Origin of the sequence: Treponema sp. SP13, assembly GCF_050938355.1 — a bacterium.
GTDB lineage: Bacteria > Spirochaetota > Spirochaetia > Treponematales > Treponemataceae > Treponema_D > Treponema_D socranskii.
Map to the genome: position 1 here is coordinate 287,784 of NZ_JADOVM010000001.1, position 230,686 is coordinate 518,469.

Annotated in this window: 193 protein-coding genes, 4 tRNA genes and 1 pseudogene (2 of these 198 only partly in view); 55 read left to right on the forward strand and 143 right to left on the reverse strand. The window is 49.0% G+C overall.

Annotation, left to right across the window (positions count from 1 at the left end; translation table 11 throughout):
- Window positions 1-748, reverse strand: the 5' portion of a protein-coding gene (locus IZU26_RS01320) for an SPFH domain-containing protein (protein ID WP_433276159.1). The gene continues 173 nt to the left of window position 1, outside the view; only the first 748 of its 921 coding nucleotides appear in the window; it begins with the start codon at window positions 746-748; the stop codon falls past the left edge of the window.
- A 14-nt stretch (window positions 749-762) separates the two neighbouring features.
- Window positions 763-1,203, reverse strand: a complete 441-nt coding sequence (locus IZU26_RS01325) for an NfeD family protein (protein WP_433276161.1) — start codon at window positions 1,201-1,203, stop codon at window positions 763-765.
- 169 nt (window positions 1,204-1,372) lie between these two features.
- Here IZU26_RS01325 and IZU26_RS01330 point away from each other — a divergent pair, with 169 nt between their 5' ends.
- The 4 genes from IZU26_RS01330 (at window position 1,373) to rpmB (ending at window position 5,220) form a co-directional block, all read left to right on the forward strand.
- Window positions 1,373-2,719: an FAD-dependent oxidoreductase gene (locus IZU26_RS01330; RefSeq protein WP_433276163.1), complete on the forward strand. Its 1,347-nt coding sequence runs from the start codon at window positions 1,373-1,375 to the stop codon at window positions 2,717-2,719.
- Window positions 2,720-2,863: 144 nt separating this feature from the next.
- Window positions 2,864-3,919, forward strand: a complete 1,056-nt coding sequence (locus tag IZU26_RS01335) for an NAD(P)-dependent alcohol dehydrogenase (protein ID WP_432998257.1) — start codon at window positions 2,864-2,866, stop codon at window positions 3,917-3,919.
- 79 nt (window positions 3,920-3,998) lie between these two features.
- A complete protein-coding gene (locus IZU26_RS01340) occupies window positions 3,999-4,901 on the forward strand; it encodes a CobW family GTP-binding protein (protein WP_433276165.1) in 903 nt (300 codons plus the stop codon).
- Between the two features lie 64 nt (window positions 4,902-4,965).
- Window positions 4,966-5,220, forward strand: coding sequence for a 50S ribosomal protein L28 (gene rpmB, locus IZU26_RS01345; RefSeq protein WP_433276167.1), 255 nt, complete (start codon window positions 4,966-4,968; stop codon window positions 5,218-5,220).
- A gap of 198 nt (window positions 5,221-5,418) precedes the next feature.
- On the opposite strand, the gene IZU26_RS01350 is transcribed toward rpmB, so the two are convergent.
- Complete coding sequence (locus IZU26_RS01350) at window positions 5,419-6,342, reverse strand: MBL fold metallo-hydrolase (RefSeq protein WP_433276169.1); 924 nt, start codon at window positions 6,340-6,342, stop codon at window positions 5,419-5,421.
- Window positions 6,343-6,454: 112 nt separating this feature from the next.
- Between IZU26_RS01350 and prs the strand changes: the two genes are divergently transcribed.
- The 8 genes from prs (at window position 6,455) to IZU26_RS01390 (ending at window position 14,316) form a co-directional block, all read left to right on the forward strand.
- Window positions 6,455-7,714, forward strand: coding sequence for a ribose-phosphate diphosphokinase (gene prs, locus IZU26_RS01355; RefSeq protein WP_310822736.1), 1,260 nt, complete (start codon window positions 6,455-6,457; stop codon window positions 7,712-7,714).
- Window positions 7,714-8,934, forward strand: coding sequence for a hypothetical protein (locus IZU26_RS01360; RefSeq protein WP_433276171.1), 1,221 nt, complete (start codon window positions 7,714-7,716; stop codon window positions 8,932-8,934). Before prs ends, IZU26_RS01360 begins: the two co-directional genes overlap by 1 nt.
- On the forward strand, window positions 8,931-9,587 hold the full coding sequence (locus IZU26_RS01365) for an HAD family hydrolase (RefSeq protein ID WP_433276172.1): 657 nt from the start codon (window positions 8,931-8,933) through the stop codon (window positions 9,585-9,587). Before IZU26_RS01360 ends, IZU26_RS01365 begins: the two co-directional genes overlap by 4 nt.
- A 52-nt stretch (window positions 9,588-9,639) precedes the next feature.
- Entirely contained in the window at window positions 9,640-10,494 is an 855-nt protein-coding gene (locus IZU26_RS01370; RefSeq protein WP_433276174.1) for an MBL fold metallo-hydrolase, read from the forward strand.
- Window positions 10,495-10,536: 42 nt separating this feature from the next.
- Window positions 10,537-10,610 (forward strand) — tRNA-Arg (locus tag IZU26_RS01375).
- Between the two features lie 346 nt (window positions 10,611-10,956).
- Entirely contained in the window at window positions 10,957-11,988 is a 1,032-nt protein-coding gene (locus IZU26_RS01380) for a thiamine ABC transporter substrate-binding protein (RefSeq protein ID WP_433276176.1), read from the forward strand.
- Entirely contained in the window at window positions 11,985-13,625 is a 1,641-nt protein-coding gene (locus IZU26_RS01385; RefSeq protein ID WP_433276178.1) for an ABC transporter permease, read from the forward strand. The genes IZU26_RS01380 and IZU26_RS01385 overlap by 4 nt, the downstream gene beginning before the upstream one ends.
- On the forward strand, window positions 13,618-14,316 hold the full coding sequence (locus IZU26_RS01390; RefSeq protein WP_021330435.1) for an ABC transporter ATP-binding protein: 699 nt from the start codon (window positions 13,618-13,620) through the stop codon (window positions 14,314-14,316). Before IZU26_RS01385 ends, IZU26_RS01390 begins: the two co-directional genes overlap by 8 nt.
- Before the next feature lie 118 nt (window positions 14,317-14,434).
- Here IZU26_RS01390 and lysS read toward each other — a convergent pair whose 3' ends face one another.
- Both lysS and IZU26_RS01400 read right to left on the reverse strand, forming a co-directional pair.
- Complete coding sequence (gene lysS / locus IZU26_RS01395; protein WP_433276180.1) at window positions 14,435-16,030, reverse strand: lysine--tRNA ligase; 1,596 nt, start codon at window positions 16,028-16,030, stop codon at window positions 14,435-14,437.
- 294 nt (window positions 16,031-16,324) lie between these two features.
- On the reverse strand, window positions 16,325-17,980 hold the full coding sequence (locus tag IZU26_RS01400) for a putative manganese-dependent inorganic diphosphatase (RefSeq protein WP_433276182.1): 1,656 nt from the start codon (window positions 17,978-17,980) through the stop codon (window positions 16,325-16,327).
- 377 nt (window positions 17,981-18,357) lie between these two features.
- On the opposite strand from IZU26_RS01400, the gene IZU26_RS01405 reads away from it, so the two are divergent.
- Both IZU26_RS01405 and IZU26_RS01410 read left to right on the forward strand, forming a co-directional pair.
- Window positions 18,358-19,212: an Rpn family recombination-promoting nuclease/putative transposase gene (locus tag IZU26_RS01405; protein WP_433276184.1), complete on the forward strand. Its 855-nt coding sequence runs from the start codon at window positions 18,358-18,360 to the stop codon at window positions 19,210-19,212.
- 112 nt (window positions 19,213-19,324) lie between these two features.
- Entirely contained in the window at window positions 19,325-20,566 is a 1,242-nt protein-coding gene (locus IZU26_RS01410; protein ID WP_433276186.1) for a galactokinase, read from the forward strand.
- 173 nt (window positions 20,567-20,739) lie between these two features.
- Here IZU26_RS01410 and IZU26_RS01415 read toward each other — a convergent pair whose 3' ends face one another.
- From IZU26_RS01415 to IZU26_RS01455, 9 genes are all read right to left on the reverse strand, one after another.
- A complete protein-coding gene (locus IZU26_RS01415; RefSeq protein WP_433276188.1) occupies window positions 20,740-23,196 on the reverse strand; it encodes an IdeS/Mac family cysteine endopeptidase in 2,457 nt (818 codons plus the stop codon).
- Between the two features lie 193 nt (window positions 23,197-23,389).
- A tRNA-Leu gene (locus tag IZU26_RS01420) sits at window positions 23,390-23,471 on the reverse strand.
- Window positions 23,472-23,574: 103 nt separating this feature from the next.
- The gene (truB, locus tag IZU26_RS01425; protein ID WP_433276190.1) at window positions 23,575-24,639 is read right to left on the reverse strand and encodes a tRNA pseudouridine(55) synthase TruB; all 1,065 of its coding nucleotides are present in this window, start codon (window positions 24,637-24,639) and stop codon (window positions 23,575-23,577) included.
- A gap of 6 nt (window positions 24,640-24,645) precedes the next feature.
- Window positions 24,646-25,056, reverse strand: coding sequence for a 30S ribosome-binding factor RbfA (gene rbfA, locus IZU26_RS01430; protein WP_433276192.1), 411 nt, complete (start codon window positions 25,054-25,056; stop codon window positions 24,646-24,648).
- Window positions 25,053-27,671 carry a translation initiation factor IF-2 gene (infB, locus tag IZU26_RS01435; protein WP_433276194.1) on the reverse strand — a complete coding sequence of 873 codons (2,619 nt, stop codon included), beginning with the start codon at window positions 27,669-27,671 and terminating at the stop codon, window positions 25,053-25,055. Before infB ends, rbfA begins: the two co-directional genes overlap by 4 nt.
- Before the next feature lie 8 nt (window positions 27,672-27,679).
- Window positions 27,680-29,146, reverse strand: coding sequence for a transcription termination factor NusA (gene nusA / locus IZU26_RS01440; RefSeq protein ID WP_433276196.1), 1,467 nt, complete (start codon window positions 29,144-29,146; stop codon window positions 27,680-27,682).
- 62 nt (window positions 29,147-29,208) lie between these two features.
- Window positions 29,209-29,667: a ribosome maturation factor gene (locus tag IZU26_RS01445; RefSeq protein ID WP_433276198.1), complete on the reverse strand. Its 459-nt coding sequence runs from the start codon at window positions 29,665-29,667 to the stop codon at window positions 29,209-29,211.
- Between the two features lie 89 nt (window positions 29,668-29,756).
- Entirely contained in the window at window positions 29,757-29,987 is a 231-nt protein-coding gene (locus IZU26_RS01450; protein ID WP_433276200.1) for a hypothetical protein, read from the reverse strand.
- Window positions 29,988-30,274: 287 nt separating this feature from the next.
- The gene (locus tag IZU26_RS01455; RefSeq protein WP_310822717.1) at window positions 30,275-31,201 is read right to left on the reverse strand and encodes a hypothetical protein; all 927 of its coding nucleotides are present in this window, start codon (window positions 31,199-31,201) and stop codon (window positions 30,275-30,277) included.
- 292 nt (window positions 31,202-31,493) lie between these two features.
- On the opposite strand from IZU26_RS01455, the gene IZU26_RS01460 reads away from it, so the two are divergent.
- From IZU26_RS01460 to IZU26_RS01470, 3 genes are all read left to right on the forward strand, one after another.
- On the forward strand, window positions 31,494-33,260 hold the full coding sequence (locus IZU26_RS01460; RefSeq protein ID WP_433276202.1) for a phosphoglucomutase: 1,767 nt from the start codon (window positions 31,494-31,496) through the stop codon (window positions 33,258-33,260).
- A 149-nt stretch (window positions 33,261-33,409) separates the two neighbouring features.
- Window positions 33,410-35,194 (forward strand): phospho-sugar mutase, encoded by a 1,785-nt coding sequence (locus tag IZU26_RS01465; protein WP_433276204.1) that lies wholly within the window; start codon window positions 33,410-33,412, stop codon window positions 35,192-35,194.
- Complete coding sequence (locus tag IZU26_RS01470; protein ID WP_433276206.1) at window positions 35,178-35,759, forward strand: 3'-5' exonuclease; 582 nt, start codon at window positions 35,178-35,180, stop codon at window positions 35,757-35,759. The genes IZU26_RS01465 and IZU26_RS01470 overlap by 17 nt, the downstream gene beginning before the upstream one ends.
- 94 nt (window positions 35,760-35,853) lie before the next feature.
- On the opposite strand, the gene IZU26_RS01475 is transcribed toward IZU26_RS01470, so the two are convergent.
- From IZU26_RS01475 to folD, 6 genes are all read right to left on the reverse strand, one after another.
- On the reverse strand, window positions 35,854-36,747 hold the full coding sequence (locus IZU26_RS01475; RefSeq protein WP_433276207.1) for a LysM peptidoglycan-binding domain-containing protein: 894 nt from the start codon (window positions 36,745-36,747) through the stop codon (window positions 35,854-35,856).
- A gap of 140 nt (window positions 36,748-36,887) precedes the next feature.
- A complete protein-coding gene (locus IZU26_RS01480; protein WP_433276209.1) occupies window positions 36,888-38,024 on the reverse strand; it encodes an SPOR domain-containing protein in 1,137 nt (378 codons plus the stop codon).
- Entirely contained in the window at window positions 38,021-38,308 is a 288-nt protein-coding gene (locus tag IZU26_RS01485) for a hypothetical protein (RefSeq protein WP_433276211.1), read from the reverse strand. Before IZU26_RS01485 ends, IZU26_RS01480 begins: the two co-directional genes overlap by 4 nt.
- A 163-nt stretch (window positions 38,309-38,471) precedes the next feature.
- The gene (miaB, locus tag IZU26_RS01490) at window positions 38,472-39,842 is read right to left on the reverse strand and encodes a tRNA (N6-isopentenyl adenosine(37)-C2)-methylthiotransferase MiaB (RefSeq protein ID WP_433276213.1); all 1,371 of its coding nucleotides are present in this window, start codon (window positions 39,840-39,842) and stop codon (window positions 38,472-38,474) included.
- A gap of 346 nt (window positions 39,843-40,188) precedes the next feature.
- Window positions 40,189-41,010, reverse strand: coding sequence for a GTP cyclohydrolase FolE2 (gene folE2 / locus IZU26_RS01495; protein ID WP_433276215.1), 822 nt, complete (start codon window positions 41,008-41,010; stop codon window positions 40,189-40,191).
- The gene (folD, locus tag IZU26_RS01500; RefSeq protein ID WP_433276985.1) at window positions 41,000-41,878 is read right to left on the reverse strand and encodes a bifunctional methylenetetrahydrofolate dehydrogenase/methenyltetrahydrofolate cyclohydrolase FolD; all 879 of its coding nucleotides are present in this window, start codon (window positions 41,876-41,878) and stop codon (window positions 41,000-41,002) included. The genes folE2 and folD overlap by 11 nt, the downstream gene beginning before the upstream one ends.
- Window positions 41,879-42,036: 158 nt before the next feature.
- Here folD and IZU26_RS01505 point away from each other — a divergent pair, with 158 nt between their 5' ends.
- The 3 genes from IZU26_RS01505 (at window position 42,037) to IZU26_RS01515 (ending at window position 46,334) form a co-directional block, all read left to right on the forward strand.
- Entirely contained in the window at window positions 42,037-42,624 is a 588-nt protein-coding gene (locus IZU26_RS01505; protein WP_021495717.1) for a TP0733 family outer membrane beta-barrel protein, read from the forward strand.
- Window positions 42,625-42,633: 9 nt separating this feature from the next.
- The gene (locus tag IZU26_RS01510) at window positions 42,634-43,767 is read left to right on the forward strand and encodes a hypothetical protein (RefSeq protein ID WP_433276217.1); all 1,134 of its coding nucleotides are present in this window, start codon (window positions 42,634-42,636) and stop codon (window positions 43,765-43,767) included.
- A 98-nt stretch (window positions 43,768-43,865) separates the two neighbouring features.
- Window positions 43,866-46,334 (forward strand): AAA family ATPase, encoded by a 2,469-nt coding sequence (locus IZU26_RS01515; protein WP_433276219.1) that lies wholly within the window; start codon window positions 43,866-43,868, stop codon window positions 46,332-46,334.
- Window positions 46,335-46,374: 40 nt separating this feature from the next.
- On the opposite strand, the gene IZU26_RS01520 is transcribed toward IZU26_RS01515, so the two are convergent.
- From IZU26_RS01520 to IZU26_RS01530, 3 genes are all read right to left on the reverse strand, one after another.
- A complete protein-coding gene (locus IZU26_RS01520; RefSeq protein WP_433276221.1) occupies window positions 46,375-47,226 on the reverse strand; it encodes an RsmB/NOP family class I SAM-dependent RNA methyltransferase in 852 nt (283 codons plus the stop codon).
- A gap of 13 nt (window positions 47,227-47,239) precedes the next feature.
- On the reverse strand, window positions 47,240-48,673 hold the full coding sequence (locus IZU26_RS01525; RefSeq protein WP_433276223.1) for a glycoside hydrolase family 3 N-terminal domain-containing protein: 1,434 nt from the start codon (window positions 48,671-48,673) through the stop codon (window positions 47,240-47,242).
- A 510-nt stretch (window positions 48,674-49,183) separates the two neighbouring features.
- A complete protein-coding gene (locus IZU26_RS01530; protein WP_433276225.1) occupies window positions 49,184-49,378 on the reverse strand; it encodes a hypothetical protein in 195 nt (64 codons plus the stop codon).
- A gap of 109 nt (window positions 49,379-49,487) precedes the next feature.
- Between IZU26_RS01530 and IZU26_RS01535 the strand changes: the two genes are divergently transcribed.
- Together IZU26_RS01535 and feoB are read left to right on the forward strand one after the other, a co-directional pair.
- Window positions 49,488-49,718, forward strand: coding sequence for a FeoA family protein (locus IZU26_RS01535; protein ID WP_433276227.1), 231 nt, complete (start codon window positions 49,488-49,490; stop codon window positions 49,716-49,718).
- On the forward strand, window positions 49,715-51,565 hold the full coding sequence (gene feoB / locus IZU26_RS01540; protein ID WP_433276229.1) for a ferrous iron transporter B: 1,851 nt from the start codon (window positions 49,715-49,717) through the stop codon (window positions 51,563-51,565). Before IZU26_RS01535 ends, feoB begins: the two co-directional genes overlap by 4 nt.
- Window positions 51,566-51,625: 60 nt before the next feature.
- Here the strand turns inward: feoB and IZU26_RS01545 are convergent, their stop codons facing one another.
- Window positions 51,626-52,906, reverse strand: coding sequence for a site-specific DNA-methyltransferase (locus IZU26_RS01545; protein ID WP_433276231.1), 1,281 nt, complete (start codon window positions 52,904-52,906; stop codon window positions 51,626-51,628).
- A 15-nt stretch (window positions 52,907-52,921) separates the two neighbouring features.
- Window positions 52,922-52,994, reverse strand: a tRNA-Thr gene (locus tag IZU26_RS01550).
- A gap of 148 nt (window positions 52,995-53,142) precedes the next feature.
- On the opposite strand from IZU26_RS01550, the gene IZU26_RS01555 reads away from it, so the two are divergent.
- Entirely contained in the window at window positions 53,143-54,411 is a 1,269-nt protein-coding gene (locus IZU26_RS01555; RefSeq protein ID WP_433276233.1) for a diaminopimelate decarboxylase family protein, read from the forward strand.
- 128 nt (window positions 54,412-54,539) lie between these two features.
- Here the strand turns inward: IZU26_RS01555 and IZU26_RS01560 are convergent, their stop codons facing one another.
- From IZU26_RS01560 to argH, 6 genes are all read right to left on the reverse strand, one after another.
- Window positions 54,540-56,114 (reverse strand): SLBB domain-containing protein, encoded by a 1,575-nt coding sequence (locus IZU26_RS01560; RefSeq protein WP_433276235.1) that lies wholly within the window; start codon window positions 56,112-56,114, stop codon window positions 54,540-54,542.
- Entirely contained in the window at window positions 56,111-57,160 is a 1,050-nt protein-coding gene (locus IZU26_RS01565) for a GNVR domain-containing protein (RefSeq protein ID WP_051169938.1), read from the reverse strand. The genes IZU26_RS01560 and IZU26_RS01565 overlap by 4 nt, the downstream gene beginning before the upstream one ends.
- 36 nt (window positions 57,161-57,196) lie before the next feature.
- Window positions 57,197-58,084, reverse strand: a complete 888-nt coding sequence (locus IZU26_RS01570) for a hypothetical protein (protein ID WP_433276237.1) — start codon at window positions 58,082-58,084, stop codon at window positions 57,197-57,199.
- 205 nt (window positions 58,085-58,289) lie between these two features.
- Window positions 58,290-58,958, reverse strand: a complete 669-nt coding sequence (locus tag IZU26_RS01575) for an amino acid ABC transporter permease (RefSeq protein WP_433276239.1) — start codon at window positions 58,956-58,958, stop codon at window positions 58,290-58,292.
- Window positions 58,959-59,783 carry an amino acid ABC transporter substrate-binding protein gene (locus tag IZU26_RS01580; protein WP_021330134.1) on the reverse strand — a complete coding sequence of 275 codons (825 nt, stop codon included), beginning with the start codon at window positions 59,781-59,783 and terminating at the stop codon, window positions 58,959-58,961.
- Window positions 59,784-59,811: 28 nt separating this feature from the next.
- Window positions 59,812-61,227 (reverse strand): argininosuccinate lyase, encoded by a 1,416-nt coding sequence (gene argH, locus IZU26_RS01585; RefSeq protein WP_433276241.1) that lies wholly within the window; start codon window positions 61,225-61,227, stop codon window positions 59,812-59,814.
- 119 nt (window positions 61,228-61,346) lie between these two features.
- Between argH and IZU26_RS01590 the strand changes: the two genes are divergently transcribed.
- Window positions 61,347-62,267, forward strand: coding sequence for a P83/100 family protein (locus IZU26_RS01590; RefSeq protein ID WP_433276243.1), 921 nt, complete (start codon window positions 61,347-61,349; stop codon window positions 62,265-62,267).
- Window positions 62,268-62,273: 6 nt separating this feature from the next.
- Here IZU26_RS01590 and IZU26_RS01595 read toward each other — a convergent pair whose 3' ends face one another.
- The 4 genes from IZU26_RS01595 to IZU26_RS01610 all read right to left on the reverse strand — a co-directional run bounded on the left by IZU26_RS01595 (window position 62,274) and on the right by IZU26_RS01610 (window position 68,313).
- On the reverse strand, window positions 62,274-64,196 hold the full coding sequence (locus IZU26_RS01595) for a leucine-rich repeat protein (protein WP_433276245.1): 1,923 nt from the start codon (window positions 64,194-64,196) through the stop codon (window positions 62,274-62,276).
- Window positions 64,197-64,306: 110 nt separating this feature from the next.
- Entirely contained in the window at window positions 64,307-65,569 is a 1,263-nt protein-coding gene (locus IZU26_RS01600) for an alcohol dehydrogenase catalytic domain-containing protein (protein ID WP_433276247.1), read from the reverse strand.
- Between the two features lie 12 nt (window positions 65,570-65,581).
- Window positions 65,582-66,919, reverse strand: coding sequence for a sn-glycerol-1-phosphate dehydrogenase (locus IZU26_RS01605; protein ID WP_433276249.1), 1,338 nt, complete (start codon window positions 66,917-66,919; stop codon window positions 65,582-65,584).
- A gap of 83 nt (window positions 66,920-67,002) precedes the next feature.
- Complete coding sequence (locus IZU26_RS01610; protein ID WP_433276251.1) at window positions 67,003-68,313, reverse strand: sn-glycerol-1-phosphate dehydrogenase; 1,311 nt, start codon at window positions 68,311-68,313, stop codon at window positions 67,003-67,005.
- Window positions 68,314-68,532: 219 nt separating this feature from the next.
- On the opposite strand from IZU26_RS01610, the gene IZU26_RS01615 reads away from it, so the two are divergent.
- The 6 genes from IZU26_RS01615 (at window position 68,533) to IZU26_RS01640 (ending at window position 74,795) form a co-directional block, all read left to right on the forward strand.
- Window positions 68,533-69,321, forward strand: coding sequence for a DeoR/GlpR family DNA-binding transcription regulator (locus IZU26_RS01615; protein WP_433276253.1), 789 nt, complete (start codon window positions 68,533-68,535; stop codon window positions 69,319-69,321).
- Window positions 69,322-69,590: 269 nt separating this feature from the next.
- On the forward strand, window positions 69,591-70,847 hold the full coding sequence (locus IZU26_RS01620) for an extracellular solute-binding protein (RefSeq protein WP_433276255.1): 1,257 nt from the start codon (window positions 69,591-69,593) through the stop codon (window positions 70,845-70,847).
- Between the two features lie 29 nt (window positions 70,848-70,876).
- Window positions 70,877-72,124 carry an extracellular solute-binding protein gene (locus IZU26_RS01625; RefSeq protein ID WP_021330129.1) on the forward strand — a complete coding sequence of 416 codons (1,248 nt, stop codon included), beginning with the start codon at window positions 70,877-70,879 and terminating at the stop codon, window positions 72,122-72,124.
- Window positions 72,125-72,213: 89 nt separating this feature from the next.
- On the forward strand, window positions 72,214-73,041 hold the full coding sequence (locus IZU26_RS01630) for a sugar phosphate isomerase/epimerase family protein (protein ID WP_021330118.1): 828 nt from the start codon (window positions 72,214-72,216) through the stop codon (window positions 73,039-73,041).
- 55 nt (window positions 73,042-73,096) lie between these two features.
- The gene (locus IZU26_RS01635) at window positions 73,097-73,966 is read left to right on the forward strand and encodes a carbohydrate ABC transporter permease (protein ID WP_433276257.1); all 870 of its coding nucleotides are present in this window, start codon (window positions 73,097-73,099) and stop codon (window positions 73,964-73,966) included.
- Window positions 73,956-74,795 carry a carbohydrate ABC transporter permease gene (locus IZU26_RS01640; RefSeq protein ID WP_021330112.1) on the forward strand — a complete coding sequence of 280 codons (840 nt, stop codon included), beginning with the start codon at window positions 73,956-73,958 and terminating at the stop codon, window positions 74,793-74,795. The genes IZU26_RS01635 and IZU26_RS01640 overlap by 11 nt, the downstream gene beginning before the upstream one ends.
- A gap of 172 nt (window positions 74,796-74,967) precedes the next feature.
- Here IZU26_RS01640 and leuB read toward each other — a convergent pair whose 3' ends face one another.
- From leuB to IZU26_RS01665, 5 genes are all read right to left on the reverse strand, one after another.
- The gene (gene leuB / locus IZU26_RS01645) at window positions 74,968-76,053 is read right to left on the reverse strand and encodes a 3-isopropylmalate dehydrogenase (protein ID WP_021495715.1); all 1,086 of its coding nucleotides are present in this window, start codon (window positions 76,051-76,053) and stop codon (window positions 74,968-74,970) included.
- A 7-nt stretch (window positions 76,054-76,060) separates the two neighbouring features.
- The gene (gene cimA / locus IZU26_RS01650; protein ID WP_433276260.1) at window positions 76,061-77,665 is read right to left on the reverse strand and encodes a citramalate synthase; all 1,605 of its coding nucleotides are present in this window, start codon (window positions 77,663-77,665) and stop codon (window positions 76,061-76,063) included.
- A 198-nt stretch (window positions 77,666-77,863) separates the two neighbouring features.
- A complete protein-coding gene (locus IZU26_RS01655) occupies window positions 77,864-79,207 on the reverse strand; it encodes a tetratricopeptide repeat protein (RefSeq protein ID WP_433276262.1) in 1,344 nt (447 codons plus the stop codon).
- 3 nt (window positions 79,208-79,210) lie between these two features.
- Complete coding sequence (locus IZU26_RS01660; protein ID WP_021330124.1) at window positions 79,211-80,398, reverse strand: pyridoxal phosphate-dependent aminotransferase; 1,188 nt, start codon at window positions 80,396-80,398, stop codon at window positions 79,211-79,213.
- Complete coding sequence (locus tag IZU26_RS01665; protein WP_021330123.1) at window positions 80,398-80,892, reverse strand: Lrp/AsnC family transcriptional regulator; 495 nt, start codon at window positions 80,890-80,892, stop codon at window positions 80,398-80,400. Before IZU26_RS01665 ends, IZU26_RS01660 begins: the two co-directional genes overlap by 1 nt.
- A 223-nt stretch (window positions 80,893-81,115) precedes the next feature.
- On the opposite strand from IZU26_RS01665, the gene IZU26_RS01670 reads away from it, so the two are divergent.
- Window positions 81,116-83,224 carry a methyl-accepting chemotaxis protein gene (locus IZU26_RS01670; protein ID WP_021330117.1) on the forward strand — a complete coding sequence of 703 codons (2,109 nt, stop codon included), beginning with the start codon at window positions 81,116-81,118 and terminating at the stop codon, window positions 83,222-83,224.
- Window positions 83,225-83,315: 91 nt separating this feature from the next.
- On the opposite strand, the gene IZU26_RS01675 is transcribed toward IZU26_RS01670, so the two are convergent.
- Window positions 83,316-84,464: a pyridoxal phosphate-dependent aminotransferase gene (locus IZU26_RS01675; RefSeq protein ID WP_433276264.1), complete on the reverse strand. Its 1,149-nt coding sequence runs from the start codon at window positions 84,462-84,464 to the stop codon at window positions 83,316-83,318.
- A gap of 322 nt (window positions 84,465-84,786) precedes the next feature.
- Here IZU26_RS01675 and IZU26_RS01680 point away from each other — a divergent pair, with 322 nt between their 5' ends.
- The gene (locus tag IZU26_RS01680) at window positions 84,787-87,003 is read left to right on the forward strand and encodes an InlB B-repeat-containing protein (protein ID WP_433276266.1); all 2,217 of its coding nucleotides are present in this window, start codon (window positions 84,787-84,789) and stop codon (window positions 87,001-87,003) included.
- A 217-nt stretch (window positions 87,004-87,220) separates the two neighbouring features.
- Here IZU26_RS01680 and IZU26_RS01685 read toward each other — a convergent pair whose 3' ends face one another.
- Window positions 87,221-88,099 (reverse strand): Rpn family recombination-promoting nuclease/putative transposase, encoded by an 879-nt coding sequence (locus IZU26_RS01685; protein ID WP_433276268.1) that lies wholly within the window; start codon window positions 88,097-88,099, stop codon window positions 87,221-87,223.
- A gap of 268 nt (window positions 88,100-88,367) precedes the next feature.
- On the opposite strand from IZU26_RS01685, the gene IZU26_RS01690 reads away from it, so the two are divergent.
- From IZU26_RS01690 to IZU26_RS01700, 3 genes are all read left to right on the forward strand, one after another.
- Entirely contained in the window at window positions 88,368-90,260 is a 1,893-nt protein-coding gene (locus IZU26_RS01690) for a hypothetical protein (protein ID WP_021330580.1), read from the forward strand.
- Between the two features lie 201 nt (window positions 90,261-90,461).
- Window positions 90,462-90,767, forward strand: a complete 306-nt coding sequence (locus IZU26_RS01695; RefSeq protein WP_021330529.1) for an addiction module antidote protein — start codon at window positions 90,462-90,464, stop codon at window positions 90,765-90,767.
- A 518-nt stretch (window positions 90,768-91,285) separates the two neighbouring features.
- The gene (locus tag IZU26_RS01700; protein WP_433276271.1) at window positions 91,286-91,717 is read left to right on the forward strand and encodes a single-stranded DNA-binding protein; all 432 of its coding nucleotides are present in this window, start codon (window positions 91,286-91,288) and stop codon (window positions 91,715-91,717) included.
- A gap of 44 nt (window positions 91,718-91,761) precedes the next feature.
- On the opposite strand, the gene IZU26_RS01705 is transcribed toward IZU26_RS01700, so the two are convergent.
- From IZU26_RS01705 to IZU26_RS01740, 8 genes are all read right to left on the reverse strand, one after another.
- Complete coding sequence (locus IZU26_RS01705) at window positions 91,762-93,981, reverse strand: peptidase U32 family protein (RefSeq protein ID WP_433276273.1); 2,220 nt, start codon at window positions 93,979-93,981, stop codon at window positions 91,762-91,764.
- 84 nt (window positions 93,982-94,065) lie between these two features.
- Entirely contained in the window at window positions 94,066-95,205 is a 1,140-nt protein-coding gene (locus tag IZU26_RS01710; protein WP_433276274.1) for a hypothetical protein, read from the reverse strand.
- A gap of 195 nt (window positions 95,206-95,400) precedes the next feature.
- On the reverse strand, window positions 95,401-95,727 hold the full coding sequence (locus tag IZU26_RS01715; RefSeq protein WP_433276275.1) for an STAS domain-containing protein: 327 nt from the start codon (window positions 95,725-95,727) through the stop codon (window positions 95,401-95,403).
- Window positions 95,728-95,735: 8 nt separating this feature from the next.
- The gene (locus IZU26_RS01720) at window positions 95,736-97,889 is read right to left on the reverse strand and encodes a PP2C family protein-serine/threonine phosphatase (RefSeq protein WP_433276277.1); all 2,154 of its coding nucleotides are present in this window, start codon (window positions 97,887-97,889) and stop codon (window positions 95,736-95,738) included.
- A 1-nt stretch (window position 97,890) separates the two neighbouring features.
- A complete protein-coding gene (locus tag IZU26_RS01725; RefSeq protein WP_433276279.1) occupies window positions 97,891-99,282 on the reverse strand; it encodes a PP2C family protein-serine/threonine phosphatase in 1,392 nt (463 codons plus the stop codon).
- 120 nt (window positions 99,283-99,402) lie between these two features.
- Entirely contained in the window at window positions 99,403-100,545 is a 1,143-nt protein-coding gene (gene dnaJ, locus IZU26_RS01730; RefSeq protein WP_433276281.1) for a molecular chaperone DnaJ, read from the reverse strand.
- Between the two features lie 170 nt (window positions 100,546-100,715).
- A complete protein-coding gene (gene dnaK, locus IZU26_RS01735) occupies window positions 100,716-102,665 on the reverse strand; it encodes a molecular chaperone DnaK (protein WP_021330559.1) in 1,950 nt (649 codons plus the stop codon).
- Window positions 102,666-102,681: 16 nt separating this feature from the next.
- A complete protein-coding gene (locus tag IZU26_RS01740) occupies window positions 102,682-103,398 on the reverse strand; it encodes a nucleotide exchange factor GrpE (protein ID WP_433276284.1) in 717 nt (238 codons plus the stop codon).
- Window positions 103,399-103,622: 224 nt separating this feature from the next.
- Here IZU26_RS01740 and IZU26_RS01745 point away from each other — a divergent pair, with 224 nt between their 5' ends.
- The 4 genes from IZU26_RS01745 to IZU26_RS01760 all read left to right on the forward strand — a co-directional run bounded on the left by IZU26_RS01745 (window position 103,623) and on the right by IZU26_RS01760 (window position 111,712).
- Window positions 103,623-104,654: an ABC transporter substrate-binding protein gene (locus IZU26_RS01745; protein ID WP_433276286.1), complete on the forward strand. Its 1,032-nt coding sequence runs from the start codon at window positions 103,623-103,625 to the stop codon at window positions 104,652-104,654.
- A 200-nt stretch (window positions 104,655-104,854) separates the two neighbouring features.
- Entirely contained in the window at window positions 104,855-106,552 is a 1,698-nt protein-coding gene (locus tag IZU26_RS01750) for an ABC transporter permease (RefSeq protein WP_433276987.1), read from the forward strand.
- A 79-nt stretch (window positions 106,553-106,631) separates the two neighbouring features.
- Window positions 106,632-107,702: an ABC transporter ATP-binding protein gene (locus IZU26_RS01755; RefSeq protein WP_021330531.1), complete on the forward strand. Its 1,071-nt coding sequence runs from the start codon at window positions 106,632-106,634 to the stop codon at window positions 107,700-107,702.
- A 152-nt stretch (window positions 107,703-107,854) separates the two neighbouring features.
- Window positions 107,855-111,712 (forward strand): alpha-amylase family glycosyl hydrolase, encoded by a 3,858-nt coding sequence (locus IZU26_RS01760; RefSeq protein WP_433276288.1) that lies wholly within the window; start codon window positions 107,855-107,857, stop codon window positions 111,710-111,712.
- A gap of 114 nt (window positions 111,713-111,826) precedes the next feature.
- On the opposite strand, the gene IZU26_RS01765 is transcribed toward IZU26_RS01760, so the two are convergent.
- A complete protein-coding gene (locus IZU26_RS01765) occupies window positions 111,827-113,137 on the reverse strand; it encodes a hypothetical protein (RefSeq protein WP_021330556.1) in 1,311 nt (436 codons plus the stop codon).
- Between the two features lie 92 nt (window positions 113,138-113,229).
- On the opposite strand from IZU26_RS01765, the gene pepT reads away from it, so the two are divergent.
- Both pepT and murA read left to right on the forward strand, forming a co-directional pair.
- Entirely contained in the window at window positions 113,230-114,501 is a 1,272-nt protein-coding gene (gene pepT / locus IZU26_RS01770; RefSeq protein WP_433276289.1) for a peptidase T, read from the forward strand.
- Window positions 114,502-114,550: 49 nt separating this feature from the next.
- Window positions 114,551-115,834, forward strand: a complete 1,284-nt coding sequence (murA, locus tag IZU26_RS01775) for a UDP-N-acetylglucosamine 1-carboxyvinyltransferase (RefSeq protein WP_021330582.1) — start codon at window positions 114,551-114,553, stop codon at window positions 115,832-115,834.
- Between the two features lie 140 nt (window positions 115,835-115,974).
- On the opposite strand, the gene IZU26_RS01780 is transcribed toward murA, so the two are convergent.
- The 7 genes from IZU26_RS01780 to IZU26_RS01810 all read right to left on the reverse strand — a co-directional run bounded on the left by IZU26_RS01780 (window position 115,975) and on the right by IZU26_RS01810 (window position 123,916).
- Complete coding sequence (locus tag IZU26_RS01780) at window positions 115,975-116,349, reverse strand: type II toxin-antitoxin system RelE/ParE family toxin (RefSeq protein WP_433276291.1); 375 nt, start codon at window positions 116,347-116,349, stop codon at window positions 115,975-115,977.
- Between the two features lie 98 nt (window positions 116,350-116,447).
- Entirely contained in the window at window positions 116,448-117,785 is a 1,338-nt protein-coding gene (locus IZU26_RS01785; RefSeq protein WP_433276293.1) for an RluA family pseudouridine synthase, read from the reverse strand.
- 3 nt (window positions 117,786-117,788) lie between these two features.
- Complete coding sequence (locus IZU26_RS01790; protein WP_310822655.1) at window positions 117,789-119,306, reverse strand: type I 3-dehydroquinate dehydratase; 1,518 nt, start codon at window positions 119,304-119,306, stop codon at window positions 117,789-117,791.
- Window positions 119,307-119,334: 28 nt separating this feature from the next.
- Window positions 119,335-120,387, reverse strand: coding sequence for a PASTA domain-containing protein (locus IZU26_RS01795; protein WP_433276295.1), 1,053 nt, complete (start codon window positions 120,385-120,387; stop codon window positions 119,335-119,337).
- Between the two features lie 51 nt (window positions 120,388-120,438).
- Window positions 120,439-120,954 (reverse strand): hypothetical protein, encoded by a 516-nt coding sequence (locus IZU26_RS01800; protein ID WP_433276297.1) that lies wholly within the window; start codon window positions 120,952-120,954, stop codon window positions 120,439-120,441.
- A gap of 2 nt (window positions 120,955-120,956) precedes the next feature.
- Window positions 120,957-121,517 carry an NUDIX hydrolase gene (locus tag IZU26_RS01805; RefSeq protein ID WP_433276299.1) on the reverse strand — a complete coding sequence of 187 codons (561 nt, stop codon included), beginning with the start codon at window positions 121,515-121,517 and terminating at the stop codon, window positions 120,957-120,959.
- Window positions 121,514-123,916: an ATP-binding cassette domain-containing protein gene (locus IZU26_RS01810; RefSeq protein WP_433276301.1), complete on the reverse strand. Its 2,403-nt coding sequence runs from the start codon at window positions 123,914-123,916 to the stop codon at window positions 121,514-121,516. Before IZU26_RS01810 ends, IZU26_RS01805 begins: the two co-directional genes overlap by 4 nt.
- Window positions 123,917-123,935: 19 nt before the next feature.
- Here IZU26_RS01810 and IZU26_RS01815 point away from each other — a divergent pair, with 19 nt between their 5' ends.
- On the forward strand, window positions 123,936-124,421 hold the full coding sequence (locus IZU26_RS01815) for a flavodoxin family protein (protein ID WP_433276303.1): 486 nt from the start codon (window positions 123,936-123,938) through the stop codon (window positions 124,419-124,421).
- Between the two features lie 122 nt (window positions 124,422-124,543).
- On the opposite strand, the gene IZU26_RS01820 is transcribed toward IZU26_RS01815, so the two are convergent.
- From IZU26_RS01820 to IZU26_RS01835, 4 genes are all read right to left on the reverse strand, one after another.
- Window positions 124,544-126,043: a glycine hydroxymethyltransferase gene (locus tag IZU26_RS01820; protein ID WP_310822649.1), complete on the reverse strand. Its 1,500-nt coding sequence runs from the start codon at window positions 126,041-126,043 to the stop codon at window positions 124,544-124,546.
- Between the two features lie 265 nt (window positions 126,044-126,308).
- Window positions 126,309-127,811, reverse strand: a complete 1,503-nt coding sequence (locus IZU26_RS01825) for a D-alanyl-D-alanine carboxypeptidase family protein (RefSeq protein ID WP_433276305.1) — start codon at window positions 127,809-127,811, stop codon at window positions 126,309-126,311.
- Between the two features lie 16 nt (window positions 127,812-127,827).
- Window positions 127,828-128,919: a chorismate synthase gene (aroC, locus tag IZU26_RS01830; protein WP_433276307.1), complete on the reverse strand. Its 1,092-nt coding sequence runs from the start codon at window positions 128,917-128,919 to the stop codon at window positions 127,828-127,830.
- A 118-nt stretch (window positions 128,920-129,037) separates the two neighbouring features.
- The gene (locus IZU26_RS01835) at window positions 129,038-129,883 is read right to left on the reverse strand and encodes a PHP domain-containing protein (RefSeq protein WP_433276309.1); all 846 of its coding nucleotides are present in this window, start codon (window positions 129,881-129,883) and stop codon (window positions 129,038-129,040) included.
- Window positions 129,884-129,948: 65 nt separating this feature from the next.
- Between IZU26_RS01835 and IZU26_RS01840 the strand changes: the two genes are divergently transcribed.
- A complete protein-coding gene (locus IZU26_RS01840; RefSeq protein WP_021330579.1) occupies window positions 129,949-131,196 on the forward strand; it encodes a Crp/Fnr family transcriptional regulator in 1,248 nt (415 codons plus the stop codon).
- Window positions 131,197-131,306: 110 nt separating this feature from the next.
- Here the strand turns inward: IZU26_RS01840 and IZU26_RS01845 are convergent, their stop codons facing one another.
- The 4 genes from IZU26_RS01845 to IZU26_RS01860 form a co-directional block, all read right to left on the reverse strand.
- A complete protein-coding gene (locus IZU26_RS01845; RefSeq protein WP_433276311.1) occupies window positions 131,307-133,277 on the reverse strand; it encodes an FAD-dependent oxidoreductase in 1,971 nt (656 codons plus the stop codon).
- A gap of 281 nt (window positions 133,278-133,558) precedes the next feature.
- Window positions 133,559-134,836, reverse strand: coding sequence for an O-acetylhomoserine aminocarboxypropyltransferase/cysteine synthase family protein (locus IZU26_RS01850; RefSeq protein ID WP_433276313.1), 1,278 nt, complete (start codon window positions 134,834-134,836; stop codon window positions 133,559-133,561).
- Between the two features lie 89 nt (window positions 134,837-134,925).
- On the reverse strand, window positions 134,926-136,845 hold the full coding sequence (locus IZU26_RS01855) for a hypothetical protein (protein ID WP_433276315.1): 1,920 nt from the start codon (window positions 136,843-136,845) through the stop codon (window positions 134,926-134,928).
- Window positions 136,846-136,875: 30 nt separating this feature from the next.
- Entirely contained in the window at window positions 136,876-137,802 is a 927-nt protein-coding gene (locus tag IZU26_RS01860; RefSeq protein WP_433276317.1) for an alpha-hydroxy-acid oxidizing protein, read from the reverse strand.
- Window positions 137,803-137,948: 146 nt separating this feature from the next.
- On the opposite strand from IZU26_RS01860, the gene IZU26_RS01865 reads away from it, so the two are divergent.
- Complete coding sequence (locus IZU26_RS01865) at window positions 137,949-140,672, forward strand: DNA translocase FtsK (protein WP_433276319.1); 2,724 nt, start codon at window positions 137,949-137,951, stop codon at window positions 140,670-140,672.
- A gap of 23 nt (window positions 140,673-140,695) precedes the next feature.
- Here the strand turns inward: IZU26_RS01865 and IZU26_RS01870 are convergent, their stop codons facing one another.
- Window positions 140,696-141,010 carry an isoamylase early set domain-containing protein gene (locus IZU26_RS01870; RefSeq protein WP_021330553.1) on the reverse strand — a complete coding sequence of 105 codons (315 nt, stop codon included), beginning with the start codon at window positions 141,008-141,010 and terminating at the stop codon, window positions 140,696-140,698.
- 114 nt (window positions 141,011-141,124) lie between these two features.
- On the opposite strand from IZU26_RS01870, the gene metK reads away from it, so the two are divergent.
- From metK to IZU26_RS01885, 3 genes are read left to right on the forward strand one after another with little or no spacing between them, the layout of a single operon-like run.
- Entirely contained in the window at window positions 141,125-142,294 is a 1,170-nt protein-coding gene (gene metK, locus IZU26_RS01875) for a methionine adenosyltransferase (protein ID WP_433276322.1), read from the forward strand.
- Between the two features lie 4 nt (window positions 142,295-142,298).
- Window positions 142,299-142,943, forward strand: coding sequence for an endonuclease III (gene nth, locus IZU26_RS01880; protein WP_433276324.1), 645 nt, complete (start codon window positions 142,299-142,301; stop codon window positions 142,941-142,943).
- Window positions 142,944-142,973: 30 nt separating this feature from the next.
- The gene (locus IZU26_RS01885; RefSeq protein ID WP_433276326.1) at window positions 142,974-143,894 is read left to right on the forward strand and encodes a mechanosensitive ion channel family protein; all 921 of its coding nucleotides are present in this window, start codon (window positions 142,974-142,976) and stop codon (window positions 143,892-143,894) included.
- 7 nt (window positions 143,895-143,901) lie between these two features.
- Here IZU26_RS01885 and IZU26_RS01890 read toward each other — a convergent pair whose 3' ends face one another.
- From IZU26_RS01890 to IZU26_RS02250, 73 genes and pseudogenes are all read right to left on the reverse strand, one after another.
- On the reverse strand, window positions 143,902-145,410 hold the full coding sequence (locus tag IZU26_RS01890) for a phosphomannomutase/phosphoglucomutase (protein ID WP_433276328.1): 1,509 nt from the start codon (window positions 145,408-145,410) through the stop codon (window positions 143,902-143,904).
- Between the two features lie 124 nt (window positions 145,411-145,534).
- Entirely contained in the window at window positions 145,535-146,791 is a 1,257-nt protein-coding gene (locus IZU26_RS01895) for a M48 family metallopeptidase (RefSeq protein ID WP_433276330.1), read from the reverse strand.
- Window positions 146,792-147,014: 223 nt separating this feature from the next.
- The gene (locus IZU26_RS01900; RefSeq protein WP_433276332.1) at window positions 147,015-148,511 is read right to left on the reverse strand and encodes a dihydroorotase; all 1,497 of its coding nucleotides are present in this window, start codon (window positions 148,509-148,511) and stop codon (window positions 147,015-147,017) included.
- On the reverse strand, window positions 148,511-148,966 hold the full coding sequence (locus IZU26_RS01905) for an aspartate carbamoyltransferase regulatory subunit (protein WP_253724996.1): 456 nt from the start codon (window positions 148,964-148,966) through the stop codon (window positions 148,511-148,513). The genes IZU26_RS01900 and IZU26_RS01905 overlap by 1 nt, the downstream gene beginning before the upstream one ends.
- A 78-nt stretch (window positions 148,967-149,044) precedes the next feature.
- Window positions 149,045-149,968: an aspartate carbamoyltransferase gene (gene pyrB / locus IZU26_RS01910; RefSeq protein ID WP_433276334.1), complete on the reverse strand. Its 924-nt coding sequence runs from the start codon at window positions 149,966-149,968 to the stop codon at window positions 149,045-149,047.
- A gap of 100 nt (window positions 149,969-150,068) precedes the next feature.
- Window positions 150,069-151,286, reverse strand: coding sequence for an enoyl-ACP reductase FabV (gene fabV, locus IZU26_RS01915; RefSeq protein WP_433276336.1), 1,218 nt, complete (start codon window positions 151,284-151,286; stop codon window positions 150,069-150,071).
- 64 nt (window positions 151,287-151,350) lie between these two features.
- Window positions 151,351-152,619 carry a beta-ketoacyl-ACP synthase II gene (fabF, locus tag IZU26_RS01920; protein WP_433276338.1) on the reverse strand — a complete coding sequence of 423 codons (1,269 nt, stop codon included), beginning with the start codon at window positions 152,617-152,619 and terminating at the stop codon, window positions 151,351-151,353.
- A gap of 152 nt (window positions 152,620-152,771) precedes the next feature.
- Window positions 152,772-154,463, reverse strand: coding sequence for an AMP-binding protein (locus IZU26_RS01925; RefSeq protein WP_433276340.1), 1,692 nt, complete (start codon window positions 154,461-154,463; stop codon window positions 152,772-152,774).
- A gap of 56 nt (window positions 154,464-154,519) precedes the next feature.
- A complete protein-coding gene (locus IZU26_RS01930; protein WP_433276342.1) occupies window positions 154,520-155,311 on the reverse strand; it encodes a TatD family hydrolase in 792 nt (263 codons plus the stop codon).
- A 102-nt stretch (window positions 155,312-155,413) separates the two neighbouring features.
- Entirely contained in the window at window positions 155,414-156,013 is a 600-nt protein-coding gene (locus IZU26_RS01935) for a hypothetical protein (RefSeq protein ID WP_310822623.1), read from the reverse strand.
- A complete protein-coding gene (locus IZU26_RS01940) occupies window positions 156,003-156,725 on the reverse strand; it encodes a hypothetical protein (protein ID WP_433276344.1) in 723 nt (240 codons plus the stop codon). The genes IZU26_RS01935 and IZU26_RS01940 overlap by 11 nt, the downstream gene beginning before the upstream one ends.
- A gap of 103 nt (window positions 156,726-156,828) precedes the next feature.
- Window positions 156,829-158,583, reverse strand: coding sequence for a S1 family peptidase (locus IZU26_RS01945; RefSeq protein WP_433276346.1), 1,755 nt, complete (start codon window positions 158,581-158,583; stop codon window positions 156,829-156,831).
- A gap of 85 nt (window positions 158,584-158,668) precedes the next feature.
- Window positions 158,669-159,910 carry a (p)ppGpp synthetase gene (locus IZU26_RS01950; protein ID WP_433276348.1) on the reverse strand — a complete coding sequence of 414 codons (1,242 nt, stop codon included), beginning with the start codon at window positions 159,908-159,910 and terminating at the stop codon, window positions 158,669-158,671.
- Between the two features lie 92 nt (window positions 159,911-160,002).
- Window positions 160,003-161,094, reverse strand: a complete 1,092-nt coding sequence (locus IZU26_RS01955; protein WP_433276350.1) for a flagellar filament outer layer protein FlaA — start codon at window positions 161,092-161,094, stop codon at window positions 160,003-160,005.
- 71 nt (window positions 161,095-161,165) lie between these two features.
- The gene (locus IZU26_RS01960; protein ID WP_433276352.1) at window positions 161,166-161,642 is read right to left on the reverse strand and encodes a GerMN domain-containing protein; all 477 of its coding nucleotides are present in this window, start codon (window positions 161,640-161,642) and stop codon (window positions 161,166-161,168) included.
- Window positions 161,643-161,659: 17 nt separating this feature from the next.
- Window positions 161,660-162,721 carry an N-acetylmuramoyl-L-alanine amidase gene (locus IZU26_RS01965; protein WP_433276354.1) on the reverse strand — a complete coding sequence of 354 codons (1,062 nt, stop codon included), beginning with the start codon at window positions 162,719-162,721 and terminating at the stop codon, window positions 161,660-161,662.
- Window positions 162,722-162,734: 13 nt separating this feature from the next.
- Window positions 162,735-164,531, reverse strand: a complete 1,797-nt coding sequence (locus IZU26_RS01970; RefSeq protein ID WP_433276355.1) for an ATP-grasp domain-containing protein — start codon at window positions 164,529-164,531, stop codon at window positions 162,735-162,737.
- The gene (locus IZU26_RS01975) at window positions 164,524-167,088 is read right to left on the reverse strand and encodes a cytidylyltransferase domain-containing protein (protein WP_433276357.1); all 2,565 of its coding nucleotides are present in this window, start codon (window positions 167,086-167,088) and stop codon (window positions 164,524-164,526) included. Before IZU26_RS01975 ends, IZU26_RS01970 begins: the two co-directional genes overlap by 8 nt.
- Window positions 167,019-167,972 (reverse strand): hypothetical protein, encoded by a 954-nt coding sequence (locus IZU26_RS01980; protein WP_433276359.1) that lies wholly within the window; start codon window positions 167,970-167,972, stop codon window positions 167,019-167,021. The genes IZU26_RS01975 and IZU26_RS01980 overlap by 70 nt, the downstream gene beginning before the upstream one ends.
- Window positions 167,947-169,494, reverse strand: coding sequence for a spiro-SPASM protein (locus tag IZU26_RS01985; RefSeq protein WP_433276361.1), 1,548 nt, complete (start codon window positions 169,492-169,494; stop codon window positions 167,947-167,949). The genes IZU26_RS01980 and IZU26_RS01985 overlap by 26 nt, the downstream gene beginning before the upstream one ends.
- 99 nt (window positions 169,495-169,593) lie before the next feature.
- The gene (locus tag IZU26_RS01990; RefSeq protein WP_433276363.1) at window positions 169,594-170,502 is read right to left on the reverse strand and encodes a nucleotidyltransferase family protein; all 909 of its coding nucleotides are present in this window, start codon (window positions 170,500-170,502) and stop codon (window positions 169,594-169,596) included.
- A gap of 21 nt (window positions 170,503-170,523) precedes the next feature.
- A complete protein-coding gene (deoD, locus tag IZU26_RS01995) occupies window positions 170,524-171,222 on the reverse strand; it encodes a purine-nucleoside phosphorylase (protein ID WP_433276365.1) in 699 nt (232 codons plus the stop codon).
- Window positions 171,223-171,399: 177 nt separating this feature from the next.
- Window positions 171,400-172,461 carry a Gfo/Idh/MocA family protein gene (locus tag IZU26_RS02000; protein WP_433276367.1) on the reverse strand — a complete coding sequence of 354 codons (1,062 nt, stop codon included), beginning with the start codon at window positions 172,459-172,461 and terminating at the stop codon, window positions 171,400-171,402.
- Entirely contained in the window at window positions 172,454-173,311 is an 858-nt protein-coding gene (gene ispH, locus IZU26_RS02005; RefSeq protein ID WP_433276369.1) for a 4-hydroxy-3-methylbut-2-enyl diphosphate reductase, read from the reverse strand. Before ispH ends, IZU26_RS02000 begins: the two co-directional genes overlap by 8 nt.
- A gap of 206 nt (window positions 173,312-173,517) precedes the next feature.
- On the reverse strand, window positions 173,518-174,762 hold the full coding sequence (secF, locus tag IZU26_RS02010; RefSeq protein ID WP_433276371.1) for a protein translocase subunit SecF: 1,245 nt from the start codon (window positions 174,760-174,762) through the stop codon (window positions 173,518-173,520).
- Entirely contained in the window at window positions 174,762-176,504 is a 1,743-nt protein-coding gene (secD, locus tag IZU26_RS02015; protein ID WP_433276373.1) for a protein translocase subunit SecD, read from the reverse strand. The genes secF and secD overlap by 1 nt, the downstream gene beginning before the upstream one ends.
- 15 nt (window positions 176,505-176,519) lie before the next feature.
- Window positions 176,520-176,915, reverse strand: a complete 396-nt coding sequence (gene yajC, locus IZU26_RS02020) for a preprotein translocase subunit YajC (protein ID WP_021330519.1) — start codon at window positions 176,913-176,915, stop codon at window positions 176,520-176,522.
- Window positions 176,916-176,991: 76 nt separating this feature from the next.
- Complete coding sequence (locus IZU26_RS02025; RefSeq protein ID WP_433276989.1) at window positions 176,992-178,233, reverse strand: ATP-binding protein; 1,242 nt, start codon at window positions 178,231-178,233, stop codon at window positions 176,992-176,994.
- A 144-nt stretch (window positions 178,234-178,377) separates the two neighbouring features.
- Entirely contained in the window at window positions 178,378-179,241 is an 864-nt protein-coding gene (locus IZU26_RS02030) for a TatD family hydrolase (protein WP_433276375.1), read from the reverse strand.
- Between the two features lie 9 nt (window positions 179,242-179,250).
- A tRNA-Leu gene (locus tag IZU26_RS02035) sits at window positions 179,251-179,336 on the reverse strand.
- A gap of 101 nt (window positions 179,337-179,437) precedes the next feature.
- Window positions 179,438-179,929 (reverse strand): hypothetical protein, encoded by a 492-nt coding sequence (locus IZU26_RS02040; RefSeq protein WP_021330557.1) that lies wholly within the window; start codon window positions 179,927-179,929, stop codon window positions 179,438-179,440.
- Between the two features lie 10 nt (window positions 179,930-179,939).
- Window positions 179,940-180,131, reverse strand: a complete 192-nt coding sequence (locus tag IZU26_RS02045) for a hypothetical protein (RefSeq protein WP_021330522.1) — start codon at window positions 180,129-180,131, stop codon at window positions 179,940-179,942.
- Window positions 180,128-180,496, reverse strand: a complete 369-nt coding sequence (locus IZU26_RS02050; protein ID WP_310822600.1) for a YraN family protein — start codon at window positions 180,494-180,496, stop codon at window positions 180,128-180,130. Before IZU26_RS02050 ends, IZU26_RS02045 begins: the two co-directional genes overlap by 4 nt.
- A 47-nt stretch (window positions 180,497-180,543) precedes the next feature.
- On the reverse strand, window positions 180,544-180,813 hold the full coding sequence (locus IZU26_RS02055; RefSeq protein ID WP_021330504.1) for a hypothetical protein: 270 nt from the start codon (window positions 180,811-180,813) through the stop codon (window positions 180,544-180,546).
- 114 nt (window positions 180,814-180,927) lie between these two features.
- The gene (locus tag IZU26_RS02060; protein ID WP_310822598.1) at window positions 180,928-181,179 is read right to left on the reverse strand and encodes an EscU/YscU/HrcU family type III secretion system export apparatus switch protein; all 252 of its coding nucleotides are present in this window, start codon (window positions 181,177-181,179) and stop codon (window positions 180,928-180,930) included.
- Window positions 181,176-182,420, reverse strand: coding sequence for a hypothetical protein (locus IZU26_RS02065; RefSeq protein WP_433276378.1), 1,245 nt, complete (start codon window positions 182,418-182,420; stop codon window positions 181,176-181,178). Before IZU26_RS02065 ends, IZU26_RS02060 begins: the two co-directional genes overlap by 4 nt.
- A 237-nt stretch (window positions 182,421-182,657) precedes the next feature.
- Window positions 182,658-182,996 (reverse strand): annotated as a pseudogene (rplS, locus tag IZU26_RS02070) (50S ribosomal protein L19); the annotation flags it as partial.
- Between the two features lies 1 nt (window position 182,997).
- Window positions 182,998-183,789: a tRNA (guanosine(37)-N1)-methyltransferase TrmD gene (trmD, locus tag IZU26_RS02075; RefSeq protein ID WP_315600991.1), complete on the reverse strand. Its 792-nt coding sequence runs from the start codon at window positions 183,787-183,789 to the stop codon at window positions 182,998-183,000.
- A gap of 4 nt (window positions 183,790-183,793) precedes the next feature.
- Window positions 183,794-184,378 carry a ribosome maturation factor RimM gene (gene rimM, locus IZU26_RS02080; RefSeq protein WP_433276380.1) on the reverse strand — a complete coding sequence of 195 codons (585 nt, stop codon included), beginning with the start codon at window positions 184,376-184,378 and terminating at the stop codon, window positions 183,794-183,796.
- Window positions 184,379-184,385: 7 nt separating this feature from the next.
- Complete coding sequence (locus IZU26_RS02085; protein ID WP_016521604.1) at window positions 184,386-184,619, reverse strand: KH domain-containing protein; 234 nt, start codon at window positions 184,617-184,619, stop codon at window positions 184,386-184,388.
- 18 nt (window positions 184,620-184,637) lie between these two features.
- Window positions 184,638-184,886 carry a 30S ribosomal protein S16 gene (rpsP, locus tag IZU26_RS02090; RefSeq protein WP_021330539.1) on the reverse strand — a complete coding sequence of 83 codons (249 nt, stop codon included), beginning with the start codon at window positions 184,884-184,886 and terminating at the stop codon, window positions 184,638-184,640.
- Between the two features lie 193 nt (window positions 184,887-185,079).
- A complete protein-coding gene (locus IZU26_RS02095; protein ID WP_433276382.1) occupies window positions 185,080-185,322 on the reverse strand; it encodes an IS3 family transposase in 243 nt (80 codons plus the stop codon).
- A 90-nt stretch (window positions 185,323-185,412) separates the two neighbouring features.
- A complete protein-coding gene (locus IZU26_RS02100; RefSeq protein ID WP_433276384.1) occupies window positions 185,413-185,853 on the reverse strand; it encodes a transposase in 441 nt (146 codons plus the stop codon).
- 128 nt (window positions 185,854-185,981) lie between these two features.
- Window positions 185,982-186,260, reverse strand: a complete 279-nt coding sequence (locus IZU26_RS02105; protein ID WP_433276386.1) for a transposase — start codon at window positions 186,258-186,260, stop codon at window positions 185,982-185,984.
- 621 nt (window positions 186,261-186,881) lie between these two features.
- Window positions 186,882-187,640: a WecB/TagA/CpsF family glycosyltransferase gene (locus IZU26_RS02110; protein ID WP_433276388.1), complete on the reverse strand. Its 759-nt coding sequence runs from the start codon at window positions 187,638-187,640 to the stop codon at window positions 186,882-186,884.
- Between the two features lie 14 nt (window positions 187,641-187,654).
- The gene (locus tag IZU26_RS02115) at window positions 187,655-187,981 is read right to left on the reverse strand and encodes an acyltransferase (protein WP_433276991.1); all 327 of its coding nucleotides are present in this window, start codon (window positions 187,979-187,981) and stop codon (window positions 187,655-187,657) included.
- 139 nt (window positions 187,982-188,120) lie between these two features.
- Window positions 188,121-189,233 (reverse strand): glycosyltransferase family 4 protein, encoded by a 1,113-nt coding sequence (locus IZU26_RS02120; protein WP_433276390.1) that lies wholly within the window; start codon window positions 189,231-189,233, stop codon window positions 188,121-188,123.
- A 23-nt stretch (window positions 189,234-189,256) separates the two neighbouring features.
- Window positions 189,257-190,420: a polysaccharide pyruvyl transferase family protein gene (locus IZU26_RS02125; RefSeq protein ID WP_433276392.1), complete on the reverse strand. Its 1,164-nt coding sequence runs from the start codon at window positions 190,418-190,420 to the stop codon at window positions 189,257-189,259.
- Window positions 190,420-191,685: a Coenzyme F420 hydrogenase/dehydrogenase, beta subunit C-terminal domain gene (locus tag IZU26_RS02130; RefSeq protein WP_433276394.1), complete on the reverse strand. Its 1,266-nt coding sequence runs from the start codon at window positions 191,683-191,685 to the stop codon at window positions 190,420-190,422. The genes IZU26_RS02125 and IZU26_RS02130 overlap by 1 nt, the downstream gene beginning before the upstream one ends.
- Window positions 191,672-192,781 carry a glycosyltransferase family 4 protein gene (locus tag IZU26_RS02135; protein WP_433276396.1) on the reverse strand — a complete coding sequence of 370 codons (1,110 nt, stop codon included), beginning with the start codon at window positions 192,779-192,781 and terminating at the stop codon, window positions 191,672-191,674. Before IZU26_RS02135 ends, IZU26_RS02130 begins: the two co-directional genes overlap by 14 nt.
- A 10-nt stretch (window positions 192,782-192,791) precedes the next feature.
- Window positions 192,792-194,003 carry a hypothetical protein gene (locus IZU26_RS02140; RefSeq protein ID WP_433276398.1) on the reverse strand — a complete coding sequence of 404 codons (1,212 nt, stop codon included), beginning with the start codon at window positions 194,001-194,003 and terminating at the stop codon, window positions 192,792-192,794.
- Window positions 194,004-194,288: 285 nt separating this feature from the next.
- Window positions 194,289-195,410 carry a polysaccharide pyruvyl transferase family protein gene (locus tag IZU26_RS02145; RefSeq protein ID WP_433276400.1) on the reverse strand — a complete coding sequence of 374 codons (1,122 nt, stop codon included), beginning with the start codon at window positions 195,408-195,410 and terminating at the stop codon, window positions 194,289-194,291.
- 213 nt (window positions 195,411-195,623) lie between these two features.
- The gene (locus IZU26_RS02150) at window positions 195,624-196,679 is read right to left on the reverse strand and encodes a hypothetical protein (RefSeq protein ID WP_433276402.1); all 1,056 of its coding nucleotides are present in this window, start codon (window positions 196,677-196,679) and stop codon (window positions 195,624-195,626) included.
- Between the two features lies 1 nt (window position 196,680).
- Window positions 196,681-197,565, reverse strand: coding sequence for an aldo/keto reductase family protein (locus IZU26_RS02155; RefSeq protein ID WP_433276404.1), 885 nt, complete (start codon window positions 197,563-197,565; stop codon window positions 196,681-196,683).
- Window positions 197,543-199,027 (reverse strand): lipopolysaccharide biosynthesis protein, encoded by a 1,485-nt coding sequence (locus IZU26_RS02160; protein ID WP_433276406.1) that lies wholly within the window; start codon window positions 199,025-199,027, stop codon window positions 197,543-197,545. The genes IZU26_RS02155 and IZU26_RS02160 overlap by 23 nt, the downstream gene beginning before the upstream one ends.
- 60 nt (window positions 199,028-199,087) lie before the next feature.
- Window positions 199,088-200,905: a Coenzyme F420 hydrogenase/dehydrogenase, beta subunit C-terminal domain gene (locus IZU26_RS02165; RefSeq protein WP_433276408.1), complete on the reverse strand. Its 1,818-nt coding sequence runs from the start codon at window positions 200,903-200,905 to the stop codon at window positions 199,088-199,090.
- Window positions 200,902-201,144, reverse strand: coding sequence for an acyl carrier protein (locus tag IZU26_RS02170; protein WP_433276410.1), 243 nt, complete (start codon window positions 201,142-201,144; stop codon window positions 200,902-200,904). Before IZU26_RS02170 ends, IZU26_RS02165 begins: the two co-directional genes overlap by 4 nt.
- Window positions 201,145-201,166: 22 nt before the next feature.
- A complete protein-coding gene (locus tag IZU26_RS02175) occupies window positions 201,167-201,889 on the reverse strand; it encodes an SDR family NAD(P)-dependent oxidoreductase (RefSeq protein ID WP_433276412.1) in 723 nt (240 codons plus the stop codon).
- Window positions 201,886-202,293 (reverse strand): MaoC/PaaZ C-terminal domain-containing protein, encoded by a 408-nt coding sequence (locus IZU26_RS02180; RefSeq protein ID WP_433276414.1) that lies wholly within the window; start codon window positions 202,291-202,293, stop codon window positions 201,886-201,888. The genes IZU26_RS02175 and IZU26_RS02180 overlap by 4 nt, the downstream gene beginning before the upstream one ends.
- A 2-nt stretch (window positions 202,294-202,295) precedes the next feature.
- A complete protein-coding gene (locus IZU26_RS02185) occupies window positions 202,296-204,023 on the reverse strand; it encodes an HAD-IIIC family phosphatase (RefSeq protein WP_433276416.1) in 1,728 nt (575 codons plus the stop codon).
- 555 nt (window positions 204,024-204,578) lie between these two features.
- Window positions 204,579-205,685, reverse strand: coding sequence for an acyltransferase family protein (locus IZU26_RS02190; protein ID WP_433276993.1), 1,107 nt, complete (start codon window positions 205,683-205,685; stop codon window positions 204,579-204,581).
- 585 nt (window positions 205,686-206,270) lie between these two features.
- Entirely contained in the window at window positions 206,271-208,856 is a 2,586-nt protein-coding gene (gene clpB, locus IZU26_RS02195; RefSeq protein ID WP_433276418.1) for an ATP-dependent chaperone ClpB, read from the reverse strand.
- Window positions 208,857-208,976: 120 nt separating this feature from the next.
- Complete coding sequence (locus tag IZU26_RS02200; RefSeq protein WP_433276420.1) at window positions 208,977-210,146, reverse strand: hypothetical protein; 1,170 nt, start codon at window positions 210,144-210,146, stop codon at window positions 208,977-208,979.
- Window positions 210,147-210,166: 20 nt separating this feature from the next.
- Complete coding sequence (locus IZU26_RS02205) at window positions 210,167-210,388, reverse strand: hypothetical protein (protein ID WP_021330761.1); 222 nt, start codon at window positions 210,386-210,388, stop codon at window positions 210,167-210,169.
- Between the two features lie 21 nt (window positions 210,389-210,409).
- Window positions 210,410-213,412, reverse strand: coding sequence for an insulinase family protein (locus IZU26_RS02210; RefSeq protein WP_433276422.1), 3,003 nt, complete (start codon window positions 213,410-213,412; stop codon window positions 210,410-210,412).
- A 3-nt stretch (window positions 213,413-213,415) separates the two neighbouring features.
- Entirely contained in the window at window positions 213,416-214,750 is a 1,335-nt protein-coding gene (locus IZU26_RS02215; protein ID WP_433276424.1) for a flagellar motor switch protein FliG, read from the reverse strand.
- A gap of 124 nt (window positions 214,751-214,874) precedes the next feature.
- Window positions 214,875-215,588 (reverse strand): DUF4405 domain-containing protein, encoded by a 714-nt coding sequence (locus tag IZU26_RS02220; RefSeq protein ID WP_433276426.1) that lies wholly within the window; start codon window positions 215,586-215,588, stop codon window positions 214,875-214,877.
- 48 nt (window positions 215,589-215,636) lie between these two features.
- A complete protein-coding gene (locus tag IZU26_RS02225) occupies window positions 215,637-216,494 on the reverse strand; it encodes an aldo/keto reductase (protein ID WP_433276428.1) in 858 nt (285 codons plus the stop codon).
- Window positions 216,495-216,535: 41 nt separating this feature from the next.
- Window positions 216,536-217,273 carry a cyclophilin-like fold protein gene (locus IZU26_RS02230; RefSeq protein ID WP_433276430.1) on the reverse strand — a complete coding sequence of 246 codons (738 nt, stop codon included), beginning with the start codon at window positions 217,271-217,273 and terminating at the stop codon, window positions 216,536-216,538.
- A 109-nt stretch (window positions 217,274-217,382) separates the two neighbouring features.
- Complete coding sequence (locus IZU26_RS02235) at window positions 217,383-218,321, reverse strand: aldo/keto reductase (RefSeq protein ID WP_433276431.1); 939 nt, start codon at window positions 218,319-218,321, stop codon at window positions 217,383-217,385.
- Window positions 218,322-218,330: 9 nt separating this feature from the next.
- Window positions 218,331-218,882, reverse strand: coding sequence for an acyltransferase (locus IZU26_RS02240; RefSeq protein ID WP_433276433.1), 552 nt, complete (start codon window positions 218,880-218,882; stop codon window positions 218,331-218,333).
- A gap of 22 nt (window positions 218,883-218,904) precedes the next feature.
- Window positions 218,905-219,423, reverse strand: coding sequence for a flavodoxin (locus IZU26_RS02245; protein WP_433276435.1), 519 nt, complete (start codon window positions 219,421-219,423; stop codon window positions 218,905-218,907).
- A gap of 17 nt (window positions 219,424-219,440) precedes the next feature.
- Window positions 219,441-220,076: a flavodoxin gene (locus IZU26_RS02250; RefSeq protein ID WP_433276437.1), complete on the reverse strand. Its 636-nt coding sequence runs from the start codon at window positions 220,074-220,076 to the stop codon at window positions 219,441-219,443.
- Window positions 220,077-220,192: 116 nt separating this feature from the next.
- Between IZU26_RS02250 and IZU26_RS02255 the strand changes: the two genes are divergently transcribed.
- Window positions 220,193-221,059, forward strand: a complete 867-nt coding sequence (locus IZU26_RS02255; RefSeq protein ID WP_433276438.1) for a LysR family transcriptional regulator — start codon at window positions 220,193-220,195, stop codon at window positions 221,057-221,059.
- Between the two features lie 179 nt (window positions 221,060-221,238).
- Window positions 221,239-222,225 (forward strand): carbohydrate kinase family protein, encoded by a 987-nt coding sequence (locus IZU26_RS02260; RefSeq protein WP_433276440.1) that lies wholly within the window; start codon window positions 221,239-221,241, stop codon window positions 222,223-222,225.
- Between the two features lie 123 nt (window positions 222,226-222,348).
- Here IZU26_RS02260 and IZU26_RS02265 read toward each other — a convergent pair whose 3' ends face one another.
- Both IZU26_RS02265 and IZU26_RS02270 read right to left on the reverse strand, forming a co-directional pair.
- Window positions 222,349-222,612 carry a BrnA antitoxin family protein gene (locus tag IZU26_RS02265; RefSeq protein ID WP_021330727.1) on the reverse strand — a complete coding sequence of 88 codons (264 nt, stop codon included), beginning with the start codon at window positions 222,610-222,612 and terminating at the stop codon, window positions 222,349-222,351.
- Window positions 222,578-222,892 (reverse strand): BrnT family toxin, encoded by a 315-nt coding sequence (locus IZU26_RS02270; RefSeq protein ID WP_433276442.1) that lies wholly within the window; start codon window positions 222,890-222,892, stop codon window positions 222,578-222,580. The genes IZU26_RS02265 and IZU26_RS02270 overlap by 35 nt, the downstream gene beginning before the upstream one ends.
- Window positions 222,893-223,035: 143 nt before the next feature.
- Between IZU26_RS02270 and IZU26_RS02275 the strand changes: the two genes are divergently transcribed.
- The 6 genes from IZU26_RS02275 (at window position 223,036) to IZU26_RS02300 (ending at window position 230,466) form a co-directional block, all read left to right on the forward strand.
- Window positions 223,036-223,593 carry a 2'-5' RNA ligase family protein gene (locus IZU26_RS02275; RefSeq protein WP_433276995.1) on the forward strand — a complete coding sequence of 186 codons (558 nt, stop codon included), beginning with the start codon at window positions 223,036-223,038 and terminating at the stop codon, window positions 223,591-223,593.
- Window positions 223,594-223,655: 62 nt separating this feature from the next.
- Window positions 223,656-226,463 carry a DNA polymerase I gene (polA, locus tag IZU26_RS02280; protein WP_433276444.1) on the forward strand — a complete coding sequence of 936 codons (2,808 nt, stop codon included), beginning with the start codon at window positions 223,656-223,658 and terminating at the stop codon, window positions 226,461-226,463.
- Complete coding sequence (coaE, locus tag IZU26_RS02285) at window positions 226,460-227,071, forward strand: dephospho-CoA kinase (protein ID WP_433276445.1); 612 nt, start codon at window positions 226,460-226,462, stop codon at window positions 227,069-227,071. The genes polA and coaE overlap by 4 nt, the downstream gene beginning before the upstream one ends.
- A gap of 642 nt (window positions 227,072-227,713) precedes the next feature.
- Entirely contained in the window at window positions 227,714-227,845 is a 132-nt protein-coding gene (locus tag IZU26_RS02290; protein ID WP_433276447.1) for a hypothetical protein, read from the forward strand.
- A gap of 335 nt (window positions 227,846-228,180) precedes the next feature.
- Complete coding sequence (locus tag IZU26_RS02295) at window positions 228,181-229,128, forward strand: formylglycine-generating enzyme family protein (protein ID WP_187383660.1); 948 nt, start codon at window positions 228,181-228,183, stop codon at window positions 229,126-229,128.
- A 375-nt stretch (window positions 229,129-229,503) separates the two neighbouring features.
- Window positions 229,504-230,466, forward strand: a complete 963-nt coding sequence (locus IZU26_RS02300; protein ID WP_433276449.1) for an SPOR domain-containing protein — start codon at window positions 229,504-229,506, stop codon at window positions 230,464-230,466.
- Window positions 230,467-230,549: 83 nt separating this feature from the next.
- Here IZU26_RS02300 and IZU26_RS02305 read toward each other — a convergent pair whose 3' ends face one another.
- Window positions 230,550-230,686 carry the final stretch of a tRNA dihydrouridine synthase gene (locus IZU26_RS02305; protein WP_433276451.1) on the reverse strand. 889 nt of this gene lie beyond the right edge of the window, so 137 of the gene's 1,026 nt are visible here — the last part of the coding sequence; the start codon falls outside the window, past its right edge — the gene reads right to left on this strand; the stop codon is at window positions 230,550-230,552.

The window sequence follows — 230,686 nt, forward strand, 5'->3', positions numbered from 1 at the left end:
CTGCCGTCGCCTGCTGCACTTCGCGGATCGCCTGAGCTTCGCCTTCGGCTTTTCGTATCTGCGCTTCTTTTTCAGCTTCCGCATGTAAGATCGTCGCCTGCTTTTGCGCTTCGGCTTCGAGGATGCGCGCCTGCTTTTGTCCTTCGGCGACGAGGATTTCCGACTGCTTTTGCCCTTCTGCGATCAATATCTTTTCGCGCCGTTCGCGTTCGGCACGCATCTGCTTTTCCATCGCTTCACGGATCGCTTCCGGCGGCATGATGTTTTTCACTTCGACGCGGTTTACTTTGATGCCCCACGGATCGGTCGCTTCGTCGAGTATCGAGCGCATCTTCGTGTTGATGACGTCGCGGCTCGTAAGCGTCGCATCCAAATCCAGCTCTCCGATAATGTTGCGCAGCGTCGTCGCACTTAAATTCTCGATTGCGAGCATCGGGTTTTCGACGCCGTAGGTGTACAGCTTCGCATCGGTGATCTGCATATAGACGACGGTATCGATTTTCATCGTAACGTTATCTTTTGTGATAACCGGCTGCGGCGGAAAATCGAGTACGCGTTCTTTGAGCGACACTTTATTTGCGATGCGGTCGATAAACGGCGTCTTTACATGCAAACCCGTCTGCCACGTCGCAATATACGTACCGAGCCGCTCGATAACGAAAGCGCGCGCTTGCGGAACGATTTGAATATTCGTGATGACAAGCACCATGACGATGACAACCAATGCGATGACAACATATAAGTTCATAATTCCTCCCAAAATTATATCGGCACGACGACGGCGGTATTGCCTTCAAGCCGAACGATTTTGCACTCCGCCCCTTTTTCGATCGTCTCGCCGCTTTCCGATCGCGCAGTCCACACGATGCCGCCCGCTTTTACCGCACCCTTATCGAACTCCGTCATGCGCTCCGTAGCGAGCACCTTTTTGCCGATAAGGCTGTCCGCGTTCGTCGGCATTTTTTTTGCGAGTTTTTTTACCGCAAGCGGCCGCGTAAAGATGAGCAGCGCAAGTGAAATCACAACGAAAATAAAAAGCTGCCATCGAAACGGAATCGGTGCGAGCGATAAAAAAACCATCGCCAAAGCGCCGAATGCAAACCAAATCGTCGTGAGTGCCAGCGTAAGCGATTCGATGACAATGCAGAGAACGACGACGATGAGCCAAAACCACGGCAAATTATTCAAAATAACCATCGGCATGGTTGCAGTATAGCATAAAAACCGTTTTTTGTGTACGCATCGTGCGTTCCGCGCTGACGCATTTCGTTTAATATATGCTTCTTTTTCGCGCATACCTTTCCGGCACCCCCTGTCCATCGGCTTTTACACGGTGCTGTTTATTTGTTATTAAAAGCGATATAATAACTGTATGAAAACATACGATACCCTTATCATCGGATTCGGCAAAGCGGGAAAAACTCTTGCGGCAAAGTCGGCAAAAAACGGCGAAAAAGTCGCTCTTATTGAAAAAGATCCGGCAATGTACGGCGGTACATGTATCAACGTCGGCTGTATTCCGTCAAAACGACTCATAACGGAAGCGGCCCTTGCGCCCGAAAACGACTTCGATCTGCAAAAGATCCGTTATAAATCGGCAATCGAAAATAAAAACGCGCTGACGGCAACGCTCCGAGCCGCCAATTACAATAAATTGATTGAAGCGGGTGTCGACGTGATAGACGGTACGGCTTCTTTTTTGAGTTCTTCATCCGTCGAAGTAAAGGACGCAGACGGAAAAACGCAAACGCTTGAAGCGAAAAAATTCGTCATCAACACGGGTTCGCTTCCTTTTATTCCGGAAAATTTAATAACGGAAAACAATACCCGCGTTTTCGTTTCCGAAACGATTATGAACTTAACCGAGCTTCCGGAACGACTGACCGTCGTCGGCGGCGGGTACATCGGACTGGAATTTTCTTCAATGTACGCAAACTTCGGATCGAAAGTTACGATCGTTCAGCGTGAAGAAGAATTTCTTCCCAAAGAAGACCGCGACATTGCCGAAGCGATTAAAGGCGTACTGGAAAGCAAAGGTGTCTCTCTTATAACGGGTGCGCATATAAAAAATATTGACGGTGCGAATCTTTCATATATGAAAAATGCGCAAGATCTTACCCTTGCAGGAGACGCCGTGCTTTTGGCGCTCGGACGCCGGCCGAACCTTGCCGCGCTGCACGTCGAAAAGGCCGGTATTGCGCTTACCGAAAGAGGTGCGATCGCAACGGACGAGCATTTGCGGACTTCCGTGCCGAATATATGGGCGGCGGGAGACGTATGCGGCAATTTGCAGTTTACGTATATTTCGCTCGACGATTCGCGGATTATTTTATCCGATATGAATGGAACGAAGGATCGTACGACTGAAAACAGGGGCGCTTTTTCTTATTCGGTTTTTATCGACCCGCCGTATTCAAAAGTCGGACTCGGAGAAAAAGAAGCGAAAGCGCAAAAGCTCGATTATCGTGTCGTAAAGATGAATGCGGCGGCAATCCCGAAATCGAAAGTTTTGAAAAAGAGCGAAGGCGTACTCAAAGCGATCATCGACAATAAAACCGGCTCGATTTTAGGTGCCGCGCTCTTTTGCGCCGAATCGTACGAAATAATCAATACGATAAAGCTTGCCATGGACCATAATATTCCGTATACCGCGCTGCGGGATTTTATCTATACCCATCCGACGATGTCGGAAGGTTTAAACGATCTGTTCGCACTGTAGTATACGGATTATACAAGTGCAGGCTTGACGCTACCGCAGGCATGACGCTCGTATTTTTTTGTTGCAAAATCCGCAATTCTCATATATACTGTTATTGTATTTCATATACTTCAAGTATACTGAAAAAAAACAGGAGGATTTAATATGAAAGGATTTGCAATGCTCAAAATCGGCGAAACGGGCTGGATCGAAAAAGATCGCCCGAAATGCGGCCCGATGGATGCCATCTGTAAACCGCTCGCGCTCAGCCCGTGTACGTCCGACGTTCACACTGTCTGGGAAGGTGCAATCGGCGACCGACACAATATGATTTTGGGTCACGAAGGCTGCGGCGAAGTCGTCGAAGTCGGCGCATTGGTCAAAGATTTCAAACCGGGCGACAAGGTTTTGGTTCCCGCGATCACACCGGACTGGAACTCCCTCGAAGCGCAGGCAGGTTATTCGATGCATTCGGGCGGCATGCTCGCCGGTTGGAAATTTTCCAACTTTAAAGACGGCGTATTCGGCGAATTCTTTCACGTAAACGATGCGGACGGAAACCTCGCTCACTTGCCGGACGGTGTCGAAGTGCAGTACGCTCCGATGCTTTCGGATATGGTTCCGACGGGCTTCCACGGAGCCGAACTCGCGGACGTTCAGTACGGAGATTCGGTTCTCGTTATCGGAATAGGACCGGTCGGTCTCATGTCGGTAGCAGGTGCGAACCTGCGCGGCGCTTCCAAACTCTACGCTGTCGGAAGCCGCCCCGCCTGTATCGAAGCTGCAAAATTCTACGGCGCAACCGATATCATCAACTACAAAAACGGCCCGATCGACAAGCAGGTTTTGGACTTAACGCACGGCAAAGGTGTCGATAAAGTCATCATCGCAGGCGGTACGGTCGACACATTCGACGAAGCCGTCAAATCCTTAAAAGCCGGCGGAAAAATCGGAAATGTAAACTACCTCGGCGAAGGTACCTATATCAAGATTCCGCGCGCCGAATGGGGCGTCGGTATGGGACACAAACAGATCAACGGCGGTCTCATGCCCGGCGGCAGACTCAGAATGGAAAAACTCGGAAGTCTCGTCGCGTGCGGCAAACTCGATCTTTCCAAGCTGATCACGCATAAATTCAACGGTTTTGAAAACGTTGAAAAAGCGCTGATGTTGATGAAAGACAAACCGGCCGATTTGATTAAACCGGTCGTCATCATCTGATCTGAAAATATACGCGGAGGGGGCGGCAAGCGATTTCAAATCCGATTTCAAGCCGCCCTCTTCTCTTTTTCAAAACCCTATGCACATATTGATCGTTTCGGGATTTTTGGGCGCAGGCAAAACGACTTTTATCCGAAAGCTTGCCGAAAAAACCGACAAACGCTTTGCCGTCATGGAAAACGAATACGGAGATGCCGGCATAGACGGAAATCTGCTCGAACAAAACCGCTTAAAAGTATGGGAACTCACCGAAGGCTGCATCTGCTGTTCGAAAAAATCGGACTTCGCCATGTCCGTACTGACGATTGCAAACGGCGCAGACTTCGAATACCTTGTCGTCGAACCGACCGGTGTCGGCTTGTTAAGTTCCGTCATCGCAAATCTGCACAAAATCGAATATGAGCACATACGGCTTTTAAAACCCGTTACCGTAGTCGATATCGACTGTATCGATTCGTATCTTACGACCTTTGAAAAATTTTACGCCGATCAAATCGAAAACGCTTCTCATATCGTCGTCTCCAAGACCGAAAACAAAACCGAAGCGGAAATCGAAAAAGCCGTCCGTACGCTCAAAGGCCTCAACCCCGATGCGGATATAACGGCACAACCCTACGATTCCATCAATGCGGCATGGTGGGGAGCACTTTTCGATATAACGAAAAATGCGTTTACCGGCAAAACTGCGTTGTTTCCGCTTCCGCTTTCGGCCGCCCCCGATTTGGAAACGGCGAGCTTTACCGGCATCGCGATTCAGTCCATAGAAGAATTGATAAGCTATCTTTCGGCGCTCATCGCCGAGCGCTTCGGCCGCGTCTACCGCGTCAAAGGCTTTGTCCCGATAAACGGACAGTGGGCGAAATTCGACGTCGTCGACAAACGCTACAACATCGAAACCTGCGATGCGATGAGCGAATCGAAGCTTACCGTCATCGGCAAAGACCTCGACAAAAACGCGCTCAAGCTGATGTTTAGCTGTTGACAGAATTGCCTTTTTCCGATAGAGTGATAAAATATCGTACAATTCGGTAAAGGTAGGTACAAATATGTCCAGAACTTGTGATGTTTGCGGAAAATCGCTCATGTACGGTCACAAAGTAAGCAATTCATATAATCATACGAAACGCACGTGGCGGCCGAATCTCCACAAAGTAAAAGCGATCGTCGACGGAACGACGCGCACGATCAACGTGTGCGCAAACTGTATCCGCTCGGACTATATCGACAAAAAAGTACGCATCCCTAAAGACGTGCGCATGGCTTTCGCCGAACAGGAAAAAAAAGCCGCCGAAGCGCAATAGGGTAAAGTTACCTCTAAAAACTGCAGTTTTAGAGGTTTCCAAAAGCCGTTTTGCCGTATCGTTTTATCACAATCTTACAAACCGCCTTTCGGGCGGTTTTTTATTTTAAGGAACGGCAGCGACCGAGGGAAACGTATTTCAAAAAAGGGACACACGGAAGTTTTCGGATGCCCGCCTCACGGACGTTTTTTCCGAACGCTACACATCGAGGACGAGACCGTCGTATGCGGGAAGCACCGAACCGCCGGCTTTCGCGATTTCCGACAAAACCGGAAGATCTTCCGTCCGCCGTATGCAGTACCGCGTTATATCGGCATGGCTCATATTGTGGCTCATGTGCGTAAGCCAGGTACGGTGCGGCCTTATAAGAGCTGCGCTTTCCATCGCTTGAAAATACGAAAAATGCGTCGCGTGAGGTTTTTCGCGAAGTCCGTCTATGACCGCGTGTTCTATGTGTCCGCCGTATGCGACGATCGTTTCGATCGAGCTTTCGGGTATGCGGCTGCAGTCGGTGAGATAGGCGATCGAACGGAATGAAGCTCCGTCTCGGACGCTCAAAAGCCAGCCCGTCGTCTCGAGCTCGCCGTGAAACATCGGAATCGGAATCGCGCGCACTTCTCCGATATAAAGCGGCTTCTTTCCCGAAAAGCGCGATGCGTTTATCAAATGCAGCTTGGGCTTTCCCCCTCCGATCTGCGTCGGCTTAAAGATATAGTCGAATCTCTTTTGTATGCCCGAAATCGTATTTTCATCCGCATATACGGGAAGCCCCGCTCCCGGCGATTCATCCGTCTCCGCTCGATGCGTGCCGCGGAGCGCTCCTTCGGATTTCGTGTGACTGTAGATGCGCAGGTCGTCGAGTCCCGCAATGTGATCGGCATGAGCGTGCGTCAAAAGCACGGCGTCGAGAGAATCGATATGATGCGCGAGCGCCTGTATGCGGAACTCAGGCCCCGTATCGATGACGATGTGCGTTTCGCGCCCGTCGGCGTTTCGATGCGATATGTACGCACTGCACCGAAAGCGCTTGTCTTTCGGATCGAGCGAAGTACACACGCTGCAATGACAGGAAATCGCAGGTACGCCGTGACTCGTACCGGTGCCGGTTAAAATCATCCGCATACGGTCAGTATAGCGCCGATGCGTACGGGAAGCAATCGTCCGATTGTCACATCGCAAAAAAAATGATACTATGAAAACTACGCGCGAAATCGCGAAAGAGGGGTCTTGAATCATGCCGTATTCCGAACCGATGAACCTGGCCGTCGTTGCATGTCCGGGCGGAGAACGTTTCGCCGACGAAGTGATCACGCATCTGAAGCACATGTACAAGCATCGTTTTACGCTTAAAAACGATGTCATTTCAAAACGCTACGAACTGAATAAAGACGATCTTGTCAAAAAAATCAATTTCGAAAACGATATCGACGCGCCCGAACTCTACATCAAAGGCGATGTGACGAAATACCGCGCGCCGTCTTTTAAAATTCCCGCGCGCTTTACGTTTTTTGCAAACGGCGAATTCAAAACCGAACTGCTCGAATCGATACGCGGAAAAGACGTCTATATCTTCCAAGACATAGAAAATCACGAAGAGCTTTCGCTGAACGACGGCACGAACAAAGCCGTTCTTTCCGTCAACGACCACGTCATGTCCATGCTCGTGACGATCGATGCGGTGCGGCAAGCCGGAGCTGCAGCCATTACGCTCGTCGTGCCCGCCTACCCCTACAGCCGGCAGCACAAAAAAAAGGGACGCGAAGGACTGACTGCGAGTATGCTCGGCCACATTTACGAATGGCTCGGCGTAACGCGGATCATTACGCTCGACATCCACTCGCGCGAAATCGTCAATGCGTTCAGTTCCGTCAATCTCGAAAACCTGCACGCAAGCTATCAAATCATCCGCGAACTGAGCAAGATCGTCGACTTGACCGGTGAAACGGAGGATTTGGTCGTCGTATCTCCCGACACCGGCGCGATCGACAGAAATAAATTCTACGCGGTCGGATTAAAGCTGCCGCTTGCGATGATCTACAAAGAACGCGATTATTCGATCGTCACGCAAAACGCAAAGAATACGAACATCAAATCGATTAAACTGCTCGGCGACGTGCACGGTAAAGTCGCCTTCCTTGCCGACGATATGCTCGGCACCGGCGGCACCCTTTTAAAAGCGATGGGCTTTTTGAAAGAACAGGGTGCGACGAAAGTGATCGCCGCGATCAGCCTGCCGTTCTTTACCGGCAACGCGATCGACCTCTTCGACGAAGCGTACCGACAGGGGCTTTTTTACCGCATCATCGGAACGAACGCCGTCTATCACGAAGCGCTGTGCAAACGGGAATGGTATATCAACACGAGCGTAAGCGGTCTCTTTGCAAACGTCATCATGCGTGTTCACTATAACCAATCGCTGAGCCGCCTGCTCGAAAACCGCACGCTCATCGAAAAGATGGAAAAGCAGACCCAGCCGCTGCAACCGAAAACATGATGAAAAAGACCGTACTCTCGGCCGACATCGGAACGACATCGCTGAAAGCCGCACTGATCGATGCCGAGGGCAATGTCAAAGCGTTTGCGAAAGAATCGTTTGAAAAGCCGGATGAACGGCATATCGCGCAAAGATGGTTTCCCGCTCTGTGCAGTGCGTCGAAAAAACTCATCGATGCGGCCGGAAAAGACGATATAGCGGCGATCGGCATTTCGGGAAACGGGCCGACGATCGTTTCCGAAGACGGAACGACGCTCTTGTGGAACGCCGACATAAAGCCCGTACCGATCGCGGGAACTCTTGCCGCGCATTCTCTTTTTATCCCGCGCATCGCAGCGTTTCGCGAGCTCTTTCCCGCCGAATGGAACGCTTCCCCGTATATCTATTCCGGGCCGGAATACCTCATTCATAAACTCACCGGATCGAATTTGACGATTTTACCGGAAGCGCGCTACGAGAGCGCATATTGGACGCGCGAACAGCTCGAAGCGGCATCCCTGCCTGAAAGCAAACTCCCGCCCTACGTTCCGATCGCAAGCGATGCGGGAACGACACACGAAAAAGCGACGGCTGCTCTCGGCTTAAAAAAATCGGTACGTGTTTTTTGCGGAGGCCCGGATTTTATCGCCGCGATGATCGGAACGAATTCCCTTGCCGTCGGAAAGATATACGACCGCGCAGGTTCCAGCGAAGGCGTCAATATCTGCACACCCTTTCCGCTGCACGCAGAACGCGTGCGCTCCCTGCCTTCCGTCATGAGCGGACTTTGGAACGCGTCCATACTGCAGACCGAAAGCGGGCGCATGTTCGTCAACTACAAGACAATCGTCGAAGCGATCATGGAAAGAGAGTTTTCATACGAAGAACTCATCGCGTACTGCCTCGAACACCCCGAAAGCGACGGCTTCGAAATCCTGTCGCTCATCGCCGAAAATTTGCACCGGTCGTTTTCCGTCCTGCTCGCAGCTGCCGAAAAAAACAATATCCGCGTCATCCTTCCGGTCGTCGTAACCGGCGGCCAGACGAAAAACGAACAATGGATGCAGATGAAATGCGATTATGCGTGCATTCCGCTTGCGCTCACCGCCTGTCCCGACGCGGAGCTTATAGGAGATGCGGCTGCGGCCTTTACGGGATTGGGCGTGTACGGATCGCTCGAAAAAGCCGCTTCTTCCCTCGTAAAAATTATTAAAACATACAAGCCGCGGAGCGCGCTATGAAAATCTGCCGCCTGCCCGAAAAGATCAAAACAATTATCTTCGACATCGATTCGACTCTGTACACGAACGGCGCATACGTGTCTCATCAAAGCGAAGTTCAGCTCCGCCGTTTCGCAAAAGTACGCGGCATATCCGAAAGAGAAGCCCGAACGATGTTCGACGATTACCGAAGCGAATGGTCGAAAACGCACGGCGGACAAAAAATAAGCGAAAGCAATACCTTTGCCGCGCTCGGCATCCCGATCGAAACGTGCGTCGCGTGGAGGAACGAGCTCATCGAACCGGCCGATTTTTTATCGCGCGACGAAAGACTCCTCGAAGCTTTGCAGACGCTTAAAAGATCGTACGCGCTCGTCTGCGTTACGAACAATCCCGTAAGTGTCGGACGTAAAACGCTTTGTGCGCTCGGCGTCGAAGACTGCATCGCGAGTGTCATCGGGCTCGATACGTTCGGAAAATCGAAACCCGCGCGGGAACCCTTCGAAAAAGCAGCCGAAGAGACGGGAGCCGAGATCGCAGAATGCCTCAGCGTCGGAGATCGCTACGATATCGATATCGTTCTGCCGCTTGCAATGGGCATGGGAGGAATCCTCGTTGACGGGGTTTCGGACGTGTATAAACTGACGGATACGCTGAATTTTTCGTGTAAATAATTTTTGCACGACAAATTGTTTTTATTTCATTTACCGTGTATAATATAGAAATATGAGGTCTATCGTGAAAATCAAAAAGCTTGAGCAGACAATCGAATTTACGAGCGACGGCAGTCTCCGTTTCTTTTTTATCGGAACGGGAAGCGCCTTTGCGAAAAAGTATTTTCAAAACAATGTGTTGATTATAAAAGGCAAAGATCACGTGCTCGTCGACTGCGGAGCCGTCTGCCCTTATGCGATGTACACGTATCATTCGTCCATCGCGTCCGTAAGAAATTTGCTCATCACACATTCTCACGCGGATCACATCGGCGGGCTCGAAGAAGTCGCGCTCGTCGGCCGCTATACGACGAAGATCCGGCCGAAGATGGTTATCACCGATCAGTATAAAAAAATTTTATGGAACCAATCGCTCAAAGGCGGCTGCGCATACGGCGAATATACCGACGGCGCTTTTATGACCTTCGAAGATTATTTCGATCAGATAACGCCGCGCCAAATCGCGCGACTGCCCCGTCCGCTCTACGAAGCGAACGTCGGATCGATCAACATCAAACTCTACCGCACGCATCACATTCCCGATAAAACGGGTTCGTGGCGCACATCGTTTTATTCGGTCGGCGTGCTTATCGACGATCGCATCCTCTTTCCGGGCGATACGCAGTTTGACAGGGAGCTCCTCGATTGGATGTGCGGTTCGTACGACATCGAATACATCTTTCACGACTGCCAATTTTTCCCCGGAGGAGTACACGCGTATTACGAAGACTTGAAAACGCTTCCGGCGGATATGAAACGGAAAATGTCGTTGTGCCACTACGGCGACAACGTCGATCAATACGACGCAAAAAAAGACGGTTTTGCGGGATTTACAAAGCGCGGCGTCTATTACGATTTCGGAACATAATGCGTCCGGCTGCCGCGCCCGCATATTAAAAAAGTGTTGTTTGGTCCATTAGCTCACCTGGATAGAGCGATTGCCTCCTAAGCAATAGGTAACGCGTTCGAATCGCGTATGGGCCGTAATTAATAATTATTAAAATTTTGGAACGGGGCGTTGCGGGCTTCGCCCGCCGGTGCCTGCGCAATTCCGCTTTCGCTCCAGCCGTCCCGCTCGCATATCTCGCTCCGACGGCCGCTCCGCGTTGCTCCGGCGCCTAACGCGTGTGCCCAAGCTTGCGCAGATCTTGTCTGAGTGCCGCACAAAATTCTTGACACAAAACCGCACGTGCCTTGACGCAAAAAAAAACTTTTACTATACTGCTCTCATAACCGGGGTGGAAACGGCACTGCCGCGACCTGAGATTATACCCGCAGAATACCGTATGGTATTCCAACCTGATCCGGATAATGCCGGCGGAGGAAGACTATGAACGCTCATCGTTTTATTCTTTCAATTTTATTAATCATCAATCTTTTCGTATCGGCTGCATGCAGCAAAAAGGCCGTGCAAAGCGCACAAAAAAAGGAAGTCGTCATCTACACATACGATTCCTTTATGAGCGAATGGGGACCGGGAAGCGCGATCGCAAGCGGCTTTGAAAAAGCGACGGGCTTTTCAGCCGTATACGTAAACTGCGGAGACGCCGCGCAGGTGCTTTCGAAAGCAGTCCTCGAAAAAAACAACGTACAGGCGGACGTGCTCCTCGGCGTGGACAACAATTTAATAAACAAAGCGCGGAAGGAAAACGTCCTCGTTTCTTTTAAGCCCAAAGGCGCCGATGAGGTCATCCCTTCAGAGCTTTCGGACGGCTTGGGCGGCGATTGGCTCCTTACGCCCTACGACTGGAGTAAATTCGCGCTCATCTACGATACGCAGTCGAATACACCCGCGCCGAAAAGCCTTGAAGATTTAACAAAGAGCGAATACGCAAAAAAACTCATCCTTATGGATCCGAGAACGAGCACGCCGGGGCTCGGATTCGCCGCGTGGACGATCGCAGTATTCGGAAGCGATTACGAAAGCTATTGGCAAAAGCTCAAGCCCGCAGTATTGACGATGGCATCCGGCTGGAGCAGCGGTTACGGTCTTTTCACAAAGGGGGAAGCGCCGCTCGTTGTCAGTTACGTGACGAGCCCCGCCTATCACATCTATGCCGATAAAACGAACCGCTACCGAGCGCTCGTCTTTCCGGAAGGGCACGTCGAACAGATCGAAGGCGCGGGTATCGTAAAAGGCGCGCCGAACGAAAAAGGCGCAAAAGCGTTTATCGCCTACCTTATCGGAAGTGAAGCGCAAAACGCAATCCCGCTCACGCAGTGGATGTACCCGGCAAATAAAACCGTCGTCCTTCCCGAATGCTATGCGCTCGCATCGCCTGCAGAGTCGAAAACGCTCACGTACAACGCGGGCGAAGTCGAAGCTGCCGTTCCGCGCATCATCGAATCGCTCGGCAAATGACGAGAAGCCGCACCGGAAGCGTCGAATACGGAGTATGCGTGTTCGCTTCGGTACTTTTCATTTTAATAATCGGCGCTTTCGCTGTTCCCTTCGCCGCTGCTTTTTCACCGCTTTTTGTAAAAACCGAAAGCACTCGCATCGCAGGCGGATATATAGCACGTACGGCGCTCCGTACCCTCGCCATCGCATTTTTTTCTACGCTGACGGCTGCGGCAATCGGCATTCCCGCAGCTTTTTTTACCGCAAACAGAAGCTTTCCGGGAAAACGCTTTATCCTTTCGCTTTCCGCCGTTCCGTTGTGCGTTCCGTCGCTCATCGTCGCCCTCGGTTTCGTTTCCGTATTCGGCATCAACGGTGCGGTTAATTCTATTTTAATCAAAATCTTTCATCTGAAAAATGCACCGTTCACGTTCCTCTATTCGACGGCGGGCATCGTCATCGTACAGGGCTTTTACAATTTTCCGCTCGTCACCGCAGTCGTTTCCGCCTTTTGGGAAACGCTTTCGCCCGTAAAGCGCGACGCCGCACGCATGCTCGGAGCAAACGAGCGGCGCATCTTTTTTACCGTAACGCTGTACGAGCTTTCACCTGCCGTAGCCGCGGCATGCGTCCCCGTTTTTCTTTACTGCTTTTTCAGCTTTATGATCGTACTCCTGTTCGGAAGCGCGGGTTCTTCGACGCTCGAAACGGAAATATATCGGGCCGCGCGCGCTTCCCTCGATTTTAAAACGGCGGCAACCCTCGCACTCATCGAAACGATGTGTGCCATGATCGTGCTCTTTGTCTACGGCGCTTGTCGAAGTACGCAAGAAAGGGGAACAGCCGAGTATATGGAGAAAAAAGACTCACCTCCGATAGGGCACGCGCCCTATGAAGAAAAACGCACGAAAATACTCGAATGCGCTTTTGCTTCAGTCCTCGCCGTCCTCATCGCCTTTTTTTTTCTTGCACCGCTTGCGGGTATCGCTGCCGGAGGATTTTCCGGAAAAGGCGGCATTTCGTCCTTTATTAAAATTATCAACTCAGCGGGATTCAAAAGCGCGCTTTTCGGTACGTGCATAACGGCCCCCTGCACCGCCCTTTTGTGCATCACCGCAGGATTTACCTATGCCGCATATATCCGCATCCGCGATCCGTTCGGAACATCCGAAATGCTCAGGACGCTTCCCATGCTCCCGATGGCGCTTTCCTCGGTCGTCATGGGAGTCGGCATGACGATCGCCGTGCGCCGCGCATCCGTAGTGACGCTCGTTTTGGCCGAAGCCGCCCTCGCGTGGCCGCTCGCATTCCGGCAAATCTACGCATCGCTGTGCGCCGTGCCGCAGTCAACGCTCGACGCAGCCCGCATGCTTTCGCCGGTCGCACCCGATACGGTGTTCCGCATCATGATTCCGTCGGCAAAGCGCGGTATCGTTTCGGCTTTCGGTTTTTGCTTTGCGGTGAGTATGGGAGATACGGCGCTGCCGCTCGTTCTTTCCGTACCGCGCTTCGACACGCTTTCGCTATACACCTATCGCCTCGCATCGGCATACCGATTTTCCGATGCGTGTATCTCCGGCACGATCCTGTGTGCCTTGTGCGCCCTTGTCTTTGCACTCGGAAAAAAAATTAATAATTTCGGAACCGTTTATGGATAACTATTTTTGTGCGAAAAATCTCTTCCGCGTGTGGGATTCGGTTACCGTTGACTTTTCCTTTACGGCAGTAAAGGGTACGATGACGGTCATCGTCGGAAAAAGCGGCAGCGGAAAATCGACCGTACTTCGCCTCATCGCAGGACTCGAAGAGCCGAGCAGTCGAAACGATAGAAAAGCATGCGTCATAACGCTCGCCGGGAAAGAACTTTCAAAGCTCGCTCCGGGAAAACGAGGGATCGGCATGGTCTTTCAAAGTCCCGCGCTCTTTTCACATTTGACGGTTGCCGGAAACGTCGCGTACGCGCTCCGTTGCAAGGGTGTCGGCAAAAAAGAGGCGGAAGCCGAAGCTGAAGCTTATATCGCTGAGTTCGCTCTTACAGGCTTCGGAAAACGGATGCCCGATACGCTTTCGGGCGGCGAAGCACAGCGCGTATCGCTCGCGCGCACGCTCATCGCAAAGCCCCCCCTCGTCCTCTTCGACGAACCGCTTTCGTCGCTCGACGCGCCGCTTCGAAAAAAACTCGCATACGATATCCGCAAAAGCCAAAGGCGCGAAGGCTTTACCGGCATCTTCGTTACGCACGATATAGCCGAAGCGAAAGCCGTCGCAGACAAAATCATCGTACTGGAAAGCGGACGAAAAAAATGGGAAGGGCTGCCTGAAAATTTCAGCGAAGCGATGCTCGAATAACGGGACATTTACATAAAAAATCGGCGGCCCCCCCCCGTCGTCTGCACGGGGAACTTCGCGCAGGATTTACGAGCGTCTCCTATCTCAAAGTGCACCGTAAACGCCGCACTTTGTATCCTCAATATTCGGCGAATATCCTTTCGAGCTTTTCTTTTCCGATGATCTTCATAAAGCTTGCAAGGCGCGGCCCCTGCTCTTTACCGATGAGCACGCGGTACATGATACCGAAAAGCTCTTTCGGCTTAATGCCGCATCCGACGGCCGCGTCGTAGATCTTTTGCGAAAGCTCCTGCTCTCCGCTCGATTCGACAAAGGGCAGCACATCGCTTTTCATCTTTTCGACGACCGCTTTTTCCGCGTCGCTTAACGCGACCGCCCCGCTTTCGATCCGGAGCGCAAATTTAAAATCTTCCGGCGCGCATTCGGTGATCCAATACCACGCACACTCGCATCGCCGCTTCAGGCATTCTTTTTGTTCGTCCCGGACATCGCCCAAAGATGCGATGACCGCGTCGATGTCGCCCGAGTACGTCTGTAAAAGCGTCGTCAGCATTCTGAAGCCGATTTGATAGGGCATGACGCTCGGCATCGCCGGCTCCACTTGAGCAAGCAAATAGACGCGCTTTTCGTGATTTGCAACGTCATCGTTTTTTGCCTGTTCGAGCCCCCATGCGATGCGCTCGGTGCGGTCATATGCTTCATACATCGTAATGACGTCGAGATCGAAGCTAATCGCAAATTCGTGATCGACTTTGTTGACGGCAAAAATATAGCGCAGCACTTCCGGCTGGTACACGCAAAGCGCATCGGAAAGCGCGATGACTTTGCCCTTCGACGACGACATCTTTCCGGGGATTCCCTTTAAGCCGACAAAATCGTACTTCATTGTAACGGGTGCATCCCAGCCGTACACTTTTTTCGAAACGAGTTTTGCCGTATCGTAAGAACCGCCGGGACTCACGTGATCTTTTCCGCCCGGCTCGAACACCACTTTTTCTTCGTTCCATCTCATCGGCCAATCGACTCTCCAGCCGAGCTTAAAGCCCTTCGACGTGCGGAGATCTTCGGTCGCTTCATGTCCGCATTCGCACTTATACGATACGCCGTATTCGCCGTCGTAGCCGGTGATCTCCGTCGTATCGCGATCGCACTTCGAACAAAACACCGAAACGGGCCAATACGCTTCGTCGGCTTTCATCTTGTGCGCGTCGTCGCGGTATTCGTTCAGACACGATTTAATAAGCTCGCGATTTTGCATCGCCTTTTTCATGCCTTCGGCGTAGCGATTTGCACGGTAGCGTTGAGCTTGATATAAAAATTCGGGATGTATACCGACTCTCGGAAGCTCCCGCTCGATATCGACTTCGTGATGGCGCGCATAGTTTTCATCGCGCCCTGTCGTATCGGGCACCATCGTAATCGGAAAGCGCAGATATTTTTTCAGCTCGTCCTGATTCGGCATATTCGCGGGCACTTTGCGGAACACATCGTAATCGTCCCACGAATAGATAAATCGCACGTTTTTGCCGCGGTCGCGCAGCGCGCGCACGACCAAATCGACCGTGATGATTTCGCGGAAGTTCCCGATATGCACGGTACCCGACGGCGTTATACCCGAAGCGCAGGTATATAAATCTCGCTCGCCCCGTTCCGAAACGATATTGTCCGCGACGCGGTCAGCCCAATGGCACAAAAGTTTTTTATCGACACTCATAGTATTCCCTTATTAAAAATTATTCGTGCGGAGGGTTTAATACCCCGACGCTCTGCGTCGTAACAAAAGGTATTAAAGCCGACTGCAACCGCCTTATGAGAACAACATACCCCGACGCTCACGTCGGGGTTGTTGATTAATTATTATTCCGACCGATCGACGGCACGGATATTTTGCTATAATAGCACGCGGTCGGAAGAAAAACAACCGCCCGCGCGAAACCTCTCGCAAAGCCCACGTGCAACTACCTGCGCGCAAAGCCCGTACAAAGCCTCTGCCGCGCAAAGCCCCCCGTCACGCTTCGTATGCGTGCAGCTGCTCGGTCATAAGCGGGATGAGCTGCTTTTTGCGGGACACGACATCTTTCAAATAGTAGATATGCTCTTCAAGGCGGGGAAAGGTAACGAGAGATAAAAATTTTTCGTCTCCGACCAAAAACAGCATACTCGACAGCTGCGTGATGTCCGTAACGAGGAGCGCCGAAAAAAGCGCTTTTCGCGATCGCTGCTCGATTTCGAGCTCTTCGATGAATTCTTTTTTGCGATCGAAAATCTCTTTCGTATCGTCAACTTCGATTTGGCTCACCGTATAATCCACTTTGCCCTGCACATACTCTTTCATATCCTGGACGACAAGGGCGTGCGCGCTCCGCCCCTTAATGCGGCTTCCCGCTGCGATTACGTCTTTGCCGAGCTGTCTGATGTCGAGACCGGTGATGTCGGAAAGGTATGCTGCCGTCTCCCGATCTTCGTCGGTCGTCGTCGTCGACTGCAGGATGAGCGTGTCCGAAAGGATACCGCACAGCAAAATGCTCGCAATTTCGCGCGGGATCGATACTTTATTTTCGCGGTAGAGATTCGTTATCAATGTTGACGTCGAACCGATGGGCTTCGAAATAAACATAATCGGATAATCGGTGGAAAGAGTTCCGAGCCGGTGATGATCGATCACTTCGCGTATGCGGTAATGCTCGATGCCGTCGACTGCTTGAGAAGCTTCATTATGATCCACCAATATCAATTCGATGCCGGGCTCCTGCAAGAGATCGTGTTCGGAAATCAAACCGACGAGTTTTTTATCGTCGTCGATGACGGGAAGGCAGCGGCACGGAGACTCCTGAATGAGCGGTCGTATCTTAGCTACCGTGTCTTCAGGATGCACGGGAGGAACGTCGGCGTCCGCCATAACCGAAACGGGTGCAGCATACGGAATAAGCATGGCCGTTGGGGACGTCGCATAGGGACTGATGATAACCGACACTCCCCTCTCTTCGGCTTTTTCGCGCAGCTCTTTTTTCAGCGCCTTTCCGAGCGTGACGATAAGGAGTTTGACACCCGCATCGATCGCCGCACTCTGTATGTCTTCACGGTCTCCGGTGATGACGACGGCGTTTTCGCTGTTGTGCTCCGAAAGCGTTTTTGTAAAGGTTTCAAGCGACGCCGCCCCGACAAGTACCGACGCTTTAAACACGGCATTTTCATTTTTGACGATTACCGGCTGCGCGTGTATCGTGCGCGCGATGAGCGCGATACTCGCCGGAAATGCCGTCTTGTGTTCGGGATTTAAAACGGCGAGCACGTTTTGCGCAAATATATTGTAATGCAGCATCGCCATATACGCGCCCTTTTCGTCGACGACCGGCAGCACGCGGCTTTCGAGCCTGTCCATCGCGCTGATGGCATCCCACACCGATTCGTCTTCCCCGACCGCATCGCACGAACCGCTCATAAAGTAGGCGACTTTCGGAACGACGTTGGGGATATATTTCGGATAAGGCACTTTAAAGCGGTTAAACACGTATTCCGTCTGCGGAGAAAAATGCCCCGCTCTGCACGCGACATAATTTTTTTGACCGAGCAGCTCTTTTAAGCGCGCATACGCGGTCGCCGCAACGCCGCAGTCGGTGTCGGGATTTTTATGTCCGATTATGTAAACGGTCTTCTCTTTCATAGACGATATTTTCGTGCAAATTTCCCCCTTTGTCAAACAATTATAACCGGGCGGGAATCCATCAACCGGCGGATACAAGCGTCACGGAAATCCATTTTTAATGGGTAATGAGGCGGTCTAGAGTTTTCCATTTCAATGAGGACGCGAAGCAACACCGTGCCGTACATCGAGCGAAGTTCCCCGCGCAACCTTGCAACGAGCGCGAAGCGCGAAGTTCCCCGCGCAACCTTGCAACGAGCGCGAAGCGCGAAGTTCCCCGCGCAGGAAACGATGTTCCCGTTTATTTTTATAAAAAACCGCGTAATTTATCACTTTGTAAACGATATATAGGTCAGCGGCTCCCTTGCCGCATTATCTCAACAATCGAAGGTACAGCTATGGAATATACCCATAAACCCGTCGACGAACTCTCCTTTACCGATGACTTTATGTTCGGCACGGTCATGAAAAACAAAATAATTTGCAAAGGCATCATCGAGCGTCTTTTGCATATCAAAGTCGGCAAAATCGAATATCCCTCGCTGCAAAAAACGATAGCACCGTTTTACGAAAGCAAGGGCATACGCCTCGACGTCTATGTCTTCGATTCCGACCGCGTATTCGATATCGAAATACAAACGTCGATTCCGCCCTCTCTTCCCAAGCGCACACGTTATTACCAAAGCCTTATGGATGTCGATAACCTCTTGAGAGGACAAAGCTATGCGGAATTAAAAGAGAGCTACGTCATTTTTATCTGTACGCAGGATCCCTTCGGCAAAAGCTTGCCTGCCTACGAGTTTCGTAATATCTGTACCGCCGACGGCACTCTTTTTCTTGATGACAAAAGTGTTAATGTGTTTTATAATGTGGATGCCTACGGTAAAGAAGACGAACCTGAATTGAGCGCGTTGTTGGAGTATCTTTGCGAGAGGCGGGCGACGAGCGGTTTTACACAGCGGATCGATGCGCTTGTCGAAAAAGCGAAACGGAACGAAAAGTTCAGGAGCTGGTATATGTCGTTGAATATTTGGAAAGATGATTTACTAAGAGAGGGTTCACAGCTGGGTGAAAAGATCGGCTTTGAGCGGGGCGTTGCTGCGGGAATACGCAGAGGTCGACGCGACGGTATTGCCGCGGGATCGTATCAAAAAGCACGAGAAACGGCAAAGCTGATGCAGAGAGAAAGCTGTTCTGTCGATTTTATACAGCGGATGACCGGTCTCTCGGAAGCGGAAATCGAAAAACTGTAATGGTATTTGCTGTAAAGCTCGACATCCGGCCTTTTTAGGTAAAAATTGATTTCCGTCTACAAACCGTCGGATTCGATTGCCGTCCATCCTTTTTCGTGTTAAAATCGCCGCTATGGGTACTCGTTCAAATAAAATCGTCCCGAAAAACCTTGTCGACGAATTTAATAAACTCTACGGCAACGGCAAAGACGCCGTGCGCATCTTCACTTCTCCCGCACGCATCAATATTATCGGAGAGCACATCGATTATAACGGCGGAAAAGTGTTTCCCGCGGCGATCGACCGCTACCTCTACGTAATTATCAGAAAGCGGGACGATACACGCATTACCTACCGCGACGTAAAATTTCCCGGTGTCTACAACTTCGATATATGTGAACCGCTTACATACAAAAAAGAAAACGGCTACGCAAATTACTTAAACGGCATCGTGACGATTTTAAAACGAAGAGGCTGCGTCTTTTCAAGCGGCTTCGACCTACTCATTGGAAGCGACATTCCCCCTGCCGGAGGCATTTCATCCTCGTCCGCACTCGAATGCGGTTTCGCGTACGCGCTTTCCGAAATTTTCGGCTTCGGCATTTCGCGTAAAGATATTGCGCTCGTCGGTCAACAAAGCGAACACGAATTCATGAACGTCAAGTGCGGCATCATGGATCAATTCATCATCGCGACGGCAAAAAAAGATACGGCGGAACTGCTTGACTGTGCGACGCTCGGCTTCGAATACGTGCCGCTTGCGCTCAACGGCTGCCGTTTCGTCGTTATGAACACGCAGAAAAAACGGCAGCTTGCCGATTCGAAATACAACGAACGGAGAGCCGAGTGCGAACAGGCGCGCGCAATTTTACAAGCGGCAAAAATCCCGCTCACATCCGCCGGTAGATATACGAATACAAAAGATATTCCCGACCTGTGCGCTTTGACGCCGAAACAGTTCGACGAATGTAAAAATATTTTTGCCGACGAAACGATTTTCAGACGCGCCCGCCACTGCGTCACCGAAAACGAACGCGTTGCACAAGCGGCCGATGTGCTTAAAGCGGGAAATCTCACGGCACTCGGAACATTATTAAAAGAATCGCATGCATCGCTCAAAGACGATTACGAAGTGACCGGAACGGAACTCGATACGCTCGCAGACGCCGCAAATGCCGAGCGCTCGTGCATCGGAGCTCGAATGACGGGAGCGGGCTTTGGAGGCTGTGCGATCGCACTCGTAAAAAACGACGGCACGGAAGAATTTGTCGACAACGTACAGCGCGCATACGTAAAAGCGATCGGTTACGAAGCGGCCTTTTTTACTTGCTCGACCGCGGACGGAGTACGAGAGATCGAAACGGTGCGGCGGTAAAAAACGAGCACACCCGTAATGAGTGCGCCCGCTTTTTAAATGCCCATGCGCGGTTTCCGAAAAAATCGCTAAAGGCGAGTTTTTCAAGATGCCCGATAGTATTTTGAAAAGCAGCCGTAAAAGCCTCGCAGGAACTTTTTACGGCTGCCGTGTTGTCGGTAAAAAGCTGTCGGCTAGTGTGAGTTCAGCCACTTCTGCCACTGAGCTTCGCCTTTGTCGAGAGTGACCAATGTACCGACATATCTATTTATTTTCTTATTTATCTTATAATCAATAAGATAAGGATAGACGTTAGTTTCACCTTTAGGATCGTCTGCATAAATATCGCCTTTATAATATATCCCATAAGTAAATATTCTATTAGGCTGAAAATTATTATCACACACGTAAATGGCAATAACATTTTCTTCTTCGTCAAACGCCGCTCCCCACAGTGTTATACCATGTCCATACTTACCTTCATCATGTACGTGTACTCCGACTGCCTTTTTGGAATTGGGATTAAGAAGTGCATCTTTTAATATATCTTCAAATATTTTTTTTGTATAAGTACCTTCTGCCGCAACAGGATCCTTTCCTTCCTCTTTTCCAAAAACATCTTTGAATAGGGCAGGAGAATATGTTGTGTTTATTGCCAAACCTTTAAGTCCATAAAGATACCATCTAAGCCCGGAATATATCCAATTCCCATTAGTGGAATTTGGGCATTTCTTGCGAAATTCATTTGCTATGGAGCTTTTTATGTTTTCATCCGTATCAGGAAGCCCGCGTTTATAATAAGGATTATACATCTCGTACATAGTAGGATTATTTTCTTTTGTTATACCTTTCTTTTCCATGTACTTTTCTACATTTTCTTTGTTTTGTTCAAACCACCAATGCAGCATATTGGAAGAACTTTTTGCCCAACACTGACTACCATCAGAAAATCCCTGATTGTTAGAACCTGTTGGTCCCATCTTTCGTGTGTTAAAGAATTTTGTATGTTCCGTTTCATACCAATAAAAAACATAAGGCATTCTATGATATTCCGGTGGATTCGAACCTTGAATTTCGACAGGCTTTTTTTCTTCTGCAGTAGGGCCTTCTATTCCATACACCCACTTTATCGTTACGTTCGGATTCTCATTCTTTTTTTGCGTAAGTTCTACTTGCAATTCCTTACCTGCGGAAATGACATAGTTATTTGTGTTATTATCTTTAAATTTGATATACGCCTTTCTTTCCCATACGGTTTTGTTTTGCTTAAGGTGTAACGTTACCGTATCTTCATTGTCACCGGCAGACTCTTTACCGTCTACCCTCAGCCACTTTGCGCCTCCTCCTACCACTTCGGGCGTATAGTTCAATTTTCCGTTGAGCGTTTTTACTGTAACGGTGATATTAGCTTCATCACTTCCATACGAGACGGACAGGTTGTCTATGCTAATTGAGGGATCTGTGGTTTTTTGCTTCGTCTTAAAATGAACAACAGTGCTTACACCGGAACCATCTTTAGCGGTTATGGTTACTGTTGCTTCTCCGACATCATGATAGGCTTTTATCCAGCGGTTCCCATCGCCATTCGGCCATACTATATCATCATCAGACGACTTAATGTCCAGCTCTTTATTAGTGGCGTCCTCCGGTATTACTTTCAACTTGAGTTTATACTCCTCGCCGATAATCAACTCGACAGGGTCTGCAGGCTGCCCATCCTCAAATTCAATAGAAGTAACACGGACTGTAGCTGGCGTAACGGTTAGCGTCACTTTTTTTGATAGAGCCGGATTATCCGCTGCTGTTATGGTAATAGTTGTGCTTCCAACCTCTCTTGCCGTAATCAGCCCATCGGCAGTTACTGAAGCAATCGAGTCATCATCTATACTGTAGGTAAGCGTTTTGTTCGTTGCGTTTTCGGGCACAGCATACGCGCCGATTTGACGGGTGCCTCCATTCCCTACAAAAATAGTAGTTTCACCGGAGGGGATGACAATACCCGTAACAGGAATATGCGCTGCCGTAACGGTTACGGTAATTTCTTTAGAAACATTGTTTGAAGCTTTAATCGTAATTTTTGCACTTCCAACCGCTTTTGCCGTAATCAGTCCTCCGGCAGTTACGGATGCAACCCCTTCATTATCCGAAGTATAGGTAAGCTTTTTATCCGTTGCATTTTCCGGCACAGCATGAGCGTTGATTTGCCGTGTAGTACCTTTTACCAGCGAAATGCCGCTTTCATCGGGAGAAAGAACAATACCTGTAACCGATATATGCGCTGCGGTAACGGTAACATTGATTGTCTTCGAAATACCGTTTGAAGCTTTAATCGTAATTTTTGCACTTCCAACCGCTTTTGCCGTAATCAGTCCTCCGGCAGTTACGGATGCAACCCCTTCATTATCCGAAGTATAGGTAAGCTTTTTATCCGTTGCATTTTCCGGCACGGCATGAGCGTTGATTTGCCGTGTAGTACCTTTTACCAGTGAAATGCCGCTTTCATCGGGAGAAAGAACAATACCTGTAACGGTAACCGTCGTATCGGTCTTCGATAAATCGTTCGCACAAGATAAAAACAGCAAAGCAATGAGTGCCGCAAACAAAATCGTTTTATTCTTGTTTTTAAATAAATGTTTTATATTGTGTATCATATTGTATATTATACAATTTTTTTTATTTCTTTTCAAGCCGATAAATCAAATAAATTCAATAACTCCAATAAATCAAACAACCGTCAATATCGTGATATCGGCGTAAAAAATATTGCGGGAAAAATATTTCTTACTCGCATACAGGCATTCGGGCATAAAAAAAGGATTACCGGAAACCCGATAATCCTTACGATGCGGAGAACCTGACTTGAACAGGCACGGCTCGCGCCACTAGCACCTCAAGCTAGCGTGTCTACCAATTCCACCATCCCCGCGCATTGAAGGAAGAGTATCACAAGAGCTTAAGCGTGTCAAGAGCGCGCATTGCATCACGTTAAATCTAACCGAAAAAAACGGCGTATTATATCACATGCAGCATCAATCGGAACTAACAAACGTATACGAATATGCACCCTTGTCGCCCTCAGCGATCATTCCCAAAAAATTATTATGGCTTCCGAAAACCGCAATAGGTGCGTTACTGTTCGCTGCGCATACACCGCACACCGAACTCGTATCGCTTGTTTCACATACGCCGCCCGCCCCTTTTTCAAACATCGAAGAATAAAGCGGACGCCCGTGTTTGAAATCGTCTTCGTATTCGGGAAAGATGTGCGCCGTACCGAAGCCGCATTCGGCTGCGAGGCTTTCGGTCATCGTCTGCATCTTTTCGCGCACTTCGCTTTGGACGTCTTCTCCCGAATGCGGGGTATGTTCCGACGCGTCCGCCTTACATGAAGCGGATTGTGCTTTTTGCATATCGGAAATCGTTTGATACACCGACTGTATCGTAAACGGCGCAAGCGATGAAAAGCCCGCAGCGTCTTCGAGGCGAAAGCTTCCGACCGAAAGCCGCCTCAAACCTGCGAGATGGGCTGCGCTTTTACAACACGAGCCGATATCGCGGGCAAGGCTTCTGATATAGGTCCCTTTTGAAACGCTAAAGCGGACGCGGACGGCTTTTACACGACCGTCTTCGAATAAAAACTCTTCCGCTTCGGAAGCATATACGGTAACGGGACGAGAGGGCATTTCGGCGCTGCGTCCGCTCCGCGCAATATCGCTTGCCCGCTCGCCGTTTATGTGCAGCGCGGAAAAAAGCGGAGGCGTCTGCAGTATACCTCCCGTATAATGCTTGATTGCGGAAAGGACATCGTCTTTTTTCGGAAGAGGCGCGGTTTTAACAATTTTTCCGGTGTATTCGAGCGTATCGGTTTCGCTTCCAAATTCGATGACGGCGTCGTAGGTTTTATTAAAAGAAGTGATATATGATACAAGACGAGTGAGAGAGCCGGTACACACGACGAGGAGACCGGAGGCGAAGCTGTCGAGCGTTCCCGTATGTCCGACTTTTTTCGTACCGAGCGCGCGCTTAATCGAAAAGAGAGATGAAAAACTCGTTACGCCCGGACGCTTTGCAAAAAGAACGATGCCGCCCCGCATCCGAGCCTACTCCGTTTCACGAAGATCCGAAGCCGCATCGGCATTTTTTGCGTCTCCGGCAGTACGCCCTTCCCTTTCAAGTTCGTTCAGTTTTTGCACCATTTCAAAACCTTCTTTCATCGCCGTATCGACGTAAAAGGTCAAATGCGGAAACTGGCGGATACGGAGCTTTTTTGCAATCGCCGACTGGATAAAGCCCGCGGCGCTGTTTAAACCTTCGACGCCCGTCTTTACCTGCGCGTCGGGAAGAAAACTCGAAACGTAAACTTTTCCGTAGCACAGATCGTTCGACACGTCGACGCGGTTTACCGTCAAAAACGTCGACACGCGCGGATCTTTTACCTGCTCGGTGATGATGAGCTTTGAGATTTCATCGCGCAGCTGATCGCCGAGTCGCTGCATGCGGTACTGCTTCACTCTTTTTCGCCCTCGCCCGCATCGGCGGCAGCGGCTTCTTCGGCAAGCGAATCGCCGAGCTTTCTCGCCACTTTGATGAGTTCGAACGCTTCGAGCGTATCGCCGACTTGGATATCCTGCCAATCTTCGATGCCGACGCCGCACTCGTAACCCGCAGCGACTTCTTTCGCATCGTCTTTAAAGCGCTTGAGCGATGAAATTTTTCCCGTGAATTTGACGATCCCGTCGCGTATGAGGTGAACGCTGCCGCTCCGCTTGATGATACCGTCGGTAACATAGCAGCCTGCGATGACACCGATGCGCGGTACTTTGAACGTATTGCGCACTTCAAGCGTACCGGTAACTTCTTCTTTCGTATCGGGCGTGAGCATGCCTTCCATCGCCGCCTGCACTTCTTCGACGGCTTTGTAGATGATCGAATATTTTCTGATTTCGACACGCTCCTGATCGGCCAGCAGTTTTGCTTTCGCCGTCGGACGCACATTGAATCCGATAATGATCGCATTGCGGTCAGCGCTCGCAAGCGTAACGTCGCTTTCGTTGATGGCTCCCGCCGACGAATGGATGACGACGAGACGGATATCCTTTGTCGAAAGTTTTTCGAGCGCGGTTTTGAGCGCTTCGGCCGAACCCTGCAAGTCCGCTTTGATGATGACGCGGAATTCTTTGACGTTGCTCGCGTCGATCGTCTGATAAAGATTTTCGAGCGTAACTTTTTTGACCGCGCGCGCTTCTTCGAAGCGCTTCAATTCCTGCCGCTTTACCGAAACTTCGCGCGCGTCTTTTTCGCTTTCCGTCACTTGGAACGGATCGCCCGCATTCGGCATACTTTCAATGCCGAGCACTTCGACGGGCATGGACGGAGAGGCTTCCTGAATGCGTTTTCCGCGATCGTTGAACATAGCCCGCACGTGACCGGAGTAAATACCTGCAACAAAAGGATCGCCTTGATGAAGCGTACCGCGTTGCACGACGACCGTCGCGACGATACCGCGTCCCTGATCGACCCTCGATTCGAGAATCTTTCCTTCGGCACGGCAGTTGTAGTCGGCTTTCAATTCGAGCATTTCCGCCTGCAGCAAAACCGCATCGAGAAGATCGTCTATACCTTCGCCTTTGAGCGCGCTGATATTGACATACTGCGTATCGCCGCCCCAATCCTCAGGCGTAAGCCCGTGCTCGGAAAGCTGCGTGCGTACGCGGTCGGGATTCGCTTCCGGCTTATCGATCTTATTGACCGCGACGATGATCGGAACCTTTGCATCTTTTGCATGATTGATCGCTTCAAGCGTCTGCGGCATAACGCCGTCGTCTGCCGCAACGACGAGAACGACGATATCGGTTACCTGCGCGCCGCGCGCACGCATCATCGTAAACGCTTCGTGACCGGGCGTATCGAGGAAAGTGATCGTACCCTTTTCCGTCGAAACGGAATACGCGCCGATCGACTGGGTAATGCCGCCGAACTCTCCATCGGCGACATGCGAATGGCGGATCGCATCGAGCGTTTTCGTTTTGCCGTGATCGACATGTCCCATAACGGTGACGATGGGCGGACGCGGCTTTACCGTTTCCGCATTGTCTTTTTCGCTTTCGATGACGGTTTCGTCGTACAAACTGACGAGATGCACTTCGCAGCCGTATTCGGACGCGACAAGCGTTGCCGTATCGGAATCTATCGATTGGTTGATCGTAACCATCATGCCTTGCGACATGAGCTTTTGAATGATGTCGGACGCTTTTAAATTCATTTTGCGCGCGAGATCGGAAACGGAAATCGATTCCATGATATCGATCGATTTCGGTACTGCATTCGCAGGCGTTTCGGCTTTTTTCTTTTGCGCAAAAAATTTATCGTCTTCGAGCTGTTCGTCGGTTTTACGGTAAACCTGTTTTTTGCCTTTAAACGATTTTTTTGCAGGTCCCTTCGGAGGCGGAACTGCAGCGGGAGAACCGTAGCCGCCCGGACGCGCTCCTCCGGTGAATCCCGGACGACCGTTTTGAAAACCGGGACGAGCAGGACGTCCCTGAAAGCCCGTACGAGTACCCGAAAATCCGGGACGACCGCCTCTTCCCTGCGTATATCCGCCCTGTTGGTTTTCGCGTTCTCTGTTTTGATACCCGGCGCGCGCCTGTGCTCCGGTAAAGCCGGTACTGTCGCGATAGGGACGAGTGCCGTATCCCGTCCCTTGGGAACGAGGTGAAGATGCCCGGTAAGCCGAACGGTTTCTGTCGGAAAGATTACCGGCTTTGACATTGGGACGAACGGCGTTGAAGTCGTATGCTTTTTTGACCGGCGCGGCTTTTACCGGTTTTGTGCCAATATCGCCCGTCGGCTGCTGGACATTCGTCTCGGAAACGGGCGGCGCCTTTTTTTCGACGGTATCCGATGCGGCCGGTTCGGACATCTTTTGTGGGGATGGAGCCTGTACATCCGTCTTTACGACGATGCGCGGCCTTTCCGCCTTTGCACCATCGACCGCTTTCGAAGCGCGCTTAACGATGACGACACGCTTTTGCTTTTTTTCCGCAGGAGATGCAGGGGCTTTATCGGCCGCCGGCTGCTTTTTGTGATGAATTACGAATTCGGGCTTTTTTTCTACTTCATCCGCCATAAATTTTTCTATTCCTCGTCCTCTTTAAATTCGAACTCGACACCGCACTTTGGACAATGTGTCATATCGAGTGTAATCACCGCGCCGCATTCCGGACAGTGGTATACTTCTTCATCGTCGGCATTTTTTTCCGCGTCGCTGTGCGCCGTATTTTCCGCTTCTACAAATTCGACGGTATTTTTAATAATCGCATCGACGCCGTCGATATCGCTTTCGGTCAGCCCTTCGATGTGTTTTAAGCCGTCGTTGTCATAGGCTTCGACGAACTGTTCGATATCCTCTATGCCGGCCGTTTTAAGGATTTCCGCAACACGCATATCGATACCGGGCAGTTCGGCAACGGTTTTGATTTCGTCGTAAGCCTCGTTGCCCGTATCGTCGCTGAAAAGATTTTGCGCCGTCTGCATCGTAACCGATTCGGACAAATCCATTTCGGCCGCCTGCTCTTGAGTTTTAACGTCGATGCTCCAGTCGCACAGTTTGTTTGCGAGGCGCACGTTTTGTCCCTGCTTTCCGATCGCAAGCGAAAACTGGCTTTCTTCGACGATCGCAAGCGCTTGACGTTTTTCCTGATCGAGGATAAACACGCGCTCGACTTGAGCGGGAGAAAGCGCGTTTTTAATAAACACTGCAGGATCGGGATCGAATTTCAAAACATCGATTTTTTCGCCGAGCAGCTCCCGTATGACGTTTTGGATACGCACACCTTTTAAGCCGACGCAGGCGCCCACGGGATCGACGTCTTCGCGGTTTGACGAAACCGCGATCTTTGTGCGGTGCCCCGCATCGCGTACGATTTTGACGATTTCGATCGTACCGTCGGCGATTTCGGGCACTTCCATTTCGATGATCGAACGCACGAGTTCGGGATCACTCCTCGAAAGGATAACCTGCAGCCCCGTCGATATGCGCCTGAGGTTGACGATGAGCGCTTTGATGCGGTCGTCTTTTTCGTAGTGTTCCCTCGGCGATTGGAATTTAAGCGGGAGCACGCCTTCGAGCTTTCCCGCATTTCCGAGATCGACGTAGATGTCGCCGTTTCGTTGGTATTGATAATAGCACACGACGATTTCGCCGATTTTATTTTTATATTCGTTATACAATGTGTCGCGGTAGCTTTCGTTCAGCTCCTGATGAGCGGTTTGTTTTCCCGTCGTAACGGCGGAACGGTCGAAGGTTTTCGGATCTTCGAGAATATCGATTTCGTCGCCGAGTTCCACTTCGTCGCTGAGTTTTTTTGCATCTTCGAGTTCGATTTCCGTCACCGGATCGTATACGCCGTCGACGACCGTTTTTCGAGAATAGATGGCCACATCCGACATATCGTCGTTGAATTTGACGATCGCGTTGTCGGCTGTTCCGTAAGTACGTTTATATGCGGCTTTGAGCGCGTTTTCGATGATCGTTTTTACCGAATCTTCGGAATATCCTTTTTCCTGTATCAACTGACGGATCGCCTCTGCCATTTCCGACATGGAAAACCTCCTAATGCTGTCCCCACAAAATTAATAATTAATAAAAATTTAATGTAAACCGACTACTGCACAAATTTCGCTTTCGCTATCTCTCCGTAAGGCACCGTAATCGTTTCTCCTTTTTCCATTTCCATTGCAAGAGCCTTTTCGTCGGCACTTACGATTTTTCCGCTGATCCAATCGTTCTCTTTTTTGCTCCACACGCGCACGAGTCTCCCCGCAAACAGAGAAAATTCCGCAGCATTTTTTATATTGCGGTCGATGCCGGGCGAAGTCAGTTCCATCGATGTATTGTCGGTGCCGAGCAGGGCTTCAAGTCGGGGAAGCAGCGCATGGTGAACGCGCGAACAATCGTTTACGCTTATGTTTATATCCGGCTCTTTCGGTGCGATGACCGCAAGGATTTTCGTAATCGTTTTTGCCGGAACGATTTTCAATTCGATAAGATGATAGCCCAGCCCTTCCACGAGCGGGGCGCATTCCGAATAATGCGAAATGTCGTCAAATGCAATATACTCCATCGTCACCTTGCATCAAAAAAAAAGACCCGTGTGTCACGAGTCCATCTTAAAGGATAATTAAAATGTACGGGAATATAGTATGATTTTTTTTACGTTATGTCAAGCGATTCATCGCGCGGCAAGTGTTTTAAAAATCGAACGACCACCGGCATCGATAAAAAACAGGCAAACACGTTCGCCGCACTCTGAGACACTTCGATGCCCGACAATTCCATCGTCACGGAACACAGGATGACTATCGGAACGAAAAGGATACCGCTTCGAAGCGAAGAGATAAGGAGCGCTTTTCCCGCCCCCCCCGTGTCCGAGAACGGCAACATTTCTGATTTTATCGGTTGTGTAAACCTTCATGATGCACCTGCCTCCAATTTTTATAAACATATACGAATATTGTACTACGGTATTTATGAAAACGCAAATAATTTTTTACGGCATTTACGGCAGCGGCCACAGCACACTTTGCAACTTGTTTTCGAACGGTATCCTCAAAGCAAATACAATTCTGCATATTTCGATGAGAATTGACGACAGGAGCTAAAAAAATCCGCTGCAAACATATAAGGGAATCTTTTATGTTCTTTAAAATTTATAATACCGCTGCCCCGTATTATTTTCTTTCATAACCGATACACAGTTCTTTAAAGGCTTTATCCAGCTCAGAGATACTCATAAGAGTATTTGATAAACCCATATAATCGTCTTTTAAACTATCCAAATGCGCTCTTCCGAATAATACGGCAATCCGCCCTTTCAATTCTGCTCGTTTACGGTCGTGTTCTTGAAGAAACCTGCTCATATAAATATTTCTTGCAGCGGCTAGTCGAAAAGAAAAATATTGATGTATTTGTTTTTGCTGTCGATTTAAACCGTTATCTCTAATTGATATGGCATAGCTTTCAATAACACTCGCATCGCCATTCTCATAACGTTTCTTCATAACGACGGATACATCATGATAAATTTGCGTTGACACCGGTACTTTCGTTCGCTCCAAATTTCCCCACATTGAAAATGAGCCTCTTTTATAGTAAATATTTTCAGCTTTCCACGCTTGCAAAAATTCATTTAAATCCATCCTCATACAAGGATATCCGGCCGGATCATGTAAATAGATATCGTTTTCAACTAAATCATATATTGCAACAAAATGATCAATTCCTTTCAAATTCACATGATTAGGGTTGTATGTTAAATACCCCATATCTAACGGACCTGCAATGATAGAACCGTTTTTTAAATAAAATTTCAACTTTTCTTTAATCATATTTACATTGACTTCATCCGGAGCAGTCAAGAAAAACTCTTCATACTCAAAACCGAGAATTCGTAAACAATTACTAATAGAAATATCAGGTTCGCCATTATCAAAGAAAACTATCGGATGCGCTCGGTCATTATTAACAAAATTCGCCCCATTCCCCATAGCCATTATCGCTTCCAAATATTCCGGATGAAAATCATATCCGTATGAACTTAATGTCATAGCAACCGAATTTGTGTAACACAAGGGAACTTCACCAAAAAATACATTCATACTTATACCTCCGTGTTACAAAGGTACTGTACAAATTTCAAAAAAATCAAGACTCTCTTGTAAGGATATTACAGGGTAAACAGAACGGTTCTTTTTTGACCTTTTCGGATCGTAATTTCGGTTTAAAGAATCGCTAAAGGCGAGTTTTTCGAAATGCCACAATATAATCCTCATCCTGTGTGGAAAACTTCGTACAAGGTACGATATGGATATTGTGTAACTGCATTGCAGAGCGGCAGCGCGTATTTACAAAGCATTTCATTTTGAAACGCTTTGTGATAGAATGATATTTATGGAACACAACATGATTCTTTCCGCGTCGGGCTGGCGCAAAGTTTTTGCAAAATCGGGCGACGAACAGGACACGACGAACGAAATCGGCTCTGAAAATACCGCGCTCGCCGTTATCGCCGCCGACGTTTTTTTCGATTATATCAGCGCCGCGACGGGACAAAAAAATCCCGTCATCGTATGCGGTACGGATACCCGTCCGACGGGAGGAGCCGTCGCATCGGCGATCGTGCGAACGCTTCTCGCACGAAAAGCCATCGTGCGCTATCCCGGCGTCGTCGCCGCACCGGAAATCATGGCGTACGCTCGAAAATTCGACGGCTTTATCTATATCTCCGCGAGCCACAATCCGATCGGTCACAACGGACTCAAAGTCGGCTTGAGCGACGGAGGTGTCGTAAACGCCGAAGAAAATGCGAAAATGGTCAAAGCTTTCGTCGAAAAATGCGCCGATCCCGAAGCGATGCAAAAAGCGGCGGCTCTCCTCAATTCGTGCAGTATGCGCGATGCGGAATGGGTATACGCGGAATCGCCGGGCTGTAAAAAAGATTCGCTTGCCGCATATAAAGCGTTTATCAAAGAAGTCGTCAGCGCTCTTCCCCAAAGTGCCGAACAGGACGCTCTTTTTTCAAACATCAAAAGCGCTGCCGAAAAAGCGCATATCGGTATCGTGTGCGATATGAACGGTTCGGCGCGTACGCTTTCGATCGACAAAGATTTTTTCGCCGAAAACGGTATCGGCTTTTATGCGATAAACGACAAAGCAGGCGCCATCGCGCACGAAATCATCCCCGAACCGGAAAACCTCGTGTGGTGCGCACAAGAGATGGAAAGGCTGCAAGCCGAAGGCAAAAGAGATGCCGTCTTGGGCTATATGCCCGACTGCGACGGAGATCGGGGCAATATCGTCTATTGGAATGAAAAACAAAAAAAAGCGCTGGCTCTGAAAGCACAGGAAGTGTTTGCGCTTTCAGTCCTTGCCGAACTCGCATACGCCGACAAGCTCTACGCTGCAAAGGACGGCTATAAGCCCGCCGTTGCGGTCAACTGCTGTACGTCCATGCGCGTCGACGACATCGCAAAAGCATTCGGGGCAAAAGTTTTTCACGGAGAAGTCGGAGAAGCGAACGTCGTCAATACCGCACGAAGCGCGCGTGAAAAGGGCTTTACGGTGCGCATTTGCGGTGAAGGCGGAAACGGTGGGAACATCACGTACCCGTCCGCCGTCCGCGATCCGCTTTCTACGCTGTTCGCAATTATTAAATTATTGACTGCGGACGGTTTGTATAAAGCGTGGTGCGAAAAATCGCATCACACATACAAAGAACGCTTTACGCTCACCGACGTTCTCGAAACGCTTCCCGTCTACACGACAACCGGCGTTTCCGAACCCGGCGCCGTACTCCGCCTCAAAACCTCAGACAACGCGGCGCTCAAAGGAAGATTTCAGCGTATTTTCGAGCGCGAATGGAAGTCGAAAAAAGCGGAACTCGAAAAAAAATACGGCATCGTCTCATACGAAGCGGTTTTGACGAACGGAACGAAAGAAACTCGGAACGCTTCCGATTTTTCAAAGAGCGGTAAAGGCGGGCTCCGCATCATCTTTTTCGATAAAGATAAAAATCCGAAATCGTTTATGTGGATGCGAGGTTCGGGTACGGAACCGGTTTTCCGCATACTCTGCGACGTAAAAGGAGATGCACACGACGAAGAACGGATGCTCATCGAATGGGAAACGAAAATGCTTAAAGAGGCCGACAAGGCGTAAATGCGGGGAAAACACGGTATCGGTATTTTAAATCGGCGGGCGTATGGTGATTTTGCTCCGCGCGAAAAACTTACGCGAAATTGAAGCGCTGCGTAAAACCTGCTATACTTGAACGCGCCGCACAATAATAAAATGAAAAGGGGTGTGATATGGAAAAATCGGAAATCTTAAAACGCGCGAATGCGTACATCGCCGAAGAAAAAGACGAAAACTTTCGGAGCGAAGTCGAGTCGCTCATCGCAAAAGACGATATCAAAGAGCTCGAAGACAGATTTTATCAATCGCTCGAATTCGGCACGGGCGGACTTCGAGGCGTTATGGGAGGCGGAACGAACCGCATGAACCCGCTCGTCATAAACCGCGCAACACAGGGGCTCGCTTCTTACGTGATCAAAGCTTTTCCCGAAAAGGCAAAGGCGGGCACGCTTTCTGCCGTACTCGCCTACGACAGCCGCAAAAACTCCGACGTATTCGCGGAAGCAGCGGCGTGCATTTTTGCGGCGAACGGCATCAAAGCCTATCTCTTTTCGTCGCTGAGGCCCACGCCCGAACTTTCGTTTGCCGTCCGCACGCTCGGTGCCGATACCGGCGTTATCGTAACGGCTTCCCACAACCCGCGCATCTATAACGGCTACAAAGTGTATTGGAACGACGGCGCGCAAGTGATTCCGCCGCACGACAAGGGTATCATCGGCGAAGTCAACGCCGTCAAAGAAGTCAAAACGATGTCGAAAGACGAAGCGATAAAAGCCGGCAAAATCGTCCTCATCGACAAAGACATCGACGAAAAATTCTGGGACATGTGCAAAGCACAGCTTTTCCGGCCGGATCTCATCAAAGCGCACGCGAAAGACGTCAAAATCGTCTACACTCCGCTTCACGGCACGGGCGGCATGCACGTCGAAAAAGTGCTCGGCGATTTGGGGCTCAAAGTGATCACCGTTCCCGAACAGCGCGACCCCGACGGAAACTTTCCGACGGTCGAAAAACCGAATCCCGAAGAAGCGCCTGCGATGAAACTCGCTATAGCGCTCGGCGAAAAGGAAAAAGCCGACTGCATTATGGCGACGGATCCCGATGCCGATCGCTTCGGCTCGGCTTTCCCCGACAAAGACGGAAAATTCGTTTTGATAACGGGCAATCAAATGGGCGCGCTTTTTCTCGAATATATTTTGCTTTCACGAAAAGAGCTCGGCAAAATGCCTGAAAAACCCGCTGCCGTCAGAACGATCGTCACCTCTCCGTTTATCGACTACATCTGCAAAAAATACGGCGTCAAAGTTTTCGAATGTTTAACCGGTTTCAAATGGATTGCAGCGATCGAAGCTGAGATGGAAAAAGACAAGTCCGCGAGCTACGTGTTCGGCTTCGAAGAGAGCTACGGCTATAAAATCGAAAAAGAAGTGTTCGACAAAGACGGCATTTCCGCTTCGGCGATGTGCGCGGAGATGACGCTCTATTGGAGGAGCAAGGGTAAAAGCCTTCTCGAACACCTCGACGACATGTATAAAGAATACGGCTACTTCGAAGACAAAACGATCGAACAGTATTTCCCGGGTCCTACGGGCGGAGATGCGATGCGCGGTATCATGACGAAGCTCAGAAACGAAGGATTGAAGACGCTCGGCGGAAAACGCGTTAAAGAAATTCGCGACATCGAACGGAGCGTTTCGTTCGATCCGGCAAATCCGGCGACGACAAAACCGCTCGATCTTCCGAAAAGCAATGTGCTGCAGTTTTTCCTCGACGACGGAACGATCGTAAGCGCGCGGCCGTCGGGTACGGAGCCGAAAATCAAATTCTACATAAACTGCACGGTTCCCGTCGCCGGCAACAACGATGCGGGTCTTGCACAAGCAAAAAAAGAAGCCGCTCTCCTCCGCGATGCGATCGCTTCGGAAATAAAATCCACGCTCGATGCGGCTGCCCAATAAACTTTTCCGCGATTACAAAAAACTGCTCCGCCTCGTAAACGGCGGGGCGGTTTTTGCGGCGATCGATACCGAAACGACGGGTCTTACTCCCGACACTTGCCGCATCATCGAAATCGGCGCCGTGCTCTTCGATAAAACGGGCGTACTCGACACTTTCGCCTCTCTCGTAAATCCGGGAATCGCTCTGCCCTCTTTTACGAAAGAGCTTACACACATCACCGACGATATGCTTTCCTTCTCTCCGCCTGCATCTTCGGTGCTTCCGGCTTTTATCGAATTTATCGGAAGCGCTATCCTCGTCGCGCACAACGCGCCTTTCGATTTGCTTTTTATCAATAAAGAATTGGAGCGGAGCGGTATGCCTTCCATGTCGAACAAAGCGATCGATACGCTGAATTTGAGCCGATGGGCGTACCCTTCGGCAAAACATCATTCGCTGCAATACCTCGCAGCCGCTATGGGAATCGATGCGGAAAACGCACACCGCGCATCGGACGACGCGAAAACCTGCCGCAAAATATTTTTACGCTGCTTAAAAGACACCGAATCGGTGCAAAAAAAATAAATCGGATTTAAAAATTGTATACAACGATCATTCACCGCGATTTTCGATGCGCATCGGCAAAGCCCGCAGCAATCGATACAGTCGGCGGAAACTTTCAACCGCGCGGCGCTTTTGCGGGATCGATCGGCATACCGTTTTGGAAAACCATAAAGGTCAAACTCGGGCTTCCCGCCGCATTTTTTCCGGCAGTACCGACCGTATCTCCGCACACGACGTAATCGCCTTTTTTTACGTGTACCGAACCGAGCCACGAATACGCGTAGATCAATCCCGTTTTCGATTCGACGAACACGATATTTCCGTAGCCGCGGTACATTCCGGTGTACATGACGGTTCCCGCGCGGATCGATTTTACCGGTTCGTCTTTTTCAGCCGAAAGTTCGACGCCCGATACTTTACCCTTCGTGTAGATGACGGACGGATGCTTTACCGGCCATAAAAGCGAAGAGTCTCCCGTTCTGGCACTGCTATGAGATGAAGATGTACCCTTACCCGATGAAGGATTGTTCGGAATATTTTTTGTGACAGCTGCGGATTTTGCGGGCACTTTTATGTGCTGCCCTACTTTGATCACGGCATCGTTTGCCATATTGTTTATCGAAAGCAGATCGTATAATTTTATATCGTATCTCCGCGCGATCGAATAAAGCGTATCGCCTTTTTGAACGGTATAGGTTTCCGCATTTTTTGCAATTTCGGAAACGGGGACGCCCGGTTTCGTTTCCGGTACGGCACTCAATGCCGCCGCATTCGTTATATCGGCCGACGGAATCGTCAATTTTTGCCCCTCTTGAAGCACATCGCTTTCCGAAAGATTGTTCGCAGTTCGAAGTTCTGCAACCGTAAGCTCGTAGCGGCGGCTTATCGAATAGAGCGTGTCGCCTTTTTTGACGATATACGTGCTGTCCGCAAAAACGGACGCGGAAACTGCGATGATGAGGGCGATACAGACTGCAAATGAGGACGATTTTTTTCCGTTGACTTTCATACCGTTATAGTATCGGCAAAAAAAGCGAATTTAATGAGAAAGAAGGATGTTTGACAAAGAGCATTCGGGAAGCGAGAGGCGCTTACATTACGGCTGCCGCATTTCGTCGAACCGTATTGAAAACATCAGATACGTATCGATCACAGCGGATAAAATTCAAATCCCGCAGTTCTCAGCTTATCGCCGATACTGCCGTCCGTTTCGTCGACCGCTACGATATAATACGTCGTTCCGCTCGCTCGCGTTTCCGTCGTCACGGCGGCGGTAAAGCCTTTATCTTTCAGAGCGGCGACGAGCCTGTCGGCGTTGGCTTTTTCGCGGAACAAGCCGAGCTGCAATCTGCGAAGCGAACTGCCGCCACCCTGTGCGGCTGCCGCGCTTTGCCCTTGTTCGTCGCCCGTTCCCGTTTTCGGCGCTCCGGATGATTCGGATCCGGCGGCAACGTTTTGTACGGACTGCGATTGACCGCTATTTTCTTTTGATTCCGTTTTTTGTACCGCAGCCGCTCCCGCGTCTTTTTCGGTACTTGCAATTTTTTCCGCCCCGCCGGAATCGATTTCGGGGAGCGCCGCTTCTTTCCGCGGCAAAAAATACCAAAACGGCGCCGGAAGGAGCTGTACGCCGCCTTTTACGATTCCCGTTTCAAGCGATGCGGGGAATTCTTTTTTCAACGCCGCAGCATAGGATGCGTCCCCCGTAAGGTACCACAGCGTCAAAAGGACTGCGGGTTTTACACTTGCCATCGATTTGAGCGATATATATGCTTTCAGCATGACGACACTTTCAGCCAAATCGGCGCTCACGTTTGCGCGGCAAAGGTCTGCCCAAAGCGCATAGAGTTTTATCCGCGCCTGAATCGCTTCGTCGGCCGAATTGCGCACCGCCGAATTGAGATAGCGCTCCGCCGTCGTATAATCGCCTGAACTGAGCGCACAGCGTACCGCATCGAGGACGAGCTGCTCCGACGATTTTTTCGGCATGCGGTCGGCATCGCCTGCACGTATAGCGGCGGCGGCGGCATAAGAAGCGCGCGCATCGTCGAAACGCGCAAGCTGTTCCTGAAGAGAACCGAAAAACGCATAGAGCGCGCGCTTTTCTTTCGGGTCGGAAACTTTCGGTAAGTTTTCCGCGATATACGCAATCGACGCGTCGACGTTCGGCTTTGCCGCCGCGGCATCGGCAACGGCGCGGGCCGTAAGCGATTGCGCTTCATCCGCCGCAAGCGGTGTAAAAAAAATTAATAATAAAACGGCAAACGAACGGCGGACACGCTTCATTTTTTTTCCATAATCCGATTTTCGGCAGTATCTTTTTTGTCAACGCTTTCCGCGTTTTTCAGCGCGTCCTTTGCCGCTTTCGCTTTTATCTTATCGATTTTTTTTGCCGCGATGCTTTTGCCCTTGCCGAAGGAAAACGGCAGCGCGACAACGATACCCGCAACAAAGGATACGATGATCGTGATAAACACGGGTACGTTGTGAAACGTGTGAAAGATCACGTTGACGTCACAGACATTTCGGATATTAAATCCCGTAAACACCGCGATCAATACCGCAATCACTATAAAAATTATAAGACCGATCATAATCACCTCGCAATCGAGTTTAAAAACCTTAGTAGAGATTGTACTTAAAAAAAGCCGCTTGTGCAATTCGCCGCATTGCCGCGTACGAATCGCTTCTCTACAACCGGAGTCCTGGATCTCTAAAAATCCGACCGAGTTTTCAGAGGTGCCCTTTAAACGTCTGACCCGAAAGCTCGGTCAAACGGAGCTCGACGAATTTTCCGATAAGCGATTTTTCCGCTTTAAATGCGACCCTCTCGTCCTTCTCCGTCTTTGCAAGGAGTTCCGCTTCGTCGTCGCGGCTCACCGATTCGACGAGCGCTTTTACCGTCGAACCGACTCGCTTTTGCATCTCTTCCGCCGTAATTTTAAGCTGCATATCGATGATCTTTTGCAGCCGCGCTTTTTTTACTTCGAGCGGGATCTGATTTTGCATCTTAGCCGCAGGCGTTCCTTCTCTCGGATTATAATAGTACATAAACGCATTTTCGTAGCGCACCGTCTTCATAAGATCGAGCGTTTCTTCGAAATCTTCGTCCGTCTCTCCCGGAAAGCCGAGCATAACGTCCGTCGTAAGCGATACGTCGGGAAGCGCGGCTCTTATGCGGTCGACGAGCGAAAGATAATGCTCGCGCGTATAGCGCCTGTTCATCGCCTGCAATATCTTCGTCGAACCGTGCTGCACCGGCAGATGGATGTGGCGGCACAGCACATCATTGTGCTTGATCGCATCGATAAGGGCATCGCTCAAATCTTTCGGGTGACTCGAAACGAAGCGCACCCATTCTATCGGCGAATTGTTTTTTTTAAGATGATCGGAAATAATAATTAACAATTTTGCAAAGTCGGCATCCCCGTCGCAATACGAATTGACGTTTTGCCCGAGCAGCGTCACTTCTTTTACGCCGTACGATGAAAGCGCGTCGAGTTCCGAAAGCACTTCTTCGACGGGACGCGACACTTCCCTCCCCCGCACATAGGGCACGATACAATACGTACAAAAATTATTGCAGCCGTGCATGATGGGCACAAAGGTCGAAAAAGCACCCGGCTCGGCGGAAATCGGCGCGAAGGTATACGACGGCGAATCGTCGAGAGGGGCCGCCCTCACCCCCTTTTCCGCAGCTTCGATGATATCGCCGAAATATTTTTTTGCAAAAGTTCCGACAACGTAATCGATACACGGATACTCTTCTTTGAGCGATGTAAGAAGGCGTTCGGCCATACAGCCGGTAACCACAAGCGTAAGCGGCTTTGCACCGTCGCGGACAAAAACCTCAGCCTTTTCGAGCGTCTTCGATTTTGCGCCGGGCGTCTTTTGGCGCAGGGCTTTCAATCCCGCGTACCAGCCGAGTCTGCCGAATATGCGGTTTTCGGCCGTCGCGCGCACCGAACAGGTATTGATAACCGCGACATCGGCGACTTGCGCGTCTTCGGCTTTTTGCCATCCGCGCGCGATAAACAGCCGTTCGATCGACGCGGACTCGGCGAGGTTCATTTGGCAACCGTATGTTTCAAAAAAGTACGTCATATTTCATTCCACTTTAATCTTTTTGCCCTGCCTGCGGCCGCTGACGCGGGAATCGGCGTACGCACCTGCTTCGCCTCATCATTTGACATCCATAAGTTTCAAAAAAATATGTCATTTGCATTCCACTTGCATTTTTCAAAAATAGTACCGCGCACGGATGCGCGGATTTTGCCGAGCGAGAATTCGCACCCTCTCTTTCGCTTCGAAGAGAATTCTCGTGTTGTGAAAAAACACGACGTTTTTTTCACAACGATCTTGCCTTCGGCCGCTGACGCGGGAATCGGCGTACGCACTTGCTTCGCCTCATCATTTGGCATCCATAAGTTTCAAAATAATACGTCATATTTCATTCCGTTTGCGATCCGTATTCGGCGCAGGCATAGGCATTGTGATTGTGGATGCTTTCGTAATTTTCCACCTCGACGGAAAACCATGCAAAGGGTTTTGAGATCGGAAACGAACGCAGTGCAAGATACGTTTCGCGCACGATGTCTTCGGCAAAGCGCGGGTTTTCATACGCGTGTTCGGTCACCCATTTTTCGTCCCGCCGTTTAAGCGCCGCATAGAGACCGCCCGATGAAGCGTTTTCGATGACGGCGATGACGTCTTCGATCCAAAAAAAATCCGAATACAGCAATTTTACGCGCACCGTACCGCGCTGATTGTGCGCGCCGTAATCGCTGATCACTTTCGAACACGGACACAGCGTTGCAACCGGCACCGAAATCGAAACGAAAAAATCGCGCTCGGTTTTTCCGACGCTTCCTTCGTACGCGCACATATAACTCATCATGCTTTTCGTACCGGTGACCGGTGCGCTTTTTTCGATAAAAAACGGAAACGAAACGGTTCCGTACGCGCGGGCGGCACAAAGCGTTGAGCGGATCTCGTCGAGCATGTCGAAAAAGCGATGCATCGAAATATCGAAGCGATATTTGTGAAAAACTTCGATAAAACGGCTCATGTGCGTACCTTTGCAGTCGGCCGGCAAATCGACAAAGAGATCTACCGTCGCCGTCGTGTTTTGCGTTTTATTGATTTTATCGAGCACCGTCACGGGATAGTGTAACCCCTTTACGCCGACTTTTTGCAGCGGCACACCCCGCGTATCCTTTTCGCTTTGTATATCGCGCAGCGCAGCGCGGGATGTTTTTTCGTCAGCGTTCACGGCCTCTCTCCGCAGCTTCAAGCGTATTTTGCATGAGCATCGCAATCGTCATGGGACCGACCCCTCCGGGCACGGGGGTGATATACGATGCGACTTCTTTTACCGCATCGAAATCGACGTCGCCTGTCAAACGGAAGCCGCTCTTTTTCGCCGCATCGGGAATGCGGTTCACGCCGACATCGATGACGGCAGCTCCTTCTTTTACCATATCCGCGCGAATCGTATTCGGCATACCCGCCGCCGAAACGACGATATCGGCAACCTTTGTGATCGTTTTCAAATCTTTCGTTCCCGTATGGCAGAGCGTCACGGTGGCATTGCAGTCTTTGCGCGACAAAAGGAGGGCGAGCGGTTTTCCGACGATATTCGATCGACCGACGACGACCGCGCGCGCACCCGAGGTTTCGATGTGCATCGACTTGAGGAGTACGATGATGCCGTGCGGCGTACACGGAAGCGGCGCATCACAGCCTATGACGAGCTTTCCGATATTGACAGGATGAAAACCGTCGACGTCTTTTTCGGGCGAAATCGCAAAGAGTATTTTACGTTCGTCGATGTGTTTGGGAAGCGGCAGCTGCACGAGAATACCGTGGACGCTCTCGTCGCGGTTGAGTTCTCCGATAAGCGAAAGGAGTTCCGCTTCGCTTGTGTTTTCGGGCAGCTGCACGGAACGGTCGCTCATGCCCGCTTCCGAAAGCGCGTTCCGCTTGGCGCGTACGTATGAAAGGCTTGCGGGGTCGTTTCCGACAAGGATGACGGCGAGACAAGGGACGACACCTTTCGATTTCAGTTCCGCCGTCCGAGAGGCAATCCGTCCTCTGATATCCGCCGCCGTTTTTTTTCCGTCGATAATCACTGCGCTCATCGTGTAACCTGCCCCGCTTTCACATCGTTTTATCATTGATAAAAGTGCTTAAAAAAGATATACTGAACAATATATCTTTTTTTCTTTAATTAGGGAACTGTCAAAACGCTGAAATTTTTGGACAGCCCCGTTTTCATTAGATGTATTTGTGAGGAAAGATGAAACGCATTGTACCGCTTTGCTGTATACTGTTTTTTTGCACCGCCGCTTTTTTTGCATCAGGCAAATCTCAAGGCGACGAATACGATGACGGTACGGAATTCCGATATAAGATGAACGGCTCCGGCGATCAATATATTCAGATTTCCGTTATGCCGAGTTTTCCGCTCAATTTCAAAGGTAAAATGTATGTCGGCGGCGCTGCGGATCTCGGTTACCGGCGCTTTCTCACCGGATTGTTTGCCGTCGGCGGTAATATCATGGTCGGCTATCATCCGACGCTCGGCAGCAATATCTTCAACTTTTGGCCGGTAACGGCGAGCGTTATGTTTCAACCGACCGTCTGGCATTTCGAATTTCCGCTTTCGATCGGAGCCGGCATCGCGTTTGAAACCTATCAGAGCAGGAGATATTTTCCGGGCTTTGTGCTGCGGCCCGAAGTCGGCATGTTTTACCGCATGTCGGAAAGCTGGTCGTTCGGAATCGGAAGCGTCTTTTTGTGGATGCCGCAGTGGTACAGCGATTCGAGCTATAATTTCGACGGTCTTTTTTTGACGGCGTCTCTTTCGGCACGGTACCATTTTTAAGGATTTTATATGAAGCGCATATTCCCTATTTTAATAATTTTTTCCGCACTCGCATGCGCCGTTTTTTTTACCGGCTGTCAGGATGTCATCTTTGCCAAAATCATGGGGGAGGTCGAACTCGAAGACGCAACGATAACCGGCCGCGTCAATGCGATCGTTCGCTGCAAGCTCGGCTCCGACGAGTACCTTTTTATCCAAAACGGCAGAGTATACGGGAAACCTGCGAGTTCCGTATCGCACGGAGATTGGAACACTATGTCGGACGGACTGCCGAAACTTTCCTACGACTATTATAATAAAAAATTCAACGGTATCTACATCTACCAGCTTGCGTCTACTCCGACGACGCTCTATGCGATCGGCGCTTCGATTTATGAAAATACGGAAGACGGTGAAAATACCGCCGGGAGCCGTTACCTCTATTATTTTGACACAGGTTCAAAGACGTGGCGTAAAACGCACGATAACGACGTTACCGGCACATCGGGAAACACGACGATATTCTGCACAAATACGCGTGATGCAACAAAGCGAAAAGCGTATATCCGTATGAACAAAAACGTATACGCGCTGAACGATTCTCCCGTAAGCGATGCGACGTGTATCGCTACGACGGCAGAAACATCCGCGTTGGGAGACGCGCCCGGCGAATCCACCGTCTCTGCAGCCTACACTGCAAGCGGCATCTATTTTTTTAATTCATGCGCCGCAACAAATGAAACGTCGATACCCGCAACGTACGTCTATTGGGCGAGCGGTTCCACGCTGAAATACGTGGCGTCAGGTACAAATGCTTCATCGGGAACGAGCACGGTAAACTGTTCTGTAAACATCACGTCGATAGCCGTCACGAGCGACGCGATCCTTTTGGGAACGAACGGACGCGGCCTTAAAAAGACAACGAATGCAAGCGGCATACCCGGAACATCGCTTCCGAACTTTTCGACAAACGCGGATTCCGCCCTCGGCTCCCCGTATATCATCCCCGCACTGCTGTGCATCGACTCCTCCTCATCGGAGACAGGCGCAACGCTTTACGCGTCCGCAGACTTTAAACGGAAATCGAGTTCGAGCGGCGGCACTTACAAAGACGTCGGCCTTTGGTCGTACTATCCGTCACGCGGCAACTGGAACAGGGAATAATCCTTAAAAAAAACGGTCGATTTTCAAAGATGGCCGCCGAAGGCCAAATATCGATCCTTCCGATAGGCAAAGGGACGGAGACGCAGTATACTGATACTATGTCCGAATCGAACGATGCCGACCTTTTTAAAAACGCACACGCGCTCCGCGAACCGCTGGCCGCACGGATGAGGCCGCGGACGCTCGACGAATACATCGGGCAGGATCACATCGTCGGCAAGGGCAGGCTTTTGAGGCGCGCGATCGCGGCCGATCAGCTTTCGTCGGTTATCTTTTACGGGCCGCCTGGAAGCGGAAAAACGACGCTCGCCCGCGTCATCGCAAATCATACGAAAAGCAATTTTATCACGCTGAACGCCGTGCTCACGGGAGTCGCCGACATCAGAACGGCGATCAAACAGGCCGAAGACTTTTACAGTCTTTACAGCCGCCGCACGATTTTATTCGTCGACGAAGTGCACCGCTGGAACAAAGCGCAGCAGGACGCCCTCCTGCCGTGGGTCGAAAACGGTACGATCATTTTAATCGGAGCGACGACCGAAAATCCCTTTTTCGAAGTCAATAAAGCGCTCGTGAGCAGAAGCCGCGTATTTCAACTGAAACCGCTGACAAACGACGATTTGCGAAAAGCGGCAGAACAGGCGCTCGGCGACAAAGAGCGCGGCTACGGTCATTGGAAAGTCGAATTTGAAAAAGGTGCTCTCGAACACTTGATCGAAACGGCGAACGGAGACGCGCGCAGTTTGCTGAACGCACTCGAACTCGCCGTAGAAACAACACCCGAAAAATGGGATGCCGCAGCCTCACCTCCCGTGCCCGCGTGGGGTTCGACGATCTACATAAGCCGCGAAGCCGCCGAAGAATCGATTCAAAAAAAAGTCGTGCTCTACGACCGCGACGGCGATTATCATTACGATATCATCAGCGCGTTTATTAAAAGCCTCAGGGGGCGCGATCCCGACGCCGCGATGTATTGGCTCGCCCGCATGGTCGCCGCCGGAGAAGACGCTTCCTTTATCTTCCGGAGGATGCTCATATCGGCCTGTGAAGACACGGGGCTTGCAGATCCGAACGCAGTGAGCATCGTCGCAAGCTGTGCCGACGCATTCGACCGTGTAGGCATGCCGGAGGGGCGCTACTTTCTCGCACACGCGGCGCTCTATCTTTCGACGGCGCCGAAATCCAACAGCAGTATGGCGTTTTTCGATGCGCTTGCATCGGTGGAAAAAGAAGACGCGGAAGTGCCCAATCACTTGCGCGACGGAAACCGCGATGCCGAAGGTTTCGGTCACGGAGAAGGTTACCTCTACCCGCACGCATACCGCGATCACTGGGTCGCACAACAGTATTTACCCGACGCTCTCGTCGGCCGCGTTTTTTATACGCCGGGTACGCAGGGCTACGAAAAGACGATACGAGGAGACGTGCTTTCAAGGCGCGAAATCCAAATCGCTTCGCTCCTCGAACGGGAAGCGCTCTCGGCCGATGAAAGCGCGCAGCATAAAACGGCGGCCGCTACGAAGCACGATGCCGTACATTTTATTAACAATAAAAAAGGCGAACACCTCACCTTCAGCCCCGCAGACGCGGCAAAAGAGACGGCGCTCGACAGAGCCGATAAATCGTGGCGGGCGCGTCTCGACTCGAATCGTGCGGAAGTGCTGCTGGCCGTGCGCGATACGATGACCGAACTCGCAGGCCTTCTCCGTCATCACCGCTCGCTCGTGTGGAATGCGGACGACGGTCTTTTACTGTGGGACGTCGCGCGGAAAACGCCCGAAGGGATGACGTGCGGACTCTGCCGTACCGAAAAGGGAAAAGAAATCCTCGAACAGTACGGAAGGACGCTCGGCGATTTGGATAAACCCGTCCTGCAAGTGCTCCCCGAAGGAGCGGGAGGAGAGGGCATTACAAGCGAAATCTTTTCCGATATCGTCTTGCAGTTCGCATATCGGGGCGCCGAATTCGATCGCCTTTTTTTCCGAAATCCTTTTACCTCACCCGCATCGATCGAATCCCTAGCCTCTTCTCTTTCGCGCACAGGACTAAAAAAAGAAGCGCCCTCCCCTGCCGAAAGCGAACAGTCGGGAGAAGCGGTGTTCGCCGAAGGATGGCTTACCGTCATCGCACAGCGCATTCCCAAAAGCGCACAATACCTGAGCCGCATCGTCGAAACGCAGATACTCACGCCCGCAACGCTCGGCGCATACGAAGATACGCTTGCAAAAATGAAAGCGGCGGAAGACGAATTTTTCGGCGATACGGAAAACCCGCTTTTCAACTGGGATGCGTCGTCCGTCGTCCGCACATTCGAAAAAAAAGGCTTTACCGTACGAAGCTTATCGCGCCGCTTCGTCGAAAAACGGCGGATCACGGAAGAAGAACTTGCAAAGTGGTTCGATGCGAAATCGTCCGCATACGGCGTGCGGATCGCAGAGGCGCTTTCGCCGAAAGAGCTTGAAAAAATCGTGCGTCTCCTCGAAAGTGCGCGAGAAAACACGGTCTTCGATTGGGAAAGCGAAACCGCATTTTTTACGATAGAGGGAAATAAAGAACGGAAAATATAAGGATGACGCGGAAACAGATAAAGAGGATATATCAAAGCGCTCAAACGTACGCCGTCTTTTGAATCAGAGAAAAATATATCGGCCCCGCCCCGTTTTGCACGTCGGGCAGAACATGAAAACCGTATTTCGTCTTTTCGGCTTCGGGAAGCAACGTGTCGCAAAACGGCTCGAGCCTTTGTTTCCAGTGCGGAATAATATCGAGCACGATTTTTGCCGTATCGAATTTTTTCAAAAGCCGCTCGACGACACCGTCGTTTTCGGCGGGAGCAAGGGCGCACGTCGAATAGAGGACGTAGCCCTTCGGGTTCAGCATGCGATATGCGGAAGAAAGAAGCGCCCACTGAGCGATCGCCGAAGTTTTTATACGGGAAGGCGTCCACGCGGCAAGATATTTCATATCGGTAAAAACGTGGCGCTCGGACGAACACGGAGCATCGAGCAAGATTCGGTCATAGCGCGCATTTTCAGCAAGGCACATTTTCGCGCCGTCGCCCAAGCTCGTCTCCACGCGCGCACAAACGGTTTCAGGCAGACAATTTTCAAGGACGCGCTTGAGCCTGTAATAGCGCTCCCGAGAACGCTCGTTTGCAACGAGATGCGCGTCCGCTTCCATGAGGGACGCGAGGACGAGCGTTTTGCCGCCGGGAGCCGCGCAGATGTCGAGGATCGTACGCGCACCGGAAAGCGGAAGCGAAGAAGCTGCCAAAACGCTTGCCCCGTCGAGAAAATACGGCTCTGCACCTCGTGCGTTCCACGAAACATAGCGAACATCGCGTACAAGCGCTTTTTTGATCGGCGGCCATCGCTCTCCGTAAAGCGCCGAATAATACGATTCGAATCCCGCTTTGCCGGAAAGCTTTTGCGCATCTCTATCTTTTCGCAGTCCGTTCATGTTTCACTCTCCGCTAAGGCTTTGCGTTCCGTTCGCTTCCGGCAGCCGACACGCGCGTTTGCCGCGCGGAGTACACTTCCGCGACGAGTTCGTCGTTTTCTTTTTTTGCGGTTCGAAAGGCTTCCACCCGCGCCCGCCCTATCTCTCCCCCCGCCTCTCCGTCATAGCGTATGGCGCTTCCGCTTTGTACCGCAGAGTCGATGTACGGCGAAGCGAAAGCCGAAACGACGTGCCAAACGCCGCCCGTTTTTTCAAGCACAAGGATACCCCGCTCGATTTTAAAATCGATAACGCGGCGGGCGGATTCTTCGATCCGCTTTGCAAAGGCGTCGTCTTCTTTCGCGCGCGAAACGAGAAGCGCATGCTCTCGTGCAAACTTTTTTTTTGAAATCATAATCACATCGACACCCGCTTCGATCGCCGAAAGGGCCGCGCGTTCGGGAGGATAGCCGTTTTCCGCAAGAGCCGCCATAAAGATATCGTCCGAAAACACAAGGCCTTTAAATCCGAGATCGCCGCGAAGTTTATCGCCTATCCAAACGTGCGAAAGGCATGCAGGCGTACGCGAATCGGCGAGGGAAATGCGCGCATGCGACATAAGCACGCCCGCGCTTCCGAGAGAGATAAGGCGGAAAAACGGATAGCGTACCGTTTTATTAAATTCATTTTCGGAGATATCGATTTCGGGCAAACTCGTATGCGGATCGGTATTCGTATTGCCGGGAAAATGCTTTATCACCGCAGCGACTCCGTTATTTTGCAGCGCGTTGAGCGCGGCGGTGCCGTATGCGACGACGCTGTCCGCATCCCCGAAGCTTCGTTCTCCGATAAAGACTTCGTTCGATTCGGTACGCACTTCGACGACGGGCGCGATATTGACGGTAAAGCCGAGAAGACGCATCTGTAGCGCCTGCAGCGAATAGAGGCGGTACGCATCCGAAATCGAAAAAAATTCCGAGACAACGCCGTTTGCAGGAAGCTTCCCCGAAACCGCTTTAAGCCGACACACGTCTCCGCCCTCCTGATCGAGGGCGAGATACGGCGGAATGCAGTCATGCAAAGCGCAGTACGAAAAAATCGAATCGGTAAAATTAATAATTTTTTCAGGAGTATCGGCGATATTGTATGAAAAGAAAATATAGCCGCCCGGCATGAGTGCTTTGCTGCGCGAAGAATCCGTCCATTCGACAGGAGTGAAGACGTCGTCTCCGACGAGATTTTCCATAAAAAGCTGAGCAGCCTGCTCTTCGATCGTAAGAGACTCGACATACGAAAAAACCGCTTCGCGCTTTGCCGTAAGGACAGCCGCGACATCTTCATGCACGGTGCGCACACCATCTCTCATCAATCCGTCGCGCCGCATCTGCCGCCGCTCGGACACGGAACAGGACACAAAGACAAAAGCTGTAATCAAAAAAAACGCGACGCCGTTCCGTACACTCCGCATACTACGGAGTATATGCCATTTCGAGGGATACCTCAAGAGCGAGCAAATCCGAGCAGTGCGCAGGATTTGCGAGCGTCTCCTATAAAAGAAAAACGCGCTGAGCGTTTTTCGCCTTCAGACTTAAAAGAGCAAATCCGAGCAGTGCGCAGGATTTGCGAGCGTCTCCTATAAAAGAAAAACGCGTTGAGCGTTTTTCGCCTCCAGACTTAAAAGAGCAAATCCGAGCAGTGTACAGGATTTGCGAGCGTCTCTAAAAAAAGAAAAACGCGTTGAGCGTTTTTCGCCTCCAGACTTAAAAGAGCGATTTCGCGTTGTCGATTATCGGTACATTTATTCGATGCACTGAAAACGCGTTAGGGATTGGAGCACCGCCGGAGGCGTACCGCGCGCGGTATGAAGCGATAGCGGAAGTGCGAAAAGCCCGACCGCCCTCTCCGGCTGCCATCAGTAGGAGAGGGCGGGAACGCCCTGATAAAAATCTCAGATTCAGAACTTTCCGTTTTGATTTTGTCATGTCGATTTTTCGGCGATCGTCTCCATCACATCCCAGTGTTCGGCGATCTTGCCGTCGGAGTCAAAGCGGCACATATCGAACGTAACCTGCCCGCCCGTGCCGTAAGCTAAGTTGTGCTGAATATAGCCGTTCGCCAAAAGTGAGTGAGCCTTTTTCGTATCACCCGTTGCAAATGTTCCGATAAGAGACACCAATAAATTTTCTGTGGCACGATTTGAAAATGTGTGTTATAGTAATATTAGCAGAGGCTATCTTTTTGACTGCGTGTCAAACGCGTCTTTAAACCATGCAGGAGGTGTTATGTCGCTGAGCGAAACGCGGGAAGGATTTTCTGGAACGATAACCGATATCGCAGGAGATGCGCATTTTATCGGAAGGGTTACGTCGATGGGGCTTACGGTCGGCTGTCCGCTCGCCGTCGTGAGGCACGAAAAAAAACAGCCCATACTCGTCGAAGCGCGCGACACTCTGATTGCGATCAGCTGCGGCGATCTCGATAAAATTTTCGTAGAAGCGGAGAACCGATTATGACAAAGACAATCGCATTGCTCGGACAACCGAACTCGGGAAAATCCACGCTGTATAACGGGCTTACGGGCTCGCACCAGCACGTCGGCAACTGGCCCGGAAAAACGGTAGAACAAAAAGAAGGCTATTTCACTATCGACGGAGAGCGATACATCGTCGCCGATCTTCCGGGAAGCTATTCCCTTTCGGCGGGTTCACAGGAAGAGGAGATCACGCGCGCCTACATCGCATCCGGTAAAGCCGACATCGTCTGCATACTCGCCGACGCCTCGCAGCTCAGGCGAAATCTCTACATGCTCGCCGACTTCGCACCGATGCGCGTGCCGGCCGTTTTAATTCTCAATATGATGGATGTCGCAAAACTGCAGGGAAAATCGATCGACACGGCACTCCTTTCAAAACGGCTCGGCATCACCGTCGTTCCCTTTGTCGCCGCCGACAGAAAAAAATATCCCGAACTGAAAGGTATCCTCCGAAACGAATTTAATAATCCGAAAAAAATCGATACGGAAAAACTCGATGCCCTGTGCGGCGGTGCAAAAAGCGAAATGGAACTTGCGAACGTCCGCTTTCAATGGATCGAAGCGCTGCTCGACGGCGTCGTCTCGGGCGAAAAAAAGCGCGCAACGCTTTCAAAAGCCGACCGCATCTTTACGAGCCGCCGCTGGGGAAAGCCGTTTTCCGTCGCTATCATGCTGCTCGCTTTCGTCGCGTCGATGATTATAGCCATGCCGCTCATGGGACTCGGATCGTTTATTCCTCGTCTCGCATCTCCCCTTCTCCATCGCCTCATGCAGGCCGGACACGCAGCTCCTTTTTTGGAATCGCTCGCTGCCGATTTGATCCCGAACGTCGTGTACTTTGCCGCCGCGATGGCGGGCTTTGTCGTCGGCGTAACGTTTACGTTTACGGCGCTCGAAGAAACCGGATTTTTGGCGCGCATTTCCTACGCTTTCGACGGAACGATGACGAAGCTCGGGCTGCAGGGAAAAAGCATTTGCCCCATGCTGATGGGTTTGGGCTGCACGATCGGAGGAGCCGCAGGCGCGCGCGTCATCGACAATTGGGGACAGCGCATACTGACGATTATGCTCACGTGGGCGGTACCCTGCGCCGCCATCGCTACCGTCATGCCGACACTCGCGACGATTTTTTTCGGCGCGTACGGCATCCTCGTCATGCTCGGTATCTATACGTATATGTTTTTTATGATATTCATCACAGCAAAGATTTTCGGCAACAAGCTTTCGCCCGCCGCAGAGCGTACCGGCATGCTCATGGAACTTCCGCCGTACCACCGGCCCAGGTGGGCAAACGTGCTCTATACGTCGTTTGCAAAATCGTGGGACATCTTTAAGCGTGCGCTCCGCGTTATATTTTTGATTTCGGTAATTTTTTGGGCGCTGTCGTTTTCATCGACGGGACGCGCGGAAAACAGTATCATCTATCGATTCGGCACGTACATCGAACCGGTTACGCGCTTTTTCGGATTGGGCTGGCAGACTTTTATCGCCTTTCTCGCGTCCGCCGTTTCAAAAGAAGCGGTGCTCGGAGTATTGAATTCGCTCTATGTCGGAACGGGCGATGTTATGACGGCGACTTTTTTGTCGAAAACCGCAGGCGCTTCGAGCGGAAACCTCGCATCCGTTTTGCCCGAGGCGATTTCAAAAGCGGAAGCGCTCGCCTTTATGTTCGCCGTTTCGTTCAACGTGCCCTGCCTCATGGCCGTTACGGCGACATATCGCGAAACGCATTCGCTCAAATGGACGGCATCGATCGCATTCTATTATATCGCAAGCGCGCTCATCCTGTCGTTCATCGTGTATCACATCGCGGTTTTGGTGATGTAATAATTGATAATGGGCAATTAGACCGAATGCACGGCAATTACAAGTTTAGCCCATTATCACTTACGCATTAAAAAGCCTGTAATATTCGAGTTCTCCGCCCAAAGCGGCAACGCGGTTGCCGCGTCCGTCGGTATATCCGCACATGACGCGCCTTATGCGTTCGTAGGCGATGTCGGCGATCGTATCGAATTCGGCGCAGGCGGCTTTTTCCGCCGATTGAACGGCGATGCAGCGAAAAGAGACGCCGTGTTTTTTGTTAAGGCGCAGCACCGCTTCAAGCGTCGTACCGCTCCCTGCAAAAAAATCGAGGACGACCGCATCGCGCGGAAGGCTCATCATTTCAAGCAGGTATTCGATGAGGTTTACGGGTTTCGGATTGACGAAAGCGTTTTTAACTCCGAGGAGATCGTCGAGATAACGTTGCGCTTCCCGCGTCGAGTCGACGCAAGCGATGATATTTTTCGGAATAACGCGGTTTTTTTCTCCGTTGAAAATCTTTTTGCGCGGCACGCCGTTTCCGCCTCTTCCCCAGTAGATGCGGCCGTCGCGGATCAGACTTTCCATTTCGTCTTTACCGCACAGCCATTGGCGCGTCCAGGTTTTGCCAGAAGGAGACGTAATGGAAAAATAATTGACGTGCTTCGGATTCGATCGCGACTCGGTAAACGAAATGCTGCCCGAAAACCACGGACCGCGAAGGTCGCCGTCCGCGTTGGAATGCGCCCAATCCGCCGTTTCCGAGGCTTCGAACGGAGGAAGAGAACGCTTGCATTTTGCAAAGCAGAGCGTGTGCTGCGTTACCGTGCGCGACCACGAATCTTTTTTCCCTTTTCCGTGGACATACATAAAATCGTTTACGTAATTTTCTTCGCCGAAAACCGCATCGCCGAGCAGGCGCAAGCGCGCGTATTCTTCATCGCCTATCGAAATAAAAATGCAGCCGCGCTCGCACAAAAGTTCCTTCGCAAGTTCGAGACGGCGGGACATAAACGAAAGCCAAGCGGAATGGCGGGCGGAATCGTTTTTGGAAATGAGCGAGCCGTCGGGAAGGCGGCGTAAAAAACGGCTGTCATTGTAAGTAATATCGGAACCCGTGTTGTACGGCGGATCGATATATATCGCGTCGATTGCATTGCGCCGAGATTTGCATAAACATTTCAAAACGGGATAGTTATCGCCTTCGATAAAGATGTGTGCGCTTTGCGACGACGAAGCTGCGCCTTTATCGGCATTTTCGGAAATCGCTTTTTCAGGCACGGGTACGAGCGAATAGAGATCCGCATCCGTGCCGTCCGCGCGTTCGGGGACGTCGATCCATAAAAGACCGCATCGCTGATCCATAGGCATAAAGAAAAAAGCCAACTACCGGACTTGAACCGATCACCGCCGCATTACGAATGCGATGCTCTACCGGATGAGCTAAGTTGGCAAATACGTGCGAACTATAGCATAATTACCGAATTATGGCAATATGCTGTGCGGCGCTTACGGCGGCACAGGCCCCGTATTTTCCGCCCGTTGATTCCGGCGTTTCGAATATGCTATAGTGAATCGATTCATGATGACATAGGTGATATATGAGTTCCGATTTTCCGCTCAAGCACGATGAGCTTTTAAAATTAATAAAAAGATTTCCGACGCCCTTTTACCTTTACGATGAAAGGGCGATCCGCGAAAACATGCGCCGCTTTACCGAGTCCTTTTCCGTCTTTCCGAAGTTCCGCGAACACTTCGCCGTAAAAGCGATGCCGAATCCCTATATGCTTAAGATCCTCGCGGAAGAAGGATGCGGCGCCGACTGTTCGAGCTTACCCGAACTCGTGCTCTCCGATTTGGCGGGCATCGAAGGGGAGAGCGTCATATTTACGTCGAACGAAACGCCCGCTCCCGAATTTCAATACGCGTACGAACACGGAAACCTCATCAATTTGGACGACATCACGCACATCGATTTTTTAAAAAATGTGCTCGGCGGCAAATTACCGAAGCTGCTCTGTTTTCGCTACAATCCCGGCCCGCTCAAGCAAGGCGGCAACGCGATTATCGGAAAACCCGAAGAAGCGAAATACGGCCTGACGCGCGAACAGCTTTTCGAAGCCTATGCGCGCTGCAAAAAAGAAGGCGTCGAACGATTCGGACTCCATACGATGGTCGCTTCGAACGAACTCAATCCCGATTTTTTTATCGACACGGCGGATATCCTCTTCGATCTCTGTGTCGAAATAAAACAAAGGCTCGGCATAAAAATCGAATTCGTCGATTTGGGCGGCGGCGTCGGTATCCCGTATAAGCCGGAACAAAAAGCGGTCGATCTCGGTTATGTAGCGCGCGGCATCAAAAAAATCTACGACGAAAAAATTATTAAAAACGACCTCGATCCCATGGGTATCTATTGGGAATGCGGCAGACCCGTCACCGGCCCCTACGGCTGGCTTATTGCGACGGCGATCCACGAAAAACACATCTACCGCGACTATATCGGAGTCGACGCATGTATGGCCGACTTAATGCGGCCCGGCATGTACGGCGCCTATCACGAAGTGACCGTCAGCGGAAAAGAAAGCGCGGTAAAAGACCGGGTATACGACGTCGTCGGATCTCTGTGTGAAAACTGCGATAAATTCGCAGTCCGGCGAAGCCTGCCGAAAATCGATATCGGCGATATTTTAATAATTCACGATGCGGGCGCGCACGGAAGGGCGATGGGATTCAATTACAACGGAAAGCTCAGAGCGGGCGAAGTGCTCATGAGAAGCGACGGTTCGTTTAAAGAAATCAGGCGTCGTGAAACGATTGCCGACTATTTTGCGACGCTCGATTTGAACGGCGTAAAAGATTTCAGATAGCAAAAGATTTTACACAGCGCGGACGAAAATTAATAATCGACGTACCCGAAATATCCGTAACTCAAGGCAAGCACTCGTCTTCCGGCAAGTACCGCCGAAACTTATTGCGGATATTCGAACGAGATGCGCTATTTTGAAGCGTTTTGTGTTGCAATAATAATCGTCACCGTCGTCGAAACGGCGGAAAGAACGGTCGTTATAACGGGCGCATACAATCCGAAATAATATGTAAACGAATTTGCAGATGCCGTTATCGTCGTTTCCGGCGTAATCGGATCGGTTTTTCGCAGTTTTTTTCCGTTTATGTCGCGGATTTTCACAACCTCGCGCGTATTTTTTTCATTAACAAAACCGCCTGCAAGACCGATATAGTATTCCCACGTGCGGTCGGGGATGTACGGATACCTACCGGGATTTTTCACAGCACCGGCAACGGAAACGAAATACTGCCGAAACGGTATAATCAGCGTATCGTAAGGCTGTACCGTTTCTTTACTGTAATACATGGCGTCGTACAACATCTTATTGATATCGATCGGAATCGGTTTCCCTTTGCGAAGGATGTATGCGTTTTCAATATCCGCCGTCGATGAAAAACGCGTTTTATTGCGCCGCACGAGCGTAGCATAATTTTCGCCCGTATCAAACACGACTGTAAACCGTGTTGCGGCATCGAGCGCCGTACCGGTTGCAGAAGAAAGCGCACCCTCGATAAACATAACCGGCTTTATCTCCGCATACGTCGGAACACGTACCGTATCGTAACACAAAAGCGGATAGTCGGATGCGACGGCGGCGTTATTCAAGTACAGTATTTCCCCCGTAGGATCGTCTTTGCCCGATGTACGTATCAATTCCATGCGGTTCGTATCCGCACGATCCGCAAAGCCGCCGCCGTAATAATCGACAAGCCGCCGGAGGTTTTCTCCCGCAAGCAGTTCATAGGTTCCGGGTCGTTCGACGGCTCCGTTTATCGTCACTTTTCGCGTCATGCGTCCGACGGTGATTCGATCGCCCGGACGCACATAGGGATCCTGCGACAGATCGCCGAAACGCACCGCTTGAAAAATATCGTACGTATTTTTTTTCCCGCTTTCGCCTGTAACGACGATATCGCGCGTCGACGCGTAATCGGTCAGCGTCCCCACAATAACATCCGAAAGCCGAGAGAGCGCCCACGCCTGCTTAATCGTCGTTTCCTTTACTTCTCCGTCGATGACGACTTTAAAAACGGCAGGCGTCGTAAGCGCAAACTGAACACCGCTCATGGGATAGTTTTGCATAACGATTTCTTCTACGCGCTGTTTGAGGCGTAAAAACGTATTGCCCGCCGCGTTGATCGTCGTAATATTTGCAACGCGGATCCGATACGACGTATCTACCGGTATGATATAACTGACGATAGTTCCGTTGACCGCAAATGCAAGCGTATAGATATCGCCCGCCGTTACGCGATAATCGGCAGAAGACATCGCAAGCTGCGGCGTCGGAACAAGCGCATTTTCTTTTTCCTCCGTTTCCCGTTCGTTTATCTTATCCGCAGTCGACACCGTATCGGAAGATGGATCGGTTTTAGACAGTCTGCCGGTCGTACCGTATCGACCGGCGTTCGCCGTCTGCGCAAAAAGCGCGCCGCAGCTTGCAAGCGGAAAAAAAGATATCGCTAAAGAGAAAAAGACGATGCCGTACAAATATTTTTTCATAGATGCCGTTTCCGATTTTGATGTGATGCGACGGAAAGCTTTTTCATCGCTTCGGGATCGCGCTTGATGTTTTCTATCGCATTTAACGCAAATGCGATAAACACCGACATAAAAAACGCCGCGAAAGTTGCGATGATGCACAGCATACCGCGCGACGGCGCCGATTTTCTGTCGGGCACTTCCGCATGTTCCAAGATTTGAAATACCGGTGTTTCGCTCGCCATTTCCACTTTTAAAAGTTCGTATTGCGTTTTAAGCTGCTTGTACACCTGTTCCTGCGCTTCCAATTCCAAAACGAGTATTGCGTTTTCCACAATGGGAGAACCGTTCGGATTGTAACGATATGCGGCGGTATTTTCGTTTTCACGGATCTGCTTCGATAATGAAAGAATTTGTTTATAACTCGCATCGATATTTTCTTCGAGGTTCTTTTTCGCAAGTTTGTTTTTATCGATACCGAGTTCTGCAAAAACGGTTTCCATATAGTCCGCCGCAAAATTTATGACGGATTGTGCGAAGACAGGATCGGTATCCGTAAATGCAAGCGAAAAAACACCGGATTTATCGTCAAAAGAAGCGCTTAAATTTTTCTGCAAAACTTTACGTGTTTCGGTTTTCGGGGAATCTTTTATCTTATAGCGTGTCGTGAGATCGAACTTATCGATAATCGCATCGAGATAAGTATTTGTCTCCGCAATGTAAACGGCGAGCGCACTGTATGTCGCGCCTCTTTTTGAAAGACCCGAAAGCCCCATAAGACTGCTCAACCCGCTTGAGTTCAACATCGACGAAAGGGAACCGCCGGAAGACGACGAATCGTTTATCAGCATAAGCGCACGCGGCGTGTATTCGTTCGGAAGCGGCGATTTTTCAGGCGGCAGCATAAGCGATATCACGGAAAATAAAAGAACAGCGGCAGCAGCGGCGGACGTCATTAGAATGATAAGTTTTTTATGCCGAAGCAAAACGGCAAACAGATCGATAAGTGAAATCTCTTCGTCCGACGAAGACGGCGATGTATTTTTGATATCCGATACACTTTCCATAGGAGTATTATATATGAAAATATGCGGCTTTACAACCTAAGGGAAAAGCGTATCTTCTTCCGGCAAGTATCGCCGAAATTCTTCATGCTCCGCAGCAAATACTCGAGCCGCCCCATTGTAATTTTCCCATGTCGAATCGAACAACTCCTCCACGCCCGGAATGCACACGATATCGCTCACCATAAGATAACGATAATCGATGTGATTTTTATTAAAAAAATCCCGCACGCTTTGCACGGAATTGTATAGAACGTATGCGACAAAAGTCGAGCACACAAATTTTTTTTGCATTTTTTTATTTTCCGCATCGTTTACAGCTTCTATGTCTTTTTTCGATGCATAAAATTTATCCATAGGTCTGTCGTTTTCCGCCGTAAATAATTTCCGCTTTACAGCGCGGTTGGCGATTTTAAAATTTTTATCGACATCGTAGCGCACATTCTTATTTTCCATAAGAACACGGATCGCTTTTTTGCGTTCTTCACCGGTTGCTTTGATCGCATACAGCATTTGCTTTGACGATGCAGCATCGCACTGCTTCGTATAGTTATTTGCTTTCGTATCGCTGCAGTGTTCCCTGTCCAGCTGGGGTCGAGCCATCAGCGTAAGGCCGAAAAAATCGTCGCGCAAGTCGAAACCGATGCTCACGTGACTTGCCGTAAGCGGGTTTACGTCTACTTTTGCGATGCCGTTTTTAAGAATATTCGATACGTAAAACGGAGAGATAAGCTGCGGATCGTAAAAACGCAAAAAAATATAGGAATCGTCGGCGGCTTCCTCTGCCGTATCGATTCGGCTCATAAAATCTTCATCGGTCAGCAGGTACGCGTTTTCGGTTTTCGTCGAAGCACAGGATGTCGTCAAAAACGCGCACACCGCGGCGCTCAATAAAAATAGAGTTTTTATTAATCGCATATTTATCATTACTCACTTATCGGTACGGTGCTCCTGTTTTTGCACTCGATATATATACCATAGTGAAAAACAAGCGCGATAACAAGCGGTCACTTGCGTTTTAAGTATTTAATCGAATCGAGGGCGACCGCCGCGATCAAAATCAATCCTTTAAATACAAAGTGCAGGTTCGTGTCGATACCGAAAAAGGAGGCGGCGAAAACGGCATCCTTCCTTAGCGATAGTAGGAGAGTTTCGCTTCGATGCGTGCAAACACGATTTCGACACCCCAATTCATCGCAAGGTAAAAGACACCCGCGACGAAGAGCGGCATAAACGAAAAGAGGCGGCTTTGCGTTTCCTGTGCGACGCGCAAAAGTTCGGATACGCCGATAACTTGGATGAGTGCCGTATCTTTGACGAGGGTTATCGCTTCGTTGCCCATCGCGGGCATGATGCGCTTAACAACTTGCGGCAAGACGATATACAAAAAAGTTTGTCGCTTCGTATAGCCGAGCACTTTCGCAGCTTCGTATTGTCCTTCGGGAATCGATTCGATACCACCGCGATAAATCTCCGCAAAGTACGCCGCGTAGTTTACGATGAGCGCAACGAGAGCGGCGAAAAAGCGCGGCCACGCGACACGAAAATCGGTACCGAAATTGTTGTTGAGCCAAAGGCACAGAAGACTCGGGCCGAAGTATACGACGAGCAGCTGCAGCATGAGAGGAGTGCCGCGTATGACGAGCAAAAAGGCTTTCATCGATCCGGAAAGTATTCGATTTTTCGCCATGCGCCCCGCACAAAACGAAAGCGCGAGCGGAAGCGAAAAGAGCAGCGTCAAAAAAAACACTTCGAGCGACGTTGCGCTTCCGCGCAGCATCGCCTGCAGCATCTTTGCCATCTATTTGCCGATCACCGAAATATCGCGTCCGAACCACTTTACCGAAACGGCGGTAACCGTTCCGTCTCTTTGCATATCTTCCAATATGCTCTGTACTTTGTCGCGCAGGGCAGCGTTTCCCTTGCGGAACGCGATACCGTAGTTTTCATAGGACAGCGCTTCGTCGATGACGATAAAGGGCTTTCCCGTCGCGGAGATACTGTAGTTTGCGACAACGCTGTCCATGACAACGCCGTCGACGCCGCGGATTTCAAGGTCGTTGAGAGCGGTAACGTTGTCTTTTAAGAGTACCTGTTCTTTGAGCGAACGCGAAAATTCCGCATTGGCATCGACGGCTTCCTGCGCGCTCGAACCGCTTTGCAGTGCGATTGTTTTTCCCGCCATGTCTTTCAAAGACGCAATGCCGCTGTCGTTTCGCACGACAAGCACTTGCGCGTTTTTCAAATAGGGCTTCGTAAACACGAGCGCTTCTTCCCGCTCTTTCGTCATCGTAAAGCCGTTCCAAATGCAGTCGATTTTACCGGTGTTCAGCTCCATCTCTTTCGCACCCCAATCGATGGGCTGCGCTTTAAATTCGACGCCGAGCCGCTTCGCAACTTCTTTTGCCAAATCGATATCGTAACCGACGATTTCGCCGTCGGAAGCACGAAAGCCGAGCGGAGGGAACGAATCGTCGAGTCCGAGCACAAATACGCCGCGCGAGATGAGGTCGTCAAGCGAAGTATCGCGGGCGGAAGCAGCATCCCGTTTTTTGCAGCCGGCGCTTGCCGCCGCGAGACAGAGCGCGAAAAGCGAAGCTAAAAATACCCTTATCGTTTTTTTCATTTATTATCTCCTGTAAATAAATTAATAATCAGAGCCGTTCTTCGGCGAAATCTTTCAGCGCATGTATCTGCTCTGCGACTCGCTCGGCTGCAGGCCCTCCCTCGGTTTTTCGCGAGGCGACGCAGGACTTCGAATCGATGAGCGGGTAGATATCGTCCTCGATATGATCCGAACAGGCTTTAAAATCTTCGATCGGAAGTTCTTCGAGTTTGCATTCTTTTTCGATGGCGATGCGCACCGCTTTTGCCGCAATACCGTGCGCCGTGCGGAACGGAATGTCCTTTCGCACGAGGTAGTCGGCGACATCGGTCGCATTGAGATAGCCGTCTTCGCAGGAGCTTTCCATGCGCTGCGTATTCCACGATGCTGAGGCGATCATATCCGTAAAAACCGACACGCAGGCGCTCACCGTATCGAATGCGTCGAAAAGGCTTTCTTTGTCTTCCTGCATATCGCGGTTATACGCAAGCGGCAGCGCTTTCATCATCGTCAAAAGAGCTACGAGATCGCCGTATACCCTGCCCGTCCGCCCGCGGATGAGTTCGGCAAAGTCGGGATTTTTTTTCTGCGGCATGATCGAACTGCCGGTCGACCACGTTTCGCTCAATTCGATAAACGAAAATTCCGACGTAGACCACAGCACGACCTCTTCGGCGGCGCGCGAAAGGTGCATTTGCAAAAGCGCAAAGCACGATGCGAATTCGATGCAGTAGTCGCGGTCGGAAACTGTGTCGAGCGAATTTGGCGTCACGCCGTCAAAGCCAAGCAGTTCCGCTTCGAGTTTTCTGTCGAGCGGAAGGGTCGTTCCGGCGAGGGCTCCGGCTCCTATCGGTGAGCGCGAAATGCGTTTAAGCGCATCGGAAAGCCGTTCCCAATCGCGCGTAAAACTCCACGCCCACGCGCACAGATGATGAGCGAGCGTCACCGGCTGAGCGTGCTGCATATGCGTAAAGCCCGGCATAATCGATTGCGTGTGGCGCTCGGCGAGAACGGCAAGCGTTTCGATGAGATGTGCGATGCTTTTTTGCAGTTCGGGAATCATCCGCCTGAGATACAGCCTTTCGTCGAGGGCGATCTGGTCGTTTCGGCTTCTGCCCGTATGCACTTTTTTGCCGGTCTCTCCGATCCTGTCGGTAAGCGCGGCTTCTATAAACGAGTGGATATCTTCAGCGGAAGCGTCGACGGAAAGCTTACCCGATGCCATATCGGCATCGATAGCGTCGAGCGCTCCGATGATCGCATCGGCTTCTCGGCGCGAAATGATGCCCGTACGCGCGAGCATTTCCGCGTGTGCTTTACTTCCGAAAATATCATCGCGAGCCATGCGCTCATCGACGTGAATTGAAGTTTCAAACGCGACTGCCGCTGCGTCCGGCCCTTCGGAAAAACGACCGTGCCACAAAGCGGTGTGATTGTCTCCGGTCATCGTACCGTGCGTATCCATAGTTCGGACAGTATACACTACATTGTTTATTTTTACAATGATTTGTATACTGTATGAGTACGAATCGCAAATTCACAGGCAAAGTCGACTTGTTCGTTGACTTTTTACGGGAGTGCGTTATGTTAAGAAAATTATTCGTCATCGTTTCGGCGCTGATTTCGGCAGGCTCTCTCTTTGCCGTACAAATCGATACGGCGCTTCTCGATACGGCAACGCGCGTGGACTATATCGAAGATATGTCCCCCGTGCCGAAAAACGAATTCAATACCGCAAAGCAGATACGCGATATGGGGCGCAGACTCGGCGGAAGCATTAAACGGCAGGATGCGCAGCATAAAGACGGAGAGCTCTACGCATCGGGCGCTCCTTCAAAAAAATACCGCGCGCTCCGCGTACCTTCGTCGGACTCGCTTCCGGGAGCCGACATCATCTATATCGCGCCGAACGCGAAAGTCGGAACGATCAAAGCGCTCGCCTTTATCGTCTCCGGCTACATAGAAACAGCACACGGTTTGCCTCTGGAACAAGCGGATACTCTCGCGCAAAAAGTGTGTTGGTGGAATACGAATCGTTACGACGATCGAAATTATTTTACAAAGCATTTCAACGCACGCATACTCGAATCTTTTTCCGATGAAACGGCGGTTATCGGTCTTGCCGACTCATACAAAAATTGGGCGGGACATGCGCGCATCGTCATCCCCTTTGCGCCTGAAAAAATGCACGATATACAGGCGGCGGCAAAAGACGGCAAAAAGCAAAGCGCAAAAATAGATTCGAAAAACAAAGCCGCACAAAAAAACAGCGAGACCGAAAAAGAGGCGGCACAAAATAAAAAAGAGAGCGCAGGCAAAGGCGCGGCGCAAAACGACGCCGATAAAACTGCGGCGGATGCGATCCGGAATACGCTTGAAAACGAAGCGCTGCAATTTAAAACCGTGCCGGCAAATTATAAAATTCTCTTCGGTGCTTTGTGCCTTGCCGCGCTTTTGCTCATTATACTGCTCGTGCGGGTTGCCGTAGACATGGCGAAAAATTGACGAACCTTACGCCGAATAATCGTCCTGCAGCATTATTTTGATGAGCTTCGTTTCGGGATTCCCCGCGCGCTCGTTCGTGCATTCGATTTGATCCCGCTCAAGACTGATTCCCGCAAGCGATGCAAAGCGCTTCGCATCTTCGGAAAGCAGTGACATCTTCGAAGCGCTGCACGCGTATACCGTGTTGCGCTCGGCGATAAAGCCCGTAAACAGATGCGCGAACTCATCGTCGCCGAAGGGAAGGCCGTAATACATAAAAATCTTCGAATACTTGTGAATCGCCGCAATTCTCCGGCAGCAGTTTTTAAGCGCTTTCGAAAAATGCCCGCCGCCGGAAGCGTCCAGCACCAGCCCCTCGGCAAACACGTACAGACTGTCGTTCCAATCGCTTTTACCGCCCGCATTCGCAAGGCTGACGCATTCGTATTTTTTTGCCGCGCCGGCAATGCGTTTCAAAAGCGAATCGCCCGAAGGAACAGAGTCGTGTTCCTGCGCGCTCGCCGAAACCGTTATATCAGTCGGCGTATTTTGCCGCAGGATATCGCTTTCCGTAACCAGCATATTGAGCTCGTCCTGCGAAATAGGCTTAAATCCGTCGTCCGCCGTCTGCACGTTTTCCGATTTTACTTCGGAAGCTTTTTTAAAAATCTCATCGACACTTGCTTGATTGATATTCGGCATCGTCTTTTTCTCCATTATATCGCTTGATTCTCTATTATTAAATTTACAGATTTCGATTTCATCCGGTATCGCTTCGCCGTCAAAATTAATAATTTCATATTCTCGTTTTTCGCCGCCGCTTTCCGCATCCGGCTCCGCAGCATCCTGCGCTTCCGCTTCGATCGCATCCGGCGCACAGACCGCTTCTTCGGACGTTTCATGCCGCTTTTTTTCAGCGGGCTCCTCCGATTCGACTTTATCGAGCGGGGCACGGACATCTCCCTCAAATATATCGTCCGGCCGATTTTCCGCAGTATCGGAATTATCGTTTTTTTTCGATAATGTTGCAACAGGTTCTTTTGCATCGGAGACGGCGCCTTTTTCCGCGTCGAAATCCGAATCATCGGCATCGGTTTCAACGGCCGCATCGTCCCCCTGCCCTTCGACAAGATCGGAAGCCGCGTCGGTTGTATCGCCGGTTTTTTCGCCGCCGCACGCTTCGCCTTCACGTTCGTTTTCACGCAATTCCGCTTCGTTGGCCGCTTTGCGTGCATCCGCTTCGTACCGATCGATTTCGGAAAGGTCTTCCTTTTCAAGCTCGTCGGAAGACGTTTCATCTTCATCGGTTTTAATCAATTTTACCGCCGTCTTTTCAAAATCGCAGGGACGTAAAACAATAACCGAACTACCGTCCTTTTCGCGGCGATACAGGCACCCGTCCTTTTCATCGACGTAAAAAACATCGTTATCTTCCGAAATGCGGATATGGCGGAGCGACGAACAGCCGGCGAAAGCACCCGCTTCGAGCGTTTTGAGCGAAGAAGGCAATACAACGGCGGCAAGTTTCGTACAGTCTGCAGCAGCACCGCTTTTGATCCGCTCTACCGTATCGGGAATGACGAGCGATGTAAGCGACGTACAATATGAAAAGACGTCTTCCGAAAGTTCCGTGAGACCGGCGCGGAACGGAATCGATGTCAACGACGAGCAGCCGGAAAACGCAGCCCTGCCGATCGAATCGATTTCGGGCGGCATAACAATTTTTTCAAGAGAAGAGCAGCCTTCAAAGAGCCGGTCGGGAAGAGAGCGAAGAGAAGTCGAAAGCTTTATCCGTTTGAGCGAAGCGCAGCCGGAAAAAAGAGAGGCTGGTATGTCCGTAACGGAATCGGGAATATCGACGGATTCGGCGCCTTCGTCGGGAACAAACGAAACAACTGCAGTACGGTCATCCGAAAGCAACAATCCGCTTCTGTGAAAACCAGTGCGCATACTATCGATATAATAACCCGAATACCGGATCTTGTAAATTATGTGATCGGACAGAAGGAATCCGTACCGTTATCGCCGAAATTGTTTTCTACGGCTACCGCTAAAATCGCTTATCGTTCATCGCACCAATTCGCAAGCAAATACTTTTCCGCCTCCGCATTCCACAGCCCTCTGTGGGCGTCTACGATGTCGGCAAGCCGGCAAAAACGGGAATCGCTCTCTCCGAGAGAACGGAAATCCTCGATCGCCGTGAGAGGAAGATCGAGATGCGTATAGATCAGTTTTTTGCCGCCCTGTATTTTCGGAAGTTCAAGCGTTGTCTTTGCGACGCTTTCAAGACCGCCTATATGTGTAACCATCACCGCAGGTTCGAGCGTCCCTTCTTCCGTCATGCGAAGCGATTCTATCATATCGCTTACATTGCCGCCGCTCGTCCCGATAACGTGCGTTGCATTATAATGAACGTCATAAAAATTTATATCGGCATGAAATTGTTTGTCGGTCGGGCCTGCGAAAAAATTCAAACAACCGTCGCGTCCCAAAACGGCGGAACCGAGCGACAGTACGGAAGCTACGGGAACAAAACAAAACACATCATCGAAGCCTTCAGGCGCGTACCGTCTAAGCTGCCCTGCAGGATCCGGGCTGTCGTTTGTATTGATTATTTCGACTTGCACACCGAATTTTTTCATTTCGGATTCGGGGAAAATTTTCTTTGCGCGCGCTATGCGTTTTTCATCGATATCGGTAAGCACAATAAGCGACGGCCGTCTGTCGCAGTGGACGGCATACATCAATGCGCCGAGTCCCATGGGGCCTGCCGCAGCAAGCAGCGCGAGCTTTCCGCCTTTTTTGATTCCCATTTCGTGGGCGTATACTCCCATCTGCGTATGAAAGCTCGCGTGAAAAGCGCCTATACAGCACGACATCGGTTCCGCAAGAGACGCTTCGAAATATGCGTCGCCGTTATATTCGAGCAGGCAGTCAAGGTCCATGACTTCGTGCGGCAAAATACAGTACGTCGCATCGCCTCCGCAGAATTCATAGGAATATCCCGGAGACCACATTTCACCCTTGTAGTTGAGCGCCGGCTGGATCGTAAACTTCATACCGGGTTTAAAGCGGGATGTATACTTTGAGCCGACTTCTATGATATCGCCCGCAAACTCATGCCCGATTATTGCCGGATGATCTGCGATGTCGGGATGAATGCGCTTGTGTTTCGTTCCGAGTACTGCGCACTTATAGCTGGACATGCATATACTGTCGGAAACCACTTTTACAAGGATTTCATCGTCTTTAATGGGAGGGAGTTCAAACGTATCAAGACGTAAATCATTTGCACCGTGTATGCGCACCGCTTTTGCCAGCATTTTAAAACCTCTTTATATATCAAAATAATTTTCCGAAACCTTCTGCAGTATGTCGTCAAGTTCGCCGATATCCCAAAGCAGGCGCGTTCCGACGTATTTGTCGCGGATATCTTTCGTACATTTTACAAGCGTCGGAATATCGTGCGGTGCGACACCGAGTTCCGTAAGACGCAGGGGCATGCCGAGCGCTTTCATAGTATCTTCGATTTTCTGCGAAGGCGGAAGCATCTCTTTCATCACACTGCACAATTCGGGCCACTTTTCGGCAATCTTTTTCATGCGTACTTTTTGCGAGGCTTTATCGTATTTGCGCTCTTTCGCTTCGAGCGCGATCATCGACTCGGCGGATTTTCCGACAAAGGCGCGCAGCGTTTTGCTCCATTCATCGTAATCGAAGGCGGCGACATACCGCTCGGCTTTTGCAATATCTATCGCATCGATCTTTTCGATTTCCTCATACAATTTCAGCGTATACAGCGTCCCGATGCCCGCTTGAATACCGTGCAAATCCGCAGGGGTTCCGAAGACGAGATGCCGCATATCGATGACGTGTGAAATATAGTGTTCCATGCCGCTCGCAGGCCTCGTAACGCCCGCATACGCCATCGCGCAGCCGGCAAGCAGGAGTCCGTCGGTCAATGTCCGTACCGCCTCTTCGTCCCCCGACAATAAACGAGGGGCGGCATCGAATACCTGTTGCAGTGCGCTTTGCAAAAGCGATGCAATTTTTTCGCAATAGTATTCGCCGGTGATGATGTGTGAAAGCTTCCATTCCGTTACACTGATATATTTGGCAAGCATATCGCCGAATCCCGCCAAAATCATGCGCCGAGGAGCGTGTGCCAAAACGTCGATATCCGCAACGACGGAGTGCACCGTAGCGGACGGAAGCGATACTTTGAGCGACTGCACGTCCATCGATGAAGTCGGAGAAACCATGCCGTCCATACTCGGCGCCGTCAAAACGAGGATATACGGACGACCGCTCACGCGCGATACGAGCTTTGAAACGTCGTTGATGACTCCGCTCCCGACGGCGACGATACAATCGCAGGACGGATCCCAAAACATCATAACGCGCCCGAACGTTTCCTCCGTCGGCGCAAGCGGCTCGGTCGTTTCATATACATAGGATGAAAACGGTATGCCGGCATTTTTCAAAATATCCGAAACCGTATCACCCGCCGCTTTTTTCGTATTTTCGTCCATTATAAGAAACGGCTTTTCGGCGCCGGCTTCACAAAGCAATGACGGAAGCGATGCAAGCGCACCTTTTTCGATTATTAATTTTTTTACGCCGCATACGTGTTTTTTTCCGCAGCCGCACGATCCGCCGTTATTTAATTCCATATCGCCGTATCCTTTGCAAAAAATATTGGGACGCTGTGCTGGACGGCAAGCTCATCTTAAAAACAGCACGCTGCGGCAGCATATTAGGCTTTGTTCCATGTGCTGAAATAGGTGCCTGCAGGATCGATAATGCGCTCGATCATCGCATCAAACAGTCCCGTTTCGTACAGCAAATCGACAACAGTATATCGGTTCCGCATCATCTGAGCAACGCGCATACCGTACCGATGATTTTCGCTCGACAGGCAAATATCACTCGGTTCGGTCGGACAGCCGGCCGTTTGAAACATCTCTTTCAGCTTTACAAACGGGATAATCTGCCCTTCGATTTTTTGCCGCAGCTCATCCCACTTTGCCGCGATCGCAGATTGCCGCGCGGCGAGCGCATCCCCTTCCAAAAACTTTTTCCGGCATATTTCGATTTGTCTGTCCCGCACCGACGGCTCTCGGACAAAATGCGCGATCGATTTTTGCCGCTCTTCCCACGTTTCGGGTGTATACGATGCAACCGCTTTTTCCACATCGTTTTTCGATAATTTTAATAATTCTTCCATAATTGCGGTAGTCGTCAGCGTACCGATCGCAACTTTAAAACCGTGAGAAGCTTCTTTACCGCCGACGGTACAAGAGCCGCGCATTTCCCATACGTGGCTCATAAGATGCTCGGCGCCGCTTGCCGGACGGGAATCGAAATACTCCTGCATCGCAAAACCGGTTTGAATGAGCCCTGTAAAAACGGCCGCGGCGGCAGCTGGATCCCGAGCGCGAAGTTTTGCCGGCTCGGAAATCGCGGCTTTAAGCGAGGGCTGTACCATATCCCACACGCTTTCAACGATTTTTTCGATACCGAGCGCATCTGCAATAAGCCAATCCGCGCCCGCAGGGACTTTCGCCGCCAAATCGCCGTAACCTGCTGCGATCATATCGATCGGCGCGTTCGACAAAATATCCGTATCTGCGACAACGAGAACGGGAGCGGGACACGGAAGCGTCATCTTTAATCCGCGGTCGGTGATGGCCGCACCGTTGCTCGTAAAGCCGTCTACCGACGGTGCGGTTGCGATGCACATATACGGCCGCTCCCCTGCAACATAGGATGCCCTCTTGCACAGATCGTTGATCGTACCGCTTCCGAGTGCAACGGCGATAGCGTCGGGCTTTTCTTCGAGCGCCCTCTGCACAGCCGAAACGTGCTCATCGTCCGCATATATCGTTTTTGCATCGAAACAATGACTGCTGCATTCGTCAAACTGGGAAACGACGATATCTTCGGCAAGAGCTTGCGTGTTCGTATCTTCTATGATTAAGGGCTTTTTACCCGGAAATTTTTTATGGAAGGCTTCGGCTGCTTCCCTCACCGCGCCGCTTTTCATCAGCAGTTCGCTGCGTATCATATATACCTCTCCCTAAAAAGGCACTGAGTAATCCCAATATAAAACGCTCACCGTCGGATATTATATAAATTGAAGTTTTTTTTGTCAAACAAATTAAAACAGATTTTTTATAAAAAATTACAAAACAACGAATATTATTAACACTAATTCACTTTTTTTATACTTTATGCTATAATAATCGACGATATATTTTCACAATAAATGAAATTCAGGGGAAAAATGAACAAAACTGGAAAAGAGCAATCGACACCCAAAAGACGCGATGCGGTTTATCAATTGCTGCAGCAATGTAAAATCGCATCGGCAAAAGAGATAAGCAAAAAATTACACGTGTCGGAAATGACTATCAGACGCGACTTTGAATATTTGGAAAACAAAGGATTGGTAGAGCGAACTCACGGCGGTACAATCATTTCAAACAGATACAATACCGCCCTGCTTTTTTCACAAAAGAATATGCTGCATATCGAAGCAAAGCAAGCTATCGCGCGAAGCGCAGCCGCATACATTCAACCATACGATACGATTTTTTTAAACAGCGGAACAACAACGATGCGCATATTTCCGTTTATCACTGCAGAACACGTAAAAATCATTACAAATAATCCATGCATTCCCCTCGACGAAATATCCGAAAATATCGAAGTTATTTCTACCGGCGGCATATACAACACCGAATCGCTTACATTGGTAGGAGGAATCGCAAATACAAGCGTCGGCAACGTGTGGGCGACAAAATCCTTTATCGGAATAGACGGTATCGACGTCAACTGCGGTCTTACGACGCCGATCGAGCAGGAAAGTTATATCAATCGATTGATGATTGAACACACTCGGGGAAACATTATCATAGTTGCAGACAGCAGCAAAATCGGTAAAATTTCCCGGTTCCGTGTCGCTCCAATAACAAGCATACATATTTTGATTACCGATACCGATATATCGAATACGGACGTTGAAAAATTCACAAATGCGGGAATTCAAGTAATTAAAGCGTCTTTTCTTTGACATAACGCAATTACGCTGTAACGCTTTCATAGTTATTATTAAAAGTAAATTATTGTTAAAGAAACCCATAATTTTGTGAAATTATATAAAAAATCTGTTCGAATTTTCTTGACAGGTGATTTTTCTGTGGTATAATTTTTACTGCAATCCTTATAAGCTACTTTTATTCGTTTTTTCCTTAATTAGGAGGATGTTCGTACGTAGCTTGTTTTTGTCCGAAAATTACGAATTTCTTTGCAATATATTTTACAATTTTCCAGGAGGCAATTATGAAAAAATCGGTGCTTTTAGGATGCATGTTTTTCGTATTTTCCGCTGCATTATTTGCACTGGGCGAATCGGACGTTTCGAAACAAGACAGCGGCCCGGTTAAGCTGACATTGTGGCATCGCTGGTCGGGCGCAAACAGCGACTATCTTGCACAAGTCGTCCGAGCGTTCGAGGCAAAAAATAAAAACATTAAAATCGATATTATCGCAAAGCCCGGCGAATATATGCAGCTTTTGCAATCCATGGTTGCGGATATAGCGGCCGGAAATCAGCCTCCCGATTTATTTATCGGAGGATATAATCTCCTCGACTATATCGCAACGGAATTACAGCCGACGGAATTGAAAAATTTGGCTCCGAACGAAACGGCTCTTTCGGAACTGCGAGCGCGATTCGATAAACCAGTATACGATATTACGAATATCAATGGAAAACAAATCGGTCTGCCGTTCGCGCTTTCAAATATCGTCTTGTACGTAAACATGGATATTTTTAAAGCGGCGGGATTAAGCGAACGCGACATCCCCGCAACATGGGATGAAGTTATACGTGTCGGAAAAATTATCAAAGCAAAAACTGATAAAATGCCGATCGCCATCCAGCTTCCCGATACATGGGCGGACTGCAGCCTCATCTATTCTGCGGGAGGACGGATCAAGTCTGCAGACAACAAACGCATCGACTTAACAAATACGGGGGCAATACAAGCGCTCACGATGTGGCAAACTCTTTACCAAGAGGGTCTTTCTCCTGTCGAAACGGACGCGGAAAGCGAATCCGGCTTTGCTGCGGGCAACCTTGCGATGCGTCCGACAACGATCATGAAAATCAACGGATATCTTTCACAGGCAAATTTCGATCTTCGTACGGCAAAAATGCCGAGCTTTGCGGGAAAAACAAATAAACTCGCAGCCGGAGGCGCGGCCGTCATCACGTTTGCGAAAGATAAAACAAAAAAAGATGCGGTATGGCAATTTATGAATTTCGTCGCATCAAAAGAAGGAATGGATATCTTTACGAAGACGGGGTACCTCTGCGTTACCAAAGACGTCGTCGCAAAGACAAAATATCAGGAAGTCGCTTACGAGCAAGAACCGCTTGCAATGATATGGCCGAACTGGCCGGGCGGGGCTGCAGGAATGGAAATCGAACGGCTGTATCTTAACGCCCGCAACAAGATCGTGCTTCAAAATGCACCGGTTGAATCGACGCTGAAAGCGTTGGAAACGGAATGCAATAAACTCTTGGCAAGGTAGATACGATTATATTTTTAAGGAGTTGTTATATGAGAAAATTATTAAATGTACTGATATGTTTATCAGTATTATCTGCAGCCGTGTTCGCAACCGGCAATCCGGATGCCGCCGCAAACGGCAACACGATTCAGCTGACGCTGTGGCACAGATGGTCGGGAGGGCACAGCGACAGGCTCAATGAGGTCGTAAAAGCGTTCGAAGAAAAAAATCCCGACATCAAAATAACCGTCGTTGCAAAGCCCGGCGAATATATGCCGCTCTTGCAGTCACTGGTCGCAAATCTTGCCGCAGGAAATCAACCGCCCGATATGTTTGTCGGCGGATACAACTTACTCAACTATATAACGACGGAATTACAGCCTGTAGAATTAAAAGACTTGGCGCCGAGCGCTGCGGCTCTCGCTGAAGTCGAATCTCGGTTTAATAAATCAATCTATAACACGACCAACGTTAACGGAAAACATGTCGGTATGCCTTTTGCCCTGTCAAATATAGTCATGTTCGTGAACATGGATATATTTAAAGCCGCAGGGTTGACCGAAGCGGATATTCCGACAACATGGGATGAAGTAATGCGAGTCGGAAAAATCATAAAATCGAAAACGAAAAAATATCCGATCGCAATTCAAATGCCCGATACATGGCCGGACTTCAATCTCATCTATTCCGCCGGCGGCACCATCAAAACGCGTGACGATAAAAAAGTCAATTTCACCAATGCCGGCGCTATAGAAGCGCTGACGATGTGGCAAAACTTATACAAAGAAGGTCTTGTTCCGATAGAAACGGATGCGGAATTCGAATCCGACTTTGCGGCCGGCAATATCGCCATGCGTCCTACATCCTGCATGAAAGGTGCTGGATACGCCGCTCAAGCAAATTTCGATTTGCGATGTGTAAAATTTCCTTCCTTTACGGGGAAGTCGAATAAACTCGCAGCCGGAGGCGCGGCAATCATTTCCTTTACAAAAGATAAAACGAAAAGAAATGCCGTATGGAAATTTCTTGACTTCGCGGTATCGAAAGAAAGCATGAACATATTTACGAAAACGGGATATCTTTCCGTTACAAATGCCGATGTTAAAAAAACTCCGCTGCAGGCTGCAGCGTATGAACAAGCGTCAAATATGATCATGTGGCCGAACTGGCCGGGCGGCGCCACAGGGATGGAAATCGAACGTTTATACTACAATACGAGGAATACCATTATTCTGGAAGGTGCACCCGTTGCACCCTCATTAAAAAAACTCGAAGAAGATTGCAATAAATTATTATAGAGCAAAACAATAAAAAGAGCTGTATGCCGTTTTATCGACACAGCTCTTTTTGTCTATAAAAAAAACCTTAGACACCGAGGAAACTATTTATGGGTAATAATTTTTACCGTGACAAAAACGAATATGCCATTTCTACATATCTGTTTGAAAACTGGGATCTGGAAAGCGCTCTGCATTCGGTTGCAGCGCACGGTTTTAATTCCGTAGAATTGTGGGCAGACGAATCGCACCATGTCGATCCGCGCAGTTTAGCCGATGAACATAAAGTCCGCGCTTTATTAAAAGAATACAATATCCGCGTACATTCCATTCATACTCCGTTCCGAAAGTTCAGACCTTTCGACAGCATCGAAGAAGCAAGAGCGCATAGAATAAACGTAAAAAAAGCCTCTATCGATTTTTGCGGCCGATTTGAAATTCCTATCGCCGTCATCCATGCCTGCGACCGAAAGGAATACAATGCCTCAAAAGCCGATATCCCTTATCTGCATGATGCATTAACGGAACTTGCGGATTATGCGCATAAGCAGGGCGTAAAACTTGCCCTCGAAAATATTCCGAGCGGTAAAAACAAAGATGACGAAGTGCTCTGTACATTGATAAATCAGCATGCGTTATTCGGCGATATCAAGAATTTATATTTTTGTCTCGATATCGGGCATGTTACAATTACGAGCAACGATATGCAAAAAGAAATCGAAACGGTAGAGCCGGAACGCCTCATCACATTCCATATACATAATAATGACGGAAAGAGCGACAGTCACAGGCTTCCCGACGACGGTATAATCGATTGGCCGAAATGGCACGATATGATACGCAATAGAGGTTTCAAAGATCAATTTGTTTTTGAAATTTGTGAATACGGAAATCCGTTTGCAAAGATGGATGCCATCAGCGCTTTATTCAAAGAGTAAAATTCGTATGACAAAACAAAAAAAATCAAAGACTGCAATGCGGCAACAAATAAAAATGAATATATATTTTTTGTTGTATGTTCTTCCCGCTCTCTTTGTATTTCTCTTATTTAAATGGTGGCCGATCATCTACAGCTTTTTCCTCAGTTTTGAAAAATGGAATTTTATCGGCGCAAAACATTTTGTCGGCCTCAACAATTACGCACGTATGTTTACGCATCAAAGTTTTGCAAAAGCATTCGGCAATACGTTTATCTACATCGCGGAAATGTTTCCGTTTTTTGTAATATTCCCGCTGCTGTTTGCGCTGTTTCTCACTTATATTAAAAATAAAAAACTGCAATCGACGTTTCGCGCCATGCTTTTTATTCCGACCGTTTTAGCGTTTTCCATCGTATGTCTCGTATGGATGTGGATGTATAATCCGACTTTCGGCGTATTTAACAATATTTTAGCGCAATGCGGAATTCCGAAAATAAGCTGGCTTACGGACACTCGCTTTGTGATACCGTCTATAGTGACGGTCACCGGCTGGAAGATACTCGGTTCCAATTTGATTTTGTACGCGGCGGGCTTGATGATGATAAGCGATGAATACATTGAAGCCGCAACGATAGACGGCGCATCGCAGTGGACAATCTTTTGGAAAATCAAATGGCCGCTTCTCGGTTCGACGACGATTTACAATATCATCACCGCCATCAATTATTCTACCGACAAAGCCTTTATCCCGATTAATATATTGACTCAAGGCGGGCCGAATGAAGCGTCGACCAATTTGGCGCACATGATTTACGTATTCGGTTTTAACTTTTTCAATATCGGCCTCGCTTCGGCAGCTGCCATATTCACTTCGATTCTCTTTTTAATTATCACCGGTCTTATGATGAAATATGCGGGAGGATTCGGATATTATGAAAACTGAACACAAAAAATTAACGGTCGGGCACATTGGCTTAATCATATTTATGGTGTTTCTTGTAATCTGCAATATCTTTCCCATATTGTGGATGTTCAGTTCCGCATTTAAATTACCGAATGAATTGTTTACAAATGAAATTCACATTATTCCGAGATATCCGACATTAAATAATATGAAGACGGTTTTCTTCGAATATGATTTTTTTGAATGGCTGCACAATACCCTTGTTTCAACCGCATGGATAGGCGTCGGACAGATCGCCGTCTCCGTACTCGCTGCATTCGGTCTTATCTATTACAAAACGAAATTCAATAAAGCGGTATTCCTAATTTTAATAACGACGATGGTCATTCCTTTCCAAGTAACGATGATACCTAACTATATCATCATAAGCAAATTCCGCTTATTAAATACGATGACGGCCGTGGTAGTTCCCGCACTCGCATCTGCCGCCGCGTTTTTCTTTATCTATCAGCATTTTCGCGGCGTCCCCGTCGCATTTTATGAAGCGGCGAAAGTAGAAGGCGCAAATTCATTTTGGATTTTTTCCAGGGTTGTCATCCCCCTCTGCAAAAGTTCGATTTCATCGATGTTCATATTGTGCTGCATTGACGGCTGGAATCAATATTTTTGGCCATTGCTCGTTTTAACGTCATCAAAAAAACAAACCCTCGCCATAGGTTTGCAGCAATTTCTCGATTTTGAAATGGGAAACAACTGGGGGCCTTTTATGGCGACGGCGACATTGGCATCGCTGCCGATCATCATCATTTACCTATTCATGCAGAGAAATATTATAGACGCATTTATGTCGTCGGGATTGAAAGGATAAGGTACTGCCGAAGCTGAAGTTTTCGGAAGTACCCGGGTATTTTATTCGTGTGGAGGGTTCAATACCCTGACGCTCTGCGTCGGGGTTGTTGATTGCGGAACGATCTTTCGATAAAAAATTGTTCCGCAAATTTTCCCCGCCCGTCTATCTTTATCTTTGAACCGTTCGTGCCTTATCCCGCAATACGCTCGGCGACGAGCTCGCCCATCTTTTTCGTGCCGGCAAGTTTTCCCGCAGCTTTTACCGCCGAAATATCTCCCGCGATGTCTCCGGTGCGCCAGCCTTCGTCGAGCACGCTTTCGACGGCAGTCTCGATCGCGCGCGCTTCGGTTTCCGCGTGAAAGCTGTAGCGCAAAAGCATCGCTGCGGACAAAATAGTTGCAAGCGGATTCGCCGCATCTTTACCCGCAATGTCGGGCGCGGATCCGTGAATCGGTTCGTAGAGTCCCGGCCCGCTTCCGTCGCCGAGTGACGCGGATGCGAGCATACCGATGGAACCGGTGATTTGGCTCGCTTCGTCGCTTAAAATATCGCCGAACATATTGCTCGTCGCGATGACGTCGAACTGCTTCGGGTTTCGCACGAGCTGCATCGCCGCGTTGTCGATATACATATAGCCGAGCGAAACGTCGGGATAATCGCCTTTGACGCTTTCCGTAACTTTGCGCCACAGTCGGCTCGTGTTGAGGATATTCGCTTTATCGACGACCGTGAGCACTTTCCGCCGCTTTTGCGCCGCTTCAAAGCCGAGCCGCACGATGCGTTCTATTTCATGCCACGAATACGTTTCCGTATCCCATGCGCTCTTTCCGTCCTCCGACGTACCCCGCTCGCCGAAATAGATGCCGCCGGTCAATTCACGCACGATGAGGATGTCGATCCCGTCGCCGGAATCTTTGAGCGGACAGGCTTCCTTGAGTTGTTTGAACATGACGGCGGGACGGAGGTTCGCGTACACTTTCATGCCGCCCCGTAAACCGAGGAGCGCTTTTTCGGGACGCATTTCAGGCGCGACGTTGTCCCACTTCGGCCCGCCGACGGCTCCGAGCAGCACCGCATCGGATGCAAGGCAGATATCGAGCTGGTCTTTCGGAAGCGGATTTTGCCGGCTGTCGATCGCTTCTCCTCCCGCAACGACATTTTTATATACAAACTCGTGTCCGTATTTTTTTGCGACGGCGTCAAGCACGCGCACCGCTTCCGCTACGACGTCCGGTCCGATTCCGTCGCCGGGAATAAGAGCAATCGTCTTTTTCATATTTACCTCATATCATTTTTCGAAAATGTTTTTCGATATCTTTTATCAATTTATATTCGAACGAATCGACGAGGGCAAGCCACGAGGCTTCCATGATATCCGCCGAAACGCCGACCGTCGTCCACAAATCGCTTCCGTCGGTGCTTTCGATGAGGACTCTCACGCGCGCTGCGGTCGCGGACTTTCCGTCGATGACGCGGACTTTAAAATCGGTGAGCCGGATCTTTTTTACTGCGGGATAAAATTTTTCGAGCGCGCGGCGGAGCGCGATATCGAGCGCGTTGACGGGGCCGTCGCCTTCGCCCGCACTCACCGCGATCTGTCCGTCGACTTCAACTTTAATCTGCGCGCACGCGTTGACTCCCTTTTCGGGCCTCGGATTGATGCCGCTCGTCTGATAATAATGCAGCGTAAAAAACGGCTGGTATTTTCCGATCGTTTTGCGCACGAGCAGTTCGAAACTTCCGTCGGCTCCTTCAAACTGGTAGCCTTCGAATTCGAGCTCTTTCATTTTTTTAATAATTTCCAAAACGACCGGATCGTCTTTTTGAATCGCCGGATCGAATTTTTTAATCTTTTCGATGATCATGCTGCGCCCGGCAACTTCGCTCATGAGGAACACGCGTGAGTTTCCGACGCTTTCGGGGGCGATGTGTTCGTACGCGTCGGGATTTTTGATAACCGCATCGATGTGCATGCCCGCTTTGTGCGCAAACGCGTTCGCACCGACGTAGGGAAGCTGCGGATTCAGGGCGATATTCGCGATTTCGGCTACTCGCCGCGCAATCGGTGTAAGCGATTTCAGCTTTTCGTCCGGAAGACAGGTATAGCCCATCTTCAACTGCAAGTCGGCGATGATGGTCGCAAGGTTTGCGTTTCCCGTGCGTTCTCCGAAACCGAGAAGCGTTCCCTGCACGTGGCGGGCTCCCGCTTCGACCGCGACGAGCGAGTTCGCAACGGCAAGCCCCGAATCGTCGTGCGTGTGGATACCGACAAGGGCTTCGCGTCCGAAATGCGCACACACATCGGCAACCGCTTTTTTGCATTCGCCGATGAGGCAGCCGCCCGTCGTTTCGCAAAGCGTGAGTACACCGGCTCCCCCTTCGATCGCAGCTTTGAGCGTTTTCAGCGCATAGTCTCTATCGTACCGGTAGCCGGTAAAAAAATGTTCGGCATCGTAGATGACACGGCGGTTGTTTTTCGTTAAAAATGCGCACGTATCGCGGATCATCGAAAGGTTTTCTTCGAGCGTCGTTTTAATAATATCGACGACGTGGAATGTCCACGACTTTCCGAATATGACGACGTCTTCCGTCTCCGCCGCCAAAAGGCTTTGTACGTTTACGTCTTCCGCGCACGAAATATCTTTTCTGCGCGTCGCGCCGAAAGCGCAGAGCTTTGCGTTTGCAAGCGGCGTTTTTTTTATCTCCTGAAAGAATTCCATGTCTTTCGGATTCGAGCCGGGGTTCCCCGCTTCGATATACGCGACACCGAGTTCGTCGAGCGCGTGCACGATGTGAATTTTATCCTGAACCGAAAGACTGATCCCTTCTCCCTGCGCGCCGTCGCGCAGCGTCGAATCGAGGATATCGACCCTAGTATTTGAACGCATATCGATAGTTATAATGGAAACGGCGGATAATGGGAAGTGCGGGATTGTCGTGTCGGAGATACACACGGCGCGTAAAGCCCCGAAAAAAATACCGCAAAAAAACACGCAGGCCGCCGCTCGTATCGTTCGGGAAAGCAATCAAAAGAGCTGCAACAAGTAACAATGCCCCGACCGCTAAAAGAGGTATCGATTTTCCGATCACATGAGTTTTTTCAGCATCGAAACGAGGCGGCCTTTTTCGATCAAGTCGATGGGACGGCCTTCGGAAAATTTGTGCGCACCTTCGGTAAACGCACCCGCCGTGATGCAAAAGCCTTTGTCGCATTTCATGTCGCGGAGCTTTGCGTGAAAATCGCGCACATACAATTCGCCGATCGCTCCGGTGCTGCGATAAAATCGAAACATCTCCGAATCTTCCCAGCGCGGCGTATCGACGGTACAGAGGATTTCGACGAACTCCTGCGTCACCGCAGCGTCTTCGATCTTTACCGTCGCATCGGAATAATACGAAGCGACGAAACGGCGGCACAGAGCGACGAAATCGCCCGTCGGCGACATGAGATAGGTTTGCAAATTCGCGTTCGTATTGAGTTCCTGATAGCGCTGGATCAGGGCGGGCACGTCTTTATAGCCCGGCACTGTATCCTGTATCGTTTTGAGATGCGCGAGCGCCTTACCGATATTTTTTTGCGCGAGACACACATTCGCAAGCCGATAGCGCAGCGTCGTCTGCAGATCGAGGGGAACCTCTTCGAGCTTCAAACCGATTTCATAATCCTGCTCGGCAAGCTGATATTGATTTATATGTTCGTGAATCAAACCCGCCGAAAGACAGGACCGGGCGCCGTACTGCGGATCCGGGCGCAAGTGCATAAACACTTTGAGCGCTTTATCGCCGTAGCCCGTTTTGTCCATCGCCGTCGCGATCGCAAAAAGCGCGTCTTTGTCCGTCGGGTTTTCATCGAGCACGCGGCGCAAAAAAGGAATGCTTTCACGATAGTGCTGCGATTTAAAATACGAAAGCCCGAGCGGTTCGTCCGTTTCCTCCGCTTCGGGGTTGATGGAGCGTGCTTTCCGCAGACACAGGATTGCTTTTTCGTATTCGTTTTTTTGATACATGAGCCGTCCGAGATAAAAGTTCGCATCGAAATTGTCGGGTTCGAATTTGCATGCGGACAAAAGTCCTCGTTCGGCGTCTTCGAATTTATTGCTGTGAAACGCCGAGATGCCCTGCCGGCAGGCGATTTTTCCCGCATCGATTTCGACATGCGTCGGTATCAAGTCGAAGAGGAGATTGTAAAGCGGGAACGCTTTATCCCAATTCCGCTCGTCGTAATACAGCTCTCCGAGCGTCAAGAGCGCCTGCACGTTGCGGGGATCGCGCGCGAGCTTTTTCGAGCATTCGCGGATGACGAGGCGTCTACCTTTTTGTCTGCCTCCCGTTCCTTCTCCCCGTACCGCTGCGGAACGAAGCGCTACAATGAGAGAAGCGACGACGGCCGCAGAAACGATTACTATTAAAATCGATATCGCTGCATCCATGTGTTAACGATTCGTCTCCCGTTTTTTCCGAAGCTCCGTTACCAGTTCCGCGATTCGCGAAACGGCAATCTTTATTTTATTAATATCGGTCGCATAACAGCATCTGATAAATCCTTCGCCGCCCTTTCCGAAACAGGTTCCCGGCACGACCGCCACTTGATAATTTTCAATAAGCTGCGTCGCAAATTCTTCGCTCGTCAAACCCGTCGAACGGATATCGGGAAAAAGATAAAATGCCCCCTCGCCTTCCGTACACGGAAGGGACATATCGCAAAACGCTTTATACATGAGGTTCCGCCGCTGCTCGTAGCTCCGGCGCATCCTCTCGACTTCGTTCCATCCGTTTTTCAAGCCTTCGATCGCCGCGTATTGACTCATGATCGGAGCGCAGATCGTGGAATACTGGTGCAGCTTGCACACTTGTTTTGTCAATTCCGCATTTGCGGCGAGATAGCCGATGCGCCATCCCGTCATCGCAAAGGATTTCGAAAATCCGTTGATGATGACCGCGTAATCTTTCATGCCGGGAAAGCTGCCGATCGAAACGTGCTTGCGTCCGTCGTATACGAGCTCTCCGTAAATTTCATCGCTAATACACCAGAGCTTGTGCGCTTTGACGACTTCCGCGATTTTTGCAAGTTCGTCGCTCGGGATCATGCGTCCCGTCGGATTCGACGGAGAACACAGCATGAGCGCTTTTGTGTGTTCGGTGACCGCGCTTTCGATTTTTTCCGCCGTCGGAATGAATTCCGTTTCGCTCGTGTCCAAGTGAACGAGGGTTGCGCCGCACTGTTCGGAAAGCGGCTGATACGAAACGTAGCACGGCTCGCACACGATAATTTCATCGCCGGGATTTAAGACGGAACGGAGCACCGCGTCAACCGCTTCCGAGCCGCCGATCGTCGCGATGATTTCGTTTTTCGGACTGTAGTACATGCCGTAGCGCGCAAGATAGCGCGCGATCTCTTCACGCAGTTCGAGAAGCCCCCAATTCGACGTATACGAAGTCTGCCCCTTTTCGAGATGATAAAACGCTTCTTCGCGGAGCTGCCACGGCGTCGGGAAATCGGGCTCGCCGACACCGAGAGAAATGATATCGTCGCGGCCGATTATTAAATCGAAAAATTTGCGGATGCCCGACGGAGGAGTTGCGAGAATTTTTTTGGAAAAGCGGTCGTCGCGCGTGTTCATCAGGCGGTTACTCCTTCACGGCCGTCGCGATCCTGCTCAACGTAGACGATATCGTTTTCTTTATATGTCTTTAAAATAAAATGCGTTTTCGTCGAACGCACGCCTTCGATCGTCGAAAGTTTGCTCGCGACGAAGAGCGCGACTTCTTTCAGCGTATCGCCTTCGATGATCACTTTGAGATCGTAGCCGCCGCTCATGAGGTAGAGCGACTTTACCTGCGGAAAGCGCCATATTCTGTCGGCGATCGCATCGAAGCCCCTCTCGCGCTCGGGCGTAACCTGTATTTCGATTTCTGCGTGTACGCGGTCTTTGAATTCGCCGTCTTTTTCAGGATTGATAATCGCCGCATACTTCATGATGACGCCGCCGTCTTCGAGTTTTTTGATGACGGCGCGCACTTCGTCTTCCGTCTTTCGCGTCATCGCGGAAATGTCTTCGACGGAAAGGCGCGCATTTTCACGCAGCAAATCGAGAATCTCTTCGGAAATATCCATACTTACGGCTCCTTACACTATAGTATATCAGTATACCATATTTGAAAGAACCTTACAATTGAGCGGATCGAGAGCGAAAACGCGACTGACTGATAGACTAAATGCGGAAAAATACATATACTGATACAAACGTGTAAAAGAGTGTTTGACTTCTAAAGGAGTTCTTGCGAATGAGCAAAAAAATTACCGTTTCTCTTTCCTTTGAAAAATCGGAGGCAAGCGCATGACCGGTGCAACAGACAAAAAACGATTTTCGATCCGTAAAAAATTAATTATTATTTTCGGACTGCTGATAGCAGTCGTGTTGGTCGGGGAAAGCGTCTTTGCGATTCGTTCAACGCGCAAAGTCGTAACCGACCGCGTTCAAACGCATCTCACGGATAAAGCCGTCGACGTTGCGGAGATTATCGACGGGAGAATCAAAGCGTGGTTCCAATTCATTGAAGGTATTGCGCGGACGCCACTGCTGCGCGATCCGTCGGTTCCCGTCTCGGATAAAATTAAAATACTGCAAGGGGAAGCCACGCGCAATTCCAAAATAATAGAATTGGATATAACGGACGTAAACGGGTATCGCCGTACCGCTTCGGGCAAAACGATTTTCGTCGCAGACAGAGAATGGTTTATACAGGCGCGGAACGGAAAGCCGTTTATCTCCGAGCCGTTCCTTTCCCGTTCGGATAACAAATTCGTTACCGTCTTCGCAGTGCCTCTCAGAGACGACAACAATGCCGTTTCCGGCGTACTTGCCTGTTCCATCGGAGGTGAGGCACTCTCCGATATCATAGACGATATAAAAGTCGGGGAAACGGGTAACTGCTATGTTTTAGGAACGACCGGCAATACAATCGCCGATGTAGATCGGGAATACGTACAATCACTATACAATGCCGTTGAAGCGGCAAAAACGGATCCGAGTCTTGCATCGTTTGCAGCACTTGAAAAGCTCGCTGTGGAATCGGAAACTCCCGGAATCGGCTATTATACGTACGACGGTACGAAAAAAATAGCCGGATACGCAAAGAGTAAATTAGCCGATTGGACGGTGGTCTTAAAAGCTCCGTACAACGAGTTTATGGGAACCGTCAACACGCTGAGTCTTACGATGGATTTTATCGGACTGACTGTTTTAATTCTGACTCTGGCGACTATATATTTTGTTGCACGAAAAATGGTGCAGCCCGTTCAAAATGTCGGTGCGGCATTAAAAAATATTGCGCAGGGAGACGGCGATCTGACGGTGCGTTTGGAAATCACCGGCAACGATGAAGTGACGGAATTGTCGGTATACTTTAATCAAACGATCGAAAAAATCGGTTACACGATACAGTCGATCGGAGAAAATACCGGTACGATGAAATCGGTCGGCAACGAGCTTGCATCCAATATGACCGAAACCGCGGGCGCCGTCCAGGAAATAAGCGCAAATATCGACGGTGTAAAACAGCAGGCGCTGACGCAGGCGGCAAGCGTTACCGAAACGGCGGCTACCATCGAAGAGATTATCAGAACGATCAAACAGCTGAACAACAGCATCGAAGCGCAAGCGGCGAGCGTCGCGCAGTCTTCCGCCGCCATAGAAGAGATGGTCGCAAATATCGCTTCCATCGGGCAGACGCTCGACCGAACCGGCGGCGTGATTAAAGATCTCACTTCGGCAACCGGAGAAGGAAAAGACACGCTCGTCAATTCAAACGGTATCACGCAGCAGATTACGGAAGAATCGGGCAGCCTCATGGAGGCTTCAAGCGTTATCCAGCACATCGCGAGCCAGACGAACCTCCTTGCGATGAACGCCGCGATCGAAGCGGCACATGCGGGAGAAGCGGGAAAAGGCTTCGCCGTCGTCGCCGACGAAATCCGAAAGCTCGCGGAAGATTCGGCGGCTCAAGGCAAGACGATAACGGCGACGCTGAAATCGCTCGGCAACGAAATCGGAACACTCGCATCATCTTCCAAAATAGTCGAAGAAAAATTCAATATTATTTTTACGCTGTCCGAAGAAGTAAAATCGATGAGCGACCGCCTCACGGAAGCGATGCGCGAACAGGAAAACGGCAGCAAAGAAGTGCTCGCTGCGATCAAAGACATCAATTCGGTGACGACGGAAGTACAAGCCGGATCGGAAGAGATGCTCAAAGGCGGTGAGCAGGTCGCAGAGGAAATGCGTAAGCTTGACGATTTGACGCGCATCATCACCGACAGCATGAACGAAATGGCTTCAGGTGCGACGCAGATCAACAACGCCATACAGGACGTCAATTCGCTGACGCAAAAAAATAAAACAAGCATCGAAAGCCTTGCAGCCGAAGTCGGCAAGTTTAAAGTCTGACATCGGATGCACGATGATTCAAAGGGGCTGTCGAAAAAGTAACCGACTTTTGAGACAGCCCTTTTTATTTTAAGAATCATTCGCCGTCGGTTTACAGCGTTTCGATCACATCGCAAAGAGCGCACATCTGGTCGGGGGTACCGATCGTCATGCGGAGAAAATCTTCTATACCTTTCGTTGCAAAGCGGCGGACGAGGATGCCGCGCTCTTTTATGCGGCAGTACGCATCTTCTCCCGAAAGCCCCGCTTTGCGCGCGAAGACGAAATTCGTTACGGAGGGGATGCAGTCCCAACCGTGTGCGACGAGGAACGCCGAAAATTTTTCCCGCTCGTCTGCGATCTTTTTTGCACATTCGGCATAGTACGCGTCGTTTTCGCATGCAGCGATGCCCGCGATTTGAGAAGCGGCGTCGATCGGAAAATGATTGAGCGAATTTTTTACCGTCGTCACCGCCTGCACGAGTTCGGGAGACGCGACGATGTAGCCGAGCCGCATGCCGGCTCCGCAAAAGCTTTTGCTGAACGTACGCACGACGACCAAATTGGGAAAGTCGGCAAGCAGCGGTATGCAGCTTTCACCGCCGAAATCGACATAAGCTTCGTCGATGACGAAAACCCGCCCAGGGTTTGTCTCTTCAAGCATGGCACGCACTTCGTTCCGTAAAAGAGAACGCCCCGTCGGCGCGTTCGGATTTGCAAATATGATTCCCGAATCGTTGATTTTTTCGCGTGCGATCATAGTGCGCGTATCGAGCGTCCAATCGCTTTTAAGTTTGACAAAGTCGAGCGGAATATCGTAAAAGCCGCCGTATACCGGATAAAAGCTGTACGAAAATTCGGGAGTGACGAGTTTCGCATCGGAATCGAAAAACGCGTAAAACACAAACGAAAGCACTTCATCGCTCCCGTTGCCGGTGTAGATCATATCGGGCGTTACCGTAAACGGGATCATGTCCGCTTCCGACGGACGGCAGTGCTCACCTTCGGGAACGGTGCGAGCGAGCACACCGCCCGTTCTGTTGAGCATAGCGGCGATCGCCTCTCGCAGACGACGTGCATCGGGGTCGGGATAAAGCGCAAGTTTTTCCGGATGATTTTTAATAAAATCGATGAGGGCGGAGATGACGTGCGGACTCGGCGGATACGGGTTTTCGTTCGCGTTGAGTTTGATGTAGGCTTTGTCCGAAGGCTGTTCGCCGGGCACATAAGGATGCAGCTGCGCCATTCGTTTTGCATTCATAGTATCGGTATTGTAATCACAGGACGCAGGAAAAACAAGGGGACATTCGCGCGTTTTTACATGTGCCCGCATACGATTTCGGAGTTTTTTCAAAAAGATTTCGGTACGCCGGACAGCTGCCCGCAAATTATATCGCAAATCGCCTGTAAAAATTGTGAAAATATGTTATAATAATAATAATAAGATGTCGAGACATCCTACAAAAGTTTTCAGAGGAGGTTTATGATGACTGTAAACAAGATGAACCCTGTACATTTGTATAGGGGGGGGGGGGGAGCTCGGTAAAACCCTTTTAAAAAAAGTACCGATTACAGCGGGCGTTTTGCTTTTTGCCGCAGCGCTCGTTTTTACAAGCTGCTCCAACGGCAGCGATTCGGGAGGCGGCACTCCGCCCACGTCGTTCGCCGTAACCTTCGGCGTAGACGGCGGCAACGGTACGATCAAAGCGACGGTCGGCGGTACCGAAATCAATTCTGGCGATACGGTCGAACAGGGCAAAATCGTCGAGTTTACCGCAATGCCGGACAATCCCGCACAGTACAACGTGGACTTTTGGTCGGTAGACACAGGTACCTTTGAAGCGGGAACGGGAGCAAGTGAGAGCACGATCGCAAAGATAAAGGTAGTGCAGCCGGTAACCGTAACGGTAAAGTTCAAACTTAAAACCGTACCGCCCGTGCAAATGTACAAGGTAGAGCTTGACTACACTATAGGCGGCAATGTAAAAGTAACGCCTGCACTGAGCGATGACGGCATGGCAGCCGAAAACACCGAGCTTACCTTTACGGCAACGCCGCTCGGAGGCTACATTCTTGAAAAGTGGGAACTTAACGGCACAGAAGTAAACGGCACAGCGCTTACCTACACGCTCAAAGTTACGGCAAACGCACAGGTTAAGGTATTCTTTAAACGGAAGGCCGGGGTGTTTCCTGTCCTGCACACGGCTACGCTTACCCCGCCGGTACACGGCAGAGTAACGACCGTTCCAGAGCTTCCAAACCCGCCCAATGTGCCCTATGGCAGCGAAATTACCTTTAAGGCAGTACCTGATGCAGGCTATGCGGTGAATAAGTGGACGGTTTCGGCGGGCTCATTTTTACTAGGCGGCACCGACGGAAGCACGAGCGCGACGCTTAAAATCACTGAAGACGTTACCGTAACCGTAACCTTTAAGCAGGTACTGTGTAAAATCGATTTCGGCGTGGACGGCGGAAACGGCACGCTTACAGCAAAAGTTGACGGCACCGAAATCAGTTCGGGCGATACGGTCGAACACGGCAAAACCGTAATCTTTACGGCAACGCCTGCCGGTTCGAGCTGTGAAGTGGAACAATGGACGAACAACGGAACGCCCATCGCCGCGGCGGGAACAAACGCAACCTACAACCACACCGTAACGGCAGCGGCAAACATCAAAGTAAAGTTTAAAAGTACCTATACCGGTCCTGCACTCACTCTGGATACGCGGAACTTTACCAAAGAAAAGGGACAAAGCTTTACCTACACGCTTGTAACATCGGGTTCGGGCAGCTACACGGCAACGCCTGAAACGGCGGGCATCATCACGCTGAATACGGCGAACTTGAACAATTACGGCAATATTACGGTAACGTGCAGCAATGCCGGCTCAACGCGCATAAAGGTAACCGACACGGTAAGCGGACAAACCGCCCTTTCAGGTACCATTACCGTAAAACCTTCCGTCGTCATACTCGACTACTTTGAAGAAGGCGGCGTGCGTTACCACGTAACGGACAAAACCGCCGGAGCGGAAAAGGTGAGTGTAACCGCTTTTACAAGTAATTCATTCTGGACGGAGTACACAGGAACATCGCTTACCATACCCAAAGAAGTTACCCACGGCGGCGTAACCTACACGGTAAGGGGCATAGAGCGCCCCGACTTTTGGGGAGCTACGCTGCAAAGCGTAACGGTCGCATCCGATAACGCCTACCTTTCTTCCCAAGACGGTGTTATCTTTAACAAAGATAAAACCGTACTGTTAGGCTATCTGCCGGGTAAACCGGACGCTTCTTACACCGTTCCTGCAAGCGTAACAAAATTGGGAAAGGCTTCTTTCAGCAAGATTCCCGCAATCACTTCCGTTACGCTGCCAAACGGCTTAAAGCGTATTGAAGACTTTGTGTTTAACGACTGTCCCAACCTTGCAACGCTTAACCTGCCGGCTTCGCTGGAATATATCGGCGACTTTTCAATTAGAGGCCTAAAAGTGAGCTCGATGGTTATACCGGAAAACATAACGGACCTTCGCACTTCTATGCTTGCCGCTTGCCCCGAATTGACGTCGGTCGAGCTCCCCTCAACGCTTACCCAAATATGGATATATGCCTTGTCGTCCGATCCTAAACTGAAGACGGTAACGTGCAAAGCGGCAAAGCCGCCGGCTATTCCGGCAGGCGCCTACGTGTTTAAAAACGTACCCCTCGCATCCGCAACGCTCCGCGTCCCCGCCGGCTCCAAAGCACTCTACCAAGCCGCAGAAGGCTGGGAAGACTTCGGCACGATTGTGGGGTTTTAATTCCCGGGGAGTTGTTATGGAAAAGTCTTTGGATTGAGACAATTCAATCCGAAACAGAATAAACTCTTTAAGCGGACAAGACGTCCGCTTAAAGATAAAATCTGCGCGGGGAACTTCGCGCTCCGCGCTCGTTGCAAGGTTGCGCGGGGGTGTCGCCCTGCCACGGAAATCAATTTTTACCTAAAAGGCCGGATGTCGAGCTTCACAGCAAATACTATTACAGTTTTTTGATTTCCGCTTCCGAGAGACCGGTCATCCGCTGTATAAAATCGACAGAACAGCTTTCTCGCTGCATCAGCTTTGCCGTCTCTCGTGCTTTTTGATGAGCTCCCGTGACGATACCGTCGCGTCTGCCTTGTAAGAGTCCGTCTCTCCTGCCTTTGCGTATTCCCGTAGCAACGCCCCGCTCAAAGCCGATCTTTTCACCCAGCTGTAAACTTTCTCTGCGTAAGTCATCTTCATGAATATTCAACGACATATACCAGCTCCTGAACTTTTCGTTCCGTTTCGCTTTTTCGACAAGCTCATCGATGTGCTGTGTAAAACCGCTCGTCGCCCGCCTCTTGCAAAGATACTCCAACAAAGCGCTCAATTCAGACTCATCTTCTTTACCGTAGGCACCCACATTATAAAATACTTTATACGATTTGTCATCAAGAAAAATACCGTCGTCTTCACCGCATACGTTGCGAAACGTATACACGGGTAAGCCTTTGCCGAAGGGATCCTGCGTACAGATAAAGATGACATAGCTCTCTTTCAGTTCGGCATAGCTTTGTCCTCTCAAGAGGTTATCGACATCCATAAGGCTTTGATAATAGCGCGTACGTTTGGGAAGAGAAGGCGGAATCGACGTTTGTATTTCGATATCGAAAACGCGATCGGGGTCTGAGACATAGACGTCAAGGCGTATACCTTTGCTTTCGTAAAAGGGTGCTATCGTTTTTTGCAGGGAGGGATATTCGATTTTACCGACTTTGATGTGTAATAAGCGCTCCAATACGCCTTTACAAATTCTTTTGTTTTTCATGACCGTGCCGAACATAAAGTCGTCGGTAAAGGAGAGTTCGTCGACGGGTTTATGGGTATATTCCATAGCTGCACCTTCGATTGTTGAGATAGCGCGGCAAGGAAGCCGCTGATCTATATATCGTTTACAAAGTTATAAATTACGCGGTTTTTTATGAAAATAAACGGGAATACCGTTTCCTGCGCGGGGAACTTCGCGCTCCGCGCTCGTTGCAAGGTTGCGCGGGGGTGTCGCCCTGCCCCTATACTTGATTTTCCAGTATCGATGTAAAAATTCAGTAAAATTTCAATAAATCGTGTTGCCGAAAAACAGCTTCTTTGATATACTAAAAATTATGTCGGCGATAACGAATTTCGGTACGCTTCTCCGGTCGTATGCGAATAAACAAAATTCCGCATTTGTCAATCTGCGCGATTTTTGCGATTATATAAAAAAATATGCGGAACACTATATCGAAGAAGAGCCCGGCTTGTCCGTCTACCTCGGCAATACGGAAGATACGGTTATCGCGGAATTGCAAACGCTTGAAGCAAAACATCTCGTGTCCATGTTGGAGCGGGACGGCGACAAACAGATCGTCATCGTCATCATGTACTATACGGTCAGGTTTGCGCAGCGCTATAAAGAGCTTGCGTTTAATCCTGCCGTACCGTTTCCGACGCTGAGCGATTTGCCGAAACAGCTTTCGTCGGACGCGCTGGAAAAAAAGCCGGCATCGGATTTGCTTGCCGCTCTGTTTGCAAAGCAGGATTTGAAATCGCCGAAGTTATACATCGTGCAGCTTCCCCGCAACGTGCCTTCCATTTTGTTTCCCGAATGCGTGCCCGTACAGATGCTCACCGATGCGGCACTGTCGAAGATCCGTGCGATGCTCAAAAAAGAAGAATATCACGATTATTTTTTTAAAAAACTGCGCAACGCAAATCCCGGAAAAGAGATTTCGATAAAGACGTTTTTTGAACAGTTTGTAACGAGACAGGACAGCGCGGCGCAGCTGCTGGAATCGTCTGCGAGTTCGTTTTATTCGTGGAGCCAATTGTGCTATTTTATCAGACAGGATTTTGAAAAAGTAAAGGATACGACGCTGGAAGATACGAATCTTCTGCAGGCGGTTTCCATCGCGGAATTGCACCTTTTGCTGCTGAAAAACAAAGTGCAGGAACAGCAGCAAAAAAACGAAGCGCTCGAATTGCTCGAAGCGGCTCTCGATAAACCGCCGTATTTTTATCCGATGAGCGCGATCGTCAAGATAACCGATACGAGGGGCGTGCCGCTCAGCAATCGCTATAGCGACGACGATTTGAAAAAATTTCTTGAGCGGCTTACGACCGAAAGCAAAGACGGGGATCTGCCGCGCCTGCTTGTATTTAAGGTCGATTCCGGTACGAGATACTTTGTCTATAAGTCGAAAGTGTTTCCGCTTATCATACGGCTGTGCAACGAAGCGCACAGCGTTATCAAACAGAATCTCACGAACAAATGGTATAAGGCGCTTAAAAATTTTGAAAAGCTTCCCGAAATGCACGACAAGCAGCGTTTCGAGTCGGTACTTAAAACGCAGGTTGAAAAAACGTCTCCCGTTTTGTATGCGCTGCTCAACACTAACTTTTTGACGCTGCTCGACGTCGAACTGCAAAACGGGAGCGGAGGCGGAAACTTCCGTCTCTTTTCAAACGGACGGCTCTTGCCGTACGCCGAATTGCTCATGATCGGCAATGCAACGGTGCTCGCAAACGCAAAGATATTGCTGCCGTTTTGGTATTCCATTCCGGTCGTTTCGCAGATTATCGGATTTTTTATGCGCGGTCCGAAAAAGAAAAAAAGCGAAGAAGCGGTTGAAGAAGTAAAAGATACGCATTCGACAAACAAAAACATTCGCCCCGCGACCAAGCGTGAAGCGATCATCCAGGCCGCAAAAACGGTCGAAAACGATCTCGTCCCCGAAGGCTCAACGGTTGACCGCGAACTCGATTCATACTGCAAACAGTGGAATAAACTGATATCGCCGGATGCGCACCGCCAGCTCACCGAAGACGTCAATTCCCTAATCCGCGGCTATATGCGCAGAGTTATCCATACGATTTCGGCTCAAACGTTTACGGTCGAGCGCGTGCGGAGCCTTGCGGAATCGCTGATTAAAACGCCGAATATGCAAAAGATCACGGAACAGGAATCACTGTTTATGTACGTGCAGTTGTATATTCTGCGCCTCATCAGCAACGGTTAGCCGATATCGCGGCGCGATCCGTCGGCAGCCGGCAATTCGTTTGTCATTGAACCGACGAATATATATTTCAAAAAGCGATTGCTTATCTATTTCTATTACAAAAACGAGCATAATAAAATAGTCATCCTCTTATGCGGCGGTGATAAATCGACGCAAAAAGACGACATCGTAAAAGCTCATAAAATAGCAAAGGGGATATAAATGAAAATTACAAAATGGGATATGGCCGAAAATATTATAACACCGGAAGACGTAACGGCATATTTATCTGCCGCTCTTGAAGCAGGAGAAGCCGCCGACGTTATCAACGTTATCGGCGCGATTGCCCGCGCGAAAGGTATGACAAAACTTGCCAGAGAAGCAGGCGTAACTCGTGAAGCACTGTATACTTCATTGTCTCCAAACGGCAATCCGTCTTTTATTACGGTTCTGAATATTCTGCGATCAATGGGGATCGTTCTGCAAGCGCAAAAAACACCTGCAGAAAAACTTCCGGTAATGGCTTAAATTCCAGATGGCGCAGGGAACTTCGCGTTGCATGTTTTCATAAGGTGATTGCGCAGGTTCTATCTTTATCTTGTAATTTTTGGCAGTAAGAACGTTACCATTATTTATTACCAATGTATAAGAAATTGAAATCAAAACGATGTCGCCTTTCCTCGATTCAGAAAAAAGTGTTGCAGACTTTCCTCCTTCGCAGTCAAACGAAAAACTTGCAGTGTCCGCACCTTAAATTTCCTGTATAAAACCATTATACAAAAAAAGCGGTTGTGCAAGATTTCATTTTTGAAGTACTGCGGACGGACAGGGCGGATATGTTTATAAAAATTTATCGTTTTGCGCGTAAAAAAACTCCGAAAATGAAAAAATTCTGCGATATATACTATGCACGCCTTGTGCAAAAAGCGTTTGCCGGCCGGCAGTATACGCTTGGGAACTTCTAAAAGTCCGACCGAGTTTTTAGAGGAACCTGTTTGATTTTGACACGGAAGATACGGTTTAAAACCGGCAGTACAGGAGTTTTTATGAATCAATTAAATTCGATTATCCTCGAAGGGAACATCACACGCGATGTGTTATTTAAAGAGACGCCGCACGGCTGCAAAGTATGTACCATTCCGATCGCGGTAAACCGCTGGTACAAAAACGACGACGGACGGGGCATCGAAGAAGTGTCGTACTTCGATGTGGAAGCGTTCGGCAAGATGGCCGAATACTGTGAAAAACGCGTTACAAAAGGAAGGGGCTTGCGCGTCGTCGGAAGATTGAAACAAAGCCGCTGGAAAGGAGCGGACGGAAAAAATGCAAGCCGCGTTACGATCATAGCGGAACACATCGAATTCAAACCGCAAGTCGGAAAGAGAGCCGATTCCGATGCGGAACTTGCAGGCATAGCGGAGGCGACGGCGGCATCCGCCGAAGAATTCGAAGATATGGAAGAAGCGGCGGTATTTTAAAAAAGACGAGACGGCCGTTCGGTAGGGTGCCGGACGGCATTCCCTCATTTTTTTATACGGGGACAGGTTCTCGTTCCCTGCGATTTTTGCTCCTCGACGCGTTTCGGCGAATTAAAGCCTCCGCACGAATAAAATCCCTCTTTCCAATTAAAGCGGTACGCGCCGTCAAGCGGGATTTTTTTAATAACCGAATTCATCACTTCGCGCAATTCCGGCTTTGTCACCTTCGTTTTCGAAAAATCGAGCAAAATGCGTTTGATGCCGTCGCCGTAGAGGATGTCGCATTTATCCGTCACCGAAAACGCCGTTTCAGGCATGACGAACGAACCGTCCGGCGTCGAATTGACTTTAAATGCCGTGCCCTCTTTATCGGTAAAATACGTAAAGTCGTATGAGGGCGGGAGTTTGAATCGCAGGCGAAAGAGCGCGGGATACGCGAACACGGACACGAGGATACGGGAACGGACGGACGGCGGAAAAGTTGCCAAAAGATTTTTGCGCGAATTTTCATACGGCATGACAAAGGCACCGATATTTTGATTTTCGAGCCACGAAACCGCCCAACGGTTGAAAGTATAGAGGTAGGGGCCGGCTATAACGTTCGCGCCTTTTTTCCCTTTCAGCATCGCGATATGGGCGATATTGTTTGCGATAAACGTCGTAAAGCCGTCGCCGATGAGCGCGTCGAGCGTTTGCCGCAATGAGTTTTCGGTTTCGGGCGGACAAAAGGGATCGAGAGAAATGATGAGCTGCTTTTTGGAAAGCGGCAGCACGGTTTTGTGATTTACAAGATCGTACAACGTTTCGCCGTTCAGTTCGATGATGACGCGCACGGGATGAGAGGATTGGACGACGAACACGTCCGCTACGGATGACACTTGCACGTATAAACCTTCGGGAAAAAATTGCAGTTCGTTTTTGCCGACGCTCGTCAAATCGAGGACGGGAAGCTTTTCGTCTCTCGGCTGCCTCCGATACTGCGACACATCGCGCGCGAGGACGCGAGCGTAACGCTTCGATGCGGCTTTCATCTGCAAGAGGTATACGCTGTCGCCGACTTGAAAACCGCCGGGTACGTCTATCCATCGAGTCCCGTCTGCATCCGTTTCCGCACTGCGCACTTTACGGCTTACGCGGCCGGAATCGTCCCTGCGGTGCAGTCGGATCGAATCTCCGGGATCGGGATCGTAAGAGCCGCCTTTTAAGCGCGCCATCTGCACGCGAAGCTGTTCCGGCGGAGTGCCGGGCGCAGCGTTTTTCTTTTCCGCTTCGACGAGAGAGGCGGGAGCGGGTTTCAGCGCAACGATTTTTCCGAGGTAGATACCCGTACCGCCCGCCTGATCGGGGTTCAATATCTCCTCCCCCGCCTTTTCGATGCCCTCCGCCTGCGTTTTAAAATTATACCAATACGACGATTTCGACCGCGCAAAATCGGATGCAAGCATGCGTTTCGCCGTTATGATCGCGCCTTTTTTATCTTCCTTCCAGTGATCCATAACATAGCGGTAAGCGGCGACGACGGTGCCGACATATTCCGCGCTTTTCATGCGCCCTTCGATTTTAAATGAAGCGACGCCCGCCTCTTCGAGATCGGGAACCTCGGAGACGAGTTCGAGATCACAGGGTGAAAAATAATACCCTTCCGAAACGCCGCCGCGCTGTTCCGCCGCATAATAGCGGCGGCAGGCCTGCGTACACATGCCGCGGTTTGCCGACTTACCGCCGAGAAAACTCGAAAACAGGCACAGTCCCGATTCGCTCACGCACAGTGCACCGTGCACGAACACTTCGAGTTCCGCCGTCGTCGCAGCTTTTATCGATTTGATTTCTTCGAGGCCGAGTTCGCGCGCAAGAACGACGCGCTTGACGCCTTCCCTGCTCAAAAGATTTACGCCCGCCGCGCTTTCAACGTTCATCTGGGTCGACGCGTGCAGTTCCATCGACGGAAAAAATTCTTGTGCCATGCGGATGACGGCAAAATCCTGCACGATGAGCCCGTCGGGCTTTACCCTGTCGAGGTAGCACAAGAGCCGATACAGCTTTTCCGTCTCGTGCTCTTCGCACACCGTGTTGACCGTAACGTATATTTTTTTGCCGAGTCGATGAACGGCATCGACCGCCGCTTCGAATTGATTCCACGCAAAATTCGTCGTGCGAAGCCGCGCGTTAAAGCTTTTGAGACCGAGATATACCGCATCGGCTCCTTCGCCGATAGCCGCATCGAGCGATTCGATATTACCCGCCGGCGCCAATAATTCTGCCATACGCGCAACTATAGCAGAAATCGAAACGAAGCGCCACAGGAGCTCCGGCACACGGAACGCCGGCGATTGGTCGAAACGCTTCCGTTATTCTATGGGATTGACCGCACCCTTTACGATTTTTTCGACGCGCCAATTTTCAGAAGTCTGCACGACGATATTGCCGAGCGTACCGTTTTCGGCCGCACGCCGGAGCGCGATACAGCCCGAACGTTTCAGCATCTTCGACGCGGTTAAACCGTCCGTGCTCGCCGCATCACCGGGTAAAGCGCTTTTCCAAAAACCTTGCGCCGCAATGTTTTCCGCCGCTTTTTTTACGTTTTCATTGCTCCACGCCGTACTCTCCGAAGGCGCATACACTACTGCGTCGAGCACGTCGCCGGTAAAAGAATTGACGAGCATGAGCGTATCCTCTTTATCGCCCAAACACGCTTTTTCATTCGGCGACCAAATATCGCGAACAACGGAAGACGTATACCATCCCGATGAAAGCGCGATGTTGTCTCCCGTTTCGCTTACGCAACCCTCCCCTTTTGTACGCAGATGAACGACTATAACGTCCCCCGAACGCACTTCTGCGGCAGGAAGCGTAAACGCCCTGTCGCTCCCGTCCGCTGCACTTTGAATCGCGAGCCCCGCAGTATTTCCGTTCGTAAGCGCATACAGTTCGACGAATTCGCATTTTGCATATCCGCCGTTCGACGCGGAAGCGAACTGCGGGTGAACGCCGCTGATGACGGCTCTCGGCATGTGTCCGTTAAAACCGATAAAGGGCACGGAAAACGTAAGCGTGTTGCCGTTTTCATCTTTCGCTTCGCCGTACAGCGCGTAGCGCACGCCGGCTTCGAGCGATTCTGCCGCCTCCGCAATCGCCGTCTTCCCGTCGCCGCTGTAAGAAACGGTGACGGAAATACCCCCCGATTCTCCCGACGCGGCTATCGGTGAAAAACCGTCCTGTTCGGCAGACACGGCACCGTTCGAAAAAGGCGCTGCCCGAGTGATGACCGCTCCCGTAATCGTTACGCGCTCGGAAAACGTAAGCGACACGCGGAGGGCGCTTTCTGCGGAATAGGATTCGAGTACCGGAGCTGCATAATCGCCGCGCAGCAGCTGCAAACCCTCGTCCGTCGCTTTGCACGAAACCGGACAAAGCGCAAACGATACGACCGCACTCAAAAGCGCCGTCTGCAAAAACCATACGAATACCCGTATACGTTCTTTTTTCACGTTTCGACCTCCCGATCATAGAAGCGCCGCCGATCGGCCCGAATGCGGAACAATCGGCGACACCGAAAAATCCGTACGCACACCTCTAAAAATCCGATCGATTTTTTAGGGATGCCCTACACATATAGATCGAGAAAAAATAACAAAAAGAGGAAGTTTTTTGAAAAAAAATTACAGCGGGCGTCGATACGAACGCTATAGCACTTCAGTGATGGAATTAATGATATGCAACACTTTTGAAAAACCCGTCGCTTCGACGGCTTCGCGGACTTCTGCAGAAGGCGACAGCAAGTATAAAACGTGTCCTCTGTCCTCTCCGTCGTTAAAGGCGGCCATAATCGTTCCCATACCGGAATAATCGATTTCGGAGACTTTCGATAAATCGAGTACGACGTTATCGCCTCCGATCGCGTCGTACAGTTTTTGCTGCAGCTCGGCAAGCGTATACGCGTTGATCGCGCCCGAGAGTTCATACAACACGTAATTCGCGCCGCTTTTTTCCGTAATCGTCAATTGATCCATAGCCAGTCCTATACGTATTTTATAACGAGGGCACTTACATCCGCCTCAATTTCTTTCGACATAAATTTAACGAGATTGTCATAGACGAACTGCGCCATGCGGGAAGCGGGAAACGTCAGATTCGAAAGCATAACCTGTTGTACGCGCTCTTTGCCGAAAACATCTCCGCGAAGCGAACGCGACGTGAGGACGCCGTTCGTACACGAAAGGACGATATCGCCTTTGGTAAGTTTGATTTGGCGCACCGAAATATACGGCGCAATATCGCGCACAAAGCCGAGCACGTGGCCGCGGCCTTGAATTTCGATAATATTATTGTACGACTGCGTATACACAAAAATCGCGGGAATGCCGCAGTTGATGTAATACATCACATCGGCGGAAAAATCGACGAGCGCAAAAGTGCCGTTGAATATACTGCCCTTCGGAAGATTTTCGCGGATAAATAAATTAACTCGTTGGACAAGCATTTTAAAATCGTGTGTTTTGTCAAGAAAGGTTCTGATAACCGATTTTAAAATGACCATGTTCATACTCGCGGCAATTCCCTGTCCGCTCAAACTTCCGATAACGAACAGATGCGTGCGATCGTTGATCCTGATCAAATCGATAAATTCTCCGCCGATATTGTGCGCCGATTTCATGATATAACCGACATCGGCTTTCGGATTTTTAACGGCATCGACGTCTTCCTGAATGGACGCGATGATTTGAGACGACATACGAATTTCACGGTTAACCGTACCGATGATCTCTCTGTTCGAAATATTGCGCATATAATAGCCGAATACGAAAAAGTACGAATACAGGCGCGTAAGGATGGAAATATCGTAAGCCGTATAGTGTTCGCCGCTCGTCTTTAAGCCGAGCGTAATGCAGCCGAGCAAATTGTGCCCTTCGCTCAACAGGATGAGCGCGTCCGAATGCGTATCCGCAAAGAGCGCGGCGAGTTCTTCCCGCGCCTCCGCAATATCGCTGCGCGCATCGATTTCCGAAAGCGCGATGACGTTGCGGCCTGCGTTCAACAGCGCATCGAACGCGGGGTTGTCGGCACGAACGGGGATATCGCGGGTAGCGGAAGAAAACGCGTTCTCAAGATACTCTTCGCCGCTATTGACGAATACGGACATGGACGAGCACTGTACGTTTCTCGTAAACATATTGTATACGCTCATGATGATTTCGTCCATTTCGCCGCTGTAGTCGATCGACGCGAGATCGGTTCCGAACGCGGCTTCATAATCGGTCGGGCGAAGACGGCGCGTCGTCGTAAGGTATTTCGACATACCCCAAATAAATACGAGCGACAGTGTAGTACCGACAACCAAAATCGTATAAAACAGCATCGAGCGGCCGCCGACGATCGGGAACAACAACGTGAAAACGGCAACGAGAAAAACGCTCGGAATAATATATGCGAACAAAAGCCGGAGCATGTACACAAGCGCATCGCTTGCGGACGGCATCGCTCTAACCGATTCCGAGCGCAGCAGCATCAGCAAAAGGAATTCGTATGCGAGCGGATAGAACAGATAAAAACCGGCTATGTCCTGCGACAAAAAGTTGAGGAATATGAGCATAGCCCACATAAAGAGCACTGAAAACAATTCAAGATAGCCGAGATATCTTTCGAGCCGCGTAGAACGGTATTCGTTGAGCAGCAGCATGATAAGAACGCAAGCACCCGGCAGCACAAAGCGATACAAAACAATAAAAACGGTAAGCCATGTCCACGTAAAAATATTCGCCAGTTCTCCGCTGAAGATATATTGCGAAACGATCTTTATGCCGCCGTCGGCAGAAATTACGATCAACTGGAATTTCATAAATACGATATACAGGGCAAACGCAAATAAAATTACCATCATAGTGATGATGAGCGGGATACCTCGTTTTGCCCTTCGTAAAATAAAGTAAAATGAAATATTTGTTAAAAAGACGGCTTCTATAAAAAAGAGCAGCTTGGCGACCAGCAGGAAGACGCCTTCACCGAACGGCAAATTGATTGCGGCGGTAAGCAACAGGGAAAGAATCGTCGCTAAAACAATATCAGAGACAATGCGATCGCTGTATATGCCTTTTGTACGATGTACATAGTTTGTATAAAATGAAAACCAAATAAAAAAAACGGAAAGCGCAAAATTGAGTATTACAAACGCCATATCAACCCACCTTTGCAACCATCATCGTGACATCGTCGTGCAGCCGCGCGCCGCCGTTGTATTCGGGAATCAAACGTACGATATCGTCGATAAATTCCTGCGGCGTTTTGTCGGCGCTTACACACAGCATTTCTTTAAAGACGTCGCTGCTGCCGAGCTGGATGCCGTCGCTGTTCATGATTTCCGATAAACCGTCGGAGGCAATGAGGATCACGTCTCCGCGATAGAGCTTTCGCTCTTCGACGGTGATGTCACCCAAATCGATGATGCCGACAAGACTCGCAGTCGATGCGAGCGGCTTTATCTTATATCCGCTTGCCGCACGAGAGAGAACGAGCGGGTCGGATATGGACGCATTCACATAGCGCATCGTCATCGCATCGGTATCGACGAGACCGAGAAACAATACCGTATATTTATCCTGCAGTTTCATGTTTTTTATCGCTCTATCGATTTCACGGATAATGTTTTCGATGTCTTCTTTATCGTCGATGATCTTCAACGTATTTACGACGAGACCCATGATAAGTGCCGCCGCGAGTCCTTTGCCGGAAACGTCACCGAGCAAGAGCAGCGTTTTGTGTTTATTGATCGGCAAAACGGAATAATAATCACCCGAAACGTTGATAAGCGGTTTGTAATAAGCGGCGAGCTGCAGCTTCGAAATGACGGGCATCTTCTGCGGAAGAAACGAGCGCTGCGTATCCGCAAGCAGCTGCCATTCTTTCGTCAAATCGGAAATTTCGGTGAGGTTTGAAATCGTACGGGAGCGCGATTGAAAACGCGAAAATTCTTCATAGAGCTGCCGATACGCATCGGCATCAAACAGTTTTGTGTAGCGGCAAAAAATAAAAAGCTGCTGGTCGCCGCACACAAAGAAAAAGCCGCGCGCCGTTTTTGCCGATGAAACGATACCGAGCGAATCATCGAGCAAATACGTTCCTGTCGGCCACGAAAGCGGAAAGTTCCGCGCAAGTACATCGCGTACTTCCTGCGAGGATGCAAAGCGATCGGGACTGTTGTACAAAACGTAATTTTTTTTCCGATCGATAAAGAGAACGGAACAGCCCGCTTCGTTTTCGAGGATATCCGCAAATACTTTATACAGGTCGTCGAGCGAATAGCAAAAACGCAGACGGTTGGTAAAGTGCGTTAAATAGCGCGTTTCGCTTTTTTCGAAAATTCGTTGATGTATTCTGCTGCCGATCATATCGCGTACGGCATCGCCCCCGATCAGCAAGAGAACGAAAACGGTCGTAGGAATCGATATGCGCAAGAAAAACGAGTGTCCGGCAATTTCTTCCGGCACGAGCATCGATGACACGACGATAAACAGAATTAAGATTGCCACGTTGACGGTAAGAAAAACGATTCGCTTCCGCGTTTTATACATAGATACCTCGACAACATTATGAAATATACGTAATTGGAATTGTAATAGTATAGCATATTATCGAGGATTTCGCATAGATGGCGCAAAGGCATCTCCGCAAAAATTTGCAGGAACGAACCGTCAGCGGCTGAGCGATTCGAGCGGAATGAGAGCGGGAGACGTCGTCGGATTTTCGAGTGCGAGGTATTGTTCGAGGAGCGCCTTTTGCTGTGCGCTCAAACGCGAGGGCACTTGCACGACAATTTTGACGTAGAGGTCGCCTCTCCGGGAAGTACCCGTATACGGCACGCCTTCGCCTTTGATACGCAAGAGTTTGCCGTTCGACGTTCCCGCAGGCACTTTAACGCTTACGCGTTTGTCGTCGAGGAGCGGTATCGTTATCTCGGCACCGAGGGATGCCTGTGCCATCGTGATCGGGACGGCACAGTAGAGATCCTGCCCCGAACGCTCGAAAAAGCGGTCTTCGGCGACGTGGATAACGACGATCAAGTCCCCCGCCGGGCCGCCGTTTTGTCCCGCATCTCCTTGATGCGGAATGTCGATACGCTTGCCGTTGTCGACGCCTGCGGGAATCGTCAGGGTCATCATTTTATTTTTTTCCTGCACGCCCGACCCGTGACATACGGAACACGGCTTATCGATGACCGTTCCCGTTCCGCGGCAAGTCGGGCAGGTTTGCTGGAACGCAAAATATCCTGAACTCCGCCTGATTTGCCCCGTTCCCTGACACGAGGGGCAGGTTTTGCGGCTTGAGCCTGCAGCGCCTCCGGTACCGTGACAGGTATCGCAGACTTCGTTATGCGTAAATCGGATTTCGGCTTTCGTACCGAATACCGCAGCTTTAAATGATATTTCCAAATCGTAGCGGAGCGTCGCGCCCTGAGCATGCCCGTCGGAACTTCTATGCGAAGCAGAGGAAAATCCGCCGCCGAAAATGTTTTCGAATATGTCGCCGAAGCCGCCGCCCATGCCGCCGAAGAGGTCGCTGAAATCGTGAAACGCGTGAGAATACTGTGCGCCGCCGGATGCCGCACCGTCGACGCCTGCAAAACCGTATTGATCGTAAAGGGGGCGCTTTTTGTCGTCGGAAAGCACTTCGTACGCTTCCGTCGCTTCTTTGAATTTTTCTTCGGCCGCCTTATCGCCGGGGTTTCTGTCGGGATGATATTTTATCGCAAGTTTGCGGTACGCCTTTTTAATATCGTCGAGAGAAGCGCTTTTTTCAACGCCGAGCACTTCGTAATAATCACGTTTTTCCGCCATATCTTCTGCCAAAAATCAATATTCGTAAATATAATACCATAAAAAACACCTCCGACGCAATCGGACGGAGGTGTTTTCGCGTCTTACGGGAGAGGCCGGACAAAGGTCTATGCACTCATATCCGTTTCGCATATAGGACTTCGCAAAATCGCCGAGGCCCTATATACGCTTTATTTGTCGTCGTGCACTTCGTATTCGGCGTCGTCGGCTTTGCCTTTGTCAAAACCGCCCGACTGCTGCGAGCCTTGTTCGCTTCCGGCGCCGCCGCTTTGGGCTTGGCCCCCCGCGCCCTGCTGCTGTGCGGCTTGCTGTTTGTACACTTCTTCGGCGATCTTGTAGGACGCCTGCTTGAGCGCTTCCGTTTTCGACTTGATCTCTTCGACGTTGTCGCCTTCGAGCGCTTTTTTCAGCGCCGCAACGGCATCGTCGATCGCCTGCTTATCCGCAGCGTTTACTTTATCGCCCAAATCTTTCAGCGTCTTTTCCGTCGCGTAGATAAGGCTGTCCGCATCGTTTCGCGCATCGACGCTTTCGCGTTTGGCTTTATCGGCGGCGGCGTTCGCTTCCGCATCTTTTACCATGCGGTTGATTTCCTCTTCGCTCAAACCGCTCGATGAGGTGATTTGGATGTGCTGCTCTTTGCCCGTGCCCAAATCCTTTGCGCTGACGTGAACAATACCGTTCGCATCGATGTCGAAAGTGACTTCGATCTGCGGTACTCCGCGAGGAGCCGCCGGGATACCGACGAGGTCGAAATTGCCGAGCGTGCGGTTTTGCGCCGCCATCTCGCGCTCTCCCTGCAGTACGTGAATCGATACCGCCGTCTGTCCGTCGGCCGCCGTCGAAAAGATTTGGCTCTTTTTCGTCGGGATCGTCGTATTGCGCGGAATGAGCTTCGTAAAGACGCCGCCCATCGTTTCAATGCCGAGCGAAAGAGGCGTTACGTCGAGGAGGAGCACGTCCTTTACGTCTCCGCCCAAAACGCCGCCCTGGATCGCAGCGCCTACGGCGACCGCTTCATCGGGGTTTACCGAGCGGTTGCCTTCTTTTCCGAAAATCGCTTTGACGACTTCCTGCACTTTAGGCATACGGCTCGAACCGCCGACGAGCAGCACTTCGTCGATTTTATCCGGCGTAATGCCGGCATCGCTCATCGCTTTTTTGCACGGCTCTTTCGTCGCATCGAGCAAGTCCGCCGTCATCGCTTCAAACTGCGCCCGCGTCAGCGTTTTTTGCAAATGCTTCGGACCGGACGCGTCGGCGGTGATAAAGGGCAGATTGATGTCCGCCGTCGTCTGCGACGAAAGCTGAATCTTCGCGTTTTCCGCAGCTTCGCGCAAGCGCTGCATCGCCATAGCGTCGTTCGACAGATCGATGCCGCCGGTGTCTTTTTTAAACTCGTCGACAAGCCAGTTGATGATTCGCCTGTCCCAGTCGTCGCCGCCGAGCTGCGTATTGCCGTTCGTCGATTTGACTTCGAAAACGCCGTTGCCGAGCTCGAGGATGGAAATATCGAAAGTACCGCCGCCCAAATCGTAAACCGCGATCGTCTTTTCTTTGCTCGAATCTTTATTGAAACCGAAAGCGAGAGAAGCTGCGGTCGGTTCGTTGATGATTCGCTTGACGTCAAGACCTGCGATTTTGCCGGCATCCTTTGTCGCCTGGCGCTGCGCGTCGTTGAAATACGCGGGCACCGTGATAACCGCTTCCGTCACCGGCTGACCGAGGTAATCCTCCGCCGTCTTTTTCATCTTTTGCAAAATGAAAGCGCTGATCTCCTGCGGGCTGTACTGCTTTTTTTCGCCGTTTTGTTCGATTTCAACTCTTACGTCTTCACCGTGGTCGATAACCTTGTACGGCAGCTTCGTCGCTTCTCCCTTCAATTCGGAAAAGCGGTGCCCGATGAGGCGCTTAATGGAATACACCGTATTTTTCGGGTTCGTCACCATTTGGTTTTTTGCCGGAAGCCCGACGATGCGGTCGCCCTTCGACGTAAAGCCGACGATGGACGGAGTGGTTCTCCCGCCCTCCGAATTCTGAATGACGACCGGTTCGCCGTTTTCCATAACGGCGACGCATGAATTCGTTGTTCCTAAATCAATACCGATAATTTTTCCCATGTCAATATCTCCTCAATTATTTCGAATCGGATTTCTGTCCGGCTTTTTCGTCCGATTGAACCGAACCGTCGGGCATTGTCACCATAACCTTTGCGTGTCTGATAATCCTGTCTTTTAACTTATATCCCTTTAAATATACTTCTTTTAAAACCGGTTCGACAACAGCGCCCTCTACACTGCCGATCGCTTCGTGTTCGTCGGGATCGAAGACATCGCCGGGTACCCCGTAGCTCGACAGATTGTATTTGTCTTCGAGCATTTTGACGAGCGACGCGTTTATCATCTTTACGCCGTCGGCGATCGATTTTACGTCTTTTGCGCTCGACGCAGCGTCTACCGTACGGTCGAAATTGTCGAGACTTTCGAGCAGATCGTGCAAAAGATTTTCGTTCGCGTAGTCGAATACGTCCTGCTTTTCTTTCAGCATACGCTTGCGGTAATTGTCGAAATCGGCCGCACGGCGCAGCACTTGATCTTTCAAATCGGCGTTTTCTTTTTTGAGCGCGTCGATTTGTTTTTCAAGCTCCGAAAGTGTATCTTTACCCGAATCTTCCGTCGAAAGCGTTTCGCCCGATTTTTCGGAGGCGCAGGCGTCCGCCTTTTCAGACGGTTTACAGGCTGCGCTGTTTTTTCCGCCGCTTTCCTGCATTGCACCGTCGTGCGCTTTGTCTTTCGGCGTCGTGCCGTTCGGCGTTTCGTTTTTCGTTTTTTCTTTCTTTTCCGATTCACCCATGTACTGTCACCTGTAAAAGTATTTACTATAAATGTACTAAGCCTCTTGCCAAGCGTCAAGAAAATTATAGCGATTTAATTTTACCGGATGGCGCCGAAACGATCGATACCGATTTTTTTTCTTGCGTTTTGAAAATCTCATGATATAATGAAAGCATTAATTCGGAACCGAAAGGGTATTCAATCATCGATATGTCGTCAATTCGGTCTCTTATGGAGGATTTTATGAAAAAGTTGGCAGGGGTACTCGTATTGTTTGCGCTGGTCTTCGTCGGATGTAAAAAAGCCGATAAAAAGGCAGCTGCAAACGACGTCAGCGGCAAAATCGTCATCTATACGTCGATGTACGAAGACGTTATCGATGCGGTAAGTAAAAAACTCAAAACGCAATTCCCGCATCTCGAAGCGGAATTCTTTTACGGCGGCACCGGAAAAATTCAAGCTAAAATCGCCGCGGAAAAAGACAGCGGCAAACTCGGCTGCGATATGATGATGGTCGCCGAACCCGCCTATTCGCTCGAATTGAAAGAAAACGGCATGCTGCACAATTATATGTCGCCGGAAGCGGCTTCCCTTTCGTTCGAATACGATAAAGAGGGCGCGTGGTATCCGGTACGCATCTGCACGATGGTTCTCGCCTACAATCCCGAAAAATATTCCACAAAAGAAATACCGACGACGCTCAAAGCTTTCGCAACCGATCCGCGTCTTACCGGCTACAGTTCCATGTCGAACCCGCTCACGTCGGGCACCGCTATGGCTTCGATCGTCGGTCTCCTCGACGCGTACGGTGAAGACTATTTTGTCGGACTCGGGAAGCAGCGCGTAGCAATCGAATCCGGCTCCGTCGCGCTCACCAAGCTTGAAACCGGCGAATGCAAAGAGATTATGATACTCGAAGAATCCGTATTGAAAAAACGGCAGGAAGAAGGTTCGAAGCTCGCGGTCATCTACCCCGAAGACGGAGTATTGTGCATTCCGTCGACGGTTATGACGGTCAACGAAAAATGGTGCGCAAACAACAATATCAAAGCGTGCGAAGCGGTAACCGACTGGCTGCTCGGCAAAGACGGACAGCAATGCATGGTGGACGGCTGGATGCATTCGGTGAGAGGCGACGTCGATTACGTTCCCTACGATTCCATTCCGAACAGCGAAGTGTACGCAAAGACGATCCCGATCGATTGGGAAAAATGTTACAAAGAACGCGATTCGATCCGCACGGCATTCGAAGAGCACGTCACGATTAAAAAATAAATAGGTTGAATGTCGAGTGTTGAAAGCATAAGCTTGATAAAGCTGTGCTTTCAGCGAGAACCCGTCCGCTTAGCCGCGGTCGAGCTTTTAGGGTAGGCTTCCGTAAGCTTAACGCTCGAAACGGCACGCAGCCGGAACCTCGCCGTAAGCATAATTTTATTTATTTTCAAACCTCGCCATTCATTTTGTGTGTGAAACGGATGGAAAACAAATTGGAAAGTCAAAAAAAACTGTATTTCGATTACAAATGGGTGATCATCTTTTTGATTGTCGGATTTTTGATCGTCTTTCAAGTGCTGCCGCTCGTCTACCTGCTCGTCCGCTCCATGTTTATCAACGGGCGTTTTTCGCTCGAAGGCTTTAAAAACATCTACTCATACGCCCTCAATTGGACGTGCTTAAAGACGACGCTCGTTGCGGCGACGCTCACGATGCTCTTCGGCGTACTGCTTTCGTTTCCGCTCGCGTGGCTTGTCGGACGCACGAATCTCTACGGCAAAAAAATATTCCGCACCGTCTTCGTCATGACCTATATGGTGCCGCCCTATGTCGGAGCGATGGCGTGGCTCAGGCTTTTGAACCCGACCGTCGGCACGATGAACGTCGTCCTCGCAAAAATTTTTCACCTGTCGCAAAATCCGTTCAACATCTACACGGTCGGCGGCATGGTATGGGTGTTGACGACGTTTTATTATCCTTATGCATTTATCACGATTTCGCGCGCTATGGAAAAAATGGATCCCTCGCTCGAAGAAGCGTCCCGCATATCGGGAGCGTCTCCGCTGAAAACGCTTTTTACCGTCACGATTCCGCTCGCGCTTCCGAGCCTCATCGCCGCAGCTTTGCTCGTATTCGTCGCGGCCGCTTCGTGTTACGGCATTCCGTCGATCATCGGAGCGCCGGGGCAGATATACACGGTGACGACGCGCATCATCGACTACGTGCAGATCGGAAACGACGAAGGACTCACGCATGCGACCTGCCTCGCCGTCTTTCTCATGGCGGTCGCATTGATAATTTTGTACGTGTCGAATTTCATCGTCGGAAAAAAAGAGTACATCACCGTGTCGGGAAAATCGACGCATCCGTCCATCGTTGATTTGGGAAGATGGAGAATACCCGTTACGATCCTCGTCGTGCTCTTTGCGATTCTCGTCGTCGTCATTCCGTTTTGGACGGTCATTTCCACGTCGGTTACGATGAACATGGGCAAAGACGTATTCGCCGAAAACAATATCACGTGGCGTTATTGGAAAATCATCTTTTCGCGTAAATCGATTTTAAACTCGTTTAAAAACAGCATCACTTACGCTTTTCTCGCCGCGACTTTCGGCATGATCGTCAGCGTCGTCATGGCGTGGCTTTTAAAACGCACAGAAGCGAAGGGTCGCGAAATCCCGGACTTTTTAATAACCGTCGGAAGCGGCACCCCGAGCGTCGTCATCGCCCTTGCGCTCATCATGACGATGACCGGAAAATTCCGTATCAACATCTACAATACGATAGGCATCATGGTTATCGCGTACATGATCAAATACATGATGATGGGAATGCGCACCGTCGTATCCGCTTTTACGCAGATAAGCCCGTCGCTCGAAAGCGCCGCTCAAATAGCGGGCGCGGGCTGGGTGCAGCGCTTAAAAGACGTCGTGCTGCCGCTTATAAGCCCTTCGGTCGTCGCAGGCTGGTTTCTCATCTTTATGCCGTGCTTTTACGAGCTGACGATGTCGACGCTTTTGTATTCGAACAGCACGAAAACGCTCGGCGTGGAATTGTTTACGTATCAAACCTTCCACAGCCAGCAGACGGCGTCGGCGCTTGCAACGGCGATCCTTGCGATCGTCATCATTATGAATACGATGCTGAATAAATTGACAAAGGGCAAATTTTCGATTTAGCTTCGGGCGCGCAGGACGCAGGTCGGCCGCAAGCCCTGCGAAATTTTTATTTATAAGTTAGGATAGTTTAGGAGAAATTATGTCAACGGTAAGTATTAAAAACGTAACGAAAGTATACGACGACGAAACGGTCATCGATACGTTCAACGCGGAAATAAAAGACGGAGAGTTCATAACGCTGCTCGGCCCTTCCGGCTGCGGAAAAACGACGCTTTTGCGTATGATAGCGGGCTTCAGAAAACCTTCGACCGGTTCGATTTCGATCGCAGGAAAAATCGTGTCGGACGATACGACTTTCGTGCCGCCTGAAAAACGCGGCATCGGTATGGTCTTTCAAACCTACGCAGTGTGGCCGCACATGAACGTATTCGACAACGTCGCCTATCCGCTGAAAATTCAAAAGCTGAAAAAAGATGAAATCAAAAAGCGCGTCGGTGCGATCCTCGAAATCGTGCACTTGAGTCAATACGAAAAACGTATGCCGTCCCAGCTTTCAGGCGGTCAGCAGCAACGCGTAGCGCTCGGAAGAGCCCTCGTCGCCGAACCGAAACTGCTCCTCCTCGACGAACCGCTTTCAAACCTCGACGCCAAGCTGCGAGAAAGTATGCGCTTCGAAATCAAAGATATTCAAAAAAAGCTCGGCATTACCGTCGTCTACGTCACGCACGACCAAGTCGAAGCGATGACGATGAGCGACCGCGTGTTTTTAATAAACAACGGCGTCGTACAGCAAGTCGGCTCCCCGCTCGAAATCTACCGCAGCCCCGTCAATCAATTCGTCGCAAACTTTGTCGGAAAAGCGAACTTTCTCAAAGGGACGGCGGACGGCGGACGCATTTCGATAGCGGGAACGAATCAAAGCGTGCCGTATTCGGGAAAGCTTTCGGGGAAAGTCGTGCTGACGCTGCGACCCGAAAACGTAAAGATCGTTCCGTCGGGAGGAGATCTCACCGGTACGATTCAAAACATGTACTATCTCGGAGATGAAAACGACTGCCGCGTCGACTTGGGAGGCGTTTCGCTTCGCATCATCGCAGATCCGCACAGCTTCGATTCGCTTTCTACCGGACAAAAGGTCGATATGAAAATTCAAGACGAATTGGTATACGCCGACGACGGCAAAGACGATCAGTATAAAATTTTGACGTGATACAGGGACGGGAGCCGTATCGGAGCACTTTACGGCTTCCGCACGAACCGTTCTTATTAAAACAAAAATTCATAAAAAAAAATTACCCTTTTTTTTCATATCGTGCTATAATTGTACGTGTATACATTGAAAAAGTGCAACACGGAGATGCTGTGAAAATTTCGTACAATGAATTTCATGTAAGTAAAAAAGTCAGAGATCTCTGCCGATTTAACGAAACGCTGTTTGCGTCTGCAGGCAATGTCATCTTTTCCGATATGTATCAAGTGCGCGCGTTTGTCGAAAAACTGAATGCGTTCTTCGATAAACGAGGCGAACACGAAAAACGCGTGTCGGCAGGCGAACTCAACGCAATGGGGCTCATCGATGAAATATTTCACTACGTATGCATGATTTACCGGAGAGATGCGGACGCAGAATCGTTCAGCACCATCCTTGCAAAGCTCGACGATGAATTCGGCTCGAGCAGGATAGACGACCTCCTCTTGTCGTTTATCGCCGAGTTTCCGCCTGCGGCCGTCCGTCACGGTACCGTAAGTGCCGAAGACTATCTTTCCGAGACCGCATTCGACGAAGGTGTGAATCGCGAGCGGACAAACCGCGAGCAGACGTTCGAAGAGCTCATACTCCTGCACCTCGCAAATGAAAACCCCGCATTTAAAAAATTCTCGATTTTATTCGACGACGCAAAGCTCGCGCGCAATGTGCTGTACGCAAAGTCATGGGAAATTATTAAAAGTCGTTTCGCCTTGCTTCCGCCGTTCGGGCCGTTCGGCCACGATCTCATTTCCATGCTGAAAGAACCCGTCGTCTACAGCCCCGAAAGCCTTAAAGGCCAGCTCGATTATATCCGCCTGTACTGGGCGGCGATGCTCGGAGATCGGATCAAGCGCCTGCTCGCCGGCATCGATACGATACAGGAAGAAGAAAAAGCGGCGTGGCAAGACGGAGGTGAGATCGAAACGGTGCCGTACAGCTATGAAAATCTTGCAAAAGAATACGAGCGCTTCAGCGCGGACAGCGCATGGATGCCGTGTGTCGTGCTCATTGCAAAGATGGTGCTCGTGTGGCTCGATCAGCTTTCAAAAAAATATTCGCGTGCGATTACACGCCTCGACGAAATCCCCGACGAAGAGCTCGATATGCTTCGGGACGAAGGTTTTACGGGGCTCTGGCTTATCGGCTTGTGGGAGAGGAGCTATGCGAGTAAACGCATAAAGCAGATAAACGGAAATGCGGATGCGGCAGCGAGCGCATACAGTCTCTACGATTATGAAATCGCACACGATATCGGCGGTTGGGACGCGCTCGTAAATTTGCGTACGCGCTTATGGCAGCGCGGCATCCGCCTCGCATCCGACATGGTACCGAATCACACCGGCATGGATTCGAAATGGGTCATCGAAAAGCCCGACCTCTTCGTTCAGAGAAAAGACTGTCCCTTCCCACAGTACACGTTCAACGGCGAAAATCTTTCGCGCGACGGCAGGGTCGGCATCTACCTCGAAGACCACTATTATACGAAAACCGACTGCGCCGTCATCTTTAAGCGGGTCGACAACCATACCGGAGACGTGCGCTATATCTACCACGGAAACGACGGCACCGGCATGCCGTGGAACGATACGGCGCAAATCGATTTTCTGAACCCCGCCGCACGTGAAGCAGTGATGCAGGAGATCGTCAACGTCGCAAAAAATTTTCCGATCATCAGATTCGATGCGGCAATGGTGCTCGCAAAAAAACATATCAGACGGCTGTGGTATCCCGAGCCGGGACACGGAGGTGATATCGCAACGCGGAGCGAAAATGCAATTTCCGCAGAAGAATTCGACAAAGCGATTCCGAACGAATTTTGGAGGGAAGTCGTTGACAGGATCGCAGCCGAAGTTCCGGACACGCTGTTGCTCGCCGAAGCGTTTTGGATGATGGAAGGCTACTTTGTCCGTACGCTCGGCATGCACCGCGTCTACAACAGCGCGTTTATGAATATGCTCAAAAAAGAAGAAAATCAAAAATACCGCGACACGATAAAAAACACGCTGCGTTTCGATCCGCAAGTGCTCAAGCGCTTTGTCAACTTCGTCAACAATCCAGACGAAGAAACCGCCGTTGCGCAGTTCGGCAAGGGCGACAAATACTTCGGCGTATGCACGCTCATGGTTACGATGCCCGGTCTTCCGATGTTCGGGCACGGGCAGATCGAAGGCTTCGAAGAAAAATACGGCATGGAATATACGCGCGCATACCGAAATGAAAACCCCGACGAAGGTTTCGTCGCGCGTCACCGGCGCGATATTTTTCCGCTCATGAAAAAGCGCCGACTTTTTGCGGACGTCGAAAACTTTTTGTTTTACGATTTGTGGAACGAAGGCAGCGTAGATGAAAACGTATTCGCCTATTCCAACTGTGCGGACAGAGAATGTTCGATCGTCGTCTACAACAACAAGTACGAACGCACTGCGGGCTGGATTAAAGAGTCCGTGCCGTATGCGATAAAAACGGGAAGCGGAGAAAACGATAAGATGTTCGTAACCCGGACAATAGCCGAAGGATTATGCCTCAGCGATGCCGGCGATACGTACTGTATTTTCCGCGAACAGCGGTCGGGACTCTACTACATCCGCAAAAACGACGACATACGCGAAAACGGTTTGTTCGTTTCGTTGAACGGATTCGAATCGCAAGTCTATACGGACATTCGTCAAGTCGCGGATACCGACACATATAAATACAGCACTTTGTGCCAAACCCTCGCAGGCCGCGGCGCGGAAGATTTGGAAACGCTTTGGGAAGAGATCGAATACTGGGAACTGTACAAAGCGCTCGAAACTTTCGCAATTTTATTAATTTCAAAAGTGGAAGAGATGTTGCATCCTGCGGACAGAACGCAGTTAAAGAAAAAAGCCCTTACGGATAAAATGCAAGCGCTTACGGATGAAGTCAAAGAAAGCGCGCTCGCATTCTATGCTACGGCACAGCGGTTTGCGGACGGATGCGGATATAAAATCGCTCCGCCTGAAAAACAGTTTCGGCAATTTAATAAAATGTTTTCAGCCGTCATATCGTCCGCTGCGGATACCGTCCTCAGAAATCCGTCCGCAGAAGAAAATGAAAAATTATTAAAATCAAAATCCGGCGGCGATTTCATCGCGTTCGCAGCATCCATCGAAAAATCTCTCCCGATATTATTAATTTGCCTGGCATCGATTGAAGAACTTGCCGCTTGCGGATGCGCAAAAAGGTTTAATTTTGCACGGAAATTTGCCGAATATATAAGACGAACGGGATGTGCGAACGCGCCCGATCAGTATCAGCTGATGCGCGTCTTCGCTCTTGCACCACTTGCAAAAAAAACAGTATTATTAAATAATATGAAGAAAGCAGCCTACGAGTTTGCCGCGCTTTTCGTTCAAAGCGAAGACGCGTTGCTGCTCTCGGGGAATAATTTCTTCGACGGCATACAGTGGTTTAACAAAGAATTGTCGGACAGCAGCTTGACATACTTTGCCGCTGTTGCAACTTTGTATGCACCGGAAGAGAAGAAGGACTTTGTGCGTGCATTGTATTTTCTTCTCAATGATGCTAAAATAAAAGCATCGTTTAAGAGCGAATTATTTATTAAACAATTCGCACCGAACAAAGGTTCTAAAGCTTTACCTCCCGTCGGGAAGAGAGAAGCTTCAAAGATAACAACCGCCGGATTATCCGGCAAGAAGCACAAGGAGCTGACTATGGCAACGACCACAGTAAAAAAACCGGCCGCAAAAAAACCGGCTGCAAAAAAGACAACAGCGAAAAAACCTGTTGCGAGTAAGACAACGGCAAAAAAACCGACCGCGAAAACGGCAGCGAAAAAAACCGCTGCTAAAAAGACAACAGCGAAAAAGCCCGCTGCAAAAACGGCAGCCAAAAAGCCCGCGGTAAAGAAGCCCGCTGCAAAAAAAGTTGCGGCAAAGAAACCCGTTGCCAAAAAGACAACCGCAAAAAAAACAACCGTAAAAAAATAATCGAAAACAAGTAATTATTTATGATAAAAGCGGTGCTCCGACACCGCTTTTTGTTTTATAGGCGGGACGTGCGCCGCACCTATTCGATAATCAAATTAACAAAACGACGAATGATTATCCGGCTACGCCTGCGATTACAGATCGCAGTTCGGCTTCCGATGAAATCGCAGGCTTCCCAATGCGGATGGGTTTCAGCGCCGATGCGATTCGTTCGGGCATGGCAGGCGCTTCGCCCGTCGTTTGGCGAATATAGTCGGCCGACAAGGAAGGATGATCGCGCGCGACAATGATGACGGCACCTCCGTCTTCCGATGACATATCCGCTTTGAGTTTTGCCGCAGCGTAGGCGCGGCCGGTGTGCCGATCGGCAAAAACGCCGTATTTTACGAAAAGCTCTTTTACCGCATCGTCCGTCATGGCATCGGTGAGTTTTACCGGATAGACGAAATTGCGCATCATCAACGTATTTGCGGAAAACACTTCTTCGAGCCGCTCTATGTTCGACGGATCAGTCGGGTCGGCCGGCCGGCGGTCGGCATACGGGACGACGGAATCGAGAACGATGCAGTCGCCTGCCGCATCGACGGTGAGCGCATCCGTTGCGGGGATAAAAAAACCGTTTAAAGGCAGCGCAAAACGCCAGCTGTACAGGCCCGCGACGACATTGCTGTAATTGCCCGGCGCGAGCGCGTAGTACATATCGCCCGGCACCTCGTCTTTTAAGCGCGAAAACGCAAACGGGTAAAAAAACGCCTGCGGCAAAAGCCGTCCGATATTCGCTGTATTTGCGACCGTAAGCCGATTCGTTTCGGAAAAGTCTCTGTCCGAAAAAATCGTGCGCACGAGATTTCGGCAGTCGTCTTCGGTTCCGTCGATTTCTACGGGATATATATTGCCGCCGTTCCAGCAATAGTCGCTTTCCAACATACCGTAAGCGCTCCCTTTCGGACAGACGACGACGGCCTTTATGCGCTTTTTGCCGCGCAGCTCGTACGCGAGGACGGCGCCGGTTTCACGGCGCGTTACCGCTAAAATCGTCGCGCTGCTGTCCCTCATCTGCAAAATCGTTTCAAGGCAGGCCGTAAGGTATGCGATGCCGAAATCGCGGTGGCAGCCGGAAGGCCCGTGAAAGAGTTCGAGCATAAAATGCGTATCGTCGAGACGGCGGACGGCAGGTTCAAACGGAAAAGCTGTTGTCGCGATCGTTTCGCAAATAATCGGACTGAATTCGTCTTTGATAAAAGCGGACGTGAGCGTACCCGCGATGGAAGCGAACGACGTCGTTTTATCCGTATAGAGAATCCAGCGGCGCAAGTCTTCCGTGTCACAAGGCACATAAAGCCCGCCGTCTTCCGGCATACAGTGTAAAACGGCTTCCGCAAATCCGACGGAGAGGGCTTTGTTTCGTGTACTCGTAAATCGCATAGCGTAATTATAGCTCGAATGCCGACTTTTGTCATTGCGCAATCGACGCGCCATCGATTGCAGAACGCGCGCGAAAATAATATGATACTGGAATGAACTACATCAAAAAAAATTCACAAGAAGAAAAAGAATTGCTCGAGCGTTTTTTGCGCTATGTAAAAACGTACTCCGAAAGCGATTCGAATAAAGCCGACGAAGGGATCATGCCCTCAACTCCGCAGCAAAGGGATTTTGCAAATATGATTGCCGAAGAGATGAAGATTGCGGGTTTGGAAAACGTGCACGTCACCGAGTTTTGCTATGCGTACGGCATTCTCCCCGCTTCCGAGGGTTTTGAAAACGTGCCGCCCTTTTGTCTCCTTTCGCACATGGACACGGTCGACGAAGTGAGCGGAAAAAACGTCAATCCCGTCGTGCATAAAAACTACGACGGCGCTCTCATCGAACTTACGGAGACGAATCCTCTCGACGCGGATTCGGACGAAGCGCTCGCAGAGGCGGCACGCGAGCGCGATACGATTATCACGACGGACGGGCACACGCTCCTCGGTGCAGACGATAAGGCGGGCATCGCGGCGATTATGACGGCGATTTCGTACCTTAAAGCGCACGAAGAGATCAAGCACGGGAAAATCGAAGTAGTCTTTTCACCCGACGAAGAGACGGGGCACGGCATGGATAAGGTGCCGCTCGAATCGATTCAATCGAAGCGCGCGTACACTGTCGACGGCGGACATATCGGCGAGCTTGAAACGGAATGCTTCAATGCGGTCGGAACGACGGTCGTCTTTACGGGCAAATCGACGCACACGGGAACGGCACGGAAAGCGGGCATGATAAACGCGATCGCTATGGCATCGCATTTTGTGTCCTCGCTCCCCATTACCGAGCGTCCCGAAACGTCGGACGGTATGGCAGGCTTTTACGCGCCGATCGAATTTACGGGAACGATCGAAAAATCGACGGTGTATCTTTTGCTGCGCGACTTTGACGGGGAAAATATGAAAATGCGGCAAAAAACCGTCGAAGCGCTCGCCGAAGCTGCCGCACTTTCTTTCGGCGGCAGTGCAAAACTGACGCATAAAACGCAGTATTTCAATATGAAGCGAAAGCTTGACGAACATCCCGAAGTCGTGCGCGATTTGGAAGCGGCGTACCGAAAAGCCGGCGTGGAACCCGTCTTTATGCCGATCAGAGGCGGCACCGACGGTTCGCGGCTCACCGAAATGGGCATCCCCACGCCGAACATTTTTACCGGCGGACACAATTATCATTCGCGTATGGAGTGGGCTTCGCTTAACCAAATGTGTAAAGCTGCCGATATTTTAATAAACCTCGCAGGCATTATCGGTACGGCAAATTAACCCCCGATGCGCCTGTGTGTGAAGCGCACTATAAAGACGGGAGGCGGCAATGCACGAATACATAATCGACGGCGGATTTCCGATTCGGGGAAGCATCACCGCAGGCGGCAATAAAAACGCGGCGCTTCCGTGCATTGCGGCGGCTTTGCTCACGGAAGAAAGCGTTACGCTGCACAATATCCCGGACATAGAAGACACGCGCGTTATGCTCGACATCGCCCGATCCTTCGGCGCCGACGTCGAATGCGTAAAAAATCACAGCTGGAAAATCACCGCCAAGCGATTTGCAAACACGATGATCCCCCCGGAACTTTCAAAAAAGATACGCGCATCGATTTTATTTGCAGGTCCCCTCCTCGCTCGAACGGGAAGAGCGGAAATGCTGCCGCCGGGCGGAGACGTTATCGGCAGGAGAAGGCTCGACACGCACTTTCTCGCGCTCACCGAACTCGGCGCACGCGTAGACATAAACGGTAAATTCGTGTTTTATGCGGACGCGCTCAAAGGCGCCGATATCTTTCTCGACGAAATGTCGGTAACCGCGACGGAAAACGCCGTCATGGCGGCGGTGCTTGCAAAAGGCGAAACGATCATTTCAAATGCGGCGAGCGAACCCCACATACAGACCTTATGCGCCATGCTCGTGAGTATGGGCGCAAAAATCAGCGGCATCGGAAGCAATATTTTACGCATCGAAGGAGTCGAGTCCCTGCACGGCTGCGAATGCACGATAGGCCCGGACTACATGGAAATCGGTTCGTTTATCGGACTCGCGGCGGCTACTCGCGGTTCGCTCACGATCGAAGGCGTCAATCCTCAGGATATGCGGCCGCTCAGGCTCGGTTTCAGCAAACTCGGCATCGCATGGAATATCGACGGCACGACGCTCACCGTTCCCGAACGGCAGGAACTCAAAGTAAACGGCGATATCGGAAACTCGACGCCGAAAATCGACGACGCTCCGTGGCCGGGTTTTCCGCCCGATTTGACGAGCATTATGACGGTCGTCGCAACGCAAGTCGAAGGCACCGTGCTTATCTTCGAAAAGATGTTCGAATCGCGCATGTTTTTCGTCGATAAACTGATAAACATGGGAGCGTGCATCACGCTCTGCGATCCGCACCGCGCCGTCGTGTCGGGCCCGCGCATCCTCCACGGCGACCACCTCGTCTCTCCCGACGTGCGCGCGGGCATGGCAATGGTGATCGCGGCGATGACGGCGCATGGGCAAAGCAGAATTTCAAACGTGTACCAGATCGAACGCGGCTACGAACACTTGGTCGAACGGCTTCAGTCGGTCGGAGCGCACATCACGACGGTCGACGTCGAGTAAAAGCAAGGGACTTCCGTTTTAGAATTCGAAGCGCAAGGATCACACTTACTGCAAAGATTGCTATCGTACTTTTGCAAACGCTGCAAGAACCCGCTGTTTTTCCAAAAGTTACCGGATTTTCGGAGATTATATATTTATAACTAAAGCAAACGTACAGACAGCTTCTTTCCAAGAGCATAGGCAAAACGCTCGATTGTAGAAAGCGATGTATTGAATGAAGGATTCAATGCGTTATCAACGGCTGTACGAGTCGTATTCATCCGCTTTGCCACAGCCGATTTTGTAAGTTTTTGTTTTGCCATTTCAGCCTGTAATTGAGCAGCGATTACTTTTTTTGTTGCAAGCTCTCGTGCTTCTTCATAGAGACCTTGCTCTTTCATAAAATCGGAAAAATCCTGTCCTAAGCTTTTCATTTGTTTTGCTCCTTTATAGTCCCTAAGCCTATTTTTTGCAGTTTCTATTTCATCTAACGGTGTTTTCTGAGATTTTTTCTTAAAGCCGTGAAGCAAAATCATTGTGTTCGCAAACACCTACAATCGCGCGCGCCGCAACCGCCGGCGAACGTCTGCAATCGTAGGCGCTTGTCGCGTCCGCCCGCTCCCGCACCATCCCCTTAAAAATCGGGTTCGCATTCGAAAGCGACGCGCTCGCCCGTTACAGGATGAATAAACGACAGATACGAAGCGTGAAGCATGAGACGCTCTCCCGCCCCGCACGTTCCGTACAAAGAATCGCCGACGATCGGAAGACCGAAGCCGTGCATATCGCTTGACGCGACGCGCAGCTGGTGCGTACGCCCCGTGTGCGGAATAAACAAAATGCGCGTCACCTTTCTGTTTTTCCCGTCGGTTCCGCGGTACCGGTTGTAGCCGAGTTTTTTCCATTCGGTGATGCCGAGCTTGCCGTTTGCTTCGTCGTAGATGCGTTTCGGGCGATTCGGCCAGTCGAGCGAAAACTTCAATTCCATGCGCCCTTCGCCGACACTTGGAAGAGGTGCGCATCGGCCGGGCGCGTTTTCGAGAGAGCCGTCAAGCAGTGCGATATAGCGCTTATGCACATCGCCTTTTTCGAACTGCATCGAAAGCGAGCGCTGCGCGTCCTGCGTAAAGGCAAGCACCATGAGCCCCGACGTTTCCATGTCGAGCCGGTGTACCGACGGATACGGAATCGTTTTCGGAAAGAGGCGCTTCATACGGTTTACGATGCAGTCCTGTTTTTCAGGTCCCCGCCCCGGAACGGAAAGGAGGCCGCTCGGCTTATTGACGACAAGGATCGCGTCGTCGCGGTAGACGATTTCAAGGCCGAGCATCGAAGGTAAAACGAGTGCGCAGCGTTCGTCGCACGGCGGATAGGATGTGCCGCTCTCTTTGCTTTGCGTCGCCTTACCCCAATACATTTCATCCATGCTCACGGGAAAAAGCGAGTGCAAAAACGCATAGTCGAGCAGCTTCGGTGCACAGCAGTCGCCGGTACCTGTCGGCGGCAATTTCGTTTTGCAGATATCGACGAGGCGCCGAACGCTTCCGTCTATACAGTGAAATCGATAGAGTTCATGTACTTTTCGAAGCGACTCGGTCGTTAATATTTCCCTCTCGGCGGCGATGCGGCGCCGGGCGTTTTCGGGAGCGCTTTTCAACTCCGCAGTCAATTCGTGGATGCGTTTGTCGTTCGGTAAAAGCGCATCAGCAATAAGCTTTGCGCTCACGATCGGCGGTACCCATATCCCCTCCGATTCTCCCTCTGCGACGAGGCTGTTGCCCGAAACCGCGTTGAGAATTATTTTATTGCCTTCGGTATCGGCGCATACGAGGCATCCGATCATAACGCCGTGCCCGTCGCGCTCTTCACTCGGAAGCGACACTTGTTTTAAAACGAGGGAACCGTTTTGAAGCCGCTCGAAAATCTTTTTCAGATAGAGATGCGCGCGTTTTGTCGGAAGAGGCGGAAACATCGGCTAGCAAAGCCCCGCGTATTCAGCACTATAATCGATTCCCGTAAAAATTTTAAACTGTTTATAGCCCTGGTATTTGAGCATTTCCGCACCGTTGCACGTTTTGCAGCCCGCTTCCGAAGCACGCGCCATAATCGGTGTGACGGCAGGCACGTACACCAAATCGAATACCGTTTCCGCTCCGGTGAATTGATAAAAGTACAGCGGATCGCCGTCTTTCGACGCTTCTCCTTCGGAACTCATACCCTTCGACGTCGTCTGAACGATGATGTCGGCGTACTTTTCGATTTTTTTCGCAGCTTCGGGGCCGAGGGGTGCATAGTCGAAACCGTACCGTTCGGCAAGCGCTTTCGCATGAGAAAGCGTTCTGTTGAAGACACACGCTTTTGCGCCGAGTGATTTTACGACGTATGCGACGGCTTTTGCAGCTCCTCCCGCACCGATGATCGCAACGCGGCGGCGGCGAAGTTTTTTTACGCCGAGAAAACGCAAAAGCGCCGTTTGAAATCCGTACGCATCGGTATTGCAGCCCGTCCATCCCTCGTCGGTACGCACGACGGTATTGCATGCGCCGATCGCCTGAGCTTCCGAATCGAGCTTTATCAATTCGGAGATCACGGTTTCTTTATGCGGAACGGTTACCGCAAGCCCCCGCACACCGAGGGATGCCGCGCAGTCGAGGACGTCGGAAACGGACGGCGAGCGCAACGGCAAAAGAAGCGCATCGATATTATTAATTTTATATCCTGAATTATGAAGCGCGGGACTCGATGTTTTTGCAAGCGGCCAGCCGGTCACCGCATAGAGCGTTGTTCGATCGCTTAAAGAGCGGAAACGGTATACGTCGTTCAACGATACGGGATCGATATGTCCGATGCCGGAAATATTGTTTTCCGTTTCTTCGGGCGACACGTAGGTGAGGTACGAATGAAGTTTATATGCCAAAATACGCGAAACCTGTCCGAGCGGGCCCATCGCGCACAGTATGTGCTCGTAATCGGTCATCGACTCCGCTTCGCGGAACATATCGGAAACGTCGGCAAGCGTTTTCGGCATAAAGGCGATCTTCGGAATTTCATAGCCGGTCGTGCGCATCGCTTCGCATTTCGCTTTGAGATTTTTTATCGGCTTTTCCATGTCGTGGCAGCTTCTGATGATGCGGACGCCGAAAGCAAGTGAGGCATCTTGCAGACTCGGCACGCGGAAATCTTCTTCAAAATCGACGTACGCGAAATTCTTTTGCGGGTTTTGGTCGGCAAACGCGAGGGCGCGTCCGAAAAGCATCGTACGCGACATTTCATTGCTCGTAAATCTTCCGCCGTCGGCCGTCCGGCGGATCGTCAATATGCACGGTACGTTGACCATCGCCGGAAAGCGGCGTACCGAAAGCTGTTCGTCGGGAGCAAGGAAATCGACGCGGAGTTCTGCAACGTCGATATAGCGGTTATACTTCCGCACGAGAGCCGCGTTCTCTTCGAGCGTCGGGGATGTAAGCGTCAAACAGACCAGCGGCTTGCTCATCGACATATCCTCATCGATAATTATTAATTTATTTGACGGTAATGCGCTTGTGTTCTCGTTCTCCGGCCGATGACACGATCGAAAGCACAAGCTCCGTTCCTCTCGGAACGGCGTACGGAATCGTAACGGCACCTCCCGGATGGGAAAACGTCACAACCGTATAGGCGTCTCCTTCTTCCGGTTCTGCAGTGAGTTTTATCGGTACGGGATACGGATAGTTCGTCAGCACGTCTTCAAATATGCCGTACACATTGCCGCCTTGGGCTTGCCGCGGAAATGCGAATTCGACCGCGACGTGCGTATAATTTGCGACGAGCTCTTCCGCAAAAGTCTGCTCGTGCACGACCGTTCCCGCTGCTTCGCCCGGCTCCGCTGTATGCGCCGTAAAATCGAAAACGAGGCGCGTACGTGACATCTGCTGGAGCACGTCGCTCACGGAATTGCCGATCAAATCGGGAACTCTCGTATTTTCGAAATTCGGCCCGCGGCTTACGACAAAATGCACCGTTACCGGATCGCTTATGCTTGTGCCTTCCGGCGGATCCTGTTCAAGAATCGTGCCCGCTTCGGCGGTGTCGGCTTTATACTGCGGAGAGGCGATGACGATGAGCGGCCGCGCCGATCCCGCAAAAAGCGTCTGCAGCTTCATGCGCACCGAGTCGATATTTTCTCCGATATAATTTTCCACGTGGTCGATGACGACGCCGCGGCTTACGACGAGCGAAATGTGGCTGAATCCTTTTCTGATCGCTCCTCCCGACGGATCCTGTTCGAGAATCGTTCCCTCGTCGCCCGGCGTTTCCGAATAGCGCAGTTGGATTTCAGGGTACAATTTTTTTGCCTGCATTTCGATAAGCGCCGTCGTCAGTTTTTTGCCCGTAACATCGGGAACGAGCACTTGTTCGGGGCCCTTTACGTTTACGGTAAAGACGGCGAGGCATGCAAGCGCCATCACGACAAAGGTGACGATGACAGTCGATAAAAGCAGTTTGCCGTTTGATTGGAGTTTTTCAAGCGCAGCGTGAAAATCGATTTGAAACGCTTTTTCTTTTAATTTTAATAATATATCTTTGAGCTTCATATCAATCGTATCCTCGACGGTTTTTTATCGTATCATTTTCCGCGTACATAATCAATGTTGCAATTGCGGACGGAAGCCGAATATCGCTTTCAACACGGCATCTCGTTCGCCCTCATCGGCATAGCTTATGCGCCGCATCCCTTTTCCGCGGACGTCCAATTCCACGATGCACTCTCCCCGTATTTCTCCCGACGTGGAGGTTTTTCCCGCACGCGATATATCTTTAAACAAAATCACTTCTCCTTCCGTTACGACGCCGTTTTCATACACGCCCGACGAACGCAGTGTCGAAGCTTCTCGGACGGCGATTTCCGTTGCGAGCAATGCGACGGCGCAGAGCATCCACTTAAAATAAAAGCGCAGATCGACGAAGGCACTGAAAAGCATGATAAAGAGAGCGCACACGATGATCGCCGCCGAGAATTTTGCCGGACGCGGCCGCGCCGAAAACACGCATTTTCCCGCGCGCTTTAAAATCGATTTTTTCCGCAAAAAAATTGTTAAAACGAGCAGCGCGTACAAAACCGCCGACGCGGCGTACACGGCTTTCGTTATCGTTGTGTCCATTTTTACCGCCGCCTCCTTTTGAGCCACACGTCGAGCGCACGGCGCGAATTTTCAAATGCGAGCGGAACGGCGGCAAGCTCCGCATCGTTCGTAATCCGCACCGCCGTAAAGCTTTCGACTTCGCTCTTTTGCGCACGAAGATTTTTTATCAACGCATCGATCGTTTCGATGCCGTGCGGAAGAGATGCGCGGTAAAACACGTCGCAGGTTTTATACAAAATGCGTTTATACTCATACGTGTTCGGAAACGAGCACAGATATTGTACGTGCCGTATTTCCAAAGCGGCTTCTTCCCGGCATTCGCGAAGAGCCGCTTCGTCGGCGCTTTCGTCCGGATCGATAAAACCGCCTGGCAGCGCGAAAAATCCCTTGCGCGGCTCTTTTGCTCTTTTTTCAAGCAGCACATTTCCTTCCCTGTCGGCGACGATAACACACACGGCGGCGGCGACATTGTGATACAGCGTAAAAGCACAGTCGGAGCAAAACCATTTTTTGTTATCGACAAAGCCGATATTCTTTCCGCCGCACATGGGGCACGAATTAAAATTATTATTGCAGTTCATGAAAAACACCTTTCGGTCAGCGCATCCGCAAGCGCTTCCGACCTCCGTATCGTCTGCATGACAAGCGGTACAAAAAGCGGAATGAGCGAGCGCACGCGGCCGAAAAATCCTTTCGCATCCCTGAGCCCGCCGCGGATGAGCTGCGTTTTAATAATTTCCGACGCTTCATCCAAAAGCAGGGGCATAAAGCGAAAAACGATTTCCGTTATTATGATAACGTATCGCACGGGAATATGAAATACGGCAAGCGGTTTTAACAAAACCGAAAGACCGTCGACGATATCGTATTCCGGCGTCGTGTATGAAAACGAAAGTATACAGGCGATCGCCCCTTCGGTGCGGATGAGCGTCGTAAGGCAGAGCAAAAGCTTCGACGGCGTAACGGTAAAATATCGATAAGCGAGGAAGATCCGTTCGCCTTCAAGCGGCGGATAAAAAATCATCTGAAAGATGCAAAAAAACAGCAGGAGCGGAACCGTCTTTACGAGCGATAAAAAAAGGCGCCGTTTCGGGTACTTTGCCGAAAACGCGTAGATGAGCGAAAGCAAAAACATACACGCGCACAGCGAGAGGGGACGAACGGCAAGAGAGGCGGCAAAGAGCGCGATAAAAACGATGAATTTAACTGCCGGCGGAAGTTTCGCTGCGATACCGCCGTTTTTTTTGACGTTCCCCGTATTCGCCGAAGCCGCGCGGATCGAATTTAATAATTTCGCACCTTCAAGCGGCATCTGTACCGTATCGGGAAGCGTATGCCGTTTCATCTGCACGTCGAAGCCTGCGGCACCATCCGCATCGGATTTTCCCTTTTTAATAATTTTCCCGCCGTTCGATGAAGCCGCGTTACTTCGAACGAGAAAAAGATTGCCGTCCCGAACGGATATCTCTTCGTCGGCAAAATCGGCTTCGTCCGGGCGGTGCGTGCTGAACAGCACCGTATGTCCCATAACGGCCAGCGAGCGGAGGAGCGCCATCGTCTTTGCGCGGGAAGGGCCGTCGAGCCCCGCAGTCGGTTCGTCGAAAAGCAGCACCGGAGCGTCGAGCGCGATGATCCCCGCAACGGCAAGCCGCCGTTTTTCGCCGCCCGAAAGTTCGGCCGTCTGCCGCTCGGCGTATTCGGCGTACGGGATGCCCGCTTCATCCATCGAGCGCTTTACGAGCGAAACGAGCGCTTTTCCCCGAACACCGCGGTTTCTAGGCCCGAAAGCGACGTCGTCTGCAGCAAAGCGTTCGAAAAGGGCGGCGTCGCTGTTTTGCCGGCACAAAGCGGGACGGGAATCGCAGCGGATTTCACCGTAAGACGGAGCGAGCAGCCCCGCCGCCATTTCCAGCAGCGTCGATTTGCCGCTGCCCGAAACGCCGGTGAGGGAGGTGAGCGTCCCTTTTGCAAGCGAAAAATTAATATTGTTAAAAATGACGTTTTCACCGTAGGAAAATCCGACATTGCAAAAGGCGAGAGAGGCTTCGGATTTTTTTACGGCATGTGTCGCATACGCTTCCGCTGCATCATCGCACACAATCGTCCGACGAGCGACTTCTTTTAGCGCTGATGTATTTATCGCTTCGGTATCGGGCATATTCGATACGGCGGATAAGTTTATCGCTTTTTTATTATTTTTTTTAAAAACGGAGTCTACGATTTTTTCTCCCGTAATGCGTTCGCACAATTCGGTATCGGTAAAAAAATCATCCGTCATTCCCGAATATACGATTTTCCCCTTTTCCATCGCGATGACATCCTTCGCTTTTCGGATCGCATCTATATCATGCGTGATGTGGACGACCGTACGCCCCTTTCGAACCCAATACGAAAGAAACGCAAAGATATCGTTTTTCGAATCGGGGTCAAGCATGGAAAGCGCTTCGTCCAGTATGATCACATCGGGATCGATCGCGATGATGCCAGCGAGCGCTTCTTTTTGCGTTTGCCCGAGAGACAGCGTTACGGACGGCGAAGAGGCTTTATGAAGCAGACCGACGACGGTAAGCGATTCGATCGTGCGGAGTTCGACTTCATTGGGTGAGAGGCCGAGATTTTGCGGGCCGAAAGCCGTATCGCGGAAAACGACGCTGCAGATGATTTGATCTTTCGGCGATTGAAATACGAGAGCCGAGCGGACGCCGCTCGCATACGAAACTTCGCCGCACTCGGCATCGAGAAGCCCGCACAAAATCCGCGCAAGCGTACTCTTTCCGCTTCCGTTCAATCCGACGACGGCCGTGTACGAACCGCGTTCGAGCGAAAAATCGACGTCGCTGACGGCCGGCATATTTTGCTGCGGATAAGTGTAGCTTACGTGATCGACGGAAAGAACGCGCATCGCACTCATCATATCCGAAACGGCGGAAAAAGTCAATTCGCATATTTGTCGTACGCGGCATTTGACGGTCGGGCGCATTCGCGGTATTGTTATCGTTATGGAAGATACGGTAATCATATATTATTCGCTCGACGGAAATACCGACCATGTCGCCCGACGCATTGCGGAAAAAACGGGCGCAAAGCTCGTACGGCTTGAAACGAAAAGGGCGTATCCGCGTAAAGGGTTCAGAAAATTTTTTATCGGAGGACGCGACGCTCTCTTCGGCGCACGACCCGAATTGAAAGCTTCTTTTCCCGATCTTTCGCCTTTCCGTAACATCGTCATCGGCACTCCCGTTTGGGCAAGCCGTCCCGCTCCGGCAATCAATACTTTTTTGCGGCGCGCAAAGCTTGACGGAAAACGCATCGCGCTCTTTGCATGTTCGGGCGGAGGACAAGCGAAAACCTGTCTCGATAAAATGCAAGCGCTACTCGCCGGCAATGAAATTCTCTGCCGGGCATCCTTTATAAGTCCCGCGTTCAAAAGCGGAAAAGCGGTCGACGACGCGATCGACGGGATCCTCTCCGCTCTGTCAGAGTGAAAGCGTGTACCGTATGTCAAAACAATATGATGGAAACCTCATGTATAAAAGCAAGGGAATGTCACGATTTCCGAAGCCGTTCTAAAAAAAAATCAGCGCAAAACATGCATACTTTTTTCGTATTATCCGACGAATTCCTTTTTTAAAAACGCGAGGTCGAGTTCGGGATAGAGCACATGCTTTGCGAGAAGCGACCGTACGCGCTGTTTCGCTTTTTCCTGCACGGCGGGATCGAGAACGATTTTACCTTTTGCCGGTTTCCCGTCTTTTGTCGTGCCGGGCTTCGTGCCTTTCAACACAGAATCGATGATCGAAGCGACTTCTTTCATGTCGGCTTCCGTCATACCGAGCGTCGTAATGCCCGGAGTGCCCACGCGTATGCCGCTCGTCCACCACGGGCCGTTTTTGTCGAAGGGGAGCGAATTGGCATTGAGCGTAACGCCGCATTGAAACATCGCCGCTTCCGCCTGCCGTCCGGTCAGTCCGTAGGTCGTCACGTCTATGAGTATGAGGTGATTGTCCGTGCCTCCCGTCTGCAGCTTCATGCCGAGTGAAGCGCATGCTTGTGCAAGGGCAGCGGCATTTTTAACAACGTTTTGAGCGTATTCGCGGTATTCGCTCGTAAGCGCTTCTTTGAACGCGACCGCTTTTGCCGCGATGATGTTCCCGAGCGGGCCGCCTAAAACCATCGGGCAGCCTTTATTCACGTCGTCGATGAATTCTTTTTTGCACAGTACGAGCGCTCCCCGCGGGCCGCGCAATGTTTTGTGCGTCGTCGACGTAACGATATCCGCAAAGGCTACCGGATCGTAATCTCCGGTAAACACTTTGCCTGCAACGAGACCTGCGAAGTGCGCCATATCGACCATGAGTACGGCGCCGCACTTGTCCGCGATTTGGCGGAACCGTTTGAAATCGATTTTGCGAGGATAAGCGGAAAAGCCTGCAAGCAAAATGAGCGGCTTTACTTCCATCGCCTGTTTTTCGATCGCGTCGTAGTCGAGCAATCCGCTTTCTTTATCGACCGTGTACGGAATGCTTTCGAACATCTTTGCCGAAACGTTCATGCGGTAACCGTGCGTGAGGTGTCCGCCCGAATAATAATCGAGTCCCATGAGACGCTGCCGCCCGAATCGTTTGCGAAGATCTTCCCACTGCGCTTCGGTCAAATCGGACACGCTTTTTACGTCGAGGGATTCAAGCGTCGGCATTTCAATTTTGTGATTGAGAATCGCCCAATAGGCGACGAGGTTCGCATCGCAGCCCGAATGCGGCTGCACGTACGCGTAATCCGCGCCGAAAAGTTTTTCGGCTTCCCTCGCCGCGCAGGATTCGACCGTGTCTATATTTTCGCAGCCGCCGTAATAGCGGTGTTCGGGATAGCCTTCGGCGTATTTATCGGTAAGGAGATTTCCCATCGCGGCCTGCACGGCAAGCGAACAGTAATTTTCGCTTGCGACGAGTTTTAAGTGCGCGCGCTGCGTTTCAAGTTCGTTTACGATACTCGCGGCTATTTCGGGCGCGAATGCCGCCGTCTGCTGCAGGTTTGCAACGTAAGAGGTCATCGCGGCGTTCGGTTTTCCGCTGCACGATGCAAGATAATTTTCCAAAGGACTTGCCATAAATTCTCCCATATCTCCCTTAAGGTAATTTGTTCGCGCGGAGAGTTTAATATCCCGACGCTCCGTGTCGGGATTGTTGATTAAAAATAATTAAAACGCGTCCGTCCGCAGAATCGGCGCCGGATACGCGAATCATAATCGAATCGGAGAAAAAATGCAATGGACTATCGCTCTATCGCATGGAATGCCGTATCCGTTGCACTGCGGCTATTGTATCTTCCGGTACGAAGCTCTCATAGTGCACAGGTACACGACCCCTTGCAGACTATCGCCTTTTCGAAAGTATCGCCCGCGCGATAAAGTCGCTTGCCGAAACGAAGGGATTGGCTTTTCCGATCGAGCGGTCTGCGACGAGGGGGATCGCTTCGAGCGTTTTGCCGTCGAGCACGTATTCGATACTGCCGTATTCGCTTCCGGCGCGGACGCCGCCTTCTATCGAACGCGGCAGGTTTACGAGGACGCGCACGGATCGGGCGGCGTCTTCGGGTGAGGTGCCCAGTATAAACGGAACGGTGAGCGCGGTAAAATCGTAGGCGGGCGTGAGGTATGTCCACTGCGCTTTTGCGCCGGTGACGGGGATAAAATAGCGGTGCACGGCGTCGGTTTTTTTGCAGTCGGCAAAGCGCGCAAACGCCCATTCCATAAGCGTCGTTCCGTCCTGCACGCGGTACGCATCTCCCTCCCTTCTGTTTCGTCCCGGCCCGTTCATCGTTACCGATAAAAAGCGCGTCTCGCCTCGGTGCGCAGTGAGCGCGAGGTTGTAGCCGCTTTCGTCGATGTAGCCCGTCTTTAAGCCGTCGCATCCGGCGAGCTTTCCGAGGAGGGCGTTCGTATTTTGCTGGGTAATACCCATCGTAATCTTTTCGGGCAAGCCCTTTGAAAAATCCTGCGCGGTCGGTTTGCTTCGGTCTTCGATCGGGAGATTGTGAATTTGGGGATAGGTAAACGAAAGGCGCGAGTGGAATTTGACGAGCGTATCCGGAAAACGCGTAATATACATGCGCGCGAGCATCGCTATTTCCCTCGCCGTCGTTTCGTTGTCGGCGCTGTAACCGGACGCTTCGGCAAAATGCGTTTTCGTCAATCCCAAAAGCCTCATTTCGCGGTTCATGCGTTCGACAAAAGCTTCCATGTTCCCCGCGATATAATAGGCAAGCGCGTATGCCGCGTCGTTTCCCGAACACACGTCGAGTCCGGTTAATAATTCTTCGACGGTGACGATTTGCCCCTTGCCTAAAAACATGAGCGACGAATGCGGCATCATATTGCACGCCCACGTTTCCGGCGGCAACGGCACGATATCGCCGTAGGAAATATGCCCGCGCTCGATTTCCTGCATGACGACGTACATGACCGCGATTTTCGTCATCGATGCCGGCGGGATTATTCTGTCCGCTTTTTTTTCGTAGAGGACGCTGCCGCTTACGACGTCGATGAGGATGGCCGATCCCGCTTCGACGGAAAGTTTTGCCGGAACGACGGGATAAGGAAGCGGTTTTAAAATATCGTTTCGAGCGGGATACGCTTTGTCGAGCGCGTCGTCGAGCAGCTTTCGCTCATCTTCGGTGAGCTCTCTCGGAGGAGCCGCCTGTTTGAATCGATAGAGGCGGATTCCCGCCGTGCCGACAAACGAAAAAGCGAACACCGCAGCGAAAATAATGATTATTAATCGTATGCGCCGGATGATGCCTCCGCTCTGCGCGGGGGATTCCCGCCGTGCCGCATTCCGTCCGCTGTCTTTTTGCCGTTCGCCTTTTCGTTCGCTCATCTTTTAACTTCGGTATTCAAATCCGTGCGCTCCGGTTTCGAAGGAGCATATCGGCGAGGACGATGGCTGTCATCGCTTCGATGACGGGGACAATCCTCGGACACAGGCACGCGTCGTGCCGCCCTTCGATCGATATGTCGCTGTCGAAATAGGCGCCGCCGTCTTCGCGTACCGTTTCCTGTGTGCGGAAAATGCTCGGCACGGGCTTTATCGCTGCGCGGAAGACGATATCGTTTCCGTTCGACATGCCCCCGAGTATGCCGCCCGCGTTATTCGAAAGAAATGTAACGTCTCCGCCTTCGGCGCGCATCGCATCGTTGTTTTCGCTTCCCGTAAGGAGCGCCGCACCGAATCCTGCGCCGAATTCGATACCCTTTACGCTTCCGATCGACAAAACCGCTTTGGCAAGTTCGGCGTCGAGCTTATCGAAAACCGTTTCGCCGAGTCCCGCAGGAACGCCGCTCGCCGTACATTCGACGATGCCGCCCGCGCTTTCGCCTCCGGCGCGGAGTTCTGCGACACGCGAAGCCATGAGGTTTGCAGCCTCTTCGTCGCATGCGCGAAAGGATGTGCGTTCGACCGCATCCATGTCGCGCGCTTTGCACGAAATTCCTGCTGCCGAAATCGTGTACGCTTTGACACGTATGCCCGCCGTTTTCAGAACAGCGCTCGCGACGGCACCCGCGGCGACGCGCGAAGCCGTTTCGCGTCCGGACGAGCGCCCGCCGCCCCGCCAGTCGCGCACGCCGTATTTTTTAAAATACGTCCAGTCGGCGTGCCCCGGACGGAACGTATGCGCAATGTTCGCATAGTCTTCCGACTTTTGAGTGCGGTTTCGTATTTCGATCGCGATCGGCGTTCCCTCCGATACGCCTTCGAAGACGCCCGAAAGGATTTCCGCTTTATCGCTTTCATTTCTCGATGTGACGGCGGGATTTTGTTTTCCGTCGACCGCCCCCGGCTTTCGCCTGTCGAGCGCACGCTGTATGTCGTCCGTATCGATATGTATGCCTGCGGGACAGCCGTCTATGACCGCACCGACGGCGCTTTCGTGGCTTTCGCCGAATGTCGTAACGCGGAAGATTGTCCCGAATGTATTGCCTGCCATAATTCGAGTATAGCATAAAAGCGGAAAGCGGGGAACATGTTTCTGATTTGTATGTGCCGATTTTCGATTTTAGACCGGTTTTTCGATTTCCTCTTCCGAAAACCGTTTAAAAACGTCGTTACTTTTTCAAATACGGGAGCAGCTCTTCGTAATAAAATCGATCGTCTATCTTTTTGCCGTCGGCGGTGTGGCCGAGTTTTCGATCGGCGCGGATTTTTTCGCCGTGAAAATCGCTTCCTGCCGTGACGAATATGCCGTGCTCACGTGCAAGCGCTTCGAGACGTTTGCAGTCGTGACCGCTCGCCCCAGGATGATAAGCTTCAAGCCCTTCGACGCCGCGCGAGTGAATGTCTTCCAAAATCGTATCGAGATGCCCCCACGACACGTAAAGCGACAGCGGGTGTGCGATGACCGGTACTCCTCCCGAATCGATGATGGCCTGTATCGCTTCGTCGAGATTCGCGCCCGTGCGCTCGGCATAAAAGGGCTTACCTTTTCCGAGATATTTTTCAAACGCTTCCCGATTATCCTTTACGATATTTTTGTACTTGAGGTATTCGGCAAAATGCGGCCGGCCAATGGAGCTGTCAGGAAAAAGGGCGCAAAGCTCATCGTACGACGCGTCGATATCGGCTTCGCGCATCTCTTCGATTATCCGCAAATTTCGTTCGGTACGCTTTTTTTGCAAAAAAGCGACCAGTTCCGACAATGACGGGGAAATATGCGTAAAACCGAGTCCGAGCAAGTGAAATTCGCCGGTCGGCCATCCGACAAAAATCTCGATTCCCTGCACAAGAATAATCCGCCGTTTTTCGGCTGCGGCAACAGCTTCCGGAAGCCCCGCTATCGTATCGTGATCCGTTATCGCAAGGACGGAAATACCGCTTTCACAAGCCTTTTCGACAAGCTCGGCAGGGCGGTATTGACCGTCGGATGCGTTAGTATGAATATGTAAATCAATCATCGTAAAGAGCATAGCACAAATAGATGATTTATGATATAATAGTGTAATGTACCAGGGGATCTTGTATGCCTAAAGCGATGCAATATACAAAAGGATCGATCGTTTACTTTGAAGGGGATAAAGACGAGCGAATTTTTATCCTGCAAAAAGGTATTCTCGTCCTTACGACGACAGATGTGGAAACTCATCAACCTGTTACCGAACAGGTAAAAAACGGCGAGTTTTTCGGCGTCAAATCCGCACTCGGTCGTTTTCCGCGCGAAGAGACGGCCACCGCGCTTACCGACTGCGTTACGATCGCTCTGACTATTCAAGAATTCGAACAGATATTCAGCAGCAACAAGCAGATCATCATGAAAATGCTCCGCGTCTTTTCAAACCAGCTGCGGCTCATACATAAAAAAACAGAAGCGATTCTTAACAATGTTCCCGAAGATCAGCAGACGGGTATGATCGCCGTCGCAAAAAGTTTTTACAACGACGAAGAGTATCTTTCGTGCTGCGATATCTGCGTCAAATTTTTATCGCTCTATCCGAATACGTCGAAAAAAGACGAAGTCGCAAAATTATACGCCGATGCAAAACTGCGCAACACAAAGATAAAAGAAAAAACGAAAAGCACCGATACATCCGAAGAAGACGAAGAAGCTTCCGGCGCGCTGAAACAGTTTGCGCTTCCCGCTTTTAAGCGCTTTGCAAAGCAGTATAAACCGGGTAACGTCATCATCAGCGAGTTCGAACCGGGCAACAGTTTTTATCTCATTCAGTCCGGACGCGTGCAGCTCGTCAAATGCGTAAACGGCGCGAAAAAAAATCTCGACATCATGAAACCGGGAGAATTTTTCGGCGAGATGGCTATCCTCGATAATTCTCCGCGCTCGGCAACCTGCGTCGCAATCGGCAACGTCGAATGCCTCGAATTTAATAAAGAGAATTTCGAACTGCTCATCATGGGCAATCCCCAAATCGCGATTATCCTCTTGAAGCTTTTCTGCAAGCGCATCTACGACCAACGGCGCCGCCTGCGCACGCTTGCGATCAAAGACGTGCAGGCACGCATCGCAGACGTATTTCTCATGTTCGACGAAATGAATCCTTCCGCAAATACGAACGATCGGCAGCGGAAGTTCAACGTATCGGCGGGCGACGTGGCGCACTGGGCGGGATTGACACCGGAAGCTACGCGCGATGAAATTAATAAATTCGTCGAAAAGCGGAAAATCGAAGTGTATGATAACTACATCATCGTAGACAATATTGCCGACATGAAGCGCATCGTCGATACGCGAAGCGGCCTTTCGGAACAAAAATAATTAATAAATTGAAAAAAGGGCTGTCCCGGAAGTTGTAAAAAACTCCACAAAGGACAACCCTTTTTATTTACGGATCCTGATCTTACTTACCGCAAGCTTTTTTATGTTCGTTACCGCGCGTCCGCGACAACCGTATCGCCTGCGAGTTTACCGAATACAACGACTTCCGTGATCGCATTACCGCCGACTCTGTTGCCGCCGTGGATACCGCCCACGACTTCTCCTGCTGCATACAAACCGGGGATTGCTTTTCCGTTCGTGCCGATGACGCGGCAGTTCGTATCGATCGTAACGCCGCCCATCGTGTGGTGAATACACGCTTGTCTCGGAGTTGCGACCCAAGGCCCCTTTGTGAACTGCACCGAGTAGATCGTTCTGCCAAACTCTTTGTCCACGCCTGTCACCACGTCCGCGTTGAACGTGTCAACCGTTGCCTGAAGCGTTGCTGCATCCATACCGAGCTTTCCCGCGAGGCCTGCAAGCGTATCGTCCCAAATCATATAGCCGTTATCGGTAAGGTAGTCAAAAGTAAAGCCGTCCGCGCTCCTCCAGTTCGGGTCATGAATATCCTTATATCCGGTACCGTCGGCAGACTCGAGCATGTAATACATTCTATCGGTTTGAGCAAGGATCGCAAGACAGATTTCATCGCGCCTCCCTCCTTCGTTCACAAAACGCTTGCCTTCTTTGTTGACAAAGATCATCTGGTCAAGTTCGCGGGCGGCGCGCGGCGGCCACTTCGTAAGTTGCCCGTCCTTAGTGTTGCCGAGAAAGAGAAGTTGAATCTGCTCCATATCGCGAAGCCCGGCGCCTGCGTTTGTCGCCATTATGATGCCGTCTCCCTGTGAGCACGAAAAACGATTCGTCGTCCCTGTCTGTGAGAGATCGGGCCATTTGCCGGTCGTGTTGTACCGCTGCACCATTTGTGAGTTCGCGCCGAAACCGCCGGTCGCGAGGATGACGCCGTCCTTTGCCGAAAGGGTAAATTGATTGCCGTTTCTGTCGGCGCACACGACGCCCGTAACTCTGTCGCCGTCTTTGACGAGCGATTTACCCGTCGTTTCAACCATGATGGTAACGTTGTTCATTTTGGCAAGATTTTGCACGTAAGTGGAGATAAAGCCCGTGCCCATCAACATGGTACTCTCGTGCGTTCTTTGCCAAAGTCCGCCTGCAGCTTGTAAAATTACATCGTTGAAGCCCATGCCCAAAGCTTTTATCCATACAAGACCATCGTAGGCATTATCCGCAAGTTCTTTGACAAGATTGAGGTCAGCAACTTTATCGCCGCCGTTCCATGTCTGCAACGCAAACCAGTCTTTCGAATCGAAGAGGTCGGTTCTGCCGCTCGCCTTATACGCGTTCCACTGAGAACGCACCCGCGCTTGGAGCGCGGCGTGTTCACCGCTTTTCGGTGCTTCGGCGAGGGCCGCTTCGATCGTGCGTTTTACAGGTTCGGACATAACGACTCGACGCTGCATAGCATCGGCGGGTGCGTTGTAACTGGCGCCGCACACAAGCGTGTCGCCGCCCACTTCACCGTTCTTTTCTACGATGATAACCGATTTATTCTGCTGACCCGCTGCGATAGCAGCCGCAAGTCCCGCGCCGCCGCCGCCGACAACGACGACATCGGCGCTCGCATTTTCCGGAGCGGAAGCCGCTTCCGGTTTTGCGTTCCAATCGGCGGGATTCGCTTTCGCCTGTTTCAGACAATCCGACACGGCCGCTTTGATGGCGGCGGACGTAATCGTCGCACCGGTTACGACATCGACGTTCACCGACTGATGCTTTACGATTTCGGCGGGGATCAATTCGATAGGAGCCATTCCTCCGGCCGTCAAAACCGTACCGTTCGCGTCCATGAGCGGACTGCCGATTCCCGGCGTTTCCGAGTTTTTCGTAACCTGTACGTCCGCGATCTTTTTGTTCGCAATCGTAACGGACACTTCGATCGCATCGTTCATCCCCTGTACGGACGAAGTGTAGGTTCCGTTTTTAATCGATTTACCGCTACAGGAAATAAGGCTCGCAACGGCAAACGCGATCAACGAGGATAAAAGGAGTGTTCTTTTTTGCATTATCCATACCTCCAAATAATAAGTAATCAAGCGTCATTTTATGTACCGTCTTCTTTATTTATAGTATGGCCTCAAAGAGCATTTGTCAAGAAAAATTCGGACATTCTCCGTAAATTTATTAAAAATTTGCGCTTAGTTTTCTACAATTTTATTTATTTTTTTAAGTGGACATTCACATTATTAATTAATTATACGTTATAAAGACTTAATTTTAAACTCGACGGGCTGTCGAAAAAGTAACCGACTTTTAAGACAGCCCCCTGCCGCGCGTATCTTCTGTTTTACACTGCTGCGAGCGCGCGGTCAACATCGGCGACGATATCTTCGACGTTTTCAAGTCCGCAGCTGAATCTCACCAAGCCGCCGTCGATTCCCGCCGCCGCAAGCTGTTCGTCTGTGAGCTGCCGATGCGTCGAAGAGGCGGGATGGAGCACGCAAGTACGGATATCGGCGACGTGAACTTCATCGGTTGCAAGCGAAAGAGAATCCATAAAGCGCACTGCAGCCGCTCGCCCGCCTTTGATGCTGAGCGCAATGACGCCGCTCGTCCCCTCGGGCAAATATTTTTTTGCAAGCGCATGATTTGCGTCTCCCGCGAGCGCAGGGTACGTCACCGATGCGATCTTATCGCTTTTTTTGAAATACTCGGCAAGCGTGAGCGCATTTTTACAATACTGTCTCATCCGCAGCGGCAGCGTTTCAAGCCCCAAATTCAACAAAAACGCCGAATGCACCGACGGATAACAGCCGAAATCGCGCATGAGCTGCGTCCGCGCTTTGACGATATACGCCGCTTTGCCGAATTCTTTCGTATAGGTGAGACCGTGATAACTCGGATCGGGTTCGCAAAAATCCGCAAAAAAACCGCTCGCTTTGTACGCCGCTTCCCAATCGAAATTGCCGCCGTCTACAATGACGCCGCCGCACTGAACTGCATGGCCGTCCATGTATTTTGTCGTCGAGTGAACGACGATGTCCGCTCCCCATTCGATCGGACGGCAAAGTATCGGCGTCGCAAAAGTATTGTCGATGATGAGCGGTACGTTTCGCGCATGAGCGGCTTTCGCCCACGTTTCAAAATCGAATACCGTAAGCGAAGGATTGGCGAGCGTTTCTCCGAATACCGCTTTCGTATTCGGCTTAAACGATTTGAGAATCGTATCGTAATCGGCGTCGGCGGAAACTTGAATACATTCGATGCCGAGCTTTTTGAGCGTAAAGCAAAAGAGATTCGTCGAACCGCCGTAAATCGCCGAACTTGCGATAAAGCTGTCACCCGCCGAGCACAGGTTTAAAATCGAAAGCAGGGAAGCCGCCTGCCCGCTCGATGTCAGCATTGCCCCGACGCCGCCTTCAAGATCCGCAATCTTTTTTTCAACGGCATCACAGGTCGGATTCGCCATCCGCGAATATATGTATTCCGTCGGTTTGTCGAAAAGAGCGGCGACATGATCGCAGGAATCGAATTTATACGTCGTACTCTGTACGATCGGCATAACGCAGGGTTCGCCGTTTTTCGGCTCATATCCCGAATGCAGGCATTTCGTTTCGATATTCATAGCTTACTCCTGTGAAAATAATATAAAAAACCGTACATCCGCGCGGCACGCGATCAAATCGATTGTATACCGCCGGCCGCACACGCGTTTTAAAAATACAGGCGCACTCCGCCGGAAACGATAGCGCCGAACTCCGTCGGATATTCGCTCGAATTCGCAACGTGATAGTCGTATTTTTTATTGTTGTTCGGAGTCCCGTCGATTACGGTAAAATAGCTGTAGACAAAGCCGACGTCGCCGTATACCGTCAGCGGTACTTTGAACTTGCGAAACGAATATTCTCCGCCGATTTTTACGATGTGGAACCACTGGTACGCCCCGTCGTGCAAAAAATATTTGCGCATACTTTCGCGCTCACCGGGATCGAGCTCCGAATACTGAGAGCTGCCGCGCACCGCCTGACTGCCGTATTCCGCGCCGTGCCTGATAAATTGATATTCTATATGCGCTTTAAGCGCGGCAAGCGGCGAAGCTTCGACGCGGACATTCAGTTCGTCCGAATTCGGCGGAAGATAATAGCCGATATTTTCGCCGGCGGTCATGTACGCTTCCGAAATATAGTGCGAATACCACGGTGTGTAATTGATGGCGTGGTGCGTATAGCAGTAGGGTTCGATCTTCGTGTAGCGGCATGCGACCGTCATAAACGGCAGCAGCGGAACATTCGCTTTTACGCCGACCTGCGTCGCGTACATATCGCGCGTCGCATGAATAAAATCGCCGAGCAAACCCGTCGAACGACTCAAACCGTTGAATTCGTCGAGAAAGAGCGACGCCCATACGGTACCGATTTTCGGATACGTAAACGCGATATTTCCGAACAACGCGATATTGTCCAAATCGCCGATATTGTTTTGATAAAAAACTTTATCCATGAGAGGATACAGATAGCCCAATTCGAAACGCTTCGGCCAGATAACCGTCGTGCCGAAGTCGGCGTGCACGTATTTGAAATTACATTCGAGCATCGCGATCGAATAGGCGTTTTGAAAAAACGATTCGTTTGAATATTTTTTGCTGTAATCTTTTTGGCTGTTGTAGATATCGCCGACGATATAATCGCTGTTCGGGAATTCGAGGATGCCGGTAAGCGTCGAAAGCGAAAACCAGCTGAACGGCGAAAGTTCGGCTTCGAAAGCGAGAAAAGGATGCGCGTAATTACTGAACACGAGGCTTGCGCCTTTGTCCATCGCCGCCCATTCGCGGTAGATGCGCCCGAAGCGCAGGAAGATTTTATCGTCGAGGAAACCCGCCGCCATTTCCGAATTGATTCCGAAACCGAGCGCACCGTCGTCGCACCAGCCTTCAAGACCGTTTGCCGATAAGTCGGCGACCTTATACATGGAGCCGTCCCATGTTTTGTGATGCGAAAACGGAAAAAACGCTTTATTCGCATAGGTTTTGATATACCTTTCGCCGATGCCGTCTTCGGTTTCCGTATACCACCACTTTCCAATACTGTATGTTCCCTGATTTTGCAGCACGGCGCGCGACGCATTGCCGAACAAAGTAAAATCGTACGAAAGATGCGTTCCCAAATCATCGCGCAGCGAAACGGCCGGACGAATCGTAAAGCCCCACTGATCGTCGTTCTTATCGGTATAGATGCCGCCGGAAGCGAATACGTCCGCTTTAAACGTGACATCGACCGTCGTCCGAATCTTTCCTTTTCCTTCATAATAATACGCGCCGCGCATAGCGTCCCTGCCGGGCATCCGCTTAAACTCTTCGAGCGTATCGTACAGGATTTCCTTTTCCGTTTGCGACAGGAGCGGAAAATCGGCTGCGTCGGAAGCGGCGATGATTTCATTGATCGCGTTTATGACCGTCTTTTCCGAATAGGGTTTTACTTTCGAAAGCGAACGGCACAGGCCGCACAGTTCCGCCTGTGCGATAATCGAATAAATCGGATGCTCTACGGGAACTGCCGCATACGTCTGCGCGAAAAGCATCGTTCCCGAAGCCGCGAACAGTACGGCACAAAAGGCAATAAACAATAATCGCTTCATAAAAACCCCTATATCACACCTCTATAAAACTCAATCGATAATTTCACCGGTGATAATTTCATCGATTTTTTTTACCATGCCGCCGATGCCGTCCGAAACGAGGGCGGCGATAAACGGGCGAGCTATGATGACTTGCGCCGCCCCGTAAAAAAGCGCAGTTTGTATATCATGACGCGTTCTGACGCCTCCGTCAACCCAAAGCGAACCGCAGTATTTTTTCAGCTCCGCTCCGTAGGCCGCGAGAAATTCCGCCGTACTTCCTTCGCGCGTATCGATGCGCCCGCCGTGATTCGAAACAAACGCGATATCGGGCTTTACCGCCTTTACGAGTTCGACATCTTCTTTGCAAAAGATTCCTTTTATCGCATACGGAACGCCGACTCTTTTTCTGATTTCGGCGATCTGCTCCGGCGTTTTCTTTTCCAAATGCACGAGATCCCGCATCGTTGCAATATTGTACGAATCGATATCGTTTCCGATGATTTCCGCAACGCCTTCGGCGGCGGCAATGCGCTCGAAAAGTTTTTCGTTCGGATAAGGTTTTAAAAATACGGCCGCTTTCAATTCCGGTTCGACTTTTTGCAATTTCCGTACCGCATCGAGCCCGTAGTGCAGTTTATAATCGGGATAACCGTCCCCGACACAGAGACCGATTCCCGCATTTCGAGCGGCGGAAAAATACGGCAGATAAAAATATTCCTCTTTTTCGAAGCCGATATTCTGCACTGCGCCGGTAACCGGCCCCACACGCACGGCGCGAGCGTCGATCGGCGTCGATAAAATCGCGTCGAGCGTTCCGGCGGATGCTGCCTGTTGCCAAAGGGTTTTCCAACCTTCGAAATTGAGCTTGAAATTTTTATTATTATTCACGCCGCCCATGCCGGGCACCTGTCCGATGCAGCCTCTCCCGTCGCACACGGCACATACGGCGCATTTAAATTCAAATCGATTTTCCACAGTACCCACCTGTTTCTGCATTATATACGAAACGGTGAAAGTTTTCCACTAAAACGGAACGGCTAATCTACCGATACTGTTAACATGGAACCGACTTTTGAGACAAACACTGCTTTTCTTAGATTTAAATTGCGATGGGAGTATAGATGGAACGTTTGAATAAGCCGAAGTACGCTGCCGGCATGCTTTTACTGCTGCTTGCCGCGTTTTTTTTCGTTTCGCTCATGCTGCAGCCTTTCGATTTTATCGCATACGGTGCGGGGTTTGGAAGCGTTTTGTTTTTGCTCGGCGCCATGCTCTTTTCGGTATACGGATTTTCAAGCGTCCTCGTTCCCGCTTTTTTATTTTTTGCAGCGATGGCGTGCTTTTCGGGAAAATGGACAAGGCGTAAAACGATGCGGCTTTTGACCGCCGTCGTTCCGTTTTTTACCGCCGTACTTACGGAAGTCATCTGCAAATCGATCGCGGAATTCAGCTCCGATTTTACCGGCATAAAGATCGGCATCACGATTGCGCTCGGCGCCATGCTTATCGTTATAGAATGGCTCGGAGCGGGCATCATCGCCGATAAAATCGCGAGGGCGGCAAGCGAAACAGGCGGCGAAGACGATGCGTATACGGCGGGCAGAGAGATCAATAAACTTGCAGAAGAAAACGCCGGCGCAGATAAAAATACGCAGACGGGTAACGATCTCTCATCCCCGTTTGAAACCGTCTTCGACAATACAGCAGACAGCGATGCGGACAAAAAAGACGATGCGGCATCGGTTATCTCGGAAGCGGAATTTACCGCGCTCACCGCGCATGACGATGCGCCGCTCGACGAAATCGAAGAGCTTGCATGGCCCGGCTTTCCTGCTGAAGACGATACGGATGCATTTGCAAAAGATGATGACGGCGCACGGCAGGGAAATAACGGCGGCAGCATATTCTCCGAAAACGACAATGCACCGTTTTGGGAGAGGGAAAACACCCTGCGTACAAAAAGAACCGACACAGCGGCAGACATCGAACCGACAGACGTTCTGCCGATAGAAGATGAGGAAGAACTGCCGGAAGGAGAAAATCTCTCCGATGATTTTTCCGAATCCGAAGCATTATTAAATTCCGAATACGATTTACCGCAGCAGGAAGAAAACGGTACTTCGCTCGATCCCGATTTTTTCGACATCGATATGAATGCGGAAAGCGTCGAAGAAACGAACGACGCAGGCGAACGGGAAATGCCGAGAGGCCTCGCAGAAAGCATATTCAGCGATATGGACGAAGACGTGCGCAAAGACGTATCGCATTTTAACGATGCGCTTACCGTCGATAGCCCTGTCATTCAAGATGCGAGCGTTGTGTCGACGGCACGTGCCAAAAACACAAAAGAAGAGCTCGAAGAGTTTTTCAACGGCGGCAGCGACGCTGAAAAAATCTCTCCTCCGAAACCGGAACCGGTAAAAAAGCCGAAGCCGAAAGGGCCGTATAAAATACCTACGGAATTATTAACCGAATATCAAAACGATCAATACTGGATCATCGACGACGAAACCAAACGAGCGTCGGCCGAACTTAAAGAAACGCTCAACGAATTCAACATCGAAGCGGATATTATCGGCATAAAAAAAGGGCCGGTCGTCACGATGTTCGAATTGCTTCCGGCGCCGGGCGTTAAGCTGAGCAAAATCGCGGCATTACAGGACAACATCGCGCTGCGCCTTGCGGCAAGCAGCGTCCGCATCGTAGCTCCTATTCCGGGGAAAAAAGCGGTCGGCATCGAAATACCGAACAAAGAACGCAGCATCGTCAGCTTTCGCGAAATCATCGAAAAAGACATGAGCGAATACAAAAAGATGGCCGTGCCGGTTATCCTCGGAAAAGACATTCTCGGAAAACCGCAGATCATCGACCTCGTAAAAACGCCGCACCTTTTGATCGCGGGAGCTACGGGCTCGGGAAAATCGGTATGCGTCAACAGCATGATCCTTTCGATTTTGTACAAACGGTCGCCGCAGGAAGTAAAGCTCATATTAATCGATCCGAAAATCGTCGAACTGAAACTCTACAACGATATCCCGCACTTGCTCGTTCCGGTCATCACCGAATCGAAAAAAGCGTTTCAAGCGCTACAGTGGGCGCTGTGCGAAATGGAGCGGCGCTATGCGCTTTTGGACGGCATGGGCTGCCGCGATGTGGCGAGCTACAACAAAAAGATCGAAGAAAAACATATCGCAACGGAAAAGATTCCGTACATCGTGCTGATCATCGACGAGTTTGCGGACTTGATGGCGACGACGGGCAAAGAACTCGAATCGACGGTCGCCCGGCTTGCGGCGATGAGCCGCGCGATCGGCATCCACTTGGTACTCGCGACGCAGCGTCCTTCGATCGACGTCATCACCGGATTGATAAAAGCGAACATCCCTGCGCGCATCGCATTTATGGTCGCGTCGAAGATGGACAGCCGCATCATCATCGATCAAGTCGGAGCGGAAAAATTATTGGGCAGAGGCGATATGCTCTATTCGAGCGCCGTCAACCCGTTTCCCGTGCGCATTCAAGGAACCTTCGTAAGCGATCAGGAAGTCGAAGACGTCGTTGAACACGTAAAAAAATACGGAGAACCTGAATACATCGATGAAGAGATTTTCGTGCCGGATGACGAAGAAGGCGCGGAACCGAGTTTATTCGACGGCGAAGACCCGCTGTACAACCAAGCGCTTGACATCGTCGTACAGTCGGGAAAAGCGTCCGCGTCATACATCCAGCGCAGGCTTAAAATCGGCTACAACCGCGCAGCGCGCCTCGTCGAAGAGATGGAAGCTCGGGGCATTGTGGGGCCTGCGAACGGCAGTAAACCGCGCGAAATCATTCACGTACCGTAATACGCAATTCTTCCGCCGCGTTTTTATTTTTTTGTGATGACGACGGAATTGTCAGCGTTGGAATACGGCGCGGGAATGTATTTATCCGCCTGCCAATCGTTTTCCCAGCGCTGCCCGTCGATGAGATAGCGAAATTGATATTCTCTGTCCGTTTCAAGATCCAACTTGACGGAAAACGATCCGTCTTTATTTTTTTTCAACGGCGTTTCGGTACTGCTCCAGCTGTTAAAATCGCCGGCGATATTGATCGTCTTCGCGACACCCGCCGCATCGGGGAGCACGATAAACGTGACCGTACATTTTTTTCCGTCTTTCGAAAATGATTTTTTTAACGCCATGGAAACACCTCCACATTATACTTTTTATAAGGTTCGCCGCACAGCTGTTGTCAATCCGCTTTAAATAGTATACTATACTTTCATCAATAAGTAAATAAATAATTCCGGAGTGCTATGAATAATAAACGCTATCTCTTTACGTCCGAATCGGTAAGTGAAGGACATCCCGATAAAATTTGCGACCGCATTTCCGATGCCGTACTCGACGCCTGCCTCGCCCGGGACGCGGAAAGCCATGTCGCATGCGAAACTTTTACAACAACGGGTATGGTACTCGTCGGCGGCGAAATTACAACAGAAGCATCGCTCGACATCGAACGGATCGCGCGCGATGCGGTAGAAAAAATCGGCTACACCGATGCCGCCTACGGTCTCGACTGCAACTCTATGGCCGTTCTCAACGTCATCCACAAACAATCGCCCGACATCAATCAAGGTGTCGTCGGCAAAGGCCTCAAAGAATACACCGGTCAGCAGGGAGCGGGCGACCAGGGGATGATGTTCGGCTTTGCGTGCAGCGAAACGCCCGAACTCATGCCCGCGCCGGTTATGTACGCGCATAAACTGCTTTTAAAAGCGGCCGAACTCCGCAAAGACAAGACGATTTCCTGGCTGCGCCCCGACGCGAAAAGCCAAGTGACGATCGAATACGAAGGACACGTTCCTCTGCGGATCGATACCGTCGTCGTCTCTCATCAGCACGATCCCTCCGTCGAATACGGCGAAATCAAAGAGACGATAATCGAGCGGATTGTAAAACCCGTACTCGATGCGACGGGTTTGCTCGACAAAGATACGAAATATTTTATCAATCCGACGGGGCGTTTCGTCACCGGCGGTCCTCAGGGAGATTCGGGGCTGACCGGACGCAAAATCATCGTAGACACCTACGGCGGTATGGGTCGACACGGAGGCGGCGCGTTCAGCGGCAAAGACCCGTCGAAAGTCGACCGTTCCGCAGCTTATATGGCGCGCTATATCGCAAAAAACATCGTCGCCGCAGGTCTCGCCGACAGAGCGGAAATCGAACTCGCGTATGCGATCGGCGTTCCCTTTCCCGTGTCGATTATGGTCGATACTTTCGGTACGGAAAAAACACCGGTCGAAAAAATTACGAAAGCCGTAAAAGAAATCTTCGACTGCACGCCTGCGGGTATCGTCAAAACGCTCGATCTCAAACGCCCGATCTACGAAGCGACGACGGCCTACGGGCATTTCGGACGCAGCGAATTCAGCTGGGAAAAAACCGATAAAGCGGATGCGCTGAAGAGTGCGCTGACATAATCCCATGACACTGCTGACAGAGCGGGAAATCTGCACGGTATTCGACCGTTTTAAAAAGCAAAACCCCGATCCGAAATCGGAACTCCGATGGAAAAACGCGTATACGCTGCTCGTGTCGGTCGTGCTTTCCGCTCAGGCGACCGACAAAAGCGTCAACGCCGCAACCGAAGCGCTCTACAAAATCGCCGATACGCCCGAAAAAATCATCGCCCTCGGACAAAAAAAACTCGAAACTTACATTAAATCGATCGGACTCTACCATACGAAGGCGGCGCACATCATCGCGCTCAGTAAAATCCTCATCAACGATTTCAACGGAAAAGTGCCTTCGACACGCGAAGAGCTTATGAAGCTTCCCGGTGTCGGCAGAAAGACGGCGAACGTCGTGCTCAATGTCGTCTTCGACAAACCGACGATGCCCGTCGATACGCACTTGCTGCGCATCTGTCCGAAAATCGGACTCGCCGAAGGCGCAACTCCGATTGCAGTCGAAGAAAGCCTCGTTTCCCGCATTCCCAAGCGATATATGCGCCATGCGCACCACTGGCTCATCCTGCACGGACGCTACGTTTGTACCGCGCGAAATCCGAAATGCGATACCTGTCTCATAAACGACATCTGCAAACACAATGACGTTTCAAAAAATTAACGAAAATTAATAATCGGCAAGAGGTTGAAAATGGACGAATCGACAAGCGCCGTAACGATCGGCGTACAGCAGGCGCAGGAACAGCTTTCCAAACACAAAGAGACGCTCTTTGCGTGGGTAAAATCGTTTTTTACATGGACGAATCTTTTTCGCGCTGCGGGAGCGCTCTTCGTCATCGGCATCATTTGGTTTTTGTATAAGCTCGCCTTCCATGCGCTCAATCGCATACCCGAACAAAAGATAAACAAAGAGAACAATCTCGCCTTGCATAAATTATTAAAATATGTCTTTTACTCGGTGATCGTCATGTACATACTCAGCTGCTTCGGCATCAAGTTTACCGCTCTGCTCGGAGCTGCAGGTATTGCGGGGCTCGCCGTCGGTTTTGCAGCGCAGACGACGGTGAGCAACGTCATCAGCGGACTTTTCGTCATAACCGAAGGCGTCGTCAAAGTCGGCGACCTTATCGTCGTCAGCGGAGTTATCGGAAACGTCGATTCGATCGATTTGCTTTCGACGAAAGTGCACACGCTCGACAATCAGCTCGTGCGCATTCCGAATTCGTCGATCATCAATACGACCTTTCAAAACAATTCGTACTACGCGACGCGGCGCATAACGTTTGCGTTCGGTCTAAAATACGGCACCGATATCCGCTATGCGCTCGACGTGCTTTTAAAAGCGCCCGAACTGTGCGAAACGGTTATCAAAAAGCCTGCGCCCGCCGTATGGGTGGACGGGTTCGGCGACAGCAATATAAATATGATCGTCGCAGTGTGGTGTAAGAGTTCGGATTTTCTCAAAACGAAAAACGATATGTTCGTCGCGCTGATGCGCGTTATGAACGAAAACGGTCTCGTCATGTCGTATAACTGCGTCGAAATCGTACCGCATGACGATTCGACCCCGGTGCCTCCGCCGGCAAAAAAATCCGGAGCGCGGCGAAGCTAGCGTTTTTTTACGGCAGGCACGACATATCGAGCTTGTCGAAGCCGGCGAGCAGGTTTTTTGCGATTTTAATAATTTTTTCCGCGTCGCCTTTGCGTCCTCCTTCGATGTTGAGCGGCATAACCGGATCGTGCAGGCTCAAGCGGAGAAGCATCCAACCCTGCGCGTCTTCTCCTTTAAATGAAACGCGGATCCCCTCGTAAGATTCCGGGAGCTCATAGCCTGCAGTTTCGGCGCGCTTTTTAAATTCGGCGAGTACGGTTTTGCCGTAGGTTTTAAAATCCTCCGTGCCGATTTTAAAGCGGTATTCGCATTCTTCAACGAGCGGCGGAAGACGAGCGATGAGGCTGTCTATCGTTTTCCCTTCCGCCTTCGCTTTTGCAAGCGCGATGATCAACTTTACCGCGAGGAAAGCGCCGTCGTCGAGATAGTAATTGTCTTTGAGCGCACCGTGTCCCGACGTTTCCATCGCAAGCGGCGAAACGATGCCCTTTGCGTTGAGCTTTTTGCATTTATTGATGACGTTTTTGTAGCCGCGCATATAGCGCAAATGGCGCAAGCCGAGCACTTTTTCCAAAAAATACGTAAGCCTGTCCGACGTTACCGAATCGGTGACGATCGTTCCGTCCGGATAAGAAGGCGCTAAAATCGCGGAAATCATCGCGATGATCGCATCGCGGTTTACTTCGGCTCCGGTGTGCAGCACGGCGGACATGCGGTCGACGTCGGTGTCGAAAATCAATCCCAAATCGGCGCCCGCTTCTACGGTTGCGCTTCGGGCGGCTTCCATCGCAGCTTTATTTTCGGGATTCGGGATGTGGTTCGGAAACATGCCGTCCGCTTCCAAAAAGCGGCTGCCTGCAGTATCGGCTCCGAGCGGCTGTAAAATCGACGAAACGAAAAAGCCCGCGCATCCGTTTCCCGCGTCGACTGCGATCCGTAAACCCGCAAGCGGTTTGTCGCTTTCGGATTTTGCAAGCTCCGCGCAGATAGTTTTACGCAAGTGCGCGGCGTACAGCGACAGCAGATCGAAAGATTCCAGCGGCGAATCGGAAAAAGCTTCATCGAGAGGCGCCGCGCTTTTCAATATCGATTCGATATCGTCATGTTCGAGACCTCCGTCGCGGTCGAAAAATTTTGCGCCGTTTCTGTTGTACGGAAGATGGCTTGCCGTCATCATCACCGCGCCGTCGTATTTCGTTTCGGGAAATACGGTCGACATAAACATAGCAGGAGTCGTCGAAAGGCCGCAGTCGACCACGCGCGCGCCTTGAAAGACCATGCCTTTTGCGAGAGCGGCCGAAAGAGACGGGCCTGAAATACGGGAGTCGCGCCCGATTCCGATCGTGAGCGCGGAAAGGGGTTTATCGATTTTTTTTGAAAGCCACAGCGCAAACGCCTGCCCGATGCGGCTGCACGCCGCTTCCGTAAAGTTGACGTTTTCGCCTTCGACGCCGCTTACGGCTATGCCGCGGATATCGCTGCCGTTTTGCAATTTCATCATATCGAATTCTATCATAGGACCACTATATAATAAAATAAAAAATTATATAAGGGCACAAAATTGTACTCGCATAAAAAGCAACCCGACCGCCGCTGTTCAGCGCCGATTTTACAATTTCCCGACGTAACCGACCGCGCCTCTACTCCAGCGCGCGAAGGCGTTCGAGCAGCGTCGGGTGCGAATACGTAAACGCGCTGTAGATTTTCGCCGTCCGCACTTCGCCGTTGTTTTCCCGATTCAATGCGATGAGTGCGGACGAAAGCGGTTTCCCGGACCCGCACAATTTCTTTGCGTACGCGTCGGCTTCGTATTCGTCTTTTCGCGAAAAGAAATTGGAAACAAGCCGAACAAAGATGCCGTAGCCGCCGAAAACTTCCGACAACAAAAAGAGCGCGATGAATTTCATGTACGGAAGCGCCGCATCATACGAAAAGCCGAATCCGCTGTAAAGCGCTTCGCATGAAGTGAGGCGGGCGGCGGCGAAAAGGACGATGTACACAAGCGGAATCGTCACGGCAAAACGCTTTACGATGTGATGTTTTTTATAGTGGCCGAGTTCGTGCGCGAGGACGGCGCCGACTTCATCGACCGAAAGCTGTTCGACGAGCGTATCGTAAAGCACGACGCGCTTGGTTTTTCCGAAGCCCGTAAAATACGCGTTCGAATGTTTGCTGCGCTTCGACGCATCCATGATAAAAACTCCGCTCGATTTGAATCCCGTGCGCTCCATAAAATCTGAAATGCGCGACTTGAGCGCACCCTCTCCGAGAGGAGTAAATTTATTAAAAAGAGGAGCGATGAGGCGCGGATAGATAAACGACATGAGAAGCGAAAACGCAACGTAAACGCTTGCGAGCACGAAGGGCCATGCGCTCACGTGTTCGAAGATCGCCGTCATCGCCGAAAGTAAAAGCACCGACACGATGAGGGCTAAGGCGATCGATTTGAGCTTATCCGCGATCCAAAGCCGCAGCGTCATCGAAGAAAAACCGAAGCGCTTTTCGATGACGAACTCTTCATACCATTCGAACGGGAGCGATAAGACGGCGGACGGAATCGATACCGTAAGCGCGAAGATGAGCGTCAGCGCATACGGATTGTCGGATACGGACTTAAGCGCACGGAAAACGTGCGGATAAAAACCCGAAAGCAGCAAAACCGCGCCGAGCGTCGTCGATGTACCGTATTCGAAAACCCAAAGGCGATAGCGCGCATCTTTATACGCACACGTTTTTTCCGCATCACGCGATGTGATATACGGCGCGAGTTCCGGAGGTATGTCGCGTCCGTATTTTTTTCGAAACACGTATTGGAGTCTCTCAATAAAATTATGTAATAAAAACGAAAGAAAAGTTCCGACACAATAAAGTACGACAAAAAGGTTCGAAAATTGCATGGCACGAGTATAGCACGCAGCGTCCGTACGGAGCAACCGCACAAGATTACGTCGCGCTCGGCGTTTGCACGGAGCAAGCGCGTGAAATGAAGTCCGCACTCGGCGTTTGCACAAGATGCGTCCCGTGCGCGGCATTCGCTCGGCGTTTGCACAAGATGCATCGCGCGCGGCGTTTACACGGTACGATCGCGTTCACCCGACAGCGCCGATGCGTGAGCATCCGTTACAGTACCCGCCTGCCTGCGACAAAGAGCTCTTTTACTTTGCCGACGAGTTCCCGGCCGTTGAACGGGGTCGCTTTCCCCTTGCTGAAAAAGGCGCTCGTGTCCACCGTCCACTTTTCTTCCGGATCGACGAATACGATGTCGGCGTCGAAACCGGGAGCGAGTACGCCTTTGTTAAGACCGAGGATGCGCGCGGGATTTGCCGACATGAGAGCCGATAATCTCTTCGCTCCGAGCTGACCGCCTGCGACGAGGACGGTATTGCACACCGCAAAGGCCGTTTCGAGCCCCGTAAAGCCGGGACTGCCTGAGACTTTGTCTTCAAGCGTATGCGGCGCATGATCGGTTGCGATGACATCGACCGTACCGTCGCGAAGCCCTTCGAGAAGCACCACTCGGTCGTCTTCGCTCCTGAGCGGCGGATTTACGAGCGCGCGTATAAAAGGTTCGTCGGTACCGCAGAGAGCCAAGTGATGCGGAGTGACTTCGCAAGTAACGCGAAAACGTTTTTCTTCCCTCGCTTCGGGGACATAGCGCGTACCGTCGAGGACGGCTTCGTAGGCGGCGTCCGCTTCGTCGGCGAGGTAATCCGCTTCATCGTCCGAAAGCGATTCTTTTGCGCTGCGCACCGCGTCGAGGGCGGCGGCCGTACTCACGTGTGCGATGTGCACATGGCACCCCGCTTCGCGTGCGATCATGATATTGCGGATCGTCGCGCTGTTTTCCGCAAGCGCGAGCAGATCGTTCGCTTTTGTCAAAAGGCTCGCGATTTTGTCGAGCACTTCGTCTGGAACGTCATCGTCGTCGTCCGCTCCCCACGCGGCAAGGTGATAGGATTCCATCAGTTTAAGCGCTTCACGGCGGTAGGTTTTTGCCGCGGACGCAAGCGATGCGTCTTCGCTGTGACAGCTTACGATGATGCCGCGGCGGGAAGCTCTCGTCATCGCGTCGAGCATGACGGAAGCGGATGCGACATCGTTTCCGTCTTCGGTGATAAGCGGCACTCGAGATGCGTCGAGGTCTTCGATGTGTCGGGTATCACTGCCTCCGAAATCCTTTGTGATGCTCACCGACTGTATCATACCGGCAAGAGCGAGAGATGCCGCTTCCCTGTCGATTTCGAGCGCGCTCATCTGCGACGAAACGACGGGAATCGTGTTCGGCATCGCAACGACGGTACCGAAGCCTCCGGCACAAGCCGCGCGCAATCCGCTTGTCAAATCTTCTTTTTGCGTCTGACCGGGATAGCGCAAGTGCACGTGCATATCGATAAAAGCGGGCATAAGCGTGAGCCCCTGCGCGTCGACGTATTCGACGGAGGGATGCTCGTAGCCGTCTTCTGCGAGTACGGAAAGCGCAAGGGCTTCCGTCGTTTTTTTGTTCGTAAAATAGCCGGTATAGACCGCGCGGATTTTATCGTCCACGACAAGCAGTGCTCCGGGCGTGTCGATCGCTTCGTCTAGAAGATGTGCATTGTAAAAAAGAAGAGCGCGCATCACGATTTTGCCTCCACGGGATTTCCGTCTTCACCCGCCGTATACAGCGCGTCGCAGTATTCGCAGCGGTACAATCTTTTCGTACGGTCGACGAGCAAAAAGGTCGACGGAACGAAGTTTTCGCTCGCCGTGATACAGCGCGGATTTTTACAGCGAAATACGTTTTGCACGCGCGGCGGCAGGGTCATATTGATTTTCCGAACGACTTTTTCGTCTTTAATAATATTGACGCAGATATCGGGATCGATAAAGCCGAGTACCGAAAAATCGATGTCGATGATATTGTCGATTTTTATCAAATCTTTTTTGCCGCTCTTTTGCGACGGCACGTTCATGATGAGTGCCGACGTAAAAGAAGAAGCGTCGAGACCGAGCCGGCGGAAAATGCGCCAGCCCGTACCCGCTCTAATGTGATCTATTACCAAACCGTTTTTAATCGCCGTTACGTTCATCAACGCCTCCGCTTGTATCGGGAACCAAAAAAACTGCAATGTAAGGTCGCTTAAAAAACCGACCGAATTTTTAAAACCGCCCTACAGACAGCCCGTCAATTTTGCAATGAGCGCCATGCGCGCATACATGCCGTACTTCACCTGCCTGAAATACGCCGCACGCGGATCGTCGTCGATTTCCGGCGCTATTTCGTTTACGCGCGGCAGCGGATGAAGCACGATCATATCCGGCCTCGCCAGCTTCATCTTTTCTTTGTCAAGGATGTAGCTGTCCTTTAAGCGGATGTAATCCTGCTCGTTGAAAAAGCGTTCTTTTTGCACGCGCGTCATATAGAGGATATCGATCGTATCGATAACGTCTTCGAGACGGTACGCGCTTTCATATTCGGCGCCCGAGGCATCGAGCACGCTTTCCTGAATGTATTCGGGAATTGCCAGTTCGCTCGGACTGATAAAGACGAATTTATTATTTTTATAGCGGCACATCGCCTGCACGAGACTGTGTACGGTACGCCCGAATTTCAAATCCCCGCAAAAACCTACGGTAAGATTTTCAAAACCGCCGCGAAGCTCTCGTATCGTCACCAAATCGGTGAGCGTCTGCGTCGGGTGGAAGTGGCCTCCGTCGCCCGCATTTATGATCGGACACGACGAAAAACGGGATGCGAGGAGCGCCGCACCTTCTTTCGGACTGCGCATCGCGATGACGTCTACATAGGATGAGACGACGCGGATCGTATCGGAAAGAGATTCCCCTTTTGCCGCGGAGCTTGACTGCGCATCCGAAAAACCCTCGACCGCGCCTCCGAGACGGAGCATCGCCGCTTCAAAGGAAAGACGCGTGCGCGTACTCGGTTCAAAAAAAAGCGCCGCGAGAATTTTCCCGCGGCACACATCTTGAAACGCTGCAGGATCGACGATCATCTGTTCGGAAAGAGAGCAGATTTCATCGATCTCTTCAACGGAAAGATCATCCGGCTCTATAAGGTGGCGCCCTTCCAACATACGAATCCTCCGCAGCTTAGGCTCCGCCCCGTTTTTGCGCCGAGCGCAAAAGACGGAGCAAAATTATTAATTAATAATTTTCATCGGCATCAAGCGCCGTTCAATCGATCGTATCCATACGCGCGACGTCCTTATCGTAATCGACGCCCGCGATATCGAACCCGTTTGCAGCGAGAAAGTCGTGCTTGTAGCCTTCGAGGTCGCACAGATCCCGGAGGTTTTCCTGCGTCACCGACTTCATGCTTTCGAGGCACTTTTTCTGCACGTCGTCCGCAAGTTCGAGATCGTCGATTCTGATGCGGTGCTCGCTGTCGGTCGGAACCGTACCGTCGGCCGTATAGAGCCGTTCGGCAAAGAGACGCTCCATCTGTTCGATGCATCCTTCGTGCGTTCCCTTTTCTTTCATCACTTTAAATAAAATCGACAGGTACAGCGATATGATCGGGATGACCGCGCTCGAACGCGTGACGAGTCCCTTGTTGACGGAAATGTACGCGCCTCCTCCTACCGACGATTTCAGATCTTTGTCCAAGTCGAGCGCCGCTTTTTCCAAATCGAGCTTTGCAGTACCGATCGTGCCGTCGCGGTAAATCGCATGGCTGAGTTCCGGTCCGATATACGAATACGCGATCGTACGGCAGCCTTGCGCAAGGACTCCCGCATCGGACAACTGTTTGATCCAACGCCTCCAGTCGTCTCCGCCCATCACTTTGATCGTACTTGCGATTTCTTCTTCCGTCGCCGGCTCCGCGCTCGACTCTTTGAGCGTCTCGGTCATAATGTCGATACACTTTCCGCTGTAGGGCTTTCCGCGCGGCTTGATCACCGATTTGTAGAGCACTTTCGTATCGGGGTCGGTGCGCACGGGACTTGCAAGACTGTAAATTATTAAATCGAATTTGGCTCCGAGCTTTTTCACTTCGTCGATGACGAGCGCTCTCGTTTCGTCGGCAAAAGCGTCTGCATTCAGCGTGACGGATGCGAGTCCTTCTTTTTTCGCCGCGCGGTCGAAAGCCGCATTGTTGTACCAACCGGGCGTGCCGCCCTTCGTTTCGGTTCCCGCTTTTTCGAACGAAACACCGATCGTGTCGGCTCCGTATTCGAATGCAGCGACGATGCGGCTTGCAAGTCCGTATCCTGTCGAGCAACCGAGGACGAGCACGGTTTTCGGCCCCGCCCCGCCTTCTTTTGCACCCTTGATACCGCGCTTTTCTTTTTGCGCCTTGATATACGCGATTTCGTTTTCCGTTTCTTTTGCACAGCCTACAGGATGCGCGTTGATACAGATGCTGCTTCGAACCATCGGTTTAATAATCATAACTACCTCTCATAAAAACACTCATAAAAACTTTAGCGGACTTCGAATCAACTTCCGCCTCTCTTTATTCGTACCGCTTAACGATGACGCACCCGTTATGTCCGCCGAAACCGAGCGATACGCTCGCCGCTGCGTCGATGCACATTTTTCTGCCTTTGTTCGGAACGTAATCCAAATCGCAGCCGTGCTCGACATCGGGTTCGTCGAGGTTCATCGTCGGAGGTGCAAAACCGTCTCCGATCGCTTTGACGCAAAAGAGCGCTTCGATAATACCTGCCGCTCCGATCATGTGACCGGTCATACTCTTCGTCGAAGATACCGCCAATGTATACGCGTGATCGCCGAAAGCGCGCTTTATCATTTTCGTTTCCGTTTCGTCGTTCGCCTGTGTCGACGTACCGTGCGCGTTGTAATACTGAACCGAAGAAGGCTGCATACCCGCGTCGGCAAAAGCGCGTTCGATACAAAGCGCTCCCCCCGAACCGTCGGGAGAAGGTGCGGTTATGTGATAAGCGTCGCTCGACGATCCGTAACCTGCGATTTCCGCATAGATGCGCGCACCGCGTTTTTTCGCGTGTTCGAGTTCTTCGAGCACGAGGGCGGCGCTTCCTTCGGCCATGACAAAGCCGTCTCTCGCTTTGTCGAAGGGGCGGCTCGCTTTTTCCGGACAATCGTTGAACGAAGATGCGAGCGCTTGCAACACTTGAAAGCAGCCTATGCTGAATCCCGTAATGCACGCTTCCGTACCGCTTCCGATGCATACGTCCACCCTGCCGCTTCGAATCAAATCGGATGCGAGGCCGATCGCATCGGTTCCGGAAGCACAGGCGGTCGAAATCGTCCATACCGGACCGTGCACACCGAGGAACATGCTGACATTCGCGGCAGCTTCGTTTTGCAGCATCATCGGAGCGGTGAGCGGCGGAAGCCGGCTCACGCCGAAGCGGGGATCGCAGTATTTTTTAAAACCGTCTTCGATCGCGTCGTAGCCGCCGATGCCGACGCCGTTTACGATGCCCGACGCGTCCTGCCCGAAAGACGATTCGTCGTAGCCCGCGTCGCGGATGGCCTGCAGAGAAGCGGCTGTGAGAAAGCGCGTAAACCGCGCCATTTTGCGCACGACTTTGTGATCCAAACCGTACGCGTCGAGTGAAAAATCTTTTACTTCGGCTGCAATCTTTACGGGATAATCGGAAGCATCGAAAAGAGAAATTTTTCCGATGCCGCTTTTGCCGGCTTTAATACCCGCCCATGTCGATGCGACATCGTTTCCGAGCGGAGTGACGGCACCCAAACCCGTAATGACGACACGCCGCCGTGATTGAATATCCATTGATTCAGTGTACAAGGTATGACGTTTTTATTCAATAAGTATAAAACGGCAAAAACCATACTCACTATGCGCTATCCGCTGGAAGACATTTCAAAATAACCGGTCTTATCGAAGCGAAAGTCGAACGGTTATAGCAGCCCGCCGAAACGGTTTCAGATCCTGCCTTTCTTTTTCATCACCGAATCTTTGTCCTTTTCGCGGATTTCGACGCGGCGGATTTTACCGCTGATCGTCTTCGGCAAGTCTTTAACGAATTCGATGATGCGCGGGTGTTTGTAGCTCGCCGTCTGATGCTTTACATAATCCTGCAGTTCAAGTTCAAGCGCTTTGCACGGCTCAAAACCGACGTTGAGCACGATCGTCGCTTTGACGATCTGTCCCCGCCGCTTGTCTTCGACACCCGTCACCGCGCATTCGAGCACGGACGGGTGCTTCATCAGCACGCTTTCGACTTCGAACGGACTGATGCGGTAGCCCGAACTTTTAATAATATCGTCGTTGCGTCCGATAAACCACAGATAGCCGTCACTGTCGTAATAGGCGGTATCGCCGGTATGATAGAGTCCGCTGTCGAACGCCGCCGCCGTCAGAGAAAAATCGCGGTAATAGCCGGAAAACAAACCGAAGGGACGCTCTTTGTCGACGTGAATGACGATTTCTCCCGCTTCTCCCGCTTCGCACTTCGTACCGTTCGGCGCGATGATATCGACATCGTAGCCCGGTGCAGGCTTTCCCATAGAACCGGGTTTCGGCTCCATACCGGGAAAATTGCCGATGATGACGGTCGCTTCCGTCTGCCCGTACGCTTCGAACATTTTAATGCCCGTCTGCTCGTAGAATTTATTGTACACTTCCGCGTTGAGCGCTTCACCCGCCGTCACGCAATAGCGCAGATTCGACAGATCGTATTTTTTCAAATCCTGCCGGATAAGATAGCGGTACACGGTCGGCGGCGCACAAAAGGTCGTCACTTTATAGTGTGAAATCTTTTGCAGCATCCTGTCCGGTTTAAAGCTCGTCATATCGTACGAAAAGACCGCCGAGCCTGCAAGCCACTGACCGTAGAGTTTTCCCCACACCGCTTTTGCCCAGCCCGTTTCGGCTATCGTCAAATGCAAACCGTTGTCCACGACATTTTGCCAATATTTTGCCGTCACGATATGGCCGAGGGGATATACGAAATTGTGCTGCACCATCTTCGGATAGCCGGACGTACCCGACGTAAAATACAGCAGCATGATATCTTCGTTGCACGTCGCTTTGTCGCCCGTCGGCCGATCAAAATGCGCATCGTATTTTTCGATCTCTTTGTGAAAGTTTACCCATACGCCGCGCTCCTTTCCGACCGTCACGAGCGTCTTTACGGAAGGAGATGCGGCGATCGATTTTTCGATCTCTTCCTGTACTTTCGGTTCATCGAATGAAATGATCATCTTCACTTCGGCGGCTTTATTGCGGTATTCGATATCTTTTTCGAGCAGCTGATCCGTCGCCGGGATGCCGATCGCGCCGATCCGGTGCAGCGCGATGATAAACCACCAAAACTCGTACCGGCGGCGCAAAATGAGCATGACCGAATCCCCCTTTCCGATACCGTACGCCGTGAGAAAATTGGCAGTACGTTTCGACATCTCCGAAATATCGGCAAACGTAAATATATGCTCTTCGTCGCAATCGTCGCACCACACAAGCGCCCGCTTTTCCGGATCATCCGCCGCATAGCGGTCTACGACATCGTATGCAAAATTAAAATTATCGGGAATTTTAATTTTAAAATTCTTTTTCAAATCTTCATAGGACAGATAGTCCCTGTCGTTTTCAACAAATTCTTTATACAGCACCATATAACAATTCCTCTTCAAATTAACCCGCACAGTATAATCGATACCCGTAAATAATGCTAGCCGATATATCGTCCGATATTCGACGTTTCGAAAATTCTCTCGGCGTTCTTTTGCAAAATCGATTCCGCCTCCGCGTATCCGATGCGCTTTACGTCCGCGATATCCTGTACGACGCGCTTTATCAAAAGCGGCGACGAATCCTCGCCTCCGAGCCACACTTCTCCCGTCGGATTATCCGTTTCGGAAAGCAAAAACTCAAGAGGCGTCCGAGCGAGCAGCGCTTTGATATGATCGGAATAGCGCACTTCGCAGCCGAAGGTCTGCATATACCCGCGCGATAAAAAAACATCGTACGGCGAGTCCGGCCCGTCGTACCAGTGGATGACGGGCTTTGCGTGCGGGAAGTCCGCAAGAATGTCTGCGATGCGCGATTCGGCGCCCTTCGTATGCACGACGCAATATTTTCCCGTGCGTTCACAATGGTCGAGCATACAACGGAACACGCGCTCCTGCGTTTTGTGCGGCGCCTTTTTTTCCCAATAAAAATCGAGCCCGATTTCTCCGATGATAGGCGATGCACCGAGATACGATTCAAGCAGTGCGGCAAGCTCGCCCTCGCTTTCCGGCAAACCCGCGCAATACGAGGGATGGATACCGAAGGTAGGAATTATTAAATTTTCCCCGTGCAAAGCGAAGGAGCGAGCTTCCGAAAGCGTTTCATTCCACGTTGCCGTATCGACGGAGGATGCGACCGTGAGGATTGCGTTTTCTCGAATGCATTCGAGCGCCGCATCGCGCTCATCTCCGCGCCGGTACGCATGCAAATGCGTGTGAAAATCGACAAGCATGCGTCCAGCTTATCTGAAAAGCGAGGATTGTACAAACGGAAAAGCGCATACAAGGAAAACGGGGCTGTCTCAAAAGGCGGTTACTTTTTCGACAGCCGGCTTTTATTTCTTTTTTTCTTCTTTGTGTTCGATCAATTCCGCACGGTAAAGCTGCACGTCCGCACCGAGCTTTTTTTTGAGCAACTTTTGTGCCGCATCGAATTCATCGATCCGTTTTACTGCGGACGGCATTAAATCATATCCTTCAAGCGTGTAGACGAAAGTTCCGAGATACACATAGCGTGCTTCGGAAGGAAATGAAACATCTACTCCGACGGGAAGCTGCAACATAGATAAATAATCTCTGCCGAATAATCTTACTATAAATTGTTGCAGATAAAATCGTTTTCGCACATCGCTCGCATTGAATATCATTTGGGAAAACTTACCGAGCTCTCCGCACATGGGGAAAATCGGCACGTCTTTAGGGGGAATTTCGTAATACACGTATCCGTAACTGGGAACGCTCCCTTTATATCCTATTGCATCGAATCCTATGGCATAAAAATCCATGTCAAGATTGTTGGTGAGCACGACACGGCAGATAAAAGCGACTTTAGATCCGCCGACTTTTTCCCATTTAAATTCTTCCGGCTCTTCTGCAAATGCGGTCGCACAAAGACATACGAACATGGCAATCGTTAATAATTTTTTATTTTGCATTTTGTACCTCCGAAAGGCGCGCAGTGAGAAGCGATTCCCATGCCGTATCCTTATAATACTTGAGCGCATGTTCAAGTGCTTTTTGTTCGCAAACGCGCAGATCCGGTATTTTCCATGCGCCGCCGTATGTTTCTCTTATTTTTTCATCGTTCGCATACGTACGGCAGATATATCGCTCATCACCGGAAAACAGATCTTCAAAATCTCCGATATAGTAAATGCCCGGTTTTTTCGGCGTCGTAAAATCGTACGGGTGCGTTCCGAAACCTTGTATGCCGTTGATAATGTAATCGATCCGATATCTGCTCATAAATATCCGTTGAAAATAGAGACGGTATTTCCCGCCCGGAACGGTCGGTTTGAAGAAAAAATAATTTTTACCGATATATTCCAAATGCTGTGCGGGTTTTGTCGTATCGATTTGAATGTAGCGGGCGATTTCAGGCGGGATTACTCCTAATATTCCCTTTTTAAAGGTATTGCAGCTTCCGTATACCAGCACGGAATTCTCCGGCGTATACGTTTCGCATAATTTTTTAAGCCGCTTGCGTTTTATCTCCGCAAACGCCGAATTGTAGATCTCCTCTTCGTTTGTTCCATCGCTGGCTGCTATCATCTCCGAGGATTGTGTCTTTGCAAAAGACATCGAAAAACATCCCATCAACATCGTCGTCACCGTAACGAGCACAACGATTCCTATTATTTTTTTCATCTTGTTATTTGTCTCCTATAACACATAAAACATGCGTCCGAAGAAAATGGAACCGTCCGAAAACTTCGGTTTTGAACGGTTTCTTCGATTTGTATATGCAATGTTATCGTTCCACCAATTTGACGCCGGCAAAGACGAGAACGCTGTTCGACCGTTCCGCAATGTCTTTGAAAAATACGGAATAATTCGAATGCATATACTGTACTCCGACCATCGGAGCAAACCAATCGGTTACGCGATATGCCGCGTATGCGCCTCCGCCGATACCGAAATAAAAACGGTCGGAACGATTATCGCTTGTCATCGTTGCCGTGTTTGCAAGTCCGAGCCGAGCTTCCGCAAACGGCGCGACAATAAATTTATTAAACGCAAGCGGCACTTGAAAACGGATCGCGCCGCCGGCGGTCGTCATCGATTTTGCTTCCCGGTATTTTTCCTCGTTATACTTATCCAAAATGGCAACATCGTCGACTTTTTCCGTTTGGATAAAGGGCCCGCCGCCGAAGAATTTTCTCATAAACAGCACCGACAGATTGAAACCGGCGGATTTTGTTTCAAACGGAATAAGCGCACCGGTTGAAACATTGATAAGATACGGATCGTCAACTTCAAGACCGTTTACGCTGGAAACCGAAGCCCGCTTTTTCGAAACCTTTTTCGCGGCTTTCGTTTTTTTCGCCTCTCCGAATTCCGAGAGTCTCCAGTTTCCCTGCTCTTCCGTCCACAGCGACGGAATCGCATCTTTCCCTTCGGGTGTAAAAGAAACCTTCATACCATTCGTCGATTCTTCCGCAGCTCCCGCCTCCGTTTTCAACGCGCCGTCATCTCCTTGAAATGCATTCCACACTTTGTATGCGAGCGCATAGCGCAAACCTTCGATCGGATCGTATGAAAATATTTTAGCGATGACGGAACGAACGCTTGACGGAGCCGTAGCGAGCGCTTTCATAAATTCGTCGCCGGCGCTTTTTGCAACCATTTCATTCGAAATGTATTTTCCAAGCGAAAAAAACATTTCGTCTTTATCTGTCGTCGATGTAATAAATTGTTTTACGCGGTCGTCGATGTTTTGCTTTTTCCTTCCGGCAATGCTCCGCTCCACAAAGGATTTGACGACCGACGCGGGGATCGAAAAATTCGTCGATTCGCGGTACGTCGCTTTCCACGTGTTAATTCCGACGACGGTGTATCCCGCTTCTGCTTTTGCATTCGCCGTCATAAGCGGCCCGCCGGAGTTTCCCGCATCGACTTGCGCCGAATGCTGGATAAGCGTCGAAATATCGGGAGAAAGAAGCTCTTTGATTTTCGCGCGCGCGTTCGTTACCGTACCCTTACCGAGCTGCCACATCGGATCTGCACCTAAACCCGGAAAGCCCGCCGACCACACTTCGTCGCCGTCGTGCACTGCAGCACCGCTGAGCGTTAAACCTTTTCGCGCATACGTGTCGGGCAGAGCGACGAGGGCTATATCGATATCTTCATCGGCTGCGATGATTTTGAGCTCTTTGTAACTCGAATTGGAACCGTCTTCGTTTTCAAATTCGACGTCGACCGTTTCCGCTTCTTTGACAACGTGACGGTTCGTGACGACGTAAGGTTTGTTGTTTGATGCGTAGAGTACGAAGCCCGAACCGAATGACCCCTTTAAATACACGTCGATATCTTTTGCATATGCCTCATATCCGCGGTTTGAAAGTTCGTCGCGGTATTCTTCCAAAAAGGAAACCGTTTTTTCCGGCAAATTGCTGCGCACGATGCAAACGTAATTTCGCAGCGGCGCCGTAAAAGCTGCTGTAGCTAAAAAGCACAGGACCAAAACGCCGTAAAAGCGTTTTTTATTAAAATTGCTAATCTCCATGCTTTGTATTATAGCGACAGGGAAATAATTATGCAACGGAACGTCGAAAGCGTCGAAAGCGCATTGTCGAACGCTCTCCTCAGATTTAAATTTTATCCATAATTTTTGCAAGCAGCGCGTTGCATGCATCGTCGTTTATGCCGAGCTTTTCCGCGGCGCGTATATCGCCGAGCGCGCTTTCGTATTCGCATCTTTCATAATACGCTTCCGCCCGATGATAAAACGCGTGAGACTGGTATTCGTTGATCGCAAGCGATTTTGAAAAACGGTCGATCGCAGCGGTATTGTCGCCGAGAATGCCGTAGACGATTCCCTCATAATACAGGGCGCGGAAGTTTTGAGGGTTATGTGTCGAACTCGCTTGAAAATCTTCGAGAGCTTTTTGATATTCGCTTTCGGTAAAATACGCCATACCGCGGTGCTTATGTATGACGGACAACACGACGGCCGGAGGCCGCGGAGAAGATTCGATGATCTGCGTATAGATTTCGATCGCCTTTGCCAAATCGCCGGTATTATGCGCGTGAATTGCATCGAGGAGCAAATCGTCGATCGTCCCTTTTGCAAAAGGAGACGGGCTTCCTTCCGGTTCGGGAGTTTTTTTAATTTCGCGTTTAATCGCATCGAGTTCATCGACTTTTTCATAAAACAATTTTCGCCGCTCGTTCACTTCGCCCTGCAGTTTTTTTTGATAATCGCGGATTTCTTGAAAAATCGTATCGGCAAGCGTCAGCGACGCATTGATCGATGCAAGCTTTCTGCGAAGCGGTAAATCGAACGGAGAAAATTCGCTTTTATAGATAAGCTCGTGTTCGACTTCCGCCCATGCGTCCTGTAAAATCGTGCGGATTTGAATTTCGCATACGATATCGTTTAAGCGCGGAAGCGACGGAAAATCGGACGGCGGCGGAAAACACGAATCGGGAATTTTTACGAGGATATGAATCGACTCGTATTCGAAGGCTTTGAAATTTTGCGCAGGCCCCTTTTGCTCGATTTCCCGTACATCGAAGAGCCCTTGCACTTGTTTTAAAACGACGGCGATGTCTTCGAGAAACGCGCAGATAATCCGTATGCCGATCATATCGGTAAGGCAGATGAGAGAGTCGTCGTCGGGAGAGGGAACTTTTAAGCGCAAAATTTTTTTATAGTAGCTGTCGAAAGATTTGATGCGCGCTTTATACGTCGGAGGAGAAGCGAGCGTCACGGCACGTTCGAGCCGCTTTTGAATGTTTTCCATAACGGCATAAAAATACGGCGCATACGCTTCATAGTTTTTTTGAATATGGATTTTTGCCGGCAGATTATCGTAAGACTTGTGTTCCATAGATTCGAAATCAAATTATAAAAAAAACGTCCCTTAACCCCGCCGAACAAGGCAGGTATAAAGGACGTTTATTAAAGGAAACTTACGGCAGCTTATCGTGCATTGGCGGAATTACCCGACGAACGTGCAGCGTTCGACGTGGAATTTTCGTTGAGGCTCGACGTAAAGCTCTCTTCCGTAGTCTGCTTAACGCGTTCGAGATAACGGTTCACCTGCTTGTTGCCGAAGCGCTCCATTTCGATCGCTTGGCGTTTCTTTTCACGCGCGCCGACAATGCCCCACACATCTTCGTCCGCGATATCGCGCTCGGAAGTCAGCACGGCTTTGTCGTAGATCATTTTGACGTCTTTGAAGTAGCCGATATAGTCACCGCCGATGTGAGCAGCGTCGCGCGTAATCTGGAAGCCTGCGAATTTTATGTACGGAATACCGCGCGGATAGATCGGATATACGCGAATTTCGCGGTTGCGGATATCGGCGATGTACTGCGGGTTATTCCATACGAGCTCTTTCCAGCCGTCGAATCCGAGATAGCCCATAAAATAGCGGCGTTCGATTCCGTCGTTGTCTTTGAGCAAAACGTACAAGCCTTCGGGGTAGTTCATGCCCATCGTTGTGACGGCGATCGATTTGATTGCACCGACGTTTCTGACAACGCCGTAACCGTCTTCAAAGAGAATTTTGCCGCTCGCTTTTTCTTCGTCGGTCTGTGCCTGACGGTTGCCGTCGGCATCGGCACCGGCAAGAGGCTCAAATGCCGGAATGTCGAACGGCGGTTCGATACGCGCGTTTGCATTTGCATTCCATTCGGGGAAAAGAATACGAACGCCCATGACGTTCGAACCCGCAAACGGAACATCGGCTTCGCTGCGCACAGGGGCGGCGACGACCGTCGAAACCCCCATCGACTGCACGTTTTGCGCCGATGAATTCAGCACGACTTCCCATTCGGGGAGAGCGAGCGAGGTTTTCATGAGATCCCGCTGCTCCGCCGTGAATGTAGCGCCCGCAGCTGCAGCGTAATTCATCACAGTACGGCCGTTTTGCGTCGGATTGCCGTTTGCATCGGCGACGACGTCCGCATCGAGCTGCGTAAAATCGATAAGCATCGATTCAGCAGCAAAAAGCCCCGCGCCTCCGGTAAGCAGCATCCCCGCCGCAATCACTAAAAAAGTCTTCTTCATTTTGGAAGCTCCTTATACTATTCGATGTAGCCTTGTACCGTCTATCACGATATTACAAAAAACTCCATTTGTCAAGGATTTTCTTTTCGCAAATCCCCGACGGCGCTTTTTTCATACGCATGATTGCCGGCGACAAACACTTCGATAGTATGAATATTTTTAAAATTATACAGGATATTTTTCCTGAATAATTCCATCCCTTGTCGTATTTCGGATGCGCCGTCCGATTCGGAAATGAGCGCGTCCGAAAGATCGACATACAGAACGCCGCCGCGCTCAAAACACGATTGCGCACGGGTACCCCGCGTAAAAAGCGGGCGGTATTCCGCAGTCAAAGGCCCGAGCAAAAGTTCGTCTACGTAGCAGTTTACATCCCCCTGCACGGGATCTTTCGGTAAATACCTCGACTCCATGCAGATTTTGCCGGTTGCAGCCGACTGAAACATAAACACGTAGCGTATGCCCGGATAGCTCATCATCCACAGCACAAGAGACAGAACGAAAGAAGCCGACACGATCACGATAAACGCCGTTGTTTTTCTTTTCATAGCGCCATCGTACAAAATCATTTTGATGATGTAAAGCCTCTCGATCGCTCAAAGTGCGTGATAAAATCGCTTATGCCGTTATATATGCCGAACGCGGCTTTTTGCAGATACTGCGTATCGCTTAAATTCCGCGCTTCGGTATAATTCGTTAAAAAACCCAATTCGACGAGCACGCTCGGCATATTCGCATTGCGTACGACGAACCACTCTTCCGCTTTTATGCCGCGCGCTTTCGACTTGTCGCCTATCTGTGCCTGCAAACCGTCCATGATAAATTTCGCGATGAGGACGCTTTCGGTCGTATACTCTTCCTCCGTCATCGCGTTTAAAATCGGAAAGAGCGTTTTATCTTCTCCCGCAGCAGCCTTGTCGATAACGGTGCGGCGATATCCCGGCGACAGATACCACACTTCGTAGCCGCTCGCTTTTTTATCCAAGGAAGCGTTTACGTGAACGGAAACATACAGCACCGCTTCGTTTTTTTTCAGCCGTACGGAATTGGCGATATCGGTCCGCTGGCCGAGCGACAAAAAAGTATCGCTGTTCCTCGTCAATATGATCTTTTTGTCGGGAAACGCCGTTTTAAGTTTTGCGTACAGCATTTTTCCGACGGCAAGCGTTACGTCTTTTTCCCGAATAACGAGCGTATTGCCGTTTTGCCGGAACACTTGGCTCGCCCCCGGATCTTTTCCGCCGTGTCCCGGATCGATTAAAATCGCGCCGACGCGGTAGTGCGCTTCTTCGCTTTCCGTTTTAAAAAACGATTCCGCCGTATCGATAAAAGCCTGCGACACGAAAAGGGCGCCCGACTTCGCGACGGGGGCATCGGTTACCGAAAGCTTTCGGTTATCGAGCAGGACGACGCTGTCGCCCGCACGGAAACTGATTTGGTGACCGTTTTTTTCCATGAGGCCTGTTTCGGATAGGCTGTCCCAATACAGGAGAATGCCCGACGCTTCGGCTTTTTTCAGCAATTCGATCCTTTCCGCCGCATAGCTTTGCGCCGCCGCTGTAAAAAGCAAAACAAGAAAAGCGAATATAATCCTATGTCGTTTCGGCATGTTCATAGCCTTTTTCATTCTCCGATAATCTTCAAAAGCCGGGATTTGCCCTATCTATAGTATCGGCAAAATACAGCATTCCCTGCACCCCCCCACGCAGTCCCGCGCGCCAAAATTTTTTCGCGTCGAGCTCGGGATGATCGGGACAAACTTCGTCGAAAAGTGCGCAGCTTTCGGCAAAACTTCGGTGATTCCAATCGCGCTCATCCGATTCGTAAAGTCTGCGCAAAAATCGCGGCACGCAATCGGAGACGCGAGCGCCTTTCGGTATGACGCCCGTCACCGACCTCCAATCGATCGCAGAACAGACAGATGCATCTTGCCGCGACGTAGCAGCGAAAGCCGATCCGTACGCATCTTCGCTTTCAACAGCGGCAGAGGCCGCCCCGTAAGCGTCGGGCGGAAAACGCTCGCCGCCTGCGTCCGCTTTTTGTACGAGCGACTGTGCTTTCGCTGTTTTATCCGCCGTACGATTTTCCGCTGTGCATGATTTTGACGCGGCGGCTTCCGCATCGGTAAAAAACGCATCCGTTTCGGGGACGCAGGGTTCCAAGCGCAGCACGATTTTAGAAACCGCTTTTTCCGCGGCGGCGATTGAATCTTTACGCGACGGAGACGATGAAATCACATTGCCGCATTTTTGTACGTTGTTGTGCGGAAAGACGACTGCATCCCCCGCACCGCTTCGCGGAAATACGTCTTTGACGAAGGGAACGGAACGCGCCCTTTCCAAGCCCGATACTTCTTTAACGATTCCCGGAATTGAAATCCACGCGCGCTCCGCGCTCGCATCAACACACGGAAGTTCGTACAGTTCGTAGGGCGCGCGACAGTTTCCGCACAATGAGGGCGGCGTAAACGGAATGCGTTTCCGATGCGCTTCGAGAAACGAAGGCGTTTTTCCGCACGCTATGAGGAGCGCTTGTTCGGTGAGATTGCAGTGCGACGCGTAAGGGTATGTCCAGCCCGACATAAAGCCGCCCGAAAGACGAGCGGCCACTTCGCCTATCATCGGCCCTTTTTCCGTATATTTGATGTCGGCCTTTGCCGCCCCGCAGCTAAGGCCGAGCGCTTTTGCCGCAAGCGCAAAGACTGCAATGAGTTCGTTTTTTTTCGCATCGGATATCGCAGTCGGCATCGTGTGCCCCGTTTCGATAAAGTACGGCGGAAAAAATATGTGCCGATCGGCAAAGCCCGTAATCGTCATCGCCCCGTCACAGATGAGCGCGTCGATCGAATATTCATCACCGCTCATGTATTCTTCGAGGATGGCGTTTTCAGTCCGCGAAGACGCAAGGGCCGTCTGCAAAGCATCTTCCGCTTCGTCTTCACTCCTTATCATGCGGCAGCCGCGGCCGCCCATATTGTCTACGGGTTTTACGACGCAGGGAAAGCCGAGTTCCCGCACACATTTTTTAACAAAATCGAGATCGCTCTCTTTTTTCGTTATGCCGAAAAATTTCGGAGAGGGTACGCCCGCTTCCGAAAACTTTTGCCGCATCCGCACTTTGCCGCTCGCGTTGCAGGCAGCTTCATAGGAGTGGCAGGCAAGTCCGAGCTTTTCACCCGCGTATGAAACCGAAGCCGAAAAATCGGTTCCCGCCGTAAAGATCGCCGCAAGCCCTCCTTCCTTTTGTAATTTTTTTGCGAATTCGTAAATCCCTTCTTTATCTTTTAAATCGATGCGTTCGAATCGGTCGCTAAGTCCGACGCAGACGGCGCCTTCGTTACCGTCGACGACGACCGCGCGGCAGCCGATGTTTTTCGCCGCTTCGATCGCGGGTTTTTGCAAAAAGCCCGCGCCGAGTATGAGTATGTTTTTATCCATGCGATTTTTCTCCCTCTCCCGCACCGCCCGTTTTTCTGCAGTACACTTCGAAAGTATCGCCGAGACGTGAGATGCGGCTTCGGAAAGCGTAGAGCGAATACATAAGCGAATCTTTTTGCCAGCCGTGTTTTTTCACTTGCGGAAAACGCTCGGGATGATGTCCCGTCGAAATTATCTTTTCAACCGTAAAGCCGAATCGCTTGAGTATGTGTTTCGCTTTGGACGGTTCCCACAAAGTATAGTGATCGGCGGGGCTCTGCGCATAAAAATCGTCCGTATTCATAAGAGCGGAAACGCCTTCTGCTGACGGCGTCGAAAATGCAAAGATGCCGCCGTCTTTTACCAAAGCGCGAGCGCTTTCGAGAACGCGATAAAGATTTTGAAAGTGTTCTATGACGTACCACATCGTAAGCGCATCGAATTGCCGCACGCCGAATTCCGACGCAGGATCGAAGTCGGGAAAAGAAGTACAGGATGCGGGAAAGAGAAGCGAAGACTGCACATAGGATACTGCGTCTTTCGAAACGTCGGCGCCGAAGACCTGCCATCCGTCTTCCGCAGCGGCCGCAAGGAAGGGTCCGTAGGCGCAGCCGACGTCGAGCACGGAAAGTTTCGATGCAAAGCGTTTTTTATTTTTGACGAGCGAATCGATTTCGCGGATACGGCGGACTCCTTGCGCCTTTATCGCATCGAAGTCTTCGAGATAGGTTTTGCCGTACTGCGCTTTATACTCTTCGGCAAAATAGGTTTTGCCGTAATCGGGTGCGGCGTTTGAATCCGTCCACGACATATAGATCATGGCGCACGAAGCGCAGCGTCTGAACGTCCGGTGCAGCGTACGCGAAACGACGGCGTTTTTTTCGGGATCGCTTTGTCCGCAGACGGGACAAGAGAAACGCTTGCCCTTTGCAAGGGATGCGATAAAAGCGCCGAGCGACGCGTGCCGATTTACGGGCTCGATATGCGGATAGAGTTTTTCGCTTTCGCTTAAAACCGCATGCAGTTTTTTTCCCGCAGCATCTTTTTTTTCGAGACAGACGAATCCGTATTTTTTTGCAAGGGATGCGTGCAGCTTTGTCGGCGAAAACAAAAGCACGGCGCAACCTGCATAGGCGGCTTCGTATGCGGTAAGCCCGTAATGCGTTACGACGAGATCGTAGGATGAAAGTATTTCGCGCAAAACGGGAACGGGGCGCATACACGTTACACCGGCCGCTTCCGCTTCCGACGAGCCGATGCCTTCGGGGACGACTGCGCTCACAGAGAGACCTTCGCGCCGAAGCGATATCGATACGGGAACGGTGAGGGAAGCGGGATCTTCGCCTCCGAAACACACGAGAGCGGTTTTTATATCGGAGCGCGTTTTGCAACGTTCCCCGCTCCGCGTACGGGAGGGCATCGTCATAAATGCGCTTTCGCTTATATTCGATTTTCGCGAAAGATTCGACGGGATGATATCGATGAGGTAATCGCAAAAGCACGTATTGTCCGAGCCCTCGTCGATCGCAGCAAGGGGGGCTGCGGCACACAGGGAAGATGCCGTATGTTTATCGAGCGAAAAAAAATCCGAAACGATGAGCGAATATTCCCCGGGGAGCGGATATTCCGTGACGATCTGCCAATCCGAAAGCCCCCGTCCTTTCGCCTGCTCCGTAAGTTCGCCGCATTCACGAAGCGACGCATCTTTCGGAATATAGACGAGGGCGCCCGACTCGATCGCGGCGTCAAGGCTCCTCCTCAGATGTCCCGTCCCGCCCCCTTCTTTTACCGACGGCACAAAGAGCACGGGATGCGTAACGCTCGGTTCGGAAAAGGCCGATAAAATCTGCTCCGTCGTATAGGGCTCATCTTTCGCTTTTCCCTTGGAAAGAAAGCGAACGGCCGAAAGCGCTCTTCGGTAATCGGATGGCGTGTCGATCGTCGTGCGGCAGTCGGGATAATAAAAACGAGCAGGCGCTTTTTGCATCACAGCCGAAAAGCGGTTTCGGTGATTGTAGAGAGAAGGAGCCACGTGTTCGCGGTCGTAAGGCAGGCTTGTCGATTTTTCGGCCGCGACGAGCGATTTGCCGCTGAACACTTCGACGCCCGAACCGTGCGGCAGCCCCGTCCACGTCATATAATCGCACGGAGAAAGTGCAATGCGGCGCATATATTCGTCGAGGAGAGACTCCGCCGCTTCGTAAAATAAAAAGGGATTGTCGGCGGTCGCGCGCACGACGACGTCCGCATCGATCTTTTCGATCAATAGGCAAAAACGCTTTAAAACATCGTCGAGCGGTCCTGAAAAAATATCCCAGCCGCACGAGCGCGCGACCGGCTCGAGTTCGGGAAAGGATGCTTCATCCGTCGCAACGTAATACGCGTCGGCTTTTACTTTTTTCATCGCGGAAAGCGTCCACGCGAGCACCGGGCGACCGCCCAAATCTTTGAGCGCTTTGCCGGGAAAGCGTGTCGAAGACATTCTGCACTGAACGATTACCGCCGTCATCATTCTCTCCATGCTTCTATCAAATGCTTCGCGTCCGTGTGGAATCGCGCACGGTTCGTATGCACCCATTTTTTCGCATCGGAAAACCGCCGCTTCGCTTCGAAAAAGCCGCACGACGAATGTGCAAGAAAATTAAAAAACGAAAGAGGTGCGACAGATCCTCCCGAATCGGATTTAAAACGCGGCGCCAAATTTTTGAGATAAAACTGCAGATAAGTTAAGTCCGCCGTCGTGTCTTCGATCGGAACGCGCTCATTGTAAGAAAAAAGCATCGATGTCGAAAGACAAGTCTCTTCTCCCCACAGCCACGAACGCAGCGCCAAATCGAGATTTTGATAATACGGAGACGTAATCGTATAGTCGAAACCTCCGAGTCGGATGAATTTCGGTTTATTATACAGACCGATATAATCGAAAGGATACAATGTATGCATACCGTCTTTGACGACTGCGGATTGAGAAACGAAAAACTTCCCGCGAGATGCTTCGGGCGTAAAGCTCACCGGAAGCGCTTTTTTTTCCGCATCCAAGAGGCGCGGCGTGATGCAGTATGTTCCGGTTTTTATGAGATTTTCCGCGAGGTGCGGCTGCAAAATCCCCTGAGGGATGTAAAGCGAATCGCGCAGCACGAGCACGTAAGAAGAAGGAGCTTCGCCGATGCCGATATTGATCATATCTCCGTCCGTCACCGCTTCGAGGGGAACTACGAACTGCACGGACGGGATGCGTCTCGAAAGCTCTTCGATATTGCAGCTGCCCGAATTCGGTTCGATCGAAACGACGGAAGCGAAGCCGCATTTCGAAAGCGTTTCAAGCGTCTGCGCGTGAAAGCGGCTCGCGTTCGAATTGAGGAGGACGGCGGAAACGTCCATCTTTTTTTCCGACGGCGCTCTCCCGCCGATAACGGTGCGGTTGATCTGCCGTTCGTTAAAAATTAAAGGTATAGTATTCATCGCATTTCCCGCATACTTCCCCGTATTCGCACTTCATATCTTTTTCGGCGTAAGAGGTCATGCGCTCCCAAATCGATGCAAGGCTTTCCGTAAACGCATTGCCTATAATATTGTTAAAAACGTATTCGCGGCACGGCGGCACACTGCCGTCGGAGAGGATCGTCATGTCGCGCCGCAAATGCCAGCACGGATTCCGTTCGAGGGGCGAAAGATCTGCGGGTTTACACTCGGGAAGGAGACCTGAAAACCAATCGTATTTTTGGATTATCACTTTGCCGCCGTTTTTATCGTCTTTCCAAAAGCGGTAAAAGGCTTCGAGTTCCGCTTCGTTGTCGTTCGTCCGAACAAACTGAGGATAGGTCGTATCGGGAAACGCGCGCTGCAAAAGAGCGACGGCTTTATGAGCTTTTGAAAGCGAGCCTTCCGAACCTCGCATCTTTTTGTACGTCGCTTCGCTTACCGCGTCGAGCAGTACGATCCAAATGATTTTCCCGCCTGAAGCCTCTTTGACTTTTTCGCACAGTTCTTCGGTTACGTGCAGACCGTTCGTTTCGACAAGGAGCGAAAGCCCGTCGTAAGAAGCGGCTTCTTTAACAAAATCCGTAAAATCGGGATGCAAAAGCGGCTCACCCCACGCCGAAAGCGAGACGACGGCGCTTTCCGAAAGGGATGCCATTTGCGACACGAGCGGCCGGAATTCGGCGAGCGTCATATCGCGCGGATTTTTTTCCCCGTACGTTTTTTTATATGCTTCCCTGTACGGCGAATAAATGCATTCACCCTCTTCCCTGCCTGAAATCTGCACGTTGTAAAAGGCGGGTACGGTTTTCAAAACCGACACGAGGGTCACCGCTTTTTCAGAAAGACTTGCCGCGTCTTTTCCCTCTCCGCACGCATCGTAGAGCGCACGAGAGGCGATATAGCCCGCCTTCGTCGAACATTCGAACGAAAGGCGGTAGAGGCGCCAGTCCTTCGGCGCGAGTACGGTTTCGATTTCAAACGAATTGATATCGGTTTTTAAAATCTTCATGACGGCATCTCGTGTGATGACTTCATCTCCGAGATTTTTTTGCCGCGCAAGAGAAGCAATGATGGCCGCCGCCCCCGTATCGATCGCTTCGGGTGAAAAGCCGTAGGGATAGCCGTCGACAAAAGTATATTCTGCGGCATAGATTTTATGCACGCGAAGGATTTCATCGCTGAGCGCTTTGTCGAAAAAGGGACAGTCGGCGGCGGCGTAGAGCACAGTTTCCGCTTTTTCACTAAAACTTGCGATTTCGTCGAGTACATCGGCCGTCGTCCACACTTTCTTTTCTTTTACGGAAACGGGCACGGAAGAGGATGCGGCTTCGCTTTTACACCTTTCGGCATTATCGGATGCGGCAAGGACGATGACGGGGGTACCTCCCGAAACGGAAGCCGCCCACGAAAGCGCCCTATCGTATGCGGAACGTCCGCCGAAAACTTTTTCGAACATATACCGAGCGCCGAATGCGGCATTTAAAATAACGACGGTTTTCATCATTACAGTATCGGCAGATTTTTATGCGGGTATAAATAGAGGAATGAATATTTTTTAGAGAGCCTCTAAAAATTCAATCGAATCTTTAGAGGCGCGTTTTTATTTATCCCACAGTTTATCGGGATAGTAGCCTGCTTCGATCTTTTTCGCGATTTCCGCTTTGACGATCGCTTTGTCTTCGGGGTAGGTCATGCCGAACCAATTTTCGTCCGACGTAAAAAATCGGATGCTTCCTTTGCGGCTTTTGACGATTTCGCCTGCGGCGACGGGGAGAAGCGCTTCGGCTTTTTCGCTTTCGGCGTTGTGCGCAATAAAATCTTTCCAGAATTTATTAAACGAATCGAATGCCGCGGGAGAAAAGCCGAAGAGGTTCATACTTACCCATTCTTTTCCCGTCATCGATTTTTTTTCGCCGTCGATTTCGCTTACGATGCCCTCTCCTTCATAATAGATTTTCAGATTTTCGACGATGGAATCGAGGCAGCCGTCTTTTACCGTGCAGACGCCGCGGGAAACGGAACCGCTTTTACTCATCGTATTGCCGAGCACGTAGCCGACCATCGCGTGGGCGGTGCTGTCGTTTGCGATCCCCGAAAGATAGGTGCCGATCGTTTTAAAAGCAGACCTCCCGTAATAGTCGTCGGCGTTGACGACGGCAAAGGGAGAGGCGATCGCATCTTCTGCGCAGAGTACGGCGTGCACCGTACCCCACGGTTTTTTACGGTTTACAGACAATCGCTTTTCTTCTTCGGTAAGCAGACTGTCGTGAGTTTGAAAAACGTATGTTGCATCGAAATTGCGCGCAACGCGGTCGAACAGCCGTTCGCGGAAATCGTGTTCGATATCTTTTCTGATAATGTAAACGACTTTACCGAAGCCCGCTTCCCTTGCATCGTACGTCGCATAGTCGAGCAGGCATTCGTTGTGCAGCCCTACCGCGTCGATCTGTTTAACCCCGCCGTATCTGCTTCCCATTCCCGCCGCAAGAACCAATAATGTCGGTTTCATCTTTACCTCCCGAATCGCCGCTTACAAAAGACTTTCCAGCGCAAGCCTAATCATATTATCGAACGTCGTCTGTCTCTCTTCCGCCGTCGTCTCTCCGCCCGAAACGATGTGATCGCTCACGGTAAGGATCGCGAGCGCTTTCCGCCCGAACTTCGCCGCAAGCATATACAGTTCCGCCGCTTCCATCTCTATACCGAGCACGCCGTAGCGCGCCCACGTTTTCCAATTCTCGTTTTCATCGTAAAAAAGATCGCTCGATGCGCAGGGGCCGACGGCAACTTTTATGCCGAGCTTTTTGGAGCTTTCATAAGCCGACAGCAAAAGCGAAAAATCGGCGGAAGCGGAAAAATGCAGATTGCCGAAACGCTGCGTCATAAGAGAAGAATCGGACGAAGCGGCGTTTACGAGGATCGTATCGCGCAATTTCAAAGACGCTTGAATCGCGCCGCAGGTACCGACGCGGATCGCTTTTTGCACGCCGTAAAATTGGAAAAGTTCGTTCACGTAAATCGAAAGCGAAGGCTGTCCCATGCCCGTCCCCTGCACCGAAACGCGCTTTCCTTTATACGTGCCGGTATAGCCGAACATATTGCGCACTTCGTTATAGCATTCGGGTTTTTCCAAAAAATGTTCGGCGATATACTTTGCCCGAAGCGGATCGCCGGGAAGCAAAACACAGTCCGCGATCGCGCCTTCAGGCGCATTGATATGGGTACTCATATTTATCGATTATAAAGCGTACAGCCGAAAAAGTAAATCGGACGGCGTATAAGGGGAACGAAACTTTTTTGCCATCCCGCCCTTCGCGGCTCGCTCACACTCGGCGTCCTCGCTTTGCTGCGGTCGCTGCTTCGCACCGCTTCGCGCGGGCGTAGGCCGCACTTTCATGCAATAACCTCATGCGCAAAGTTCCGCACGGATCCGTTCGAGGATGTCGAGGGTCTGCAATCCGTCTTCGAGCGTCGATTTGAGCGGAGCAATTCCGTCGAGGAAATCGACGCAGCTTTTCACCATATTCGAAAAGCATCGTGTCTTTTTCGGCGCGGAAACTTTTTTATCTTCGGCAAGCGAATAAAATCCCGTGTACAGCTTCGCTTTTTCGCGACGGTAAAATTTCGCGTAACCGTTTCCGATCGCGACTGCCCCTTCGGTTCCGAGTATGTCGACACCGAACGAAAAAAAACGCGAGCGCCCGCTCATCGTAAGCGTGATGTCGGGACAGACATCGGATGCGAAATGCGCGGACAAATTTTGTACGATCGACGGATCGCTTTCATCGCGGTGTATGCCCGTAATCGACATATTGTACAGCACGCTCCGTCTCTTTTCCGTTTCCGCACTGTTTGAATTGTCCGACAGCAAATACTGCACGATATCGACGAGGTGCGTGCCGTCGTGAAAGAGGCTGTACTCGCCGGATGCTTCGTATTTTTTTCCGTAGACGCGAAGGCCGGAACAGAGTTCCGCGCGCATGCGCTGGATGGCACCGATTTTTTTTATGTAGGATTTTGCTGCCGCGTAATCGTCGGCAAAGCGCCGCTCGTGGTTTACGATAACGGGTACGCCGTATTTTTTCGCTTCGTCCGCGATCGCAAGTCCGTCTTTCATGCACAGCGCGACGGGCTTTTCCAAGATCAGTAATTTCGGTTTACTCCGTATCGCAGCGAGCGCGACTTCCAAATGCGCGCTTTCGTTGACCGCAACGACGACGATATCGGGACTGCATGCGGCAAAGAGATAGCTTGCCGTATGATAAGCAGCCGCGCCCCTGCAGTACCGTTTCCACGCCGCAAGTTTTTCGGCATCGGTGTCGCAGCCTGCAATAATGCGTATTCGATGATTTCCTCGGAGAGCGGCCGTGTGGCTTGCCGGCTGTTCGCGCTTTTTATCGAAGCCGAGCGTAAAACCGATCCTCCCCGTACCGATTATAGCCGCAGTATATTTTTTTTTGCTACGCATCGCTTCCGCTCTTGAGCGCCGCTTCGACTTCATCGATTATGTAATCGGGCGTACTCGCTCCGGCTGTAATGCCGACCCTTTCCATTTTAAAATAATCGCTCGGAATCTCATCCGCCGTTTCGATCAAATCGGCGCGGCACGATTGTGCTCTTGCTGCAAGCAAAAGCCGCTTTGTATTCGCGCTGTTTTTTCCGCCGACGACGAGTACGCCGTCCACGTCCGGACAGAGCTTTAAAAGCGCATCCTGCCTCGCTTTCGTCGCGGGGCAAATCGTATGTATGACGGTGAGCGAGGGACACTTTCGTTTTAACAATTCCGCGATTTTTTCGAATTCCGTTTTGCTGAACGTCGTCTGAGAAAGGAGCACCGCTTTTTCATTTTCCGAAAGCGAAAGCGTTTCGGCTTTTTCCGCGTTTTGCACGAGCACGAAACGCTCTTTCGCGTAGCCCGCAATGCCTGCGACTTCGCCGTGCTTTTCATCGCCCGCAAACAGCACCGTACAGCCTTTTTGCGCTGAGGTGGCGGCAAGCTTTTGGCTTTCGGTAACGCGGGTACAGGTTGCATCGACGACCGTACAATTCCGCCTTTGAAGCGTTTCGATCGTTTCCGGCGGCACTCCGTGCGCACGGATGATGACGACGCTGCCGTATTCGGCTTTTTCGGCATCGTTTTCGCCGAGCACCGTAAGCCCCTGCTTTTCAAGCACTTCGAGGGCAAGACGGTTGTGGATGAGCGGACCGAGCGTATATACTTTTTTTCCGGGATTATCCGAAATCGCCCTTTGCGCCGCATCGAGCGCATGGCGCACGCCGAAACAACAGCCGAGGACATCGGAGCGGATGACAGTCATAGAGGCAGTATAACTCGAACGGGAAATTTAGTACACCGCACGACAACAACAAATTACGCAACAGCGAGTTTCGAATGCGGGTTTTAAGCGCCGCGGCAGGTGAGATAACCCTCCGCACGAATAACCGTCGCACGCACCCAATCGTCATAAAAAAATACCGCGCACTCCCGCGCGGTATTTTTCGAAACTACGTCAATGAAATGCGCTTACACGCTTACTCCGACGTCGAACACGCCTTTTTGGAGCTTCAGCGAATGGTGAATGCCGTACTCCGGTTTCCAATTTTTTCGCGTCGCGGCGATAAATCCGCTCGAAATGAATATGGACGAATAACAGCCGCTGACAAGTCCTACGAGGAGTGCGAGCGCAAAGTTTTTGATATCGCCCTGCGTAAACACGTAGAGGGATGCCGCCGCAAACATCGTCGTCACCGTCGTGATGATCGAACGGCTCAGCGTATCGGTGAGCGCCTGATCGATGATGTCGGTAAATTTTTTCGTGTCTTTCATGATCGGCAAAAGCGCGCGTTCGCGATCGAGGATAACGATCGTCGCGTTGATCGAATAACCGACAATCGTCAAAATCGCCGCTACCGTCATCGTCGAAAATTCAATCTGCGACCATACGATAAACGTTATCATAATAAGCGAGTCGTGGATGAGTGCGAATACCGAGCCGAGTGCGAAATCCCAGTGAAAGCGGATCGTCGCATACAGCCATATAAGCGCAACGGCAAAGGCAAGCACGATGATCGACTGCACTGCAATCGCGCGCGAAAAATTCGAACCGATAAAATCGGTACGGATAACGACGACGTTGTCATTTCCGAATTTGTTTTTCAGATTCGTCAAAACCGTATTTTGCAGATCGGCGCTCGATTTTCCGTCCCCCTTATCGGCCATGCGGATTTGAAAACTCGCCGCTTCTCCCGCACCGAGCTGCTGAATCGAAATGCTTTCGACCGACGAAAGCGCTTCGCGCACTTGCGAAACGGCGACATCGGTTTTTCCTGCGGAATACAAGCGATACGGAGTCGATGAAAGTTTATTCGACGCGTTCGTATCGGCGAACAAATCCGCCGTCGAAGAAGATGCGTTCGAATTGACTTGCGCGCGGATTCCGTCGATCGCATTGAGACTCGACGCGAGATCGGAAACCGTTCGGTTTGCGGCAAACGAAAGCGTTTCTGTTTTGTTTTCCGAACCCGTTCCGCTTATGACGACGTCGATCCCCTCACCGCTCATGTCGAGGCTGACGTTCGCGCTGCCGGAATAACTCACGTCCAAAACGGCGGGCGCGATGCGCACTTCTTCGAGTAAGCCGGGACGATAGTCGAGACCGAAATTGATTCCGCGTATAAAAAATCCCGCGATACCCGAAACGATGATCGCCGCGCTGATGACCGCACACGGAAGGAAACCTTTGCTGAAATGTATCGTCTTTCGCGTCATTATTTTACCCTCCAGCTGATGCTCACGGTATTTTTGCGGAACACGTCGGTATTGAAATCGAACATGAGGTGCGACACGAACAAGGCTGTAAACACGGAAGAGACGACACCGATCGCCAAGCTGACCGCAAAGCCCTGAATCGCGCCGCTGCCGAGCTGAGACAGGAACATCGCCGCGATAAAGGTCGTAATATTCGAGTCCATGATCGCCCAAAACGCATTACGGAAACCTGCGGCGATCGCAGCCGTACGTCCTTTGCCGTCGGAAAGCTCTTCTTTGATGCGCTCGAAAATGATAACGTTCGCATCGACCGCCATACCGATCGTCAAAATCATACCGGCGATGCTCGAAAGCGTAATCGTCATATTGAACGCCGAGAGCACCGAAAACATGATGTAGAGGTTGAGGATCTGCGCAACGCACGCGTTCACGCCCGCACCTTTATAGTAGACGAGCATAAAAAACATGATTGCGCCGAGACCGACCAACACTGCGATGATGCCCATCCGCTTCGCCTTCTGCCCGAGAGAGGCGCCGATGACTTGCTGGCTTTCGACCGAAAGCGGCACGGAAAGCCACGCCGTCTGCAGCACTTTTTGCAGCGTCTGCGCTTCTTCGAGATTGAAACCCGTTATCGCAACGCGGCCGCCGGTGATCGCGTCGTTAATCGTCGCCGCCGAGCGGATTCTGTTGTCGTTTACGATGGCGAGCCGCTCGCCGACGTGAGCCGATGTAAACTCGCCGAAAATCACGGCACCGTCGCCGTCAAGCACGAAATCGACTTCGGGGCGGTTCGTTAAATTGCTCGAACCGACTTCCGCCGATTTGATATGCCGGCCGTCGAGCGCGATCTCTTTTTTTACTGCAAGCCAGCCGATCCGATCTTCGAGACCGTAGTCGTCGTTTTGATAGAGGCCGAGCACTTCACAGTCGGCGGGGATAACGGAAGCGTCGAGCAGCGTACCGTCGGAAGCGAAGACGTTTCCGGGATTTTGTAGATAATAATTATTAAATGCTTGAGTTGCCGCATCGTCGACGAGACGGAAATTCAAAATACCCTTTCCCATGATGATCGTATTGATCGCATCCGCTTCCGTAGCTCCCGGAATTTCGATATAGATGCGGTCTTCGCCCTGCTGTCGGATCACCGGAGACGTAAGACCGAAGCGGTCGATCCTGCTCGAAAGCGAGTCGATCGCCTGCTGCATCGCGTTCGCTTTGAGCGTCGCGCTCGATTCGGCCGTATCGGCTCCTTCCTGATTTTTTACGGCGGCGTCCAAATCGGCTTTAACGATGATGTTCATACCGCCGGACAGATCGAGTCCGAGCTTTACCGAATTTTGATATTGCTTTTTCGCTTTTAAAATGGCGTCGCGGTAGCGGGCCTGCACCGCTTCACGGAATTCCTGTTCGCTTGAAAATGCGTTGAGCACCGCGCTTTTCGTCAAAGGCGACGGCACTTTCGCACCCATATTTTTATAGTTCCGCGCGACGATCTTTTTTATCCAGCCGTAGGATTCGTCGAGCTGAGCGTTCGGATCTTTTCGCGCCGCATCCGTAAACGCCTTTACGTCGTCGGAGGCTTTTACGGTCGCGTAATCTTTAATGCTCTGCAGCGAACCGAGTGCGAGCGCTTTCATCTCTTTCGGCGTGCCGTAGTACCAGCTGATCGACGGCCACAAAAAAGCGAAACAAACGGCAAGCACCGCAAGCAGGATTACAAAACGAGTACGTTTATTCATGCTGACAGCTCCGTTTTATTTCTTTTCCTCTGAAGGTTTTTCCGCATCGGCGTCGGAAGATTTTTTCGCGTCTTTTGCAGGAGCTTCGGGATTTTCGATTGCAGCGATAGCGCTCCGCGTAAATTTGATCTTTGTCGCATCGTCCACTTTCACGATGACGTTTTTTTCGTCAACCGAAGAAACGACGCCGTGAATGCCGCCTATCGTAACGACTTTATCGCCTTTTTTCAGCGCGTCGAGCATTTTCTGCGTTTCTTTTTGTTTTTTGCTCTGCGGGCGGATAAGGAAAAAATAGAAAATAACGACGAGCAGCACCATCATCACGATCGATGACATAAAACCGCCGGTTGTCGACGCACCGCCGGCCGCTCCGCCTTCGGCTGCGCCCATTAAAAAAGGAATAAACGACATTGTATAGCCCCTTCATTTTATTAAAATTTGACAAAAATGCCAGTTTTATGAGCATATCACGAGAGAAGTCGGCGCGTCAAGTCTCCGATAAAAAATCGACGATGTTTTTATGAATAACGCCGTCCCTGCCGAAATCGACGCGATCCATGGACAGCACGTATTTCGGAAAATTGTCTTCAATCGATTTATACACCCCGAATTCCCGCTCGCGCGTTTTTTCGTCGGTCAACAGATAGGCGACCTGATAATAAAAAATCCGATCGTTTTTTTGCGCGATAAAATCGATTTCCCTGTCTTTCAGTTTTCCGATTTTTACCTCATAGCCCCTCGACGCAAGTTCGATAAACACGATATTTTCCAGCGTCCGTTCTATATCCTTTGTATTGGAAAATCCCTGCGCCTGCCGAAACCCGTGATCCGTTACATAATATTTTTCGTCCACTTTGAGGATTTTTTTGCCCGCCATATCATAGCGCGGAACTTTTTTAATGATAAAAGCATTTTGGCAATATTCCAAATAATTTAAAATCGTATCGATTGAAATATTTCGTTTTTCATTTTTAAAATAATTTTTAATACCGTTTGCCGAAAAGGTGTGCCCGATATTTTCAAGCACATACGATAAAATGCGGTTAAAACCGTCGACATCCCGAATATTGTTGTACTGCAAAACGTCTTTAACCAATACGGTGTTGTACACATCGTTTAAATATTTAAAACAGGGAGAAGCGTCCAAATCAAAATAGCGCAAAAAAGGCATTCCGCCGATCTGCAAAAATTTGTCGAACAGCGCTTCTTTAGATATTTTTTTATTTTTAAAAACCTGCACAAATTCGCCGAAGGTAAACGGATAAATTTCAAAGGTCGTATACCGCCCCGAAAGCAGTGTTGCAAGATCGCCCGAAATAAGCGTTGAGTTCGATCCCGTTATGTAAATGTCGCAGTTTGTATCCACGTTGAGACTGTTGACGACTTTTTCCCAGCCCGCAACCGTTTGTATTTCGTCGAAGAAAAAATAGAGTTTCTTTTTTGTTTTTTGAATTATAGGCTGCAAATAAGCGCGCAAAGCCTTTGCGGTAGTTATATCGAAAAGTTCGGCCGATTCGAAGTTGAGGTATACTTTATTTTTGTCGGGTATGTTTTTTAAAACTTCGTCTTTTATTATCGTTAAAAGCGTGGACTTTCCGACCCTTCTCATGCCGGTCAACACTTTAATAACCGGCTTGTCTACGAATTGTACAATCTGCGTTATGTACTTCGGTCTGATAATACGATCCGTAAGCGAGCTCCTTGTCGATTTCGACTGTAATCGATAGATTTATGAAAACGACAGCAGTTTCGATTATAGTCGAAACAATCGATAAAATCAACGCGATTTCGATTATAGTCGATAAAACAAAAAAACGTTTTGCTTACGGCGCGCAATGCAAAATACGACAAAAGCGACATCGTCCCGCGCTGCCTATCCTTCGAGCACAAAGAGACGGCGGCAGTTTTCATCGACGGTTTCGCTCAGCGCTTCGGGACTTAGGTTTCGCGCTTTTGCGACATAGCGGTAAACGTGTTCGACAAAAAGCGGCGTATTCGTTTTGCCGCGGTACGGAACGGGAGCAAGATACGGGGAATCGGTTTCGCAGAGAATTCTGTCCGAGGGAACGCAGCTCAAAAGCTTTTGCATTTCGTCCGCTTTGCCGCGCTTTGCGTACGTAACCGAACCGCTGAAACTGATGTACCAGCCGCAGTCGAGAAAAGCGCACGCTTCTTCGATGCCGTACGAAAAACAGTGGATGATTCCTCTGTCGTATTTCGATTTTTTTATGCACCGATACGTATCTTCAAAACCGTCGCGGCTGTGCACGACAAGGGGAAGCTTGAGTTTTTTTGCAAGCTCGATCTGCATTTCAAAAAGCTCGCACTCCCCTTCCCTCATCGCCCGATCGGAATCGCTTTCATATCTTCCGTCGGCGGCCGGATTCCAATGCCGGTCGATGCCGCACTCTCCTATAGCCGCGATCTTTTCGGAAAACGAAGCGATATCTTTTTCGAGCGTTTCAGTCATCTCTTTCCGATGCATAATCGCGTCGGAAGAAGGCCACAAGCCCGCAGTATAATGCAGCATGCGCCGGGCATTTTTTTGCAGTTCTCCGCTTACACGCGAAAGCGCTTTTTCCAGTGCGGCTTTTCGCGCAGACAAATCGCCGCTTTCGGTACCGATATCGAGCGCAAAAAGACAATTGCGCTTTGCCATTTCGGAAAGGATTTCCGCGCCGTCGCACCCCGTGCGTTCACACATCTTGGAAAAATGAAAATGAGTATCCGAAAACATAAAGGCTTTTGCCAGGAACCGGAATCGAACCGGCACGGCATTTAACTGCCGAGGGATTTTAAGTCCCTTGTGTCTACCAATTCCACCATCCTGGCGACACATGCGCTCCACTATAACTTGTATGTCGATTTTTGTAAATAACCCGATGCGCGTATCTTGAAGACACGTAATATTTTCGATACGGCGTTTGCCCGCGCTAGACTTGACTGTAGAGGCTGCTCAGTTCGCTGCGCCACGGGAGCTCGGCGTCGCGCCCTTCCCACTCTATCGTTTTAATAATTTTAAATGATTTTACGTCGCGCGGATCTTCGTAGCGCAAAAGCGCAAAGCGGCCCTGACCGATGTATGCGATTTTTTCGTTTTCACCGAGCGTTTCCGTTTTATTCAACTGATCCAAAATACAATCGAAGTGCGCGGGATTTCCCGACGCTTTATCGACGACGGCGCTCGCCATATCTTCGATATCCTTTCCGCAGATGGGACATACGACGCGGCGCTGCTTGAGTTCGCGGATCGCTTCGTCTTTTTTCTTTTGCGCTGCGATATTTTCATAGAGGTGACGCTGAACGGCGGCATCGCGAAGTTTTATATTTTTATTATCCGTTTGCTTACCGCCGGAACGGGAATTTTGAGCGTTTTGATTTTTCCAATCACGCCTGCCGCGTCCCCGCTTTGCATTTTTTCCCATGATTACTCCGTTATTCCGTAAACAGCGGATCGTCTTCAGGGTTTTCAATCAATTTTTTGCTGATAACCTGAGCGATCCTCTGTACCGCCGTATCGATATACTCCGCATCCCGAATCATCTCTCGCAGCGCAAGCAGACGGGGCGGTATGTCCGCTTTTTGTTTTTCGAGAACGAGAGTAGTTGTTTTCAGACCGGAAATCATACAAGCTCCGAAAAAGCGTTTTCAATGTGATATACGGCCGGCAAAGACGGCATATCCACAACAATCACATCGTATCTGATATAGTGCTTACTATATTGTCGATTGTTTAAGAGAAAACGTTTAGACGTTTCTATAATTTTTTTTTGTTTCCGGCCGTCGAGCACGTGCGAAAGCATATCGGCGTTTCCGTTCGGAAGCGTCTTCACTTCGGCAAAAACAAGCACCTCGTTCGACAAAGCGATTATATCGATTTCACCGCTTTTTGTCTGCCAATTCCGCGCCACGATCGAATAACCTTTTTCGGTCAAATAACGCGCAGCTTTTTCTTCTCCCGATTTTCCGATCGATTTTTTTGAAGCGCTCACAGACGGATTGGACTCGCTTTGAACGACATACGATTCCCGTTACGCGTTTAGAGCGGCATATCGTCGTCGACAGGCTCGAGTTCGTCCACGTCTTCGAGATTCGCATTTGTTTGTGCGTCGATTTCCGCCTGCGAAAGCACGTGCCCGACCGTGAGCAAAAACGGGACCTTCCAATTTTTGAGCGCGGCAAGGTGATACGGCTTTGCCGGCTTTCCCGCGGCGAGAAACATGTTTTTTCCGTCGTCAAAAAATACCGGTGCGGAAAAACGCATACCTTCTTTAATATCGTTTTGCGTAAGCTTCAAAAAACCTGCCATACAACCCCCTCGTATTTTTTAGGCTGAATCTCGAGTTTTGAAAAAATCGACTCGAAATTGAACCTTCAATAAGTTTCGTCCCTTAAAAATCCGATCGATTTTTTGAGATGTCTTTTATCGTTTTTTATCCTGCACTTTCAGCACAAAGGCGAATATCCCCGCGAGCACGCCCCACGTTTCTTCCGGCACATAGGAGCCGATTTCTTTGAGCGTCAAAACATCGGCGAGATTCGCGTTTTCAACGACGGCGATACCCTGCTCTTTTGCAATTTCGACAAGCCTTTCCGCCGCCTCGCCCCGAGCGGATGCCGTTACAAAAGGTGAAGGCGCTCCTTCAGGGTACTTCAGCGCGACCGCTTTTTTCATACGCTGCCTCTGACAACGGAAATACCGCTTTTTTCGTAAAAGCCCGAAAGCATGCCGGCTTCCGCCCGTTCAACGCTGAACGACTTCCCGCCGAACGCCGCTTCGAGCGCTTTTTTGAGCAATGCGCTTTCGCCTGCACGCTCCTCGCCCGATGCGGCATAGAGCACGCGACAACGTTCCTTATGTAAGTATATCACAAAATAATAAAATTGCCCAGCGAAATCGAGCGTTGCCGTATATTTTTCCGCTTTTTTTTGCCGCGCGTCCGTAAAAAAACGGAGCACGCCTTTTCCCGTTTGTGCCCCGCCGTCGAGGGAAATCTCGAAAGGAAGCTGAATCCAGCTTGCGCCGGAAGAAAACCCGCGGTGATTGAAAAGGGTAAGGACGCCGCCTTCGCTTTGCTCAAGTGCCCGCCCCGACAGTAAGCCGCAAAAAAATCGCCGCACTTCCGCTTCTATTTCGGAAATGAGCGCTTTCGGCGGCCGCCCCGCATCGGATCCGCTTTGCCGCCCGCTCTGCACGGAATTTCCCTCTTTCACGAAACCGCCTTCTTCCGCGCTTTCGTTTTTTCCGCCGTTTTGCGGATCGCTGCCGCGCTTTCCGTCCGCCCCTCCTCTCTTTGCACGTCCGCCGCTTTGAGAATCTGCATCGCTTTCGGAGTCCTTATCGCTTTTTTCGTTTTCACCGACAATCGCGGCGACGGCATCTTTTCCCATAGGGATACCTTTTTGCTCCAAAAGCAGAGCCGCTTGTGCCGCTTCTTTTTCACGCCGGGGAAACGACAGCGCGATGCGGCGTGCATCGTTAAAAATCCTCTCGTCGAATTTCATGCCGAGCGACTGCATCGCGGCAAAAAGAGAAAGGGTAATATAGTCGGAGGGAAGATTGAGAGAAGTGAAATAGCGGACAAGCTCCGCATCGGAGAGCGTTCCGTCGGGATTGAGTGCCGTCGAAAACGTCGTTACGAGATGTTCGTTTGAAAAAGGGGCATCCGCGATAAGCGGTGAAAGGACGAGTGTTCCGTCTTTGAGCGAAACGGAAGCGGAAAAAACCGCACCCTGCATAAGCGGTCTTTCCGACGTAACGGAAAACCTGCCGCCCGCAAAAGAAACGATATACGAGTTTTGCCCCGTTTGTGAAAGGATACGCACGGAAACGACATCCCCTTCGCGAAGCTCGTGCCGGTTCGGCATACCGGAAAGGGAAGCCGTCTGAACGTATACGCGGGAAATCGTATCCATGCGCCGGAAAAATTATCGACAGGCTGTCGAAAAAGCAACCGACTTTTGAGACAGCCCCATCCGCTTCTAAAAACCGCTTGCGTTTTCAGAAGCGACACGTTATTTCTTTTTCGCTTTTTCAGCCGCTTCCGCTGCGTGTTCTTCTTTTTGCTCTTCTTTGATTGCAGCTTCCTGAGCGGCGGCCGCGGCATCGGCTCGAGCGTTGCGTTCGGCAAGAGCCGTGGCGATGTTTCCGCCGACGCGCGTTTTAATGCGCTTCGCTTTACCGACGGCATCGCGGAGGTAATAGAGTTTTGCACGGCGGACCTTACCCGGACGTACGATCTCTACTTTCGTGATCCGCGGCGAGTGCATCGGGAACACGCGCTCGACTCCGACGCCGTACGATTCTTTGCGGACCGTAAATGTTTCGCGCGTACCGCCGCCGTTTTTCGCGATAACGACACCTTCGTACACTTGAATGCGTTCCGTTCTGCCTTCGACGATTTTAAAGAAAACTTTTACCGTATCGCCGACATTAAATCCCATGGCGCTCGCGCGCTTTTGTTTTTCTTCAATACCCTTAATGATATCCATCTCAGTCTCCAGCTTTCCGAGTCCGTTTCGCCCGCTTCTTTTTTCCGGCGGTTTTAAGCGAAACCTGCTCCGTAATTTCCTTAATAATTTTTTCGGCTTCCTCCGAAAGCGTACCCGCGTTTCGCGCAGACGCTATCAAGTCCGGCCGATTGGCAAGCGTTTTCGCAACGCTCTTTCGCAGCCGCCACGCGCGTATCGCTTCGTGGTTTCCCGACCGCAGCACTTCGGGTACTTCTTCTCCCCGATAATTTTGCGGCCGCGTATACTGCGGATATTCAAGCAGTCCGCCCGAATAGCTTTCTTCGTCGAGCGATTCCGCCGAAATGACGCCGTCGATCAGGCGGTACACCGTGTCGATGACGACTTCCGCCGCAACCTCTCCGCTCGACATAACGTAATCCCCGATCGAAATCTCTTCGTCGACATACCGATCGATTATCCGCTGGTCGATCCCTTCGTATCGTCCGCAGATAATGACGATTTCGCTTTCACGGCTCAACTCAAGCGCTTTCGCCTGCGTAAAAGGCTTTCCTCCGGGCGTCACATAGATGACGCGCTTTTTGTACGCCTCTACGCTGTCGAGCGCTTCTCCGAGCGGCTCGGCGAGCATAAGCTGCCCCGCGCCGCCGCCGTACGGACCGTCGTCACAGGAACGGTGTTTATCGCGGGCAAAATCCCTGATATCCGTCAAGACGCAGGAAATAATCCCCTTTTCAACCGCTTTCGCCATAATCGAATTTTCGAAGTACGCGCGCAGAATATCGGGGAATAAGGTCAGCACGGTAAATTGCATGGAATCACTCCAGAATCCAGAGGTGCATCAGCTCCACCGTTTTGCCTTCGATATCGACCGCGCCGATATGCTCCTCCGTAAAAGGAACATAGACCGTTTTCGGTTTTCCCGAAACGGTGCGTTTGACATCGTCCGCAAGAACGCTGCAAGCCTCGGAGATGCGCACTTCCAAAAGCTGCGCCGCTCCGCCTTCCAATACGTCCGTGATCTTGCCTATCGTTTCGACAGGCGCGGCCGAAGCCGCCGATCCGTTTTTGTCCTCATATACGAGAGAACAATCTTTCAAATCATCGATGTACCATTCTCCCTTTTTCAAGGGATATGCACACTCGCGCGGTACGACCACTTCCCACCCGTTGTACTTTCGTACCGCTTCGGGAGAATCGATTCCCGCCAATTTCATAAACACGCAGGTACCGCCCCAGTCTGCAGATTCGACTCTGCGCCGCTCGGTTTCCTCGCCGTGCCGTAAAGTAACATCCTTGAGCGAAACGATGTGATCGTACGCGCCGGAAGCACTCTCTATTTTACATTCACCCGTAATCCCGTGTGGACCGCGGATAAAGCCGACTGCAAGCTGATCTTTCATCGACCCGTCAGTCTAAAATGTCGAGACTGTAATGATTTCCGTCCCTTGCCGCCGATGCGCTCAACACCGTGCGCATCGCTTTTGCGATACGGCCGTATTTGCCGATCACTTTACCGATATCGCTTTCGGCCACTTTCAGCTGCAAAACCGGCCCGCGTTCGCCCTCCGCTTCGGTAACCGAAACCGCGGAAGGATCATCGACAAGCGACTTTGCAATATATTCGATTAAATCCTTTTCCATTCAGCCGCCTCGATGCAATCACTTTGCGGAACGGATCTGTTTGTTGAGCAGCTTACCGACGATGTCCGTCGGCTGTGCGCCGACCCCGAGCCAATACTTTGCGCGTTCGACGTCGATGTTGATCTGCTTTTCAGCAGCTTCGATCGGCATATACGTACCGATTTCTTCGATCGCCCGGCCGTCGCGCGGAGAACGCTCATCCATGACAACGACGCGATAGTAGGGACGTTTTTGCGTGCCGAACTTTTTCAGTCTGATTTTGACCACTGTAATCCTCCGTAGAACTCGAACCGAACGGGGTCAAGTCCTAAAATAGCGCACCCATCGGTGCGAAGATTTATTATAGCGGAAGCGGGGGGAGAGCGTCAATCGGAGTATTGCATTGCATCACGTAGGACTTCAGCATGAAAAATGGAAAAGTCAATAAAAGTGCAGACCCCAAATACCCCGAAGTTGTAGTTTATGCAGCCGGTTTTACTAAGCCGGCTTCAAACCTTTGCCTGTATATTGCAGGCGGATAGCCGTTCGGATTCATAGTGGTGATCCTGCGCCTGTTGTAGTAGACAACGAATCTCCAGACAATTTTTTTCACTGCTTCCATTTTCAGTTTTGTTGTATCGATCCGATACAGCTTTTCCTTTTTCAGCGTCGCAAAGAATGATTCCATTCTTGCATTATCGTAACACTTGCTGACTGCGCTCATGCTCTGAATTGCATGATGACGAGCAAATTCAATTTTATATGCCGTGCTCGTGTATTGTGAGCCTGCATCACTGTGGTGTATTACCCCGTCTCACGGTTTTCTTACTGTGTATGCCTCCTTCAGCGCTTTTATGCACAGCTCTTTTTTCATGTTGTCATCCATCGCAAGCGCGATGATCTCCCCGCCGAAACAGTCCATTATCGGCGCAATATACAGTTTTCCGTCTTTGCATGGAGTCTGTGTTATATCCGTAAGCCATTTTTTATTAGGGGCAGCTGCACTAAAGTCTCCTTTCAAAAGATTTTCAGGCCGTAATGCCTTTTTATCCGCTTTGGTAAGTCCGTCAGGACTTCTTCTGCTTTCATGCAGCAAATTTCCCTTTCTCATAGCTCTGATCACTATCGAGCGCGAAACTGTTATACCCCGCTGCTCCAACGCCAGTTGTATCCTGTGTATCCCGTAATTGTCATTTTCAGGATCTTGTGCAAGAATCTCGTGTATTTCGACCAGAAGAAGCTGCCAGCGTTTCATCTTACTACGGTTCCGTTTCCACTTGTAAAACCCTGTTTCGCTGACTCTTAAGGTTGTGCACATCTTCACGATTGACCACTTGCTTTGCTGTTTCTTTTCGAAGATGTAGGTGAATAGCCCTTGGGTACTTACTTCTTCCGGTCTACGACGAAAAAACCGAGGGCATCCTTGAGGATTTCATTCGCTTTTTTCAACTCCTGTATTTCTTTGTACAGAGCAAGTTCTCGCTCGTTCAACGGACTTTTATCCGATGCTATGCGCTCTTCTTTTGCTTTGCGGTTCCTCGTTTTTCTCCAGTCTGCAAGTGTCGAATAATTAATTCCCAACTGCTCGGCTGCCTTTTTCACTCCTATCTCATCTGACAATAGCAGTGCCTGTTCCTTAAATTCTCTACTGTACTTGACCATAGTTTCCCTTCCTTTATTTTTCGGGTTTTTAGGTCTGTACTTTTATGATAATACTCCAAAAAGTATTTTAGCCCTGAAGTCATCATCGTAGATACAGGCACGCTTACCCATGCTCAAAGTCTCCAATCGCGACAGCATCTTAATTCTGTTATAGATGATCCTTCTAATGATCGCAAGGTTTTCAGCGGTATTCCAAGAACCGCACATTCGTCATCATGAAACAACACATCCAAACACCAATGCAAGTTATTCTCTATCGCCCAATGACTGCGTACCCCCGCTCCGAAACGCTCCACATCCGTAAGACTCGTAATAAAATACCGCTTTTCCCTCCGTCCCTTCCCCTTGCTACCTGTTCAAATATCCCTTCCACCATACCAGGGATTTTACCCCAGTTCCCTCTACCTTGTATATCCTTTCATGCTGAAGCCCTGGCTAAAGAGTCATTAAAAACTTCACAAAGAACGGCATTTTTTCTGAGTTTCCGATTTCTGCTTTCTACTTTTTGAGAATCAGCTTCTTTGTTTTACGCGTTCATTATTCTTGCAAGCTGCTTACAGTCAATACAAAAACAGTAAAAAATATCTTTTTTTTATTTTCTATATCTCCGAACCTGTTGATTTATAGTCTCTTGTCATCACGATCGGAAGCCATCCAATCAGGTTGGTGCTTTATGTATTTAAAGAATTGGAAACTGTAAAGGATTCTCTTCAATCTTGTAAGATTTATTTCCTGTAGCAATCTATAAACAGATTCAAATCCAATTTTACTAATCCAAGCAGGTGATCGTTTTACTTTTCCAGACACAAATTCAAAAGTACCGCCGGAACCAACCAAGTATTTAACACCAAGTACATTCAGTTTTTCTAATTGTTCTTCAATGAACCATTCCTGTTTTGGTGCCCCAAATCCAACAAATATAATGTCGGGCCTAAAAGCAGAAATTCTGCACATACAAATCTCAATAAAATTTTCTGAAAACGGATATTCTTCATACGGAGGGGAATATCCTTCTATTTCAATTCCATATCGTTCTTTTATAATTTCTACAGCTGCTTTGTTCGAATCTTCATAGCCGCCAAGAAAAAACATTTTCAGAGAATTGTTTTTTGCAAACTCACAAAAATCATATACAATTTCACTGCCGGGAAGTTTCTCTGCGTCCGCAAATTCACCAGAAAATTTCTTTGCAGCTTTTAAGGGAATTTCACCATCAAAAGTAGCGTAGTGAGAATTGATATAATTCATGTATCGCTTATCTGTATTAGCAAGCACAATAAACTGTGCGTTTACAGTTGCAATACATTTGGTTTCGTTATCATCACGAGTAAATAACTCTGTCTTATTCAAAATATTAAATTCAATATTACAAAATTTCATCTAACTACTTCCTTTCAAATAGAAGAAACGTCTTTATAAATCTGCTTCTTACGTCTTTTCACCAAGTCTTCAAAAGTTTCAATCCGTTTTGTAGGAACACTGGCATAAAACCAACCGGCTTCCCAATCTTTAGAAACAACAGTGCTGGCTCCAATCATAACATTATCCCCAATCTTTATATTCGGAAGAATCATCGTATTACAACCGACTAAAACACTATTACCAATTTCTATACAACCTGCAAAGTATGATACTTCATTTTTGCTAAATAAGCGGTGAAAAATATCATGCGTGACGAAAGTTATATTTACTGATATTTTTACATTGTCACCGATCGAAATTAACTCAGGCTGATCAGGAAATAATTTTGACTGTCACCAGAGTTTTTCACCAATATGATGGAAAAGATTCTTATTTTTATTTATGAATTTAGTTCGCCCCCCCGTTACTGCAAACAGAAATACCATCTTTCGTAAAATCTTATTCATATTCTACCTCCCGATCAGAACAATTTAGTTTATTCTCTAAGATTACATTATATAAATCACTTAATTGCCGAATAACAGTTTCCGGATAATATTCTTTTATAAACTCCCCATTTACGGTCTTAAATTTTGTTAATAATTCTTTATCATTAATTAGCATACTTATGGCATTAAAAATTTCTTCATCATCACCAGGTGTAACAAGTAAACCGTTTACCCCACTTTTTATAATGTCCGGGATGCCGCCAACAGGGCTGGAAATTATTGCATTATTGTAAGAAATCGCTTCAAGAATCCCTATCGGCAATCCTTCATTAAATGAAGGTAATATATAAACATCTGCCCAATTTTCAAGGTTTATTTTTTTTTCTCCGGCAACCCAGCCTTCAAAAATAACAAAAGAATCAAGTCCGTTTTTTCTGATAGCATCTGTCAAAAGCAACTCATTCTTATTTCCACCTATTCTAAATTCAAGTTTATCTTTTAATTCGTTTTTATGTTTTGCTATACCCTTAAGAATATCAAATATACCTTTTCTATCTCCTAATTCACCCATAAACAAAAGATGCAGTTTATCACCCGTTATTTTTTTTTCTTCAATCTTGGGATAATCAATAATATTATTTATTACAAATATTTTTGATTCAGGAATGCCTATACCTATAAACCAGTTTTTCCAAGATTCAGATAAAACTATCAGTGCGGCATTCCTATTTAAAATATCTTTTATTTTTTCTTTGCAAAAGTTTGTGCTCTCCGCATAAAAGTTTTTGAAGGTCGCTGCATGTATATGCATTATTGTTCTCTTTCCAAATCTCTGTGAAAGCCGTAATAATTTTGCTTTTCTCCAAAAAGAATTTTTTTCGGCAGTATGAAAATGAACAATTTTTACTCGTCTGTCAAAAATCAAAGTAAACAATAATATAAAATATGCTTTTATTGCAATTGTCAGCTTAAAAAACTTATTAGTATCTTTCCACGATGTGACATACCTTAAACCGTCTATATATAGTTTATAAGCTTTTATTACAGATGCCATTCCTCCGGGAGCATTTTTCCCTGCGTAAACTCCAACCATAACAACTTTTTTGCTTAAGTTCTTATCCATAAGTATTTTCACTTTAATATCCCTTATATCGTATCAAGTGCCTTTTTTAAAAAATCAATCGAAAAAGACCTCGCAAAATCAATTGTTTGATGAACAATTCCCCAATCCACGACTTCATAAATATTATTAAGATTGCTTCCATCATATAAATGAGTTTTTAGTCCTGTTAGATTTAAAAGACTATCAATTCGCGAATTTCTGGAATTCTTGTCATTGTTAGAAAACCTGTAAAACGACATGAATTTTTTTTCAAACAAAATAGAGAATACGGAACAATGAAAAGAATCTGTCAGTACATAATCGGCATGTAGAATGTAATTCAAAAAATCATTCGGAGAAACATCATAGGGTTCATAATCTCCAAAAGTTTCATCGGCCTTTACATATTCATCCATGTGCTTTACTGCAACTATTTTCAAACGGGTTTCTCTTGCAAGTTTATTTGCAACACTGCGGCAGTCCATATTAGTTCCTAAGAAATAGCAAAAGATATATTTTTTTTTGCAATCAAACGGCGTATTCACTATCTCTGATTTCCAATCTTCCTTAGAAAAAAGTAAAGTTGGGTCCACAACTACTTCTGCATTGCTTCCGAGTGACTCAACAATTTCTTTTGCCTTATCCTCCCGAACGGAAAGATAATTGATACGGCTCAAATAAAGTGCAGTTTCTTTTTTTTGAAATTTCGGGATTACAGAAACACCGAAACTTGAAGCATAAGAAATCTTTTTTACATAATCAGGAACAAACAAAAGATTGTAGTATTTTCCATACAAGCTAAGTGGCGTCCATACTTGATCGCTTCCGACAAGCACTGCGTCATATTTCCTTGCACCTTCTGAAAGATTCAAATATCCATCATAGTTTACAAAATAAGGCTTTATAAATTGTTCTTTATATTTATTTACGGCTTCCGTCCTGATCTGAATATTACAAGCATAATCTTTATGAAGTTTTTTATTTATTTTTTCAACTACGGTACGAATGCTTGTTTGTGTCGATTTCGTGCGGAACATATAATACACAAGCATCGCTTTCTCGAAAAATGAAAGATATTTTTTATAACGGATAACCTCAACATCAAATCCGAACTGCTTAATTTTTTTTATTGTTGCATATCCTTGTAGCGAAGTTCCATAATTATTATGATTTTCACTGTATGCCAGCACAAGACCTATCTTTTTCATCAGTTATAATCCTCTTTCTTACGAATAAATTTAATTATACCCCACAGTTTTTTATGTTTTCCTATAAAAATTTGTATGTGAGTATGTATATAAGCTATTCCCCCTTTTAAAAAGTTACTGGGTTTTAATATACAGTCATAAATAGGATTTTTACAGAAAAGTATCCTATTAATTTTCATAAAAACAACAGAACGATGTTTTTTTAATTTTACAGATATCTGTGCTTTCAAAAGCGTTTCTTTATCCAAAGGTTCTATTATGATTACACCTTCCGATCGCATTCGTTCAATAATATCAAGTAAACTATTGTTTCTGACAATAAAAGAGCTTATGCCAATTCTATCATTACTGAACGGCGCAATATGCAAATCTCCAAAAGACACATCTGCAAGTTCTGAAAAATAATCAATACAAGTAAGGCAACGTTTAGGTTCGAAAATGGCTCGTAATGGCTGGTAGTACGACTGGAAGTTGTGTTTCTTTACAGAACTACAACTTCCAGATTCCTTTGCCACCAAACTTCCCAAGCATCCCTCATCCCTGTAGGCGAAATATTCGAGATTTTCTTTGTGTATGTCATAATCCTTGAAAACATATTCTGTCATGTTTGTAGTGCGGCCGCTTGAGCAATATAAACCAAAATAAGCAAAAATCTTTGACTTTAATTGTTTATCTAAAGATTCCACTTGCCTAAAAGCCTGAAGATGACAAGGCAGCCCCACTACGATAAACTTTCCATCCATTTCTTTTAGAGACTTTATGATTCCGGAAAAAGAAACCTGCGTATACTTTGTACTTCTCGCTTCAAGTATTTCTTCCTTTGTAGTTGCAATTATAGGTTTGAACAGGCTTGGACTGGAAGAATCAAAAGCAGTTACAACAGCTCCCCTAATAATATGCTTTTCGAGCATATAAATCAAAAACTGCGTAACAAGCCCGCCGGAGGCACCATGGTAACGTATCTCATAATCATCGGAATAGCCGGAATAAATTGCAATATACCTGCCCAAATAATAATCTTTTTCTATAGACGACGGATGAAGTTTTTCCGAAAAAGCAGAAAGTTCAATACCCTTACCGGGACAAATATCAAAACATTTATGACAGCCGTTTTCATTCAAACAAGTCCGGTTGTTTATTCTTGGCTGGTATTGTCCGTCTTTCAATACAACAGTAATTGAAGAAGCGGGACAAACATCCTGACAAACACCGCAACCTGTACAAAGATTATATTTTACCGTATAAGATACATTAGTCCGTTGCATGGCAAACCGCAGAGAACATATTCAGGTACTTTGTAATCAAAATTTCTTGCGAAATATTGTTTTCAACAAAATCATACAAATTCTTTTTTATCAAATCATAAAAAGCATTTCCGGAATTAATAATATTAGTCAGAACCTCTGCTAAAGATTCCGGTTTTCCCTCATCAAACAGAAAACCGTTTTTACCGTTTTCAATATACTCTCTAAAGCCGGACAGGTCACTTGCAATAACAGGAAGCCTGTAATTATAAGCTATCAAAAGCGGTCCTGACTGTGTTACATCATGATAAGGCAGAACAAGATAATGTGAAGTAACAAACAAATCAGGAATTTCAGAATTTTCGATTCGCCTTATCTGCAAATCATAAACAGATTTATCATTTATCTGATTTTCGTAGTAATTCCAATCATCCGCATTACCATAGATCTTTACAATAAACTTATCTTTGATTCTTTCACCAAGCAAATTCACAGCTTTTAATAGTATCTCAAGACCTTTGTTCTTGCGGATTGTTCCAAAAAACAGAAAAACGATTTTATCATTTGCGACAACTTTTGAACTTTTTCCAAAAGATTTTAAGTTAAGAGGGATAAAAAAAGTATTTCTATTCACATACTCTTTTTCAAACAATTTTTTCTGCGTATCGGAGAAAAAATGAAAATTAATAAAATGTCTGAATATAAATTTTTTATAATTGGAAATTTGTTTTCTATACGGAATTGAAACATGGTCTATAAAATCATGGCAAGGATATATAATTTTCGTTTTTGGAATCCCGCAAAGATAGATCAGAGGAAACATATACGGTAAACCGAGATAATCAATATAATACACATCCGATTCCAAAGATTCCATTTTACGGACAGTTTGAAAATACTGCAAAAAAGATTTTAAAGAACGTAACCGATTTTTAAAACTTACAATCATTCCCTTAATATCATTTTGCTTCATAAAAGAATTAATATAATCATAAGAATAAAAACTTTCTTTCTGGAGAATAACAATCCAAAATAAATCAAGGTTTTTATTAATGCCCTGTATCAAGCCTATATCCACATCAATAAATGAAGAACCCGTAAGCCAACAAACTTTCATATTCCTCTCATCAATGCATATTATAATAAGCAAAAAGAGCAAGACTAATCGGTGCTACAATTAAATTTGCAACGCTTATGCTTATATTTGTATTAAAAATCTTAAGTAACCGTTCTTTATTTTCAAAAATATAAAGAATGAAAATGTAATAAAGATATACAACAGGCAGGGCAAATCTATACTGTATCGATACTACCGATACTATAGTTAATACTATGTTAAAAAATAAAATGAGCATTATAGGATATAATTTCTTTTCTTTTAATAGTAACACTTTTATAAAACAAAATATAAAAAAGAAAGAAAAATAAAGCATAACCATACTGTATGTCACAACATATTGATTTCTAAATTCAGCCCAGGGATAAAATGCGGGTATCGTGCTAACCCAAGCAAGACAAAAATTCATTGTATTAGTAAAAAAATTGGCAGCCCCGAACGACTTTTCAAGATTCATATTCCTTGCTAACTTTAAGGCACCTAATTGAGGCATAACATTTGCAAAAATATCAGTTCCTACATATGACAGAATTATAAAAACAATCATTCCTATTGTATAAAATCTAAAGAACGCTTTTTTTAAGTATTGTCTTGCTATGTATGTAAAAAAGACAAATAAGAAAATGAAAATCCTAAAAAATACAGTACACATTAAAAATAAATAGAAACAAAAATAATTTTTAAAACTTTTTTTACCTTCAAGAATACATTGCATATAATAGATTGCAACCAATGTTATAAAAGAAAAAATGGAATCTTTTAACCCCGAACCACTAATCCAAATCAGAGCCGTTGAAAGCCCCCATAATATCATGCATATTTTTGAACCGGTTTCGCTTAAAAAAAATTTTGCAAGTCTGTAAAGATACCAGCTTGCCAAACTATTTACAAATGCATTGAAAAAAAGCAAAACAAAATTTATACCGTTATAATCAAGAAAAAAAAATATTTTTGAAATAAAATATCTTATTATTGGAAATCCTATGTCGCCTATAGAATGTTCGATCCTTTTTTCATTCCATATAGCATTTATGGCATCCTTAAAAGGCAGGTAACGTATTTTTTCATTTAATTCTTGATAAAAGAGTGCATCGTTAGGATTAATTCCCAGCGAATTCCCTATGTAATATATATAATAGGCATGAAGTAGAAGAAGAAGAAATGTTTGATAGGTAAAAATAATAAACGGTACAAATTTCTTATTGGAATGTATACATACCAAAAACCAAGAAAAAAAGCATACATAGTTTATTAATTGCAATACTATAAAAGTATTGTCGGTTTTATAATTTAAGTAATGAAACAATATGAGACATGCACCGAACCCAAAAGTTAGTAATACGAAAATACAATTCTTTATAAAATTGTTCGATGCATAATTATTATCCATAATATATATTACCTAGCCTTTGAAACATTCATTCTTCGAACAATTCTATCTTACTACAATTATTCTCCACAAACAAGTTATAAGTCCATTTTATAAAAAAATTCAAGCGTACATTTTTTAAGTATCCGAATACAGAAGTTTCTCTAAAAAATGATTTTGAATTTCTTTTTTTACCGGAATATACCGTCGGTCCAAAACGGAAAAATCGTCCGTTCTTAAGTATCGCGCCGAAATACCGTATAAATCAAACAAGGAATCCAACCTTGAATTCATACCCTCATGTAGTCCAACAAGTCTTACAACTCCAAACTGCTTATTAAATAGAATACTAAAAATCGCACAATGGAAACTGTTAGAAATGACATATTCCGCATTATCAACAAGATATAGCCACTCAGGAATTGTAGCATAAAATTTTTCCCTCTTACCCGCCATATAATTTCCTGTAACAAATACAACGTCAAGAGTCTTTTTTTTAGCAAAACGATAAACGGCATTTAGATCAAAGTCATATTTGTTTGCAAGCATATAAAGCAAAATATATTTTTTATCCGGTTTACGGATTTTGTTTTCTGAATACAACATCCTGTATGAATCTGCACTCAAAAGCAGTGTAGGGTCACATACCCATTCGGCACCATCGTACCCGCATTGTTTGCATAAATCTATACCTTGCTGCTCACGGACGGAAACATAATCAAAATTCTTTAGAAGCGGAGCTATTTCTCTTTTCAGTTCATCTGAAATTACGGAAACACCCCAACTTGCAGCATAAGAAAAACGCTTCACATTCTTCTCGCCAAAATCAAGCATATAAGAATGAACAACAGGTTTAACATTATTAGTAAACGTAAAATTCCAAACCTGATCGCTACCCACGATATAGGCATCCGCTCGGGGAGGTGTATTGCGTAAATCATTATAACGAAAGAAAATATTTTCTGAAAAAGAAATATACTTATTCCTAAATTCATCAAAATTTCGGCTTTTATTGATTTCCAATACTTTTTTACGAGAAAATTTTCTTTCAAAGTGATTATAAAAAATAACAGGATTCATAGCCATAACTGCTTTTTTCCAAAAAGAAAAACTGTTTTTCTTTTTCTCTGTATTATAATTATAGCGAATAAAAAAAACATCATGACCTAAATCGCGGAGATATTTTTGCAAAGCATAGCATTGGAGTAGTTGTCCATAATTGTCACTACCCCACCAGTATGTTAGGATTCCGATTTTCACATTATTATCCTCGTATTTTAAAAAAATCTTCGCAGATCTCCTTAATACATCCTCTTCTTTACTTCCTTCGTTGATTAAATGCCGATTTTTTATTTGCCTCTTAACAAACTTTTCTTCCAGCCGGATGCCTTATATTTTTATAAAATCTCCCTTAAAAAATATTCACTTTATAAACGGGTTCACTTTATCACAGTCTTTTCTCTTCATCAACAACTAATATCCGATGCCCAAATCTTTTACAACCTGCGCGGTAAACAATTTTCTCCCTTTCAAATTCAAAAAGAAGCACCCATTAAATAACTCTGGATTACTAAACCTTTCGTCAAACATATAATCCAAAAATTTAATACCTTGCGTATTTGCAGCATTCACAAAATCATAAATCATTTTCTGTCTGAACTCCTGCGAAAATTCCTTTGCAAGGTATGATGACAGCGGAATTGTAATAAGCACAGGATTGAGATTCCTATACAAGCAATAATCTATCATTTCGCCAATCATTTTTACCCCTGAATCAAAATACGATTTGAATTTCTCGCCCAAAAAATCATTGAAATTTTTTACTGAAAATTCTGTTTCCCAAGCTTTTATCCATTGTTTTGCATCATATTCCAGTTCAACCGATTGCATAGTTTGTTCACTAATAAATAACTTATTATCTACCGGTACATCATGAAAAATATAAACTGCAAGCTTTGGATTAAAAATAAGCGGATAACGACTTTTTAATAAAACCTTTTTGCCGTTCGGCAGTTTTCTTGCCTGTGCATAATCTAGTATTTTCGCAAATTTCATGTAATAGTTATCCGACCAATATTCCGTTCTTGTTTCCAAAAAGTTCGAAATGGAAGAAAACGGCATAATCGGAATTAAAACAAAGCCTCCGTCTTTTACATAGCTATGATAATATTTCAAAATCTCAAAATCCATCGGAAAGCCTTGTGAGCCTGTAGCCCAGTTTTGACCGCGAACTTTTTCATAAAAGAAACCGTAAAGAGCAGGATTACTGCCCAAATTAGCCACATCAAAGTTTCTTCCCAAATTATCTCTATAACCGGCATTACTTATAAAATTTTTTGTAAATAAAAATTGATTTTTCCAATGATTCGTTTTGAGATAAACTTTATTTATATAAAGCAAACAAATTGCAAAAAATCCGCCAAGTAAAAATAAAGCAAGCATTATGATAAGAATTTTCCATGATAAAAGAACTGAAGCAAATGCAGTCACAAAATATAAAACACATAAAATTTTTAATTTTGTTTTCATATTAATACCCCGGACAATTTACAGATTCTGGATGATATTTGTAATCAATATTCAAATCAAAAATAGACTGCATATCTTTTTCAGAAATGGAAAAATCGAAAACATCGATATTGTCCTTGATATGTCTTGGATTATTTGAGCTAAAGATCGGAATAACTCCTTGCTGTACATGCCATCTCATAATAATTTGAGTGATGCTTTTTCCATATTTTTCAGCAAGGGCTTTTAGAACCGCATTTTCTCGAACAAACGGCAACATGGCACAGTTTGCCGTATATGCTTCTATCTGAATATTTCGCTCTTTGCACATATTTCTAAATCCGGTAATCGTCCTAAAAGGATGGTATTCAACCTGAACAACTTGTGGCATAAATTCTATTCCTGCTTGTTCAAGTTCCATTAAATGCCGTTCACGGACATTTGCAATACCGATAGCCCTTACTTTACCCGATTTGTAGATTTTACAAATCTGCTTCCAATTATCAATGTAATAATTTGGCAAAGGCCAATGAAGCATCCATAAATCCAAATAATCCAATTTTAATGCTTTTAGGGAAATATCCAGTTCCTTTTCCATATCATAAAAACGTTGCTGTTCGTTACCTACTTTTGTAGTTATGAAAAGATTTTCACGATCTACAATGTGATTTCTGAAAAGGTCTTTGAAGATTTTACCCAATAGCGGTTCATTATTATAATCACGACCTGTATCTATTCCTGTTACGCCGTTTTGTACAGCGTAAACCAAGCCATTCGTCATTTGTTTAAATAAAAATTTGTCAGAGTTATATTGTCCAAAGAGGGAAAAGCATTGCCGGTCACAAATCGACGTCCCCATAGCAATGGAAGGTATTTCGATTCCATTATTCAAAGTTTTTTTTTGCATAAATTTTCCCCTTCAGAAAATGTATAAGTTTCTTTTTATTATTTTTATCAAAACCGAATACAAAAATTATAAATGAGTTTATTATTACTGCAAATCCGTAATACAGAATAAAAACAAAAAAATTCCCATCTATATATTTTGCCAAGAAGAAATTTGTAATTATCGAAACGATACCGACTATAAAACAACGGCCATAGACACTCAGAAAATAGCGTCGTATTTTAAACTCAGTCATTTCCAACTTGAAAATAAAAGTTTCAAGAAGGTTTGCTATGACTCCCCATACAAATAAAGAAAAAAATGCACAAACAGCCGGAAAATCTAATTTAAATAATATATAAGTTACAGGGAGCGGGAGCAAACCGACAAGACCGGCAATTAAATTAAGTCGCTTTATACGTCCGGTCGCATGGGCTCCATTTATAACAGGACGTGCTATAACACGAATCATCAGCATACATAAAATGATTCTTGCAAAAATACTTGTTTGAGGAGGAACTTCTTTTAACCATAGTTGTAGGACAAATTCCATTTTAAACAATATTGGAACAAGAAAAACGGAAAGCAAAAAGAATCCGAATTTAGAAGCATCTTTTATTAAATCCAGCATTTCATCATATTGTTTAAGGGCAAAGCTCTTAACAATCTGTGGATTAACAGCCGTCATAAAGTTATTAGTCAGCTGAGAAAATGCTCCTTCCAACTGATACGTAATCGCTCTGGCCGCATTTACCACCGGCCCAAAGAACATATTCAAAAGAATATTAATTCCTTGTCCCTGTGACAAAACACAAAACGCCCCGATTATATCCCATCCGGAAAACGAAAAAATCTCCTTATATCTTTTCTTATCCTTACAGAGTTCAAAATGAGTTTCTTCAAAATGGCTTATACAATAAAACCTGTAAATTCCGATTATTATTAACTGCACAAAAAACATAACTATACTATAAAAAATCAGATTATCAATCGACTTATTCAGTTGCAATAAAAATGCCATTCCTAATTTTAATGCAACTTCAAGGATACTTACATAGGCATAAATGTTCATTTTTTCATGTGCAATAATATCTGCAGAAAAAGGAACTTGTGTTAATTGCAGGATCAAAGTTAATACTGAAAACTGGTAAACCACATTAACAGCAACTCGCCTTGATACATCAAAAACCAACTTGTTATTAACAAACCATAAACCGATTGTTTCTGTAAGTAAAAAAATAACAGCTGCAAGAATTGTATGAGAAACAAACGCAATATTAAAAGTTTGCCTAAGCCTTATTTTATCTCCTGTTCCTAAATCATAAGTAATGAACCTTGATGTACCGGAACTTAATGATCCGTTCAAAAAAGAGAACATAGAAACGACGCCGCCGACCACATTATAAAGTCCATAATCGGCAGCTCCCAAAACCTTTAATACGATTCTAGAAGTATATAAAGTTACTCCCATAATCAGAACCATTCTGAAATATAAGAGTATTGTATTTATTGCAATTCTTTTCTTCTCAACCATATCTTAAAATTACATTTTATAGAGAACATCCCTATCAACAATTTTTGCCGGATTCCCGGAAACCATCGTATAGGGTGGAACATTCTCCGCTACAAACGAATTTTCTCCGACAATAGCACCTTCACCGATTGTTACTCCCGGCATAATTGTTACATTGGAACAAATCCACACCTTATCCTCGATTACGACAGGGCGGGAATCTTTATAAAACGGACGGTTAATAAAATGCCCGCCGTTGTTATCACGTATGCAAACATTTCTGCCGATCCCTACATAATTACCGATTTTTATACTGTTTGCACAAATAATTTCATTGTTTATATTTGACCAACAGTATCCCATTTCCAGATGTCCTCCATCAAAGACTTCTATATCGGCACCGTAACCGACAGAGACATTCCCTTTTATGTCAAGTTTTCCGGAACCTTCAACGACAAATCGAGTTTCAAGCTTTGAACCTTTTATTCGCTTTGTGCCGATTATCAAATCACCGTCAAGAGTTATGTTTTTTTTGTCGGCAAATCTGTAGATAGTATGTTTAAGCGGCATAATCAAATGTTTATCAGAAAAGAAAACCTTAAAAAAACCGTTCAGCGAAGACAATTTCAAATACAAAATAACATCTAGCCGATAAAACTTCAATAATTTGTAATAACGCTTGAGAATTTTCTTAATACGCTGCTTAAGACTTAACTTTATAGAAGCCTTATATATTTTTGTAAGTTCTGTAAAACTTTGTTTATCTAATTTATTAAAAAATTCGTCGCGATTAATTGTTGATTGGGCAATAGGATATGACAATGCACGATTACCGGGTAGAACAGTTTCGAAGGGAATTTCTTTTATTTTCAGAGAACCTTTTACAGTGTTCAAGTAATCAAGGCCTTTCTGATTGTTTACTATTACAACGGAAGTCCCCAAGTCGTTATCGAATTCTTTTTTGAATTCGGCAGTATATACAGAATTATTCCTTCCTCCCCAAAAATCGCCGATAGTTATATCAGCAATCCGCGGGAATCCCTTGAACTTACAGTCATAACATGAAGGTCGGCATATAGTCCTCGTATTCATGTAAAAATACTGGAATGAATTTTCATCATGAGTTTGATAAATATGCTTTCCGTTTTCCAACACAAACAATTGTGTCAATTTTCGCCATCCCAATTCCTTGCATTTTGCCTTCGTTTCAACAACAGGAGAGCCGTATTGTTCACCGATACTCTCAATATATTTTTTAAATACTTTTGGTGAAGGTATACACAAGCAAATCAAATCGACGATAATCAGATTATCATAATCTTTTCCTAGAAAGTTCCTAAGCGCAGCCATTTGACAAGGTATACCGCATACAAGAACTTTCCTGCCTGCTATAAGAGCCGTTTTTACACTTTGATAAAAACCGTTTGCATTACTTTGATAGTATTTTGAACTACGAAGTTTCTCTAGATCGGACTTATCATCTATTAAAATTTGCGTAGCATTAAAGTCTTCGTCGGTAGCGGCACCTCCAACAAGGCCTCCTTCTCTAAAAATTCTGTCAGCAAGAGCAGAAAACAATCCGCCGGATGTACTATCAAAACGAACATAAAGATTTTTATTTATTGCAGCAAAACATTTAGGGATGGAGAAATGCTCTGCTTTTGCTTTTGGCATTGTTTCAACCGGACATACTTTATTACAAGCGCTACAGTTTATACAAAGAGAAGAATCGACACTCGGATACCAAAAACCTTCAATATCGGTTTTTACTGATATTGCTTTTGTAGGACAAACATCAACACAAGCGCAACAGCCGGTACAATCTTTCTTTTCAAGAATTTTAATCATACAAGTTTTCTTTGTATACAGTCTGCCATGTCGCCGACATTAGCACATTCCATGATTTCCTTTGAAGTGAGCTTAATTTTAAAATGTTTTTCAATCCCAACAACAAGCTGAATATGAGAAAGAGAATCCCTTTCTTCAATATCGTCCGCTGATGTATCTTCCGTTAATTCAATATCTTTATTATCAAGAACATCCGTAAAAATATCCTGCATTTGCTTTAAGATTTCCGATTTTTCCATAAGATTATATCCTCCAAAAGTTTTATAAAATATTCACACCTGCATTCACAGGAATTGTTATACCGTTTATCTGTGGAGATGCAGTTATTAAGTTCTTAATTACATTAGCAACTTCATCTGTTGTGATGATCCTTTTCATCGGGTTTGATTCACGAATCTGTTCTACAACAAAGTTATTTGTTTGGCTTGTAAGGCTTGTTTGCATAAAATCCGGAGCAACTGCATTGCTCGTAATTCCAAATTTTATGTATTCTTTACTCCAAGATTTTACCAATTGAGCTATATAAGCTTTTGTCGCAGAGTATACTGAATATCCCATTGGCGGAGTACCGATCAAAGCAGATGTTAATACGGTAATTATCTTTCCTGACTTTTTCCTCTTGAAAGTTTCCAAAACTTTTTGAGTAATTGAAATCAAAGGCAAAACATTTATTTGAAAGGCATCGTTAAAATCCGAAAGAGGGGTCTTATGAAAATAATTTCCAAGTGTTACTCCCGAATATGCATTATTAATTAAAACATCAAGATTAAAACCAGAAATTTTATTTATCAAATTTTCAAGACTCTCAGAATCAGAAAAGTCACATTGAATAGAGACTGCATTGGAAAATTCCGCACACAATTTCTCTGCTTCATCCTTATGAAATCTATAAGTAAAATAAACATTATTATTTTTATCGGCTACAATCAAACGAACTATGGCTTCTCCAAGTCCAAAAGAACCTCCGGTTACTAATATATTCATTCAAAAACTCCTATCTGAACACGACCTTTTGCAACAACTTTATTCTTCGCATTTGTGAATTTATAAGTAAAAATAACGACATTGACAGCTTCATGTACTTCTTCTGTTTTTAAATTCATCACCAACTTATCGTGCAAATACACAGGCTTTTTATATTGAATATCTTGTAATTGAAGTATTACATCAGGCGTTGGAAGTTCCATTCCAATCGCATAAGAAATAAATGCATTCAATATATTTCCATACATAACCTTGTTTTGAAATCCTTTGTTTTTTGCAAATACCTCATCGGTATGAAGAGGATTTAAATCAGAAGAACATTTCTGAAACGAGTTATAAATATCTTCAGAAACTTCAAAAGAAATGTTTTTTTCAAAATTTGCAAACAAATCAATTTTAGCCATCTTTATTTCTCCACAATATAACAAACCTTAGATTCATAGGTATTTAAATTAAGCTCATACTTTTCGGTATCCGAATTCTCAATTTTATCAAAACCCAGATTTGAGTAATGCTCTTTTACCATTCCGTTTTTCCGTGTCGGAAGATATTCCCCAATAATTTTTATGAATCCACGCTTTTTGGCTTCTGAAACAATTGTATTTAGAATAAAATTTTCCATTCCACGCTTCAAAACTCTGCAACTCATAAACCATGTATCAATAAAAAGAATGTCTCTTTCTAATTTTTTCATAATTACAACAGCAATCAATCCGTTATCACCGAACTTATCTTCAAGAGAAAATGCAAAACAAAAATAATCCGGATTTTCGGACATGGAAGCAATATCAGCTTCCGTATAACGCACAGTACGAAGATTAAACTGATTACTCCTTTGTGATAATTGAGCAACACGCGGAATATTAAATTTATTGAAGTCCTCAACTTTTGAAATCATATTCAATGAACGCAAAAAATCTTCTTCATTCAAAAATGATTTAGAAAAAACGACACGTTTCGCCTGCACTTGGTATTGTTTCGTTCTGTCCTTATCAGTATCGCTATAAGAAGCTGCTTCAAACAGATTTAATGAATACAAGTATTCCAAATAATAGGCCGGATCTTCCGGTAAATCAGGAATTATAATATCTTTTATATTCTCACGAACGATATTTCTTTCAAAAGGATTGTCATCAAGAAAAACCATAGAATCAAAACCTATATTCAGAATTTTCTGAATCATTTTTAAGTTATCTACTTTACTTTCCCAGTTTGCCATAAAAACAGAAATATCATCTAAATGAAGGATCATATCCGGATGTTTTTGAAATGGTTCTTTTGCTTTTTCTTCATCGTTTTTACTGCAAATACAAATTATTATTCCACGATTGCGTAATTTTTTTATCCACATCTGAAATTCTGTAAATACTTTTCCAATTCCAAGTCCATGCCCAAGCTGAATACCTTCAAGACCATCGTCACCTATAATTCCGCCCCAAAGTGTATTATCTAAATCAAGAATCAAGCATTTTTTTACCTTTCCTTGCAAAGCGGAAATAATATCCATTACTCTTGATGCAACATAAGGGACAGCTTCCAATGATAAAATCATTTCCGTACTTGTATAGACAGCCGGATTAAAGAAAAAATCACGCCCAAACTTACTTTGGATTCCTGCTAAATCGCAAATAAATAAATTTGGTATCGCTTGGGCAAGATCCATTAATTCATAATTTAATTTACGAACTTGGTACGAAAAAGAGAATGACAACTTATTTGCATAACTCCCAAAAACCGTATCCTCAATTTCCGGATAATTAAAATAAATTACTGTTGATTTAGTAATTGAACATAATTTTTTTACAAAGTCTAATCGCTCGTTTGCTATATTATTACATTCTTCTACCGATAAAAGACTGTATTTTTCATTGAGTCGGTGGGTAGATTGAAATATAATAGTATATTGTGCGCTAAATGAATGAAACTCACTTGTTTTATCAAAAATTTGTTGCTCAATTTGATTATATTCAGATTCAAACAAGTCAATATTATAACCTCGTTCAATGCCTATACCCTTAATTGCTGTAGCAAGAAATTGTGTGGCTGTATCGCCAAGCAAAGCAACTTTTATAATGGGAAAAGAAGAAACATCTTTCTTTAAGTTATATTTTAACTCTTTAAAAGTACTTATCATTTGTATTATATTTTACCCCAAAATTATATATAATTATCCTAACAATTATACTTTACTGTTTGTTCTAAGCACTTTGCCGCAAAGGAGCAACAGCGTATTTTTTTTTATTATTTGTACAAAAAATTTTATCTGCAAATTTTTGTAGAATATAGCCTTTTGTTTGGGTATAAAAGAGAAAACTATTACCGAGCGGTTATATTTTAAAATATCTGTCATCTGCACTTGTCTCATCGCCAGCTCTTTTCTATTATACTCCAAAGTCTACGTGTTTGACTAGGATAGGACACTGCCTGCAAAACCGATAGCAAATATTATTTCTACTATTTTCTATGTGCCGAAAAGATTGTCAATAGTCGCTCGACCTGTTCATCCGTCGTTGTCAGCTTGTCGCGATGCGAACTACGGTATGCGCTTAGTCCGTAAGATCGGAAAGCATTAAGTCGTATTCCAGATTGGAAGTACATATTCACAGCATACAGCGGCGCTTACGGGAGCGCTTTAGCGGTTATGAATGTATTTATTTTTATGACTGTTTTATAACTTCCCAAAATTACGCTATCTTCCCCCGTTCAACACACGGAATATTGGAGGAAAGAGTTTTTTTAGCACAATGCCAATTCCAGTTCCAATAATAATAGTAATAAATGTTGGAATAAAATACTGACACAAACTCCAGAATGTATTTTTCATTGGGAAAAAGCGAATCCATAATTTTGAAGTATAACCGTTTATAAGCGGAGCATGTATTGCAAATAAAAAGAATGAGAATCCTGCGAGATAAGAACAGAACTCATACAATTTTTCTTTGCGTACGATTATTGCCGAAAGTTTTATAAAAATCACACAATCAAAAATTACCATAATGTTATGAAATATTGAATGTTCACCTCCACCGAAGGTGAAAGCAGTCACAAAACTAAACAAAACCAGAGGTATGATTTCTTTCCACTCGATTTCGTCGATTTTTACAAAAAGGGGAATGTCATACATACCCCAATAAAGTCCTGCTACGTAAAAGAACAATGCGGTAGTCTCCACAAAATACACACGAATTGAAACTATATAAACGGTCAGTAAAAAGGCCAAAAAGCCTACAGGAAACTTTTTGATTAAAGTCTTAATCACAGGTAAAACAATCGTCAGAATTAAAAGATCTCGCACAAACCAAAACTGGACGGCAAACTCAGGAAGTTCAAAACCACCATCGGGTTTTGGCTTGTAGCCCAAAGTCTTGTGAATCCAATCAACGAATGTCCACTTAAGGCAAGTATTATCTGGTTGACTAAGAAGCTGGGGCGCAATTTTTGCAATAATCAATTTAAACCCGCCATAGAAAAATGCCAAAAGAGCCATCCAAAGTACATATGGAAGTAAAAGCGATTTTGCTTTTTTTTTCAGAACCAATGGATAACTGTCGTCCTTTTTCGCCTGTAAAAAAGCAGAAAACATAAACAACAAAGGTACAGCACATCGAGCCAGTCCGAACGTTATAAAAAGCTTGACCCAATGACCAAAGGCATTTTCCACAAAAACAGGCGGAGTTCCACCAGCATCTATAATTTTTTGGATTGATTCTGATGTATAGCAATTATGAATAAATACGACAAAAACGATTAAAAGAAATCTAAGCGAAGTAATGCGGCACGAAACATCGCCATCTATCGCAGAGCATGAGTTGAGTTGAGTTGAGTTGAGTTGAGTTGAGTTGAAGCTACTGCATCTTTGGTTTTATTGCAAGTGGGTATCGGCATTTTTCCTCCATAAAGTCTCCCACAATTTTAATTATATAATAAAGTGGAGTAAAAATTCTACGCATGCCGCATCCGTATCACGGAAATCAATTTTCATTTTCATCTGTTTAAAAGGCGATAACAAGATACCGTTTTTGATAAATAAATTTACAAATTGATTGGCAGTCTTCGGTGTTAAACCTGTTACCGCTTGAACTTCCTTTACGGAAACCAGCGACTTTTCAAAAAGAGCGTCCAATAAACGACGGGCGACGGGAACTCATCTTCCGGTAGAAAAAAGTTTTTCTTCCGATTTCGATTTCAACTGCATGATTTTTTACAGTGCTACACTCCCTTTATCCGCCGTTTCGGTAAAATAAAGCTAGCCGTTATTTTACTTTAATCGCACAAAGTAAAATAACGGCATTTACACGCATCGCCTCATTTCAACCGTAAACTCGCCTGCGGTGACTTCGCCCGTCGCCAGCAATGGAACTGCCCCGCGCACACGCTTCCGTCACTCAAACGAAAGTCCGCTTGCCCCCGGTTTTGCCGTCACTTTGATCGCTGCCCCGTCGGAAAACTTTCCTTCGAGCAGTTCTTTTGCGAGCGGATTTTCCACGTAGGTTTGAATCGCTCGCTTTACCGGCCGCGCACCGAACGCGGGATCGTATCCCTTATCGGCGAGGAAAGCGACGGCTTTGTCGTCGAACGTGATTTTAATTCGTCTGTCGTCGAGCCTGTGCGATACGCGCTCGAGCTGGTTTTTGACGATGCCCGAAATACAGCTTTGATCGAGGCGGCCGAACATGACGATTTCGTCGATGCGGTTTAAAAATTCGGGGCGGAACGTCGATTTAAGCATCTCGCTCACTTTTATTCGTGCATCGTGCATTTTTTCCGGCGTGTCGGCCTCGAGGATCACGTCGCTTCCGAGGTTGCTCGTCATGATGATGATCGTATTTTTGAAATCGACGAGGCGCCCCTGTCCGTCGGTCAAACGTCCGTCGTCGAGCACTTGGAGCAGCACGTTGAATACGTCGGGATGCGCTTTTTCGATTTCGTCGAAAAGCACGACGCTGTACGGACGGCGGCGCACCGCTTCGGTAAGCTGTCCGCCTTCATCGTAGCCGACGTATCCCGGAGGAGCGCCGATCAAACGCGAAACGGAAAACTTTTCCATATATTCGCTCATATCGATTCGCGTAAGCGACTTTTCATCGTTGAACAAAAAGTCCGCAAGCGTTTTCGCGAGCTCCGTTTTTCCGACGCCGGTCGGACCGATAAACAAAAAGCTTCCGAGCGGGCGATTCGGATCGCTCAAGCCGGAACGGTTTCTGCGAATCGCGTCGGAGACGACTTGTACCGCATCGTTTTGTCCGATAACGCGCTTGTGCAGCACGGATTCGAGCTGCAGATATTTTTGCTTTTCGCTCGACAGCATCTTCGTAACGGGAATCCCCGTCCACTCGCTGACGACGCGCGCGATATCTTCTTCGGTCACTTCCTGCCGCAAAAGAGATTCGCGTCCGCCCTCTTTTTTGCTTCCGGCTTCCACTGCGGCGGAAAGCTTCTTTTGCAGTTCGGGGATAATGCTGTACTTCAGTTCGGCGGCTTTTGCGAGGTTTCCTTCGCGCGTATATTTTTCTTCATTGAAGCGCGCCTGTTCGAGCTTTTCTTTGATATCGCGGCTCTTGTTGATATCGGCTTTTTCATTTTGCCACTGGAGCTTCATCGCATCGCGCTTCGCCGAAAGATCGGCGAGTTCTTTTTCGAGTTTTGCGAGCCGCTCTTTCGACGCTTCGTCGTCTTCTTTTGCGAGCGACTGTTTTTCGATGGACAGCTGCATGATCTTCCGTTCGATTTGATCGAGTTCGGTAGGCTGGCTTTCGATTTCCATTTTGAGCCGGCTCATCGCTTCGTCGACGAGGTCGATCGCTTTGTCGGGCATAAAGCGGTTCGTGATATAGCGGTTGCTGAGGACTGCCGCCGCGACAAGCGCTTCGTCGTCGATCCGCACGCCGTGGTGAATTTCGTATTTTTCGCGCAGGCCGCGAAGAATCGCGATCGTATTTTCGACTGACGGTTCCGAGCAATAAACCGGCTGAAAGCGCCGTTCGAGCGCCGCATCTTTTTCGATGTATTTCCGATATTCGTCGAGCGTCGTCGCTCCGATCGCCCGAAGCTCTCCGCGAGCGAGTACCGGTTTTAATAAATTCGAAGCGTCCATAGAACCTTCGGACGCGCCCGCACCGACGATCGTATGCAGTTCGTCGATAAAGAGCACGATCTGTCCTTGGCTTTTTTGCACTTCCGTGATGACGGCTTTGAGCCGCTCTTCGAATTCCCCGCGGAATTTCGCACCTGCGACAAGCGAACCCAAATCGAGGGCGAGGAGGCGCTTGTTTTTCAAACTTTCGGGAACGTCACCCGATGCGATACGACGTGCAAGTCCTTCGACGATGGCGGTTTTTCCGACGCCCGGCTCTCCGATGAGTACGGGATTGTTTTTCGTGCGGCGGCAGAGCACTTGCATGACGCGCCTTATCTCTTCGTCGCGTCCGATAACCGGATCGATTTTATCCTGACGTGCAAGAGAGGTCAAATCACGGCAAAATTTTTCGAGCGAGCGCATCGAAGATTCGGGATCGTTACCGGTTACCTGCTGATTGCCGCGCACGGCTTTCAGTGCGTCCAAAACCGCTTTACGGTCGATGCCGTGCCTTCGTAGCATATCGCCCGTGCGCCCGTCCGATTCACTCATCGCAAGGAAGATATGCTCGGTCGAAAGATATTCGTCGTGCAAATCCGCCATCGCTTTTTCGGCTTTTGCAAGCGCTTTTTGCGCTTCGGATGAAAGCGACATCTGCACGTTACCCCTCACCGTCGGGTAAGAAGCGAGCAATGCATCGTTTTCCCGAAGCAGCGTTTCGACAGGTACGCCGATACGCTCGACAAGGGGCGGAACGATACCGTCCTTTTGCTTTAAAAGCGCGTCGAGTATATGTTCGAGTCCTATTTCACTGTGATCTTTTTGCTGAGCAAGAGCGCTCGCCTGCTGCAGCGCATCCTGCGTTTTAAGTGTAAAATGTTCGTAATCCATGCTTTAAACATACTCACGAATTGCGAATAAAGCAAGAATTTACTATGACAACGATATAGGAAATTGTATTCCCTAAAAAATAGAGTGCACATAAAAAATCGGCGACACTCCCGGCAAGGCTCAGATTTCGCCGTCTTCGGCTTGCCCGAATTCGCAAAGCGCAAAAGCGACGTGCGCGTCTTCGATTATTTCAAGGCTTTTGCCGATGCGGCGGTACAATTTGATTTCTCCCGTTCCGCTTCCGCCCGCAAGCAGTTTAAGCACTTTTCGGTTTCCTTCGGGAAGTTCGATATTGCGCACAAAGAGTTTCGATGTGTGACATACGATATCGATATCGATAACCCATTTTTTCGTATCGGCGCTCACCGACCAATGCAGCCGCTCGCCCTCTTCGTCGGCAGGCATTTCGGTACAGTCCCACAAAATTTTTTCCGACGCACCTCTTTTTTTCGCCTCAAGCGCGATGTCCGTATTTTCAAACTCCAGCGCGAGGGCAAGGCTGTCTTCGAAGATTCCCTGTACTGTAAAGCTCGAATCGAACAGCGCCTTTCCGCTGATGCGGCTCGTCAAATTCGACGACGAGATATGAAAATAAGGGGCGGGAAAGGTACGGAGAAAATGCACGTCGATATAACCGTAGGATTTTTTCGGGAGTACGCTGAACTCGCGGCCGTCGAGCGTAATGCTTCCCGAAAACGCCGTACGCGCTCCTACGGGAATCCATCTCTCCGAACTTTTTTTATAGCCGGCGGAAAACTGCTTTCGGATTTCACAGCGCAGATCCCACGAAATCTCCCCCGCATCGCAAAAGTATTCGGGTCGGGCTGCACGCTCTTTTGTCGTACGCGAAAGAGAGCCGGAAATCTTTTCCTCACCGAACGAACAGTTTCCGACGGTAATCGGAGAAAGCCGAAATCCCCCTGTAACGTCTTTGAGGGCATAATAGCTGCAAATCTGTTTCGGTTTTACACCGAAGGTTCCCGCACGCACGGCGACGTACGACGGCGTTACGATCGATTCGGATCGGAGATTGAATGCGGCTTCCGTTCCCGCAAGCGCATACTGCAAATCATCTTCAGATATCGCCGTACGCGGTTTAAAACCGAGTACGCTTTCGTCCGGAGAAAGGCCCGCGTTGAGCATTTCCCATTCTACAAAAAACAACTGCTCCGCACCGGATACGCTGTCGATGCCGGTAAAGATATAGCGAGTCCACACGACACCGTTTTTTTTAAGCGAAGAGTGCGGTTTCCATCTGCTGAAATTAATAATTTTTTTCGGAGCTGTCATCACAAATCTCCGGCCTTACATTATCCGAGAATTTTTTCGATGCTCTTGGTAATCGCTTTTTTGTCGCGCGGAAAATTGGCGTCGAGAAATTCGAAACATTCGACGGCTGCGCGCTGTGCGTGTTCATACCATATCGTATACAGTTCCGACTTTATATCATCACCGGGATACGGCGCGCCCTGCACGTCGGAGACGAGATTGCGCAGCATCCGTATGCATTCTTTTGTCTTTTTGTCCATCATAACAGCACCTCGTTTTGAATATTATAGCGACAAATCGATAATAAAGCCAGTGCCTTTTACCGATTTATCGCAGATTACCGCAGTATTCCCGCCTGCGATCGCGCGGGCGTTTTCGGCTGCCGCATGCAAAGAAGCGGCATCGACCGAAAGGATCGCCGCTATATATTCGCTCCATTCTTCATGAGTCATCGCGTAAAGCTTTCGCAAAAACCCGCGTGCACCGCGCGATTGAGGCGACTGAGGCTTCGTCACGTCTCCGTAAGTTCCCGTCACCGCGCGGGAAACATCGGTATCGCTGAAACGCATAGCACACACGTCATCGAGGCAGCTTTTAAACGTTTTTATCGACTCAAGCGGAGACGGATCGCGGTAGGTACTCATCGAAAAGATTTCAGTTGAAATATCAAAGAGCGCCGATGCACCGTATGCGCCGCCGGTTGTCCGTATGCGCTCCCAAAGGATATTGCCGCGCATCCAGTGACAGAGCACCGTAAGCGCCGCTTTTTCCCGCATCGTCAGCCCGCCGAGATATACCGACTGCGCCGCATAGCCGACTTGCGATGAAAGCGTACACGTTTCAAAGCGTTCGTCTTCCCCCTCGCCGGCCGTTTTTACAAGCGCATAGTATTCACCGTTTTCCGGGCGGACAAGCGGCGAGAGCTCGTGCAAGCCGGCCTTCCGTGCGAATTCGGGAATGCGCGGAAGCACGGTTTTAAGCGACGCTTCGTCGGCCGTGATGTGAATAAGACCTCCTGCATTTCGAATCGATTTTGCCATATCGGAAAAATGATTTCCGACCGAACCGGGATTTTCTTTGCAGATCTTTTCGATCGTCAAAACCTGCGCGACGCCTCCCCACGCTTCTTCGACGGCGGAAGACCTTCCGAGATTCCGCGACGCTCTGAGTTTTGCGTAGCGCGAACCGGAGGGAATGACGGACGAACGGATATCATTTTTCATTTCGTCCAAAATCGTTTTGACCCGCTTTTCATCCGAAAATTCCGTAAACGCGATCGCTTCTCCGAAAAGCGCAAGCGCTTCATCCGTTTTTTCGACGGGCAGCTTGATGCTGAACGAAAGCCAATCGCGGCCGATATAGTGTTTGTCGCGAACCGAAGAGGCCGCCTTTTGCGCATACGCGCTTTTATACGAGTCGCCCGTCAGCGTGCGGACTCCCATATCGCCCGAGCACAGGGATGCGGCTGCGGCGCACTCGTCCCATTTTTTCCCGTTCCAGCCGGTATTCGTCGCACAGGCGGCAAAGGCCGGAATATAGGGATATGCGCCTATGGGAAGCGCATCGGCAGGATAGCACACATCGATATAGACAATACCGCCCGTCGCTTCACGGTTTACAAAAAGCGCTACTTCGCTTCCGTCCGCTCCTAAGCATGACGACACGTCGGTTGCAATCGGCTCGACTTTCTTTTTCAAATCCGACGGAAGAATATACGGAATGCACGCAGTCTCTTTTTCCGTCTCTTTCCGCTTTTGGTAGGCGTGCAGCGCTTCGGTGTTCCGCCGCACTTCACCCGCGTCCGCGCCTTTTGCAAGAGACGCGATAAGCTCCCTCTCTTTTTTCGCACGTTGTTTTAAAAACGAAGCTTCGGGCGTTACGACGACGAAAGAGCGGGCGGTGTTGTCCAAAAAAACGCGTCGTATGAGAGACGCGATATAGTTTTTATCGGCGGCGATTTTTCGCTTGACCTTATCGAAAGCGGAGCGGTAGCCGAGCGTCGATGCGGGAGATGCACCGTAGTTCCAGCCGTTCAGTGCACGATCGGCGAGTTCGAGAGAAAAAGGATCGCCCCGCACGCGCACGACTTCGCGGTTTGCAAAATCGACGGCAAGGACTGCCGCATCGATATCGTTTTTCGGAATGCCGTTCTCACACAAATCGACAAGCGTAGAAATTATTAATTTTTTTACCGCATCGGCATCTTTTTTATCGACGCCGCTCAAACCGAAATAGAGCATTTGACAAAACGCTTCGGCGCCTCCGCCTACGGCGAGCCGTTCGCCCAAACGCGAATCGGTCAAAGCCTTTGCGACCGGAGAGCTGTCGTTTCCTGCGAGAAGCTGCAGCAAAAAAATCACTTCCATCGTATCGTCGATATTCGATGAAAGTCCGTATCGCCAGTTGAGCGTTACGTTCGATTTTTTCGCATCCGATGCGGGGCCGGCCGCATAGACAATCGCTTCTTCTCTCATCGCTTTCGGCTCTTCAAGCTTTCGGAAATTTTCGCCGAATGCGGGAAAACTTTTCGGCACATCGGGGATCGGATAGATTTTTTCAAGGCGATCGAAAAAGCTTTGCTGCATAAAATCGAGCTGCGTTTCCGTTTTTATATTTCCGTATAAAAATAAAAGACAATTCGCCGGACTGTAATACGAGCGATGAAAATCTTTAAACCGCTCATAGGTAAATGACGGGATGACGAGAGGATCGCCGCCCGAATCGTTTGCATAGCAGGTACCGGAAAAAAGGCTCTTAAACTGCTCGTCGAAAGCGACGGAATTGAACGACGAATAATTTCCTTTCATTTCGTTGTACACGACGCCCTGAATCGAATAGCCGCCGTTCCCGTCCGCTTCGAGCCGGTGCCCTTCCTGCTGGAAAGTTTCTTTTTTTAACAAGGGAAAAAACACCGCGTCGGCGTATACGTCCATCAAATGAAAATAATCTTTTTCGTTTGCCGAACTCGCAGGGTACACCGTCTTATCGGGATAGGTCATCGCGTTTAAAAACGTGTAAACGCTTTGATTCATCAAATTGACAAAAGGTTCTTTGACCGGAAATTTTTCCGAACCGCAAAACACCGAGTGTTCGAGAATGTGCGGCGCTCCCGTCGAATCGGCGACGGGCGTACGGAACGCAAAGGCGAAGAGATTTTCTTCGTCGTTATTTATTAAGTGAAAAATTTCGAGCCCCGTCTTTTTATGGCGGAGATACAATCCCTTCGATTCGCAGTCGGGGATATCGGAAATCGATATGAGGTCGAAGCCTTTATAAAATTGTTTCAACTGTTACTCCACGTATTCGCCGTCGTCCCGGCCGTCGATTTTAAATGTACCTTGTTCATACGCGCTCCGCATCGCAGCTAAAAATTTTCCGGTTACGTCGTCGCAGTCGCGCTTGGACATGGGCTTTGCAAGCTGTTCTTCTTCGAGAACGGTATCTCCCCTGCCCTTCGAAACATTGTATAAAATTTTTTTTCGAAACGGTTCGGGTTTTCCCGCGATGAGATAGGCGACCTCTTTTTCGCTCATCGATCTCAAAAGCTCTTGGAGAAAACGGTCATCCGATTTTTCGACGTCTTCGAGCGTAAAGAGCCGTTTCCGTATGTCGTTTGCCAAATCGGCATCTTCTCCGGAAATCGTTTCGATGATTTCGTCTTCCGATGCAAGCGGCATGCGCCTGAGGATTTCGGCAAGCGCGCTCCGCCCGTCGATCGATTCCGCTTTTTCCGCAGCAATCGAAAGCGATTTTTCGTATATCGCTTTGTCGGTGCGGCGAAGCACATCGGGAGAAACCGGCTGCATTTTCGCAAGACGCGAAATCACATCGCGCTTCACATCGACATCCATTTTTCCGATAACGGCGGCCGCTTTTTCAGGCTTTATGCGAGAGAGCACGAGCGCCTGTACCGCAGGCGATTCGTCTTTTAATAAAAAATACACGCGTTCGCCGTCTGCCGTGTTGAGGTATTCGAAAGGTTTTCCGCCCGAAAGCGAAACCGCCTTTTGCAGCATCGATTCGGCCTTTTCGGCACCGTAGGCTTTTTCGAGCATTTCCCGCGCGATGTCCGCACCTCCGCTCTGCCGCGCCTGTTTTAACAAACCTTCGAATTCGGAAAGTATTTCGGACGCTTCTTTCGGATCGACGCTCCTGATCGACGCGATTTCCGGAATGATTTTTTCACTCTGCTCTTCGGTCAAGTGCCGCATGACTTTTGCAGCTTCATCGACGCCGATTATTAAAAGGAATTTTGCGACGCGGCGGTAAACGCTGTCGCCGGATGAGCTTTCCGGTATTTTTAATAAGCCGCCTTTTTTCAGCGTGTCCGCCGCACGGGAAAGCCCTTCGTTTCCACCGGAGTTTCCGTTACGCGCATTCTGCAGAGCCGCCTGTTTCGACAAGGTTTTGCTTTCGGAAAAGATATTTGCAATTTTTCGATTGACGCCTTCAAAGGGCTTGTTCGATCCGCTGCCGGTCGGCGATTGTGAGAACCGTGCCCGTGCGCTGCCTTCTTCGTTCGGCGCCTGCCCCCCCGCCGTTTGCAGCGCACTCTCATCCGAGGGACGCTTTCCCTTCCGCGCGCCGTTTTTATATGCGTTCGCCCGAATATCGTTCAGATTCATAGCGTCTATAATATAGCGAAATAAAATATCGGGCAAGGCTGTCGCTTAACGGAATCGGGGATTCCGCAAAACTAAAGGCGGAAGTACCCCGGATATGTCTTCGTTTAAAAGTTTATTTTCCGTTTTATTTTTTGTTCTGTATCAGTTTTGCACCGTAATGTGCAGCCGTTGCAAACAGTACAATGATTGAGATATAATCGATGAAGAATACGGTATAGCCTTTTTCCATATCGAGGAAGAAAAACTGCTGTTGTAAAATAAGGTAGCGCCATACACCGCGCGAAATAAAGGCATAGAGTCCGTAAGCGCAAACACCGGCAAGCAGTACATAAAGTGCAAGCGTTTTGAATCGGATTTGATTCCGTTTCCGTTCCTTTTCCTGCCCGCCTGCCGCATTTTTATATTTTGACGTAATTTGTCTTGCACTCATCCCTGCGTGCAGCCCGATATGTAGCGACATAAATAAAAAGTACCAATGACTTGCGAGCATGTGCGCTATGCGTGCAAAGTTCGCACCGAAGCCGATTCCTAAAAATGCAAAAACATGCTGCGAAAGCATGATACCGCTTATCATCAAAAACAACGCACACACAAGAATCCCGCAGTTTATTATTGTCTGCATAATGCGGAACGGCCGGTACGCCCCTTTTAAAAGCGAGACATACCAGCGGCGGTTTAACGCGACATGAGTTCCCCATAATACAAACAGCGAAACGCCTAAAATTTCATGTATGCCGGTCCACGGAAAAAAGTAATTGCCGCCTATCAGCATCAGTGAAATAAGCGTCATCGCACTATCTATCATTATTCGGAGCGTACTTTGTTTTATCTTTGCCATTACTGTGCCTCCCCGACTATACTTACCATCGTATTATTTCTATTGAGCCTAGTCTGCCGGGCGGAACGCGCTCAAATTCCGTTCCTGTTCTTCAAGCGTCATTGTAAAAAAACGCTTACCTTTGTCGAGTGCGCGGATTTCATCCATTTCACTTGAAGTTAATGAGAAATCGAAAATATCAAAATTTTCACGAATATGAGCCGGTTGCGTACTGCGCGGAAAGACAATCGTTCCTTCCTGAATATGCCAGCGCAAAACAATCTGCACATTGGTTTTGCCGTACTTTGCTGCAAGGCGCGTAAAGATAGATTCGTTTATCAAGCTTGTATCGCCGTGCCCTATCGGGTACCAGCTTTCGATCTTTGTTCCGGCAGCTGCTATCCGCTTTTTCAGTTCATTCTGCTGATAGTAGGGATGGCATTCCACTTGCAGAACGGCGGGAGCAATTTTTGCAGCATTCAATACTTCTTCCAATCTGCCGCTTTCAAAGTTGGAAAGGCCGATTGAACGAACCCGTCCGTCTTTGACTGCTTTTTCCATATCCCGCCACGCACCGAGGTAGTCGCCGAACTGCTGGTGCAGCAACAGCAAATCGATATATGAGGTATCCAGTCTTTTCAGCATTTTATCGATTGCAATAGAGGTCTTGCCTTCGCCGTACTCGTGCGGCCAAAGCTTTGTCGTTATCCAAATATCACCCCGTTTAATTCCCGACTCTTTTACCGCCTGTCCGACGCCGCGCTCATTTTGATAGGCATGTGCCGTATCGATATGACGGTACCCGATGCCGAATGCTTCCAAGCATGCTTTACGTGTTGCATCATCTCCGTTAATTTGATACACACCCAATCCGAACTGCGGAATTACCGCACCGTTGTTCAATGTAACATACGTTTGTTGTGCCATTTCTTGTACCTCTCTTTAATATAATTATCTTCCATTAATCCTTACAGCACGCCTTTAGGCACTGTTTCGTTTACCCGCACCCAAATACCGCCTCGCTTTTTGTACGTAGCGGTTCCTTGTGTTGTCCACGCTCCTGTCATACCGTAGACTTTTGCATCCAGCGTGTGTGTAACACTCATATAGGCCGTATCACCGTCCACGCGGATTGTGTAATCTTTTGTAGTAATTTTATAATAATTGAGCGTGCCGTCCATAATTTCACCGATGTATTCCGATCGTGTCTGTTTTTTCCCGTTCATATGGGTAAAGGTTAAATCTTTGTCGAAACAACGCTCCATCGCAGCACGGTCCTTGGCGATCATTGCGGCGCAAATTGCTTCATAAGAAGCATACACATCCTGCTGATCCTTTGTCAAAGCCGGTCCGGTTTTTGTCTGTGCAAATGCGACTTTCCCGCCGGCCTTATCGAGTGCTGCTTTCAAATTCTTTGAATTTGAAATGCGTCCGAGCTTGACATAACCTGCCGTATTTGCCGAACTATCGTAAAATATAACGAGCGAGCGGCTGCTGTAGAGCATGATGTCTCCCGCTGTAATCGTTGTTGCGGCAGGAGCCGTGCCGTTTATCGTTTTACCAAGCCCGACATAATACTCTTTATTTGCCGTCCATTCTTTCATATCAACCGAAAGCGGAAATAGTTCGGCAACCTCGCGGGCGGCTGCATTGTTATCAAATTGTGCGGTATACTTGGTACTGCCTATTGTTACTGTGATATTCATCGTTCCCTCCTTTCCTTGAGCGTACACCGCTGCAGCTACAAGTAAGCACTCTATACAAAGCAAGATGAAGGTGGCAAGTCGTTTTTTCATCAGGAACTCCTATTCACTGTTAATACGTGGAATTACGCTTGTTTTTGTCGAGTTTTGCAATGTTTTCCATCTCAGCCGCAGTAAGGGAAAAATCCCAAATGTGAGCGTCTTCGATAATGTGCTGCTCGTTGCTTGAACCGGGAATCGCAATATTGCCCGCTTGTATGTGCCAACGGAGGATAATCTGCGCGGATGTTTTGCCGTGAGACTTTGCAATGCCGGAGATAACCGGATCGCTGAACAATGTTTGCGTATAACCGCGGCCGCCGAGCGGATACCAGCTTTCCATCACTGTGCCGTACTGCGCAATGTGCGCTTTCATCATACCGCTTTGATGATAAGGGTGCGTTTCGTTTTGCAAGAGTGCGGGGCGAATTGATGTTGCCTTTACCAAGCGGTCAAAATCCTGCGGTTTGTAATAATTGGAAAGCCCGATTGAACGGAGCTTACCCGCTTTAACAGCACGTTCCATGGCTTTGTATGCGTCTACATCGTTTGAAGGCTGCGAGTGGTGCAAAATCATCAAGTCGATATAGTCCAGTCCGAGCCGTTTTAGTGAAGCATCTATTGCAGCATCTCCGTCCGAAAAATCACTTGTCCACATCTTTGTGGTAACAAAAATTTCTGCGCGTGTGCAGATTTTTTTGGCGACTGCACGGCGGATTCCGCGTCCGACGCCTTCTTCGTTGCCGTAAATCCGTGCTGTGTCGATCAGCCTCATGCCGGCTTTAAGTGCCCAATAGACGGAATTTTCCGCCTGCTGCTGTGAAAGTCGGAATGTCCCGATGCCGAGTACCGGCATTTCATACCCCGAATTAAGCTTTACCGTTCCGTGCACCAAATCAAATTGAGGTGCCGCCATTTGCTCATTGACCGTACCGGATGTTTGAGCACAGACTGTGCCGGCAACAGTGAAAACGGCAAGTGTTGTCGCCATAAAAAATAATTTCAGTTTCATAAAATTCTCCTATCTCTTAAACTTATCCGCATCGAGCGTTTTGACGATCCGTGCGGGATTTCCGACAACAACCGCGTAGTCCGGCACGTCTTTTGTCACCACCGCTCCTGCACCCACAACAGCGTGCGCTCCCACACAACTCCCCGGAAGGATAGTCGCTCCTGCTCCGATCCACGCATCGCGTTTTATCAAAACGGGCTTACACAAAAGTACGGCGCGGTCGTACATATCGTGATTGTTGGAAATGAGCTGCACGTTTGCCGCAATCCACGCACCGTCTTCAATGGTAATTCCGCCGCGTGCCATCAAAAGCAAATTACCTCCGGCATAAACATGGTCGCCGATTCGAACCCGATCAAAGCATACTCCCTGCAAAGGGGCAGTAATCATACTGTTCTTGCCGATACGATCTCCGAACAAATCGTGCAAAACGGCACTGTATTCATCCGTCATCGGCATAGTATGGTTCAGACGGAACAGAGCTTGCGCATTATGTTTTGCAATTTCAAATGCCTTTGCATCAAAATTTCGTGAATCGACGACTTCTTCTTGACAATCCATAGTTTTTGCCTCCTTCTCAATTTTACACGCCGTTTGCACTAAGCCATTTCTTTATCGCCGCTTCCGAGGATGCGCAGGACGAACCGGTTATTGCAAGACCCCGTGATACGGCTGCAGCAGGGCACAGTTTTTTAATGTCGCTTTCGCTGCGTCCCATCCCGCTTCCTTCGTGTGTGCAAAAGGGCAATATCTTTTTTCCGCTAAAATCTGCGCTTTCCAAAAATGTAAACACCGCTTGCGGCATAGTTCCCCACCAGCACGGATATCCTAGCACAATGGTATCATAGCCGCTGAGATCGGGAAGCGTACCGCGCAGTTCGGGACGGGCATTCGTTCTTCCCTCCTCCGCGGCGATATCCGTACACTGCTTGTAGTTTACCGGATAGTCTTTTACGGTACGAATTTCAAACAAATCGCCGCCGACTGCTTTTTGAGCAAACTCTGCAGCAACCGCTGTGTTGCCTTTACTAATGGAACGGATTTGTCCTCCAAAGTAATTTTCTCCCGTATGGGAAAAATATGCGATTAATGTCTTTGCCATCGTTTCCTCCAAAGAACTTATTTCAATTTAATGCCGTCAATCCACTTGAGCGTATCACGCTTGGCTGCCACTTGCGAGTTTTGAGCCGTCTGACCGCTCATTGCAAAACCGTTCAGAACCGTTGCCCGCGGACATTTCGAAGCAATCGTTTTTACCGTATTTGAAAGCCCGCTCCCGGCATGGGTACAAAACGGAATAATTGTTTTACCTGAAAAATCGTTGCTTTCCAAAAACGTATATACAGCCATCGGTAAGTCACCCCACCAGTTTGGGTAACCTAAAAAGATAATATCATAGTCTTTTAAATTACCGATTTGCTCCGCAAGCGCGGGACGAGCTTTCTTCTTTTGTTCTTCTAAAGCGACATTAGTACATTCCCGGTAATTTTTAGGATAGGGGGTAACAGTCCTGATCTGAAAGCTATCTACCTTCAAATAATCTGCAATATATTCGGCGATAATCTGCGTATTGCCTTTTTCGACGAATCCGACGCCGTAGTTCTCATCTGCACGGGAAAAATACGCAACTAAAATCTTTGCATCCTTTTTTGCTCCGGAAAGAGCCGCTTGTGCAGATGCCACTGATGTACTGTTCTGCCCGGCAAAGGGCACCATGGTCAACAGACCGAATAAAAATAAAACACTTCTTTTCATCGCTTGCCTCCTTAGCATGTTTGGTTGTTTACAATCTACCAAACAGATCAAACTATGTACAATAAAAGTTTTGCAAGGCACTATATCGGAAGTGCATAGTGAGATATACTATACCTATGGAACTTTATCAGTTGCAACAGCTTGTGGCATTTGCGAAATACGGAACGCTTTCTAAAGCGGCGGAGATGGTGCACACGTCTCAGCCTGCTTTAAGCCGCTCTATGCAGAATTTGGAAGCCGAGCTTGGGGTAGCGCTTTTTAGCCGTACTAAAAATCATATTGCACTTACCGAGGTAGGTGTCCTTGCAGCACAGCACGCACACGTTGTTGTTTCTGCACATGATAATATGATTGGTGCTGTTCGAGAAGCAGACCGCAGACTGCGCAGTTTTTCTTTCGGATCGATTGCGCCCGCTCCGATGTGGGAATTGACATCGATTGCGCGAAAACTTTTCGAAGGCAAAACCGTGAGCGCCGATTTAGAGGAAACCGAAGCCCCTCTCATCCGCAGCCTTAACGAAGGCGCGTATAATTTGATTATCCTGCTCCGCCCTCTTGGAGAAACTGACTCCGGCGGCAAGCCGCGCTATCGAAACATTCCTTTTATACGCGAAAACCTTTTTGTGCTTTTGCCTTCAACGCACCGTCTTGCAAAGCGGAAAACGCTGCAGCTGAAAGACCTTGCAGGCGAAAAAATTCTCATACACAACAAAATCGGCTTTTGGTATTCGGTATGCAAACGGAAAATACCGGGCGCGGTATTTTTAGAACAGAGCGAACTTTCCGCTCTGCGCGAAATCGTGAGTGCGAGCGAATTACCTTCATTCAGAACAAACGTTACGAACAGTCTTGATTCCATTCCTTCCGATAAAATCGCGATTCGCCTGTCGGATCCGGAGGTGAACGTGCGGTTTTGGTGCATATGCTTGACTGAAAAAGAAGCCGAATACGCACCCTTGTTTGACGCGATGGAAAAAAGATAAAAAATATGAGAAAATAAAAACGATTCAAAGAAGGAGAGCGAAGACACGGCTAAAAAATTGTTATGCACGCTTTTATTGCCGGAAATCCGATCGCTCTTTTATGCGGAAACGGCGCAGGATTATTACGATAAACCGGCAATAAAAAATTCAAACGCGGAACAACAAGTACGGGAGAAATTATGAAACGATTCGACGTTACGGCAATCGGTGAAATACTTATCGACTTTACGCCTGCAGGCAAATCGAAAAACGGCAGAACGCTGTTCGAAGAAAATCCGGGAGGCGCTCCGGCAAATGCCGCAGCAGCTGCCGCAAAGCTCGGCGCGCGAGCCGCTTTTATCGGAAAGATCGGAAACGACGCATTCGGGCGCGATGCGAAAGCGGCGCTCGAAAACTGCGGTGTCTGTACGGGAGCGATGAAGACGGATCCCGATCGGCACACGACGCTCGCTTTCGTGTCGCTTTCTTCTTCCGGCGAGCGATCGTTTTCGTTTGCGCGCTCGGACGGCGCCGACATCAATCTGTCTGCCGATGACATCGATGAAAAATTAATAAACGACAGCACGTTTTTACATATCGGTTCGCTTTCGTGTACTGACGAACCTTCTCTTTCGGCGACACACAAAGCGATCGACACAGCAAAAAACAGGAGAACCTTCATCTCATACGATCCGAACTGGAGAGAACCGCTGTGGAGAAGCAAAAAAGAGGGTATTGAAACGATGCGCTCGCTTTTTAAATATGCCGATTTTGTTAAAATCGCCGACAACGAACTTGCGCTCATGTACGGAGAAAACACGCCGATCGCCGCACAGGAGATCCTCGACGAAGGTGCAAAGCTCGTCTGTGTAACGCTCGGCAAAGACGGCGTCTTCTATAAGACGCAAGCGTACGAAGGCATCGTATCGATCCCGCAATACAATATCGAAGTGCGCGATACGACGGGCGCAGGCGATGCTTTTACCGGCGCGCTTCTCTATCGGCTGACTCGGCGCGAAAATCCGTTTTCGTTTACCGAAGACGAACTCGAGCGCGATCTGCACTTTGCAAATGCCGCCGCAACGCTCTGCGTGTCGCGATACGGTGCGATCCCCGCATTGGCGTCTCTTTCCGAAACGGAAAAGCTCCTCGCTTCTTTTCCCGACATCAGCGGCAAGCAGCCGTGATCCACGCAAAGAGCTCTGCGAGATCGTAATCGCCCGAATGCGTCTTATCCCACGGATACGCGAAGTCTACGGAAAATCCGGCGGCTTCAAGCTTTGCTGCGCGGTAAACGGTTTCGGCGCTTTTTAAATAAGCCCTTTCGAAACGGCTGTACGCAAAAACGAGTTTAATTTCGTTTGCCAGCCTTTACCGTTTTTTTTCAAATTTTCCAACACATCGACGTCAATCCTGATGCTCATAACTTTTTTTTGCGGCTTCCATAAATCACGGTCTAAAAGATGGCAGGGCTTCATTTGCTTGAGCTGCGCATTCGTCAGTTTGGGGCAATCTGAAAAATCCTTATTCTTAAATTTTTTAATTTCTTCCGAGCGTTTTTTGGATATTGCCATAATATTTTATCTCCTCTTTCGATACGGCCGGCCGTGCAGACACAATCCGTATTTTTTCTCGCCTATCGACATAAACGACAACACAAATAATAGCGCTCTCGATATCACCCAAAACGATATATCTGTCCTCGTCTATCATCGAATTCTTATTGTCATAAAATTCAATCGAATTCGGATCCTTAAAAATTTCAGACGCTTCTTCAAAAGTCAATCCGTGTTTTTCTTTATTTATTCGATCTTTTTCACTATCCCATTCAAATCGACCCTTGGTTACCGTCATGCTCTCCTCTGCTATATAATATATAATTGTATTACATTTCTGTCAATACTTTAAACGTTTGCCATATTTTTAAGTACCATTGTCCTGTACACGAATCTCCGGTACTATCCGCATTTATAAAAATACGTTATACCGTATATGTGATGATTCGACAAACGCATTTTATCGGCGTGCTCATTCCCGAAAACCTCCTCGTTCCGCTTGAAGCGTGCCGCGCTTGGATGAGAGCGCGCTGCGGCTGCAAAAGCGGACAGGGCACACCCCTGCATATAACGCTTGTGCCGCCGTTTTACCTCGACGAAAACTTTTCCGAACGCACTTTGTTCGAAGCGCTCGCCGAAGCGGCATCCGCGTGGGGCGTAAAAAGACAAACGCTTTGCTGCGCGGTAAACGGTTTCGGAGCTTTTTCTTCGCGGACGATCTTTGCACACGTCGAACCGTCAAGCCAATGGACGGCTCTCCGCACTCTCGTCTACGATTCCCTTTTAGCAAAATGTCCGGGAACGGCAAAGCGAGATGCGCGAACTTTTGTACCGCATATCACCCTTGCGAACCGCGACATACCGCCCGGCGCGATCGAAGATGCGCTTTCGTATTTCGATTCGCTCGATCTGCACGAAAGTTTCGACGTACAATCAATAACGCTCTTTGCCATGAGAGACGGAACATGGACGGAACGCGAAACATTTGACCTGTACTGAAGTACATAAATCTTATCCCCGCGCGAGTTGAAAACCGTTTTCGCCCGTGCTAAAATGGGGCTATGCAGGAATTCAACGACGACACCATCTATATCCTCGATTCGTACGGGCTCATCTACCGCTGTTATTTTGCGTTTATTTCGCGGCCGCTGACAAACAGCCGCGGGGAAAACATTTCCGCGCTTTTCGGTTTTTTCAGAAATCTGCACGCGGTGTTTACACACTACAGGCCGCGCTGCATCGCCGCGGCTTTCGATTCGCGCACGCCGACGTTCCGCCACGAAATGTACGATGAATACAAAGCCACCCGCGCAAAAACGCCGGACGATCTGCACGCACAGATTCCGTGGATCGAAGACATTCTCGCATCTCTCGGCATTCCGATCCTGCAGTGCGACGGCTACGAAGCCGACGATATCATCGCGACGGTTGCGGCAAAGGCGGCGGCAAGCGGGCGTACATGCCGCATCCTTTCGAGCGACAAAGATTTGATGCAGCTTGTAAACGGCACGACGCAGATTTTAAAACCCGACACCGCCCTTGTTTGGAAAGCGATCGATTCCAACGGCGTTAAAGCCGAATGGGGCGTCCTTCCCGAACAAATGCTCGATCTGCTTTCGCTCATCGGAGACGCATCGGACAACGTGCCGGGCGTAAAAGGCGTCGGACCGAAAACCGCGTGCAAATACATCGACGCGTACGGAAACCTCGACAACATTTTCGCACATGCGGATGAAATAAAGGGAGCCGCGGGTGAAAAGCTGCGGGCGGGAAAAGACGACGCATATTTTTCACAAAAATTAATAAAATTATGTTACGATGTGCCGTGCGTAAAAAGTCTCGAAGATGCGATTCCTCCCATTTCGTTCGATTTCAATGCCGCCGCGGAAAAGCTTTCATTTTACGAAGCGCTTACCGTCGCAAAATCCTATGCCGCTCTCGCAGCGGAAAACGGAAAGGCGCAATACGAATCTTCCGAACAGGGACCCGATACGGAAGACGTTCCGATGCTCAAGCCGCTTACAAAAAACAAAGGCGAATACCGCGCCGTAACCGACATCGAAGATCTCAAAAAAATCGTCGACGGCATTATCGCATCGAAAGAAAAATGCGCCGCCTTCGACTGCGAAACGGACAGCCTCGACACGATGAGCGCTTCTCTTGTCGGCTTTTCGCTGTGCACGATACCCGGCAAAGCAGTCTACGTTCCGCTTGTACTCACCGACGCGCTTTTTTCAGGCCCGCTCATTTCAAAGCAGGATGCGCTTGCGCAAATCGCACGGCTTTTTACCGACAAAGACATCACCGTCGTCATGCACAACGGCAAATTCGATTACGAAGTGCTTCGCACGAACGGCATCGCACTCAAAGGCGGAGAGTATCCCTCCCCTTCGTGCAAAATCGCCGACACGATGGTCGCCGCGTGGCTGCTCGATCCGGATAAAACGGGAGGCGCTTCATACGCGCTCGAATATCTTGCGGAAAAAAATCTCTCGCTTTCGGGAATCGAATACGACGATATCGTACCCAAAGGAGGAAGCTTTGCCGATGTGCCGCTCGATAAAGCCGCCGACTACGGTGCCGAAGACGCCGATTTTACGCTGCAGCTTTGGCATCTTTTCCGCGAACGGCTTGAAAAAAATAAATTATTAAATTTATTTACCGACGTCGAAATGAAGCTGCTTCCTATCCTCGCGGAAATGGAACTGCGCGGCATCCACGTAAATACAAAAGCGCTCGACAAATACGACGCCGAACTCACCGGTGAAATCGAAACGGTGCAAAAAGAAATATACGAAATCGTCGGACACGAATTCAATATCGCTTCTCCGAAACAGCTGCAGGAAATTTTATTCGAAGAATTGAAATTGCCGCACGGTAAAAAGACGAAAACCGGTTATTCGACGGACACGACGGTGCTCGAAGAACTTTCGGCTTATCATCCGGTGCCGCAAAAAATTCTCACATACCGCGAAAAGACAAAGCTGCAGTCGACCTACGTCGAAGCGCTGCCGAAACTCTGCGATAGAAACAAACGCTTGCACACGAACTATATGCAGACGGGAACGGCGACCGGGCGGCTTTCATCGCGCGATCCGAACTTGCAAAACATTCCGGTGCGGAACGAAGACGGCAGGAGAATTCGTTCAGCCTTTACTGCTTTGCCGAATACGCATCTCATTTCGGCAGACTATTCGCAGATCGAACTCGTCGTCCTCGCACACCTGTCGGGCGACAAAAACATGTGCAAAGCGTTCAGCGAGGGCGTCGATATCCACCGCGCAACGGCATCACTTTTATTTTCGACGCCTCCGGAAAAAGTTACGGCGGACGAAAGGAGAGTCGCAAAGACGATCAATTTCGGCATCATCTACGGCATGAGCGCGTTCCGACTCGCGCGCGATTTGGGTATTTCACGAACGCAGGCCGCTTCGTTTATCGAAAATTATTTTACGCAGTATTCGTCGATCAGACGTTTTATCGATTCGACGATTTCGTTTGCCGAAACGCACGGATACGTCGAAACGATTTTCGGACGGAAGCGGAAAATTATCAATATTAATTCGAAAAACAAAACGGAAAAAGCAGCAGCCGAACGCATCGCGGTAAATACGCCCGTACAGGGAAGCGCGGCGGATATCGTAAAACAGGCGATGCTCGACGTGGACTGGTCGCTCCGAAAAGAAAAAAACGGCGCACGCCTTTTGCTCCAAGTACACGACGAACTCATCTTCGAATGCCCGTCGGAAAAATCCGTCCTCGATGCGACGATCGACATGATACGCAATAAAATGGAAGGCGCGGTAAAGCTTTCGGTTCCGCTCCGCGTTTCGATCGAAGCGGGCAAAAACTGGGGAACCTTTCATTGATCATCTGCATTACGGGCCCCATGGCGGCGGGAAAAAATGCGGCGGCGAAGCTGCTTGAAAAGCGCGGCTGGCTCTGCATCGACGCGGATGCCCTCGTCCACGAGGCGATAGAGAGCGAAGCCGATAAAATCATCCGTACCTTTTCGCAGGATGCACAAAAACGCGGTATCGATATCGTGCGTTCGGATGGAAGCGTCGACAGGCGCTCGCTCGGGAAGCTCGTCTTTTCCGATGCGTCGCTGCTTGCAAAACAGGAAGCGATCGTCTATCCCGCAATCGAAAAATGCGCGATGCAAAAAATCGATTCGCATGAGGCGAAAAACATCGCGCTCAACGCGGCCGTACTCTACAAAACGCCGACTCTCATGCGCTTGTGCCGCGCGATCCTCTACGTCGAAGCGCCCCTTTTGGTACGTCTTTTACGTGCAAAAAAACGCGACGGAGATGCCGTACACGCGATCTGCAAACGATTTCGTGCCCAGCGCGGTTTGTACCGAAGTTACGAACAAACCGGTATACCCATCGTCAAGGTGCGCAATGCTTTATCCCTTTCCGCCCTCGAACGAAATACGGAAAAAGCGCTGCGGCGTATCGAAGGTTTAAATTGAACGTCTGAAATAGCGCCGTTCAATTTAACTTCGAGTTTTCTTTTGAAAACTCGCGGATATACGTGTGCGCTCACGCGCACTGATGCGGCAGTTTCGGAAGTTGACACTTCCTGCAATGTCGCATTTATAGGAAGGTTTAAATTGAACGTCTGAAATAGCGCCGTTCAATTTAACTTCAAGTTTTCTTTTGAAAACTCGCGGATATACGTGTGCGCTCACGCGCACTGATGCGGCAGTTTCGGAAGTTGACACTTCCTGCAATGTCGCATTTATAGGAAGGTTTAAATTGAACGTCTGAAATAGCGCGTCTCGTTTAACCGTTCGGTTATTGAGATAACGCGGGTTAGAAAGCCGCTACAGTATATATCGTTTACAAAGTGATACATTACGCGCTTTTTTATGAAAGAATAATAGGGATTTCGTTCAATGTACGGCACGGTGTCGTATCGTCTCCGTTAAAAATTGGAAAACCGTTTACAAAATTGATTTCCGTGTTAACGTGGTGAATTTCCTTGCACATTTTCGTATTATGCCGTATACTGAAGCTATGAGAGAGTATAGGCTGTATCTTTTCTCCGCTTTCCGAGTATGCACGGGCATTCGTACATCTTGCAGCAGGGTGCTTGACATAGTCGCGCGGGCTTGGCAAAATTCTCCGCATCTCCGCATCTCCGCATCTCCGCATCTCCGCATCTCCGCATCTCCGCATCTCCGCATCTCCGCATCTCCGCATCTCCGCATCTCCGCATCTCCGCATCTCCGCATCTCCGCTAGAGGCGTTTCCCGCTCATCCGCCGCATACCCGTCCGTATATGACGGACACACACTATACACATCGCACAAAAACGCACGAAGGGCGCATTGCTTTCCGCGCGTTTTTTTATATCCGCACCGTCATACGTTTAAAGGCACGCCTTGCACAACACACGATAACGTGGAGCGGTAAATTTTAGCACGAAAATTTGTGTTCGATTCGATGTATTTTCGAAGCATCGTTCGAAACAAATTTCGGATGTCTTGGATTGGGACAGATCAATTCAATCGGAAACGGAACATTGCGTATTGCTGACGACGTTTACCGATCAGAGATTACCATTTGGAGGACTGCAATGGAACAATCTAACACTAAAAATGCTTTGCGCGGAGCCGCGTCGCCCGCCATAGCCGCACTGCTTGCCGCAGCGCTGATCTTTGTAAGCTGTTCGAACGGCAGCGGCTCAGGCGGCGGCTCAGGACTTGACGATAAAACCTACAAAGCAGGCAGCGTAAAATTTGTAATGAAAGGCATAGAGGCCGTAACGGACGGAACTGTCGGCCACACGGGTGATGCAGGCACTAACAAACCGCATAAAGTAAGCCTTTCTTCTTATTATATCGGAGAAACCGAAGTAACGCAAAATTTGTGGCAGGCTGTGATGGAGAATATGCCGAGTCATTTTGGCGACGAGCCTGACGGATCGGAAGTGCAGTCACAGCGGCCGGTAGAAAACGTAGACTGGTTCGACTGCATTGCGTTTTGCAATGAGCTTACCCAAAAGGTAAACGGCGGTGACGATGCAAAATGCGTATATTACATCGATAAAGATTATACAACCGTATACACAATAGTCGATGCATACTCAGAGGCCGTGCCTTTTATGGATATGAGTAAAAAAGGCTTTCGCCTGCCTACCGACGCCGAATGGGAATGGGCGGCGAAGGGCGGCACTGACAACCGATGGGCAGGAACGGATAGCGAAGCTGAGCTCTCAAATTATGCATGGTATAGCGCCAACAGCACTGGTAAAACGCACCAGATAAAAATGAAATTACCGAACGGTTTCGGTCTCTGCGACATGACCGGGAACGTATCGGAGTGGTGCTGGGATTGGTACCACGCCCTTTCAGCCGCCGATTTGCCGCTCGATTATGCCGGCCCTGAAAGCGGCACTAATCGTGTCGTTCACGGCGGTTCTTATAAGTACAATGAGTATAGCGCCACCAGAGCGTATCGGAGTCCTTTTCTTCCTGATAAAACCGAGGACACGAGAGGCTTACGCGTAGTGTGCAGACCGTAATGCAATAGGGGCTGTCGAAAAAGCAAGCGTCTTTTGAGACAGCCCGTTTCCATCGGTTTTGCACATCAACTGAATAGTGAGTTTTGAAAGCAAATAGAAGTGCACAAAGACACTTTCCGGCTGCATAACAAAACGGCCGGAAGCGTGCGCGATACGGCGCAACAGCGGGAAACTCGCGTGCGACTTTGTGCGTTCAGCTTACAGAAGCGGCGTTTAAAAAGCATAACCGTTCCTTAGCTACTACTTTCATCATTGCCATTCGATCTATAAATAAATCGCTTAATTATATTTTTCTCGTGCCGATACTTACAGTAGAGTAGTATACTTCTAAAAACTGCAGTTTTTAGAGGTTCCCGATACTCACAGGGGAAAATCATGGAACAAAAAGGTACTTTATGGATCATCGCCGCAGTCGGCATATTTTTGCTCGCTGTCCTCTTGCCGGCAATCATCCTTTTTAAGCCCGATACGCACAAAGTACAGATGACGGCGCCGATCGCCAAACCTTCGTCGGGCGGTTGGGTCGCGACAGGAACATCTTCTCCTGCCGGCAGCGCTTCCGAAAACGGAACAGCTAAAGGCGATGTACCTGCAGATAAAATCGACTCCGAAAATCAGGCAAAATCGGAAGCCGGGGAAACGCAAAGTACGGAACGAAACGCGATGCAGGTGGGAGATATGACCGTCTTCGCGCAAAATGCGACCGTATACGGCATTGAAAATCCCCGAAATACGCAGAGCGCTCCGGACGGATCCACGCTGATCGATTTAAATGCGCTCCGATCGAGCGACACTTTTCCGAGCGATACCGTTACGCCGAAAAACGAAACGAGCGCCAAATCGATGGAGACTGCAAGACAAACATCCCGCACCCCGCAGAGCGAACAAACGCAATATTCCGCAGCGGAATCTCGAAGCGCGGCGGTAAAAGTTCCGGTGAAAAAACCGTCATCCGAACCGAAAACGGCGGTGACGAAAAATAACGCTTCGAAAGGAAACACGGCAAAAAAATCCGTTACGCCGAAAGCGACACAAAAAAATACCGCGGCAAAACCGAAAGCAAAAACGAGTGCGGGAAAAACGCAGTATTGGGTGCAGGCAGCTTCGTTTGCAAATAAAAACGGCGCCGATGCGGCACGGAGCGTTCTCGACGAGAACAAAATTCCCGCCGATGTGTTTACGTACAAAGACGGTAAAGGAAAAGTGTTTTACCGCGTGAGGATAGGTCCCTACGTGACGAAAAGCGAAGCCGAATACTGGCGGACGCGGGTCGCGCAGATAAACGATTTCAAATCGGGAGAAAGCTATATCACGCAGACTTCTTCTGCAACGGATTGAAGTAACCTCGCTGAACACGGAATCCGTCGGCAAAGGCTTCCGTGATTTCATGATACGAACGCACAGCCTGCGCCCATAAATTATCAATCACTCACCAGCGCATTGCCGCCGTAAGCGCTCTTTGCGTTTCCCACATACAGCAATACGTCGTCAGCCTGCTTTTGAAAATAATCGCGGATACGGGCGCGGGCATCGCCGGTGTCTTTTGCGTTTTGCATCT

Bases quoted from the DNA above. Each gene is read 5' to 3' on its own strand.
- IZU26_RS01825 (WP_433276305.1), bottom strand. From the start codon at position 127,811: ATGAGCGAACGAAAAGGCGAACGGCAAAAAGACAGCGGACGGAATGCG.
- IZU26_RS01330 (WP_433276163.1), top strand. From the start codon at position 1,373: ATGAAAACATACGATACCCTTATCATCGGATTCGGCAAAGCGGGAAAA.
- IZU26_RS01980 (WP_433276359.1), bottom strand. From the start codon at position 167,972: ATGAATACTATACCTTTAATTTTTAACGAACGGCAGATCAACCGCACC.
- yajC (WP_021330519.1), bottom strand. From the start codon at position 176,915: ATGTCGTTTATTCCTTTTTTAATGGGCGCAGCCGAAGGCGGAGCGGCC.
- IZU26_RS02255 (WP_433276438.1), top strand. From the start codon at position 220,193: ATGGAACTTTATCAGTTGCAACAGCTTGTGGCATTTGCGAAATACGGA.
- IZU26_RS02180 (WP_433276414.1), bottom strand. From the start codon at position 202,293: ATGGCTAAAATTGATTTGTTTGCAAATTTTGAAAAAAACATTTCTTTT.
- IZU26_RS01990 (WP_433276363.1), bottom strand. From the start codon at position 170,502: ATGAAACCGACATTATTGGTTCTTGCGGCGGGAATGGGAAGCAGATAC.
- IZU26_RS02045 (WP_021330522.1), bottom strand. From the start codon at position 180,131: ATGATTTCCGGTCTGAAAACAACTACTCTCGTTCTCGAAAAACAAAAA.
- IZU26_RS01985 (WP_433276361.1), bottom strand. From the start codon at position 169,494: ATGAAAACCGTCGTTATTTTAAATGCCGCATTCGGCGCTCGGTATATG.
- IZU26_RS01385 (WP_433276178.1), top strand. From the start codon at position 11,985: ATGACGAGAAGCCGCACCGGAAGCGTCGAATACGGAGTATGCGTGTTC.
- IZU26_RS01670 (WP_021330117.1), top strand. From the start codon at position 81,116: ATGACCGGTGCAACAGACAAAAAACGATTTTCGATCCGTAAAAAATTA.
- IZU26_RS02125 (WP_433276392.1), bottom strand. From the start codon at position 190,420: ATGAAAAAGATAGGTCTTGTGCTGGCATACAGTGAAAATCATAATAAT.
- IZU26_RS02095 (WP_433276382.1), bottom strand. From the start codon at position 185,322: ATGAGCGCAGTCAGCAAGTGTTACGATAATGCAAGAATGGAATCATTC.
- IZU26_RS01800 (WP_433276297.1), bottom strand. From the start codon at position 120,954: ATGGACACAACGATAACGAAAGCCGTGTACGCCGCGTCGGCGGTTTTG.
- dnaJ (WP_433276281.1), bottom strand. From the start codon at position 100,545: ATGGCGGAAAAACGTGATTATTACGAAGTGCTCGGCGTTGAAAAAAGC.
- IZU26_RS02150 (WP_433276402.1), bottom strand. From the start codon at position 196,679: ATGAAAACAAAATTAAAAATTTTATGTGTTTTATATTTTGTGACTGCA.
- IZU26_RS02245 (WP_433276435.1), bottom strand. From the start codon at position 219,423: ATGGCAAAGACATTAATCGCATATTTTTCCCATACGGGAGAAAATTAC.
- IZU26_RS01965 (WP_433276354.1), bottom strand. From the start codon at position 162,721: ATGAAAAAGGCTATGAACATGCCGAAACGACATAGGATTATATTCGCT.
- IZU26_RS01360 (WP_433276171.1), top strand. From the start codon at position 7,714: ATGAAAAAGACCGTACTCTCGGCCGACATCGGAACGACATCGCTGAAA.
- IZU26_RS02105 (WP_433276386.1), bottom strand. From the start codon at position 186,260: ATGGTCAAGTACAGTAGAGAATTTAAGGAACAGGCACTGCTATTGTCA.
- fabV (WP_433276336.1), bottom strand. From the start codon at position 151,286: ATGATTATTAAACCGATGGTTCGAAGCAGCATCTGTATCAACGCGCAT.
- IZU26_RS01810 (WP_433276301.1), bottom strand. From the start codon at position 123,916: ATGCGCCCGACCGTCAAATGCCGCGTACGACAAATATGCGAATTGACT.
- IZU26_RS01975 (WP_433276357.1), bottom strand. From the start codon at position 167,088: ATGGGTGCATACGAACCGTGCGCGATTCCACACGGACGCGAAGCATTT.
- IZU26_RS01480 (WP_433276209.1), bottom strand. From the start codon at position 38,024: ATGAAGCGTGTCCGCCGTTCGTTTGCCGTTTTATTATTAATTTTTTTT.
- IZU26_RS01545 (WP_433276231.1), bottom strand. From the start codon at position 52,906: ATGGATCAGCGATGCGGTCTTTTATGGATCGACGTCCCCGAACGCGCG.
- IZU26_RS02170 (WP_433276410.1), bottom strand. From the start codon at position 201,144: ATGGAAAAATCGGAAATCTTAAAGCAAATGCAGGATATTTTTACGGAT.
- lysS (WP_433276180.1), bottom strand. From the start codon at position 16,030: ATGAGTGTCGATAAAAAACTTTTGTGCCATTGGGCTGACCGCGTCGCG.
- IZU26_RS02275 (WP_433276995.1), top strand. From the start codon at position 223,036: ATGATTCGACAAACGCATTTTATCGGCGTGCTCATTCCCGAAAACCTC.
- IZU26_RS02060 (WP_310822598.1), bottom strand. From the start codon at position 181,179: ATGAAAAAAGCGGTCGCGCTGAAGTACCCTGAAGGAGCGCCTTCACCT.
- IZU26_RS01700 (WP_433276271.1), top strand. From the start codon at position 91,286: ATGAATCAATTAAATTCGATTATCCTCGAAGGGAACATCACACGCGAT.
- miaB (WP_433276213.1), bottom strand. From the start codon at position 39,842: ATGACGTACTTTTTTGAAACATACGGTTGCCAAATGAACCTCGCCGAG.
- folD (WP_433276985.1), bottom strand. From the start codon at position 41,878: ATGAGCGCAGTGATTATCGACGGAAAAAAAACGGCGGCGGATATCAGA.
- IZU26_RS01570 (WP_433276237.1), bottom strand. From the start codon at position 58,084: ATGATAAATATGCGATTAATAAAAACTCTATTTTTATTGAGCGCCGCG.
- leuB (WP_021495715.1), bottom strand. From the start codon at position 76,053: ATGAAAAAGACGATTGCTCTTATTCCCGGCGACGGAATCGGACCGGAC.
- aroC (WP_433276307.1), bottom strand. From the start codon at position 128,919: ATGGCAGGCAATACATTCGGGACAATCTTCCGCGTTACGACATTCGGC.
- IZU26_RS01685 (WP_433276268.1), bottom strand. From the start codon at position 88,099: ATGGAATATACCCATAAACCCGTCGACGAACTCTCCTTTACCGACGAC.
- IZU26_RS01625 (WP_021330129.1), top strand. From the start codon at position 70,877: ATGAGAAAATTATTAAATGTACTGATATGTTTATCAGTATTATCTGCA.
- IZU26_RS02250 (WP_433276437.1), bottom strand. From the start codon at position 220,076: ATGAAAAGAAGTGTTTTATTTTTATTCGGTCTGTTGACCATGGTGCCC.
- IZU26_RS01535 (WP_433276227.1), top strand. From the start codon at position 49,488: ATGTCGCTGAGCGAAACGCGGGAAGGATTTTCTGGAACGATAACCGAT.
- IZU26_RS02260 (WP_433276440.1), top strand. From the start codon at position 221,239: ATGAAACGATTCGACGTTACGGCAATCGGTGAAATACTTATCGACTTT.
- IZU26_RS01600 (WP_433276247.1), bottom strand. From the start codon at position 65,569: ATGCTGGCAAAAGCGGTGCGCATACACGGTGCAAATGATTTACGTCTT.
- metK (WP_433276322.1), top strand. From the start codon at position 141,125: ATGAATAATAAACGCTATCTCTTTACGTCCGAATCGGTAAGTGAAGGA.
- IZU26_RS01955 (WP_433276350.1), bottom strand. From the start codon at position 161,094: ATGAAGAAGACTTTTTTAGTGATTGCGGCGGGGATGCTGCTTACCGGA.
- IZU26_RS01945 (WP_433276346.1), bottom strand. From the start codon at position 158,583: ATGGAGATTAGCAATTTTAATAAAAAACGCTTTTACGGCGTTTTGGTC.
- IZU26_RS01795 (WP_433276295.1), bottom strand. From the start codon at position 120,387: ATGAAGCTCAAAGATATATTATTAAAATTAAAAGAAAAAGCGTTTCAA.
- IZU26_RS01840 (WP_021330579.1), top strand. From the start codon at position 129,949: ATGCCTAAAGCGATGCAATATACAAAAGGATCGATCGTTTACTTTGAA.
- IZU26_RS01635 (WP_433276257.1), top strand. From the start codon at position 73,097: ATGAATATATATTTTTTGTTGTATGTTCTTCCCGCTCTCTTTGTATTT.
- IZU26_RS01935 (WP_310822623.1), bottom strand. From the start codon at position 156,013: ATGCAAAATAAAAAATTATTAACGATTGCCATGTTCGTATGTCTTTGT.
- IZU26_RS01895 (WP_433276330.1), bottom strand. From the start codon at position 146,791: ATGCAATTTTCGAACCTTTTTGTCGTACTTTATTGTGTCGGAACTTTT.
- IZU26_RS01445 (WP_433276198.1), bottom strand. From the start codon at position 29,667: ATGGAGTATATTGCATTTGACGACATTTCGCATTATTCGGAATGCGCC.
- IZU26_RS02100 (WP_433276384.1), bottom strand. From the start codon at position 185,853: ATGAAACGCTGGCAGCTTCTTCTGGTCGAAATACACGAGATTCTTGCA.
- IZU26_RS01555 (WP_433276233.1), top strand. From the start codon at position 53,143: ATGAGTTCCGATTTTCCGCTCAAGCACGATGAGCTTTTAAAATTAATA.
- IZU26_RS02295 (WP_187383660.1), top strand. From the start codon at position 228,181: ATGGAACAATCTAACACTAAAAATGCTTTGCGCGGAGCCGCGTCGCCC.
- IZU26_RS01780 (WP_433276291.1), bottom strand. From the start codon at position 116,349: ATGATTTTGCTTCACGGCTTTAAGAAAAAATCTCAGAAAACACCGTTA.
- secD (WP_433276373.1), bottom strand. From the start codon at position 176,504: ATGAATAAACGTACTCGTTTTGTAATCCTGCTTGCGGTGCTTGCCGTT.
- rpmB (WP_433276167.1), top strand. From the start codon at position 4,966: ATGTCCAGAACTTGTGATGTTTGCGGAAAATCGCTCATGTACGGTCAC.
- IZU26_RS01675 (WP_433276264.1), bottom strand. From the start codon at position 84,464: ATGAATGCAAAACGAATGGCGCAGCTGCATCCTTATGTGCCCGGCGAA.
- IZU26_RS01410 (WP_433276186.1), top strand. From the start codon at position 19,325: ATGGGTACTCGTTCAAATAAAATCGTCCCGAAAAACCTTGTCGACGAA.
- IZU26_RS02270 (WP_433276442.1), bottom strand. From the start codon at position 222,892: ATGACGGTAACCAAGGGTCGATTTGAATGGGATAGTGAAAAAGATCGA.
- IZU26_RS01695 (WP_021330529.1), top strand. From the start codon at position 90,462: ATGAAAATTACAAAATGGGATATGGCCGAAAATATTATAACACCGGAA.
- IZU26_RS01405 (WP_433276184.1), top strand. From the start codon at position 18,358: ATGGAATATACCCATAAACCCGTCGACGAACTCTCCTTTACCGATGAC.
- IZU26_RS01595 (WP_433276245.1), bottom strand. From the start codon at position 64,196: ATGCGCACTGGTTTTCACAGAAGCGGATTGTTGCTTTCGGATGACCGT.
- IZU26_RS02230 (WP_433276430.1), bottom strand. From the start codon at position 217,273: ATGAATATCACAGTAACAATAGGCAGTACCAAGTATACCGCACAATTT.
- IZU26_RS01900 (WP_433276332.1), bottom strand. From the start codon at position 148,511: ATGCGCGCTCTTCTTTTTTACAATGCACATCTTCTAGACGAAGCGATC.
- IZU26_RS02225 (WP_433276428.1), bottom strand. From the start codon at position 216,494: ATGGCACAACAAACGTATGTTACATTGAACAACGGTGCGGTAATTCCG.
- IZU26_RS01630 (WP_021330118.1), top strand. From the start codon at position 72,214: ATGGGTAATAATTTTTACCGTGACAAAAACGAATATGCCATTTCTACA.
- secF (WP_433276371.1), bottom strand. From the start codon at position 174,762: ATGACGCGAAAGACGATACATTTCAGCAAAGGTTTCCTTCCGTGTGCG.
- IZU26_RS01850 (WP_433276313.1), bottom strand. From the start codon at position 134,836: ATGAATATCGAAACGAAATGCCTGCATTCGGGATATGAGCCGAAAAAC.
- IZU26_RS01750 (WP_433276987.1), top strand. From the start codon at position 104,855: ATGGAAAACAAATTGGAAAGTCAAAAAAAACTGTATTTCGATTACAAA.
- IZU26_RS01725 (WP_433276279.1), bottom strand. From the start codon at position 99,282: ATGTATAAAACGCGGAAGCGAATCGTTTTTCTTACCGTCAACGTGGCA.
- argH (WP_433276241.1), bottom strand. From the start codon at position 61,227: ATGGATACGCACGGTACGATGACCGGAGACAATCACACCGCTTTGTGG.
- IZU26_RS02055 (WP_021330504.1), bottom strand. From the start codon at position 180,813: ATGGCAGGTTTTTTGAAGCTTACGCAAAACGATATTAAAGAAGGTATG.
- murA (WP_021330582.1), top strand. From the start codon at position 114,551: ATGCACGAATACATAATCGACGGCGGATTTCCGATTCGGGGAAGCATC.
- IZU26_RS02185 (WP_433276416.1), bottom strand. From the start codon at position 204,023: ATGATAAGTACTTTTAAAGAGTTAAAATATAACTTAAAGAAAGATGTT.
- IZU26_RS01370 (WP_433276174.1), top strand. From the start codon at position 9,640: ATGAGGTCTATCGTGAAAATCAAAAAGCTTGAGCAGACAATCGAATTT.
- IZU26_RS01525 (WP_433276223.1), bottom strand. From the start codon at position 48,673: ATGCGGAGTGTACGGAACGGCGTCGCGTTTTTTTTGATTACAGCTTTT.
- IZU26_RS01400 (WP_433276182.1), bottom strand. From the start codon at position 17,980: ATGAAAGAGAAGACCGTTTACATAATCGGACATAAAAATCCCGACACC.
- IZU26_RS01715 (WP_433276275.1), bottom strand. From the start codon at position 95,727: ATGGATCAATTGACGATTACGGAAAAAAGCGGCGCGAATTACGTGTTG.
- IZU26_RS02175 (WP_433276412.1), bottom strand. From the start codon at position 201,889: ATGAATATATTAGTAACCGGAGGTTCTTTTGGACTTGGAGAAGCCATA.
- IZU26_RS02300 (WP_433276449.1), top strand. From the start codon at position 229,504: ATGGAACAAAAAGGTACTTTATGGATCATCGCCGCAGTCGGCATATTT.
- IZU26_RS01460 (WP_433276202.1), top strand. From the start codon at position 31,494: ATGGAACACAACATGATTCTTTCCGCGTCGGGCTGGCGCAAAGTTTTT.
- IZU26_RS01665 (WP_021330123.1), bottom strand. From the start codon at position 80,892: ATGGATATTTCCGAAGAGATTCTCGATTTGCTGCGTGAAAATGCGCGC.
- IZU26_RS01475 (WP_433276207.1), bottom strand. From the start codon at position 36,747: ATGAAAGTCAACGGAAAAAAATCGTCCTCATTTGCAGTCTGTATCGCC.
- IZU26_RS01390 (WP_021330435.1), top strand. From the start codon at position 13,618: ATGGATAACTATTTTTGTGCGAAAAATCTCTTCCGCGTGTGGGATTCG.
- rimM (WP_433276380.1), bottom strand. From the start codon at position 184,378: ATGAAAGATCAGCTTGCAGTCGGCTTTATCCGCGGTCCACACGGGATT.
- IZU26_RS01885 (WP_433276326.1), top strand. From the start codon at position 142,974: ATGGACGAATCGACAAGCGCCGTAACGATCGGCGTACAGCAGGCGCAG.
- IZU26_RS01890 (WP_433276328.1), bottom strand. From the start codon at position 145,410: ATGATAGAATTCGATATGATGAAATTGCAAAACGGCAGCGATATCCGC.
- IZU26_RS01790 (WP_310822655.1), bottom strand. From the start codon at position 119,306: ATGAGCAAGCCGCTGGTCTGTTTGACGCTTACATCCCCGACGCTCGAA.
- IZU26_RS01940 (WP_433276344.1), bottom strand. From the start codon at position 156,725: ATGAAAAAAATAATAGGAATCGTTGTGCTCGTTACGGTGACGACGATG.
- truB (WP_433276190.1), bottom strand. From the start codon at position 24,639: ATGCGGGGCGGCATCGTTCTTTTTGCAAAGCGTCCGGGCGTAACGAGT.
- IZU26_RS01755 (WP_021330531.1), top strand. From the start codon at position 106,632: ATGTCAACGGTAAGTATTAAAAACGTAACGAAAGTATACGACGACGAA.
- IZU26_RS02130 (WP_433276394.1), bottom strand. From the start codon at position 191,685: ATGCAACGGACTAATGTATCTTATACGGTAAAATATAATCTTTGTACA.
- IZU26_RS01340 (WP_433276165.1), top strand. From the start codon at position 3,999: ATGCACATATTGATCGTTTCGGGATTTTTGGGCGCAGGCAAAACGACT.
- IZU26_RS01605 (WP_433276249.1), bottom strand. From the start codon at position 66,919: ATGGAATTAAATAACGGCGGATCGTGCGGCTGCGGAAAAAAACACGTA.
- IZU26_RS01365 (WP_433276172.1), top strand. From the start codon at position 8,931: ATGAAAATCTGCCGCCTGCCCGAAAAGATCAAAACAATTATCTTCGAC.
- IZU26_RS01785 (WP_433276293.1), bottom strand. From the start codon at position 117,785: ATGTTTCCGCCTCTTCCGACAAAACGCGCGCATCTCTATCTGAAAAAG.
- deoD (WP_433276365.1), bottom strand. From the start codon at position 171,222: ATGAGTACCCATATCAATGCGCCTGAAGGCGCGATCGCGGACTGTGTT.
- IZU26_RS02065 (WP_433276378.1), bottom strand. From the start codon at position 182,420: ATGGATACGATTTCCCGCGTATACGTTCAGACGGCTTCCCTTTCCGGT.
- pepT (WP_433276289.1), top strand. From the start codon at position 113,230: ATGAACTACATCAAAAAAAATTCACAAGAAGAAAAAGAATTGCTCGAG.
- IZU26_RS01720 (WP_433276277.1), bottom strand. From the start codon at position 97,889: ATGGCGTTTGTAATACTCAATTTTGCGCTTTCCGTTTTTTTTATTTGG.
- IZU26_RS01325 (WP_433276161.1), bottom strand. From the start codon at position 1,203: ATGCCGATGGTTATTTTGAATAATTTGCCGTGGTTTTGGCTCATCGTC.
- pyrB (WP_433276334.1), bottom strand. From the start codon at position 149,968: ATGTTGGAAGGGCGCCACCTTATAGAGCCGGATGATCTTTCCGTTGAA.
- IZU26_RS01815 (WP_433276303.1), top strand. From the start codon at position 123,936: ATGGAAGATACGGTAATCATATATTATTCGCTCGACGGAAATACCGAC.
- ispH (WP_433276369.1), bottom strand. From the start codon at position 173,311: ATGACTGTCATCCGCTCCGATGTCCTCGGCTGTTGTTTCGGCGTGCGC.
- IZU26_RS02265 (WP_021330727.1), bottom strand. From the start codon at position 222,612: ATGGCAATATCCAAAAAACGCTCGGAAGAAATTAAAAAATTTAAGAAT.
- IZU26_RS01470 (WP_433276206.1), top strand. From the start codon at position 35,178: ATGCGGCTGCCCAATAAACTTTTCCGCGATTACAAAAAACTGCTCCGC.
- IZU26_RS02040 (WP_021330557.1), bottom strand. From the start codon at position 179,929: ATGGGAAAAAATGCAAAGCGGGGACGCGGCAGGCGTGATTGGAAAAAT.
- IZU26_RS02085 (WP_016521604.1), bottom strand. From the start codon at position 184,619: ATGGAAAAGGATTTAATCGAATATATTGCAAAGTCGCTTGTCGATGAT.
- IZU26_RS02215 (WP_433276424.1), bottom strand. From the start codon at position 214,750: ATGAATCTGAACGATATTCGGGCGAACGCATATAAAAACGGCGCGCGG.
- dnaK (WP_021330559.1), bottom strand. From the start codon at position 102,665: ATGGGAAAAATTATCGGTATTGATTTAGGAACAACGAATTCATGCGTC.
- IZU26_RS01350 (WP_433276169.1), bottom strand. From the start codon at position 6,342: ATGCGGATGATTTTAACCGGCACCGGTACGAGTCACGGCGTACCTGCG.
- IZU26_RS01820 (WP_310822649.1), bottom strand. From the start codon at position 126,043: ATGGCAAGTCCTTTGGAAAATTATCTTGCATCGTGCAGCGGAAAACCG.
- IZU26_RS01565 (WP_051169938.1), bottom strand. From the start codon at position 57,160: ATGGAAAGTGTATCGGATATCAAAAATACATCGCCGTCTTCGTCGGAC.
- IZU26_RS02240 (WP_433276433.1), bottom strand. From the start codon at position 218,882: ATGGATTGTCAAGAAGAAGTCGTCGATTCACGAAATTTTGATGCAAAG.
- IZU26_RS01575 (WP_433276239.1), bottom strand. From the start codon at position 58,958: ATGGCAAAGATGCTGCAGGCGATGCTGCGCGGAAGCGCAACGTCGCTC.
- IZU26_RS02220 (WP_433276426.1), bottom strand. From the start codon at position 215,588: ATGGCAAAGATAAAACAAAGTACGCTCCGAATAATGATAGATAGTGCG.
- IZU26_RS01950 (WP_433276348.1), bottom strand. From the start codon at position 159,910: ATGGAACACAAGTCTTACGATAATCTGCCGGCAAAAATCCATATTCAA.
- IZU26_RS01580 (WP_021330134.1), bottom strand. From the start codon at position 59,783: ATGAAAAAAACGATAAGGGTATTTTTAGCTTCGCTTTTCGCGCTCTGT.
- IZU26_RS01335 (WP_432998257.1), top strand. From the start codon at position 2,864: ATGAAAGGATTTGCAATGCTCAAAATCGGCGAAACGGGCTGGATCGAA.
- IZU26_RS02135 (WP_433276396.1), bottom strand. From the start codon at position 192,781: ATGAAAGTTTGTTGGCTTACGGGTTCTTCATTTATTGATGTGGATATA.
- IZU26_RS01610 (WP_433276251.1), bottom strand. From the start codon at position 68,313: ATGATACGCAGCGAACTGCTGATGAAAAGCGGCGCGGTGAGGGAAGCA.
- IZU26_RS01640 (WP_021330112.1), top strand. From the start codon at position 73,956: ATGAAAACTGAACACAAAAAATTAACGGTCGGGCACATTGGCTTAATC.
- IZU26_RS01930 (WP_433276342.1), bottom strand. From the start codon at position 155,311: ATGCTTGTCGATTTTCACACGCATTTGCATGCGTACCGGCGCGGAGAT.
- IZU26_RS01865 (WP_433276319.1), top strand. From the start codon at position 137,949: ATGGAACGTTTGAATAAGCCGAAGTACGCTGCCGGCATGCTTTTACTG.
- IZU26_RS02110 (WP_433276388.1), bottom strand. From the start codon at position 187,640: ATGAAATTTTGTAATATTGAATTTAATATTTTGAATAAGACAGAGTTA.
- IZU26_RS02000 (WP_433276367.1), bottom strand. From the start codon at position 172,461: ATGCGTAGCAAAAAAAAATATACTGCGGCTATAATCGGTACGGGGAGG.
- IZU26_RS02160 (WP_433276406.1), bottom strand. From the start codon at position 199,027: ATGGTTCTGATTATGGGAGTAACTTTATATACTTCTAGAATCGTATTA.
- cimA (WP_433276260.1), bottom strand. From the start codon at position 77,665: ATGCGTTCAAATACTAGGGTCGATATCCTCGATTCGACGCTGCGCGAC.
- IZU26_RS01740 (WP_433276284.1), bottom strand. From the start codon at position 103,398: ATGGGTGAATCGGAAAAGAAAGAAAAAACGAAAAACGAAACGCCGAAC.
- clpB (WP_433276418.1), bottom strand. From the start codon at position 208,856: ATGGATTACGAACATTTTACACTTAAAACGCAGGATGCGCTGCAGCAG.
- polA (WP_433276444.1), top strand. From the start codon at position 223,656: ATGCAGGAATTCAACGACGACACCATCTATATCCTCGATTCGTACGGG.
- infB (WP_433276194.1), bottom strand. From the start codon at position 27,671: ATGGCGGATGAAGTAGAAAAAAAGCCCGAATTCGTAATTCATCACAAA.
- IZU26_RS01615 (WP_433276253.1), top strand. From the start codon at position 68,533: ATGAACAAAACTGGAAAAGAGCAATCGACACCCAAAAGACGCGATGCG.
- trmD (WP_315600991.1), bottom strand. From the start codon at position 183,789: ATGCAATTTACCGTGCTGACCTTATTCCCCGATATTCTGCGCGCGTAC.
- IZU26_RS01970 (WP_433276355.1), bottom strand. From the start codon at position 164,531: ATGGATAAAAACATACTCATACTCGGCGCGGGCTTTTTGCAAAAACCC.
- IZU26_RS01505 (WP_021495717.1), top strand. From the start codon at position 42,037: ATGAAACGCATTGTACCGCTTTGCTGTATACTGTTTTTTTGCACCGCC.
- IZU26_RS01870 (WP_021330553.1), bottom strand. From the start codon at position 141,010: ATGGCGTTAAAAAAATCATTTTCGAAAGACGGAAAAAAATGTACGGTC.
- IZU26_RS01660 (WP_021330124.1), bottom strand. From the start codon at position 80,398: ATGAACACGCGCGACGACCGCTTTTCCAAAAAAATTCTCGCAACTCCT.
- IZU26_RS02235 (WP_433276431.1), bottom strand. From the start codon at position 218,321: ATGAAACTGAAATTATTTTTTATGGCGACAACACTTGCCGTTTTCACT.
- IZU26_RS01960 (WP_433276352.1), bottom strand. From the start codon at position 161,642: ATGAAAAGAAAAACAACGGCGTTTATCGTGATCGTGTCGGCTTCTTTC.
- nth (WP_433276324.1), top strand. From the start codon at position 142,299: ATGACACTGCTGACAGAGCGGGAAATCTGCACGGTATTCGACCGTTTT.
- IZU26_RS01450 (WP_433276200.1), bottom strand. From the start codon at position 29,987: ATGTTGCCGTTCTCGGACACGGGGGGGGCGGGAAAAGCGCTCCTTATC.
- IZU26_RS02030 (WP_433276375.1), bottom strand. From the start codon at position 179,241: ATGTTTTCGGATACTCATTTTCATTTTTCCAAGATGTGTGAACGCACG.
- IZU26_RS01745 (WP_433276286.1), top strand. From the start codon at position 103,623: ATGAAAAAGTTGGCAGGGGTACTCGTATTGTTTGCGCTGGTCTTCGTC.
- IZU26_RS01560 (WP_433276235.1), bottom strand. From the start codon at position 56,114: ATGAAAAAATATTTGTACGGCATCGTCTTTTTCTCTTTAGCGATATCT.
- IZU26_RS01705 (WP_433276273.1), bottom strand. From the start codon at position 93,981: ATGGCAGAATTATTGGCGCCGGCGGGTAATATCGAATCGCTCGATGCG.
- IZU26_RS01690 (WP_021330580.1), top strand. From the start codon at position 88,368: ATGTCGGCGATAACGAATTTCGGTACGCTTCTCCGGTCGTATGCGAAT.
- IZU26_RS02165 (WP_433276408.1), bottom strand. From the start codon at position 200,905: ATGATTAAAATTCTTGAAAAGAAAGATTGTACCGGCTGTTGCGCTTGT.
- IZU26_RS02120 (WP_433276390.1), bottom strand. From the start codon at position 189,233: ATGGATAAGAACTTAAGCAAAAAAGTTGTTATGGTTGGAGTTTACGCA.
- IZU26_RS01620 (WP_433276255.1), top strand. From the start codon at position 69,591: ATGAAAAAATCGGTGCTTTTAGGATGCATGTTTTTCGTATTTTCCGCT.
- IZU26_RS01835 (WP_433276309.1), bottom strand. From the start codon at position 129,883: ATGATTGATTTACATATTCATACTAACGCATCCGACGGTCAATACCGC.
- IZU26_RS01655 (WP_433276262.1), bottom strand. From the start codon at position 79,207: ATGGATGCAGCGATATCGATTTTAATAGTAATCGTTTCTGCGGCCGTC.
- feoB (WP_433276229.1), top strand. From the start codon at position 49,715: ATGACAAAGACAATCGCATTGCTCGGACAACCGAACTCGGGAAAATCC.
- IZU26_RS01765 (WP_021330556.1), bottom strand. From the start codon at position 113,137: ATGCGATTTACGAGTACACGAAACAAAGCCCTCTCCGTCGGATTTGCG.
- IZU26_RS02200 (WP_433276420.1), bottom strand. From the start codon at position 210,146: ATGACAGCTCCGAAAAAAATTATTAATTTCAGCAGATGGAAACCGCAC.
- IZU26_RS01520 (WP_433276221.1), bottom strand. From the start codon at position 47,226: ATGAACGGACTGCGAAAAGATAGAGATGCGCAAAAGCTTTCCGGCAAA.
- IZU26_RS01590 (WP_433276243.1), top strand. From the start codon at position 61,347: ATGTTAAGAAAATTATTCGTCATCGTTTCGGCGCTGATTTCGGCAGGC.
- nusA (WP_433276196.1), bottom strand. From the start codon at position 29,146: ATGTCGGAAATGGCAGAGGCGATCCGTCAGTTGATACAGGAAAAAGGA.
- IZU26_RS01515 (WP_433276219.1), top strand. From the start codon at position 43,866: ATGTCCGAATCGAACGATGCCGACCTTTTTAAAAACGCACACGCGCTC.
- IZU26_RS01805 (WP_433276299.1), bottom strand. From the start codon at position 121,517: ATGAACTGCAATAATAATTTTAATTCGTGCCCCATGTGCGGCGGAAAG.
- IZU26_RS01510 (WP_433276217.1), top strand. From the start codon at position 42,634: ATGAAGCGCATATTCCCTATTTTAATAATTTTTTCCGCACTCGCATGC.
- IZU26_RS02155 (WP_433276404.1), bottom strand. From the start codon at position 197,565: ATGCAAAAAAAAACTTTGAATAATGGAATCGAAATACCTTCCATTGCT.
- IZU26_RS01380 (WP_433276176.1), top strand. From the start codon at position 10,957: ATGAACGCTCATCGTTTTATTCTTTCAATTTTATTAATCATCAATCTT.
- IZU26_RS02205 (WP_021330761.1), bottom strand. From the start codon at position 210,388: ATGATGGACAAAAAGACAAAAGAATGCATACGGATGCTGCGCAATCTC.
- IZU26_RS01845 (WP_433276311.1), bottom strand. From the start codon at position 133,277: ATGCAAAAAAGAACACTCCTTTTATCCTCGTTGATCGCGTTTGCCGTT.
- IZU26_RS01455 (WP_310822717.1), bottom strand. From the start codon at position 31,201: ATGAATGTATTTTTTGGTGAAGTTCCCTTGTGTTACACAAATTCGGTT.
- fabF (WP_433276338.1), bottom strand. From the start codon at position 152,619: ATGGATATTCAATCACGGCGGCGTGTCGTCATTACGGGTTTGGGTGCC.
- IZU26_RS01855 (WP_433276315.1), bottom strand. From the start codon at position 136,845: ATGAAGCGATTATTGTTTATTGCCTTTTGTGCCGTACTGTTCGCGGCT.
- IZU26_RS01415 (WP_433276188.1), bottom strand. From the start codon at position 23,196: ATGATACACAATATAAAACATTTATTTAAAAACAAGAATAAAACGATT.
- IZU26_RS01465 (WP_433276204.1), top strand. From the start codon at position 33,410: ATGGAAAAATCGGAAATCTTAAAACGCGCGAATGCGTACATCGCCGAA.
- prs (WP_310822736.1), top strand. From the start codon at position 6,455: ATGCCGTATTCCGAACCGATGAACCTGGCCGTCGTTGCATGTCCGGGC.
- IZU26_RS01925 (WP_433276340.1), bottom strand. From the start codon at position 154,463: ATGGTGCTGTATAAAGAATTTGTTGAAAACGACAGGGACTATCTGTCC.